The 228,864-nt window shown below is 53.3% G+C and carries 234 protein-coding genes, 15 tRNA genes, 1 pseudogene, 1 CRISPR repeat array and 1 other annotated feature; of the genes and pseudogenes, 55 read left to right on the forward strand and 195 right to left on the reverse strand.

The annotated features are described in order from the left end of the window. Nucleotides 1-80 precede the first annotated feature (80 nt). Both ACFSOY_RS12360 and ACFSOY_RS12365 read right to left on the reverse strand, forming a co-directional pair. Nucleotides 81-156: transfer RNA gene (locus ACFSOY_RS12360), tRNA-Lys, on the reverse strand. Nucleotides 157-160: 4 nt separating this feature from the next. Next, a tRNA-Ser gene (locus tag ACFSOY_RS12365) sits at nt 161-252 on the reverse strand. 248 nt (nt 253-500) lie between these two features. Between ACFSOY_RS12365 and ACFSOY_RS12370 the strand changes: the two genes are divergently transcribed. After that, nucleotides 501-860, forward strand: a complete 360-nt coding sequence (locus ACFSOY_RS12370; protein ID WP_386047089.1) for a hypothetical protein — start codon at nt 501-503, stop codon at nt 858-860. Nucleotides 861-923: 63 nt separating this feature from the next. Here ACFSOY_RS12370 and ileS read toward each other — a convergent pair whose 3' ends face one another. The 11 genes from ileS to spoIIGA form a co-directional block, all read right to left on the reverse strand. Beyond that, the gene (gene ileS, locus ACFSOY_RS12375; RefSeq protein WP_386047091.1) at nt 924-3,698 is read right to left on the reverse strand and encodes an isoleucine--tRNA ligase; all 2,775 of its coding nucleotides are present in this window, start codon (nt 3,696-3,698) and stop codon (nt 924-926) included. Nucleotides 3,699-3,749: 51 nt separating this feature from the next. Next, nucleotides 3,750-4,008 (reverse strand) — a binding site (T-box leader). A gap of 60 nt (nt 4,009-4,068) precedes the next feature. Continuing rightward, a complete protein-coding gene (locus ACFSOY_RS12380) occupies nt 4,069-4,569 on the reverse strand; it encodes a DivIVA domain-containing protein (protein WP_386047093.1) in 501 nt (166 codons plus the stop codon). A 106-nt stretch (nt 4,570-4,675) separates the two neighbouring features. Further along, complete coding sequence (locus tag ACFSOY_RS12385; protein WP_386047095.1) at nt 4,676-5,458, reverse strand: YlmH family RNA-binding protein; 783 nt, start codon at nt 5,456-5,458, stop codon at nt 4,676-4,678. A gap of 13 nt (nt 5,459-5,471) precedes the next feature. After that, complete coding sequence (locus ACFSOY_RS12390) at nt 5,472-5,753, reverse strand: YggT family protein (RefSeq protein WP_386047097.1); 282 nt, start codon at nt 5,751-5,753, stop codon at nt 5,472-5,474. Between the two features lie 4 nt (nt 5,754-5,757). Next, nucleotides 5,758-6,216 carry a cell division protein SepF gene (locus ACFSOY_RS12395; RefSeq protein ID WP_386047098.1) on the reverse strand — a complete coding sequence of 153 codons (459 nt, stop codon included), beginning with the start codon at nt 6,214-6,216 and terminating at the stop codon, nt 5,758-5,760. Nucleotides 6,217-6,231: 15 nt separating this feature from the next. Beyond that, nucleotides 6,232-6,918, reverse strand: coding sequence for a YggS family pyridoxal phosphate-dependent enzyme (locus tag ACFSOY_RS12400; RefSeq protein WP_386047100.1), 687 nt, complete (start codon nt 6,916-6,918; stop codon nt 6,232-6,234). 49 nt (nt 6,919-6,967) lie between these two features. Then, a complete protein-coding gene (gene pgeF, locus ACFSOY_RS12405) occupies nt 6,968-7,720 on the reverse strand; it encodes a peptidoglycan editing factor PgeF (protein ID WP_386047101.1) in 753 nt (250 codons plus the stop codon). Between the two features lie 104 nt (nt 7,721-7,824). After that, nucleotides 7,825-8,109 carry a YlmC/YmxH family sporulation protein gene (locus tag ACFSOY_RS12410; RefSeq protein ID WP_386047103.1) on the reverse strand — a complete coding sequence of 95 codons (285 nt, stop codon included), beginning with the start codon at nt 8,107-8,109 and terminating at the stop codon, nt 7,825-7,827. 111 nt (nt 8,110-8,220) lie between these two features. Next, nucleotides 8,221-9,000: an RNA polymerase sporulation sigma factor SigG gene (gene sigG, locus ACFSOY_RS12415; protein ID WP_386047105.1), complete on the reverse strand. Its 780-nt coding sequence runs from the start codon at nt 8,998-9,000 to the stop codon at nt 8,221-8,223. A 67-nt stretch (nt 9,001-9,067) separates the two neighbouring features. After that, a complete protein-coding gene (gene sigE, locus ACFSOY_RS12420; protein ID WP_386047623.1) occupies nt 9,068-9,790 on the reverse strand; it encodes an RNA polymerase sporulation sigma factor SigE in 723 nt (240 codons plus the stop codon). A gap of 42 nt (nt 9,791-9,832) precedes the next feature. Continuing rightward, complete coding sequence (gene spoIIGA, locus ACFSOY_RS12425) at nt 9,833-10,804, reverse strand: sigma-E processing peptidase SpoIIGA (protein WP_386047107.1); 972 nt, start codon at nt 10,802-10,804, stop codon at nt 9,833-9,835. 375 nt (nt 10,805-11,179) lie between these two features. Between spoIIGA and ACFSOY_RS12430 the strand changes: the two genes are divergently transcribed. The 3 genes from ACFSOY_RS12430 to ACFSOY_RS12440 are packed head-to-tail and all read left to right on the forward strand — an operon-like array spanning nt 11,180 to nt 14,562. Beyond that, on the forward strand, nt 11,180-12,925 hold the full coding sequence (locus tag ACFSOY_RS12430; protein WP_386047625.1) for a LodA/GoxA family CTQ-dependent oxidase: 1,746 nt from the start codon (nt 11,180-11,182) through the stop codon (nt 12,923-12,925). Continuing rightward, nucleotides 12,922-14,061, forward strand: a complete 1,140-nt coding sequence (locus tag ACFSOY_RS12435) for an NAD(P)/FAD-dependent oxidoreductase (protein ID WP_386047109.1) — start codon at nt 12,922-12,924, stop codon at nt 14,059-14,061. Before ACFSOY_RS12430 ends, ACFSOY_RS12435 begins: the two co-directional genes overlap by 4 nt. Before the next feature lie 6 nt (nt 14,062-14,067). Further along, complete coding sequence (locus ACFSOY_RS12440) at nt 14,068-14,562, forward strand: NUDIX domain-containing protein (RefSeq protein WP_386047110.1); 495 nt, start codon at nt 14,068-14,070, stop codon at nt 14,560-14,562. An 81-nt stretch (nt 14,563-14,643) separates the two neighbouring features. Here the strand turns inward: ACFSOY_RS12440 and ACFSOY_RS12445 are convergent, their stop codons facing one another. The 17 genes from ACFSOY_RS12445 to ACFSOY_RS12525 all read right to left on the reverse strand — a co-directional run bounded on the left by ACFSOY_RS12445 (nt 14,644) and on the right by ACFSOY_RS12525 (nt 21,058). Continuing rightward, nucleotides 14,644-16,665, reverse strand: coding sequence for a coiled-coil domain-containing protein (locus ACFSOY_RS12445; RefSeq protein WP_386047111.1), 2,022 nt, complete (start codon nt 16,663-16,665; stop codon nt 14,644-14,646). Nucleotides 16,666-17,002: 337 nt separating this feature from the next. Continuing rightward, nucleotides 17,003-18,181 carry an MFS transporter gene (locus tag ACFSOY_RS12450; protein ID WP_386047113.1) on the reverse strand — a complete coding sequence of 393 codons (1,179 nt, stop codon included), beginning with the start codon at nt 18,179-18,181 and terminating at the stop codon, nt 17,003-17,005. A 70-nt stretch (nt 18,182-18,251) separates the two neighbouring features. Then, on the reverse strand, nt 18,252-18,374 hold the full coding sequence (locus tag ACFSOY_RS12455) for a hypothetical protein (RefSeq protein WP_386047115.1): 123 nt from the start codon (nt 18,372-18,374) through the stop codon (nt 18,252-18,254). Between the two features lie 264 nt (nt 18,375-18,638). After that, nucleotides 18,639-19,655, reverse strand: coding sequence for a helix-turn-helix transcriptional regulator (locus ACFSOY_RS12460; protein ID WP_386047117.1), 1,017 nt, complete (start codon nt 19,653-19,655; stop codon nt 18,639-18,641). Between the two features lie 210 nt (nt 19,656-19,865). Further along, nucleotides 19,866-19,941: transfer RNA gene (locus ACFSOY_RS12465), tRNA-Ala, on the reverse strand. 18 nt (nt 19,942-19,959) lie between these two features. Further along, nucleotides 19,960-20,036 (reverse strand) — tRNA-Leu (locus ACFSOY_RS12470). Nucleotides 20,037-20,040: 4 nt separating this feature from the next. After that, nucleotides 20,041-20,115: transfer RNA gene (locus tag ACFSOY_RS12475), tRNA-Gln, on the reverse strand. A 7-nt stretch (nt 20,116-20,122) separates the two neighbouring features. After that, nucleotides 20,123-20,199, reverse strand: a tRNA-Met gene (locus ACFSOY_RS12480). Nucleotides 20,200-20,202: 3 nt separating this feature from the next. Further along, nucleotides 20,203-20,294, reverse strand: a tRNA-Ser gene (locus ACFSOY_RS12485). Nucleotides 20,295-20,312: 18 nt separating this feature from the next. Beyond that, a tRNA-Ile gene (locus tag ACFSOY_RS12490) sits at nt 20,313-20,389 on the reverse strand. A 4-nt stretch (nt 20,390-20,393) separates the two neighbouring features. Continuing rightward, nucleotides 20,394-20,468: transfer RNA gene (locus ACFSOY_RS12495), tRNA-Gly, on the reverse strand. Nucleotides 20,469-20,538: 70 nt separating this feature from the next. Beyond that, a tRNA-Phe gene (locus tag ACFSOY_RS12500) sits at nt 20,539-20,614 on the reverse strand. A 14-nt stretch (nt 20,615-20,628) separates the two neighbouring features. Continuing rightward, nucleotides 20,629-20,705: transfer RNA gene (locus ACFSOY_RS12505), tRNA-Asp, on the reverse strand. A 9-nt stretch (nt 20,706-20,714) separates the two neighbouring features. Next, a tRNA-Glu gene (locus ACFSOY_RS12510) sits at nt 20,715-20,791 on the reverse strand. 4 nt (nt 20,792-20,795) lie between these two features. Further along, nucleotides 20,796-20,872, reverse strand: a tRNA-Arg gene (locus tag ACFSOY_RS12515). A gap of 14 nt (nt 20,873-20,886) precedes the next feature. Then, nucleotides 20,887-20,962 (reverse strand) — tRNA-Lys (locus ACFSOY_RS12520). 4 nt (nt 20,963-20,966) lie between these two features. Continuing rightward, nucleotides 20,967-21,058, reverse strand: a tRNA-Ser gene (locus ACFSOY_RS12525). Between the two features lie 510 nt (nt 21,059-21,568). Between ACFSOY_RS12525 and efeO the strand changes: the two genes are divergently transcribed. From efeO to ACFSOY_RS12540, 3 genes are read left to right on the forward strand one after another with little or no spacing between them, the layout of a single operon-like run. Continuing rightward, nucleotides 21,569-22,426: an iron uptake system protein EfeO gene (gene efeO, locus ACFSOY_RS12530; RefSeq protein ID WP_386047627.1), complete on the forward strand. Its 858-nt coding sequence runs from the start codon at nt 21,569-21,571 to the stop codon at nt 22,424-22,426. Nucleotides 22,427-22,430: 4 nt separating this feature from the next. Then, nucleotides 22,431-23,711 carry an iron uptake transporter deferrochelatase/peroxidase subunit gene (efeB, locus tag ACFSOY_RS12535; RefSeq protein ID WP_386047118.1) on the forward strand — a complete coding sequence of 427 codons (1,281 nt, stop codon included), beginning with the start codon at nt 22,431-22,433 and terminating at the stop codon, nt 23,709-23,711. Between the two features lie 15 nt (nt 23,712-23,726). Beyond that, entirely contained in the window at nt 23,727-25,487 is a 1,761-nt protein-coding gene (locus ACFSOY_RS12540; RefSeq protein ID WP_386047120.1) for an FTR1 family iron permease, read from the forward strand. Nucleotides 25,488-25,787: 300 nt separating this feature from the next. Here the strand turns inward: ACFSOY_RS12540 and ftsZ are convergent, their stop codons facing one another. From ftsZ to namA, 19 genes are all read right to left on the reverse strand, one after another. Beyond that, entirely contained in the window at nt 25,788-26,864 is a 1,077-nt protein-coding gene (gene ftsZ / locus ACFSOY_RS12545; protein WP_386047122.1) for a cell division protein FtsZ, read from the reverse strand. Between the two features lie 51 nt (nt 26,865-26,915). Then, on the reverse strand, nt 26,916-28,145 hold the full coding sequence (gene ftsA / locus ACFSOY_RS12550; RefSeq protein ID WP_386047124.1) for a cell division protein FtsA: 1,230 nt from the start codon (nt 28,143-28,145) through the stop codon (nt 26,916-26,918). 117 nt (nt 28,146-28,262) lie between these two features. Beyond that, the gene (locus ACFSOY_RS12555; protein WP_386047126.1) at nt 28,263-28,622 is read right to left on the reverse strand and encodes a small basic family protein; all 360 of its coding nucleotides are present in this window, start codon (nt 28,620-28,622) and stop codon (nt 28,263-28,265) included. Further along, a complete protein-coding gene (locus ACFSOY_RS12560) occupies nt 28,619-29,353 on the reverse strand; it encodes a DUF881 domain-containing protein (protein ID WP_386047128.1) in 735 nt (244 codons plus the stop codon). Before ACFSOY_RS12560 ends, ACFSOY_RS12555 begins: the two co-directional genes overlap by 4 nt. 17 nt (nt 29,354-29,370) lie before the next feature. After that, entirely contained in the window at nt 29,371-30,114 is a 744-nt protein-coding gene (locus ACFSOY_RS12565; RefSeq protein WP_386047130.1) for a DUF881 domain-containing protein, read from the reverse strand. Between the two features lie 2 nt (nt 30,115-30,116). Then, nucleotides 30,117-30,911 (reverse strand): cell division protein FtsQ/DivIB, encoded by a 795-nt coding sequence (locus tag ACFSOY_RS12570; protein ID WP_386047132.1) that lies wholly within the window; start codon nt 30,909-30,911, stop codon nt 30,117-30,119. Nucleotides 30,912-31,156: 245 nt separating this feature from the next. Continuing rightward, a complete protein-coding gene (gene murA / locus ACFSOY_RS12575; RefSeq protein WP_386047134.1) occupies nt 31,157-32,434 on the reverse strand; it encodes a UDP-N-acetylglucosamine 1-carboxyvinyltransferase in 1,278 nt (425 codons plus the stop codon). A 13-nt stretch (nt 32,435-32,447) separates the two neighbouring features. After that, entirely contained in the window at nt 32,448-33,365 is a 918-nt protein-coding gene (gene murB, locus ACFSOY_RS12580) for a UDP-N-acetylmuramate dehydrogenase (RefSeq protein WP_386047135.1), read from the reverse strand. Between the two features lie 180 nt (nt 33,366-33,545). Further along, nucleotides 33,546-34,649: a stage V sporulation protein E gene (gene spoVE / locus ACFSOY_RS12585; protein ID WP_386047136.1), complete on the reverse strand. Its 1,104-nt coding sequence runs from the start codon at nt 34,647-34,649 to the stop codon at nt 33,546-33,548. Between the two features lie 38 nt (nt 34,650-34,687). Next, nucleotides 34,688-36,043 (reverse strand): UDP-N-acetylmuramoyl-L-alanine--D-glutamate ligase, encoded by a 1,356-nt coding sequence (murD, locus tag ACFSOY_RS12590; RefSeq protein WP_386047138.1) that lies wholly within the window; start codon nt 36,041-36,043, stop codon nt 34,688-34,690. A gap of 15 nt (nt 36,044-36,058) precedes the next feature. After that, nucleotides 36,059-37,021 carry a phospho-N-acetylmuramoyl-pentapeptide-transferase gene (gene mraY / locus ACFSOY_RS12595; RefSeq protein WP_386047140.1) on the reverse strand — a complete coding sequence of 321 codons (963 nt, stop codon included), beginning with the start codon at nt 37,019-37,021 and terminating at the stop codon, nt 36,059-36,061. Between the two features lie 32 nt (nt 37,022-37,053). Continuing rightward, on the reverse strand, nt 37,054-38,442 hold the full coding sequence (locus ACFSOY_RS12600) for a UDP-N-acetylmuramoyl-tripeptide--D-alanyl-D-alanine ligase (RefSeq protein ID WP_386047141.1): 1,389 nt from the start codon (nt 38,440-38,442) through the stop codon (nt 37,054-37,056). After that, entirely contained in the window at nt 38,439-39,917 is a 1,479-nt protein-coding gene (locus ACFSOY_RS12605; protein ID WP_386047143.1) for a UDP-N-acetylmuramoyl-L-alanyl-D-glutamate--2,6-diaminopimelate ligase, read from the reverse strand. The genes ACFSOY_RS12600 and ACFSOY_RS12605 overlap by 4 nt, the downstream gene beginning before the upstream one ends. A gap of 83 nt (nt 39,918-40,000) precedes the next feature. Beyond that, the gene (locus ACFSOY_RS12610; RefSeq protein ID WP_386047144.1) at nt 40,001-41,938 is read right to left on the reverse strand and encodes a stage V sporulation protein D; all 1,938 of its coding nucleotides are present in this window, start codon (nt 41,936-41,938) and stop codon (nt 40,001-40,003) included. 138 nt (nt 41,939-42,076) lie between these two features. Beyond that, nucleotides 42,077-44,296, reverse strand: a complete 2,220-nt coding sequence (locus ACFSOY_RS12615) for a penicillin-binding transpeptidase domain-containing protein (protein WP_386047146.1) — start codon at nt 44,294-44,296, stop codon at nt 42,077-42,079. After that, nucleotides 44,296-44,682 carry a septum formation initiator family protein gene (locus ACFSOY_RS12620; protein WP_386047148.1) on the reverse strand — a complete coding sequence of 129 codons (387 nt, stop codon included), beginning with the start codon at nt 44,680-44,682 and terminating at the stop codon, nt 44,296-44,298. Before ACFSOY_RS12620 ends, ACFSOY_RS12615 begins: the two co-directional genes overlap by 1 nt. 36 nt (nt 44,683-44,718) lie before the next feature. Beyond that, nucleotides 44,719-45,666, reverse strand: coding sequence for a 16S rRNA (cytosine(1402)-N(4))-methyltransferase RsmH (gene rsmH, locus ACFSOY_RS12625; protein WP_386047150.1), 948 nt, complete (start codon nt 45,664-45,666; stop codon nt 44,719-44,721). A 45-nt stretch (nt 45,667-45,711) separates the two neighbouring features. Further along, nucleotides 45,712-46,143 (reverse strand): division/cell wall cluster transcriptional repressor MraZ, encoded by a 432-nt coding sequence (mraZ, locus tag ACFSOY_RS12630; protein ID WP_386047152.1) that lies wholly within the window; start codon nt 46,141-46,143, stop codon nt 45,712-45,714. 264 nt (nt 46,144-46,407) lie between these two features. Continuing rightward, on the reverse strand, nt 46,408-47,427 hold the full coding sequence (gene namA, locus ACFSOY_RS12635; protein WP_386047154.1) for an NADPH dehydrogenase NamA: 1,020 nt from the start codon (nt 47,425-47,427) through the stop codon (nt 46,408-46,410). Between the two features lie 148 nt (nt 47,428-47,575). Here namA and ACFSOY_RS12640 point away from each other — a divergent pair, with 148 nt between their 5' ends. Further along, on the forward strand, nt 47,576-47,908 hold the full coding sequence (locus ACFSOY_RS12640; RefSeq protein WP_386047156.1) for a winged helix-turn-helix transcriptional regulator: 333 nt from the start codon (nt 47,576-47,578) through the stop codon (nt 47,906-47,908). 222 nt (nt 47,909-48,130) lie between these two features. Next, entirely contained in the window at nt 48,131-49,321 is a 1,191-nt protein-coding gene (locus ACFSOY_RS12645; RefSeq protein ID WP_386047158.1) for a GNAT family N-acetyltransferase, read from the forward strand. 243 nt (nt 49,322-49,564) lie between these two features. On the opposite strand, the gene ACFSOY_RS12650 is transcribed toward ACFSOY_RS12645, so the two are convergent. Continuing rightward, nucleotides 49,565-50,533, reverse strand: coding sequence for a ketopantoate reductase family protein (locus ACFSOY_RS12650; RefSeq protein ID WP_386047160.1), 969 nt, complete (start codon nt 50,531-50,533; stop codon nt 49,565-49,567). Nucleotides 50,534-50,727: 194 nt separating this feature from the next. Here ACFSOY_RS12650 and ACFSOY_RS12655 point away from each other — a divergent pair, with 194 nt between their 5' ends. Next, a complete protein-coding gene (locus tag ACFSOY_RS12655; protein WP_386047163.1) occupies nt 50,728-52,371 on the forward strand; it encodes a peptide ABC transporter substrate-binding protein in 1,644 nt (547 codons plus the stop codon). Between the two features lie 61 nt (nt 52,372-52,432). Here the strand turns inward: ACFSOY_RS12655 and ACFSOY_RS12660 are convergent, their stop codons facing one another. The 5 genes from ACFSOY_RS12660 to ACFSOY_RS12680 are packed head-to-tail and all read right to left on the reverse strand — an operon-like array spanning nt 52,433 to nt 57,399. Further along, a complete protein-coding gene (locus ACFSOY_RS12660) occupies nt 52,433-53,962 on the reverse strand; it encodes an acyl-CoA carboxylase subunit beta (RefSeq protein ID WP_386047165.1) in 1,530 nt (509 codons plus the stop codon). Between the two features lie 25 nt (nt 53,963-53,987). Next, nucleotides 53,988-54,821, reverse strand: coding sequence for an enoyl-CoA hydratase (locus ACFSOY_RS12665; RefSeq protein ID WP_386047167.1), 834 nt, complete (start codon nt 54,819-54,821; stop codon nt 53,988-53,990). A gap of 15 nt (nt 54,822-54,836) precedes the next feature. After that, a complete protein-coding gene (locus tag ACFSOY_RS12670) occupies nt 54,837-55,745 on the reverse strand; it encodes a hydroxymethylglutaryl-CoA lyase (protein ID WP_386047629.1) in 909 nt (302 codons plus the stop codon). Nucleotides 55,746-55,796: 51 nt separating this feature from the next. Further along, nucleotides 55,797-56,012, reverse strand: a complete 216-nt coding sequence (locus tag ACFSOY_RS12675; protein ID WP_386047169.1) for an acetyl-CoA carboxylase biotin carboxyl carrier protein subunit — start codon at nt 56,010-56,012, stop codon at nt 55,797-55,799. Nucleotides 56,013-56,055: 43 nt separating this feature from the next. Beyond that, nucleotides 56,056-57,399, reverse strand: coding sequence for an acetyl-CoA carboxylase biotin carboxylase subunit (locus tag ACFSOY_RS12680; protein WP_386047171.1), 1,344 nt, complete (start codon nt 57,397-57,399; stop codon nt 56,056-56,058). Between the two features lie 116 nt (nt 57,400-57,515). Between ACFSOY_RS12680 and ACFSOY_RS12685 the strand changes: the two genes are divergently transcribed. The 4 genes from ACFSOY_RS12685 to tpx all read left to right on the forward strand — a co-directional run bounded on the left by ACFSOY_RS12685 (nt 57,516) and on the right by tpx (nt 60,661). Next, complete coding sequence (locus ACFSOY_RS12685) at nt 57,516-58,424, forward strand: hypothetical protein (RefSeq protein WP_386047173.1); 909 nt, start codon at nt 57,516-57,518, stop codon at nt 58,422-58,424. 12 nt (nt 58,425-58,436) lie between these two features. Beyond that, nucleotides 58,437-59,237, forward strand: a complete 801-nt coding sequence (locus ACFSOY_RS12690) for an alpha/beta fold hydrolase (RefSeq protein ID WP_386047175.1) — start codon at nt 58,437-58,439, stop codon at nt 59,235-59,237. Between the two features lie 44 nt (nt 59,238-59,281). Next, nucleotides 59,282-60,049: an elongation factor P 5-aminopentanone reductase gene (gene ymfI, locus ACFSOY_RS12695; protein WP_386047177.1), complete on the forward strand. Its 768-nt coding sequence runs from the start codon at nt 59,282-59,284 to the stop codon at nt 60,047-60,049. 93 nt (nt 60,050-60,142) lie between these two features. Further along, nucleotides 60,143-60,661: a thiol peroxidase gene (gene tpx, locus ACFSOY_RS12700; protein WP_386047179.1), complete on the forward strand. Its 519-nt coding sequence runs from the start codon at nt 60,143-60,145 to the stop codon at nt 60,659-60,661. 119 nt (nt 60,662-60,780) lie between these two features. On the opposite strand, the gene erpA is transcribed toward tpx, so the two are convergent. The 3 genes from erpA to ACFSOY_RS12715 form a co-directional block, all read right to left on the reverse strand. Next, nucleotides 60,781-61,143, reverse strand: a complete 363-nt coding sequence (gene erpA / locus ACFSOY_RS12705) for an iron-sulfur cluster insertion protein ErpA (RefSeq protein WP_465336541.1) — start codon at nt 61,141-61,143, stop codon at nt 60,781-60,783. A gap of 78 nt (nt 61,144-61,221) precedes the next feature. After that, complete coding sequence (locus ACFSOY_RS12710) at nt 61,222-61,674, reverse strand: hypothetical protein (RefSeq protein ID WP_386047181.1); 453 nt, start codon at nt 61,672-61,674, stop codon at nt 61,222-61,224. Nucleotides 61,675-61,778: 104 nt separating this feature from the next. Beyond that, on the reverse strand, nt 61,779-62,231 hold the full coding sequence (locus ACFSOY_RS12715; RefSeq protein WP_386047183.1) for a pyridoxamine 5'-phosphate oxidase family protein: 453 nt from the start codon (nt 62,229-62,231) through the stop codon (nt 61,779-61,781). Nucleotides 62,232-62,416: 185 nt separating this feature from the next. Here ACFSOY_RS12715 and ACFSOY_RS12720 point away from each other — a divergent pair, with 185 nt between their 5' ends. Next, nucleotides 62,417-62,575, forward strand: a complete 159-nt coding sequence (locus ACFSOY_RS12720; RefSeq protein WP_386047185.1) for a hypothetical protein — start codon at nt 62,417-62,419, stop codon at nt 62,573-62,575. 43 nt (nt 62,576-62,618) lie between these two features. On the opposite strand, the gene ACFSOY_RS12725 is transcribed toward ACFSOY_RS12720, so the two are convergent. The 12 genes from ACFSOY_RS12725 to ACFSOY_RS12780 all read right to left on the reverse strand — a co-directional run bounded on the left by ACFSOY_RS12725 (nt 62,619) and on the right by ACFSOY_RS12780 (nt 73,337). Then, on the reverse strand, nt 62,619-62,870 hold the full coding sequence (locus tag ACFSOY_RS12725) for a YuzB family protein (protein ID WP_386047187.1): 252 nt from the start codon (nt 62,868-62,870) through the stop codon (nt 62,619-62,621). After that, nucleotides 62,849-64,687, reverse strand: coding sequence for a translational GTPase TypA (gene typA, locus ACFSOY_RS12730; RefSeq protein ID WP_386047189.1), 1,839 nt, complete (start codon nt 64,685-64,687; stop codon nt 62,849-62,851). The genes ACFSOY_RS12725 and typA overlap by 22 nt, the downstream gene beginning before the upstream one ends. A 106-nt stretch (nt 64,688-64,793) precedes the next feature. Then, a complete protein-coding gene (modB, locus tag ACFSOY_RS12735; RefSeq protein ID WP_386047191.1) occupies nt 64,794-65,450 on the reverse strand; it encodes a molybdate ABC transporter permease subunit in 657 nt (218 codons plus the stop codon). 4 nt (nt 65,451-65,454) lie between these two features. After that, entirely contained in the window at nt 65,455-66,237 is a 783-nt protein-coding gene (gene modA, locus ACFSOY_RS12740) for a molybdate ABC transporter substrate-binding protein (protein ID WP_386047193.1), read from the reverse strand. Between the two features lie 228 nt (nt 66,238-66,465). Further along, entirely contained in the window at nt 66,466-68,403 is a 1,938-nt protein-coding gene (gene abc-f / locus ACFSOY_RS12745) for a ribosomal protection-like ABC-F family protein (protein WP_386047195.1), read from the reverse strand. 109 nt (nt 68,404-68,512) lie between these two features. Further along, complete coding sequence (locus ACFSOY_RS12750; protein WP_386047197.1) at nt 68,513-68,647, reverse strand: RAxF-45 family protein; 135 nt, start codon at nt 68,645-68,647, stop codon at nt 68,513-68,515. Between the two features lie 79 nt (nt 68,648-68,726). Beyond that, on the reverse strand, nt 68,727-69,230 hold the full coding sequence (gene lspA / locus ACFSOY_RS12755; RefSeq protein ID WP_386047198.1) for a signal peptidase II: 504 nt from the start codon (nt 69,228-69,230) through the stop codon (nt 68,727-68,729). A gap of 33 nt (nt 69,231-69,263) precedes the next feature. Then, a complete protein-coding gene (locus ACFSOY_RS12760; RefSeq protein ID WP_386047200.1) occupies nt 69,264-69,701 on the reverse strand; it encodes a GNAT family N-acetyltransferase in 438 nt (145 codons plus the stop codon). Nucleotides 69,702-69,792: 91 nt separating this feature from the next. Then, nucleotides 69,793-70,083: a ferredoxin family protein gene (locus tag ACFSOY_RS12765; RefSeq protein WP_386047202.1), complete on the reverse strand. Its 291-nt coding sequence runs from the start codon at nt 70,081-70,083 to the stop codon at nt 69,793-69,795. Beyond that, nucleotides 70,080-71,381 carry an FAD-dependent oxidoreductase gene (locus ACFSOY_RS12770; protein WP_386047204.1) on the reverse strand — a complete coding sequence of 434 codons (1,302 nt, stop codon included), beginning with the start codon at nt 71,379-71,381 and terminating at the stop codon, nt 70,080-70,082. Before ACFSOY_RS12770 ends, ACFSOY_RS12765 begins: the two co-directional genes overlap by 4 nt. 12 nt (nt 71,382-71,393) lie before the next feature. After that, a complete protein-coding gene (locus tag ACFSOY_RS12775; protein WP_386047205.1) occupies nt 71,394-72,482 on the reverse strand; it encodes an electron transfer flavoprotein subunit alpha/FixB family protein in 1,089 nt (362 codons plus the stop codon). 24 nt (nt 72,483-72,506) lie between these two features. Further along, complete coding sequence (locus tag ACFSOY_RS12780; RefSeq protein WP_386047206.1) at nt 72,507-73,337, reverse strand: electron transfer flavoprotein subunit beta/FixA family protein; 831 nt, start codon at nt 73,335-73,337, stop codon at nt 72,507-72,509. A gap of 246 nt (nt 73,338-73,583) precedes the next feature. Between ACFSOY_RS12780 and ACFSOY_RS12785 the strand changes: the two genes are divergently transcribed. Both ACFSOY_RS12785 and ACFSOY_RS12790 read left to right on the forward strand, forming a co-directional pair. Further along, on the forward strand, nt 73,584-74,867 hold the full coding sequence (locus tag ACFSOY_RS12785) for a helix-turn-helix domain-containing protein (protein ID WP_386047208.1): 1,284 nt from the start codon (nt 73,584-73,586) through the stop codon (nt 74,865-74,867). Beyond that, complete coding sequence (locus ACFSOY_RS12790) at nt 74,864-75,055, forward strand: hypothetical protein (protein WP_386047210.1); 192 nt, start codon at nt 74,864-74,866, stop codon at nt 75,053-75,055. Before ACFSOY_RS12785 ends, ACFSOY_RS12790 begins: the two co-directional genes overlap by 4 nt. Nucleotides 75,056-75,085: 30 nt before the next feature. Here the strand turns inward: ACFSOY_RS12790 and ACFSOY_RS12795 are convergent, their stop codons facing one another. The 5 genes from ACFSOY_RS12795 to ACFSOY_RS12815 form a co-directional block, all read right to left on the reverse strand. Then, nucleotides 75,086-75,361 carry a hypothetical protein gene (locus tag ACFSOY_RS12795; protein WP_386047212.1) on the reverse strand — a complete coding sequence of 92 codons (276 nt, stop codon included), beginning with the start codon at nt 75,359-75,361 and terminating at the stop codon, nt 75,086-75,088. A 123-nt stretch (nt 75,362-75,484) separates the two neighbouring features. Further along, the gene (locus tag ACFSOY_RS12800) at nt 75,485-76,279 is read right to left on the reverse strand and encodes an alpha/beta fold hydrolase (protein WP_386047214.1); all 795 of its coding nucleotides are present in this window, start codon (nt 76,277-76,279) and stop codon (nt 75,485-75,487) included. Between the two features lie 125 nt (nt 76,280-76,404). After that, nucleotides 76,405-78,534, reverse strand: coding sequence for a diguanylate cyclase (locus tag ACFSOY_RS12805; protein WP_386047216.1), 2,130 nt, complete (start codon nt 78,532-78,534; stop codon nt 76,405-76,407). A gap of 265 nt (nt 78,535-78,799) precedes the next feature. Further along, entirely contained in the window at nt 78,800-78,985 is a 186-nt protein-coding gene (locus tag ACFSOY_RS12810) for a hypothetical protein (protein ID WP_386047218.1), read from the reverse strand. A gap of 88 nt (nt 78,986-79,073) precedes the next feature. Beyond that, nucleotides 79,074-80,717, reverse strand: coding sequence for a peptide ABC transporter substrate-binding protein (locus ACFSOY_RS12815; protein WP_386047220.1), 1,644 nt, complete (start codon nt 80,715-80,717; stop codon nt 79,074-79,076). Nucleotides 80,718-81,019: 302 nt separating this feature from the next. Between ACFSOY_RS12815 and ACFSOY_RS12820 the strand changes: the two genes are divergently transcribed. Continuing rightward, on the forward strand, nt 81,020-81,229 hold the full coding sequence (locus ACFSOY_RS12820) for a hypothetical protein (RefSeq protein WP_386047222.1): 210 nt from the start codon (nt 81,020-81,022) through the stop codon (nt 81,227-81,229). A 44-nt stretch (nt 81,230-81,273) separates the two neighbouring features. Here the strand turns inward: ACFSOY_RS12820 and ACFSOY_RS12825 are convergent, their stop codons facing one another. The 5 genes from ACFSOY_RS12825 to ACFSOY_RS12845 form a co-directional block, all read right to left on the reverse strand. Continuing rightward, nucleotides 81,274-82,911 (reverse strand): peptide ABC transporter substrate-binding protein, encoded by a 1,638-nt coding sequence (locus ACFSOY_RS12825; RefSeq protein ID WP_386047224.1) that lies wholly within the window; start codon nt 82,909-82,911, stop codon nt 81,274-81,276. A 192-nt stretch (nt 82,912-83,103) separates the two neighbouring features. After that, on the reverse strand, nt 83,104-85,233 hold the full coding sequence (gene pcrA, locus ACFSOY_RS12830; RefSeq protein ID WP_386047226.1) for a DNA helicase PcrA: 2,130 nt from the start codon (nt 85,231-85,233) through the stop codon (nt 83,104-83,106). Nucleotides 85,234-85,404: 171 nt separating this feature from the next. After that, nucleotides 85,405-85,608, reverse strand: a complete 204-nt coding sequence (locus tag ACFSOY_RS12835) for a small, acid-soluble spore protein, alpha/beta type (protein WP_386047228.1) — start codon at nt 85,606-85,608, stop codon at nt 85,405-85,407. Nucleotides 85,609-85,668: 60 nt separating this feature from the next. After that, nucleotides 85,669-85,866: a small, acid-soluble spore protein, alpha/beta type gene (locus tag ACFSOY_RS12840; protein WP_386047230.1), complete on the reverse strand. Its 198-nt coding sequence runs from the start codon at nt 85,864-85,866 to the stop codon at nt 85,669-85,671. Nucleotides 85,867-86,037: 171 nt separating this feature from the next. After that, nucleotides 86,038-86,235, reverse strand: coding sequence for a small, acid-soluble spore protein, alpha/beta type (locus tag ACFSOY_RS12845; RefSeq protein ID WP_386047232.1), 198 nt, complete (start codon nt 86,233-86,235; stop codon nt 86,038-86,040). A 138-nt stretch (nt 86,236-86,373) separates the two neighbouring features. Between ACFSOY_RS12845 and ACFSOY_RS12850 the strand changes: the two genes are divergently transcribed. Beyond that, nucleotides 86,374-87,231 carry a phosphotransferase family protein gene (locus ACFSOY_RS12850; RefSeq protein WP_386047233.1) on the forward strand — a complete coding sequence of 286 codons (858 nt, stop codon included), beginning with the start codon at nt 86,374-86,376 and terminating at the stop codon, nt 87,229-87,231. Then, nucleotides 87,228-87,440, forward strand: coding sequence for a hypothetical protein (locus tag ACFSOY_RS12855; protein ID WP_386047235.1), 213 nt, complete (start codon nt 87,228-87,230; stop codon nt 87,438-87,440). The genes ACFSOY_RS12850 and ACFSOY_RS12855 overlap by 4 nt, the downstream gene beginning before the upstream one ends. Nucleotides 87,441-87,493: 53 nt before the next feature. Here ACFSOY_RS12855 and ACFSOY_RS12860 read toward each other — a convergent pair whose 3' ends face one another. The 6 genes from ACFSOY_RS12860 to ACFSOY_RS12885 all read right to left on the reverse strand — a co-directional run bounded on the left by ACFSOY_RS12860 (nt 87,494) and on the right by ACFSOY_RS12885 (nt 91,851). Beyond that, nucleotides 87,494-88,636 carry an FAD-dependent monooxygenase gene (locus ACFSOY_RS12860; protein WP_386047237.1) on the reverse strand — a complete coding sequence of 381 codons (1,143 nt, stop codon included), beginning with the start codon at nt 88,634-88,636 and terminating at the stop codon, nt 87,494-87,496. 2 nt (nt 88,637-88,638) lie between these two features. Then, nucleotides 88,639-89,247: a TetR/AcrR family transcriptional regulator gene (locus ACFSOY_RS12865; RefSeq protein WP_386047239.1), complete on the reverse strand. Its 609-nt coding sequence runs from the start codon at nt 89,245-89,247 to the stop codon at nt 88,639-88,641. A gap of 415 nt (nt 89,248-89,662) precedes the next feature. After that, a complete protein-coding gene (locus ACFSOY_RS12870) occupies nt 89,663-89,995 on the reverse strand; it encodes a hypothetical protein (protein WP_386047240.1) in 333 nt (110 codons plus the stop codon). Beyond that, entirely contained in the window at nt 89,979-90,392 is a 414-nt protein-coding gene (locus tag ACFSOY_RS12875; protein ID WP_386047241.1) for a MarR family winged helix-turn-helix transcriptional regulator, read from the reverse strand. Before ACFSOY_RS12875 ends, ACFSOY_RS12870 begins: the two co-directional genes overlap by 17 nt. Before the next feature lie 194 nt (nt 90,393-90,586). Then, complete coding sequence (locus ACFSOY_RS12880) at nt 90,587-91,084, reverse strand: NUDIX domain-containing protein (protein ID WP_386047243.1); 498 nt, start codon at nt 91,082-91,084, stop codon at nt 90,587-90,589. After that, a complete protein-coding gene (locus ACFSOY_RS12885) occupies nt 91,081-91,851 on the reverse strand; it encodes a hypothetical protein (RefSeq protein ID WP_386047244.1) in 771 nt (256 codons plus the stop codon). Before ACFSOY_RS12885 ends, ACFSOY_RS12880 begins: the two co-directional genes overlap by 4 nt. Before the next feature lie 321 nt (nt 91,852-92,172). Between ACFSOY_RS12885 and ACFSOY_RS12890 the strand changes: the two genes are divergently transcribed. Then, nucleotides 92,173-93,273 carry a cupin domain-containing protein gene (locus ACFSOY_RS12890; protein ID WP_386047246.1) on the forward strand — a complete coding sequence of 367 codons (1,101 nt, stop codon included), beginning with the start codon at nt 92,173-92,175 and terminating at the stop codon, nt 93,271-93,273. A 164-nt stretch (nt 93,274-93,437) separates the two neighbouring features. Here ACFSOY_RS12890 and ACFSOY_RS12895 read toward each other — a convergent pair whose 3' ends face one another. The 5 genes and pseudogenes from ACFSOY_RS12895 to ACFSOY_RS12910 all read right to left on the reverse strand — a co-directional run bounded on the left by ACFSOY_RS12895 (nt 93,438) and on the right by ACFSOY_RS12910 (nt 96,443). Continuing rightward, entirely contained in the window at nt 93,438-93,881 is a 444-nt protein-coding gene (locus tag ACFSOY_RS12895; protein WP_386047248.1) for a DUF1801 domain-containing protein, read from the reverse strand. A 309-nt stretch (nt 93,882-94,190) separates the two neighbouring features. After that, the gene (locus ACFSOY_RS12900) at nt 94,191-94,418 is read right to left on the reverse strand and encodes a DUF3953 domain-containing protein (protein ID WP_386047633.1); all 228 of its coding nucleotides are present in this window, start codon (nt 94,416-94,418) and stop codon (nt 94,191-94,193) included. Between the two features lie 143 nt (nt 94,419-94,561). After that, a pseudogene (locus ACFSOY_RS21215) lies at nt 94,562-94,687 on the reverse strand (sporulation transcription factor Spo0A); the annotation flags it as partial. Nucleotides 94,688-94,813: 126 nt separating this feature from the next. After that, nucleotides 94,814-95,707: a toll/interleukin-1 receptor domain-containing protein gene (locus tag ACFSOY_RS12905; protein ID WP_386047250.1), complete on the reverse strand. Its 894-nt coding sequence runs from the start codon at nt 95,705-95,707 to the stop codon at nt 94,814-94,816. A 13-nt stretch (nt 95,708-95,720) separates the two neighbouring features. Continuing rightward, nucleotides 95,721-96,443, reverse strand: coding sequence for a hypothetical protein (locus ACFSOY_RS12910; RefSeq protein WP_386047252.1), 723 nt, complete (start codon nt 96,441-96,443; stop codon nt 95,721-95,723). 690 nt (nt 96,444-97,133) lie between these two features. Between ACFSOY_RS12910 and ACFSOY_RS12915 the strand changes: the two genes are divergently transcribed. After that, complete coding sequence (locus ACFSOY_RS12915; RefSeq protein WP_386047254.1) at nt 97,134-97,676, forward strand: hypothetical protein; 543 nt, start codon at nt 97,134-97,136, stop codon at nt 97,674-97,676. A 210-nt stretch (nt 97,677-97,886) separates the two neighbouring features. Here ACFSOY_RS12915 and spo0A read toward each other — a convergent pair whose 3' ends face one another. Beyond that, nucleotides 97,887-98,651 (reverse strand): sporulation transcription factor Spo0A, encoded by a 765-nt coding sequence (gene spo0A / locus ACFSOY_RS12920; protein ID WP_386047256.1) that lies wholly within the window; start codon nt 98,649-98,651, stop codon nt 97,887-97,889. A gap of 305 nt (nt 98,652-98,956) precedes the next feature. Here spo0A and ACFSOY_RS12925 point away from each other — a divergent pair, with 305 nt between their 5' ends. Next, nucleotides 98,957-99,496, forward strand: a complete 540-nt coding sequence (locus ACFSOY_RS12925) for a hypothetical protein (protein ID WP_386047258.1) — start codon at nt 98,957-98,959, stop codon at nt 99,494-99,496. A gap of 46 nt (nt 99,497-99,542) precedes the next feature. Here the strand turns inward: ACFSOY_RS12925 and spoIVB are convergent, their stop codons facing one another. The 36 genes from spoIVB to ACFSOY_RS13105 form a co-directional block, all read right to left on the reverse strand. Continuing rightward, on the reverse strand, nt 99,543-100,856 hold the full coding sequence (gene spoIVB, locus ACFSOY_RS12930) for a SpoIVB peptidase (RefSeq protein ID WP_386047260.1): 1,314 nt from the start codon (nt 100,854-100,856) through the stop codon (nt 99,543-99,545). A 163-nt stretch (nt 100,857-101,019) separates the two neighbouring features. Continuing rightward, a complete protein-coding gene (gene recN / locus ACFSOY_RS12935; protein WP_386047262.1) occupies nt 101,020-102,747 on the reverse strand; it encodes a DNA repair protein RecN in 1,728 nt (575 codons plus the stop codon). 11 nt (nt 102,748-102,758) lie between these two features. Then, nucleotides 102,759-103,205, reverse strand: coding sequence for a transcriptional regulator AhrC/ArgR (gene ahrC / locus ACFSOY_RS12940; protein ID WP_386047264.1), 447 nt, complete (start codon nt 103,203-103,205; stop codon nt 102,759-102,761). Between the two features lie 24 nt (nt 103,206-103,229). Next, nucleotides 103,230-104,087 carry an NAD(+)/NADH kinase gene (locus tag ACFSOY_RS12945; protein WP_386047266.1) on the reverse strand — a complete coding sequence of 286 codons (858 nt, stop codon included), beginning with the start codon at nt 104,085-104,087 and terminating at the stop codon, nt 103,230-103,232. 123 nt (nt 104,088-104,210) lie between these two features. Next, nucleotides 104,211-105,044: a TlyA family RNA methyltransferase gene (locus ACFSOY_RS12950; protein ID WP_386047268.1), complete on the reverse strand. Its 834-nt coding sequence runs from the start codon at nt 105,042-105,044 to the stop codon at nt 104,211-104,213. 100 nt (nt 105,045-105,144) lie between these two features. Beyond that, nucleotides 105,145-107,073, reverse strand: a complete 1,929-nt coding sequence (gene dxs / locus ACFSOY_RS12955; RefSeq protein ID WP_386047269.1) for a 1-deoxy-D-xylulose-5-phosphate synthase — start codon at nt 107,071-107,073, stop codon at nt 105,145-105,147. A 31-nt stretch (nt 107,074-107,104) separates the two neighbouring features. After that, nucleotides 107,105-107,305 (reverse strand): hypothetical protein, encoded by a 201-nt coding sequence (locus tag ACFSOY_RS12960; protein ID WP_386047271.1) that lies wholly within the window; start codon nt 107,303-107,305, stop codon nt 107,105-107,107. Continuing rightward, nucleotides 107,281-108,177, reverse strand: coding sequence for a polyprenyl synthetase family protein (locus ACFSOY_RS12965; protein WP_386047273.1), 897 nt, complete (start codon nt 108,175-108,177; stop codon nt 107,281-107,283). The genes ACFSOY_RS12960 and ACFSOY_RS12965 overlap by 25 nt, the downstream gene beginning before the upstream one ends. A 10-nt stretch (nt 108,178-108,187) precedes the next feature. Continuing rightward, complete coding sequence (xseB, locus tag ACFSOY_RS12970; protein ID WP_386047275.1) at nt 108,188-108,433, reverse strand: exodeoxyribonuclease VII small subunit; 246 nt, start codon at nt 108,431-108,433, stop codon at nt 108,188-108,190. Beyond that, entirely contained in the window at nt 108,420-109,790 is a 1,371-nt protein-coding gene (gene xseA, locus ACFSOY_RS12975; protein WP_386047277.1) for an exodeoxyribonuclease VII large subunit, read from the reverse strand. The genes xseB and xseA overlap by 14 nt, the downstream gene beginning before the upstream one ends. Nucleotides 109,791-109,885: 95 nt before the next feature. After that, nucleotides 109,886-110,896, reverse strand: a complete 1,011-nt coding sequence (locus tag ACFSOY_RS12980) for an NAD(P)/FAD-dependent oxidoreductase (RefSeq protein ID WP_386047279.1) — start codon at nt 110,894-110,896, stop codon at nt 109,886-109,888. 128 nt (nt 110,897-111,024) lie between these two features. After that, nucleotides 111,025-111,966, reverse strand: a complete 942-nt coding sequence (locus ACFSOY_RS12985; RefSeq protein WP_386047635.1) for a Kae1-like domain-containing protein — start codon at nt 111,964-111,966, stop codon at nt 111,025-111,027. 4 nt (nt 111,967-111,970) lie between these two features. Continuing rightward, on the reverse strand, nt 111,971-112,399 hold the full coding sequence (nusB, locus tag ACFSOY_RS12990; RefSeq protein WP_386047281.1) for a transcription antitermination factor NusB: 429 nt from the start codon (nt 112,397-112,399) through the stop codon (nt 111,971-111,973). A 76-nt stretch (nt 112,400-112,475) separates the two neighbouring features. Further along, complete coding sequence (locus ACFSOY_RS12995) at nt 112,476-112,703, reverse strand: DUF2273 domain-containing protein (RefSeq protein ID WP_386047283.1); 228 nt, start codon at nt 112,701-112,703, stop codon at nt 112,476-112,478. A 3-nt stretch (nt 112,704-112,706) separates the two neighbouring features. Further along, nucleotides 112,707-113,237 carry an alkaline shock response membrane anchor protein AmaP gene (gene amaP / locus ACFSOY_RS13000; protein WP_386047285.1) on the reverse strand — a complete coding sequence of 177 codons (531 nt, stop codon included), beginning with the start codon at nt 113,235-113,237 and terminating at the stop codon, nt 112,707-112,709. 66 nt (nt 113,238-113,303) lie between these two features. Continuing rightward, nucleotides 113,304-113,720 (reverse strand): Asp23/Gls24 family envelope stress response protein, encoded by a 417-nt coding sequence (locus ACFSOY_RS13005; RefSeq protein ID WP_386047287.1) that lies wholly within the window; start codon nt 113,718-113,720, stop codon nt 113,304-113,306. A 62-nt stretch (nt 113,721-113,782) separates the two neighbouring features. Then, entirely contained in the window at nt 113,783-115,126 is a 1,344-nt protein-coding gene (accC, locus tag ACFSOY_RS13010; protein ID WP_386047290.1) for an acetyl-CoA carboxylase biotin carboxylase subunit, read from the reverse strand. A gap of 18 nt (nt 115,127-115,144) precedes the next feature. After that, nucleotides 115,145-115,660 (reverse strand): acetyl-CoA carboxylase biotin carboxyl carrier protein, encoded by a 516-nt coding sequence (accB, locus tag ACFSOY_RS13015; RefSeq protein WP_386047293.1) that lies wholly within the window; start codon nt 115,658-115,660, stop codon nt 115,145-115,147. A gap of 175 nt (nt 115,661-115,835) precedes the next feature. Continuing rightward, a complete protein-coding gene (locus ACFSOY_RS13020; protein ID WP_386047295.1) occupies nt 115,836-116,351 on the reverse strand; it encodes a SpoIIIAH-like family protein in 516 nt (171 codons plus the stop codon). Between the two features lie 40 nt (nt 116,352-116,391). Next, the gene (spoIIIAG, locus tag ACFSOY_RS13025) at nt 116,392-116,988 is read right to left on the reverse strand and encodes a stage III sporulation protein AG (RefSeq protein WP_386047297.1); all 597 of its coding nucleotides are present in this window, start codon (nt 116,986-116,988) and stop codon (nt 116,392-116,394) included. Between the two features lie 12 nt (nt 116,989-117,000). Then, the gene (gene spoIIIAF / locus ACFSOY_RS13030; protein WP_386047299.1) at nt 117,001-117,639 is read right to left on the reverse strand and encodes a stage III sporulation protein AF; all 639 of its coding nucleotides are present in this window, start codon (nt 117,637-117,639) and stop codon (nt 117,001-117,003) included. Between the two features lie 7 nt (nt 117,640-117,646). After that, nucleotides 117,647-118,909: a stage III sporulation protein AE gene (gene spoIIIAE / locus ACFSOY_RS13035; RefSeq protein WP_386047300.1), complete on the reverse strand. Its 1,263-nt coding sequence runs from the start codon at nt 118,907-118,909 to the stop codon at nt 117,647-117,649. 16 nt (nt 118,910-118,925) lie between these two features. Next, on the reverse strand, nt 118,926-119,315 hold the full coding sequence (gene spoIIIAD, locus ACFSOY_RS13040; protein ID WP_386047301.1) for a stage III sporulation protein AD: 390 nt from the start codon (nt 119,313-119,315) through the stop codon (nt 118,926-118,928). A 32-nt stretch (nt 119,316-119,347) separates the two neighbouring features. Beyond that, the gene (gene spoIIIAC, locus ACFSOY_RS13045) at nt 119,348-119,551 is read right to left on the reverse strand and encodes a stage III sporulation protein AC (RefSeq protein ID WP_386047303.1); all 204 of its coding nucleotides are present in this window, start codon (nt 119,549-119,551) and stop codon (nt 119,348-119,350) included. A gap of 32 nt (nt 119,552-119,583) precedes the next feature. Continuing rightward, nucleotides 119,584-120,102, reverse strand: a complete 519-nt coding sequence (gene spoIIIAB / locus ACFSOY_RS13050; RefSeq protein ID WP_386047305.1) for a stage III sporulation protein SpoIIIAB — start codon at nt 120,100-120,102, stop codon at nt 119,584-119,586. Beyond that, the gene (spoIIIAA, locus tag ACFSOY_RS13055; RefSeq protein WP_386047307.1) at nt 120,099-121,118 is read right to left on the reverse strand and encodes a stage III sporulation protein AA; all 1,020 of its coding nucleotides are present in this window, start codon (nt 121,116-121,118) and stop codon (nt 120,099-120,101) included. The genes spoIIIAB and spoIIIAA overlap by 4 nt, the downstream gene beginning before the upstream one ends. 152 nt (nt 121,119-121,270) lie before the next feature. Next, nucleotides 121,271-121,726: a YaiI/YqxD family protein gene (locus ACFSOY_RS13060; protein ID WP_386047309.1), complete on the reverse strand. Its 456-nt coding sequence runs from the start codon at nt 121,724-121,726 to the stop codon at nt 121,271-121,273. Next, complete coding sequence (locus ACFSOY_RS13065) at nt 121,723-122,493, reverse strand: HAD family hydrolase (protein ID WP_386047310.1); 771 nt, start codon at nt 122,491-122,493, stop codon at nt 121,723-121,725. Before ACFSOY_RS13065 ends, ACFSOY_RS13060 begins: the two co-directional genes overlap by 4 nt. Before the next feature lie 121 nt (nt 122,494-122,614). After that, nucleotides 122,615-122,875, reverse strand: coding sequence for a hypothetical protein (locus tag ACFSOY_RS13070; protein ID WP_386047312.1), 261 nt, complete (start codon nt 122,873-122,875; stop codon nt 122,615-122,617). 37 nt (nt 122,876-122,912) lie between these two features. After that, nucleotides 122,913-124,085 carry a Ger(x)C family spore germination protein gene (locus ACFSOY_RS13075; RefSeq protein ID WP_386047314.1) on the reverse strand — a complete coding sequence of 391 codons (1,173 nt, stop codon included), beginning with the start codon at nt 124,083-124,085 and terminating at the stop codon, nt 122,913-122,915. Further along, on the reverse strand, nt 124,072-125,277 hold the full coding sequence (locus tag ACFSOY_RS13080) for a GerAB/ArcD/ProY family transporter (RefSeq protein WP_386047315.1): 1,206 nt from the start codon (nt 125,275-125,277) through the stop codon (nt 124,072-124,074). Before ACFSOY_RS13080 ends, ACFSOY_RS13075 begins: the two co-directional genes overlap by 14 nt. Continuing rightward, on the reverse strand, nt 125,234-126,880 hold the full coding sequence (locus tag ACFSOY_RS13085; RefSeq protein ID WP_417852006.1) for a spore germination protein: 1,647 nt from the start codon (nt 126,878-126,880) through the stop codon (nt 125,234-125,236). The genes ACFSOY_RS13080 and ACFSOY_RS13085 overlap by 44 nt, the downstream gene beginning before the upstream one ends. An 80-nt stretch (nt 126,881-126,960) precedes the next feature. Further along, nucleotides 126,961-127,692, reverse strand: coding sequence for a TenA family transcriptional regulator (locus ACFSOY_RS13090; RefSeq protein WP_386047317.1), 732 nt, complete (start codon nt 127,690-127,692; stop codon nt 126,961-126,963). A 38-nt stretch (nt 127,693-127,730) separates the two neighbouring features. Then, complete coding sequence (locus ACFSOY_RS13095; protein ID WP_386047319.1) at nt 127,731-128,480, reverse strand: class I SAM-dependent methyltransferase; 750 nt, start codon at nt 128,478-128,480, stop codon at nt 127,731-127,733. Nucleotides 128,481-128,712: 232 nt separating this feature from the next. Continuing rightward, the gene (locus ACFSOY_RS13100; RefSeq protein ID WP_386047321.1) at nt 128,713-128,949 is read right to left on the reverse strand and encodes a hypothetical protein; all 237 of its coding nucleotides are present in this window, start codon (nt 128,947-128,949) and stop codon (nt 128,713-128,715) included. Nucleotides 128,950-128,956: 7 nt separating this feature from the next. Continuing rightward, nucleotides 128,957-129,328 carry a helix-turn-helix domain-containing protein gene (locus ACFSOY_RS13105; RefSeq protein WP_386047322.1) on the reverse strand — a complete coding sequence of 124 codons (372 nt, stop codon included), beginning with the start codon at nt 129,326-129,328 and terminating at the stop codon, nt 128,957-128,959. 211 nt (nt 129,329-129,539) lie between these two features. Between ACFSOY_RS13105 and ACFSOY_RS13110 the strand changes: the two genes are divergently transcribed. Continuing rightward, nucleotides 129,540-129,842 (forward strand): hypothetical protein, encoded by a 303-nt coding sequence (locus ACFSOY_RS13110; RefSeq protein ID WP_386047324.1) that lies wholly within the window; start codon nt 129,540-129,542, stop codon nt 129,840-129,842. Between the two features lie 4 nt (nt 129,843-129,846). Here the strand turns inward: ACFSOY_RS13110 and ACFSOY_RS13115 are convergent, their stop codons facing one another. Continuing rightward, nucleotides 129,847-130,224: a hypothetical protein gene (locus tag ACFSOY_RS13115; RefSeq protein WP_386047325.1), complete on the reverse strand. Its 378-nt coding sequence runs from the start codon at nt 130,222-130,224 to the stop codon at nt 129,847-129,849. A gap of 228 nt (nt 130,225-130,452) precedes the next feature. Here ACFSOY_RS13115 and ACFSOY_RS13120 point away from each other — a divergent pair, with 228 nt between their 5' ends. Next, on the forward strand, nt 130,453-130,650 hold the full coding sequence (locus ACFSOY_RS13120; protein WP_465336497.1) for a SelT/SelW/SelH family protein: 198 nt from the start codon (nt 130,453-130,455) through the stop codon (nt 130,648-130,650). Between the two features lie 43 nt (nt 130,651-130,693). On the opposite strand, the gene ACFSOY_RS13125 is transcribed toward ACFSOY_RS13120, so the two are convergent. Next, complete coding sequence (locus ACFSOY_RS13125; RefSeq protein ID WP_386047326.1) at nt 130,694-132,181, reverse strand: PASTA domain-containing protein; 1,488 nt, start codon at nt 132,179-132,181, stop codon at nt 130,694-130,696. Nucleotides 132,182-132,522: 341 nt separating this feature from the next. Between ACFSOY_RS13125 and ACFSOY_RS13130 the strand changes: the two genes are divergently transcribed. The 3 genes from ACFSOY_RS13130 to ACFSOY_RS13140 all read left to right on the forward strand — a co-directional run bounded on the left by ACFSOY_RS13130 (nt 132,523) and on the right by ACFSOY_RS13140 (nt 133,826). Further along, nucleotides 132,523-132,945 carry a hypothetical protein gene (locus tag ACFSOY_RS13130; protein WP_386047328.1) on the forward strand — a complete coding sequence of 141 codons (423 nt, stop codon included), beginning with the start codon at nt 132,523-132,525 and terminating at the stop codon, nt 132,943-132,945. Nucleotides 132,946-133,058: 113 nt separating this feature from the next. Further along, nucleotides 133,059-133,514 carry an N-acetyltransferase gene (locus tag ACFSOY_RS13135; RefSeq protein WP_386047329.1) on the forward strand — a complete coding sequence of 152 codons (456 nt, stop codon included), beginning with the start codon at nt 133,059-133,061 and terminating at the stop codon, nt 133,512-133,514. Between the two features lie 120 nt (nt 133,515-133,634). Then, nucleotides 133,635-133,826, forward strand: a complete 192-nt coding sequence (locus ACFSOY_RS13140; RefSeq protein WP_386047331.1) for a DUF896 domain-containing protein — start codon at nt 133,635-133,637, stop codon at nt 133,824-133,826. Nucleotides 133,827-133,918: 92 nt separating this feature from the next. On the opposite strand, the gene ACFSOY_RS13145 is transcribed toward ACFSOY_RS13140, so the two are convergent. The 4 genes from ACFSOY_RS13145 to ACFSOY_RS13160 form a co-directional block, all read right to left on the reverse strand. Then, a complete protein-coding gene (locus ACFSOY_RS13145) occupies nt 133,919-134,062 on the reverse strand; it encodes a hypothetical protein (RefSeq protein WP_386047333.1) in 144 nt (47 codons plus the stop codon). Nucleotides 134,063-134,135: 73 nt separating this feature from the next. Next, complete coding sequence (thiI, locus tag ACFSOY_RS13150) at nt 134,136-135,329, reverse strand: tRNA uracil 4-sulfurtransferase ThiI (protein ID WP_386047335.1); 1,194 nt, start codon at nt 135,327-135,329, stop codon at nt 134,136-134,138. 5 nt (nt 135,330-135,334) lie between these two features. Continuing rightward, nucleotides 135,335-136,486: a cysteine desulfurase family protein gene (locus ACFSOY_RS13155; RefSeq protein WP_386047337.1), complete on the reverse strand. Its 1,152-nt coding sequence runs from the start codon at nt 136,484-136,486 to the stop codon at nt 135,335-135,337. Nucleotides 136,487-136,615: 129 nt separating this feature from the next. Continuing rightward, complete coding sequence (locus ACFSOY_RS13160) at nt 136,616-137,638, reverse strand: glyceraldehyde-3-phosphate dehydrogenase (protein ID WP_386047338.1); 1,023 nt, start codon at nt 137,636-137,638, stop codon at nt 136,616-136,618. 191 nt (nt 137,639-137,829) lie between these two features. On the opposite strand from ACFSOY_RS13160, the gene ACFSOY_RS13165 reads away from it, so the two are divergent. Beyond that, the gene (locus ACFSOY_RS13165; RefSeq protein ID WP_386047340.1) at nt 137,830-138,672 is read left to right on the forward strand and encodes a DegV family protein; all 843 of its coding nucleotides are present in this window, start codon (nt 137,830-137,832) and stop codon (nt 138,670-138,672) included. Between the two features lie 203 nt (nt 138,673-138,875). On the opposite strand, the gene ACFSOY_RS13170 is transcribed toward ACFSOY_RS13165, so the two are convergent. From ACFSOY_RS13170 to ACFSOY_RS13200, 7 genes are all read right to left on the reverse strand, one after another. Beyond that, entirely contained in the window at nt 138,876-139,964 is a 1,089-nt protein-coding gene (locus tag ACFSOY_RS13170) for a class I SAM-dependent methyltransferase (protein WP_386047341.1), read from the reverse strand. A gap of 68 nt (nt 139,965-140,032) precedes the next feature. Continuing rightward, nucleotides 140,033-140,626, reverse strand: coding sequence for an ATP-dependent Clp endopeptidase proteolytic subunit ClpP (clpP, locus tag ACFSOY_RS13175; RefSeq protein ID WP_386047342.1), 594 nt, complete (start codon nt 140,624-140,626; stop codon nt 140,033-140,035). Nucleotides 140,627-140,774: 148 nt separating this feature from the next. After that, nucleotides 140,775-141,044, reverse strand: a complete 270-nt coding sequence (locus ACFSOY_RS13180) for a rhodanese-like domain-containing protein (protein WP_386047344.1) — start codon at nt 141,042-141,044, stop codon at nt 140,775-140,777. 95 nt (nt 141,045-141,139) lie between these two features. Further along, a complete protein-coding gene (locus tag ACFSOY_RS13185; protein WP_386047655.1) occupies nt 141,140-141,301 on the reverse strand; it encodes a hypothetical protein in 162 nt (53 codons plus the stop codon). Nucleotides 141,302-141,473: 172 nt separating this feature from the next. Beyond that, complete coding sequence (locus ACFSOY_RS13190; protein ID WP_386047346.1) at nt 141,474-141,938, reverse strand: isochorismatase family protein; 465 nt, start codon at nt 141,936-141,938, stop codon at nt 141,474-141,476. A gap of 95 nt (nt 141,939-142,033) precedes the next feature. Next, nucleotides 142,034-142,306 (reverse strand): hypothetical protein, encoded by a 273-nt coding sequence (locus tag ACFSOY_RS13195; RefSeq protein WP_386047348.1) that lies wholly within the window; start codon nt 142,304-142,306, stop codon nt 142,034-142,036. A gap of 61 nt (nt 142,307-142,367) precedes the next feature. Beyond that, entirely contained in the window at nt 142,368-143,009 is a 642-nt protein-coding gene (locus ACFSOY_RS13200) for an LON peptidase substrate-binding domain-containing protein (RefSeq protein ID WP_386047349.1), read from the reverse strand. A gap of 149 nt (nt 143,010-143,158) precedes the next feature. Between ACFSOY_RS13200 and ACFSOY_RS13205 the strand changes: the two genes are divergently transcribed. Further along, entirely contained in the window at nt 143,159-143,431 is a 273-nt protein-coding gene (locus ACFSOY_RS13205; RefSeq protein WP_386047351.1) for a DUF3055 domain-containing protein, read from the forward strand. Nucleotides 143,432-143,537: 106 nt separating this feature from the next. Here the strand turns inward: ACFSOY_RS13205 and ACFSOY_RS13210 are convergent, their stop codons facing one another. After that, nucleotides 143,538-143,993 (reverse strand): hypothetical protein, encoded by a 456-nt coding sequence (locus ACFSOY_RS13210; protein WP_386047352.1) that lies wholly within the window; start codon nt 143,991-143,993, stop codon nt 143,538-143,540. 345 nt (nt 143,994-144,338) lie between these two features. On the opposite strand from ACFSOY_RS13210, the gene ACFSOY_RS13215 reads away from it, so the two are divergent. The 5 genes from ACFSOY_RS13215 to ACFSOY_RS13235 all read left to right on the forward strand — a co-directional run bounded on the left by ACFSOY_RS13215 (nt 144,339) and on the right by ACFSOY_RS13235 (nt 146,984). Further along, complete coding sequence (locus tag ACFSOY_RS13215; RefSeq protein ID WP_386047353.1) at nt 144,339-144,617, forward strand: hypothetical protein; 279 nt, start codon at nt 144,339-144,341, stop codon at nt 144,615-144,617. Between the two features lie 73 nt (nt 144,618-144,690). Next, nucleotides 144,691-144,888: a hypothetical protein gene (locus tag ACFSOY_RS13220; RefSeq protein ID WP_386047355.1), complete on the forward strand. Its 198-nt coding sequence runs from the start codon at nt 144,691-144,693 to the stop codon at nt 144,886-144,888. A 56-nt stretch (nt 144,889-144,944) separates the two neighbouring features. Then, nucleotides 144,945-145,301: a YlbF family regulator gene (locus ACFSOY_RS13225; RefSeq protein WP_386047357.1), complete on the forward strand. Its 357-nt coding sequence runs from the start codon at nt 144,945-144,947 to the stop codon at nt 145,299-145,301. 70 nt (nt 145,302-145,371) lie between these two features. Further along, nucleotides 145,372-145,662, forward strand: coding sequence for a DUF1292 domain-containing protein (locus tag ACFSOY_RS13230; RefSeq protein WP_386047359.1), 291 nt, complete (start codon nt 145,372-145,374; stop codon nt 145,660-145,662). Between the two features lie 68 nt (nt 145,663-145,730). Then, nucleotides 145,731-146,984 carry a BaiN/RdsA family NAD(P)/FAD-dependent oxidoreductase gene (locus ACFSOY_RS13235; RefSeq protein WP_386047361.1) on the forward strand — a complete coding sequence of 418 codons (1,254 nt, stop codon included), beginning with the start codon at nt 145,731-145,733 and terminating at the stop codon, nt 146,982-146,984. Between the two features lie 52 nt (nt 146,985-147,036). Here ACFSOY_RS13235 and ACFSOY_RS13240 read toward each other — a convergent pair whose 3' ends face one another. The 9 genes from ACFSOY_RS13240 to ACFSOY_RS13280 form a co-directional block, all read right to left on the reverse strand. Continuing rightward, on the reverse strand, nt 147,037-148,287 hold the full coding sequence (locus ACFSOY_RS13240; protein WP_386047363.1) for an MFS transporter: 1,251 nt from the start codon (nt 148,285-148,287) through the stop codon (nt 147,037-147,039). A 258-nt stretch (nt 148,288-148,545) separates the two neighbouring features. Further along, nucleotides 148,546-149,280, reverse strand: a complete 735-nt coding sequence (locus ACFSOY_RS13245) for a type 1 glutamine amidotransferase (protein ID WP_386047365.1) — start codon at nt 149,278-149,280, stop codon at nt 148,546-148,548. Then, nucleotides 149,249-150,637 carry a MurT ligase domain-containing protein gene (locus ACFSOY_RS13250; RefSeq protein ID WP_386047367.1) on the reverse strand — a complete coding sequence of 463 codons (1,389 nt, stop codon included), beginning with the start codon at nt 150,635-150,637 and terminating at the stop codon, nt 149,249-149,251. Before ACFSOY_RS13250 ends, ACFSOY_RS13245 begins: the two co-directional genes overlap by 32 nt. A gap of 96 nt (nt 150,638-150,733) precedes the next feature. Continuing rightward, nucleotides 150,734-151,132, reverse strand: a complete 399-nt coding sequence (locus tag ACFSOY_RS13255; protein ID WP_386047369.1) for a hypothetical protein — start codon at nt 151,130-151,132, stop codon at nt 150,734-150,736. A gap of 89 nt (nt 151,133-151,221) precedes the next feature. Then, on the reverse strand, nt 151,222-152,778 hold the full coding sequence (locus ACFSOY_RS13260; protein WP_386047371.1) for an LCP family protein: 1,557 nt from the start codon (nt 152,776-152,778) through the stop codon (nt 151,222-151,224). A gap of 177 nt (nt 152,779-152,955) precedes the next feature. Then, a complete protein-coding gene (locus tag ACFSOY_RS13265) occupies nt 152,956-153,408 on the reverse strand; it encodes a L,D-transpeptidase (protein ID WP_386047372.1) in 453 nt (150 codons plus the stop codon). 52 nt (nt 153,409-153,460) lie between these two features. Continuing rightward, nucleotides 153,461-154,924: an anthranilate synthase component I family protein gene (locus ACFSOY_RS13270; RefSeq protein ID WP_386047374.1), complete on the reverse strand. Its 1,464-nt coding sequence runs from the start codon at nt 154,922-154,924 to the stop codon at nt 153,461-153,463. Then, complete coding sequence (locus ACFSOY_RS13275; protein ID WP_386047375.1) at nt 154,921-155,502, reverse strand: anthranilate synthase component II; 582 nt, start codon at nt 155,500-155,502, stop codon at nt 154,921-154,923. Before ACFSOY_RS13275 ends, ACFSOY_RS13270 begins: the two co-directional genes overlap by 4 nt. Nucleotides 155,503-155,803: 301 nt before the next feature. After that, nucleotides 155,804-156,583, reverse strand: coding sequence for an alpha/beta hydrolase family protein (locus tag ACFSOY_RS13280; protein WP_386047377.1), 780 nt, complete (start codon nt 156,581-156,583; stop codon nt 155,804-155,806). 279 nt (nt 156,584-156,862) lie between these two features. Between ACFSOY_RS13280 and ACFSOY_RS13285 the strand changes: the two genes are divergently transcribed. Then, entirely contained in the window at nt 156,863-159,022 is a 2,160-nt protein-coding gene (locus tag ACFSOY_RS13285; protein WP_386047379.1) for an S-layer homology domain-containing protein, read from the forward strand. Between the two features lie 148 nt (nt 159,023-159,170). Continuing rightward, nucleotides 159,171-160,238: an acyltransferase gene (locus tag ACFSOY_RS13290; protein WP_386047381.1), complete on the forward strand. Its 1,068-nt coding sequence runs from the start codon at nt 159,171-159,173 to the stop codon at nt 160,236-160,238. A 49-nt stretch (nt 160,239-160,287) separates the two neighbouring features. Here ACFSOY_RS13290 and ACFSOY_RS13295 read toward each other — a convergent pair whose 3' ends face one another. The 12 genes from ACFSOY_RS13295 to ACFSOY_RS13350 form a co-directional block, all read right to left on the reverse strand. Beyond that, nucleotides 160,288-160,833, reverse strand: coding sequence for a GerMN domain-containing protein (locus ACFSOY_RS13295; RefSeq protein ID WP_386047383.1), 546 nt, complete (start codon nt 160,831-160,833; stop codon nt 160,288-160,290). A gap of 359 nt (nt 160,834-161,192) precedes the next feature. Further along, the gene (gene cas2, locus ACFSOY_RS13300; RefSeq protein WP_386047385.1) at nt 161,193-161,492 is read right to left on the reverse strand and encodes a CRISPR-associated endonuclease Cas2; all 300 of its coding nucleotides are present in this window, start codon (nt 161,490-161,492) and stop codon (nt 161,193-161,195) included. 15 nt (nt 161,493-161,507) lie between these two features. Beyond that, a complete protein-coding gene (gene cas1c, locus ACFSOY_RS13305) occupies nt 161,508-162,542 on the reverse strand; it encodes a type I-C CRISPR-associated endonuclease Cas1c (protein WP_386047387.1) in 1,035 nt (344 codons plus the stop codon). A 3-nt stretch (nt 162,543-162,545) separates the two neighbouring features. Then, entirely contained in the window at nt 162,546-163,178 is a 633-nt protein-coding gene (gene cas4, locus ACFSOY_RS13310) for a CRISPR-associated protein Cas4 (RefSeq protein ID WP_386047389.1), read from the reverse strand. 140 nt (nt 163,179-163,318) lie between these two features. Next, a CRISPR array of direct repeats spans nt 163,319-165,888; the repeat unit is 37 nt; unit sequence GTTTCAATCCTCATCCAACTCGAAGGTTGGATGCTAG. A 188-nt stretch (nt 165,889-166,076) separates the two neighbouring features. Beyond that, nucleotides 166,077-166,973 carry a type I-C CRISPR-associated protein Cas7/Csd2 gene (gene cas7c, locus ACFSOY_RS13315; RefSeq protein WP_386047390.1) on the reverse strand — a complete coding sequence of 299 codons (897 nt, stop codon included), beginning with the start codon at nt 166,971-166,973 and terminating at the stop codon, nt 166,077-166,079. A gap of 3 nt (nt 166,974-166,976) precedes the next feature. Continuing rightward, nucleotides 166,977-168,635: a type I-C CRISPR-associated protein Cas8c/Csd1 gene (gene cas8c / locus ACFSOY_RS13320; RefSeq protein WP_386047392.1), complete on the reverse strand. Its 1,659-nt coding sequence runs from the start codon at nt 168,633-168,635 to the stop codon at nt 166,977-166,979. A 4-nt stretch (nt 168,636-168,639) separates the two neighbouring features. Then, nucleotides 168,640-169,287, reverse strand: coding sequence for a type I-C CRISPR-associated protein Cas5c (cas5c, locus tag ACFSOY_RS13325; protein WP_386047394.1), 648 nt, complete (start codon nt 169,285-169,287; stop codon nt 168,640-168,642). 17 nt (nt 169,288-169,304) lie between these two features. Then, nucleotides 169,305-171,461, reverse strand: coding sequence for a CRISPR-associated helicase Cas3' (gene cas3, locus ACFSOY_RS13330; RefSeq protein ID WP_386047395.1), 2,157 nt, complete (start codon nt 171,459-171,461; stop codon nt 169,305-169,307). Nucleotides 171,462-171,808: 347 nt separating this feature from the next. After that, nucleotides 171,809-172,285, reverse strand: a complete 477-nt coding sequence (locus ACFSOY_RS13335; protein WP_386047397.1) for a hypothetical protein — start codon at nt 172,283-172,285, stop codon at nt 171,809-171,811. Next, nucleotides 172,282-173,091, reverse strand: a complete 810-nt coding sequence (locus ACFSOY_RS13340; RefSeq protein ID WP_386047399.1) for a helix-turn-helix domain-containing protein — start codon at nt 173,089-173,091, stop codon at nt 172,282-172,284. The genes ACFSOY_RS13335 and ACFSOY_RS13340 overlap by 4 nt, the downstream gene beginning before the upstream one ends. Before the next feature lie 168 nt (nt 173,092-173,259). After that, entirely contained in the window at nt 173,260-173,391 is a 132-nt protein-coding gene (locus ACFSOY_RS13345; RefSeq protein WP_386047401.1) for a hypothetical protein, read from the reverse strand. Between the two features lies 1 nt (nt 173,392). After that, nucleotides 173,393-174,580 (reverse strand): hypothetical protein, encoded by a 1,188-nt coding sequence (locus tag ACFSOY_RS13350; RefSeq protein ID WP_386047403.1) that lies wholly within the window; start codon nt 174,578-174,580, stop codon nt 173,393-173,395. 793 nt (nt 174,581-175,373) lie between these two features. Here ACFSOY_RS13350 and ACFSOY_RS13355 point away from each other — a divergent pair. Next, on the forward strand, nt 175,374-176,900 hold the full coding sequence (locus ACFSOY_RS13355) for a glycine betaine uptake BCCT transporter (RefSeq protein WP_386047405.1): 1,527 nt from the start codon (nt 175,374-175,376) through the stop codon (nt 176,898-176,900). Here the strand turns inward: ACFSOY_RS13355 and ACFSOY_RS13360 are convergent. The 3 genes from ACFSOY_RS13360 to ACFSOY_RS13370 form a co-directional block, all read right to left on the reverse strand. Next, nucleotides 176,891-177,514, reverse strand: coding sequence for a zinc dependent phospholipase C family protein (locus ACFSOY_RS13360; RefSeq protein ID WP_386047407.1), 624 nt, complete (start codon nt 177,512-177,514; stop codon nt 176,891-176,893). The genes ACFSOY_RS13355 and ACFSOY_RS13360 overlap by 10 nt on opposite strands. A 128-nt stretch (nt 177,515-177,642) precedes the next feature. Further along, complete coding sequence (locus tag ACFSOY_RS13365) at nt 177,643-180,255, reverse strand: ABC transporter permease (RefSeq protein ID WP_386047409.1); 2,613 nt, start codon at nt 180,253-180,255, stop codon at nt 177,643-177,645. After that, nucleotides 180,252-181,019, reverse strand: a complete 768-nt coding sequence (locus ACFSOY_RS13370; protein WP_386047411.1) for an ABC transporter ATP-binding protein — start codon at nt 181,017-181,019, stop codon at nt 180,252-180,254. The genes ACFSOY_RS13365 and ACFSOY_RS13370 overlap by 4 nt, the downstream gene beginning before the upstream one ends. 192 nt (nt 181,020-181,211) lie before the next feature. On the opposite strand from ACFSOY_RS13370, the gene ACFSOY_RS13375 reads away from it, so the two are divergent. Next, nucleotides 181,212-182,405: an alpha/beta hydrolase-fold protein gene (locus ACFSOY_RS13375; RefSeq protein WP_386047641.1), complete on the forward strand. Its 1,194-nt coding sequence runs from the start codon at nt 181,212-181,214 to the stop codon at nt 182,403-182,405. A gap of 47 nt (nt 182,406-182,452) precedes the next feature. Here the strand turns inward: ACFSOY_RS13375 and ACFSOY_RS13380 are convergent, their stop codons facing one another. Continuing rightward, nucleotides 182,453-183,262, reverse strand: a complete 810-nt coding sequence (locus ACFSOY_RS13380; RefSeq protein ID WP_386047413.1) for an AAC(3) family N-acetyltransferase — start codon at nt 183,260-183,262, stop codon at nt 182,453-182,455. Between the two features lie 214 nt (nt 183,263-183,476). On the opposite strand from ACFSOY_RS13380, the gene ACFSOY_RS13385 reads away from it, so the two are divergent. Then, complete coding sequence (locus tag ACFSOY_RS13385; RefSeq protein ID WP_386047415.1) at nt 183,477-184,016, forward strand: spore coat protein; 540 nt, start codon at nt 183,477-183,479, stop codon at nt 184,014-184,016. Between the two features lie 95 nt (nt 184,017-184,111). Here ACFSOY_RS13385 and ACFSOY_RS13390 read toward each other — a convergent pair whose 3' ends face one another. The 14 genes from ACFSOY_RS13390 to ACFSOY_RS13455 all read right to left on the reverse strand — a co-directional run bounded on the left by ACFSOY_RS13390 (nt 184,112) and on the right by ACFSOY_RS13455 (nt 197,155). Beyond that, nucleotides 184,112-184,696: a hypothetical protein gene (locus ACFSOY_RS13390; protein ID WP_386047417.1), complete on the reverse strand. Its 585-nt coding sequence runs from the start codon at nt 184,694-184,696 to the stop codon at nt 184,112-184,114. 226 nt (nt 184,697-184,922) lie between these two features. Continuing rightward, complete coding sequence (locus ACFSOY_RS13395; RefSeq protein ID WP_386047419.1) at nt 184,923-185,924, reverse strand: protoglobin domain-containing protein; 1,002 nt, start codon at nt 185,922-185,924, stop codon at nt 184,923-184,925. A gap of 97 nt (nt 185,925-186,021) precedes the next feature. Further along, on the reverse strand, nt 186,022-186,501 hold the full coding sequence (locus ACFSOY_RS13400; RefSeq protein ID WP_386047421.1) for an NUDIX hydrolase: 480 nt from the start codon (nt 186,499-186,501) through the stop codon (nt 186,022-186,024). Between the two features lie 546 nt (nt 186,502-187,047). Further along, nucleotides 187,048-188,070 (reverse strand): polysaccharide deacetylase family protein, encoded by a 1,023-nt coding sequence (locus tag ACFSOY_RS13405; protein WP_386047422.1) that lies wholly within the window; start codon nt 188,068-188,070, stop codon nt 187,048-187,050. 151 nt (nt 188,071-188,221) lie between these two features. Then, nucleotides 188,222-189,718, reverse strand: coding sequence for an acetyl-CoA hydrolase/transferase family protein (locus ACFSOY_RS13410; RefSeq protein ID WP_386047423.1), 1,497 nt, complete (start codon nt 189,716-189,718; stop codon nt 188,222-188,224). A gap of 142 nt (nt 189,719-189,860) precedes the next feature. Further along, nucleotides 189,861-190,535 (reverse strand): LytTR family DNA-binding domain-containing protein, encoded by a 675-nt coding sequence (locus ACFSOY_RS13415; RefSeq protein ID WP_386047425.1) that lies wholly within the window; start codon nt 190,533-190,535, stop codon nt 189,861-189,863. Nucleotides 190,536-190,587: 52 nt separating this feature from the next. Beyond that, nucleotides 190,588-190,797 (reverse strand): hypothetical protein, encoded by a 210-nt coding sequence (locus ACFSOY_RS13420; protein ID WP_386047427.1) that lies wholly within the window; start codon nt 190,795-190,797, stop codon nt 190,588-190,590. Between the two features lie 42 nt (nt 190,798-190,839). After that, nucleotides 190,840-193,158: a hypothetical protein gene (locus tag ACFSOY_RS13425; protein WP_386047428.1), complete on the reverse strand. Its 2,319-nt coding sequence runs from the start codon at nt 193,156-193,158 to the stop codon at nt 190,840-190,842. Between the two features lie 118 nt (nt 193,159-193,276). Next, a complete protein-coding gene (locus ACFSOY_RS13430; protein ID WP_386047430.1) occupies nt 193,277-194,152 on the reverse strand; it encodes an N-acetylmuramoyl-L-alanine amidase family protein in 876 nt (291 codons plus the stop codon). Between the two features lie 126 nt (nt 194,153-194,278). Continuing rightward, nucleotides 194,279-194,956: an MgtC/SapB family protein gene (locus tag ACFSOY_RS13435; RefSeq protein WP_386047432.1), complete on the reverse strand. Its 678-nt coding sequence runs from the start codon at nt 194,954-194,956 to the stop codon at nt 194,279-194,281. A gap of 207 nt (nt 194,957-195,163) precedes the next feature. Next, nucleotides 195,164-195,547, reverse strand: a complete 384-nt coding sequence (locus tag ACFSOY_RS13440) for a YmaF family protein (RefSeq protein WP_386047434.1) — start codon at nt 195,545-195,547, stop codon at nt 195,164-195,166. Nucleotides 195,548-195,657: 110 nt separating this feature from the next. Next, on the reverse strand, nt 195,658-195,780 hold the full coding sequence (locus ACFSOY_RS13445) for a hypothetical protein (RefSeq protein ID WP_386047436.1): 123 nt from the start codon (nt 195,778-195,780) through the stop codon (nt 195,658-195,660). A gap of 565 nt (nt 195,781-196,345) precedes the next feature. Beyond that, the gene (locus ACFSOY_RS13450; RefSeq protein ID WP_386047437.1) at nt 196,346-196,729 is read right to left on the reverse strand and encodes an ArsR/SmtB family transcription factor; all 384 of its coding nucleotides are present in this window, start codon (nt 196,727-196,729) and stop codon (nt 196,346-196,348) included. After that, nucleotides 196,730-197,155: an SRPBCC family protein gene (locus tag ACFSOY_RS13455; RefSeq protein WP_386047438.1), complete on the reverse strand. Its 426-nt coding sequence runs from the start codon at nt 197,153-197,155 to the stop codon at nt 196,730-196,732. It lies immediately after the preceding gene. A gap of 208 nt (nt 197,156-197,363) precedes the next feature. Here ACFSOY_RS13455 and ACFSOY_RS13460 point away from each other — a divergent pair, with 208 nt between their 5' ends. Together ACFSOY_RS13460 and ACFSOY_RS13465 are read left to right on the forward strand one after the other, a co-directional pair. After that, the gene (locus ACFSOY_RS13460; protein WP_386047439.1) at nt 197,364-197,654 is read left to right on the forward strand and encodes a hypothetical protein; all 291 of its coding nucleotides are present in this window, start codon (nt 197,364-197,366) and stop codon (nt 197,652-197,654) included. Next, nucleotides 197,605-197,943 carry an MGMT family protein gene (locus tag ACFSOY_RS13465; RefSeq protein WP_386047441.1) on the forward strand — a complete coding sequence of 113 codons (339 nt, stop codon included), beginning with the start codon at nt 197,605-197,607 and terminating at the stop codon, nt 197,941-197,943. Before ACFSOY_RS13460 ends, ACFSOY_RS13465 begins: the two co-directional genes overlap by 50 nt. A gap of 69 nt (nt 197,944-198,012) precedes the next feature. On the opposite strand, the gene ACFSOY_RS13470 is transcribed toward ACFSOY_RS13465, so the two are convergent. Then, nucleotides 198,013-198,861, reverse strand: a complete 849-nt coding sequence (locus ACFSOY_RS13470) for a glycosyl transferase family 2 (RefSeq protein WP_386047643.1) — start codon at nt 198,859-198,861, stop codon at nt 198,013-198,015. Between the two features lie 356 nt (nt 198,862-199,217). Between ACFSOY_RS13470 and ACFSOY_RS13475 the strand changes: the two genes are divergently transcribed. The 6 genes from ACFSOY_RS13475 (at nt 199,218) to ACFSOY_RS13500 (ending at nt 202,623) form a co-directional block, all read left to right on the forward strand. Then, nucleotides 199,218-200,726 (forward strand): glycosyltransferase family 4 protein, encoded by a 1,509-nt coding sequence (locus ACFSOY_RS13475; protein ID WP_386047443.1) that lies wholly within the window; start codon nt 199,218-199,220, stop codon nt 200,724-200,726. Between the two features lie 467 nt (nt 200,727-201,193). Next, complete coding sequence (locus ACFSOY_RS13480) at nt 201,194-201,475, forward strand: hypothetical protein (protein ID WP_386047445.1); 282 nt, start codon at nt 201,194-201,196, stop codon at nt 201,473-201,475. Nucleotides 201,476-201,594: 119 nt separating this feature from the next. Next, on the forward strand, nt 201,595-201,723 hold the full coding sequence (locus ACFSOY_RS13485) for a hypothetical protein (RefSeq protein ID WP_386047447.1): 129 nt from the start codon (nt 201,595-201,597) through the stop codon (nt 201,721-201,723). Between the two features lie 40 nt (nt 201,724-201,763). Further along, entirely contained in the window at nt 201,764-201,886 is a 123-nt protein-coding gene (locus tag ACFSOY_RS13490; RefSeq protein WP_386047449.1) for a hypothetical protein, read from the forward strand. A 40-nt stretch (nt 201,887-201,926) separates the two neighbouring features. Then, nucleotides 201,927-202,052 carry a hypothetical protein gene (locus tag ACFSOY_RS13495; protein WP_386047450.1) on the forward strand — a complete coding sequence of 42 codons (126 nt, stop codon included), beginning with the start codon at nt 201,927-201,929 and terminating at the stop codon, nt 202,050-202,052. A 169-nt stretch (nt 202,053-202,221) separates the two neighbouring features. Continuing rightward, entirely contained in the window at nt 202,222-202,623 is a 402-nt protein-coding gene (locus tag ACFSOY_RS13500) for a VOC family protein (RefSeq protein ID WP_386047452.1), read from the forward strand. A 164-nt stretch (nt 202,624-202,787) separates the two neighbouring features. On the opposite strand, the gene ACFSOY_RS13505 is transcribed toward ACFSOY_RS13500, so the two are convergent. Continuing rightward, nucleotides 202,788-203,243: a cupin domain-containing protein gene (locus ACFSOY_RS13505; RefSeq protein ID WP_386047454.1), complete on the reverse strand. Its 456-nt coding sequence runs from the start codon at nt 203,241-203,243 to the stop codon at nt 202,788-202,790. 320 nt (nt 203,244-203,563) lie between these two features. Between ACFSOY_RS13505 and ACFSOY_RS13510 the strand changes: the two genes are divergently transcribed. Continuing rightward, a complete protein-coding gene (locus tag ACFSOY_RS13510; RefSeq protein WP_386047456.1) occupies nt 203,564-204,103 on the forward strand; it encodes a C40 family peptidase in 540 nt (179 codons plus the stop codon). A gap of 192 nt (nt 204,104-204,295) precedes the next feature. Here the strand turns inward: ACFSOY_RS13510 and ACFSOY_RS13515 are convergent, their stop codons facing one another. After that, a complete protein-coding gene (locus tag ACFSOY_RS13515; protein ID WP_386047457.1) occupies nt 204,296-205,888 on the reverse strand; it encodes a catalase in 1,593 nt (530 codons plus the stop codon). Between the two features lie 221 nt (nt 205,889-206,109). Between ACFSOY_RS13515 and ACFSOY_RS13520 the strand changes: the two genes are divergently transcribed. The 3 genes from ACFSOY_RS13520 to ACFSOY_RS13530 are packed head-to-tail and all read left to right on the forward strand — an operon-like array spanning nt 206,110 to nt 209,872. Further along, nucleotides 206,110-207,669: a spore germination protein gene (locus ACFSOY_RS13520; protein ID WP_386047459.1), complete on the forward strand. Its 1,560-nt coding sequence runs from the start codon at nt 206,110-206,112 to the stop codon at nt 207,667-207,669. After that, on the forward strand, nt 207,666-208,766 hold the full coding sequence (locus ACFSOY_RS13525; protein ID WP_386047461.1) for a GerAB/ArcD/ProY family transporter: 1,101 nt from the start codon (nt 207,666-207,668) through the stop codon (nt 208,764-208,766). The genes ACFSOY_RS13520 and ACFSOY_RS13525 overlap by 4 nt, the downstream gene beginning before the upstream one ends. Next, the gene (locus tag ACFSOY_RS13530) at nt 208,763-209,872 is read left to right on the forward strand and encodes a Ger(x)C family spore germination protein (protein ID WP_386047463.1); all 1,110 of its coding nucleotides are present in this window, start codon (nt 208,763-208,765) and stop codon (nt 209,870-209,872) included. Before ACFSOY_RS13525 ends, ACFSOY_RS13530 begins: the two co-directional genes overlap by 4 nt. A 206-nt stretch (nt 209,873-210,078) precedes the next feature. Here ACFSOY_RS13530 and ACFSOY_RS13535 read toward each other — a convergent pair whose 3' ends face one another. From ACFSOY_RS13535 to ACFSOY_RS13565, 7 genes are all read right to left on the reverse strand, one after another. Further along, nucleotides 210,079-210,327 carry a hypothetical protein gene (locus ACFSOY_RS13535; protein WP_386047464.1) on the reverse strand — a complete coding sequence of 83 codons (249 nt, stop codon included), beginning with the start codon at nt 210,325-210,327 and terminating at the stop codon, nt 210,079-210,081. A 158-nt stretch (nt 210,328-210,485) separates the two neighbouring features. After that, a complete protein-coding gene (locus ACFSOY_RS13540) occupies nt 210,486-213,764 on the reverse strand; it encodes a hypothetical protein (protein ID WP_386047466.1) in 3,279 nt (1,092 codons plus the stop codon). Nucleotides 213,765-214,140: 376 nt separating this feature from the next. Continuing rightward, a complete protein-coding gene (locus tag ACFSOY_RS13545) occupies nt 214,141-214,662 on the reverse strand; it encodes a hypothetical protein (RefSeq protein WP_386047468.1) in 522 nt (173 codons plus the stop codon). Nucleotides 214,663-214,801: 139 nt separating this feature from the next. Then, nucleotides 214,802-215,122: a hypothetical protein gene (locus ACFSOY_RS13550; protein WP_386047470.1), complete on the reverse strand. Its 321-nt coding sequence runs from the start codon at nt 215,120-215,122 to the stop codon at nt 214,802-214,804. A 136-nt stretch (nt 215,123-215,258) separates the two neighbouring features. Continuing rightward, entirely contained in the window at nt 215,259-216,116 is an 858-nt protein-coding gene (locus ACFSOY_RS13555) for a hypothetical protein (protein ID WP_386047472.1), read from the reverse strand. A gap of 17 nt (nt 216,117-216,133) precedes the next feature. Beyond that, nucleotides 216,134-216,673: an RNA polymerase sigma factor gene (locus ACFSOY_RS13560; RefSeq protein WP_386047474.1), complete on the reverse strand. Its 540-nt coding sequence runs from the start codon at nt 216,671-216,673 to the stop codon at nt 216,134-216,136. Between the two features lie 414 nt (nt 216,674-217,087). Next, nucleotides 217,088-217,660 (reverse strand): GNAT family N-acetyltransferase, encoded by a 573-nt coding sequence (locus ACFSOY_RS13565; protein ID WP_386047476.1) that lies wholly within the window; start codon nt 217,658-217,660, stop codon nt 217,088-217,090. A 184-nt stretch (nt 217,661-217,844) separates the two neighbouring features. On the opposite strand from ACFSOY_RS13565, the gene ACFSOY_RS13570 reads away from it, so the two are divergent. The 3 genes from ACFSOY_RS13570 to ACFSOY_RS13580 all read left to right on the forward strand — a co-directional run bounded on the left by ACFSOY_RS13570 (nt 217,845) and on the right by ACFSOY_RS13580 (nt 220,460). After that, nucleotides 217,845-218,105 (forward strand): hypothetical protein, encoded by a 261-nt coding sequence (locus ACFSOY_RS13570; protein ID WP_386047478.1) that lies wholly within the window; start codon nt 217,845-217,847, stop codon nt 218,103-218,105. A gap of 529 nt (nt 218,106-218,634) precedes the next feature. Beyond that, on the forward strand, nt 218,635-219,612 hold the full coding sequence (locus ACFSOY_RS13575) for a MerR family transcriptional regulator (RefSeq protein ID WP_386047480.1): 978 nt from the start codon (nt 218,635-218,637) through the stop codon (nt 219,610-219,612). Next, complete coding sequence (locus ACFSOY_RS13580) at nt 219,609-220,460, forward strand: alpha/beta fold hydrolase (protein WP_386047482.1); 852 nt, start codon at nt 219,609-219,611, stop codon at nt 220,458-220,460. Before ACFSOY_RS13575 ends, ACFSOY_RS13580 begins: the two co-directional genes overlap by 4 nt. 362 nt (nt 220,461-220,822) lie before the next feature. On the opposite strand, the gene ACFSOY_RS13585 is transcribed toward ACFSOY_RS13580, so the two are convergent. The 4 genes from ACFSOY_RS13585 to ACFSOY_RS13600 form a co-directional block, all read right to left on the reverse strand. Then, the gene (locus tag ACFSOY_RS13585) at nt 220,823-221,182 is read right to left on the reverse strand and encodes a hypothetical protein (RefSeq protein WP_386047483.1); all 360 of its coding nucleotides are present in this window, start codon (nt 221,180-221,182) and stop codon (nt 220,823-220,825) included. 444 nt (nt 221,183-221,626) lie between these two features. Further along, nucleotides 221,627-224,092 carry a pPIWI_RE module domain-containing protein gene (locus ACFSOY_RS13590; RefSeq protein WP_386047485.1) on the reverse strand — a complete coding sequence of 822 codons (2,466 nt, stop codon included), beginning with the start codon at nt 224,090-224,092 and terminating at the stop codon, nt 221,627-221,629. Then, complete coding sequence (locus ACFSOY_RS13595) at nt 224,082-227,171, reverse strand: pPIWI_RE_Z domain-containing protein (RefSeq protein WP_386047487.1); 3,090 nt, start codon at nt 227,169-227,171, stop codon at nt 224,082-224,084. Before ACFSOY_RS13595 ends, ACFSOY_RS13590 begins: the two co-directional genes overlap by 11 nt. After that, nucleotides 227,172-228,227 (reverse strand): restriction endonuclease-related protein, encoded by a 1,056-nt coding sequence (locus ACFSOY_RS13600; protein WP_386047489.1) that lies wholly within the window; start codon nt 228,225-228,227, stop codon nt 227,172-227,174. Nucleotides 228,228-228,864 lie beyond the last annotated feature (637 nt).

Raw genomic sequence — 228,864 nt, forward strand, 5'->3', positions numbered from 1 at the left:
TCAATAAAAGTTTGTATCTTGACTCGCATCTCTCTTCATAACACTCGTTTAGTTTTCAAGGATCAATGCGAAGATGAAACTGGTGAGCCATGAAGGACTCGAACCTTCGACCCACTGATTAAAAGTCAGTTGCTCTACCAACTGAGCTAATGGCTCATCATGGCGGAGGAAGAGGGATTCGAACCCCCGAGACAGTTTCCCGCCTACTTGATTTCGAGTCAAGCTCCTTCGACCAAACTCGGACATTCCTCCACAATTCAAGTGATGAAGTTTTCATCTCGTCCGCCGCACTCTCGCAGCGACAGGTGTTATCATACCATACCGCTCAAAAATATCAAAATCAAAAATGCAACAAAATCATACATTACTAGTCATTATCCTGCCCATCCTTCCTCATTCTTCGCCGCTAGGCATCTGCCCGTTTTTCGCAAAATCCGCACCAGCACAAGGTGTGGACACATATCCATAAGTGACTACAGCACAAAGGAGCGTGTCGAAGCATGGCAAATCAATACCGTGTCGCGCCAGATGTCGAACTGATTCCGTATTACGAATATGATCCCTCAATCCACAACATCGAATACAGGTACATCCCGCAGGGAGCGACCCCGCTCTACAGCGATCCGAATTCCTACTCGTACATCAACACACAATACAGCACACTCGCCGCTGAGGAAGAGGATGAGCAACCTGAATATCGTCAATACCCCTACTACGGTTATTACGGCCGTCCGCGCAGACGCCGCCGCAGACGTCCTTTTATCTACGGCCCGGTTCCCGTCCCGCTTCCCTTTCCGGCACCGCTTCCCTTTCCAGCACCGATCTACCCACCCTACTATGGACCCTATCCCTTTCTGTAGCAGAAAAAAATCCCCTTCTCGCAACGAATTGCGACGAAGGGGATTTCGTTCTATCTATAGAGATTAGCCGAGAAAATGAATCACGTTCTCCGCGCACACCGGGCAGAGCGTCGGATGTTCTTCATTTTGTCCGATCTGAGTCGTCACGATGCGGCAGCGCTCACACGTTTCACCCTCTGCTGGACGAACGCGGATCGACAAGCCCGCATATGCGGTTGCGTCTTCCGGCACGACAGCGCCCGGCTCTGCTACTGTCACCTGCGAAACGCCGAGCACCTCCTCCAGACGAGGGGTGTTCTTCAACACTCGCAACGCGTTCTCATCCGGATAGAGATCGACCGCAGCGGTCAGCCCCTTGCCGATCACCTTCTCCTTGCGCGCCACTTCCAGTGCTTTTAACACTTCATCGCGCACCTTCAGGATCGCATCCCACTTTTTCTCCAGCGCATCGTCGATCTCATACTGATCCACATTTTCCCACTGGGTCAACTGCACGCTTTCCTCAGTCGTGCCAGGTACGAAAGGCCATACCTCATCTGCCGTATACGACAGGATGGGAGCGACCAGCTGGGTCAAACCGACGAGGATTTCATACATGGCCGTCTGTCCAGAGCGGCGCTCAAGCGCGTCTGGAGCCACCGTGTACATGCGATCTTTCGAAACATCAAAGTAGAAGGCGGACATATCGACCGTGCAGAAGTTGTTCACTTCTTGGTACACGATATGAAAATCAAAGTCACGATACCCTTTTACGATGCGCTTGCGAACTTGTTCAAACTTATTCAGTGCAAAGCGGTCGATCTCCAACAACTGCTCTTTTGGAACAGCATGTTGTTTCGGGTCAAACCCATTCAAGTTTCCGAGCAGATAGCGGAACGTGTTGCGGATCTTCCGATACACTTCTGCCACCTGTTTCAAGATTGCATCCGAAACGCGGAAGTCGGAGCGGTAGTCAACAGATGCCACCCAGAGTCTCAGGATGTCTGCACCGACCTGTTCCATCACTTTGAGCGGGTCGATAACATTGCCGAGCGACTTCGACATTTTGCGCCCTTCACCGTCCAACATGAAGCCATGAGACACAACCATCTTATAGGGAGCTTGGCCGCGAACTGCGACTGCGGTCGACAGCGAAGAGTTAAACCAACCGCGATACTGGTCAGACCCCTCCAGATACAGATCGGCCGGCCACTGCAACTCCTTGCGCGCGTTTACGACCGCCATGTGCGAAGAGCCAGAGTCGAACCAAACATCCATCGTATCGGTCTCTTTGCGGAACGATTTGCCGCCACAGGAACAGGTCAGACCTTCTGGTACCAGCTGATCTGCTTCTCGCTCAAACCAAACTTGAGAGCTGTGCTCCGCGAACAGATTGGCAACCTTATCGACCGTCTCATCGTTGATGATCTCCGTTCCGCAGTCGTTGCAGTAGAAGATCGGAATCGGCACGCCCCACATGCGCTGGCGAGAGATGCACCAATCTCCGCGATCTGCGACCATGTTGTGCAGGCGAACTTCGCCCCACTCCGGGCTCCACGTGACCTGTTTGATCTGCTCAAGCAGTTGATCGCGGAATTTGTCGATCGAGCCGAACCACTGCTCGGTCGCGCGGAAGAACACCGGATTCTTACAGCGCCAACAGTGCGGATAGCTGTGGTCAATATCTGCATGAGCGAAAAGATGACCGCTCGCTTGCAAGTCTTCGATGATCTGCTTGTTCGCCTTCGTATAGAACTGCCCTTCGTACGGACCTGCATCCTTGGTAAATTTACCTTGTGCGTTGACCGGTGCGAGCACTGGCAGTTCATACTGCAGCCCCACCATGTAGTCGTCCATCCCGTGGCCTGGCGCTGTGTGAACACAGCCTGTGCCGGAGTCGAGCGTGACATGTTCGCCGACGATCACCAAAGACTCGCGATCGAGGAACGGGTGTTGTGCAACCACTCGCTCCAGATCCTTGCCGAGATAGGATGCGATCACCACAGGTTCGCCTTCCACTCCGGCAGCTTTCAGAACCGCTTCGGCCAGCTCTTTTGCCACCAGCAATTGCTCACCGTTCACATCGAGCAGGCTGTACTCATAATCGGCACCGAGCGCGATCGCCATGTTGGCGGGCAGCGTCCACGGCGTCGTCGTCCAAATGACGATGAACGAGCCTTCTGGCAACACGCCTTTGCCATCTTTCACCGCAAACTTCACATAGATCGACGGCGACTTCTTATCCGCATATTCGACTTCCGCTTCTGCCAGCGCCGTCTCACAAGATGCGCACCAATGCACCGGCTTCAAGCCTTTGTAGATGTACCCGCGCTTCGCCATCTCGCCAAACACGCGGATCTGGTGGGCTTCATACTCTGGAAGCAAGGTGATGTACGGATTCTCCCAATCGCCGCGCACGCCGAGACGCTTAAACTGCCCTTTCTGACGCTCGACAAAATCGAGCGCATAGTTTTTGCACATCTCGCGGAAGTCGGTCACCGGCACTTCATGGCGGTTGATGCCCTTGTTCTTGATGATCGCATGCTCGATCGGCATGCCATGCGTATCCCAGCCCGGAACGTACGGCGCATCAAAACCTTCCATCGTCTTCGATTTGACGATCATATCCTTCAGAATCTTGTTCAGCGCATGTCCGGTGTGAACATCCCCGTTCGCATAGGGAGGTCCGTCATGCAAGATGAACTTCGGCTTGCCCTGCTGCATCTCCTGAACTTTCGCATACAGGTCCATCTCTTCCCATTTCTGTTGCATCAACGGTTCGCGCTGCGGCAGATTGCCGCGCATCGGAAACTCGGTCTCTGGCAGATTGAGCGTTTTGCTATAGTCTGGCTTCTCCATCGTTTTCCCTCCAATGTAGTCTTGACAATCAAAAAAGTCCCTCATCCCCAAAACAGGGACGAGAGACTTCTAAGTATCTTCCGTGGTACCACCCTAGTTGTCACGACAAAAAAGCCATGACCACTCTGTTGCCCAGTAACGAGGGCAAGGCGGTGTTGCTTACTGACCTGTCGGAAGCATTCGCTTGCAATAAGGCGTTCGGCACACAACTCACGGGTGATTTTCCCTCGCTTCCCCTTTCCCGGCTCACACCAAACCCGGTTCGCTGTAAAGGACTTCACGAGGTACTCTTCCCGATCAACGTCAAGGATATGATAATTTTTCAGTCATTATATGACACTAGATCTAGCATTGTCAAACAAAAGCAAGCCTATACTTCCAGTTTGTCTTCTCCGACGCGAATCGTCTTACTGTCCAAAATCTCATCCCATTGCTCGCTGTCGATCAGCTCCAATTGAACTTGGATCAGCGAACGGAAGCGCGCGCGGAACACGGCCGCCTGCTTCTTCAGCTCATCGAGTTCCATCGTCGCACGGCGCGACTTCGCCAGCGCTTCGTTGAGGATGCGATCGGCGTTCTTCTCCGCTTCTTTGACGATCAACTGCGATTCCTTGCGGGCGTTCGATTTTACTTCTTCTGCCGTCTCCTGCGCCACGATGATCGACTTCGACAAGCTGTCCTCGATGTTGTGAAAATGGGAGAGGCGCTCTTCCATCGTCGCCAACTTCTCTTCCAAGTCACGGTTCTCGCGAATCAAACCTTCATAGTCCTTGATGACACGGTCAAGAAACTCATTGACTTCATCTTCATCATACCCGCGGAATGCACGGCCAAATTCCTTGTTATGAATATCAAGCGGAGTCAAAGGCATGCTGTTCGGGACCTCCTGTACTTTCAAATAAGTCAAAAAAAGAGCCAAAATTCGCCATAGTTCTTCAAAAATAGTTCGACGGGAAATAAGGAACTCCTGCCACAACTCAAAGGTATTTGCCGATTTTTAATATCGTCCTACCCTTTCGCGACTGGCCGATGATCGCCAAAACTTTTGCGCGCCCATGACCGCGCAAAGACATGACATCCCCTTCCTCCACCGCCGTCGCCGGACTGTCGATCACCTGCCAGTTCAGCTGCAGCTTGCCGCTTTTGATCGGGTCGACCACCTTGCTGCGCGACAGGCCGAACGCTTCGCCAGCAACCGCATCCACGCGCAGCGACATCACGGTGAACTCCTTCTCCTGATACTCCACCTGCGGCGCGACAAACTGCTCACCCTGAATCTCCTGCACCTGAACGGCAGATCGCCCGACCTGTGACAGCGAGAGGCGGATATAGTCGGCGATCTCCTTCGTCGTCACCAGATCGCACCCCTGATCATGCACAGCGAGATCCCCCAGCTTGCTGCGCTTCAGGCCGAGGCCGACCAACGCGCCCAGATAATCCCCATGCTTCAGCTTCCCGTGGTCGCCGATCGTTGAAAACCGCAAAAAAGACAGCTCAAACTCATCCGTCTCCGGCACCCAATAGGAAGGGACGAGCAATGCGCGTTGCCGTTCTGCCAGCTCATGCCCGCCAGATCGGAATAGCGACACTTCGGATGCGGTATGGGCGATCGCCTCGACGATCTTCAGTTGCCTCGGATCGAGAAAATCGGTCAAAACGGGCGCTTGCCGTTGATCGACCCGCGCCACTAAGTCGATCGTGCGGTCGACAAACGGCCGCTCCTGCGGCCGATAATGCATCATCACATCTTGTCGATTCATGCAAATAACCCCGTTATAGGAACAGCCATTTCAAGACGATCGCCACGCCCTCAATGACAAACGACCAGGCGAAGATCGCGATGATCGGCGAAAAGTCCATATACCCGCCACCCAGAGGCAGCGGCGGAATGAACCGGCGAAAGATCCCCAAATATGGCTCTGTGATCCTGTACAGCACACGGCCAAACGATGTGCGCTCCACATCTGGTACCCAAGACATTAAGACGCGGGCGATCAGCACATATGTATAAAACTTCATCGCCAGCAACACATAACTGATGATTTGATAAACCATTCGGTCACCTCGATTGGAATTTATTATGAGTCGGCTGCTCTTGCTGCTGTTCCGAAATCAGATCCGAAATCGTGCCCTGAATGTCCACGTTTTCTGGTGCGCACAAGAAGATGTTGTAGCCTAGCTTCTGCATTGTCCCATTTAAAGCATACGTACAACCGCTGATAAAATCCACAATTCGCTTTGCCGTCTCATGCGATGTTTTGTGCAGATTGACGACGACCGGTCGGCGGTTGCGCAGATGGTCGGCGATCGCCTGCGCATCATCATATTTTTCAGGCTCGGCCAGATAGACCCGAACCTGCTTCTGCGTGTGCAAAGAAACGACCGTGCCCTGACGCTTCAAAGGCACGACTCCATCAGACTGCGCTTGATGCGCCTGCTCTTCATGCTCCTCTTCTCGATTCTCCTGCCGCGGCTCTTCATCGACCAAGCCGAGAAATGACAATACTTTTGAAAACATCGTCCCCCACCTCCGCTATGGTTTGACCAGCGCGCTGCCGATGCGAACGATGGTCGCCCCCTCTTCGACAGCCACTTCATAATCTCCTGACATCCCCATCGAAAGCTCTTTCGCCGTCGGCGGCAAAATGCCTCGCGTGAGCAGATCATCGCGAAGTTCGCGCAGCTGACGAAACACAGAGCGCACCGCTTCCCCATCGGAAGCGATCGGAGCCATCGTCATCAGACCTCGCACTTCGATCCCGAGCATCTCGCGAGCAACCAGCAGGAAGTCCGCAAGCTCCGCAGGAGAAAATCCGCCCTTCGATTCCTCACCCGACACGTTGACCTGGATCAGACATGGAACTGTGAGACCGGCAGCCAACGCCCGCTTGTCGATCTCCTGTGCGAGCGAAGGGCGGTCGAGCGAATGGATCATGAAAAAGCGCCCGAGCACCTCTTTGACCTTGTTGGTCTGCAGCTGCCCGATAAAATGCCAGCGCACCCCAGCAGTTTCCGGAATCGCTTCCAGTTTCGGAGCGGCGACCTGTATCCGATTTTCACCGAGGTCATACTGTCCTGCCTCGATCAAACTTTTTGTTTCCTCTACGCCGACATACTTCGTGACCGCCACGACCGTCACCTCTTGCGGATCACGGCCGACGCGAGCACATGCCTGCGCAATGCGTTCTTTCAGTTCAGCAAGCCGCTGTTGATACACCATGATCTCCTCCTGACGCGTCGCGTACGATACACAATAGGTATATATACGCTCAGCAACCCTCGTTCTCCTGCAACAGCGCGATAACTCCCGCATGTCTTCCCGTCTTTCCGCACTCTTTTCGATGGGAGAAATAAGTATCGACCTGACAGCTCGTACAGCGATCTTCCCGCACGATGTGATCGAACTGCACGCCCGCTTCGAGCAGCGCGAGCGCATTCGCCTTCCAGAGATCGAATTGCCACCGCCCGTTCTCATTCGGAGTCAACAGCTCGTCTGCAAGGTCGCCAAAGGAGGCGCGCACTCTTTGCTCCACCGGTTCGTCCACCTCATAGCAACAAGGTCCGATCGACGGCCCGATCTTCGCGATGATCTGAGCGGGATCAGAGCCGTACTCCGCCTGCATCGCCTGAACCGTCTTCGCCGCAACCTTGGCGACCGTCCCTTGCCACCCGGCATGCGCAACGCCGACCGCCCCTCGCTTTTCATCGGCGAACAGAATCGGCACACAGTCTGCCGCATAGGTGCTCAGCGCAAGATTCGGAACGTCTGTGATCAGCGCATCTGTCGCCGGCAGCATGTCTTTTTGCTCGCGAGCCCCTCGACCGCGATGCTCCGCTCTGACGACGGTGACAGTCGCGCCATGCACCTGGTCGCCCGCGACCCAATCATCGAGCGGAACTCCGATCCGCTCTGCGATCTGCGCGCGGTTCTCGATCACGCGCAACGGATCATCTCCGACATGCAGACCAAGATTTCCGCCCTGTCGAGTGGTAAATGAAGCGACGATTCGCTTATTGCTCACAGCTCTCACCCTTTCGTCGTATCCACCAAATCGTACCACAACCGCTTTCAAAAACGAAAGGGACTCCATTCTTATCGCGCAAACAAGAATGAAATCCCTCTTCGTCAGTATCCGCCAGAACTTGAGCCTGAGCTTGGCGGCACATAGTTCGGCTCGGAGCGAAGGTCGACCAAAATCACATCGGCGCCGATCTTGATGATCGAGCTCCACGGGATCACATGATCTTGTGAATTGCCGAACATCCCCAAGAATCGTCCGCCCACCGGCACGATGATCGCTCGAATCATCCCGTTTTCCATGTCGATGTCAAGGTCGCAGACCTGGCCGAGCCGCTTCCCGTCCGAGATACTCACCACATCTTTGGCTTGCAGTTCGGAAATCTTCATCATCTAGGCATTCGCTCCCCACTTGCGGTTTGGCCTACTTATATATATGTCTGGCACACAAAATATGGGCAAAATAAAAGTCGCGCTCTGCCGGCGCGACTTCGTGCGATCTATTTAGGTTCGTATGAACTTGTGCATATGATGGATGGCCGCCTTTTCCAGCCGCGACACTTGTGCCTGAGAAATGCCGATCTCCTCCGCGACCTCCATCTGTGTTTTGCCTTCGAAAAACCGCATGGACAAGATGCGCTTTTCCCGCTCGTTCAGCTTTTGCAAAGCTTCGCGAATCGAGATTTCTTCCACCCACAGCGTATCTTGATTCTTTTCATCGGACAGCTGATCCATCACATAGATCGGATCGCCGCCATCATGATAGATCGGTTCGAACAGCGAGACCGGATCTTGGATCGCATCCAAAGCGAACACCACATCTTCCTTTGGCACATCCATCGCCTGTGAAATCTCCACGATCGAAGGCTCGCGCAGGTTTTGATTGGTCAGGCTGTCACGGACTTGCAACGCTTTGTAGGCGATGTCTCGCAAGCTTCGGCTGACGCGAATCGGGTTGTTGTCCCGCAGATACCGCCTGATTTCGCCAACGATCATCGGAACGGCATAGGTCGAAAACTTCACATTTTGGGAGAGATCGAAATTGTCGATCGCCTTCATCAGTCCGATGCATCCGACCTGAAACAGATCGTCCACATACTCCCCGCGATTGTTGAAACGCTGAATCACAGACAGCACCAAGCGCAGATTGCCATTGACCAGCTCTTCCCGGGCAGACAGCGTGCCAGACTGTAGACTCACGAACAACTCTCGCATCTTTGCGTTGGTCAGAACGGGAAGTTGGGCTGTGTTGACTCCGCAGATTTCCACTTTGTTACGTTTCATGTTGCTCCCTCCCTATGATGTCCGCCACGGTTGTAGACAGTATTACCAGGGGAGGGAGAAATATGCATCACAACATTTTGTTGAACTCTTTGCGCAACCGCTTGATGATGCGCTTTTCCAAGCGGGAGATGTACGATTGCGAGATGCCGAGCAGGTCTGCCACATCCTTTTGTGTCATCTCTTTTCCATCGGTCAGGCCGAAGCGCATCTCCATGATCTTGCGCTCGCGCTCGGTCAGCTTTTCTAGCGCCTTGTAGAGCAGTTTGCGATCGACCTGCTCCTCGATATTCCGGTAGATCGTGTCATTCTCCGTGCCCAGAACGTCGGAGAGGAGCAGTTCGTTGCCGTCCCAATCGACGTTTAGCGGTTCGTCAAACGACACTTCGGAGCGGATCTTGTTGTTTCGTCGCAGAAACATCAAGATCTCATTTTCGATGCAGCGCGACGCGTAGGTGGCCAACTTGATCTTCTTCTCCGGATCGAACGTGTTGACCGCCTTGATCAGCCCGATCGTGCCGATCGAAACGAGATCCTCGATGTTGATTCCCGTATTTTCAAACTTGCGTGCGATATAAACGACAAGCCGCAGGTTGCGTTCGATCAAGACGGCGCGCACGCCCTCATCCTTGGTCGGCAGCTTGCCGAGCAGATACTCTTCCTCTTCTCGTGTCAACGGCGGAGGGAGCGCTTCGCTGCCCCCAACATAATAGATCTCCTCCGGAGTTCCCCCCATCTTGAACAGGAGATTCAAGAACCAGATGCGAGCTTGCAGACGCATCTTGAGTGGCAATGGCAACTTCATAGTATGCGATCTTCTCCTTTCCTCCCACCATCAGCTCGCAGCACTGCCCAAGCTCCACTCACCCTCTTCTTCCAGCCGATCTTCTAACATCGCCGGATGTAATATCGCACGGTAGGAGCCGTCTGACGCCAGCGCCTTCGGGTTGAGCCCGATCAGGACGCGCGAGCACGCATGACGCACTTCTTGGCGTTTGAGCACGACCGCATCAGGTTGGAATGCAAGCAGCATCCCGATCGTTCCGCCGATGCCGCGATAGGGTACCAAGCGGAATTTTGTCTGCCATCCTTCATCGAGCTCCAACTCGCCGATCGACAGCGAGATGTCCCCGCCTTGGCGAAATTCACCGACCAGCGCAGGTGGCAGATAGTCGGTGAACAACTCCCAATCGACCACCATCACCGGAGCTCTCGACAGGGGATCGGCAAGCGCGTTTCCCGTATCCAACAGCCCAACGAACTCGATCGATTCCTGATCGAATCGAACTTCTACTTCCCAAAAATTAAATTCGCGCTGCTTGCTTCTGGTCAAGCGGTTCCACGCGCCTTTGCCGAGCAGCCAAGTCAACGGAACGGCCAGCAGCAACAGCCAAAGCTTCGTCTGCTGATGCCACACCGCACTTCCTTCCATCAGCAAAAGACCGTTCTGCATCGACACGCTGCCAAAAAAGCTGTTGACCGCGTAAGCCGCTCCACCTGTCAGGAAGGAAGCGAGATAGAACAGGCCGAGCATCTTGCCAATGTCGAACAGCCCTTTCGGTCGAAACGCTACCCAGACCATGACGATGGAAAAAAGCAGTTTACAAAAGAACGTTAAGAGGGTAGAGAGGGCGGGAAAAAACAATGTAAGCGCATAGGAAGCTCCGATAGCAGACGCGCCGATCGTCCGCCACCATGAGAGCTGACGGCGCGCTAAAAAGGCCGTCACAAACAGGATGAACCCGTCCAAACCAAAATTGATCAACCAGACAACATCCAGATAGATGACGGGCAATTTACTCACCACCAAAAGGTTCGCCGATTGCCATCAGTATAGTACAAGTCTATTGCAGAGGGTGTCAGAACTTGACACCTGACTCACAAAATAATCCGACAGCATCCGAGTATTGCCTCCCGGTCGCCTTTGCCCACTCCTCGTTGACCGCCGAGCGGTTCGGACGGGAAGATCACAGCGAAAATCTGGCCACGCGAACTGCCGGTTGGCGATTGAGCAGCGATCGCTCAGCAGCAGCTGTGTTCGCTTTTCCTCCACATTTCTGAAAGTTTATAAAAAACTTAATTAAAAAGACTAGCCATTTTCCCAGCTTTGTGACATATTTTAAATGTAAATTTGTGTCGAATAATATAAGGGAGGCTTATTCAATTGCAATCTGAAAAAATAGTGAAATGTAGAATCCATCCCGCGATCGGAATAGCACGCGTCGGGAACAGCCCTGAAGAATATTTTATCGGGCCCGAGGTACCCGGCATCATGCCGACTCCACAGTCCGGTTATAAAGATACCCAAGGCCGAATCAAACGACAGGCGGCCAAATTTCGCATCTATGGTCTTGACAGTGAAGGGAAGGTGGTGCGCGAGCTGAAGATGAGCGATCCAGATCTCGATTCGATCAGTTGGAGCGTACACCTCGCCAACAAAAAAGCGGCTTGGTATGATTTCGATCTTGCGCTCGACATACCGGCAGCCGAAGGGATTCGCTCCAATCGTCGCAACGCCAATCTGCAAACGGTTGAGGAGCGGAAAAAGCTGATCATCGACCCAGGCTCGCGCACCGTCAGCAGACCGAACGAACGCGCTCATTTTGATACGGGAACTTTTCTCGATCAGCAGGTGAACCTCGGAGAGATCCGCGCAGATGAGGATGGCCATCTGTTGGTGCTCGGCGGATTCGGCCATTCGAGCGCTCCGGGTGGAAACGAAGTCTACACGTTTGCCAACAACGACGGTTGGCATGATGATACGTCTGACGGCCCCGTCTGCGCACAGGTGGTGATCGCAGGCGTTCCAATCGAAGTCGAGCCTGCCTGGGTGATCGTCGCGCCGCCAGACTACGCGCCCGGCATCGCCGGCATCGTGTCGATGTACGATGTCGCCTACGAGGTGGGTCACTCCTTCAACCCGGAGCCGATTCAGGTCTCGTTCCGCAAACATATCTTGCCGATCTTACAGCGCTTCTCCTCGACCCAGTGGGTGAACGAGGGATTTTACCAAGAGTTCGGCTACAGAGCGCCGTGGGATTTCCTCAACCCAGATCTGCTCGCACATCTGGCCGATCCATCGCCGGCAAATCGACCGCTCCGCGAAGAAATTTTTGAAAAGTTTCGCCACCCGAGCTACGAGAAGATGGAGCGAGACGCCTGGCCGCCCATGTATGGCGATGGGATGGACATCCCGGCCAACAACCCGCGCAACTGGCTGGCGATGACCCACTTGCAATACACATGGCTCAAGCGATGGGCGCAGGGCGATTTTATCGCCGACAATGCAGAAGTTTCCACTCCGGTCGAAACGCTTGAGGAACTGCCGATCGACAAACGCCCTCACGCCCTCGATGAAGCGGCACTGGAGTGGACGCTCGGCGGCGCATTTCATCCGGGATGTGAAGCCACATGGCCGCTGCGCATCGCCTCCCTCTATAGCGCCCCATTGCGGATCAAGCACGCGGACGATTGCGGGCGAACGGAAGATTACGGTCCTGTCCTCACGCCGGAGATCGCCCTCAGCCCGCAAGGCCCGCTCAGCGGCGGCAGTCTGCCCGGGGATCTGACCAGATGGATGGCCGTGCCTTGGCAGACAGATACGGCTAGCTGCCGCTCCGGCTACGAGCCCAAGATCAACAAGTACCTCCCCACCTTCTGGCCGGCGCGCGTGCCCAACCACGTGTTGAGCGAAGCGAACTACCAGAAGGTGATGGATGCACAGCTGACGATGCCTGAGCGTCAAGACGCGTTCGACACGCGGAACGACTGGCTCGAAGCGTTCCCATCTTCCACCGAAAACCTGAACCGCTTTATCGAGGAGTGGTACAAAGTGGGGATGATCGTTCGCCAAGAAGGTCCTGCCGACACGAAACGGTTTCCGCCCTCAATCCATGTGGAAATGTGGAATGAATTAAAAAAATCGTGAAACACAGAGCGGATGTCGCCATCCTCGGCGGCGGAACTGCAGGTTGTACAGCCGCCTATCTGCTCGCCCGAGCAGGCTTTTCCGCGCTGATCATCGAGCGAGGAAGAGCGAGCGGATGGATGATCGGGGAAGGATTGCCCCCTTCCTCGACCGCTCTGCTGCACCAGCTCGGACTCTATGAGCGCTTTCTGCAGGACGGCCACCTGCCTTCTTTCGGAAATCGTTCCGCTTGGGGATCGACATCATGTGCGGAGCATAACTTCCTCTTTGAAGCGAACGGCCACGGCTGGCACATCGATCGAGCAAAGTTTGATGCGATGCTGGCCGAGTTTGCCATCCAGCAGGGCGCACTTCTCCTCGACCGGACCGAGCTAAAAGAGTTGCGCCAGACGGATGTCGGGTGGAGGTTGCATCTGACACAGGGGATTGAAGTCGAAGCCGATTTTCTCATCGATGCGACGGGGCGAAACTGCCACCTTGCCCGTCGGCTGAACATGCAGCGCATCGCCTTTGATCGGCTCGCCTGCATCACCGGTTGGTTTGCTGCCGACTCTGCCGATCAGGATTCCCAGACGGTGCTCGAAGCTGTCGAGGATGGTTGGTGGTACTCCTCTTTGCTTCCTGAAGGTCAGCGCGTCGTCTCATTTTTGAGCGATGCGGACCTGCCGCAGACCCGTTCTGCACGATTGCCGCATCTGTGGAAGAGGCAGCTTGATCGCACATCACACATCAGTTCGCTCGTCCGCAAGGATGCGGGTGCTCTGATCTCGCCCCCACGCATCGTCAACGCCAACAGCTCCTGCCTGCCAACTCCGATCGGTGCAGGCTGGCTTGCGATCGGCGATGCTGCATGCGCCTATGATCCGCTCTCCTCACAAGGCATGCTGATGGCGCTCGGCACCGCGATCGAGGCGACAGAAGCGCTGCAATCCGTTTGGCGCGGAGACGTGACTGCGCTTGACGAGTACCAGTCCTTCATCAGACAGATGTACGGTGCCTACCTAAACTCCCGCGATGCTTACTATGCGATGGAACGACGCTTTCCTCACTCCCTTTTTTGGCAGAGAAGACATCGGGCCAAAAGGGATCAGACTCCCCTGAGTCGAAATATCGGGACAGTCGAAAAATGGGAGTGAACACGCATGCAGGAAATGAACAAGATACGGACGATGAACTTAGCCTTTCTCTTCCATGACGATGATGTACTGATGATCCATCGCGGGGCGCACAAGCAGATCTGGCCCAACAAATGGTCGGGAGTAGGCGGCCATGTGGAAGCGCATGAGCATGACGATCTGCGCAGTTCTGTCCTGCGGGAGATTCAAGAAGAGACCGGTCTCTCCGCTGATGCGATCGATGATCTGTTGCTGCGATACATCATGATCAGAGAGCGCGATGGGGAACTGCGCCAACTATACGTCTACTTTGGCAAGACCCGCGTGCGAGAAGTGAACGAGACGGAAGAAGGCGAACTTCGCTGGGTATCGCGCAGCGATTGGCTGAACTTGGACTTGATCCCAACCAACCGCAAGATGTTGGAACACTATTTGGCACATCAAGAGGAAACTTGCGTTTTTCTGGGGATCAACATGGAAGATCGCGACGATGCGCAGTGGATTCGATTGATCGGAAAGTGATCGAAGCGGTTTGCATCGAGCAGAACATCAAAAGCCTCCACGCGACGTGGAGGCTTTTTGATGTTGCCCGTCGATCCGCCTTCAGGAATTCCGATTTTCTAACAGATAATGAAACGCATCCTTTACGATTTTCGAGTCCTCATCCACTGCCGATCCTTTCATATAGTTCACAATTGCCTTGGCAAGATTGGACACCGGCACCGGGATCTCAGGTTTCTCAGGCTTGGCCTTCACCCGTTCGATGCAATATGTAAGCATGTCTTTCAAGAGATGGAATTGCGTGTTGCGGCGATGACTTTTCGCTTCTGCGTGCGAGCCCCCTTTTGCTGTCGCGCCCACAGGTGCCATCGGATTCAAGAGCCCATCTTTCGAGTAGTAATCGGGCAGATGGAATTGCTGATCGCTGTATTTTTCCTTTGACGCAACTCCTCTCCAACCATCGCGCACCCCGATCATCGCGAGCGCATGAAAGGGAGCGGAAGAGCGGTTGCGAGCACTTTCCAAGTTCAGCAAAACCCGTCTTGGGATAACATATTTTTTGATCTCATCTCGCTGAGCGTCAGGGGTTCCAAAACTAGTTAGATGCTTGTCCATTTCGGCGATGCTGTCCGACAACAACAGAGTCGCCAACTGCTGGTCGGTCACATCGTTCTTCATGACCTTATCATAATGACTCCTTTCGCTTTCGTAACTGGCAATCGCAGGGCCGATTTGCACCCCACTCAGATTGGGACGCGTCGTGTCTTTCGGCTTCGTGTCAATATTTCCAGGCAGTGCCCACGGTTTTGCGTTCTCCAGCTTGGAAGAGGGAATGCTTGCAGTCGCAGAGCCGCTGTTAACTTTCACCGTCTTCCCCACTCTGTTCGTGCCATATCCGAAGATGCCGACCTGTTGCGCATTCGTCGTGTCTGCACTCCCGATGTCGATCTCATTTTGATCGTCTGGCACAGCGGCAAAATGGTGCGTAGCCAGGCCCGCGACTTTCAGGAGTTTTTTGAACAGGTCACTCTCCACGTCTGTCAATCTCTTTTTGCAATCTTCCAAATCTTTTTCGTTCAGATCGGTCAGTTTGTGTTTAAAATCGGCGGTGCTTTTCGGATTTTGCAGCCAATACAGTTCCGTTTTGCATTTGGCAATCTCCTTTTGTACGAGTGCCATCGGAGGAGACATCTGAACAGAGAGCGATTCCATTTCCCGTTGCAGGTCATTTTTGATCGCAAGATTCTCCTCTACATCCAGTTTCGCATTCTTGATCGCTTCCTTGTTGCTCTCGATTTCCGCAGCCTTGTCGTTGACCAAACTCTCGATCTGCTGCTTGTGCCACTTCTCTTTATCTGCAGCTTTCAACTCGTCAAACGCTTCTCTCTCAGCTTCAGCCAATTTATCGATCACTGCTTGGCGATCGTATTCCTTATCAATTTTCTTCATATCTGCGCGTGTCAATGGTTTCGTATTCAATTTCAACTTCTGGTCATAATCCTCTTCAGAGCTTACAACATCACGATCAGCAGCTTTGATCTCCTCTTCTTTCGCGAGAATCGCCTTTACCCGCTCAGCGCGTGTCTTTTGGGTTTCAAGAGCTGCTGTTGCGATCCGATCACTCAAGGCGCCGACTTTTTCACGCAAACTTTTGTCCACCGGCTTTTCTGGCGTATCGATCAGCTTCAATTTTTCTTGCAGTTCTACCTTTGCTTTGTTCAGCTCGTCGTGGTGGATCAAATCAATCTTTTCGAGCTCCGCTTCGATCCGCTTTTCCTTTGCCCGCACATCCTCTTCCAGGTCAATATTGCTCTCCTCATCGTCCGTGTCCAATTTCATCTTTTTCTTTGTTGCCTTATTGATTTGATGATCGCTCTCCCTTTTCTCTTTGCCCGGCTTCTGTTGAGCCAACGAGTTGTTCATCATTTGGAGCACTGCCCCATTCCCAAACGTCCTCTGCAATTGCATAATCTGATCTTTGTTGAGCGCGTGGGGTGAGACTTTTGCCATTTGAACGAGCTGTTCAGGAGCAAGTAAATGTGACCCAGAGCTAGGAGGTGCCGAGTTTCGTTGAACAGCGGAATCTCCTTTGGACATCTTACGAGGATATTGTCCACGAACCATCATCTCGTCTCCTCTAATCGGAAATAATTAAAAGTATAATCTGGTTGCAATCCAAGATCAATTCTCCTTGAGAGTTGCTCATTCAAGATCGCAATCGCTTGCTCCGCTCGGCTTCGAACAACGGTTATGCCCGTTTTTTCGTCAGCCCGTTCGCACGCTCCCTACCGCTCCTATCACTATTCGTGCATCTGTACACCATTTCCATCTTGTTAAAAATGAGAAAACACCCCTTCAAGCCGATCGATTGACAGAAAAAGTTCTGCCCGTCGTCCACTCGAAAGGGTACATTTCCCATCGCGAAGGATGTCGTATCAAACCAATCGCATCCCCTGCATGCTCAAACAGAGATTGACTCGCCCGCCGTCCGCTTTCTGCGTACAAAGATGCCGGTTAGCACCAGAAACAGCATACAGGCTGAATAAGGGAGTGCCAGATGAGCGGTGTACATCGCGGTGCCAGCAACAGGCCCGAGGAAAGAGCCACCCCCTTGCAAAGCGGCGATGAACGAGGCGACGCTTCTCTGCTCATGATCCTGCACCGCAAGCGACGCGCCCGCACTATAGCCCAACAGTGAAAATCCGATGCCGATTCCTAAGATTGCAAAGTCCAAGTAGGCGAAGCGAAGGAACGCAAGCAGACCGAACAGCCCCAGCACGACAAACAGCAGCCCGAAGCGCAGCACTCGCACCGGATGCCACTTGATGTATTTGCTGATCACAATTTGCGAGAGGACGACCATGACTCCTGAGATGGCCAATCCGAGCCCGATCAGTTGAGTTGCTTCTTGCGCATTGTATCCGAGCGTATCCTGCACAAAAAAGCCGATCGTGACCTGCACGATGTTTAACGCAAACGAGAGCAACAGCCCAATCCACAGATAGAGTCGAATCCGCGCATCATTAGGAGAAAGTGCAGATGAATGGCGTAGCACCTCTTGAGCAGGCTCTTCCGGAATCGTTGCCAAAAACAGGATGGCGATCATCAACAGCAGCAAGGCTGCCGCATACATCGGCGCAGTCAGACCGATCGCAGCCATGCTTCCGCTCATCGCAGGTCCCAACACAAACCCGAGCCCATTTGCCGCTCCGAACAATGCCATGCCCCGAGTGCGCGTCTCCTTCGTCGTCCACCCCATCACATACGCTTGGGCGATCGAGGGGATTCCTCCGAAAAAGAACCCAGCGAGGGCACGCAACAGAAAGAAGATCCAAAACAGTGTGGAAGTCTCCCACAAATTGGCCTCCGCAGCATCGGCCAGCAAGGCAAAGGCGATCAGGGTCACCAGATAGACGAACATGATCGCGGCCAACCGCTTTTTTCTGCTCAAAAAGGTCTGCCGTTCCCAAAAGTACCCGCCGAGGAGCCAACAAAGCCCCGCAACAGACACCAAACACCCAGATTGAAACTCACTCAGCCCGATATTGCGCGCGAGAGGACCGATGATCGGGTTAAACGCGGCGATCGAGATCATGCCGCACAAGACGATAAGAAACATGATCGGAAACCTGTATTTCAAAACTACCCGCTCCTTTTCCATAGCTTTGTCGACCATTCCCTTCACTGCACTTGCTGCTGTCCATGCTACTTTATTTCGTGTCGCAGCTGATCATGATCGAACCGTTGCCCCGTCCATCTCCTTTGTCACACACTTGCTGACGATCCAACTCGCTCACCAGATTCATCGTTCGGTCGGTTTCTGTTCCATCCAAGAGACGGCATACCCTGACCAGCGAATCGAATCGAGACGAAGGAAAGCTGTAGTCGCAGATGATTCGTCACCCGCTTCCTTCAGCGATCCGCAGCGAGGAGATTAGTGAAAGAAGGCGCTCCATCAAGATACTGATGAAAATGAGATTCATTATCAATAAACTGATCATACTACGCGCTCCTGCCCTCCCTCTACCTGTAGACGGATTACTTTACTGGTTCGAGGGAGCCATTTCACAAAACAAAAAACCGCTTCGAAAAGCGGTTTACGAATGATCCTGTTCGGTATGTGTCTCGCGCGCCCACAGCAATTGAGACGAGCGTCGGACAAACTTTCCTGGATTGACACCATATTTGCTGCGAAATGCTTCCGCAAAATAGCTGGCATTCGAATAGCCGACCGCACAGGAAATTTCGGCTACATTCAAAATGCCTTGTTGCAACAAGAGCAGTGCCTGCTCCAAGCGCCGCTCTCGCAAATAGCTGAAGACGGTCGTACCGTACACCGCTTTGAACCCGATCTTTAATTTGTAGTCATTCAACCCGATCATCCGCGAGAGTTCGATCAACGAAGGCGGATCAGCCATGCGATCCACGATGATGTCCCTCGCTGCCCGAATCTTTTGCAGATCGCTTTTCGATAGCTTCGGCGATTCTGACTGGCGATCGAGCAAAAACGACCGAAACCCGATCGACAAAAGCTCAAAGATGCTGCACTCCAGCTCTAAGTTTCTCATGTTTGGCTGTTGAGCCGATCGGATCAGCCGATCGAGAATGATCGATGCTTCCAGATGGATCGGCGCCTGCAAGATGCGAAACGATCTCGCTCCGAGCAGTTGCGAAAAATCGACCGATCTCGTCCCGTCAGCGCCTTCCATAAAATGATGAAAGGTCGAAACGGGGATGGCGATGCCAAGCATGCGGAGCGGTCGATTTCCAGCAAACTCAAAGCGAACGCTCGTTTGATTGATAAATTGGAGCGCACAACTGCCAGGAGCATATACATGCTGTGCTCCCTCAACGCTGACCCCCCTCGTTCCATCCAAACAGAAAGAAAGCTCCACCATCGCCGTCTCGGTGGACAGCGCCAACGTGCGATCTCGATAAAATGTGAAATCGGATAGCGCCACATCCAGATCGTTGCGCGGGACAAAACGATGAATCGATCCCTCCCCGATCTGTGAGTGAAAGCGCATCTGTTCTGTACGATCCGCTTTCTGACGCCCAAGATCGAGACAATCAAAAAAAAGATTGAAGTTGTGGTGAAAGTCAGCCCGACTCAATGATCTCACCTCGCCGACATTTCTAACTTTAATAATGATAATCATTCTCATACGTAGTATAGTGAAAGATCGTCCGGCTGACTATCGCAAGAAATTTGCAGAACAAAAAAGCCCGATCCAACGAGGATCGGGCTAGCATATGGCGAAAATCATGAAATCTAAAAAGTCGATGCGAATCAATGCGGATCATCAACAAACGAAAAAAAGAGATGGTGGAGATAAGCGGATTCGAACCGCTGACCCCCTGCTTGCAAGGCAGGTGCTCTACCAACTGAGCTATACCCCCAAAGTGGTTAGAAGAAGATGGTGCCGGAGGTGGGACTCGAACCCACAAAATCACGATTTTGAGTCGTGCACGTATGCCAATTCCATCACTCCGGCAAGTTGGCTGGGGAGGAAGGGATCGAACCTTCGCATGACGGAGTCAAAGTCCGTTGCCTTACCGCTTGGCGACTCCCCATTGATTGTGGTAGCGGCGGAGGGACTTGAACCCCCGACCCACCGGGTATGAACCGATTGCTCTAGCCAACTGAGCTACGCCGCCACATGGCGGAGAGAGGGGGATTCGAACCCCCGAGACGGTTTCCCGCCTACACGATTTCCAATCGTGCTCCTTCGACCGGACTCGGACATCTCTCCAGAGAATGAAGTTAAGAATGGTGGGCCCAAGAAGATTCGAACTTCCGACCTCACGATTATCAGTCGTGCGCTCTAGCCAACTGAGCTATGGGCCCTTGATGGAGCGGAAGACGGGATTCGAACCCGCGACCCTCGCCTTGGCAAGGCGATGCTCTACCCCTGAGCCACTTCCGCGTACAGGATGTACCGCGTCCAACGTTGCGACAGGACGTCGCGTTCTTAGTTGGACTACCAATAAAACAAATGGTGGCTCGGGACGGAATCGAACCGCCGACACGAGGATTTTCAGTCCTCTGCTCTACCGACTGAGCTACCGAGCCTTGCAGTTTGAAAATGGCGGAGCTGACGGGATTCGAACCCGCGGTCTCCTGCGTGACAGGCAGGCATGTTAGGCCTCTACACCACAGCTCCAGATAAAATTGGTGACCCGTACGGGATTCGAACCCGTGAATGCCGCCTTGAAAGGGCGGTGAGTTAAGCCGCTTCTCCAACGGGCCAAACTGGCGTGCCCTAAGAGATTCGAACTCCTGGCCTTTTGATTCGTAGTCAAACGCTCTATCCAGCTGAGCTAAGGGCACGTATTAAATTGAAGTGGTGAGCCATGAAGGACTCGAACCTTCGACCCACTGATTAAAAGTCAGTTGCTCTACCAACTGAGCTAATGGCTCATCATGGCGGAGGAAGAGGGATTCGAACCCCCGAGACAGTTTCCCGCCTACTTGATTTCGAGTCAAGCTCCTTCGACCAAACTCGGACATTCCTCCACACCTTCAGCGTCCTAGCGTTACTCGCGAGGGACAGATAGTAATATATCATGCCTCCCGAACTTCATTCAATACATGCTTGTACACAAAAACAGCCAAATATGATGATCATCTATGATTATCTCTCTTCTTCTCTTCTATTCAAAACAATTCTGCGCTAATCTATGATGTTGATCGCTTCTCGAACAGACTGTGCGACTTCCACTTGGAGAGCAGGACATGAGCGCGTAGGTCTTGGTCACCTCTCATTTTCTCCGACCCTTCGCCCCTCAATTCGATCTCTTCCCCTTAATAAGGGTGTGAGCAACACTCTGCTTTTTCGTTCACACAAACTGCAAATCACCGCGATCCGCATCCCGATTGAGATCTGCTCGTTTCAACGAAAGATCGATTGAAAATTTGTACGTGATGCACTATTTTTTTCCATTGTAGAAGGTGCCACTCCTCATGTACTATATTTGAGAATGATTATCAATGATTCTATTCGGAAGCATTTAAGGAGATGTAGGACTGATGAAAAAAATGCACCTCACCCTTTCGGCCGTCGTGGTCGGCTCTGCTCTGTTGCTCAGCGCATGCGGCAACGAAAAAACACCTGTCTCACAACCTGAGCCTGAGAAGCCCGTCCAAAACGAAACGACTGCCGATCTGTCCGGTGTAGTAGCCGAATATCGCAAATTTGTCATCGACCAAGCTGACCAGTTTGTCAAAGCGACCGACGCTTTCACACAAGCTGTCAAAGCGGGTGATATCGAAAAAGCGAAATCGCTCTATGCTCCATCTCGCATGTACTTTGAGCGCATCGAGCCGATCGCTGAGTCGCTCGGCGATTTCGACCCGTGGATCGACGCACGGGAAAACGATGTGCCAGACAGCGAATGGCGCGGTTTTCACAAATTAGAGAAAGCGCTGTGGGTTGACAAATCGGTCAAAGGTCAAGAAAAAGTTGCAGACCAGTTGCTCCAAGATGTCAAGCTGTTGCGCGTCAAAGTGGAGAGCGTAGAGATCGATGTGAATCTGCTCGTCACCGGTGCCGTGGAACTGCTCAATGAAGTGTCGGCGACCAAAGTTACCGGCGAAGAGGAACGCTACTCGCACACCGACCTGTATGATTTTGCTGCCAACGTGGAAGGTGCGAAGGAAATCTTCAAAGTGATCAGCCCTGAGCTGAAGAAAAAAGATGCGAAGTTGGCACAAGAGATCGAAGAACAGTTCACCGCCCTTGAGCAAGCACTTCAGCCATATCGCAAAGGGGACGGCTTCGTGCTGTATGACGAGTTGAGCAAAGAACAAACCACCAAGCTCGCTCAAGCGGTCGATGCGTTGGCCGAACCGCTCGCTCAAATGGGCACCGTTCTTGGGGGCTGATCGAATGAGCGACTCACAGAAAGATGAACTGATGCAAAAGCCGATCTCCCGCCGCGAGATGTTGAAACTTGGGGCGGCTGGCGGTGTTGGACTGCTGCTCGGAGCTGGTGGAATCACCGGCGTGCTCGCTGGTAGCGGCATGATCAACACCGCAAAATCTACCACCGCTCAGACGAATGAAGAGGTCGTTCCGTTTTACGGTAAGCATCAACAGGGGATCATCACGCCAGCTCAAGATTTTATCTGCCTGGGCGCGTTCGATCTGACCACCAGCAGTCGTGAAGATGTGCGCAAGCTGTTTCAGAAATGGACGCAGGCGGCCGCCGAGTTGAGCACAGGTGCAGGTGTTGGGGAAGAGAGCAACAATCCTAATCTGCCGCCTGTCGATACGGGTGAGGCGATGGGGCTGGCAGCCACCGGGATCACCATCACCTTCGGAGTCGGTCCCTCCCTGTTCGATGACCGCTTCGGTCTGGCGGGCAAGCGACCAGCCGCGTTGACCGATCTCCCCCCATTTGGCGGCGATGAGTTGCTCCCCCAATGGTCGGGCGGTGACATCGCGGTGCAAGTTTGTGCCAACGATCCTCAAGTCGCCTTTCATGCGCTGCGCAACCTGACCCGGATCGCTCGGGGAAAAGCGGTATTGCGCTGGGTTCAAGATGGCTTCCAGCGGACTCGTACCGCCGATCCGAGCGGCTCGACGCCGCGCAACCTGCTCGGCTTTAAAGATGGCACCAACAACCCGAACGTTCAAGATGCCGATCTGGCAAACGAAGTGGTCTGGGTTCAGCCTGACGATGGAGCAGGCTGGCTGGCTGATGGCAGCTTCATGATCGTGCGCCGCATCCGCATGCGCATCGAAGTTTGGGATCGGACTCCGCTCAACGAGCAAGAGGCGACGTTTGGCCGCCATCGCGTCTCAGGAGCTCCGCTTGGCGAAACCGACGAATTTGCAACGCTCGACGTCGAGAAAAAAGACGAGCAGGGTCAACCGCAGATCCCGGTCAACTCCCATGTTGCCCTCGCTCACATGGGCGGCAAAGTGAAGATCCACCGCCGGGGCTATTCCTATTCGAGCGGCATCGACGCCAAGACAGGTCAGCTAGATGCTGGACTGCTGTTCATCTGCTTCAACCGCGATCCCCGCAAACAGTTTATCCCGATGCAAAAAGCACTCGCCGGACAAGACAAGTTGAATGAGTACATCGTACATGTCGGCAGCGCGATCTTCGCCTGTCTGCCCGGCGTTCAAGCGGGCGGCTATATCGGGGAAACTTTATTCTAAGCAGGGGGCATCAACATGAAATCATTTCTATCCTCACTTTTGATCTGCCTGTTGCTGTTTTCAACAACCCTCGCCTCAGCAGCAATGCACGATGACCCGCTGATCGCACTGGCCAGCGATGCTTTGGTCAATGCCGGAAGCGACGATTGGGAGCGCACAAAAGCGGATCTGAGCGAAATGGTGAAACTCTGGTCGACGGTGACAGACACCTCGCCAGAAGGAAAAGCGGTGGAGGCAGCGCTCGCCGAAGCGGAACGCGCGACCGCACAATCACCGTTTGAACGCGAGCAGGCTTACAAGGCGGTCTCCGCGTTAGCCAAGACGGTCGACGATTACGTGTCCTCACACCAGGCGGAAAGCAACCAAGAGGCCGCCAAAGAAAAGGTAAACGCGTTGGTCCCCGACTTGCAAAAAAGCCTCACTGCCGTCCAAGCAGGAGACTTTGCGACAGCGAAAAAGTCGTATGAGCGATTTATCAGCGCTTGGGCGAAGGCAGAAGGACCGCTGCGCAAGGAAAACTTTTCTCTGTACAGCAAAACCGAGTCGAAGATCAGCGGTGCTCGCATCGCGCTCAACACACAGCCTCCAAACCAAGAGCGTGCGGAGGCGAGCCTGCAGGAACTGATCTCGCTCTTCCAGGATTACGTGGCGGGCAACATAAAAGCGTCTGACGGGGGCGACGTTCAGTCGACCCTTTCGATCTCCGACATCAAAATCATGCTGAACGCTGTGGAGACAGATCTGGCGGCGGAACAGGCCACCGATGCGCTCACCAAGATGGATCAGATCATGACCGCCTGGCCGTCGGTGGAATTCCAAGTGCTGACGAGATCGCCAGCAGCGTACTCGCAGATCGAAACGAAGATGACCGCCATCCCGAGCTTGTTGCTCTCTTCACCGCCTGACCTGACCAAAGCGAGCAGCCTGGTTCAGGAGTTGCAGAGCGAGCTGGAACCTTTTGTCGAGGCTCAGTCGTACACCGCTTGGGATGCAGGGCTGATCCTTTTTCGCGAAGGTTTAGAAGCGATCCTCGTCATCTCAGCACTGCTCGCCTTCCTGAGCCGCTCCGGCAACGCGGACAAGCGCAAGTGGATTTGGACAGGTGCAGGTGCAGGCTTGCTCGGTTCTGGCGTGCTGGCGATCATCCTGAGCGTCGTGTTCTCTAACGTTACGGCGGGCAGTTCACGCGAGCTGCTCGAAGGCTACACCGGCCTGATCGCCGTGATCTTTATGATCACAGTCGGCGCCTGGTTGCACAACAAATCGAACCTGCGCATCTGGAACCAGTTCATCGAGCGCACGATGGGAGCTGTGATCGCTCGGGGCGCCCTGTGGTCGCTCGCTGCGACCGCATGTCTGGCTGTGCTTCGCGAAGGTGCCGAGACGATCATCTTCTATCTCGGCATGGCGTCGACGATCGCGACTTCTCAACTGCTGCTCGGCATCGGAGGCGCGCTCGCATTGCTTGCGGTGATCGCCTTTGCGATCCTTCGCTTGAGCGTGCGCATTCCGATCCGACCGTTCTTTCTCGTCGCGAGTCTTTTGCTCTACTACTTGGCGTTCAAATTTGTCGGTGTGAGCGTGCATGCGCTGCAAGTTGCGGGTCAGCTGCCGTCACATCTCTCAGACAATTTGCCACAACTGCCTTCGCTGGGCATCTATGCCTCTTGGGAAACCACCATTCCCCAACTGGTCGTGCTCGCCGTCGTGTTGTGGAGCGCCGTGCGAGCAGAGCGAAAAAAACGACTGCACGGGCAGCAGCAAAAAGCTGCATGATCGCCCGACGCTGACCTGAGCATCGATCGATGTCGGCAAGAGCTGCTTTCCCTTCCACAATCGTGGAAGGAGAATCGCCAGCGCACCGTTGCTCACAACCAAAAAGGCTAGCCTTCGCAAAGGAGGCTAGCCTTTTTGGTTGATCCGCTTTCGGCGATCGGAGCGGTTGTCCATTCACCGCAGTTTATGAACACAAAAACCGGTTAACTAGGCAAAGCAAACAGCACCCAAGCTGGGTGCTGTTTGCTTTGCTAGATGCTCCGGTCGGCTCGCTCTGCGAGCAAGCGTTCCCAGCTTCAATTAGCGATTGTTTCGACGAAGAAAAGCAGGAATGTCCAGATTGTCAGATCCCGCTTGGTTGCTCGTGCCAAATGATTTGATGTCCGCCTTGTTCAATACAGGCTTCGCTTGCACGGGACGCTCTTTATGTTCAAAGCCAGTTGCGATCACAGTGACCACGATCTCATCTTTCAAATCGGGGTTGATGACCGCACCAAAGATCATGTTGACTTCCGGATCGGCAGCAGAGGAGACGATATCTGCCGCTTCATTCACTTCGAAGAGCGACAGGTTGTTGCCGCCTGCGATGTGCATCAAGACACCGCGAGCGCCGTCGATCGACGTTTCCAAAAGTGGCGAACAGATCGCCTTTTTCGCCGCTTCTGCCGCACGGTTTTCACCAGAGTGAACGCCGATGCCCATCAGGGCAGAGCCGCGCTCCGTCATGATCGTCTTCACGTCCGCAAAGTCTACGTTGATCAAGCCAGGCACTGCGATCAGGTCGGAGATACCTTGCACACCCTGACGCAACACGTTATCCGCTTGGCTGAACGCTTCCAGCATCGGCGTGTTTTTGTCAACGATCTCCAACAGTCGATCGTTCGGGATGACGATCAGCGTGTCCACTTTTTCCTTCAGGTTCGCGATGCCAGTTTCCGCCTGGTTCATCCGACGGCGACCTTCAAAGGTAAACGGCTTGGTGACAACGCCCACGGTGAGCGCGCCGAGCTCCTTGGCGATCTCGGCGACAACAGGCGCAGCACCTGTACCCGTACCGCCGCCCATGCCTGCGGTAACGAATACCATATCTGCGCCGCGCAGAGCGTTCATGATCAATTCACGGCTTTCCTCGGCAGCTTTCTTCCCGATATCCGGATTCGCACCCGCACCGAGACCGCGAGTGAGCTTCTCCCCGATTTGCAAGCGGTGCTCCGCTTTGGAAAGATGGAGAGCTTGCGCGTCTGTGTTGACCGTGATAAACTCAACACCTTTAATTCCAGCTTCAATCATTCGATTGACAGCGTTACATCCGCCGCCACCGCACCCGATTACTTTTATCTGAGCCAGAGCTTCTACATCGAGATCGAACTCCAACATATATCTTGATCCTCCTCACTACGAAACACAAGCTGTAACGATTGTGCTTGTCTAGATGAACTCGTTAAACCAGTTTTTGATCTTGTCGACGAAGCCGCCTCCTTGATTGCTACTGGCTTTTCGACGCGGCGCTGCTGCAACTTCCACTTTGTTCGTAAAGTTTCGCGCAACATAGCGGATGATTCCCACACCGTTGATAAATGAAGAATCTTTGACGCCCAGAAACTCCGGAATCGCAACCCGCACAGAGGAATCAAGTTCGAACTCCGCGAGCTTGTCCACAAGCGGTAGGGTCGCCCCGCCGCCAGTGAGCACATATCCGCCCGCCAACTCTTTGTAACCCATTCTTTCGATCTCTTGATGCGCCATCATAAAGATCTCTTGCAAGCGCGGCTCGATGATGCTGGCCAGATCCACTTGCGAAAACTCTTTGTCAACATTGCTTCCCACGCGGGAGACTTTAAACGTCTCGTCAGCAGCGCTTTCATTCACAAGCGCTGTGCCGTGACGAAGCTTTATACCCTCGGCCGCATCGGTCTGCGTTCGCAAACCGATCGCAATATCGTTTGTGACATGATCTCCACCGACCGGAAGGACAGAAGTCGCTTCCAAGATGCCTTCCTTGAAGACCGAAACGGTCGTCTGTCCGGCACCGAGATCGATCAGCCCGACTCCGAGCTTCTTCTCGTCGTTGGTGAGCGCGACCGTGTTGGCAGCTAAAGGCAACAGCACGAGACCTGCGATCTGAATGCCTGCTCGCTCCACACAGCGCACCAAGTTGTGGATGACTGTGCGCGATCCTGTGATGATATACGCCTCCACCTCCAAGCGAACCCCGATCATGCCGCGGGGGTCGGAGATGTCTGACAGACCATCGACAACATACCCTTTGGGAACCACGTCGATAATCTCCCGTTCCGGTGGGATCGCGATCACGCGAGATGCTTGTAACGCGCGTTCGATATCCTCTTCACCGATCTCTCGATTCGGTGAATTGACCGCTACGACGCCGTGGCTGTTTTGAAGGGAGATATGATTGCCAGATATGCCGATGTACGCAGACGAGATTTGAATGCCGACCATTCGCTCAGCATGATCGATTGCAGCCCGAATGGATTGAACAGTCTTATCTATATCAACGATTGCACCTTTACGTATCCCGTCACCGTCAGCAGAGCCAACGCCGATAATCTGTATCTCCGTGCCAGTCACTTCGCCGATGATGGCCCGAACCTTGGATGTTCCTATGTCTAAGCTGACGATAATCTCGCCGTTTGTCAAGCGGTGGCACCTCCCTGATTTCTGTGACAATCTATTCTTTATACCAGTTTTTAAATTCAACGTCTTGTGTCGATTCCCTTTTTTTCGCAACGATTTTCTCTAAAAAAATTGTCCTGTTTATAAAGTTTTTTCACCTTGTTTACGGGAACGAGTTACCATCAGACGGCGAATCGTCGCGATGTTGTTGAACAGTCGCACGCCAAAGGCGAAAACGGCAGCCAGATACAGGTCGACACCGAGCTGCACCCCGATAAAGGCGAGAAGCGCTGCGAGCAAAGTGTTGAAGAAGAAACCGCTGATGAACACGCTGCTGTCAAAATGCTTTTCCAAGCTCGCGCGAATCCCCCCAAACACCGTATCGAGCGCTGCGAGGACTGCGATCGACAGGTAGCTGCTGTATTGCAGCGGCACCGACAGGTTGAACGACAGTCCGATAAAAACGCCGAGAACTAGACCAATCACCGGAATCCAGATCATATCTTCTTATCCCCTTCAGGTTTTGCATACTCGTATTTGACCGGATCATCGTACGGCGGGATGACCAGGCTCCCATCTTCGACCGCTTCGAACTTGAAGCTTTTCCCCATCATCTCAAAATAGGTCGGGAAAAGGCTCATCCCAAGCTTCATCTGCTCAACATTGCCCACCGCTTTGATGATCACCTTGTCCGGCGAGATCATCACCGTGTTGACCTGTAGATTGTTGGTGTCGATCGAGCGAATCGAGGAAAACGAGACGATGCGGTGATTGTTGACGACGATCGCATTTGCCTCGTTCCCTTTCAAGTAGTTGACGAGTCGATATAAGAAATCCCCGAACGATCGGCGGTACAGATCCATCTCCACCGGGCCAGACGCGATCAAGTTCACGTTGTCTTCGATGGTGATGATCACCCCATTGCCCCGCACCTCGTTCACCCCTGCCGCTCGCTTGACCTTGTCCAGCTCTTCCGCCAGGGTGAGCAGCAGTTGGTTCTGGTCGACCTTTTGAGTGCCGAGCGCGTTGATCTGGCTCTCAAGCGCGCGGATCTGGCTGCGCAGAAACTGCTGGCGCTCCGTCTGCTGTGCAAGCTCGACAGTCAACTGCATCGTGTCTGCCACCGCGTTCGACTCCGCCTTCGGGCGGTTGGCCGAGGAAAACTGGATGGTCAGCATGCAGCCGAGCACTGCGGAGATCACGAGCAGACTGATTTTGTTTTTCGTCTTCAACGTTCTCCCCACCCTCTCTATTTGATCAATCCATTAAAGTTGCCGGTGTAGCCGCTGATCGAGACGGTTAAGCTCGACTTCGGCGCTTGCACCGCGATCGTGCGATGGCGAAGCAGGTCGAGGATGCCACCTTTGATCTCCAAGGCAGCCTCCAGCCGATTTCTGTTGCCGATCGCTTTGAACTCATAGGGACGGGACACTTTCTGCCCGTTGATCTTGATCACCGGACCTATGCAGATGATCCCCGTTGTCGAAGAGATGCGCTGATCGTTGATCTGCACAGCTTCCGCACCTGCGATCAAAAGTTCGTTGGTGATGTTCATCAGATCGTAATCATGGACGATCAGCACTTCTGGATCGGTGTTTTTCGGCACCTCTTTCAGCGTGCTGTCATCGACGACAAACGTGATGCCCTCGCCCTTGACAGGAAGAACCCCAGACATGACTCGATACTTGCCGAGCTCCTCCTTCAGATCGGGAGATTCCTGCTTGGCGATCTCTCCCGCCTTCTCCTCCAGCTCAAACATCTTTTTCTTCAGCTCTTCCAGCTTGGCTTCATACTGGCTGTTCGCCTCTTTGACCTTGTTGAGCTGTTCGGCCGTATATTGCGCGCGCGGATCGTAGACGCGCTCTGTGTTCAGTTGAAATTCGGCCGCAGCGCGAGTGTTTTTATATTGCATCGAAAGCATCAGTCCGAGAATGACGGAGATCATCGTAAGCGATACGGTCAGCTTGACTCGTGGGTTCGTCTTTTTGGTCATCTCTACTCTCCCTTCTTGTCCTGCGGCTTGAAGCTCTCCATGTAGATCGCATCGAACACGTTGATGATGCCCGGTGCGGTATCGGATGCCAGAGCATTTCGATACTCCAAATACGATTTCATCTTATCTGCAAATTGACGCGCTGGGATGCGTACTTCAAATTTGTCGCACATATAGATTTTCCAAGGACCGTCGCTCGCAATGCGAATCTCTGAGATGTTGTCGAGGACTGCCCGATCCACCTCCGGGATCTGCTTGGCCAGCTCCAACAGGTCGGGCGAGGTCACTTTTTGTCCGTTTTGCAACGGTGTCGGCTGGTCGAGGGAGATCGCAGGAACGCGCTCCACCCCGAGCTTTTCCGTCCCCGCCAACACCGTGCCGTCCTGCAGGAGATGGTAGATGCTAGCATCTTGAACGATCAAGCCGGCGAGCGCCTTTTCCACCACCGCGATGGTCACCTCTCCCTGCCACGATACCTGCACATCAACAGAAAGCACGCGCGGATAGGCTCTGAGAATCTTCTCCTTGACCTCCGCCTTGTCGATCGCAAGGAAGCTCATCCCCTTCTCAACCTCTGCTGTGCGCAAGATCTCGTCATAGCGGATATGCTGATTGCCCAGCACCTCGATGTACGAGACGGACGACAGCGGCGATTGCAGAAAGACTGCGATCAGCAGCCCGCCGAAAAAGATGACAACAAAAAGCAACGCCTTCCAATTCGGGCGGCGCTTTCTGGTCTTGGGTTGATTCTGTTCCGCATACGATTCCAAGACGGTCGGCGGCGGCGTAGTAGGCATGAGAATGACCGACTCCTTTTCTTCTGCTTTTATTTCCGAATTCGAAAGAAAAACGGCATTCTAGAGAGATATGCCGTCGATTTTGCTATTCATTATAGCATGTTTAAACTGGTTTTCAATATGCTGATAGTCTCATAATCGGATACAAATTTTACAAAAACAGTCAAACTCTTTTTAGCGAAAATGAAACGATGCATCAGCTTTGATGCATCGTCTCGCCTCTGGATCGAAACTGGGTTGGCAACTCACTCAAAAGCGGTGGCGAGCTGGTCTTTTTGCACGCGCCAAATCTTGGCGCCCAACTGCGCAAACATCTCTTCGACCTGTTCATAGCCGCGGTCGATATGGTACACGTTTTCGATGTATGAAGTTCCTTTGGCAGCAAGGCCGGCGAGGATCAGCGCAGCGCCTGCCCGCAGGTCGGAAGCTTCCACCACAGCGCTCGTCAGCTCCGATCCGCCTTCGATCAGCGCCGTTCGCAGATCCACCTTGATGTTCGCGCCCATTCGCCGAAGCTCGCTCACATGTTTAAACCGTCCCTCAAAGACAGACTCGGTGACCATCGAAGTACCGTCGGCAATCGACATCAAGGTCATCAGCGGCGATTGGAGGTCGGTCGGGAACCCTGGATAGTAGGTGGTTTGGATGCTGATCGCCTTGGGCCTCCCCACCATCCACACCCGGATGGCGCTATCGTACACGCTGATCTCAGCACCCGCCTCGCGCAGCTTGTCGATCACGACGCCGAGATGGCGAGCGTCCACATTTTGCAGCAACACGTCCCCTTGCGTCACGACCGCCGCTGCCATCAGCGTGCCTGCGACGATCCGATCGGGAATCACCCGATATCGAACCGCTGTAAGGCGCCCGACCCCTTCGATGATCAATGTTGCTTCCCCGGCGCCCTGTACGTTTGCGCCCATCGCATTCAAATAGTTGGCCAGGTCGACGATCTCCGGTTCCCTCGCCGCGTTTTCGATCACCGTCACACCTTCAGCAAAGATGGCCGCCATGATCAGGTTCTCGGTCGCGCCGACGCTCGGCAGATCGAGATAGATCTTCGCCCCGCGCAACCGATTGGCTGTGCATTCGATAAAGCCGTGCTTCTCTTCGATCACCGCACCGAGCGCCCGCAGCCCTTTGAGATGAAGGTCGATCGGCCGAGAACCGATCGTGCAGCCGCCCGGCTTTGAGACGCGAACGCGTCCGAAGCGCGCCAGGATCGGGCCCATCAAAAAGATCGAGGAGCGCATCAATCGCATCAGATGTTCTGGCACCTCGGTGCTGTTGATGCGCGTCGCATCGATGCGCAAAGTCGCGCCCTCCGCTTTCACCTTTGCGCCCAACTGCCTAAGAATCGTTGTCATCACGCGAATATCCTGCAGATCGGGAACGTCTTCGATCACGCTCTCTCCGACTGCCATCACGCTTGCCGCAAGAATCGGCAATGCCGCATTCTTGGCACCGTGAACCCGCAGTGTCCCCGATAAACGATGCCCGCCCTCGATGGCCAAGCATTGCACCGCGTGTCACCCCCTATCGTGTCTCCTCTCCAACGATCCGCACTTCAGGGTGAAGTTCATAGCCGTATCTTTCCAAGATCGTACGCTGCACAAGTTGAATCAATTGGATCACATCGATCGCTTTTGCTCCCCCGGTGTTGACGATGAAGTTTCCGTGAAGTTCAGAAATTTGTGCGCCTCCGATGCGCGTTCCTTTTAAGCCGGCCTCCTCGATGAGCTTGCCAGCGTGCGCGCCATCCGGATTGCGAAAAACGCTGCCACAGCTCGGCATCGAAAGCGGCTGTGTCGTCTGGCGGCGCTCGCGCCACCCTCGCACCCGCTCACTCATCTCGACAGGATCTCCAGAATGAAGTTCGAAGGACGCATCCAAGACGATCGCCGGACGGTCTTTGAGGCAGGAGTAGCGATAGTCGAAGTTGAGATCTGCATGTGAAAGACGAACGATCTGACCCTTCGGGGTCAACACGCGGCACTCGACCAACACATCTTTCACCTCTCCGCCGTGCGCTCCTGCGTTCATCATCACGGCACCGCCGACCGTTCCCGGGATTCCTGTCGCAAATTCCAGACCGCTAAGACCGCTGCGAATCGCGTGGTTGGCTGCGGAAACGAAGGAGCGCCCCCCTTGTGCAGTTAACAGATTCCCGCTGATCTGAAGGTCTGCGAAATTGTCGGCCAGCTTGATCACGACCCCGCGCAGCCCTCCATCGCGAACCAAAAGGTTGGAACCCTTCCCGATCACATACCACGGGATCTGATGTTGATCGGCGATCTCCATGATTCGCACGAGATGTTCTACGGTGGTCGGCAATGCGAAGACATCTGCAGGCCCGCCGATCTTCCATGAGGTATGCTTCGAAAGAGATTCCTCTGGCAACACCGTTCCTACATCTTCGTTTGCAAAAAGGGATTGTATCTGCTCTTTGTTCATGTCGTACCTCCAGCACCAAACCTGACAAGTTAGTAAGCTCTCGTTCCGCCGTCGTACCCCCATGATATGGAGGCGGCGGAAAATATGTGACATCTGCCTAAACGAACAAAAAACCTGAGCTGCAAAGCTCAGGTATCGCTGCGAACTTTACGTCCATTATATAACGCCTCGCTGAGAGCGTCACCTCGTCTGCCTTGAGATGTTCAGCAAGATTCCCACCCCAGTCAAGACCAAGGTCAGCGAGGAACCCCCATAGGAGATGAAGGGCAGCGTGATCCCCGTGACCGGCATCGAGCCTGTGACGACGCCGACGTTGATGATCACCTGGACGGCGATCATGCCGGTGATGCCGACTGCGAGCAGCGAGCCGAACGTGTCGGGCGCTGTGATCGCGGTGCGCAGTCCCCGCCAGACCAGCAGCAAAAACAGCAGCAACAGCGTAGCACCGCCGATGAAGCCCAACTCCTCCGAGAGGATCGAGAAGATAAAGTCGGTCTGCGGCTCTGGCAGATAGAGAAACTTCTGCCTGCTTCGACCAAGCCCAAGCCCTAACAGTCCGCCCGGTCCGATCGCATAGAGCGATTGAATGATATGATACCCCTCGTCCAACTGATAGGCCCACGGGTCCATAAAGGCGACGATCCTTTTCAAGCGGTAGGGTGCCACCACGACGAGCGCAATAAATGCAGGAATTGCCAGACTGGCCAAACCGAGCAGGTGTTTGATTTTTGCGCCGGCGGCGAAGAGGATGATGATGACGGTGCCCATCAGAACGGTGCTCTGTCCGAGGTCGGGCTCCAGCATGATCAGGCCGACAGCTGCGATGGCAATTCCTAGCGGTGGCAGCAACCCACGCTTAAATTCGACGATCTTTTCCTGATTTTTGGACAGCATGTAGGCGAAGAAGATGATGATCCCTAGCTTGGCAAACTCGGAGGGTTGAATCCCCAGCGAGCCGATGCCAAGCCATGCGCGCGATCCTCCACGCACCGTTCCGATGCCTGGGATCGCAACGGCGATCAACAGCAGAAAGCAGATGATCAACAGGGGTCTCGCGATCCGCATCAGCTTGTGATAATCGTAGTTCATCATGACAAACATCGAGATGATCCCAAGCACGGCCCACATCAGTTGGCGTTTTGCGTAGAAGAAAGCATCGCCATCCATCTTTTGAACAGCAAGCACTGCACTGGCACTATAGACGATAATGACGCCGATTCCCAGAAGCAAAAGCGTAGACAGGATGATCAGCGTGTCCGGATACGATTTGATCTTGCCTTTCAAGGCAAAGTTCCCCCCCGGTGCTCGGTCTCGTCCAATCGCTATAATGTATGCACAGCTTTTTTAAACATGCTTCCTCGCTCTTCAAAGGATGCGAACATATCCCAGCTCGCACAGGCGGGAGAGAGGAGCACCACATCGCCTGAGACCGCATGAGCGGCCGCAGCCCTCACCGCCTCTTCGAGCGTGTCCACCTGAACCGAACTGACTTCAGCCTTTGTCGCAACCGTCCGCATCTTGTCGGCCGCCTGCCCGATCGCCACCAGATGTTTGACCTTTTTGGCAAAGACGGGCACCAACTCCATAAAGTCGACACCGCGGTCGAGACCGCCTGCGATCAACACCACGCTGCGGTCGGCAAACGTGTTGATCGCCATCGTCGCCGCGGTCGAATTGGTCGATTTCGAGTCGTTGTAATAGCTGATGCCCGCTCTGGTGATCACATGCTCCAAGCGGTGCTCCACGCCGGAAAACGAGCGTGCCACCTCGATGATCGCAGCCGGATCTGCGCCGGCCGAAAGCGCGATCGCCGTCGCAGCGAGCAGATTTTCCAGATTGTGCTCCCCTTTGAGCGCTACCTCACCGACGGGGAGCAGAGAGAGTTCCTTGCCGTGCATACGCGCATGGATGTTCCCATCCTTGACAAAAACGCCCTCGTCTAAAACATCGCGCCGCGAAAAGGGGAAGATTCTGCCCTTCGCAAACGAGCGGACAGCGCGCACCTCTTCCTGATCCCAGTTGATCACCGCCACATCGTCTGCCTGCTGATTGGCAAACAGGCGATATTTTGCGTCGCGGTATTCTTCCAGCGTCCCATGATAGTCGAGATGTGCCGGATAGATGTTGAGGAGCGCGCCGATCTTCGGTCGGAACTGCTCCGTCCCCATCAGCTGAAAGGAGGAGAGTTCTGCCACCAACCACTGCTCGCTCGTCACCTCTTCCACCGCGTCGCTCATGGCGCGACCGATGTTGCCAGCGACGACAGGCGCGAGCGACGCCTGCTTCAGCATCTCGCCGACCAGCGTCGTCGTCGTCGTCTTGCCGTTGCTTCCGGTGATGCCGATGATCGGCGCGGCAGACAGGCGATAGGCGATCTCCACTTCTGTCAGCACGCGAATGCCCGCCTGCAACGCCTGTTGAATCGTCGCCACCCGATACGGGATGCCCGGATTTTTCACCACAAAATCAAGCCCCGGATGAACGATGCCATCCGGGTGCCCTCCACCGATCACTTCGATGCCCAGCGCTTGGAGCTCGCTCGCATCGCCGCCCATCTCCGCGAGCGTCTTTTGGTCGTTGACCACCACGTGCGCGCCGTGTTTGTGCAAGAGTCGAGCCACCGCTACGCCGGAGAGGCCCACACCGAGCACGAGCACGTTCTTCCCTTGAAAATTCACGTCCTCTTCACCTTCTTATTTGAGATACAATACGAGCGCAGAGACGGCGAGGCACAGGCCTGCCGTCCAGAACGTGCCGACCACTCGCCACTCCGACCAGCCGAGCAGTTCAAAATGGTGATGCAGCGGGCTCATCTTGAACAGGCGCTTGCCAAACGTCTGAAAGGAGATCACTTGCAGGATGACCGAAAGCACTTCGACGACGAACACCCCGCCGATCAGCACCAGCCAGATCTCCGTCTTGGTCAGAATCGCGACCGTCGCGAGCGCGCCCCCGAGCGCCAAAGAGCCCGTATCGCCCATGAACACTTTTGCCGGATGCACGTTGAAGACGAGGAATCCGATCAGCCCGCCGACCATCGCCGCACAGAAGATCGCCACCTCCATGTTGGACGTCCACCATGCCAAGATCGCGTAGGAGCCAAACGCGATCGCCGTCGTCCCGGCAGCCAGACCGTCCAGACCGTCGGTCAGGTTGACCGCATTGGAAGAGGCGATCACGATCAATACCAAAAAGGGAAGATAGAAGAAGCCGAGATCCCACTGCACATCGAAAAACGGTATCGAAATGGTCATATCGATCATGCCAGTATAATACATCACCACATAGAGCACGACACCGACCAAGATCTGACCGATCAGTTTCTGCCGCGCCCGAAGTCCCAGGTTGCGCTTGAGCGCAACTTTGATGTAATCGTCTAAGAAGCCGACCGTGCCGTACGCCAGCGTCACGAAGAGCAACAGCCACAGCTCAGGCGACAGTTCGGAAAATTTGATCGCGGTGATCGACATGGCGATCAGGAAGATCACGCCCCCCATCGTCGGGGTGCCCGCTTTTTTCTGATGTCCTTGCGGACCTTCTGCGCGGATCGCCTGCCCAAACTTCAAGCGGCGCAAAAACGGAATGAACAGCGGAGCGAGCAGCAGGGCGATCACAAAGCTAACCCCTGTCGTCCACAGCAAAATTTGCATATCCATGACCTCTGGTCCTCCCTTACCTTTACAACCAATCAGACTAAAGCTCGCACGATCTCGACAAACTTCATGCCGAGCGACGCTTTGCAGAGCAAGATCGCTCCATCCCCTTCATCGTCCGCATGCTGGCGCAACACCGCCTGCAGATGATCGACAGTCTCCTCTCGCTCCGGGAAATGATAGATGCGCTCCGCAGGGAAACCGCTCTGTCGCGCGCCGAGCGCGATGTCAGCAGCCAGCTCGCCGACGCAGACCAGCTGGTCAAACGGCATCTCGGCTAAAAAAGCGCCGATCTCCTGATGCATACGCGCCGAATCTGGCCCTAATTCCAGCATGCCCCCGAGCACCGCCACCTTAAAACCGCCGGTCATCGATGCGAACATCGACAGCGCTGCTCGCATCGATGTGGGCGATGCGTTGTACGCATCGTCGATGACCGTTCCCCCGAGACGTGCCCGTTTGACTTCGAGTCGACGTGCGGTCAGCGACGCTTTGGCAAGCCCCGCCCGAATCTGCTCACCGCTCATGCCCAAGGCGCGTCCGACCGCGACCGCTGCCAACCCGTTGCCGAGCTGGTGCTGCCCCATCACCGGCAATTCATAGCGCGTTTCATCGCCGAAAACGGAGAAGCGAGAACCGCGAACGCCGAGGTTTTCCACCTCGACCGCCTGTACGTCGTTTCCATCCTCAAAGCCAAACCAGATCCGCTCCGCCTTCGTCTTTCCAGCAGACGCGCGCAGCAGCGGCTCATCTCCAAACAGGATCGCCTTGCCGCTCGCAGGCAGCCCCTCGATCAGTTCACACTTCGCCGCAGCGATTCCTTCCCGTGAACCGAGATATTCGATATGCGCTTCTCCGATGTTGGTGATCACGCCAAACTCTGGCGCTGCCAGCTGTGTCAGCAGCTCGATCTCACCGGCGTGGTTCATGCCCATCTCCAGCACCGCGACCTCGGTGCTCTCCTCAAGCGAGAGCAGCATCAGCGGCAGGCCGATATGGTTGTTCAGATTGCCCTGCGTCTTCTGCACGCGAAACGCTTCGGCGAGGACGGTTGCGATCATATCTTTGGTCGACGTCTTTCCGTTGCTCCCCGTGATGCCGATGACGCGCACATCGAGCGAGCGGCGATAGGCGGCAGACAACCGCTGCAGGGCGAGCAGCGTGTCGTCCACTTCGATCAGGGCCAGCGAGGTGGACGGATGCGGACGCCCCGCTTGCCAGAGCGCGACCACCGCGCCCTGCGCTTCCGCCTGCAGCAAAAATTGGTGCCCGTCAAATCGCTCTCCCACCAGCGGAATGAACAGCTTGCCGGTCATCTCGCTCCTCGTATCGGTCGCCACACCGCTCGCCATCAACTCTGGCGAGCCTTGCAACAGACTTCCTGCCACCATCTCTGTCAGTTCTGCAACGCTTTTGCTGATCATTTTGCACCTCGAATCGCAAGCTGCGCGATCTCACGGTCATCAAAATGAGATTTCGTCTTGCCGATGATCTGATACGTCTCATGCCCTTTGCCAGCGATCATGATCACATCGCCCGCCTCCGCCTGCGCCACCGCAAAGCGAATCGCTTCGGCGCGGTCGGTGATGCGCACATATCGACCGGCCGCATCGCTCACGCCAGCCTCCATATCGTCCAAAATCAGATCTGGATCTTCTGTGCGCGGGTTGTCGGAGGTCAAGATGGCAAGGTCTGAGTAGGAGACGGCGATCTGCGCCATCAACGGCCGCTTGGTGCGATCGCGATCTCCCCCGCAGCCGACGACGCAGAACACCTTGCGCTTGGCGAACTCCCTTACAGTCTTCATCGCATTTTCCAGCGAGTCGGGAGTGTGCGAGTAGTCGACGATTACCGTGAAGTCCTGCCCGGCCTGCACCGTCTCAAACCTGCCGTTGACGCCAGAGATCGACTCCAGCGACCGTTTGATCTCGGCGAGCGAGATCCCTTCCGCCAAGCATGCGCTCATCGCAGCCAGAGCGTTGTACACATTGAACTTCCCGGTCAACTGCAGCGCAAAGCGCTCGCGACCAAAGCGGCTCTCCACGTTGAACGACACGCCAGCAGCTTCGACAACCACATCGAGCGCGCGCACATCGGCCGGCTGATCGATCCCGTAGGTGATCACCTGCGCAGTCGTCAGATCGCGAAAGCACTCAGATGCTGGATCATCCGCATTGAGCACAGCCAGCTTGTTGCTGTGCGCCTCGTCCCGGTAGGTGTTGCCCAGGCGAGCGAACAGCTTCCCCTTCGCCTGCCGATACGCTTCCATCGAACCGTGGAAGTCGAGATGATCTTGGGTCAAGTTGGTGAAGATCGCGATATGATAGTCGGTGCCTGCTGAGCGCTTCAAATCGAGCGCATGCGAGGACACCTCGGTGATCGGATATTCGGTACCGACCTCGCGCATCCGATAAAACAGTTGCTGCAGGTCGAGCACATCTGGCGTCGTATTCGCCATCGGGATCTCCTCATCGCCGATTCGAGCCATGATCGTGCCGATCAGACCGGTCCGCTTTCCCGCATCGCGCAAGATCTGATCGATCAACAGCGTGGTCGTCGTCTTCCCGTTGGTGCCGGTGACCCCGATCACCTTCATCTCCTTCGAAGGATGACCGTAAAAAACGGACGCAAGCACCGCAGCCACCGCCCGTGTATCCGGGACGATGACCTGCGGTGCGGAGATTCCTTCGATCGCATCTTCTACCACGACAGCAGCAGCGCCCGCTCGCGCCGCCTGCTCGACATACTCATGACCGTCCACCGTATAGCCGCGAAGTGCAAGAAACAAGCTTCCCGGCCCTACTTGGCGCGAATCGGCCGTCACATTTATGATTTCGACATCATCTTGACCGATGACGTTTTTGAACAAAATCGGAGAGATCAATTCTCTGAGCCGCACCGGAGTTCCTCCTCTTGCTTACAAAAAAATACGCGCTGTCAAACACTCTCATTATTAACCAAACCACTCGCTTCGCACAAGGCTTATCGGGCAGGTTTATCGGACAGGTACAGCCGTACCGTCGAGCCAGGTGGCACTTTCGTCCCCGCAGCAGGCTGTTGTTCGACGATGTAGCTCCCCGTGCCTGCCGTCTCCACTTTGAGCTGCAAGCCAGAACCGTACATCTCCTTCTGCGCCTCCTGCACGGTCATCCCAGCGATCGGCGGCACTTCGACCGGCTTGACGTCCGTATATTGGTATTCGCGCTTCAAGCCGCCCTTGCTCGGCTCCACACCGAGATAATGCAACGAATCGCCGAGGATGTTGCCGACGACCGGAGCTGCGATCACGCCCCCGAACACCAGTGGCGCTTTCGGATTGTCGATGGCGATGTAGGCGACGAGCCGCGGATTGTCGACAGGGGCCATCCCGATAAAAGATACGATGTAATGGCCCGATTTATAAGCGCCGTTTTCTGCAACTTGCGCAGTTCCCGTCTTTCCCCCCACGCGAAAACCTTCTAAGAACGCATTTTTACCAGACCCGCGAGCCACGACCGATTCGAGCGTCTCCCGCACCTGTTTGGCTGTGTTCTCCGAAACGACGCGGCGCACCACCTCTGGCTGGACCTGCTCGATCACCTGATCGGTCTCAGGATCGCGCCACTCTTTGACCAGGTGCGGCTTCATCAGCTCGCCTCCGTTGGCGATCGCCGACACCGCCATCACCTGCTGGATCGGCGTCACCGCAACACCTTGACCGAACGAGGTGGTCGCAAGCTCCAGCGGACCGACATTCTCCAGTCGGAACATCACGCCTTTTCCCTCGCCGGGCAGATCGATCCCCGACTTTTGCCCAAAGCCGAACTGATCGATATAGCGAAACAGCGTCTCCTTGCCCAATCGCTCTCCCATCAGCATAAAGCCCGGGTTGCACGAGTTCTCAACAACATCGAGCATCGTCTCCGAACCATGCCCCCCCGCCTTCCAGCAGCGGATCTTTCTGCCCGACACCTCATAATAGCCAGGATCGTAAAATCGATCGGTCAGCGAGATTTTTTTCTCCTCCAAGGCGGCTGCCAGCGTGACGATCTTAAACGTCGAGCCCGGCTCAAAGTTTTTCCAGATCGACAGATTGCGGTTATACGTCTCCTGCGGATAGCTGCGATAGTTGCCCGGATTGTAGGTCGGATAGTTGGCCAAGGCCAAGATCTCGCCTGTTTTCGGATCGGCGACAACTGCCATCACGCCGTCCGGATTATATTTGGCGACCACATTCTCCAGTTCTCGCTCAACGAATGTCTGAATTTCAGCATCGAGGGTCGTCACCAGTTTTTGGCCGTCTTTTGGCGCCACATATTCATCGTTTTCCTGCGGCATCTCCTGCCCTTTCGCATTGGCGAAGAAGGAGATGCGACCTTTTTCCCCTTTTAAGCGATCATCATACCAGCGCTCGATCCCGGTCAGACCTTGATTGTCCACGCCGGAAAACCCGAGAACATGCGCAGCCAACCCCTCATGCGGATAGTAGCGCTTGCCCTCCTCGGTCACATGGACGCCCGGCAAGCCCATCGTGCGCACTTGCCTCGCCTTCTCATCGGTGATCTTGCGCCCGCCCGGCTGCAGATAGACCAGCAAGGTGCGCTTCGAAATCGTCTGCAGCACCTTTTCATACGTCATGTCTAACACCGGTGCCAATTGTCTGGCGGTGCTCTCCTTGTCTTTGACCTGCGATGGGATCACGACGATCGTCGGCGCGCTTCCATTATAGGCGAGCACTTCGCCGTTTCGGTCGGTGATCACACCCCGCTTCGCTTCCACCGGGATGTTCCTCCGCCAAAGGTCTTCCGCCTGCTCGGTCAGCCAGGGCGCCTGGATCATCTGGACGTAGCCAAGGCGAAGCACCAATGCGCAGAACACCGCGGCCAAAGCTATGAGCACGATCACGAGTCGCTTGCGAATCACTACGTTGGACACTCGCAAAACAGGACGCCTCCTTTTGCAAAAACATCGGTACGATCTGGTACAACCATTACCAACGTTATGCAAAAAGGCAGCAGACAAGTACATATTGTCCGAAACGTCACAACTTGTACATCTCAACATAGAAAGCCCGCAGCGTCAAGACTGCGGGCTGAGTGTGATTTTTACAGCTGTGCCAAACGGTACCAAAGTGCCGGGGGCAACCTCTTGCTTCGTTACATAGCCAAAACCGGTCGGGTCGATCTTCAGCTGCAAGAGCGACAGCGTCTCGATCGCTTCTCGCAGCGATTTCCCCTTCAGGTCAGGCATTTTTACTTTGCCTTGGGCGCTGTCTTCCGAGCCGTAGTACAGCTTGACCACCGCACCCACCGGCACCTGTCCACTGCCCGCTTCCGGCCACTGACCGGTCACTTTCGCACCGTCGCCGACACCATCGAGCTTCAGCTTGTATTTCTCCGCTGTCTTCGCCGCCCCCTCCGCTGTCGAACCGACAAAGTCGGGCACATCGACGAACGCCTTTGGCGCCTCCGGCTGTTTAGGATCCTGCTGCACTTTGCTCGGATCGGCCTGCTTGCCTGGCCCCTGATCGCTGAGATCAGCAGGCACTTGATAGTAGCGCAGCGCATTTTCCAACACGACTTTCCCCGAAGGCTCGGCAATGTAGGAGCCGTACATCAACGGCGCGTTCTGCGACGGCTGGTCGACCGTCACATAGACGAGGAACTTCGGTTTTTCCTTCGGTGCGAATCCGATGAAGGACAGCCGATACGCATCGCTTAAGTAACCGCCCTTCGGGTCGGGCACCTCGGCCGTCCCCGTCTTCCCCGCCACATGGTAGCCTTTGATGTAGCCGTGCGACTGCTCTTCGTTGGCGATCGTCTCTTCCATCACGTCGCGAACGGTGCTGATCGTCTCTTCGCTGGCAACTTCGGTCAGCACGTTCGGCTTGACTTCACGCGTAGTCGCTCCCGTCTTCTGGTCGCGAAACTCCTTGACCACGTGCGGCTGATACACTTTGCCTCCGTTGGCGATCGCCATCATCGCAGCCACCTGCTGCATCGGAGTGACCGAAACGCCCTGCCCGAACGAGGTGGACGCCAAGTCTACATCGCGCATCTTCTCCACATTAAACAGGGTGGACTGCTCTTCGCCCGGCAGATCGATCCCCGTCTTCTTGTCAAAGCCGAAGTCGTACAGATAGCGGTACAGCGCTTCTTTGCCCAACTTCTGGCCGATTTTGACAAAACCGACGTTCGAGGAGACGTACACGCCTTTGCGATAATCGATCTCGCCCCAGCCGATTTTGTTCCAGTCGGAGAACTTCTCACCGCCGACGAGGATCGAGCCCGATTGAAACTTTTCATTCAGGTCGAGCTTGTGCTCAGCCAAGGCTGCGGTCAGCACGAACGACTTAAAGGTGGAGCCTGGCTCGAACGCGCGCAACGCCCAGTTGTTCCAGAGCGATTCTGGCTCTGCCTTCGCATATTCGGCCGGGTTGTAGGTCGGCCGATTGCCAAGCGCTAAAATCTCCCCGTTGTTCGGGTCTGCCACGATGATCGATGCATGCTTCGGCTTGTATTTGGTGACGATGTTGTCCAGTTCCTCTTCGACAAAATGCTGAATCATCGAATCGATCGTCAGCACCAGATCTTCACCGTCGACAGCCTGCTTGGTGATCTCCGGCTGATAGCTCGGCAGCGGGTTGCCATCACGGTCGGTGTAAAACACCCGCTCCCCCGCTTTGCCGGTCAAGTATTCGTTGTAGAACGATTCGACGCCCGCAAGGCCCGTCTCTTGACGCGCCTCCTCGTTGACACCGAAGTAGCCGAGCACATGGGAAGCAAAATTCCCGTTGGGGTAGCGCCGAATATCTTTGCGAATGGTGGAGATGCCGCGCATCTTCTTCTGCTTGTGCATCTCTTCGATCGCATCATGAACGGAAGAGTCGACCTTCATCCCTTTCGGACCGATGCCGACCGCAGCCGTCTTCTCGGCCGCATGTTTGGCCGGGTCGATATACTCCATCAGCTCCGCCTCGGTCATGCCGACCAGAGGCGAGAGAAACTGCGCGTACATCTCCGGCGTCTCTTCCCATTCTGTCATCGTCTTCGTGTTGACCGAGACGCTGATCTCGTAAGCGACGCCGGTGAGCGCCAATTTGTTGCCGTCGCGGTCATAGATCGTGCCGCGCAGCCCTGGAACTTTCTCTGTCGACTGAATCCAGTCTTCCGCGCGCTGCGACAGATCGTCCGCTTGAGCGACTTGGATGTACATCAGCCGAAATGCAAGCGTGAGCATGCCGGCAAACAGACCGAACCGCAGCAGCCGCACCCGCTTTTTAAAAACCGGCTCGCTCATCAGTTGCGGCTCCCCGGCAGCAAGATCAGATTGTCATCTCCGACCATCTTCATCCCGAGCTTGTTCGATGCATATCCTTTGATGCGCTCCGGCGATTCCAATTCCAGCATCTGCTGCTCCAGCTTCAGCTGTTCATCCTTTAGCGTCTGCAGCTCGCCTTTTTGCTTCTCCACCGCGTAGTTGATGTCGACCATCGACGCATAGCGCGAGACGAGTCCGAGCGCGACGACGATACAGACCAAGATGGTCCCCAACCACTTCAACTTTTCTTTCGCTTCCTGTTTCGATCTTTCCGAGCGGGGAGCGACTCCCGTCTTCGGTTTCACTTGCACCGTCTCTTGCTGTTTGGGCAAAGGACGCGCGAGATTATCTCGGTACATCGACATCTTGATGACTCCCTTCTCTTCTCCCAATCGACCCGTCTAGAGTTTCTCGGCGATCCGTAATTTGGCAGAGCGCGCCCGAGGGTTGTGCGCCAGTTCCTCTTCAGAAGGCAGGATCGGCTTGCGGCTGACCAGCTTCACCTTCGGTTCATTGTTGCATTGGCAGATCGGTAGCTGCGGCGGGCAGATGCACCCTTTTGCCGCATCCTGCAACGCGAGTTTCGCGATGCGATCCTCAAGCGAATGGAAGGTGATGATCGCAACGCGGCCACCCGGATTCAACACCCGAATCGCCTGCTGAATCGCTTCGGCAAACACGTTCAGCTCATCGTTGACCGCAATGCGGATCGCTTGAAACGTCCGCTTGGCCGGATGTGGACCTTCGCGGCGGGCGCCGGCAGGAATGGCCGCCTTGATGATCTCGACCAGCTGTCCGGTCGTCTCGATCGATCCTTTTGCTCGCTCGCGAACGATAAATTCTGCGATGCGCTTCGACCATTTCTCTTCCGCATATTCGAACAAAATCTTTGACAGTTCATCTTGGCTATACGAATTCACAAGATCATGCGCGGTAAACGGTTGTGTCTTGTCCATGCGCATGTCCAGCGGTGCGTCGTGTTGGTAAGAAAAACCACGCTCTCCCTCGTCCAGCTGCGGCGAGGAGACGCCGAGATCAAAAAGCACCCCGTCCACGCCGGACAGACCTTGCTCCTGTACGATCTCCTCTAATCGGCGAAAATTCGAGTGGACGATCGTGAAGCGGTCGCCGTACGGCGCGAGCACTTTTTCAGCATTGGCGATGGCGGTCAGGTCTTGGTCGATCGCGATCAGGCGACCAGTCGGCGAACTGGTCTGCAAGATGCGCCCCGAATGTCCCGCTCCACCGAGCGTGCAATCTACATAGATATGGTTAGGCTTCGGTTGCAAAGCCTCCACAGCCTCATTGGCAAAAACGGATACATGATGAAATGTGGTTTCTTCTGTCATGGGAATGCTATCCACCTCTGTTCTAACAATGGTGATGTGTCGTGATTACAGATCTAAATCTACAAGTTTTTCTGCAATTTCCCCGAACGTATCGGCTGCGTGTTCCGCGTACGCTTCCCACACCTCTTTCGCCCAAATCTCCACCCGGCCTGAGACGCCGATCACGACACAGTCGCGATGCAGCTTCGCATATTCGCGCAGGTTGGGCGGAATGTTGGCACGCCCTTGCTTGTCAAGGTCGCACTCGGTCGCACCCGAAAAGAAAAAACGGGAAAAGGCGCGTGCATCCGCTCTGGTAAATGGAAGACTTTTCAACTTCGACTCTATCGTCTCCCACTCACTTCTTGGGTATACGAACAGACAGTTGTCCAATCCTCGGGTGATCACAAACGACGCACCAAGTCCTTCCCGAAACTTAGCCGGGACGATCAATCGTCCTTTTTCGTCGATGCTGTGTTGAAATTCACCCATGAACATGGTCTGTTCACCCACTTTACGGATAGATACTCCACTTTCCCCCACTTCCCACCACTTCGACGTATATTCTGTCCACCATATAGAAATCCTTCCTTCGCCAGTGCCAGATTGGCATGATTTTTGCCTTGTCAACAAAAATGATTCTCTAGTCGCACGAACATACTTTCGAGTTTTATGACCTGAGGTTGACGAACAGATGCGAACAGAAAAAATGGAGCATCGCAGGAGACGATAGTTCGTCTCATCCCACGATGCTCCATTCGATTAAAAAGCTCTGCTGTATACGTTCGGAAGCTCAAGTTCTGCCCGAAGCTCCAGCGCCGCCGATTTGGCATAATGCGGGTTGCGCAGCAGCTCCCGACCGATGGCGATCAGATCGGCGCGCTCGTTTCGCACCGCCTCTTCTGCCAGAGCCGGATGTTCGAGGATGCCGACTGCGATCGTCGGGATGTTCGCGCCGCGTCTGATCGCTTCTGCAAAGGACAGCTGATAGCCAGGATAGATCGCAGGTGGTGCTTCCGGCAACGATCCACCCGAGGAGACGTCGACCAGATCGACACCCGCCGCCTTGAAGTGCTTCACCATCTCGATCATCTCGTCCAGCGAGTACCCTTCTTCCGAATACTCCACCGCCGACACGCGCATCAGCAGAGGCATCTCCTCCGGTATCACCGCCTTGATCGCAGCGATGACCTCCTTCGCGAAGCGCAGGCGATTCTCCATCGATCCGCCATACTCATCCTCGCGCTTGTTGGTGATCGGCGAGAGAAACTGGTGGATCAGATACCCGTGCGCACCGTGGATCTCCACCGCATCAAACCCTGCCGTCACCGCCCGCTCCGCAGCTTGGCGAAACTTTTCCACGATCTCGGCGATCTCGCCGCGGCTCAACGCGTGCGGCGTTTGGTAGCGCTCGAAGCGCGTATAGGCGGAAGGGGCAACATTTTGCTCCGGCGTCTCCGCTTTCGTCCCGGCGTGTGCCAGTTGGATCGCCATCTTCGCTCCATAGCTTTTGCCAAAGTCGACGATGCCTTTCAGCCCGGCGATGTGCTGGTCCGACCAGATGCCCACATCGCGCGTGGAGATCCGCCCGCGCGCCTCGACGCCAGACGCTTCGATCATCACCAACCCCACCCCGCCGATCGCGCGCGCTCCGTAGTGCACAAAGTGCCACGGTGTCACCGTTCCGTCCTCTTGCGCCTGATACTGGCACATCGGGGACATCATGATTCTATTTTTAATTTCCAGCCCTTTTATCGTATATGAGTCGAACAAACCTGCCATTTGCCAAACCCCTCTCTGATTGGTACTCTATACCTAAGACAAAAATAGCAAAATAACTTTTCTAAGTAAAGTAACATTTTTTTAGATAGTACACTGTCTTTCGTGCTATACTACTCCATATACTACACAAAAAAGAAGGTGGGGAACGATGGCACAGGAACAAAATGACTGTTGCCCAATCGAAGTGACCCTCGGTATTATCGGCAAAAAGTGGACCGTTCTTATCATCCGCGAGCTTTTTGACGGCAAAAAGCGATTTTCCGAAATCTCAGCCAGCCTGCCGATCTCATCGAAGCTGTTGACCGAACGACTCAAAGAATTAGAAGAGCACGGAATCATCAACAGGACCCTCTTCCCAGAGATTCCGCCGCGCGTTGAATACACCCTTACCGAGAGTGGCAAGACGCTCTCAACCGTTCTGGACGCCCTGCGAAATTGGGGAGCCAGCCACTATACTGCCCATTGTAACCAGGAAAAATAACGCGCAATGACCCGTTGTCTGCAATCGCCAGGCAGCGGGTTTTTTGCTGGTTGATCGCCCATTTGATCGTATCGAGCACCGTTACCCGCAGCTTGAACTGCACTTTTTATCGAATGCCTTGCAAAATTTCCCCGACAGCAAAGCGCTGCCGGCAGATTCGGAGAGGTAAAAAAATCCTGTTTGCCGAACTTAACAACAACGAATAGAAAAGGTGGGAATCGCATGACGATTGAGATTCGCCCGATCCAAGATCAGGAGTGGGAGCGCTATTGTCTGATCCGTTCTGAGTCGTATCACCAGCTCAGCCCGGAACAGGCGCTGTCGCTCCGCAGTCGAACCAACTTAGCCGACACGCGCTGCCTGTTTGTCGACGGGGAGATGCAGATGACAGGACGTCTCTACCCATTCACACAATATCTACATGGTCGCGCACTGCCGATGGGCGGCATCGCGGCGATCGCCTGTCAGCTGGAAGCGCGCGGGCAAGGCCATGTCCGGGCCTTGCTCTCCGCCCTGCTGCACGAGATGAGAGAACAGGGAATCCCCGTCTCCTGTCTGCACCCGAGCACCTATGAGCTGTATCGCAAGTTCGGCTATGAGATCGCCTGTGAAAAAAGGCATTTTAAGCTCCCTTTCCAAACGAAGCTGCTCTCACAAGCGCCCGACAAGGCGGACGGACGTGCCGTTCGCGGCGGTGAGGAAGATCACAGCACGCTAAAAAAACTTTATGAGCGCCACGCGAGCGAACAGAACGGCTACCTCAAGCGCCGAGATGAGGAGTGGCTCAAGATCTTGGACAACCCGTTCACGCAAACGAAACCGCGCATCTACCTCTGGCTCGATCAGCAAGAACAGCCACAGGGCTACCTGATCCTGCAACAGCAGGAGGAACAACAGCTTGAGATCACCGAGCTGATCGCTTTGACCGGCGCTGCCCTTCGCGGGCTCCTGTCCTTGCTGGAGCGCGACAATCTGCTCAGCTCTTGGGAGTGGGAGACGAATCTCGACTCGATTCTGCCCTCGTTGCTCCACGACCCCAAGCAAATGGAGTCGAAGTCGGTCAACTGGTTTATGGCGCGCATCGTCGATGTGAGTCGCGCGTGGGAGATCACTTCCCCAGCAGCGAAGATCGGCAAGATCAACCTGCAGGTCATCGATTCGTTTGCACCGTGGAACGAAGGTATCTGGCAGGTGTCGGTGCAACAGCCTGGGGAGGCGGCAGTATCTGCCACCGACAGCAGTCCATGCGCCAGTGCTGACATCGGGACTTGGACGCAAATTTTCTACGGCTATCTTTCGATCGATCAAGCACTATTTCTCGGGAAATTATCGCTGCATGACCCGGAACAGCTTCCCTTTCTGCGCAGTTTGTGGGCAACCGCTCAGCAACCGATGCTGATCGACTATTTCTAAAGCATATCGAAAAGGGCAGGTCTCACGAGGAGGCCTGCCCTTTATTTGCAAAAAAAGCGATCGACAAGCACGAATGCTCATCGATCTCAATATGGGGTCACTTATAAATCGCAACGTTTACGATTTACATACGGTCATTATACAGTCCGTTTTCCGAGTTGTAAATAGCCAATCCTGAATTTTATTCAGTATATAACCCGAGTGAAATTCAGGGTGATATTTTAAATAAATCGCAATTACTTGCTACAAATCTGCGCGAAACGCCTCGAACAACCTCTTCAACTCTAACGATGTCAATTCGAAGCGATTTGTTTCACATTTTTTGATAAAATTTTTGAGAAAAAGATTGTGCGGTACAGAAAGCCCCGCCGCTTCTGCGATCTGCACGATAACACCGCACATCGCATCGATCTCTGTGCGACGACCGAGTCGCACATCTTGGAGCATCGAGGAGGTGTTTTCTGCCGTATGTCTGCACACGTCGAGCACGCGCTCCATGCTGTCGCTCAGCTCAACTCCTGCAAGCTTCGCCACCGCTTCCGCCTCCTCCACCGCCGCCCGCATCAGCGGAAGCACATCTGGCTCGCGCAACAGCTGTCCATTTTTCACGCCGAGCAGCGCGGTAAACGGGTTGATTCCGATGTTGACCATCGCTTTGCGCCAGATTTCTCGCTGAATCTCGGCAGACGGCGTGATCACAGGCGCACAGCTGGCGAGCACATCTGCCCACCAGTCTGCCACCTCGCTCCCCGCTTCGATCGCGCCGATCACCGTCTGCCCTCGCCCTTTGTGCCAGACTTTCGCCTCCCCTTCTGCGATCGCGCCGTGCGTCGTCAGCGCCACCGCGATCTGCTCCTGCGCCACATCGCGCGCCAACGTCTGCGCATTGCCAAGCCCATTTTGCAAGGAGAGCACAGGCACTTTGCGGTTCAAGGCACCGATCTGCCGTGCAGCAGCCGCTGTGTCATAGCTTTTCACCGTCACGATCACACCGTGCGCCTCAGCTAGACGCTCGCTGCCCCCTGTCGTCGCCTCGACCGCCAGATGATGGGCTCTCCCCTCCAGATCCACATAGGTCAGCCCCTGCTCAGAGAACGCTTTTGCCTGCGCTTCCCGCCGACAGACCAGCAGGACATCATGTCCTGCGCTGGCCAAGAAAAATGCGAACAGCCTGCCGATCGCACCTGGACCGATCACGCCAATTTTTTTCATAAGCTTCCTCCTCAAACGATCGCTTCTATCTTCGATGCTAGCCAAAGACTGACAGGAGATCAAGCTTGGAGCGTCACCGATCGTCCCGTCCGCTCACTCGGCCGCCTGATTCCAAATTCACATCCACAGTTCATTAAAATATGGTAATCTATATAAAGGAAATCTCACAAGACATTGTAACTGGGGGTTTGTGCATGCGGGCAAAAAAATGGCTCACCATCGGGCTATCCTGCTCCCTGCTTTCCGGAGTGCTGATCGGCTGTAGCTCTTCCGAAACTGGGGAGTCTGGAAAAGATAAAGATAGCCAAGACCAACAAATTTTAAATCTAGTGCTTTCAGATGAACTGCCGACGATGGACGTATCTAAGGCGACCGACAATTTGGCGTTCACCCTCTTCTCCAATGTCAACGAAGGCCTCGTTCGTCTCGACAAAGATGGCAAAGCATCGGAAGGATTGGCCGAAAAGTGGGAAATCTCCAAGGACGGCCTCACCTATACGTTTCATCTGCGCGACAACATCAAATGGTCAAACGGGGACCCGGTGACCGCGCAGGACTTTGAATACTCATGGAAGCGCACCTTAAACCCAGATACTGGCGCTCAGTACGCGTTTATGGTGGGTTGGGTAAAAGGTGGACAAGCATACAACGAAGGCAAGGGAAAGGTCGAGGACGTCGGGGTCAAAGCGCTCGATGAGAAGACGCTCGAAGTAAAGCTTGAGAACCCGTTGCCCTTTTTCATTGAGCAGATGGCATTTCCCACCTTTTTTGCCCAAAATCAAAAGTTTGTCGAAGCATCGGGCGACAAGTACGGCTCGGAGAAGGATAAGATCCTCTTCAACGGTCCTTTTACGATGACCGACTGGACGCATGAACAATCGGTCACCCTGCAGAAAAACGATAGCTATTGGGATCGCGACAAGGTGAAGCTCGAACAGGTCTTTTTGCAGATCGTCAAAGACAGCAACGCGGCTGTCAACCTGTACGAAGCAGGCCAAGTCGATCGCACCTCGCTGATGCGCGACCAGGTTGACAACTACAAAGGGAAGCCCGACTATGCTGAACAGCCGGAGCTTGCCACCGGCTATCTCTCCTACAACCAAAGCGTGAAAGCGCTTCAGAGCGCCAAAGTGCGCCAGGCGCTAACCTGGGCGGTCGACTGGGAGACCTATGCGGATGTGATCTACCACAACGGCTCCAAAGCGCCGACCGGCTTCACCCCCTTCGGCACGTCTGACGGACAAGGGGGAGAGTTTGCCAAAAATGTGGGCGACCTGCTCAAGCTGAAAGAGAATCGACCAAAAGCGAAAGAGACGCTGGCTGCCGGACTGAAAGAGGTAGGCGTGAGCAGTTTCCCGACGCTGAAGCTGATGGTTGATGAAGGGGATGCCGGGCGGAAGTCGGGGGAGTTTATCCAAGAACAATGGCGCAAAAATTTGGGGATCACCGTGGAGATCGATCCGCTGCCGTTCAAATTGCGCCTGCAAAAGTCGCGGGAGCACAATTTTGACATTTCGCTCGGCGTCTGGATCGCCGACTACAACGACCCGATGACCTTCCTCGACCTGCTCGTCACCGACGGTGGCATCAACTACGGCGGTTGGAGCAACAAAGAGTATGACGCGCTGATCAAAAAAGCGCAGCAGGAGCCCGACACCAAGCGGCGCATCTCGCTCCTACAGGATGCGGAAAAGCTGCTGATCCAAGAGATGCCGATCGCGCCGAACAACTTCCGCGCTCGCGCATATGTCACCAAGCCTTATGTGAAAAACTTCCTCTGGCGTCCCTTTGCGATCGAATACGATCTGAAAGAGACCTACATCGAGGGCAAAAAATAGATCGACCAACAAGAAGTGAGACATAACAAAACCCCTTCTCCGCGGAGAAGGGGTTTTTCGTTTAGACCGGATACACCGGGTGCTTGCGATCGGTAAACGGTGCGTACTTGCTGCTGTACAGCTCATAGCGGCGGATCAGCTCGCCGCGCAGCTCGTTCGGATCGATGATCGCGTCGACGATCATCTCGCTCGCCAGCTTATAGATGTCGATGTCTTGGCGATACTCTTCACGCTTCGCTTCGATGAAAGCGGCGCGCTCTTCCTCTGGCAGCTCGGCGATCTTGTTCGCATAGACCGCGTTGACAGCCGCCTCAGGGCCCATGACGGCGATCGAGGCGGTCGGCAGGGCCAGACATGCGTCCGGTTCGAACGCCGGGCCTGCCATCGCATACAGGCCTGCACCGTACGCTTTGCGAACGACGACCGAGATCTTCGGCACCGACGCTTCCGACATGGCGGAGATCAGCTTCGCCCCGTGGCGGATGATTCCGGCGCGCTCCACTTTCGTCCCGATCATAAAGCCAGGCACGTCGGCGAGGAACAGGAGCGGGATGTTGAACGCATCGCACAAGGTGATAAACTTCGCCGCTTTGTCGGAGGAATCCACAAAGAGGACTCCGCCTTTGACGCGCGGCTGGTTGGCGATGATGCCGACCACCTTGCCGTCGATGCGACCCAGTCCGGTGATCAGCTCTTGCGCGAACAGCTTCTTGATCTCAAACCACGATCCTTCGTCGATCAAGCGGTTGATCAGGTCGTGCATGTTGAATGGAGCGTTCTGGTTTTGCGGGATGATCTCGCCGAGCGCTTTTTCAAACGATGCGATGTCTTTCCCTTCTGCTGCTGGCGGGAGCTCGCCATAGTTTTGCGGGAAGTAGCTCAGATAGTTGCGAGCCGATTGGATCGCCTCTTCCTCATTTTTCGCCAGCACATCGCCAACGCCGGACACTTGGCAGTGCATGCGGGCGCCGCCCATCTCCTCAAGGCTCACTTTTTCGCCGATGACCATCTCGGCCATGCGCGGAGAGCCGAGGTACATCGACGCATTTTTGTCGACCATGATCACGATGTCACAAAATGCGGGAATGTACGCGCCACCTGCTGCCGATGGACCGAAGAGCACGCAAATCTGCGGCATCCGGCCGGAGAACTTGACCTGGTTGTAGAAGATGCGCCCCGCTCCGCGGCGGCCTGGAAACATCTCGATCTGATCGGTGATGCGCGCACCGGCCGAATCGACCAGGTAGATCATCGGGATGTTCATCTTTTCGGCCGTCTCTTGGATGCGGATGATCTTCTCGACTGTGCGCGAGCCCCAAGAGCCCGCTTTTACAGTCGAGTCGTTCGCCATGACTGCCACCGTGCGGCCATGAATGCGACCGAGGCAAGTCACCACGCCGTCAGCCGGGAGATCTCCAGCCATGAAGTTTGCGAACGCGCTGTCCTCGATGACAAACTCGTCGTCAAACAGCAGGCGCAGACGGTCGCGAACGAACATCTTCCCCTGCTCCCCATTTTTCTGGTGATACTTGGGTGCGCCGCCTTGCTGGACTTTTTCCAGCCTCTCTTGCAATGTTTTATCAAAAGACATTCTTGTTGCTCCTCTCCAGCGCCCTTTACTCGCCCTTGTAGACGGGCGGACGTTTTTCTTTGAACGCCTTCAGCCCTTCCAAGCGGTCTTGGGTCGGCATGATCACTTCATACGCGTTCTGCTCGATCGAAAGGCCGGTCGCCAGATCGACTTCAATTCCTTTGTTGATCGCAAGCTTTGCTTGGCGCACCGCGAGCGGGCCATTTTTGGTGATCAAAAGCGCAAACTCCTGTGCTTTCTGCAACAGCTCTGCTGGCGGAACGACCGCGTTGACCAGACCGATCTGCTCCGCCTCTTCTGCCGAGATACGGCGCGCGGTCAAGATCAGCTCTTTCGCTTTGGCCACGCCGATCAGACGCGGCAAGCGCTGCGTGCCGCCTGCCCCCGGGATGATCGCCAGCGCCGTCTCCGTCAAGCCAAACTGCGCTTTTGTCGATGCGACGCGAATGTCTGCCGCCAAGATCAGCTCCGTTCCACCGCCAAACGCGACACCGTTGATCGCTGCGATCACCGGCTGTGGCATCGCTTCGAGCTCATTGACCGCCGAGCGAATCAGGTTGATGTGCTGGCGGGTCTGCGCCAGATCCATCTGGCCGCGCTGAATCAGGTCGGCGCCCGCACAAAACGCTTTTTCTCCGGCGGCGGTGATGATCAGCACGCGCACCTCCGGGTTAAATTTCAGATCGTACAGCGCATCGAGGAACTGCTCCAGCATCTCGACCGAAAATGCGTTTGCCGCTGCAGGGCGGTTCAAAGTCACCGTCGCCACACCTGCGCTGATCTCCGTCTGCACCAGCCCTTTGCGCTCCTCTTGCAGCTCCGTTTCACGAAAATTGCGGATGTTCGGATCGAATGGCATCTGCTCTCCCCCTTCCTACGATGGACAAGCGTCCGCAGCAGCCTGCAACGCATGGCTTGGGAGCGATCGCCCGATCTTCGCTTGAATCAGCTTGGCCGCCTCCATGATCTTCTCGCCGTCCACGCCTGTCGAAATGCCCATCCCGTGCAACATGTACAGCAGATCGTCTGTCGCCAGATTGCCCGATGCGCCCGGCGCGTAGGGGCAACCGCCAAGACCGCCAAGCGAGCTGTCAAACGTGGTGATGCCCATCTGCAGCGAAGCGAGGACGTTCGCCATCGCCGTCCCTCTGGTGTCGTGGAAATGCATCGCCAGCTTCTCGGCCGGCATCGTCTGCAAGAGCAGGGCGAGCAATTCTTGCACTTGGCGGGGATTGGCGACGCCGATCGTGTCGCCGAGCGACAACTCGTCGATGCCCATCGCCAGCAGTTGCTCCGCCACATAGGCGACCTGCGCTCTGTCGGTCACCCCTTCATAGGGGCAACCGAAGACGGTGGAGAGGTAGCCGCGAACGATCTTGCCCGACTTTTTCGCCTCGGTGACCACCTCTTGCAAGATCGGGAAGGTCGCATCGATGCTCTTGTTGATATTCTTCTGGTTGTGCGACTCGGTCGCCGACATGAAGACGGCCACCTCGTCGAGATCTGCCTGCAAGGCGCCATCCAGCCCGCGCATGTTCGGCACGAGCGCCGAATAGGTCACGCCAGGCGCGCGCGTGATCCCTTTCGCCACCTCAAGCGCATCTGCCAGTGCTGGAATCCATTTCGGATTGACAAAAGAGGTGATCTCAATGTGCTTGAGACCCGTTTGACTCAATCGATCGATCCATTGGATCTTATCCTCCGTCTTCACGATCTCCTTTTCGTTCTGCAGACCGTCGCGCGGTCCCACCTCTTTGATCGTGACCGCAGAGGGCAAGTTCATCATCATCCACCATCACACCTCTCTACCCGGCAAAGGCGCAGTTTGTCTCGACTAGTCTTCTACGACGACGAGCACGTCGCCCTCGTTGACAAAGCCGCCTTCTTCACATTTGATCTCCTTGACCGTGCCGCCAAAATCGGCCGCGATCGGAATTTCCATCTTCATCGACTCAAGGATCACAACGTCTTGCCCTTCTTCGACCGTATCCCCCGGCTTCACCAATACTTTCCATACGTTTCCTGCCATGCTTGCGGTGATCTCTGTCATCTGTTTTTCCTCCTCAGTTTTCGTTCGGTTTCGTTTGACATCACTATTTTTTCTGAATGTGTTTTGCCACAAAATCGGTGGTCGTATCCCCTGCGTGGAACGCCGCGTGTGCCATCACTTCGCGCAGCATCGGGATGTTCGTCTTGATCCCTTCCACCCGGTAATGATCAAGCGCCTGTTGCATGCGGGAGATCGCTTCAGTCCGGTCTTTCCCCTTGACGATCAGCTTGGCGATCATCGGATCGTAAAACGGGGTGACTTTCGAGTTGGGCCCCACCGCGAGCTCGTTGCGCACAAAATCGAATTGCGGCGCTTCGAATGCGATGATCTGGCCGGGGCTCGGGAAGAAGGTCTTCGGATCTTCTGCGTAGATTCGCACCTCGATCGCGTGTCCATCCATCTTGATCTCCGCTTGCGAGTAGCCGAGCGCTTCGCCAGCTGCGATGCGCAACTGCTCAGCCACAAGGTCGAGCCCAGTGATCGCTTCGGTTACCGGATGCTCCACTTGCAGCCTGGTGTTCATCTCCAAGAAATAGAAGTTGCGGTGCTTGTCGACCAAAAACTCGATCGTTCCCGCATTGCTGTACCCGATCGACTTCGCCGCTCGAACGGCCGCTTCTCCCATCTGTTGGCGAAGCTGTGCGTCGAGGAAAGGCGACGGGGCTTCTTCGACCACCTTTTGGTGGCGGCGTTGAATCGAGCATTCGCGCTCCCACAGATAGACGGTGTTGCCCTGCTGATCGGCTAAAATCTGCACTTCCACATGGCGCGGCTCCTCGATATATTTCTCAATGTACATCGCATCATCGCCGAAAAACTGCTTGGCGCGGTTCTGGTTGCCCGCATACGCTTTGCGCAGCTCCTCATCCGTATGGACGACCTGCATGCCGATGCCGCCGCCGCCGCCCGAAGCTTTGAGCATGACCGGATAGCCGATCTCGTTGGCAACGCTCACGCCCTCTTCTTCATCTGCGAGCGGACGGGCGATGCCTGGCACGACCGGAACTTCCGCCGTTATCATCGCTTTTCTCGATTCGATCTTCGAGCCCATCGCTGCAATCGCTTCCACCGACGGACCGATAAATGTGATGCCAGCCGATTGGGCACGCAGTGCGAACCCGGTGTTTTCAGAGAGCAGGCCATAGCCTGGATGAATGGCTTCTACACCTGTCTCCTGACAGATTTCTAAAATGCGATCAACATTCAGATAGCTCTGCGCAACCGGAGGCGCGCCGACGAGAAACGCTTCATCCGCCATCTTGACGTGCGGGGCTTCTGCATCCGCTTCCGAATAGATCGCGACTGTTGAAATGCCGAGCAATTTGCATGTGCGGATGACGCGGCAGGCGATCTCGCCGCGATTCGCAATCAACACTTTACGGAACATTTTGATATGCCCTCCTCTAACCTGTTCGTACGGACGACTTCCTTGTGACGACTTCCTTGTATGTGTAGTTGTCCCCTGCGATGGGAAACCTACCGCATGAAGAGGTGATTAGGATTATGAAAAATGAACGAATCATCACTCATTTTCAATCGTATAGGACTGCTCATGATTGCGTCAAGGACTTGACTCCCTATTTTGCCGGAAGAATTTCGATCATGACCTCCAACCCGATGCAAAGCGCGGAGGAAACGCCGAAAGTTTCGCGCGAAAATCAGGAATATGAGATTCGCGACCGAGCAGCTGAAGCGAGCATGGTGGAGAACCTCTCGGAGATCGGTGGCATCGCGCTCGGCACGGTCGCCTATCTGGTGCCCGGTCTTGGCCCTGTGCTCTCCGGAGGCCCGATCGTCGGAAAAGCGGTCGGCGACACGGTGGGATACTACCTGAGCTCGGAGATGAGCGAAGTGCGTGACGAGCGAGCGCGGCGCGCAAACCGCCCTCAGCCCGCGCGGAAAAAAGCTGCTGATGGCGAGTGCGCCACCGGTTCTTTCTTTTTGGCGGTCGATACGTTTACGGAGGAAGAGGCAGATTTTGTGACCAACGTGATGGAACAGCATGGGGGAAAGGTGTCGAAGATGTTGCTCGATCCGAGCGGTGATGATTCTCCAGCGGAGGAGGAGATTCGCTACGTGCCTCCCGATGCGGAAACGCGCTACATCGCAAGCGCCAATCGGTCGGGCGAGGTCTGTTTGCAGTCTGCAGATCACCAGGCGCTGGAGGTCGCGCGCTCGCCCGAATCCCTGCCGGAAGATGACACAGACGATCGCCTTCGCGCACAGGAGAGCGCGAGCGAGGTGGAGGCCGATCGAGCTGCGCCTGCTGCAAGCGGCTACGATCTCGATCCGATCACGCCGCTATCCCCCCAAGGGTGGATCGATCCGAACATCGGGCTGGGCAGCTACGACCTTCGAGTTCCCATCCTGCAGGAGCAGGACGACATGGCGCCACCCGAAAACAGAACCTAGGGGGAATGCCAAATGCCCCGCTTTGAACATGCAGGTATCTCGCACTACTACACGATCATCGGCGCCGGATTTCCGATGATCTTCATCCACGGGCTGGGGTTGAACCATCAAAACTGGCTCGGTCAAGTCCCGGTGTTCGCCAAGCAGTTCACGGTGATCACCTATGACATTCGCGGACATGGTGGGACGGGCAGCTCACATCGACCGATCGAGATCAGGGATCTGAGCGAAGACTTGCGAGCCCTCTGCGCACATCTGAAGATCAGCAAGGCGTTTCTGGTCGCCTACTCCTCAGGAACGCTGATCGCCGAGCAATTTGCCCTCGATCATCCGGACATGATCGCCGGCCTCTGTCTGATCGGCGCCCATGCGAGAGTGCACGGAGTTCCGATGGTGATGAAGTCCACCCTGTCGAAATGGATTGTGCAAGCGAAGATGTACAAGCTGATGGCCTATTCGGTCGCCCATTCCAATGCGGAAAATCTGGTCCAGCGCGGCTTTTTCTACCGCATCGCCAAACGGGTGGAGCCCACAGAGGCGATTCGCATCATCGAAGCCACGAATCACTTTGTCTCCTCCCGCGAAGTTTCGGCAATTCGGTGCCCCGTGTTGCTGGTCAACGGCAACAAAGACAAAGCGACCGAAACGTTTGCCCGCGAGTTTGTCAAACGGATGCCCAACGCGGAGATCGCCGTCGTCGAAGGTGTCAAACATGCTGTCGCCACGCGCACGACGGCCGCTTTCAATTCGATCTTGCAAGATTTTGTCGACCGCATCGAGCTGCCTCGCGATCACTCCCTCCTGTTTTATTGAGTGTGGTACAATCGAGGGACATGTGAGCAGAGGAAGTGCATTCGATGAACCACTCATCTCTTCAATCAAAGCCGCTTGCGGGCGGACATGCGATCGTGACCGGAGCCGCTCGCGGCATCGGGCGAGCGATCGCCATCTCGCTTGCCGAGGCGGGCGCAAGCGTCGTCGTCAACTACAAAAGTTCTGCTGCAGCTGCCGAGGAGACGGTCGAAGCTTGCCTCCGATCAGGGGGCCAGGCGCTCGCGGTGCAAGCGGATGTCAGCCGCCCCGAGCAGGCGGCACAACTGGTGGAGGCGGCAGTTCGCCGCTTTGGCACGCCGCAGATCTTGGTCAACAATGCGGGCATCGCGCGGACAGGGCTCCTGATCGACACGTCTGTCGAAGCGTGGGATGAACTGATCGATGCCAATCTGAAAGCGCCCTTTTTGTGCACCCGCGCCGTGTTGCCACACATGATCCGCGAACAGTACGGAAGGATCATCAACTTGTCGTCGATCTGGGGGATCACCGGCGGCTCCTGCGAAGTGCCTTACTCGGCCGCCAAAGGGGGCATCATCTCGTTTACCAAAGCGCTCGCCAAAGAGGTCGGGCCCTCCGGCATCACCGTCAACTGCGTCGCACCAGGCGCGGTGATGACCGACATGCTGAGCAATCTGAGCGCAGAGGACATCGCGCGGATCGCAGACGAAACGCCGATCGGACGCATCGGCACGCCAGACGATATCGCGCACCTCGTTCGCTTTTTGACGATGCCAGCCTCTTCGTTCATCACCGGACAGGTGATCTCTCCCAACGGTGGGCTTGTCACCTAAATTTCATCTTGCAGCGGATGAACATTTTTGCAAGATCGGGTATGATAGTATCGGATACATAGAAAAAGCAGATATCGAGGAGGTTCTTCACTTATGACCACAGCAGCAGAACGTCAAGGCATCACATTTAAAGGGAACCCTGTCACCCTGCAAGGCAACGAGATCAAAGTGGGCGATCAAGCTCCGAACTTCAGCGTGCTGGCGAAAACGCTGGCACCGGTGACGCTGGAAGACTCCAAAGGCACCGTGCGCATCATCTCCGTCGTACCTTCGGTCGACACAGGTGTGTGCGACGCACAGACTCGCCGCTTCAACGAGGAAGCTGCAAGCCTGAACAACACGACGATCCTGACCGTATCGGTCGACCTGCCGTTTGCGCTCGGCCGCTGGTGTGCAGCTGCTGGGATCGACAAGGTGGAGACCGTTTCTGACCACCGCGACCTTTCCTTCGGCCTCGCTTACGGCGTTGTGATCAAAGAGCTGCGCCTGCTCGCTCGCTCCGTGTTCGTCGTCGACTCTTCCGACAAAGTGGTTCACGTCGAGTACGTGTCGGAAGTCACCAACCATCCGAACTACGAAGCTGCGATCGCCGCTGCCAAAGCTGCGAAATAATCTGGCTCTGTCCAACAAAAGCCCGCTCCAGCGATGAAGGATCACCGCCTTGGAACGGGCTTTTTTTCACAGAAACAAAAACACCGCACGCAAGATGCGTACGGTGGCATTGCGAAAGCTTAGCTGCAGGATCCCGGTTTGCCACCATCTCCTGCCGTGCGGAAAGAAGAACCGCAACCGCAGGTCGAAGTTGCGTTCGGATTCTCAATTTTGAAGCCTGCGCCCATCAGAGAATCGACGTAGTCAACGACCGCACCATCGAGGTACTGACCGCTCATTTCGTCGACAACAACCTTCACGCCGCTCAGTTCGTACTCTGCATCGTTATCTTTGCGCTCATCGAGAGCCATGCCATAGCTGAAGCCAGAGCATCCGCCCGATTTGATAAAGATGCGAAGCGCCAAGTTCGGGTTGTCCTTCTGAGCCAACAGGGCCGAAACCTTCTCTGCTGCTGTTTCGGTCAAGGTTACCATGTGACTCACCTCCTCTACTAATATTGCCTCTTCAGCATACCCGATATGCTGGCAAATGTACAGTTTCCCCTCCAAAAGCGACCACTTTTAGCGTTTTATCATGTAGAAGCACGACATTCGGTTATCCCATGCAACCTCTGCCATCTCCATCGTGATGTCACCTCGCGAGACGAGACTGTACAATTGTGCCAAGCTTTCGATCTCGATGATCTTGCGATTCATTTTGTTCAGATACCACTCACCCGACTCATTTTCCTCAACCTTTCCCGCATAGGCTAGATTGAGGCGGTCGGAGAGATCGTCACCGACAAACGTTTCGATCACCGCCGAGTATTTGTACGCCGAATCTATAAACATCATATGTTTTGTTAACAAGCCTTGTTGCTTCACCTCCGCCAATCTCTCGATGGCGGACACCATCTTCTCCGCCGCTTCAGATTGCTTGTACTCCTGATAAAGCTCCGTCACATCTTTCCCGGCCGCGTCAAACACCTTTCCGTTTTTCATCGTCAGTGGATATGAAAAAGGCTTTTCCAACATCCGTCCCTCCTCAGGGTGTGACATGTTATGTATACTTGATGTGCTTGGAAAAAAAGGCACGTCCTCATCGCTGAGAACTGCCCATTTTCTCCTCACATCCTCAACTACTTGCGCAACGCCGAATAAATCTCAGCATCATATTTCTCTGCCAGCGCTTTGTCATACGTCTTGTCAAAAACCAATTCGTTCGTCAGCTTCCCACCGTAAAACATCACATCGCGAACCGCTTCCACCTTGATCTCCACGCCCGCCATGTTCAGTGCACAGCCTTCGAGCTTGTCGACATACTTTTTGGCGCGGCCTGTCACCGCTGTCGCCGTGCCCAGACCGAGCACCGTCACGGTGACGCGATCATCCTTGGCGATGTTGAGCAACAGCTTGGATCGTCCGTCGATCGCCAAGCGCAAGGTGGTCGAGTCGGTGGCGAGCACCCACGAAATGCAGAGGATATTGGGTGAACCATTTTCCGCATCGATCGAAGCGAGCGTAACGATGCGCTCTCCTTGCAGAAAATTCACCAGATTCTCATCGAGTTGGTTTGATACTTGTTCAGCCATCCCAAAAGCGCCCCTTTCCTCTCACAGCTGGTGTTGCCAAGACTTTCTATAAGTCATTATAGCACCTTTTGTCTTTTCCCATACGTGGGTGAACAGAATCTGTCACGAATAGGAAGTGCGCTCGACTCACATTCTAACGGGTGGAACGAAGCGACCTTCGATTCCATCCCAAAGGAGGTATTGCGGTGCATACCACGCATTCTCGCATCGATGACATCGTCCCGTGTTGGAACGAGGATCCGGTGGCGGCGAACCATCTCGCGGAAGAGGATTGGCTTGAGGCGGGTCGTCAACGAGCAAAAGAGGCAGTACCTCTTGTCAGTATGGACGAACAAATGGCTTGAGCGTCGTCACAGGTTCACAGCGACAGAAAAAGACCCTGACAGTTTATGTCAGGGTCTTTTTCGCCAGACAGGCGCGCAGCTTCTCTTCAAATTCTTGCAGATCATCGCCTGCGACCAGCTCATCCATCACAAAGGCGAACGGTCGTGCGGCACACTCTCCACAATTGGTGAGACAACCATAGCGCGAGACGATCCACTCCGGGTGTTCTTCACGCAGCTTCAAAAAGAGCTCCTGCGTGAAGGACATTAAGTTCCCATTGCAAAAGTCGAGCCTTATCCGTTGATCTTCGCCCATTTCTTCTCCTTATCAAAACGGTCGCGCTCGTTCTTCTTGAGATATTTTTTGCGCAGGCGCACCGATTTTGGCGTGACCTCACAATATTCATCATCATTCAGGTATTCGAGCGCTTCTTCCAGCGACATGATGCGCGGCACTTTCAAGCGAGTGGTCTCGTCTTTCGTCGCCGAGCGAACGTTTGTCGCCGCTTTCGTCTTGCACGGATTGACGGTCAGGTCCGAATCGCGGTTGTGCTCGCCGACGATCATGCCCTCGTACACTTCTGTGCCCGGGTGGATGAACATGACGCCGCGGTCTTCCAGCCCTTCAATTCCGTACGTGCTCGCCGTTCCGGTCTCGGCTGCGACAAGCACGCCAACGTGACGCCCTTCGATCAGCCCTTTGGTCGGGAGGTAGCTGTGGAAAGAGTGGTTCATGATCCCAAAGCCGCGGGTGATCGTCAAAAACTCGGTGCGGAAGCCGATCAGACCGCGTGCGGGAATCAAGAACTCCAGGCGAACGTTGCCGTTTCCGTAGTTGATCATGTTGGTCATGTCCGCTTTGCGCAGGCCGAGACGCTCCATGACCGGTCCCATGTGATCTTCTGGAACGTCGATCAAGAGATGCTCGAACGGCTCGCACTTCTCGCCATCGATCTCCTTGAAGATGACCTGCGGCTTGGAGACTGCCAGCTCATACCCTTCGCGGCGCATCGTCTCGATCAGGATCGACAGGTGCAATTCACCGCGCCCCGAAACGACAAATGCGTCGGGGGAGTCGGTGTCATCCACGCGCATCGACACGTCCGTCTCCAGCTCCTGGTACAGGCGATCGCGCAGTTTGCGCGAGGTGACATGCTTGCCTTCCTGACCCGCAAAAGGCGAATCGTTGACGATAAAGGTCATCTGCAAGGTCGGCTCGTCGATGTGCAAGAGCGGCAGCGCCTCCTGCGTGTTGAGGTCGGAGATCGTCTCGCCGACATTCAGTTCGCCGAGGCCGGAGAAAGCGATCAGATCGCCCGCTTGCGCCTCTTCGATCTCGATCCGGTTCAGACCGCGGAATCCGAACAGCTTGACGACGCGCTGGCGCTCCACCTTGCCGTCGCGCTTCATGACGGCTACCTGTTCGTTCACTTTGACTTTCCCGCGGTGAACGCGGCCGATGCCGATCCGACCGAGATAGTCGTTGTAGTCGAGCATGTTGACCTGAATTTGCAGCGGCTCATCCGGATCGACGTTCGGCGACGGGATGTGCTCGATGATCGCGTCATAGAGCGGCTTCATGTCGGTGCCCGGTTGATTGTAGTCGAGCATCGCGTAGCCGTTGAGCGCCGAAGCGTAGATCACCGGGAACTCCAGTTGGTCTTCGTTCGCATCGAGCTCGATGAACAGTTCGAGCACCTCGTCGATCACCTCTTCAGGGCGAGCGGTCGGACGGTCGATCTTGTTCATGACGACGATCGGTTTCAAATCCTGTTCGAGCGCTTTGCGCAAGACGAACTTGGTCTGCGGCATGACGCCTTCAAATGCATCGACGACGAGCAATACACCATCAACCATTTTCAAAATCCGCTCAACCTCACCGCCGAAGTCGGCATGGCCGGGGGTGTCGACAATGTTGATCGTGTAGTCACCATAGCTCACGGCAGTGTTTTTCGCCAAGATGGTGATGCCGCGTTCACGTTCAAGATCGTTAGAATCCATCACGCGTTCCGAGATCTGTTCGTTTGCACGGAAGATCCCAGATTGTTGCAAGAGCTTGTCGACAAGGGTGGTTTTCCCGTGGTCGACGTGGGCAATGATCGCAATATTTCGAAGAGCCTCTTGATGCTTCATAAATTCCTCCTACATAATAGCCTGCATACAGAAACGCCTTTCCCATTCTGCCACAGAATTTAAATTCGTGCCACTACAAATCCATCAGAAAAAGACAGCTGGGGCATTAGATAGTCTTAGCCCCAAGCCGTCTTATCAACCACATCATCAGAAAGGAAAAGAGAAACAGGCAGAGCACCCAGGCGTAGGCGAGCTGATTTTCACCGCTTTCGACCGCATTGTAGATGCCGAGTGGCAATGTTTGCGTCCGCCCCGGGATGTTGCCTGCGACCATCAGCGTTGCGCCAAATTCGCCCAACGCGCGCAAAAAGCTGAGCAGGATGCCAGAGAGAAGAGCTGGCCATGCGAGGGGTAGCGTCACATGCCAAAGCACCTGCCAACCGTTTGCCCCAAACGTTGTCGCGATCGCCTCCATCTCCTCATCGATCAGCTCAAAGCCAAGCTTGGCCGCTTGATACATCAAGGGGAACGAGACGACCGCACCTGCGATCACCGCCGCATACCACGTAAACAGCAGGCCCCCGCTGTCGGGCATCCATCGACCGATCCCCGAGCTGCCCAGCAGCACCAACAGACCGAAGCCGACGACGGTCGGCGGCATCACCATCGGCAGGAGCAGGAGCGACTCGATCATCGATTTGCCCCGAAACTGCTTGCGCGCCATCCACTTTCCGGCAAGAGTTCCGAGCAGCACGGTGAGCAGGGTGGAGCATCCGGCCACCTGCAGCGAGAGCCAGACTGGCGACCAGAACGAATCCCCCATCTTTCTACTTGGTCTCCTCGATCGCGAATCCAGCTTTTTTCAGCACTTCTTGCGCATGAGGCTTGCTGAGGTATTCGAGCAGTTGTTTCGCCTGATCCTGATGCTTGCTGTTCTTCAGCACAGCCAGCGGGTAGACGATCGGGGAATGCGAATCTTTCTCTGCCGTCGCGACGATCTTCACCTTACCGGAGGTGAGCGCGTCGGAGCGGTAGACCAGCCCCGCATCCACATCGCCGCGCTCCACATAGGTGAGCACCTGTTTGACATCTTTGCCAAACACCGCTTTCGGCTGAACAGCCTCCCATGCCTGATAGAAGGTGAGCGCCTCCTGAGCATATTTGCCGGCCGGAACAGTCTCCGGCGTACCCAGCCCGATCTTTTTCACATCGGGGGTGGCGAGGTCGGGGAATGCTTTCAATTTCAGCTCTTTGTCAGCAGGCACGATCAGCACAAACTGATTGACTGCCGCATCGCGCCTCGTCCCTTCCAACAACAGACTCTGTTTTTCCAGCGCGTCCATCTGCCCCTTGCCAGCCGACCAGAACAGATCGGCCGGAGCACCTTGCTCGATCTGCTTCTGCAGCGTGCCTGACGCGCCCAGATTGATCGAGATCGTCACGTTTTGGTGCTCCGCTTCAAAATCTTTCTTGATCTCCTGCAGCGGCTCTGCCAGGCTGGCAGCCGCCGAGAGGAGAATTTCCACCTTCTCCGGTGCAGCCTCCGGGGACGAGCAGCCCCAGGCGAACAGTGCGGTGAGCAAAAAGAAAAGCAATGATTTTTTCATCATGTCAGACAGACACTCCTCGCTCGGTCGTTTGCTAGTCTGATCTTACCAAGTGATACCAATGTAGGCAACAGGCTGTGCGCTCCTGCAGCTCGCAGGTACGCTCGCGATTTTGCATAAGATGTGCGTCGCATCGCTGCTCATGCAACCCCGTCTCGCCTGCAGGCGCTAGGAAATCGCACCGCTCTGTCGGCGGGCACGCGATCCGCTCAGATGCTCACATGCTCCTGTTCACTCTTCAGATGCCAACCATGCTGCCAAAGCATCTTCCAGCTTCGCCTGCACGCTGTCTCGCTCAGCGCAAAGCTCGTTCAGCTTACTTGCATCGGAGCTGATCGACGGGTCGAGCAGCGCCTGCTCAAGCTCGTTCAACTCCGCTTCCAGCGAGATGACCTGCTCCTCCAGCTGCGCTTTTCGATAGGGGTTGACCTTTTTCAGCTGCTTCGATTCGGTCAGACTGCTCTCCCGCTCCTGCTGAGCTGTTGGGACTGCCGGCGGCTCTGGCACAGACAGAGGTCGCTCAGGCACGGACAGCGACCGCTCCGCCACCTTTTCCTTGTAAAAGTCGAAATCGCCAAGATAGCGCGTGAGACTGCCGCCTTCCAGCGCCCAGATCTTGTGGGCGAGACGGTTGATAAAATAGCGATCGTGCGAGATCACCAAGAGCGTGCCGGGGAAATCGTCCAACGCCTCTTCCAGCGCCTCTCGCGATACGATATCAAGGTGGTTGGTCGGCTCATCGAGCAGGAGCAGATTGGGCTTTTGAAACATCAGCAGCGCCAACCGCAAGCGGCTCCACTCGCCGCCCGACAGGTTTTTGACCTGACGAAACACGTCTGGCCCATAGAACAGGAACCTCGCGAGCTGCCCCCGCGCCTGCCCCTCTTCCATCCTGACCGCCTCTTTGAAGAACTGCAAGACGCTCTTCGCTTCCTCTTTTGGCGCTTCCTCCTGAGCGAGATAGCCCACTTCCACCCGCGCTCCCAAGCGGACAAGGCCGGAGCTCGGCGCCTCAAGGCCGAGAATCATCTTGAACAGCGTGCTCTTTCCCGCTCCGTTGTCACCGATCAGAAACACCCGTTCCCCATAGGCCAGCACATCGTTCACACCGGCAAAGAGCGTCCGTTCGCCGAACGCCTTCTCCGCCTCTTCCAGCAGCACGACCTGCTGACCGGAGCGGTCTTTCATCTGCCAGCTCAGTTCCATCGCCTCTTGTTCCAGCTTCGGGCGCTTCAATTTCTCCATCCGGTCGAGCGCCTTCTGCATCGAAGCGGCTCGACGGTGAAACTTGGGGTTTTGCGGGTTGCGGCGTCCCCATTCGATCAGTTGCTTGATCGTCTCCTGCATCTTCTTGATCTTCTTCTGCTGCTCCTGATAGTCGGCAAACTCGTTGAGCAGCCGCGCTTCCTTCTCCTGCTGGTACCCGCTGTAATCGGTGTGATAGGTGAACGCTTCACCATCTTCGATCTCGATCACCTTGGTGACCACCTTGTCAAGAAAATAGCGGTCATGGGAGATGGCGATGATCGTGCCCTGATAGTCGCGCAGATAGCCTTCCAGCCACTCGATCGCCTTCATGTCCAGATGGTTGGTCGGCTCATCGAGCATCAGCAGGTCCGGCTGTTCCAGCAAGAGCGCCGCCAGCCCGATCTTGGTCTTTTCTCCGCCCGACAGCGAGGCAAAGGGGCGCTGCAGCTGCTCTTTCGGCACGCGCAGCCCCTCGACCACTCGATCGATGTTCGCTTCCATCTCGTATCCGCCCTCGCGCTCAAACTGCTCCCGCAGGCGGTCGTACTCTGCTAACACCGCCTCCAGCTTGGCGGCCTGTTCGTAGATCGCCGGGTCGGCCATCGCCTTTTCCAGCTCCCCGATCTGGCTCTGACACTCGCGCAACCCTGCATAGCCGCGAGCGATCACATCGTAGACGGTCGTGCGATCTCCATAGTCGGGAATCTGTGACAGCGTCCCGATCTTCGTTCCTTTGCGGATATGAATCTGTCCGCCATCTTGCGCCTGCTCGCCGCTGATCAGCTTGAACAGCGTGGTCTTCCCTTCTCCGTTTCGTCCGATCAAGCCGACGCGCTCACGCTGTCTGATCTCCAGCGTGATATCAGCAAATACCAAATTGGCACCATAATATTTTTGAACGTGTTGTACGCTTACCATCATCTCAAACTTCCTCCTTCGGGTGATGCTCCTCCCCGAACGAACAAGCAAAAGGCCGCAGGGAAATTCCCCGCGGCCTTCGTCATACCATCCGTTGTGGTCAAGGCAGGAGTCATTTCTCAATTTGATCAACAATCGTTTTGTTAAAAATGGGCAGACTGATCCCGTGAATCGTCACATCCGCAAATTTGCCAAACATTGCACGTGGCAATTGGCTCAAACGATCGTTGATGAACAGAGTATTCATCCTACCTTCACCCCCTTTACAAAATAGATACGATCAGTATACTCCATACTTTTCCGTTTGACAACGGTGTTTTTGATTTTCATTCGGCAGACCGTTCAGCGGCGAGTCGTTTCGCCGCCCGCCTCCGCTTCCAGCTGACCAGCAACAGTCCGATCAGCCCCAGGTACAGCCCATAGCGAATCCCTTTGTCGGCCAAATTGAAAATATAGCTCTTGTCGATCGGATTGATAAAGTCGATCACATGGCCATAGAACACCCGATCGAATAGATTCCCGATCGCGCCGCCGAGCATCATCCCCAGGCCGAGCTGCAGCACCAGGTTGTTGTCATGCTGCCCTTTTCGCATATACCAGATGAGCGCGAGGATCGCCAAGCTGGACACGATGATCAAAAATCCGAGCTGACCGCTGAAAATGCCACCCGCCGCCCCCGGGTTGTAGTAGAGCGTCCAATCGTACCAGCCGTCGATGCCCGGCACGCTCTCGCCGACTTGCAGCGTTCGCTCCGCCCATACTTTCGTCACCCGGTCGACAGCGAAGACGAAGCAAGTGGAGATCCAAAACACCAGCTGGCTTCTGTTCATCCTCTCGCCCCTCCTCTTTGTCGAACCTTTTGCTCAGTCCTGTTTCACCATTCGCACATGCCAGATGCCCGCATCTAAAAACGGCTCTGTTGAGACGGTCGTATACCCGAGCTTCTCATAAAACTTCTCTGCGTGCGTCTGCGCTTCCAAGACGAATTTACAATAGCCTCGCGAACGCCCGATCTCTTCCAGCTTCTGCATGACGGCCGCCCCATATCCTTTGCCGCGCCCTTCTGCGCGGACGGCGATGCGCTCCAGCTTCCCCGTGTCTTCCGCATATTGACGAATCCGGCCGGTCGCGATCGGAACGCCGGTCTCATCAAACGCGAGCACGTGGGTCGCCTCATTTTCATGCTCGTCAACTTCGATGTCCAGAGGTACGCCCTGTTCATGAACAAAGACGATCATCCTGATCTCCAGCGCATGTTGAAATTGTTCTTCTGTCATGATCTGCTCTGTGCGGATTCTCATCAGATTGGCTCCTCCCTTTTCATACCACTCCTTTCATCTTAACAAAAAGAGCCCTCGCTGGAAACGAGAGCCCCACTGTTTTCTCCGAACATCAACCGAACTTGTAGGTGATGCCATGACCGCCCTTTGGATAGACCCACTCGATGTTGTAGTCGGGACAGCCGAGGCGGCAGGTGCCGCACTCGATGCAGTTTTCAAACGCGACCTGCGTGGTCAGATCGCGCCAGGAGTAGACATCTGCCGGACAGAAGTCATTGCACTCCTTCGTCGGACACTTGGCGCACACCTGCTGATCTTTGATGATCAGGTGTGAGATGTCGTCCACCTTGTACCGAATCGTATACAGCTTTTCTTCGATCGATGCGCCTTTGTTCTCACTCATCCGTTGATCGCCCTCCATCCTTTCCAGCCCAGCTTGAGCAGATCCCATGTGCCGCCCGCCGTCTGCTTGATATGGTCGATCGCAAAGCGCTGTTTCGACACCTTGCTCTTCCCGTCCACCTTGAGCATCTCAAACGCCGCCTCGTTGATCGCCCGCGGAAGTTCGGAGAAGAGCAGCTTCGGGTCGATCTCGTTCAACAGCCCGTGCAGACCTTGATACTTCTTCAGATCTTTGCGGATGAACGATTGAGCGACTTTGCGGTCATACAACGACAGGGATGTTCTGGAAAAGTCGCTCAGCTCTTTGGCTGCGATGATCGCCTCAGCAGCAAAGCGGCCGGAGGTCATCGCCAGATTGGTTCCTTCTCGATGGACGAAGTTGACCAACTGCGCCGCGTCGCCGCAGATGACCCAACCGTCTCCAGACAGTTGGGGCACCGCCTGCAACCCGCCCTCCGGGATCAGGTGACCCGCATATTCCTTCGTCTCCCCGCCTTGTATCAGCTTACGTATCGCCGGGTGGTTTTTGACCTGCTCCAAGAGGTGATAGGGCTTGACCCTGCTCTTTTTTAGGTCGGACACCATCACGCCGATGCCGAGAGAGATCGACTCTTTGTTGGTGTAGAGGAAGCCGAGGCCGGTCATTCCCGCTGATGTCTCCCCGGCAAACTCGATCGTCGCCCCTTCATCCCCCTCCAGCCCGAATCGATCGAGAATCTTCTCTTTGGGCAGGAAGATCTGCTCTTTCACCGCGAGCGATACCTGATCGGGCGCCCACTCTTTATGAATGCCGAGCGACTTGCCAAGCAAGGAGTTCACACCATCTGCGATGACCACCACATCTGCGTACAGATCGCCATGCTCGCGGTCTGTGCGCACTCCGACCACCTTGTTGCCTTCGCGAATCAGCTCCAGCGCGACCGTCTCATAGACGGGCAGAGCACCCGCCTCTACCGCCTTGTTCGCAAACCATTGATCAAACTTGACGCGCATCCCCGTCCAGCAGTTCGCCGGCTCCTTAAAGCCTTCGTTTCGGTGCCCGAGCTTCGTCACCGAGTCTCTGCCCATGATCCATAAGTTTTGCTCGATGATCTTGCGCTCAAGCGGCGCCTCTTTCCAAAACTCTGGCACGATATCCTCCAGCTGTTTTCGATAGAGCACGCCGCCAAATACATTTTTCGAACCGGGGAACTCGCCGCGCTCCAAGAGCACGACAGACAGTCCTGCCCGCGCCATCGCAAGCGCGGCGGCAGCGCCAGCCGGACCTGCGCCCACGATCACCGCATCAAACTTTTCCATCCGCTTCCCCTCCTACTCGACAACCTCATGTGGTACTTGCTGACTGAGAGCTGCAGACCGCTGCGCTCTGACCGCCTGGGTCAAGGCGGGGACGATCTGAAACAGGTCTCCGACGATCGCATAGTTCGCCACTTTGAAGATCGGCGCATCCTGATCGTGGTTGATGGCGATGATGCAGTCGGAGTTTTGCATGCCGACCAAATGTTGCACCGCTCCGGAGATCCCGATCGCGATATACAGCTTGGGGCGCACCGTGTATCCTGTCTGCCCGACCTGATGCGCATGTCCGATCCAGCCGGCATCGACCGCCGCGCGCGATGCCCCGACGACGCCGCCCAACGCATCGGCCAGCTCCTGCAGCAGCTTGAACGGCTCTGGGCCACCGAGGCCCCGACCACCGGCGACGATGATCTCCGCCTCTTCGAGGTGAAAGCGATCTGTCGCTTCGATAAATTGGAGCACTCTCGTTTCAATCTCCTCTTCAGACAGCAGAGAAGAAACTTTTTGAACCTCCCCTTTTCGAGCGGAGTCGTAGGGCGCCGCTTCAAACACGCCGGCGCGCGCAGTCGCCATCTGCGGTCGATAGCGCTTGCAGAGGATCGTCGCCAACATCTTTTCGGAGAATGCGGGGCGTGAGGCGAGCAACAGCCGGCTCGGATGCGGCTCCACATCGAGGATCGTGCAATCGGCCGTGAGCCCGGTCGGCAGATGGGTGGCGATCGCTCCCGCCAAGTCACGTCCTGTGGCTGTTGCACCAAACAGCACGATCTCCGGCTTCACTTCCCGGATCACGTGCAGCGCAACCCGAGAATAGGGCCTTGTGCGATACTCGTTTAGCTCGGGGGCATCTGCCAGATACACGCGATCCGCCCCGTACGCGATCGCGTCTGTCGCCAATCGATCGACGCTCTGTCCGATGACGAGCGCGATCAGTTCAACCTCTAACTTGTCGGCCAGCTTGCGCCCTTCTCCGAGCAACTGCCAAGAGACGTTCTTTGCCTCACCTGCCCGCTGCTCGATAAAGATCATCACGCCTCGGTATTCTGACCAGTCGGGCATCTCATCCTGCTTGCTGCTTTCTTTCTTGCTCTCTTCCACCATGTGAGTTGACACCTCCCCTTTTGCTCACCAGCCGAAGCGCACTGGCAATTCTGTCTTCCAAAGCTGCGCCACCAGTTTGCCCGCAATCACTTCGGCAGTCTGTCCCTCCACAAACTCGGTGCTCACCTGCTTCGACTCCGGCACCCACGTCTTGGCGACGATCGTCGGAGATCCTTTCAGCCCGATCTTGCTCCTGTCAAGCTCCGGAAAATCTTGAGTCGTCCAGATCGTCGGCTGAAAACGAGCTGCCCGAATCATGCCTGGCAGCGGGGCGCGACGAACATCGTTCAACTCTTTGAGCGCGGTGATCAGGACGGGCAGCTTCGCCTCCACCACTTCCACCCCGTCTTCGAGCAGGCGATTTACGGTGATGCGTCCAGTCTCCACATCGATCTGCTCAACTTTTGACACGTAGGTCAGCTGCTCCAGATCGAGGCGACAAGCGACGCCCGGCCCAACCTGTCCCGTGTCGCCATCGAGCGTCTGCTTGCCGCAGAAAACGATGTCAACCTGCCCAAACACTTCTGCCACCTTGCGGATCGAAAGTCCTAACACGTAGGAGGTTGCGAGCGTGTCGGCACCCGCAAACCCGCGGTCGGTGATGAGCACCGCTTCGTCCGCGCCGAGCGAAATGCACTGTTTGAGCGACTTCACGGCTGGCGGCGGCCCCATGCAGACCACCGTCACCTTTGCTCCGAGCGTCTCCTTGATCCGCAGCGCTTCTTCAAGTCCATGCATGTCATAAAAGTTAGCAATCGCCGGCACCCCGTCGCGAATCAGCGTATTCGTCTTCGGGTCGATGCGGATTTCCCGCGAGTCCGGCACCTGTTTCACGCAGACCACGATATGTAGCATCCTGACTTCCCCCTCAGCGTTTGTCCTACTTCGATACATATGTAAAAGCTGTGCCGTATATGAGGAAAAAAGAGATGTCAGATAACCTTACACAAAATACTTATATCCAATGATTTTTATCACCTAAACTAACTCCAAGTTTCGTTTCGTTAACGTGATTTATATTTATAACTAAACCTCTCTTTCGTTTGCATAATGAACCTTATATAATGAGACTCAGATAGCGATAGACATTGGAGGTTGTATATGGAATCTCTTGGCCAAAAGATCAGACAGCGTCGGCTGGAGAGAGGACTCACCCAGAGCCAACTCGCCGAAAGTTTGGTTAGCGCCAGCGCGATCTCACAGATCGAAGGGGACAAGATCAACCCGTCCTACAAGCTACTCTGTCAGATCGCGGAACGTCTTGAGGTTCCTCTCGACTATTTCTTGTCTGAGACGGGGGAGTATCTGGAGCAGGTGACTTCCCATAAGCTTGCCAAGACGCTCATCATGGCGAAAGAATATGCCAACGCCGTTCCGATTTTAGAAAATCTATTAACTTCAAACGCTGGTGAGGAGCTCGATCTGCTGATGGATCTAGCCACTTGCCTGATTCATTTAGACGTGCTTACCACCGCCAAAGAACTGCTGGAAAAAGTGATCACCATGTCGCTGAAAGCGGATGATCATCGCGCACACGTGTGGGCGCTGCATCGACTTGGCCTCGTGTTTTTTGAGCAGCAGAACACATCGCTTGCGATGCACTATTGGCAACGAGCCTACGACTATCTGCTCGAAGCCGGCGTGAGCGACCAATTCCTGCGGGCGGAGATCACCACCAACCTCGCGCTGACCTACAACCGTCTTGGTTATTACGATCGGTCGACCCACCTGTTCCTCAATTCGCAAGATCTGTTGAAGAACTCGTCCAACCTGTACCACTTGGCGACCAACTATCTCGGGCTCGGGCGCTCTCACTATGGCAAGAAACAGTACAAAGAGGCGCAGGAGTACTGGCAGGAAGCGATCACGATCTTCAAGAGTCTCGACCACATCCAATATTCGATTCAGGTGAAGGAGAACTTCGGGATCCTGCGAGGCGAGCTCGGAGAAAATGAGGAAGCGTTAGAGATTCTTCTTGAGTGCGTCAAACATTATCGTGAGCTCGGCCTGGAACAGCAGCTGTCCAACACATTTGCGGAGATTGCCAAAGTGTTGATACGTCTCGGGCGTACCGACGAGGCGAGCGATGCTTTGAACCAAGCGTTCGAGCATTGCGAACCAGACTCGATGTATTACGCACAATGCTGCAATGTGCGCTCGCTCCTCTATGCCAGCCTGCATCAATATGCGGAAGCGATCGAAGCGGCACGAGAAGGGTCAGGGATCTTTCGCAAATTGGAAATGATCCATGAGTATCACAAGATGAGACTTCACATCAGCGACCTGTTCAAAACATTGGGCGACTACAAGTCTTCCACCGAGATCTTGGAAGAAACCCAACACTTTATACAACATTTTTTTCGAGAAAAGGGGATCTTGTTATGAAAAAACTGATGATTACCACACTTCTGTTCGCATCTCTCCTCTCCGTCGGTCTTGTCATCAACGCGGAGAAAACTGCATTCATCAACGATGGGAAACCTCTCTCGCAAAAAGAGGTCTGTTTTGTCAACGACGGCAAGCCGATCGTCAGCTTTGTCAACGATGGCAAGCCGCTCTTCGCTCGCGGATAAGATCAGACTGATCGCAAAAGGCCGCTCCATTTAGGAAGCGGCCTTTTCATGATCTTCTTCTCGATCCCGTCTCGCTCTGCTTGCGACCCTCTCCTCGCGCACCTCCTCTTCCAGTCGCGCGAGCCGCTCTTGCTCCTCAAGTGAGACGCGCATGCCTTGATCTGTCCACATGTAGGAATAGGGTCCGCCAAACGGCACCATCATGTGGTGTGACAGATCGACAGAGCCTAACGCTTGCCAGCAGACGAGCAAAAAGGCGGCCACGCCGGTCATCACTTTGCGAATCCACTTTCTCAAAGCATCCATCGTCGCACCTCCCCTACCTACCTTACGCATGCTTTTCATCGCCTAGAAGCGGCTCCGCTCAGCTTTGTGACCCACATCCTCAGGCAGACGGGCTGTCTCACTCGTCTGGAGTCACCGCTTCGCTCATCCTTTCGCGACCGCATCAGTTGCACCGAACCGCTCGGAAAAATAGTCTGTCAGCGCCTGTAGCATTTGTTCCGGCTGCTCAATCTGCGGGACATGCGCCGATCGCTCCAGCACGACCAACCTCGCCTGCGGTATGCGTTCTGCGATCGCCTCACCGATCTCTCGGGGGATCACTCCGTCATGCTTTCCCCAGACCACGAGCGCTGCCACGCTGATCTCCTGAAGGCGGAAAAGCAGATTTTGCTCCTCTGTGGCAGCTAACAAACGCTCGTACAGGCGCCTCGCCGTACGATCTGCCGCACGAGCTTGATCTGTCCGCAGCCCGACAAACCTCCCGGGCTGATAAAACATCCGCACGTCCTTCTCCGCATCTGTCAGCACAGGCCAAGCGGGCAACTGCACCTCTGACAGCTGAACGCCAGACGTGCAGATCAGCACCAGCCCACACACGCGCTCAGGAGTCTGGAGCGCCGCCTCCAGTGCGATCCTTCCGCCCAACGAGTTGCCGATCCAGATCGCATCTGCAACTCCGAGCGCATCGAGCACCCGACAGGCAAACGGAGCCAATTGATGCAGATCACCAACCGTTTCCGGCAATTCGCCCTCGCCACAGAGACCGGGAACTTCGATCGAGATCATGCGCCCCCATCGGCTCAAACCTCTCAGCTGATAGGCCCACACTTTTGCCGAACCCCCAACTCCAGGCAAAAAGAGGGCGGTTCGGCTTCCTTGCCCCCGTTGCTCGTACACCATTACCTCCCGACCATCCACTTCGACCGAGTATCGTTTCATGCTTCACATCCTCTTCAAGTGCTCCTGCCCCAATTGTACAGAATCGAACGCCTTTTTTCAGGAGTTTGTCTGCGACAAAACGCTCGCTTTCCAATAATAAAGACCCACCTAAGTGGGTCTGACGGTCAACTCGTCTGCTCATCGTGATCATAATGTGCACGCAATCCATCGATGCGCTCGAAAATACTCGCTTCTTCCTCGCTCGAATTCATCTGTGTGACTTTGATGTCACAGGCGACGAGCAGGTTGGCCGGAGAGAACGCGTGTCCGGCGCAGGCGTCTTGAATCCGAGCTTGCACCAGCTCGACCTCCTTGGCGGTAAGCCCTTTGACGATGACGAGGAACTCATCGTCCAGATACCGGCAGATCAGATCATCGGTGCGCATCGTACGCCTGAGCACAAACGCTGTATCGACCAACACCTGATTGCCAACTTCAAATCCATACCGCTCGTTGATCTGCCGCAAGCCACGAATATCGACCAGCAGAAACGAGATCGGATAATTTTTTTCTTGATCACAGAGCGAGCGCAGCTTGCGACGCAGGTAATGCATCGTGTAAAGTCCAGTCTGGCTGTCGACAAACAGCCGCTGGTCGTATTCCCCCATATACTGGGCAATCCGATTTCTCCCCATCTCCTTCGCACCCCAGTAGAGCGCCTGATCCGCTTTTTCCAGCAGATCGCTCGGAGAGATCGCATCGTGCTCAAGCTGATGCGCGATGCCGCCAGAGATGGTGATGTTTTTCACCGTGTGCTCCTGATAGGAAAACTGGTGGGTTTCGATCTTCTGCCGCACTTGTTCTGCCAGCGCCAACGCTTGCTGGCTATTCAGGCGACCGATCGCCACAAACTCCTCCCCGCCATAGCGAGCCAAGAGCAGATCATGCGGTTCCAGCACCGCTCTGATCACCTTGGCGACCTGGCGCAACACCTCATCTCCCACCATGTGACCATAGATGTCGTTATACGTTTTAAAGTGGTCAATATCGAAGATCAGCAAGCACAGATCTTTTTTCGATCGATCCCCCGCCTGAAAGCGTTGATGTAGCTGATCGTAGAAATACTGGTAATTGTACAATCCGGTGAGCTGATTGGTAACGGCTGCCCGCTCCAACTCCTCATAGACATGATTTCGATCGAGGATGATCGAGACCTGGCTGGCCAGGAATCGCAACTGATCCTGATGAGCTTTGCGAAAGCCATGCGAGCTTCGCTTCCACAGACAGATGATGCCAAACACTTTCGACTGCCCGGCCAGCGGGATCAGCAACATCGACTTCGCTTCCGCTCCCGGAAGCAACCAGTCGATGTTTTGCAGTTCCTGATGGATCTGCACCGCGTTGAAAGCGACCGCTCGCTCCAACAGCGGATGAGCGATCTGCTCATACACCTTCCCCTCTTGATCCACCGCCCGATAGGAACCGTCCGCTTGACGCTCCAGAAGCAAGCCGTTCGGTGAGTCGGTAAACTCTTGAGCCATCTGGAAGGTCTCCTGATAGATCGAACGCAGCTCCTTGGAACTGGCCAAATCCAAGCATGACTGGTTGATTCGATTCGCCCATTGCAGGCGGTTGAACGATCTGATCAGATAGGTCATAATGCCGACGGGAACCATCAGAATACAAAGCGTCCAAATGCCTGCAAACGGATGCATCACATAGCCGACAAAGGCGAGCGGAAACACAACCAGATAGACGAGCACCTCCCAGCGCAGCGCCTCGACGCACGTCTTGAGATTGAAGTGCGAGCTTTCCAGAAACAGCATCAGGTTGATGATCAGATGATTGAGGATATAGAATACCGCTCCGACGGTGAACAGTTTGGCAATCGCGTTGACCGTTCCCGTCTGTGCTGTGAAAGAAGGAGAGAAAAGGGCGGCGAACACCCAGAATCCAGCAAGCAAACAGATCACTTTGATCGCCGGATTCAGCAACACAGTCGTCTTGCGAGTTCCGCGCAAGAGCACCAGGGAAGCGATCAACTCTCCAAAAAAATTAACCCAAAGGGTGGTCGTGACATCATAGGCGAGCACAAAGTAAAACAGGAACACCAGCTCTAAGCTGACCAGCATCGACGGAAGGGTGACAGGAAAAAGGACGGTCAAAGCGATCAGCGGCACAGCGATCAACAGCACTCCACCAAAATCTGCGGTCAACTCAACAGGATGCTGGAACAGAACAACCAGTGCCGTCCCGATCAACAACAGTTCAAACGATCTTGCTGTAATTCCCCACCATCTCCCACTAAACTTCACCAGGTTTCATCCTCCGTCTCCAAAGAGTAATCCCCTGCACCTAGGCGTATATATATGAGATCGCACTAGGATTTTGCATTGAATATTCTACAGAGAAGTCGTTTCACCTTCTAAAAATAGGAATAGCTAGCAATAATTTGACTTAATTTTATAGGTCGTTTGATCTAATATCATTCAGATAAAATGAAACTTTTGCCCTATGATCGGTATAATCGTCCCACTCGTCAATTGCTGCTCCCAGATGGACGAAACAAAAAAAGACACCTCAGCGTGTGCCTTTTTCCTGCTCTTGCTCCAACTGTTCCGCAAGCTCCCAACCTTCGACCGCATCTTTAACTCCCGGCCGCATCGTCTTCATAAAATCGATCGCTTCCTCAACCGAAGTCGCATCGGTCACTCGCGCTTTTTGCAGGCTGCCATCGTTCATCACCAACGTCAGTTTTACATGCATTGCAATCCCCTCCTCTTCACTTCGAGTATAGCAAAAAAAGAACCCCCTGCAAGCTGCAGGAGGTTCTTTGATCAATCCTGTACAAAGATTACTCTTTGCCTTGGATGTAGGTGAACTTGAGATCGTAGTCCGGACCAAAGTTGCGAACAACCCAGTCTTTAACATACGGACGAGTTACGCGAGCGAGCGCGCGGTGAACGATCGGGCCGATCGGCATATCTTCCATGAGGATTTTCTCAGCTTCGTAGAGGTAGCCCATACGTTTCTTCGCATCGGTCTCTGCTTGAGCATCCTTGATCAGCTTGTCGTACTTGGTGTTGGAGTAACCGTTCTCGTTGAAGTCACCACCGGTGATCCACATGTCGAGGAAGGTCATCGGATCGTTGTAGTCTGCGCCCCAGAAGGAGAATACCATATCGTAGTCACCTTGTTGGGAGCGTTGCAGACGCAGTTTGAACGGAACGTTCTCAACTTCGATGTCGATGCCCAGGTTGGTACGCCATTGTTCTTTGATGAACTCAGCAGATTTTTTGGAAACGTCGCCATCGTCCATCAGCAGTTTGAGAGTCGGCATTTTGTCGAGGCCAAGTTCTTTCATACCTGCTGCCAGCAATTCTTTCGCTTTCGGAGCGTTTGCTTTACGGTTAACCAGGTCGCCGTTGTCTGTACGGAACTGACCACCTTGGCCGTTGGAAGTGCCCGGAGGTACGAGACCGGTAGCACCGATGGAGCCGTTGTGGTAGATAACGTCAGCCCATGCATCAGCATCGATCGAAACGGTCAGAGCTTGACGGATCTTCGAGTTTTGCAGAGATTTTACTTTCCCTTGGTTGAACTGCAGGTAACCAACGGTCAACTCCGCTTGAGTGGAGAATTCCGGAGAGTCTTTATAGCGATCCACTTGGTCGCGTACCAGACCAAAACGGTCGATCTGACCGGACAGGTACAGGTTTTCCAGAGCGGAGGAGTCTTTTACCATTTGGAAGTTGATTTTTTCAAGCTTTACAGCATCTTTATCCCAGTAGGTATCATTCTTTTCCATGACTGCAGATTGCTCATGCACCCACTCGGTCAGTTTGAACGGACCGTTGTACAGGGTGTTGCCAACTTCTGCGCCGAACTTGTCGCCATATTTTTCAACGATTTCTTTCTTCTGCGGGTAGAAGAGCGGGAACGCCATCTGCTCGACGAAGAACGGAATCGGGTTTTCCAGGGTAACTTCCAAAGTTTTCGCGTCTTTCGCTTTAACAGCTACATCGTCCGCGGAACCTTTGCCAGCGTTGTACTCAGCGCCGCCTTTGATCCAAGCTACCATGAACGCGTACTGAGAAGCGGTGTCCGGGTTCAGGGTACGCTTCCAAGAGTACTCGAAGTCTTGAGCGGTTACATCAGAACCGTCAGTCCATTTTGCGCCTTCGCGCAGGGTGAAGGTGATGGTTTTGCCGTCAGCAGAAGTTTCCCACTTCTCAGCAACACCAGGAGCAGCTTTGCCGTCTTTGTCCAGACGAACAAGACCCTCAGCTACTTGACCCAGAACGGTGAAACCGATCGTGTCAGTCGCCAGAGACGGGTCGAGGGACGGGATTTCGGAAGACATAGCCAGGTTCAGTTCTTGTTTCTCGCTGGTGCCAGATTCGCCACCTGTTTCTTTCTTGTCGCCGCAACCGACGAGCGCTACGCTGGACAGCATGGTTACTGCCAAGCCAAGACCAACCCACTTTTTCGTGTTCATCTTGTAATACCCCCATTTTCGAGTTCTCTTCCCAGCGGGCCTAGACCTAAGGGAAGTCTTTGTCTAAATACATAGACAATTTTGTTATTTGTATTTGTTGATAATATAGCATAGTTCGACATGTATAGCAATAGCTTAAAAAACTATTCAGAGGCATTAAAAAAACCGAAAAAAATAAATCTATTTGTTTTGTTTGCCAGCGCTTGACCGAAGGCAAACGGCCGCAGTTCCCCCCGTGAGCGGACGAGCAGATAAAAATTGGCTCCCCTGCAGATACTACCGGTGAAAGGAGTGGTGAACCGATGGATTGGATGGAACAGCTTGAACAGCGGTTGCTGGAAGACGATGCGATTCAGCTCAGCATCGATGGTCAGATCTGGACCGTGCAGCAGGATTTGAACGGTTACAAGTTTAGCAACCCCTACGGGAGACAGGAACATTTTGCGACGTCAGAAGAGCTGATGGGCGCCATTCAGTCTTGGTATGAGAACCCGGTCTTGGTCGTATTGTAAAAAGAGTCGCCAGCGAAGGCGACTCTTTTTACGTGCGGGCAAGCTTACTCTTTGCCTTCGATGAAGGTGTCGATCAGGTCGTAGTCCGGACCGTAGGACAGGATGCGGAAATCTTTCACGTAAGGCTTGGTGATAAATGCGCGTCCACGCCAGGTCACCGGACCGATCGGCATCTCTTTCATCATCAGTTTTTCAGCATCGTACAGGTAGTTCATGCGCTTCTTCTGATCAGATTCCAGCTGCGCCTTCTTGATCAGCTCATCATATTCCTTGTTCGACCATTGCGGATCGTTAAAGTCACCGCCGGAGATAAACATATCGAGGAACGTCATCGGATCGTTGTAGTCTGCTCCCCACAGCGAGATGACGATGTCAAAGTCATGACCGTGAGATTTTTCCAGACGCAGTTTGTACGGAACGTTTTCAACTTCGACATCGATGCCGAGATTTTGACGCCATTGCTCTTTAACAAACTCGGCCGCTTTCTTCCCGACGTCGCCATCATCTGCCAGCAGCTTGATTTTCGGGAACTCGGAGACGCCCGCCTCTTTCAGACCTTCCGCAAGCGTCGCTTTTGCTTTCGGCAGGTTATCCTTGCGGTTGATCAGATCGCCGACATCCTTCGTGAAATCGCCGCCCTGACCGTTCGACATCCCGAGCGGGTTGTATCCTTTCGCCCCGACAGAACCGTTGTGGTAGATAACATCAGCGTACGCATCGCCGTCAACAGACCATGTGAGCGCTTGGCGCACTTTCGCGCTCTGCAGCGCTTTGACGCGTTGGTTGTATTGCAAGTAGACGGTGGTCAGCTCCGGAACGGTAGAAAACTCGGTGGAGGATTTGTAGTTGTCCACTTGGTCGCGCACCAGACCGGTACGGTCTACCATGTTCGACTCGTACAGGTTGACAGAGGCGTTCGAGTCTTTTACCACTTGGAAGTTCACTTTGCTCAACTTCACGCGGTCTTTGTTCCAGTAGGTGTCGTTCTTCTCGATGACAGCAGATTGCTCATGCTCCCATGCGGTCATCTTGAACGGGCCGCTGTACAGCGTGGTCGCAGCATCAGCACCGTATTTATCGCCTTGCGCTTCGACGAACTTTTTGTTTTGCGGGTAGAAGATCGGGAACGCCATCTGCTCAAGGAAGAACGGAATCGGGTGATCGAGCGTGACTTCAAGCGTTTTGTCATCCTTCGCCTTGACCGCAACATCGTCTGCAGAGCCTTTGCCTGCGTTATACTCCGTACCGCCTTTCACCCACGCCACCATAAACGAGTACTGGGAGCCGGTATCCGGGTTGAGCGTGCGCTTCCAGGAGTATTCGAAATCATGGGCGGTAACGTTGTCGCCGTTGGTCCATTTTGCATCCTCGCGAAGGTGGAACGTATAGGTCAAACCGTCTGGTGACACTTCCCATTTTTCAGCGACGCCCGCTTCCGGCTTGCCATCTTTGCCCGAGCGGATCAGACCTTCGCTCACCTGTGCGAACATCGTGAAGGAGAGCGTGTTGGTCGCTTTCGAAAGGTCCATCGTCGGGAGTTCATCTGTAAGAATCAGGTTGAGCTCCTGTTTTTCTTTCAAATCGTCGCTGCTGCCACCATCCGTCTTTTTGTCTCCGCAGCCTACCGCCAAGGTGGCTACCATCGTTGCAGCCAACCCGATCGGAATCCATTTTTTCGCCATCGTGTACAACCCCCTATAAAAAGTTCGCGTAACATTGTCGTAATCTTCCTGTAATGTTTCTGAAAACATCTACTTCGAATCCAATATAGCAAGCAAATCAGATTTACGCAATACCTTTTTATTGAAAAAATAGATATCGATTAATGCGAAACAAAAAAGATCTTCCTAAATTGGAAGATCTTTTGAAATATTCTATACAATTTTTTCTAGCCGTGTAAACCGTGGCAACACTTTCTTCTCTCCGATCGACGGGTGGAACATGACGGTCAACTCAAGCGTCTCCTCCTCGCCCCGCTTGTCCAACACCATCCCTTGCCCCCACTGCGGATGCTTGAGCATATCGCCCGACTTCCAGACGATGTCAGACTGAACATACCCGACGGTGCGATCCACAAACTCTTCGGGGATCTCATCGAGAAAACGAGAGGGGTCATTGCGCTGCGTATTCCCGAACAGCGTGCGTTCCGCACAGTGCATCATGTGCAGCTTTTCTTTAGCGCGCGTGATGCCGACATAGGCGAGGTTGCGCTCCTCCTCAATCCCGCGAACATCGTCCATCGATCGCATGTGCGGAAAGATCGTCTCTTCGCAGCCGATGAGAAAGACGGTCGGAAACTCCAACCCTTTTGACGCATGCATCGTCATCATCAGCACCGCCTCACCGTTCTCCCCCTTTTCTTTATCCTGGTCGGAGAGGAGCGATACTTCAGCCAAAAAGTCGCCGACCGATCCGCCGCGCCTGCGATCGAACGACTTGGTGATCGAAAACATCTCCTCGATGTTTTCCAGCCGCATCTGATCTTCCTCTTTTGAGGAATGTGCATAGATCTGACGATATCCTGTCTTGTCGAGCACCTCCGACAGATATTCACTCACCGAAAGCCCTTCCTGACAGACGTTCAGATATTTCATCAGATCGTGAAACTCCTTGCAGGTGGCAGCCTGCTTCGCCGGCAGCCCGTTCTCTTCAGGAAATCCCATCGCTTCAAGCAGCGTCAAGTCCCGCCCGTGCGCATAATCGAGCAGTTTCTGAATCGTGCCTGGCCCGATCGAGCGCTTGGGAGCGTTGATGATCCTCAGCAGGGATATTTCATCCTGCGGATTGCAGAGGCACTTCAGATAGGCCATCACATCTTTGATCTCCCGACGGTCATAAAACGTCATACCGCCCAAGATCTTGTACGGTATCGCCGCCTGCAAAAACGCCTCCTCGACAATCCTCGACATCGCATTGGCGCGGTAGAGCACGGTGCAATCGCCGAATGACCCTCCGTTGTCGACATGGTTTTTCACCTGCTGGACGATGTAATGCGCCTCATCCTCCTGGTCGATCGCCGTATAGATCGAGATCTTGTCCCCCTGCCCGTTTTGCGACCACAGCGCTTTATCCTTGCGCTGTTTGTTGTTTCTGATCACCGCATTGGCCGCTTCGAGGATCGTCGACGTCGAGCGGTAATTCTGCTCCAGCTTGATCACAGTCGCTTCCGGATAGTCTTTCTCAAAGTTCATGATGTTGGAGATATCTGCGCCGCGCCATGCATAGATTGCCTGATCCCCATCGCCGACCACGCAAAGATTGCGATGCTTTTCGGCGAGCAGTTTGACCAGCCTATACTGTGCGCGGTTGGTATCTTGATATTCATCAACATGCAAATAGCGGAACTTGTTTTGATACTGCTCCAAGACGTCCCGCTTCGTTTCGAACAGCTCCACCGTCTTCATGATCAGATCGTCAAAGTCCATCGCGTTAAAGTCTTGCAACTTGCGCTGATACACTCGATATACCTGGCTTGCCACAACATCTTGAAGTTTCTTCCCCGCCGTCTTGGCAAACTCATCTGGCGTCAACAGCTCGTTTTTGGCTGCCGAGATGCGCCACTGGATTTGATTCGGGTCAAACTTTTTGATGTCGAGATTCAGATCGAGCATCGACTGTTTGACAGCTGCCGTCTGATCGTCCGCATCGAGGATCGTAAAATTGTTCTGATAGCCGATGCGATCCGCTTCTCGGCGCAATATGCGCACGCACATCGAATGAAAGGTGCTCATCCACAGGTCCTCAGCCGCTTCGCCCACCAGCTTTTTCACGCGCTCATTCATCTCTTTGGCCGCTTTGTTGGTGAAGGTGATGGCGAGGATTTGAAACGGCGATACCCCGCGCGCGCCGAGCAGATAGGCGATCCGCCGCGTCAGCACGCTCGTCTTGCCTGATCCTGCTCCAGCTAGGATCAGCAAGGGACCTTCTGTCGTCTCAACCGCCAACTTCTGCTCGGGATTGAGACCTTTCACGATCTGTTCGATCTTTATCGTCTGTGTCGTCATCTCCTGAGCAACTCCCATCTTTCCGTAAAAGAAATCCCGTTCGTGCAAGGGTAGAACTCTATTTTCTATCCTCTCACAAAGCGCTGTCAAGAATCATTTGACCGCTAGAATCACGCAGGAGAAGGGCCTCCTCACAAGAGAAGGCCCTGATGATCATCTATTCAGTTTTGCTTACTGTTGGCGACCGCTCATCGCTTGTTCCGCATATGCGACCAGACGCTTGGTGATCTCGCCACCGACCGACCCGTTCAGGCGGGACGGAGTTTCGCCGCCGAGGTTGACACCAAACTCAGTTGCGATTTCGTATTTCATTTGATCCAGTGCACGAGACGCACCATTGACCAGAATTTGATTGGAGCTGTTGTTGTTTGCCATTGTATCGGCACCTCCTGTATGAGATGTAAGAGTGATTGCGTTCACGATTGCAGCGCTCGACTATTGACGGCCAGACATCGCCTGTTCCGCATATGCGACGAGACGCTTGGTGATTTCACCGCCAACCGACCCATTGAGACGGGACGGAGTTTCACCACCCAGGTTGACACCAAACTCAGAAGCAATTTCGTACTTCATTTGATCCAAGGCGCGTGCTGCACCGTTGACGAGGATTTGATTCGAGTTGTTGTTTGCCACTGTAGGTCACCTCCTTGATGGGATTGATCTTATTATGGTTGCATCGCTCGATCTCCATGCACCCGTCAGGATGGAAAATGCTGTTGGACATGATCGACCTGCGATGCATACGATAAGGAAAGAGGGCTTCTCTTCAGAAGCCCTCTCGCTTTTACATCGCTATGCGGTTGGTTACTGTCTGCCAGACATCGCTTGCTCTGCATAGGCGACCAGGCGCTTGGTGATCTCGCCACCAACAGAGCCGTTCAGACGGGACGGAGTTTCCCCGCCCAAGTTGACACCGAACTCGGTAGCGATCTCATACTTCATCTGATCCAGCGCACGAGCAGCACCGTTGACCAAGATTTGGTTGGAGTTGTTGTTAGCCATCTGTCTCACCTCCTCATCGTGTGGTGTTTATAGAATGCCACTTCTACAGGATCGAATACTGTGGTGTTGATGGAAGCGGTGGAATCCTCTATCCAGATTGCGAAACGACTGTACAATGGGGAGAGAAGGAGTGAGAACATGATCGAGACCATCTATCGCCACCACCCAGAATTGCGCGGTGAATCGGCGCGAGTGATCGCGCACGGCTGGGCCAATCAAGTATGGATCGTCGGAGAGCGATTGGTGTTTCGCTTTCCCCGCACAGCAGAGGGCAAGCAGGAGTTGCGGCGAGAACAGCTGCTGCTACCAGACTTAGCACGCTCGTTACCCGTACAGGTGCCGCAGTTTCTGTATCAATCCCCTCTGGATGAAGAGATCACATATGTCGGCTACCAACAGATCCCAGGTACACCGCTTACACCAGCCCACTTTCAAAAGCTAGATCGAGCAAAAAAATTAAAATTATCTGTAACATTGGCAAGCTTTTTAACGACTTTACATACACATCGACCACAGATCAGCTTGCCTACCGTCGGAAAAGAGAGTTGGGAAGCTTTTTATCAGGAGATCGAACAAAAAGCATTTTCTCGATTGAACCGAGCGGAGCGCGACTGGACGAAACGATCTTTTGAAAGCTTTTTGACAGATTCGAGAAATTTTTGTTATGAGCCGCGGCTGTTACACGGAGATTTTAGCGCAGACCACCTGTTGCATCAGGCAGGTGAGCTCTCCGGGGTGATCGATTTTGGCGATGTGCGCCTTGGAGATCCTGCCTACGATTTTGTTGGACTGTTTGCAGCGTATGGCGCTGAGTTTACCAAAGAGGTGGTAAAACGGTATGGCTTGCCCCAAGATGAGCTGTTTTGGCAACGTGTGACCGGTTTTTATGTACAGCGCCTCCCCTTCCACGCCATCCTGTCCGGACTTGATACCGGAAATGAAGAGCGCGTGCAGATCGGGCTTCAACAATTGAGAGAAGGAGTTGATCGAAGATGACCGCAGTATACTTGATCATCCTCGGGGGATTGTTGCTCTTTATCCTGATCGACATCAAAGCTTCCGTGCTCTGGGAGATCTGGGTCGCCTCGCGCGGGTACGACGCGATTGAACAGGTGGAAGAAGGCCATAGCAAAAATGCGAAAAGCTACCAGATCAGCCGCAGGTCCGAATACAAACAGAAGCATCGCATCCTGCGCAATGATTAATCCTCGTTTGACAGCCAACAAGCCATGCCGAACGTGGGCATGGCTTGTTGAAACTACTTCGCAAAATCGACCTTGTACAAAGACGTCATCTGATTTCGTTGCATCGAGTCGGGAATCATCCGCATCATCCCGTCGCGAAGGCGGCAGAGCAATGGTCGATCGAGCTGAGCGAGCTTGCCGATGTAGAGCGATCGCTTGGCGATCATCGCCACCCGCTGTTTTCTCAACAGCTCAAATGATCGAAATGCCGCTTCGATCGATGGCTGTTGGGCAACACACTTCATCAGCATGACGCCGTCTTCGATCGCTTGACAGGCGCCTTGTCCAAGATTGGGCGTAACAGCATGAGCTGCATCGCCGATCAGCAAAACACGTCCGGAGGCAAAGCGGCTCAGCGGCGGCAAGTCATAGATGTCATTGCGGATCAGTTGCTCATCTGTCATGGCTGCTAGCACTTGTGAAACCGGCGAGTGAAAGCCGGAAAACTTCTCGGACAGGTCGCGAACTTTGTACTGGGCGAACGCACTGTCTTCCGCCGGACCGTTCAGCAACGCATACCAATAGATGCGATCATCAGGCAATGGCACGATGCCGAAGCGCCCGCTGCCTCCCCATGTCTCCGTCGGCCATTCGCAGATCCCTTGAGCTGAAACGTTGTGCGCAATCCCCCGCCAGCAAGTGTAGCCTGCATACCTCGGCTTTATGTCAGGGAACAGCTGTGTGCGGATCGGCGAATGGATGCCATCTGCCGCCACCAAGAGATCGCCAGAATCGGTGCTCCCATCAGCAAAGATCGCCGTCACCCGCTTCCCATCCTGCTCGACGCGCAGGCATGATTTTCCCAAGATCAGCGTGCCCGGCTTTAATGCATCGAGCAAAATCTGATGCAGATCTGCGCGATGAATCGTGACGATCGAACGCCCCTGCCAAGATGCGGCAATCTTCGAGAGCGTCCTCCCCTGACGATCGAGAATCATCATGCTGTTGTTTCTGCGCCCTCGCGTCTGAACCGCATGAGCAAGCCCGAGCACATCGAGCGCTTGCAAAGCGTTCGGCGCCACCATGATCCCCGCTCCGACCGGGCGCACTTCAGCGTATCGCTCATAGACACGCACGTCGAAACCAAGCTGTTGCATGGCAACCGCTGCTGTCAAACCGGCAATCCCTCCACCGATGATCAAAGCTGTCCCGCTCATGCTCATTCCCCTTCCCCGTCTAGTTTTGGGCAAATCCCACCCCAAACCACTTCAAACCTGCGTTCAAAAGTCGCTCGCATCTCATCAGCACTCATATCTGAGGAAGCCCAGACCATCAAGCAGTAAAAATAGACCCCGGCAACGACAGCTGCCACATCGCTCGCAGTGAGCTGTTCCACGACTTGACCCTTCTTTTTCCCTTCCTCGATCAACACCTCAAGTTCCGATTGAAATGATTCAATCATACTCAATTCCGCTTTGATCAGCAGCGATGAGCGCATCATTTCGGCGATCGTCAGCCTTGCCAAGTCAGGATAGATCGAAAATCTCGCGAACAGATCTTGGAACAAGAAGTTTAGTTTTTCCTTCAAACTCTCCAGGTTGTCATACCTTTTCAAGCTTTCTTTCGCCGATTCCATCTGCAACATCCCAAGATGTAACAAAATCGCCTCCTTCTTGGGAAAATAGTTATAGAAAGTTCCTTTGGCGATTCCACATGCTCGTGTGATCTCTTCCACCGTCACATTGTCAAATCCCTTTTCCTGAAACAGTGCCATCGATTGCAAAAAAATTTGTTCCTTTAGCTCTTCTTTCCTGATGTTACGCAACATAGAGCAGCATCAACTCCTAAATATGACCGTAGTCACTTTTTGACTATAGTCATATCATACGGTGATCCGCTCGCTCGATCAACCGAGAACTGCAGGTGTTCAAAAAATCGTCAAAGGATCGCATGTGGTACAACATTTCTTTACGAGAGATATTTAAAACTTCAAAAAAATGGATATTTTTATATTTTTATAAACATTTCGAATCAATAAATTTCGATCTCTACATTAAATAGGTACCTGCTCAAACTGCACATCTCTTCCAGCCAAGAGAGAACCGCTCTCGCAATCACGCCGGTTAGCATCGGGCGGATCTCCTCTGTGGAGATGGCAAGATGATTTGGCTACAACGAAAGCACCCGACAACTCGAATCGTTATCGGGTGAGAGCCGTTCAGTTGGCAGGTCATTGACCCAGATCAGTTTGGCAACAGCAATTTCTGAACAAACAGCAGCAAACCCCAGCCAAGAATCCCCAACCCGATCGATAGAAAAAGCGGCATCGAATATTTCAGTGCGAAGGCAACAATTGCTATTAATCCGATGGTCGATGGCAATCCATATAGAACCCCGAATAAAAACTCACTCAGTTCGGCTGTCTTCCCACCTTGTACATAGAGCCAGATCAGGCTTAACAGACTGATCAGCGGGAGCGCCGCGATGATCCCGCCGAATTTGGGGGATATTTTGGCTACGACGGTGATCGTGCCGATCACAAGACCTGAAACGGCCGACTTAAGAAGAAAATACATGTATCGTCTCCTTTTGCAGAAGCTCTAGCGATCTGATGAGCTGCGCTTTATCCTCATCTGTCAACCGATCTAAGATCGTCTGCAGCTTCTGTTCATCGAGCTCCGTATTTCTCCGCAATACCTCTTTCCCCAGATCTGTGAGTTCGAGCAGCACCGCTCTTCTGTCCTCTTCATTTTTCCCTTTCCTGATATAACCTTTCTGGATCAATCTTTTGACATGCTCAGATGCTGTGTTATGAGAAACACCTAACACTTCAGCAATAAACTGAATCGTCGTCCGCTTATTCTTCTCGATGCTCTGCATACAACGAATGTTTTGGTGAGTCAGCGCTTCCTCATGTTTGTAATGCAGATAGAAGTAGACATCGGTCAACGCTTCGTTGATCGTTCTGGTCAACAAAACGAATCCCCCTCTCGATGTATCGTATTACACGATATATTAGCAAAGGAAGATGAGTATTGCAACAACCTGCCCGTCAAGTGATGAAAAGTAAAAAGGACAGCCGGTAAGCTGTCCTTCAGATTCGAATAAGCGTCTCCATTCATCGGCTGTCAACTTCTCTGCCCAGCTTCCAGCTCCCATCCGGAGCATCATTTCAGGATCAGCGAGCCGCGGAAATTCTTCAAATCCTTGAGCACATCGATCGTATGCTGGAGCCAATATGCATCATCAATCGGCGGGAGCTGATCGGGCGGAAAGAATTTTGCATCTGTGGTTTCATCCGTTTCGGTGACGATCTCTCCACTCCACTGCTCGACCAGAAACACAAACTCGAACATTTGGTACGCATCTCCGAAATGGTTGGTCTGTACATGCTCGGCGCCCGAATAAAGCGAGATCGGAGTTGCATGTTCCACGATCAGCCCTGTTTCTTCGAACACTTCTCGCTTCAGGCAATCGGTGATCGATTCATTCAATTCGATCGAACCGGCCGGCATGCCCCATGAGTTTTCCCCTCTTCGGTCGATGAACAGGATTTCCCCACGCTCATTTCGCAAGATCGCGCGTATCGAAGGAACGATCAGTTGGATATGGCCTACTTTTTCCCTGAGTTGCCCAACATAGCTCTCCGCCCATGAAACGCTCATCGTACCATCTCCTCCGTGCCGGAAAGTGCAGGGAATCCTGCGCGACTCCAGAGCCATAGCGGTGTATGAACATCGATCGGAGCCAGCCCACTTCCAGTCAGCGCCCGCTCCCACGCCTCTGCCACCGCCTGCCGATCATCAGCAGTACCACTTAGTACGTCTGACGTGCAGAGTCCCAATTTTACAGTCGCCTTCAAGATGTGCGTATCGGGAGCGACCGTGATCAGTTCACGCGACTTCCAGCCAACTCCCGCATAGCTCTCCATCACATACAGCCAGTAATTGAAGATTTTTGGCCCGGAGAGATAGGGAAACTCCGACTTCCTCGTTCCCTGCATGATGCTCTTGAGGGTGGCGATGTCAGATTGAACAGCTGCGATCATCCCGAGAACATCACCGCTTGGCGAGGATTGAGCGATGCCCTTTGCGACTCGCTGCCAAATATCTGGATGACGATTCGGTTGCAACGCCACTCGGTATTGCAGCAACGTATTTCGCAAGTCGCCAAGATCGCTGCTGGATGCAGCATGAGGGTGAAAAATCCACCTTGAACGATCATCGAGATACGCCTGCGCGATCGACTGCCAAAGCGTATAGGAGTTTCGTTGGTAATTTAATGACATCCCCAGCGTCAACACGTTTGCCATTTCGTCAGTTGGAACAACCCCGAGCAGCGCATCCTCTGGCATCACCTCACCGCCGAGGAGTCCCTCTGCATGCATCTGGACGAGCCGCTTGACGTTGTTGATAAAAAGATTGCTTGTCATATTCGCCTCCGAACAAAAGTCATTCCTTCACCCCTATTGTAAACTCAGCTGGGCGAGCTTACCACCTCGTTCGGTTTCACACGTTCTGCTGAAAGCATCATTTCATCATCGGCTGTGTGGACTGACCCCATTTGACCCGATCCTCCAAGCTGCACATTTCTTCTATTCGTCAACCGCATGAATACATCTATAAAGTGCCTGTAGCCCGGCTATGCAAATTAGCCAATTTTAAGCGCAACTGAGCAGAAGCGATCGCTTCCAGCCGACACGAGGAGCTGGCTCACCCTATCGCAGCTATGGAGAAAGAGGGGAACATCTTTCATGTTCGGTTTCAAACATAAGGTTGGCAAGAGAAAAGCAACATCAAAATCGCCCAATCTGTTCTTAAAAAGCAGCAGCCTATTCTTCAAGCAGGATGCTGGAAATATGATCTTCGAAGTAACTTCCAAACAGTTACCCGTGCTGAACCGAATCGGATTGGATGAATTATTCCTCACACAAGGACACATCCGGGAGCCGCATTGGCATCCGAACGCAGCGGAGCTCGACTATGTGGTTGAGGGAGAGGTGCTCATCTCGATCCTCGACCCGTTCCGACACCAATTGCTGACCTACCATGTGCAGCCAGGTCAGGTCGTCTATATCCCGATCAATTGGTGGCACTGGATCACCGCTGTTACGAAAAAAGTCTACATCGTCCAAATCTTTAGCCATGAAGACCGCCAAATCATCGAAGGCTCCGACGTGTTGCGGAAAACGCCACCCGAAGTTTTTCAATTGGCTTATGGCGTGAACGCCAAACAGTTCGCCAATATGGTCGCACCGATTCAAAAAACTGTGGTCATCGGATCGCCAGATGCCGTGCAGAAGAGCGAGCGGTCCGGAAATAGATTGGCAGTAAAAGACACTTCCGCTGGCACTCCCAACCTCTTTTTCGAACTGAAGCAAAATCTGAGCGCTCAACGCGATCACAGCTTTCTCTACGAGGTCACCTGTGACCAGATCCCGATGATGCACAACTTGTCACTCGGTGACCTTTACCTGACCAAAGGCCATATCCGCGAACCTCACTGGCATCCGAACGCAGATGAATTGGATTATGTGATCTCCGGCGAAGTGACCGTTTCCATCCTCAACCCGTTTACGCTCAAATTGCACAACTATCCTGTAAAACCTGGACAGGTGGCATTCATTCCAAAAGGCTGGTGGCACTGGATCACCCCGATGACAGATCAAGCCCATCTGCTGGTCAATTTTAACGATGGTCAGATCGAGTCGGTCGAGGGCTCCGATGTCTTGCGGCTCACCTCACCGGAAGTTTTTCAACAAGCTTATGGAATGAACGCTAGACAATATGCTAAGGAAGTAACGCCGATCACCGAGACTTTGAAAATCGGCCCACCCGATCAGAAGCTGAAATGAGCTAGGCGATGACGTCAGAGTGGCAATGCTGTCATGTTTGATTCGAACTGTTCTTGCTCTCTTGCTTCGTGCAGATCAACACATTGAAAAAGCGAGAAGAGCCGTATCCTTTTGAATGGGAAGTCTCTTCTCGTTTTTTGTTCTCTCGCGTTTTCAAAAAACTTCTATGAACTTGTGGCTTCAAGCCACCTCGTCACCACTTCCACAAGCCGGTCTTTTTTGCTCTCCACATCGCTCATATCGGTGATTTTTACTACCGCTCTGTCGTCGGCAACCCAATCTAACAACCCAGTCGTGTCATCTAACAGCCGGCCTTCACTCGCAGGCTCTTTTTTCTTCGCCCCGCAATGAAAGACAAGCCGAAAAAAGCCTTTTCCTTGCAGATTCATGGTCACGCGATCCTCCTGCTGGTAGCAGAAGCTCGGTGCATTCCATTTGATATGTTCGGTTATGTGTCCGTTCGTACCTAATATGATCTTTCGAACTTCCTCGATTTCCTGCTTGAGCGGATGTTCGAGGTTTTCTAAAAATTGTACAACCTGCTCAGTTCCGGACAGCTTCGGCGATTTCTTGTCGGCAGTTTTTGACGTCTTCTTACTTGCTGTCATGATCGATTCCCTCCTCTCTTCCCACTCGCGTTTTAAATATCCTCTTAATGTTTATCATTCGTTATGCCACTCCACTCTCCTTCCCACTTTTGTCCAAACTGGTTCAAGAGAATCCGCATCGCTCAGACCGATCTGCATTCTGCTGAGGTACAAAAAATCACTCGACCTCATCATGTAAGAACCTGATGAGGTCGAGTGATGGTTGAGCATTTTATCCGACTGTCTGTCTAGTCGAGTAGGTTGTCCGATTGCTTTGACGAAACGAAAAGATTTGCAACCGCTCCCATCCACTCGAACCTATGCGATCCCTTACTGCAACAAAAACCCCTGAATGGATACAAAAAAGATAAAGAGTGAAACAACAATCGTCATATATCCAAGAAATCTTTTTCCCTCTTTTTGAAGCTCGATAACACCGCTGGATAAAAAAAATGCCCCTAAAAACAACATTGAATAAGGCATCCATTCAAAGTCTTTCGTGAGCAGACTATAACTCGATAGGACGATAACAACAATCCCTAGAATAACTCTGATCACTTTGATCAATTTCCCACTCCCTATCAGTTCAGCTTCAGACTAACCAATCGCTTGGATTCATTGAGTGATCAGGACAAGTGGAACGAATATCCCCAATCACGATCAAATAATGCTTCTTCCCAAGATACCATCTGCACTGCCGCCTACAAAATTTTCGCCTCAATCCGCAGCTTATCCTCAACCAACGCGATGATCTCCGAATTCGTCAGTTTCGCCTTGCCCACGTTCACCGTATCCCCAAACAGCGCACGGATCGAATCCACATTCCCACAGCTTGATAAATGCGTCTCGGATGCTTCTTTGTTCCCAGTCCACCACAAGATTCATTCTAGAGCGTTAAAAAGAGGGTCTGTTTTCGCTACAAGTAGCAGTATCGTCGATGTGTGTAGCCGCTTTCATCTAGGTATGTTATCTCCTTTATACCAATTGAATCTCTTTATCATTTCTTTTGCTGCTTCTGTAATCTCATTCCCCCTTGAGAATCTTTCTGTAAAATAAGTAGCTTTTCTTACAGGCTTACCATAAGTTTCATTGAAATCTCTCATAACTCTCCATACAAAGCCCTCGCAAGCATTAACCGAATTGCCTACATAAATATCAAAATCACTGACTTTCAGATTATTAGGATTGTACTCTGGTTTAAATGTTGCCATATACGCATTGCGATTACCTACAAGCTTGATTGAGACTGATTTGCTCGTTTGTTTGGTATAAGCAGAAAGAGTGAGGGAAAACTCGTTTGCAGTCCCTCCCACCCAAACACTCCAATTATTACTTATCGCCTTATCAACAAGGGAGGTTACCACCTCCTCGAACTCCCTGATCTTAAATGCTTTCCAGTTAACATTTCTTTTTTTAGTGAATTTCCGCCAATTATCTTGGGTTATCGCTTCCGTATCCTTTATCCCGAAGAGTGCGGCAATTTCATTAAAGCCGTCTTCATATTCATTTCTAAAATCGGCAAATTTCCGATCTGCTAAAAAAAGCGGAATTTGACAATCCCTATAGAGGATCGGTAATACAAATACCTTCTTTGTTTGCATTTGCTTAACCCAAGCCGCCTCTAAGTCACTCTTTACCCATTCTGATTCAAGAGCCTCAGGAGTTAATACTAATCCAAGATATTCATTCTCTCTTATGCCATCCTCAGTTTCCCATATCCTTGAATCTCCCACCTTCATTTTCCATTTGTCAAACCATACATCTACTCCAATCCTTTTCAAGTCCCTTGCTAATTTTTCAACAAATGGTTTATCGATGTTTGCATAGCTGAGAAATATACTCGGCATATTGACGCTCTCCTTATTTACGTTTTGATACAGTATAGTTACCACTACTCCCCAAACAGAAACTAGAAGTTAATAATTTTTCAACCGTAACCTCCATTAATACATCTTTACTTTTTCTTTTTGAGACCCTTGTAAAGCCCACACGTTCATAGTATTTAGCTAATCTGCTAGAGCTTTTAAATATTGCATCATCTTTCGAAAACGAAGACTGCATAGGTTTGGATATCAAGAAAATCATTCCACTCGCATTTCTTATTAAATTCCTGAAAGAATATTGTATTAACTTGATACCGATTTCTCTTCCCCTTAAGAACGGGTGGACATCTAGGCGCGAAACGTAGAATAAACTGCCGACAAGAAAAGGGTCATCATATAATTCCTCTTCCTCTATCTGGTCTGCTCTACTTCCAATTACAGCATGATCCCCATCAAGGGCATCAAGCCAACAAAACCAGCTTTCGCCAATTTCTTCTTTCCACTCACTGGGGAATTCTGTGATCGTTAGTTCTGCAAGAATTACGTTTTCAATAGATTTACTGGTAAAATTGTTCTTATCTTCATCCGAAATACCCAATTTGTCTTGCAGAAATTCGTAATCGGACTCTAATTGAACAGTATGAGAGATTGGCATAGTATCAGTATCATAATCTACAGTTGGAAAATCATGAAAACAACTCAAGTGGTAGGTAACGATTAGATCGAGTTCGGAATCAATCAACTTGTTTACAGATTTCATAGCAGATTCTCCACCTTATTAATTTCAAATAATAGGAAGACTGTAAATTATAGCTAGTAGATAATAATACTTTATCAATTTCCGAGGCTATTGTCGATTCATTCATCAAACCAGAATCTCAGCGATTTGCTGCCTCCGTCTTGCGCCGAACAAAAGAAACAATGAAAAAATCATCAGGTGAGATGGAAGAAGTTTATAGGCTTCAAAACAGGCATTTCGGCTTTTCACAATTAGGATGTATGATAGCCAATGTCCCCCAAATCCTTAATACATCTGGCTTCGTGAAAGATTTCAAAATCTTGGCCTCAATCCGCAACTTATCTGCAACCATCGCAATGAACTCCGGATCAAGTTCTCCTTGCCCAAGTTGACCCTGTTGCCGAAGAGGTTGCGGATCGAATCGACATATCTGGTAGCAATCTCATATACAACTAATTTAGCCTCTCCTCAACACTACTACTAGTGGCTGATATGTATTGGTTTCTAATTTACAGATTTTATCCTCTACCTATTAGTAGGTTTCTGTTTCCATAACCTTTGCGAATTTGTGAAAAAGATCAGCAGCACCTCACAAGCGACAGGTTTGCACAAAAAATATGCGCTACCACTTCCGTACTTGTCCACACCGCTCTCCTTTCTTCTTCATATCAATGAAAAAGAGAGGAGTAATGTTATGAAATAAAAAGATCAATGGGCAAAACCAACAGACTCAATGAAAGATTCCGCAGAGATAGCCTTTCGCATCCCCGTTTTTTTAAGCCATCCGAGCACTTAGAAAAAGCTCTGCTGTTCCCGCGCACACTTCCTGATACGGAGCAATACCCGGAAAAAACACTGACCAGCGTGCGTCGCATCGTTTTATCCAGTTATGGACTGATCGCAGTCAATATGCAACAAGTCTTCGCCACGTATACGCAAACCAACACCGGTAGCCCGCCGCCTCCCCCTTCCTGGGAAGGCACGCCGTTTTTGCAGATTGAACCCGCAATGGCATTCCAACGTGGTCTGCCACTCCTGCTGATTAAGGAAAGTGGTGTCGCAAGCCTCGGGATGTGGAGTCCCACCGTCGAACCCTACTTTATCATCGAATGGAATTCCTCGTTGCCGCTTGACGCTTTCTTCAAAAGTGTAGAGTGGAAAGAGATTTTCCAAAATTGGACAGCACAATTGCGCTCTGCCTATTACATTCAAACTGAGCCGGAATTCAAGTACCGCTGCGGTCAGAACGACTAGTAGTCGAAATAGCTCAAAGAAAAGGAGATGTTTTTGACATATCCTTTTCTTGTTTTGCTCCAAACACAAACACCCAATAAATCACGAGGATTTATCGGGTGAGATGGAAGACGTTTATCGACTTCAGAACAAGTTGGTTGGCTTTTCAAGATTGGGATGTATGAGAGCCGCGTTCCCGAAAACCGTTGTTACATAAGGCTGCACTGCCGCTTACGAAATCTTCGCTTCAATCCGCAGTTTGTCCGCCACCATCGCGATAAACTCGGAGTTGGTCGGTTTCGCCTTGCCCACGTTGACGGTGTTGCCAAACAGGTTGCGGATCGAGTCGACGTTGCCGCGGCCCCATGCCACTTCGATCGCATGGCGGATGGCACGCTCCACTCGGGACGGGGTGGTGTTGTACTTGTCGGCGATCTTCGGATACAGCACTTTGGTGATCGAGCCTAGGATCTCGACATCTTTGTAGACCATCCCGATCGCCTCGCGCAGGTAGTGATAGCCTTTGATATGCGCCGGCACGCCGATTTCGTGAATGATGTTGGTGATCGAAGCGTCTACGTTCTTGCCGCGAGTCATCTGCTGCTTCGGCGCTACCCCCGGAACGCGAACCACTTGGCGAATGCGGTTCGCCAGCACATCCATATCGAACGGTTTCAAGATATAATAGGCCGCCCCAAACTCCACCGCTCGCTTCGTAATGTTCTCCTGACCAAAAGCTGTCAGCATGATCACTTTCGGGTCGTACGAGAGTTGCATGCCCTGAATCTTTTCCAAAACGCCAATGCCGTCAAGCACAGGCATGATGATGTCCAAAATGATCACATCTGGTTGTTGGATTTCCAACTGTTCCAGAACTTCGTTTCCGTTATACGCGACGCTGACGACTTCCATGTCGTTTTGCTCGGTGACAAATTCTTTTAAGAGCTCCGCGAATTCGCGGTTGTCATCTGCGATCAGAACTTTGATATTCTTCACTGAGATTAAACCCCCTTGTGTACGCTCACCCAACTGAAAAGATATTTCGACAATGCACTTTTTATTCCTCTAATAGCCCCTAATAAACATTTTGACTTGTTTCAACAAATTCCGAGTCCATTAACATCTATTTTAACACAATCAGTGCGAATCTTCTTATAAAGGAGACACTTTTGTCGAAAAGTTTTTCAATCGTACACGCAAAATAGCTAAATAGTCCCACAGATATTGCAACTTGCTGAAACCTAACCGGATCTGCCTTCGTCTATCCTAGTAATCATTTGGAACGCTCGGGAGCGAATGCGATGAATCGAAAAATCAAAGTGCTTTTGCTGATCATCGGTACTCTGATGGTCCTGACCGGCAGTTTCATCTACCAGCAGCAGGCGAGCATTCAAAGCCTTTTTTCACCCACGACTGCAGATGGACCCCAAATAGATACTACACCGCCAAAGCCGCTGGAAACGCAAGCTCTTGAGCTCGGAAGCGCGACGATCTCCAACTTGACGATCGAGCAGATTAAGAAGAATGTGAAGCTGGCGATGACCGAAGGGGAAGTGGAAGCGCTGTTTGGCAAGCGACATTACATCGTCGAGGATGCGACGAGCGGTCGACAGATGTGGCGGTATGATTTTGCAGATCAGCCCTATCAATACCCCGCTTCGTCCGATCAAAATGAGGACATCACCATCGCTCGCCCTGACGAGGCTGGACTGCAGAGCGGAGCGCTCAACTTCCATCTCTTCGTCGAATGGGAGCAACCGAACCGCTCGGGGAAGATTCTCGCCTACTCACTTAATGAGAAAGGAACGGTCATCGATCAAGACCTTCTCGCTTCAAATTGATACGATGCAAAAAACGCCCATCTGCTGGGCGTTTTTTGCTGTCACATCAGGAAGCGGCAGCCGTCTTCGTTTTTACACCCGCTTCGTTGAGCATCCATTCGATGAAAACCCCGTACCCTTGCGTCGGATCGTTGACAAAAACGTGCGTTACCGCCCCGACAACTTTGCCATCTTGCAGGATCGGACTTCCGCTCATCCCTTGGATGATCCCGCCCGTTTTCGCCAGCAGGCGCGGGTCGGTGATCTTGATCACCATGCTCTTCGTCGCCGGATATTTTTGGCGCATCACATTGACGATCTTGATCTCAAACTCTTCGACAGCTTGACCGTTGACGACTGTGAGGATCGTCGCTTTCCCTTCGTGTACCTGCTCTGCCAGCGCTACCGGCATCGCCTTCTTGACCTTGGCGTTGTCTGGCAACGACTCCATCTTGCCGAAGATCCCAAAATCGCTGTTGCGGGTGATCGAACCGAGCACACGCTCTTCGTCGATAAAGATGCCCCGCTTTTCACCAGGTGTCCCGCTCTCCCCTTTATCGATCGAAGTGACGCGGGAGTGAACGACCTGGCCTTCTCCGACACCGATCGGCTGTCCGGTGTCCACATCTGTTATCACATGCCCTAAGGCACCGAATACTTTTTGCTCCGGCTGGAAGAAGGTCAGCGTCCCGACGCCGGCAGCCGAATCGCGGATGTAAAGTCCGATGCGATACGTCTCCCCATCGTTGTCATAGATCGGTTTGACCTTCAATTTCAGCTGTTCTTTGGCGCGCTTGATCGTAAATTCTAGCGGGCGCTGCGCCTTGCCCGCCTTGTTGATCCATTCGGCCGCCTGTTCGACAGAAGCGACCTTGCGCCCGTCGATCGCGGTGATGATGTCGCCCACTTTTACCTGTGCCTGTTCCGCAGGCGAGACCGAGTTGCCGCCCGTCCTGACCAAGTTGTACCCGACGACCATAATCCCTGAAGACTTCAGCTTCACACCGATCGATTGTCCGCCCGGAATGACTTTCAAGTCGGGGACAACATTCACATGAACCGACTTGACCGGGATCATGCCAAAAAGTTTAACCTGCAAGTCTGCTGTGCCAGTTTTTCCTGAATCGAGCTTGAGAGGTTGTTTGAGGTGAGCAGCAACTTGTGACGCAGGGGACCCGCCGAGCGAGACCACTTCTGGTTGCGAGGTGATCACCGTCGCAAAGGAGGGAATCCCAAAGTCAAGCGCTGTACTGGTGCCTTGCAAGATCCGCAATTCTTGGGGAATGCTTGCGAGCTGATGAATAGGTGTGAACCAACACAAAGCGACAAACAATGTTGCGACGAAAAGTCCTAAGAGCTTTCTGCGAGTGTGTTTTGTCAAACCATCTCACGCTCCCCTTCCTTCCCTGTCTGCACCTCCGTATACCTCTGTCAATCGACAGTGTCATCTTGGAGTGATAGCTTTAGAATACCTCTCACGCCAAGCGCCTATCCTGCGAAACATCTGGCATGAGTACTCGCTTTTGGCACTCTGCCCATCGCCCTCAAGCCTTAATAGCACTGGCGCGGTCGAGCATTTCGCTCGCATGTTTTCTGGTGGTTTCGGTTAGCTCCACACCGGAGAGCATCCGCGCGATCTCCTCGATGCGCTCCTCCTGACTCAGCTGGTTCACTTCCGTTTTCGTCTGCACATCATCCTGATGCTTCTGAATCAGGAAGTGCGCATCTGCCATCGAGGCGACCTGCGGCAGATGGGTCACGCAGATCACTTGTCGGCGAGCACCGATCAGCGCCAACTTCTCCGCCACCGCTTGGGCAGCGCGGCCGGAGATGCCCGTGTCCACCTCATCGAAGATCAGCGTGCCCACATTGTCGACATCGGCGAGGATCGTCTTGATCGCCAGCATCGTGCGCGAGAGCTCCCCGCCTGATGCGATCTTCGCAAACGGCCGCAACGGTTCGCCCACGTTTGGCGAGAACAGAAATTCGACCCGATCGATGCCCCATTCGCTGACATGCACTTTGCGCGAACCGATCAACAGACCGTCCGCATCTTGAATCTGGGTAAAGGTGATCGCAAACTGCGTCTTCGGCATCATCAGTTCGGTCAGCTCATCCATGACCGCATGGGACAGCTCTTCTGCCGCCCTGCGCCGCGCTTTGGAAAGCGATACGGCTCGCTTGGCCAGCTTCTCCCCTTTGCGCGTCGCCACTGCGCTCAACTGTTCGAGACGCTCTTCATGATGTTCGAGCGCATGCAGCTCCTCCTCGATCTTCGCTGCAAATGCGAGGATGTCTGCCACCGAATCCCCATACTTTTTCTTCAGGCGGTTCATCGTGTTCAGCCGCTCTTCGATCTGGTACAGACGCGCCGGATTGAACTCGATCTGATCGCGGTAATCGCGCATCATGTGCGCTACCTCTTCTAACTGATACAAGGATGACTTGATCAGGTCGAGCGCCGGAAATAAAGTCTCATCGTAGCGGACAACGCTTTCCAGCTCGCGGATGACGCGGTTGACGCTGTCAAGGGTGGACGTGCCCCCGCGCTCTCCGTGGTAGAGCACCTCATAAGAGGAGTTGGACGCATCGAACAGCTTCTCCGCGAAGGACAGCTTCTGGTGCTCCTCTTCCAGCCGCTCGTCCTCCCCTTCGCGCATTCCGACCTCGCGGATCTCCTGCAGCTGGAAGCGCAGAATGTCCAATCGCTGAATACGCTCCTGCTCGCCGAGCTTCGCATCGCGAAGCGCTTTTTTCGCGTCGCGATAGTCGAAATAGGCAGCTTCTACTTTCGCCCGCAAGGAGAGCAGCTCTTCGCCGCCGTACGCATCAATCAAGGCGAGCTGTTCCCGCACTTCATGCAAAGTCTGGTGCTCATGTTGTCCGTGCATGTTGATTAAGTATTGCCCAAAATTCTTCAGCATCTGCACGGTGACCATTCTTCCGTTTATTCTGCAAACGCTTTTGCCGGCAGCCGATATCTCGCGGACGATCAGCACGTTGTCATCTTCAAGCTCCAATCCGTACTCGCCGATCAATTCGAGAAATTCTGGACTTGGTTCAATGGCAAAAAGAGCCTCGATCGCAGCTTTGTCTTTGCCCTGCCGAACAAGATCGGACGAGGCGCGACCGCCTAAGATGAGACTCACCGCATCGAGCAAGATCGATTTGCCAGCACCGGTCTCCCCGGTGAGAATACAAAGGCCCGCTTGCAGCGACAAGCGCACCTCTTCGATCAGAGCAAAATTCCTAACTGACAGTTCCAAAAGCATGTGTTAGCCCCCTAGACATAGGAGAGAAAGCGACCGACGATGTCTGGTGCCACTTCCTTGTTGCGCACGATGATCAAGATCGTGTCATCTCCACAGATCGTGCCGAGCACTTCTGGCCAATCGAGAGCGTCGACGATCGCGCCGACCGCGTGTGCGTTACCTGGCAATGTTTTCATCACGATCAGATTTTCCGCTCGGTCGATGGAGACGAACGAGTCGAGCAACATCCGACGCAGCTTCTGCTCTGGGTTGTAGCTCGGTTCGGCGGGCAAGGAGTATTTATACGTCCCGCTCAGCGTCGGCGTTTTGACCAGGTGCAGTTCTTTAATATCGCGAGAGACGGTCGCTTGCGTGACCTGAAAGCCTGCCTCACGCAACTTGTCTACCAGCTCTTCTTGCGTTTCAATATCCCTCGTCGAGATGATCTCTCGAATCTTTAACAGGCGTTGGCCTTTCATGTTCCGATCATTCTCCTTCTCGGTTTACGGTGCGCAGTGCAGCTTGCGGCGTAGCACATCAAAAAACTCGCGGTCGCGCCATTTGATCAGCTTCGTCTTGTAAGGTGCTTGTCTCACGCGGATGATATCGTGGTTTTCCAAGGTGCGGAAATCTTGACCATCGACGAGCAGCACCATCTCTTCATGCGTTCCGCTCACTTCTACCCGCACCTCTTGATCGGCTGCGATGACCAGCGGCCGCGAATGAAGGGTGTGCGGGCAGATCGGCGTGATCAGCATCACGTCGATGTGAGGTGACACGATCGGGCCGCCACAGGAAAGCGAATAGGCGGTCGAACCGGTCGGGGTGGAGATCAGCAATCCGTCACCTGTGTACTGATCGACATACATGTCATCCACGAACAGTCGGCAGGTGACCATCGTGCCGAATCGATCTTTTGAAATGCCGATTTCGTTCAAGGCGATCAGGTCTTCATAGATCACCTGACCGTCTCGCTCCACCTGAGCTTCGAGCATCAGGCGGTTTTCCAAACAATAATTGCCTTCTAATACGCGCTTGACCGACTCTTCCAAATCCTGCGGCTCCGCTTCTGACAGAAAGCCGAGGTGTCCGATGTTGATCCCGAGCAGCGGGAGACCCGTCTTGGCAAATTTGCGCGCAAAACCGAGAATTGTCCCATCTCCGCCCAGCACGAACAACAGATCGACCTGGTCGGCAAAATCCGCTTGGGGCAGCAGCAGGTCGATTCGCCCGATCACAGCGGCGGTCGTCTCGTCCACGCGAGCGATCGCACCGTTCTTTTCGATGATACCAATCAGACGCCTTGCCACATCTTTTGCCATCGGCTTGGTGTGATTGACCAACAGACCGATCACCTTCATCTCCGGCTCCTCCTTCGCTGCGCGCCTTCAACTGCTCTTCTATGTGCAACTCTCACGACCAACCGATTATGTATAAGATGCAACTGTATGCAAACAATTCGAGAAAACAGTTTAAAATCCTTTTTATCTTTCCAGCGTCTTGTGCGACTGTTCGATCACCTGCTCGATGCTCGCCAAGAGCTCCTCCGGTGCGAGTCCACTCCCGCTTTTGGTCAGATGCGCCAAAAACTCGATATTGCCATCCCCGCCGGTGATCGGCGAATAGGTGACCTTCCGCACCTGCCAACCTTGGGCGACCGCTGTGCCGAGCACATGCTGCAGCACATCGCGATGAACGTCCGGATCGCGGACGATGCCATTTTTCCCAACCCGCTCGCGCCCCGCCTCAAACTGCGGCTTAATCAGCGTCAACAGCTCTCCTTCCGCTGCCAAGATCGCATGGATCACCGGAAGCAGCAGCCGAATCGAGATGAACGACACGTCCATCACCGCGACCTGCGGCACTTCCCCTTTCAGATCATCCGGCTTGAGATGGCGGAAGTTGGTGCGCTCCATCACGACGACACGCGGATCGTTTCGCAACGACCAGGCCAACTGACCGTAGCCGACATCGACCGAATAGACCTGCTTCGCACCGTTTTGCAATGCGCAATCGGTAAACCCGCCTGTCGATGCGCCGATGTCGATCACCACTTTCTCCACCAGCGAGGCGTCAAACTCTTGCAGCGCTTTTTCCAGCTTGAGGCCGCCGCGGGATACGTACGGATGCAAATCCCCCTTGACGGTGATCCGCGCGTCAACCTTGACCTTGGTTCCCGCCTTGTCCACCCGCTCTTGATCGACGAGCACCAGGCCGGCCATGATCGCCGCCTTTGCCTTTTCACGCGATTCAAAATGCCCGTTCTCGACGAGCAATACATCGAGGCGCTCTTTTGCACCTTGCTTACGTATGGTCATCTTCTTCCCTCGTTTTTCTTCAGATGGCTCCACTAGTACCGTTCACTAAAAACGGGAGGGACATGCGTCCCACCCGCAAGAATGAACAGTTTCAACCTGGTCAGGCGCGTTTCTGCTTGAGCGGCACCATCGATTTTACATCGTCTGCCAGCGTTTGCGCGTTCAACCCCACCGAATCTAACAGCTGTTGCGGTGACCCGTGTTCGATAAAATGATCGGGCAATCCCATCGGGTACAGCTCGACGCCGGCGATGCGCTTTTGCGCATAGAATTCGAGGATCGCAGAGCCGAGTCCACCTGCGATCGCCGCTTCTTCCACCGTGACGATCGGGATTCTGCGCTCTGCTAGCTCTACCAGCAGCGATTCATCGAGCGGCTTGGCGAAGCGCATGTTCACGACGCGCGCGTTCACCCCGTCATGGCTCAGCATCTCCGCAGCCTGCTCCGCCACGTGCACCATCGGACCGAGCGCCAAGATCGCCACATCATCGCCTTCGCGAACCGTCTCCGATCGACCGATCGGGATCAGCTTATACTCCCCGTCCATCTTCACCCCGACGCCGGTGCCGCGGGGATAGCGAAGCGCGATCGGGCCGTCCTTGTATTCGGTTGCCGTGTAGAGCATCTGCTGCAGCTCGTTCTCATCCTTCGGCATCATGATCGTGATGTTCGGAATGCACCGCAGGAAGGAGATGTCGAACGCCCCTTGGTGAGTCTCCCCATCCTCGCCGACCAGCCCCGCACGGTCGATGGCGATCACGACGGGCAGGTTTTGAATGCAGATGTCGTGGATCACCTGATCGTACGCCCGCTGGAGGAACGTCGAGTAGATGGCGAGAACCGGCTTCTTCCCTGCGCAAGCCAGCGCGGCCGCAAACGTTCCCGCATGCTGTTCGGCGATGCCCACATCGAAGAATCGATCTGGCAATTGCTCCGCGTAGCTGACGAGACCTGAGCCGATCGACATCGCCGGCGTGATCGCCACGATGTCTTCGTTTTGCTTGGCCAGTTTGATCAGCGTATCGCCAAACACTTTCGTATAGGTCAGGGCGGCAGGCTTGAGCTTCGGTGCGCTGCCTCGCTTCTCGTTAAAACCGACCGACACCGAGTGCATCTTGTCGGGCGCATCTGCTGCGACCGCATAGCCTTTCCCCTTTTGGGTGACGACGTGCAACAGCACTGGGCCTCTGGTGTTTTTCGCCTGCTCCAAATACTTTTTCAGCATCACCAGATCGTGGCCGTCGATCGGCCCCATATATGTGAACCCAAACTCTTCGAACAGCATGCCTGGCACGAGCAGCGTTTTGAGCGAATCGCGCAGTCGCTTCAAATATTTTTCTGTTTTATTGCCGACGCTGCCGATCTTCTGCAAGATGCCAGCTAGGTCTTTTTTGAACGATGAATAGTGCGGATCGACGCGCAACTTCGTCAGATAGTTGGTGATCGCGCCGACGTTCGTCGCGATCGACATCTCGTTGTCGTTGAGCACGACCACCATGTCAGATTTCACATGGCCGGCATGGTTGAGCGCTTCAAACGCCATACCGCCTGTCATCGCGCCATCGCCGATCACCGCGACCACCTTGCTTTGCTCCCGCTTCAGATCGCGCGCGATCGCATAGCCGAGCGCAGCGGAGATCGAAGTGCTGGAGTGACCGACATCGAACATGTCGTGCTCCGACTCAGCCCGCTTGGGGAAGCCGGACATCCCCTTGTATTTGCGCAGGGTGGGAAACAGATGTTTCCGCCCGGTGAGGATCTTGTGCACATACGCCTGATGACCCACGTCCCAGATGATCTTGTCGACCGGGGAGTTGTACACCTGATGCAGCGCGAGCGTCAGTTCGATCACACCGAGGTTCGAACCGAAGTGCCCACCGGTGATCGAGAGGTTTTCGATCAAAAATTGGCGAATCTCCTCGGCGAGGACGCGGAGTTGATCCACCGAAAAATCTTTTATATCGGAGGGGCAGTTTACCTTGTCGAGCAACATGCAGTTACCGCCTCGCTTTTTCTGTAGTGTAGACACACGTCAGGTCTCCTTTGCTTAAACGACAATATTATATCATACCTGCCAATCCGCCTGCACTATTTTCAGGATTTGGCTGCGCTTCTGGTGCGATCCATTTTTCAAATTTGGAAAACCTTGTAACCTTAGTCTGCGTTGTTTTGATCATCTCTATGAACAGAAAAAGCACAAGGAGCAAGTCCTTGTGCTTTTTCTCTGCCGATCCGCCTAGACTTCGCGGTTGACCAACCAATCGGCGATCTCCTGCAAGCGGTTCGTCTGCAGCGGGACACTGGAGAGCGCCTGATGCGCTTCTGCTGTCAAGCGGCGCACCATCTCGCGCGATTCTTCCAAGCCGTAGAGCACCGGATAGGTCGATTTGCCGTGCGCCGCATCTGCACCGACCGCTTTGCCGAGCTTCTCCGCTTCGCCGACCACGTCGAGAATGTCATCGACGATCTGAAAAGCAAGCCCGATCTTTTGCGCATAGCAGGTCAGCGCCTGCAACTGCTGATCGCTCGCATCTGCAAACAGCGCGCCAATGCGCACCGCTGCGGTCAGCAGAGCGCCCGTCTTGTGGGCGTGAATGAAAGCGAGCCGCTCTTCGTTCGCCTTCATGCCCTCATTTGCCATGTCGGCCATCTGGCCTGCGACCATGCCGACCGAACCGGCTGCTGTCGCCAGCTCGCCGACGATGCGCAGCATCACCGCCTCACGCCCGCTCGCCTCCATCGTGCCGAGCAGTTGAAACGCTTGCGTCAACAGCGCGTCGCCAGCGAGAATGGCTGTCGCTTCCCCGAACACTTTGTGATTGGTCGGCTTCCCGCGCCGATAATCATCATCATCCATCGCCGGGAGATCATCGTGCATCAGCGAATAGGTGTGGATCATCTCCAGCGCCGACGCGACAGGCAAGGCTGCTTCCACATCGCCGCCGAGCGCCTCGACTGTCGCCAGCGTCAACACGGGGCGCAGGCGCTTGCCACCTGCGAACAGCGAGTAGCGCATCGAGTCATACAGAGCTTCTGGATACTGCGTCTTCGGCGGCACCAAGCGATCCATCGCCTGCTCGATGCGAGCGCCTGTGGTCTGAAGGTAATCGTTTAGATCGATGTATGCGCTCATGTCCCTGTCTTCATTCCTCCGTCTGAAAAGGTTTCTTGGTCAATCCACCCGCTTCTTGCACCAGCATTTCGATCTTCTGCTCCGCTTGATCCAGCTTCTCTCGACAGATGCGAGCCAACTGCATGCCTGCTTGGAACTCAGCGATTGCCTTCTCCAGCGGCAGATCTCCCGCCTCCATCGCGCTGACGATCGTCTCCAGACGTTCGAGCGCCTGTTCAAATGTCTGTTCTTGCTCTTCCGCTCTAGCTTCTGCCATCCTGCTTCTCCTCCTCCAATCCAAAGACGGAGCAATCGATCCAGCCGTCCGCGACGCGTACTTGCACCCGCTCGCCGAGCTGCACCTCCTCGATGCTCTTGATCAATCGCTCTTTGTCTCCCGCGTAGGCCAACGAGTAACCCCGTTTCATCACCGCCAGCGGGCTGAGCGCCTCCAGCTTGTCGAGCATGCGATCGAGCTTGCTCTGATCCCGCTCCACAAGGTCGGCCGCCGCTCGTTGCAATCGATTTCCCAAATACTGAAGCGACTGCTCCATCCGCTTGGCTCGCTCGACCGGACTTGTCCGCAACAGACGTCCTTCCAGCTGAGAAAATCGCCGCGACCTGCTGCTCACCAGCTTGGTCAACGCCAGCTGCATCCGGTCTTCCGCACTGTCGACCAGCTGTTGTCGCAGATGGAGCTGATGGGTCGGGCGCGTGAAGGCGATCGAGCTCTCGATCCGCTTCATCCGCAGTTTCCCATCCCGCAATCGACCTTCGATCGCCCGATGCAACCGAGCGGTGAGCAGTTCAACGCGATGCTTCAGATCGTAGAGGTTGGGGACTGCGAGCTCCGCCGCCGCAGTCGGCGTCGCCGCGCGAACATCTGCCGCAAAGTCGGAAAGCGTCGTGTCTGTCTCATGGCCGACCGCCGAGATGATCGGGATCGTCGACTCGAAGATCGCCCGCACGACCGCTTCTTCATTGAACGCCCACAGCTCTTCGAGCGACCCCCCGCCGCGGCCGACGATCAGCACGTCCGCTCCGTTTACGTCGTTCATCTCCGCGATCGCCGCCGCGATCGAAGCGGCAGCGCTCGGCCCTTGCACCAGCACCGGATAGAGCAGAATGTGCGCCGCCGGATAGCGGCGGCGAATCGTGGTGATAATATCGCGCACCGCAGCGCCTGTCGGTGAGGTGATCACACCGACGACGCGCGGATATTTGGGGATCGCCTTTTTTCTTTGCGGGTCAAAAAGACCTTCCTGCTCCAGAAAATCTTTTAACTGTTGATAGGCCAGGTACAGCGACCCGAGCCCGTCCGGTTGCAGCTCGTCCACATAGAGCTGATAAGCGCCATCGCGATCGAACACCGAGACATATCCGTGCGCGATCACTTTCATCCCCTCTTTCGGGATGAATTTAAGATAGCGGTTATTGCCCGCAAACATCACGCTTTTGATCCGGCTCTGCGGATCTTTCAAGGTGAAATACATATGTCCTTTGCTATGGTGCGTAAAGTTGGAGATCTCGCCCCGCACAAAACAGTCTTGCAATTCAGCGTCCGATTCAAACATCCCTTTGATCTTGGCGGTCAATTGGGACACGGTCGGAATGATTTCCCGCGATCGTACCATCTGTTGTTCAACTCGCTTTATCAACTAGAATTACAGGCTAATCATACCACAAAAAAGTTCACGCCTGAGGGCGTGAACTTTAGAACTTTTCATCACTATTCTTTGCGGTTGGAAGAATGGCCCGGATGAAGCTTAGCAGACGGGTCGTAGTACATCTTCGCGTTGTTAACAGCTGTCGGCGCTTCGCCAAACCCGGTTGCGATCAGCTTGACCTTGCCCGGATAGGTTACGATGTCACCCGCCGCATAGACGCCTGGGATGTTCGTCTCCATCTTGGTGTTGACCTTGATCATGTTGTCTTCCACTTCCAGACCCCATTCGAGGATCGGGCCGAGCGACGCGGAGAAGCCGAGCGCACCGATGATCAGGTTCACATCGATCTCTTCGGTCGACTTGTCCTTGTTGTTGACCAGCACCGCTTTTTCCACAGCGCCGTCACCATGCACAGACTTGAGCTCGTTGAACACTTTGACGTCGACAGAGGAATCGTACAGCTTCTTCACCGATTCTTCGTGTGCGCGGAACTGGTCGCGGCGATGCACGAGGCTGACCTGCTCACAGACCTCTTCGAGCATCAGCGCATAGTCGACCGCAGAGTCGCCACCGCCGACGACCAACGCCTTTTTGCCTTGATGGCTTTGCAGGTTGTCGATGAAGTAGTGAATGCCTTTGCCTTCGAAGTCTTTCGTGTTTTCTGCCGGCAGCGAGCGCGGGGTAAACGCGCCGATCCCTGCGGTGATGATCACCGTCTTCGAACGGTGGACGGTCGTGTTGGTCGTCAGTTCAAACGTGCCGTCTTCGAGCTTCTGCAGGCCGATCACACGCTCGTTCAAGCACACGGTCGGATTGTATTGAGCAGCCTGTTCTTTCAAGTTGTTGACCAGATCGCGGGCCAGCACTTTCGGAAAGCCTGCGACATCATAGATGTATTTTTCCGGATACAGCTCTGCCAACTGGCCACCGAGCTGCGGCAAAGAATCGATGATCTTCGTCTTCGCGTCGCGAATTCCCGCATAAAACGCAGTGAACAGGCCGCAAGGACCGCCACCAACGATCGTGATATCAAACATCTCTTCGTCGTGCTTCAACTCTTGTACGTCTGCCATGCTCTTGCTTCCTCCTTCTTCCCGGTAAAAAATGAACGCCTGCCGATGAAGGCACGCTATTTTTCGACAAGTTTTTTGATAAGAGCAAAATCTATTATACTATAATTTTAGCATGTAACCAACAGCCGTTACGAAAGATGTTGCAGCCCGAGCCGCGCCACCCCGAACGCGTTGTCTGTCGAATAGTTGGGCAGTGCGAAATACAGTTTCGCCCCGACCGCTCGATGTTCAAGCCGCTTGATCAGCCGCTCGCGGATGTAGAGGTTGGCAGCGACTCCGCCGACGATCAGCACCGCCTTGACGCCCTTTTCCTCCACCGCCTTGCGCAACACTTTCTCCAGGCCTTTGGCGATGCATCCCTCTACAGCGCGCGCCACATCGGCAGGCTTCGTCCCCGCCGCGATCAATCGCATGGCGGCGCTCTCCGGACCTGCGAGGGAGAGGTTGTATCCATCCACAGGAGATGGCAAGGTCACCTGCTCCTCCGCCGACTCCCGCGCCAGACGCTCCAGATGCTGTCCGGCGGGGAACGGCAAGCCGAGCGCTACGCCCACGCGGTCGACCAATTGGCCTGCGTGCAAGTCGATGCTCGTCCCAAGCTCGGCGATCTCGTAGCCGTCTGCCAGCCTTTTGATCTCCAGCAGGTCGGTCGTGCCGCCCGAGAGGTGCACGGCGAGAAAATGGTCGGCAGGCACAACGCCCGCGCTGCCCTCGCCTGCTGCGATGTGACCCTCTTGGTGCGTCGTCTCCAGAAAAGGAACCCCGTGGGTGGCAGCAAGCGCTCTGCCCATCCCGCTGCCGACCGTAAACACCGGCATGTAGGAGCCCTCGATTCGCCGCGGCCTTGCTGATGCGCAGACCGCGCGCAAAGAACCGCTCAGATCGCCCAAGCTCTCGACCAGAGCTGGCAGGTGCTGAACATGTTGAAAGAGGGCGGCCGACTGCTGCAACCCCCGCTCCCCCTGTTCCACTTGCAACAGCCTTCTCGCCTCTTTGACGATCTGCCCCGCCTCGTCGATCAAGCAGACGGAGGTCGTATAGTTGCTGGTGTCGATGCCGAGCACGTACATCTGATCACTCACCTTGAGCGAACTCGACGCGCAGGTTGTCGATCACCGGGACGATCTTGGCCAAAACCCCGTTTACAAACTTACCCGACTCCGGTGTGGAGAACGCTTTCGCCATGTCGATCGCCTCGTCGAGCACGACAGAGGTAGGCGTCTCCGTGTGGAGCAACATCTCATAGAGCGCCATGCGCAACACGTTGCGGTCAACGTTTGCCATCCGCTTCAGGTCCCATCCTGTCGTGTTGGTCTTCAGGATCTCATCGATCCTATCCACATGTTTGCTCGTTCCGCTCACCAGATCCCGAACGAACAGCGGGTCGATCTCCGCGCCTTCCTGTTCGAGAACGTGTTCGATCGCCTCGTGTACATCCGCCTTTGCGACATCAATTTGAAACAATCCTTGCAATGCAAACTCACGAGAAGTTCTACGGCTCATCTCTCGCACTCCTTATGTATTGTCTTATGGTCTAGTGTTCCCGAAGGACAAAAAGGAAACCACCAAGCGCTGGTGGTTATTCCCGATATTTATCCGGCACGATCTTGTCGATCACATCGCGCCAGCCTTCACGCTCTTCTAACATTTTGCCAACATAAAAACCGCCGATGACAAAACAGCCGAAGATGATCGTTTTGAACAATCCGAAGATCAGGAAGAAAAGTCCGAGCAATATGCCGATCACAGTGCCGAGCAACTTCAGATTCTGAGTGAGTGCTTCGTACAGCTTCAGCAATTTATCCATGGCCTACTCCACCCGCTTCTTGGCGACGGTCGGCGCTTGGGTTAACTCCATCACGTACACCGTCACCTGCTCGACCTTGATGCCTGTAGCCTGCTCAACAAATTGCTTCACCGTACCCTGCAGCTCGGCTGTCGTCTTGGGAATCTCTAAGCCCGCTTCGATCGAATACTTGACCGCAATCCGCATCGTGCCGCCTTCGTTCAGATGCACGCGAGCTCTCAGATCGTTCACCCCGCGCACACCTGCCGCCGCCTTCAGCGTCAACTGCTCCAGCGTGTCATAGGAGATTTTCAAATCCCCGTTTTCCAGCTTGTGCATGATCGTCTGCGGCTCGCGCTCTGTCGGGGTCGAGCGGTAGAAAAGGAAAAAGATGGAGAGCAATAGGAAGACCGCAGCAACGGCAGCCCCATCGTCGTAGACCACAAAATTGCGACCGAGCAACTCAAGCCCTGCATATTGCAACAGGACGAAGACGCTCGCTGCGCCAACCCCGAGCGCATACAGCCAAAGAACAATGCGTGGAACCAGTTTCATAAAGCTTGTCCTCCTCTCCTAGCCATAAAACCCCCCTGTAGATCAGGGGGGTTCGATGATCGATCCTTACAGCACTCGACTCGGTGGCAACTGCGGCGTCTTATCATCCGATTTGCCATCCTCATCCTTGTTCTTAAAGGTGACGCCGAGCACATGAACGTTGACCTCGACCACTTCGAGGCCAGTCATGCTCTCGATCGCACGCTTGATGTTCTCCTGAATCTCGCCTGCGACCTCCGGGATGCGCACCCCATATTCGGCAACGATGGACACATCCACCGCACATTGTTTTTGACCTACTTCGACCTTCACGCCTTTGGCGAGGTTCTTGCGGCCGAGCAATTCAGCGATGCCACCGGCAACGCCGCCCGACATGCCTGCGACTCCTCGCACTTCGGTCGCTGCGAGCCCTGCGATGATCTCGATGACCTCGTTGGCAATGCGAATGTTGCCCATATCGGTCGTATCGTACTCCATATTCATGGCGTGTTCGCTCCCTTCCATCATCTTGTCCCTGTTTCTATTAGTATAAACTTCCTGTCCAATTATGACAAAGGATACAGCTCAAGAAACTTGGTTGTGACATCGCCAGAGACAAACTTCTCGTGGCGGAGCACCTTTTGGTGGAAAGGGATCGTCGTCTTGATGCCTTCGATCTTGAACTCGCTCAACGCGCGCTTCATGCGGTTGATCGCTTCTTCGCGAGAAGGCGCCCAGACGATCAGCTTGGCGATCATCGAGTCATAGAACGGCGTGACCGTATAGCCTTCGAATGCGGCGCTGTCCACGCGCACACCGAAGCCGCCCGGCGGCAGATATTCGACGATCTTGCCAGGGCACGGCATGAAGTTTTTGTCCGGGTCTTCCGCGTTCACGCGGCATTCGATCGCCCAGCCATCCAGCACGACATCCTCCTGCGTGAGCGAGAGCGGCAGTCCGGATGCCACGCGAATCTGCTCTTTGATCAGGTCGATGCCGGTGATCATCTCGGTGACCGGATGCTCCACCTGGATGCGCGTATTCATCTCCATGAAGTAGAAGTTGCCATCTTCATCATAGATGAACTCGATCGTGCCAGCTCCGCAGTAGCTGACCGCCTTCGCAGCAGCCACCGCCGCCATCCCCATCTCGTTGCGCTTTTCTGGCGACAGCGCGGGGGACGGAGCTTCCTCGATAAGCTTTTGCAGACGGCGCTGAATCGAGCAGTCGCGCTCGCCCAAGTGAATCGCGTTGCCATGCGAATCGCCCATCACCTGAATCTCGACATGGCGCATCGAGGTGATGTATTTCTCCAGGTAGACGCCGGCGTTGCCGAAAGCGGTCGCCGCCTCTGTCTGCGCCATCTGGATCAGACGGCGCAGCTCGTCTTTGGAGTGCGCGATGCGGATGCCCTTGCCGCCGCCGCCTGCAGTCGCCTTGATGATGATCGGATAACCGATCTCGTCTGCGATCTGCATCGCTTCATCCAGATCCTCAACGAGGCCATCTGTGCCTGGGACGATCGGAACGCCCGCCTTTTTCATCGTGTCTTTTGCGACCGCCTTGTCGCCCATCTTCTCGATCGCCTCGACGCTCGGTCCGATAAAGGTGATGCCACAAGCCTTGCAGAATTCGGCAAAGTCGGAGTTCTCCGCCAAGAAGCCGTATCCCGGATGAATCGCATCGACGCCGATCGACGTCGCAAGCGACAGGATGTTTTTGATATTCAAATAGGAGTCTCTGGAGAGAGTAGGTCCAACGCAGTATGCTTCATCCGCCATCTTCACATGCAAAGCTTCGCGATCCGCTTCCGAGTAGATCGCGACGGTGGGAATCCCCAACTCCTTGCAAGCGCGAATGACGCGCACCGCGATCTCTCCACGGTTTGCAATCAGCACTTTATGAAACATAGTAGTCAGTCCCCCGTTCTAGTCAAGCTTTACCAAGAAGAGTGGTTGACCGTACTCGACCAGCTGGCCGTTTTCTACCAACACTTCGACGACCTCGCCGCGCACGTCCGCTTCGATCTCGTTCATCAGTTTCATCGCTTCCAAGATGCAGACGATCGTCTTCTCTTCGACGCGAGCACCAGCTTGTACATACGCAGCCGCATCTGGGGCGGGCGATGTGTAGAACGTGCCGACCATCGGAGATACGATCTTATGTAACGACGGGTCGTCCGCTTTCGGCGCAGCAGCAGGCGCCGGAGCGGCCGCTTTCACCTCTGCTGCCGGCGCTTCGACCGGAGCGGGCGTCAGAGCAGGCGCCGCCGGAGCAGGCGCTGCAGCTACCGGTGCTGCCTGAACGACTGGGGAGAGGATCTGCACACCTTCTGCCGTCTTTTTGATCGACAGTTTTGCACCCTCTATCTCGTAGTTGAATTCTGCGATGCTCGTCTCATCGAGCAACCGCACCAATTCGCGGATTTCATTGAGTTTGAACATGTTGTATGTCACACTCCTCGTGCATTTATGTAGTTCCTTTGAACACAACATCCTTAGTAGTATATCATAATCTAAGTTTTACTTTCTACTTTTCAGTCAGGCTGGATCAAACGACAAAAATCCCCCTTTGCACCGGCGTGCTCAACAGGGGGATTTATGCTCGACGATCATCAGATCACTCGTGTGCGGCAACGCTTACTTTCGAAGAGGAGATCTGCATCTCTTTTGCCACGATGCCCATGATCTTCACCGCTTTATTTCGATCGAGATCTTGCGCTTGAACGGTCACATGGAACTTGTTGTTCTCCTTCGCTTCAATAAAAGCGTCCGGGTAGCCCTCCAAGGTGATCAGCTCGATCGTGTTCTCGATCTTCTCATCGAGGTTGTTCATCGCCTCCAGCTCTTTTTTCGCTTTGTCCACTTCACCCGCATCTTTGCCCGAGGCGATCAGGTTGTTCAGCTCTTCCACCCGCTGGGAAAACTTCTCCTGTGCGTCGAGGTGTTGCTTGATAAAGAAATCGTCGCCTTCCGCAGCCGAAGTGGGCCGCTCGTTTTCCTTCTCTCCCTGATTGGAAGTTTGACCCTGATCGGTGTTGACCGGTTCAACGTTATTGTTGACCGTGTAAAATCCGATCAACATCAGAGACAAAACCATCATCGTAGACAACCAGATCGTTTGACGCTTTGCCATTGTACAGCTCCTCCTTTTAGTTCAACCTCGAAAATTTGCGCTACTTTTTCGGCAGGACCGATATTTTATGCGGCGGCACCTCAAGCGACCGTTGAACAGCCTCCTTGATCAGAGCGACCGTCTTGATCTGCTCCGCGCCGCGGGCGACGACGACGACGCCGCGCACGCGAGGTTTGATCGTCTTGACCACCACCGGCTGCTCCTGGCCGTTTTCACGCGTGATCACCAGCTGACCGTTTTTGTCGACCTGCGTGACGCCGCGCGTGCCACCTTTTGTGTCAGTCTCATTGTTGCTCTGGCGATTCTCTTGCAGATTTTCTGCGTAGATCGATTCTTCGCTCGAATCGATCGTCACCATCACCGTCGCGTCGCTGACGCCGACCACCATGTTGAGGATTTCGGTGAGGCGGCTTGCATAGATCTGTTCATATTCTCCGAGCGCCGATCGATCGGTGTTGCTGATCACCTGTCCTGCGCCCTTCTCCCCCCCAAGCTTCGACTCTGCAGAGTTGTCTGTGCCCTTCAACCAGGCAAACGGGTTGAGCAGGAGCACGACGCCGAGAATTCCTAGCGCGAGCAGCATCTTTCTGTTTTTCAGCAGCTGCTGCACGCGCTCTTGTATCCGTTGCTTCTCCATCTCCTCACCCCCCTAGCGCTCTTGCCAGACGACGCTGATCTTCGACTTCGGCACCTGATATTCATCGGCGAGCTGCGCCAAGATTTTAGCTGTCAGCTCATTTTGGACCCGCGTTGACGCGAACGCCGTCTCGTCCTGTTTTCGCTCGCCGATCGCGATCGGTTCGATCTCCCGAACTTGCTTGACTTCCCCTGCTGACCGCTTCTGCATGATCGCCACCGACAGATGCTCGATGGAAAACGGTTCCGCCTTTTCGCTTTTGGTCACTTCCAGTTCGACCGCATCGACCGCGACCTCATGCTTGCCCTCCACCGACTTCTTGACGTTTTCGGCGACCATCGCCTTCCACTGCTCAAGCGCATTGTTCGCCTGCTGCTCCTGCAGGAGCGCACCCTTTTGCGCGATCTCGTCGAGCGACTTCATCTCACCCCCTTCTTTGGCGAACATCTTTTCGAGGGTGAAGTCCATCTCGTAGACGGAGGTGCCGTAGAGCTTGAGCAACGGGCTTAACATCAGCAGGATGATTAACAGCCCCATCACCAGCTTGACGTAGCGCTGCATCGCGTTGTTGGGCAAGATCATGTCGAGCACGACCGCGAGGAAGATGATCAGGATCAAACCTCGCATCCATTCGCTTAAAAAGTCGATCATCCGCTCATCACCTCACCATCACCGACAGATTGCCCGCCGCGATGATCACGGTGATCGCGAGGAAAAACATCAGCCCGACCGTCGCCAGCGCCGCGAACACCAAGGTCAAGCTCTTGCCGATCGTCGACATGCAGCGGATGATCGGCGAGTCGCCGAGCGGTTGCATCAGCGCGGCCGACATGTTGTAGATCAAGGCGAGCGAAAGAATTTTTAGCGCAGGGAACGCGCAGATCAGCAGCACGATCGCAGCCCCGGTGACCCCGAGTGCATTTTTGACGATCAGGCTGGCCCCGACCACCGTGTCGGCCGCATCGGAGAACAGCTTCCCGACGACCGGAACGAAGTTGGACGAGACGTACTTGGCCGCTTTGATCGACACGCCGTCCGCCACCGCACCTGCCGCCCCCTGCACGGAGACCACCCCGAGAAAGATGGTGAAGAAGACGCCGAGCACCCAGACGGCGGTGCCTCGCAACAGCCCTGCGAGCTGTGTGACCTGATAGCGGCTTGAGATCTGGCTGACCAGCGTGAGGATCGCGGAGAAGAAGATCAGCGGGAAGATGACATACATGATCAGATCGCCGATCACGTTGATCAAAAATACGATCAGCGGGTGGATCATCGCCGCAGATGCCATACCTCCTGTCGCCGCGAGCAAGGCGAGGTACATCGGGATGGAGGCGATCATAAAATCGACCATCGTCTGAATCGCGCCTTTCGCATAGGAGGTCGCCGTCGCGAACGACTGCACGGCAAGGATCATCAACACCAGAAAGCAGATCGCATGAGCAACCTTTGAGACGTTGTTCGCTTCGAACGCCGACTGCATCGATTCGAGCAGGGCGGCAAACACCGCCAAGACCAAGATCGTGCCGAGCAACCGCGAGTTGAGGAACAGCTCGTGGAACAGAAATTTGAGCATTCCCATCAGCAGGCCTTTAAACACGACCCCGAGATCTCCGCTCAGGATGCGCTCCATGATGCGCCCTTTGATCTCTGCGGGCAGATATTCGCGATACTCTTCGGTGAGCGCTTGTAAAAATTGGTCAAATTCTTGCAGATCGAGCTGCTTGAGCTGTTGTTCGACGAGGGGATCGGTGATCGAGCTTCCCCCAGGTGCAGACCCGGTGCCCCCATTCGTCTGCACCTGCGGGATGTTCTGCACCGCGCCTGGCGGTGAAGTTCCCTCCGCAAAGGCGGTGAGGCTGCTATAGCTTGCGGCGACCAGCAGTGCGAGCAAAAACAGCAACTGATAAAATCGTTTGGGCATCGCCTCACCCCTTTCCTCAATTGGGCAGAAGTCCCATCACCAGCTCGATGATGCGCTGTATGATCGGCAGTGCGAGCACGAGGATTAAAACTTTCCCTGCCAGCTCGATCTTCGATGCGATCGCTCCTTCACCAGAATCTTTGGCGATCTGGGCGCCAAACTCGGCGATATAGGCGATGCCGATGATCTTTAAGATCGTCTGCAAAAAGATCATCTCGACGCCGGCCTGGACCGACAGCCGCTCCAAGAGATGAATGACGATCGCGATCTTGTCGAGCAAGAAGATAAAGATGAACACGCCGGTGAGAAGTGAGATCAAAAAAGCGGTTTGAGGCGATTGCCCCTTGAGCACGACGATCAAGATGGTGGCTGCCAATCCAAGACCTACGAGTTGGATGATTTCCATGTGTCGTACCCCTTCTCCGCAGCCGCCTGCGGTCAGTTCATCAAGAACACATTGCGCACCTTGTCGAACAGGTCACTGATGTACGTGATCACGGTGAGCATGATGACGATAAATCCTGTGAGTGTCGCCCAGTGCGCAAACTCCTCTTTGCCCGATTGCTTGAGCACCGTATGGATCACAGCGGTCAGAATGCCCACGCCGGCGATAAAGAAGATCGTGTTCACATCAGAGTTCATAGCCCTACCTCCTCGCCCGCAAACGTCGATGATCAAACCAAGAGGATCACGAGTGCCAGCCCCATCAAAGCGCCTAGATACCGCCACATCTTTTCGTTTTTTTGCTGCTCTTCGCGCGCGACCAGCTCTTCAGAGCTGAGCTGGCTGATGGCGAGCTGGATGTGTTTGATCTGATCTTGGCGATCTGAAATGCCGAGCGTCTGTCCGAAGGTGGTCAGCACATCGCGGTCGACCTCCTGCAGCGCGAGCGTTCTCCTTTGTGCCGAAAGCGTCTCTCGCCAGATCTCACCTGCGCTGACACCCTGTCCTTCACGAAGCATATGTCCAAGCTCTGCAAAAAATGTCCCCACCGGCGACCGGATGCGCGCGCCGATCTTGCTGGCCGCCTCAGAGAGCGGTGTCGCCGCATATAAGATCTCCGTCTCCAACAGCTTCAGCGCGGTGATGAACTGTCGCAGCTGCTTTGCGCGCTCCGCAAAGCGGCTCGCCTTTTTAAAACCAAAGCTGGTCGCGACCAACAGGACGAGCAGGCTCCCGAACAGTTTGATCATCCGACTTCCGCTCCCGTTTGAATCAGATCGCCCCGCTTGTCGTAGACGCCTTCCACCGTGCAGGGACCGTGTCGGCGGGAGAGCACCAGGTAGCGCGTAAACGCCCCCAGTTCGAACAGCTGTCTGAGCAGCGGGCGCGATCGCACCTCGTGCATGCCAAACCCGTGAGCGGTTGTGATCACCGTGACGCCCGCATGGATCGCTTCCAGCAGTGCGTGTCCATCTTCACTGCGGCCGATCTCATCGGTGATGAGCACCTGCGGGGACATCGAGCGAATCATCATCGTCATCCCCTCCGCCTTCGGACAGGCGTCGAGCACGTCGGTGCGCGGGCCGAGATCATGCTGTGGCGCTCCTCTCCAGCTGGCGGCGATCTCCGAGCGCTCATCGACGATGCTGACCTTTTGTCCAGCGATCTTCGGGTGGAGCGTCCCTTTGGATATCTTGCGGGCCAAGTCGCGCAACAGCGTGGTTTTTCCACACTGGGGCGGGGAGATCAGCAGCGTGTTGTGCAGTCGATAGGAAGCGGAGTCGATCAGCAGGTGTCCCAAGCCATCAGCCACCTGCTGCACATCGCGCGCGATCCTGATGTTAAACGCGGCGATCTCCTTCATCCCGCGGACGTTGCCTGTGCCATCGAGCAGAATGCGTCCGGCGATGCCGACTCGATGTCCGCCCACCATCGTGATATAGCCGCGGCGAAGCTCTTCTTCCAGGGCGTACAGCGAGGACCCGCTCATCAGGTTGAGCGTCTGCGCCATGTCCTCTTCGGTCAGCATGTGACCCGCTTCCGGCTCGCGCGTCACCTTGCCCTGCAGCGTGACGAATTGATCGCGCCCGCCATAGAGAATCTGCAAGGGTCTGCCCAAGCGGAGCCTGATCTCCTCGATCTGCATCAGCACCTCGCTGGGCAGGTTCAATATCGCTTGCCTGATGCGCGCGGGCAACCCGCAGGCGATCTGTTCGCAGATCGCGGTGATCACCCCGCTTGCGCTCGGTGTCGATCGTGCGCTCATTCTCTCCCTCCCTCCTGTCCTCTCGTTGTTAGTTCATCTCTATGAGCCATGTCCCATCGATATACCAACAAGAGATAGAAATCTCCCAAACGATTTTGCTAGAGAGCGAGCGCAATAAAAAAAACTCTGGCAGCTGCTAGCCAGAGTTTTAGTCATTCATCATTTCGTTTCGAATCGATGCGATCTAACAGTTCGATCAAGGCGAGTTGAAAGCGCGTCTCGTCTTCGGCGGTCCGCTTCTTCGGACCTTTGGTGCGCCCGCCGCCTCGGCGGTGTTTCGCTGCCGCCTCGCGAAGTTCGAGGATCAGCCCCATGTCTTCGCTCGAATACTCCTGACCGGTCGGGGAGATCGCATACCCTCGGCGGCTGAGCACCAGCGCCGACAAACCGATATCTTGAGTGATCACGACATCGCCTGGACGCATCCGATTGGCGATCGCCAAGTCGACCGCCTGCGAGCTGCCGTCGACGATGATGCGATGGGCGGCGCTTAGCTCATGATGGATATTGGTGACGACGACCACCTTGATCTCACGCGCCTCCCCCGTCTCGATCGCAAAGCGAACAGCACCTTTCGGGCAACCATCGCCATCGATCCAGATCGTCATGGTTGCAGGAGACCTGAACCTTCCCTCTGCCCCTGCTCTTCCAGATACTTTCTGATCACAGCCGGCACTTGTTCGATCGCATCCAGCGTCAGAAACTGACCTTTGACCGGCACGTCGAGATCGGCGCTGTCGAACGCCCAGCCCCCCTTGTCCGGCAGATGGATCGCATGAATGCCCTCCTCAAGCGCTGGTCGGATGTCATTTCTTGCCGAGTTGCCGATCATCCAAGTGTGCTCGCGACGAAGCGGTGTGGTTTCCAAGATGCGCTGCAGGACGGAGCGGTTTTTATGCTCCGAGATAAAGCGACGATCTGTCGGAAAAATATCTTCAAGTCCTGCCCTGACCACTTTGGAGGTCTGAATCTCCTCATCGCCACCTGTGTACAGGTACAGTTCATGCCCTTCATTTTTCAGTCGCTCCAGCGTCTCATGAGCGTGTGGATAGAGCTCGACCGGCTTGACATACACGCCGTATCCGATCGCCAGCAGTTCGCGCTCCTCCGGCTCGCTCGGCCGTTTGCCATACTTGTCGCACATCAGCCGATAGGTCGAGACGAGCGACTCGGGGAAGCGGTCTTTGCCCAGACCGTGTTGAACGATGCCCGAAAGGTCGATGTGGTTCTGCGTTTCTTGGACCATCTTGAGATCAATTTTATGCTCTCGAAAGAAATCGGCCATCGCAGCCAAAAATTCTTCACGCGCCTCATTAAAAAACCGATTGCAATGTATAAGTGTGTCATCAAGGTCAAATAAAAGATGCTGTTCCATGCTGCGTTCCCTCCTTTCGATAGGTTCTCTCATTATAATGAAAACCTTCGATCATTGTCCAGAAATGAAAAAACCGACGAGCCGAGTGGTCGCCGGGGAACAAGACTGAGGAAATCCGCTTTCAGGCGGGAAACGGGTTCAAAATCATATAGGCGATCCACAGGCCGACCGCCACCGCAGCGCCAACCAAAGCCCATAGCAACATGCCCCGTCCATAGCGCGAAAAGAGGCCGGTCAAAAAGCCCATCGTCCAGGGAGCTGGCGTGTTTGGATAGGCTGCATGGTATTCTTCTTCGATATCTGTGTATTGTTTGTGCATGTTCTCTTCAAATTTATCGTCCGCTTGCTTGCGCTCTTGTAACTTCTGATCCTCATGATTCATCAGACCATTCCCCTCCTTTCCTCTTATCGTTCGCCCATCATGTCGTTTTCATTCCCACCCGGCGAATCTCGACTTGGTAGACAACATCGATCGACATGTGGGTGAAGTCTTTGTTCCAATTCGCCGGATCAAATCGCTCGATGTATTTGGCGCGCACTTTGTTGCCCATGCCGAACACGTCCACCCCGTAGGTGTGAATGCACTTGTCCACCAGCTTTTTCGCTCGTCGATTCAGTTCGGCTGAGAACGCTTTTTCAATCTTTTGGATCGTTTCCTTTTCGCGATAATCGAGATGGCACATCGACTCGATCAGATCGAGCTCCAAAAGCACTTGAACGCTCATTCGAAACGATCCTCCCCACGGTTCGACTGTCGACTTGGTGTGCACCTTTTTGGGATGGGCGGTGATATACTTGCGCGTCCCGCTCTCCAGATTTTGTTTTTCCGGACAAGGAATGCTGATCTCGCCACCGATCGCCCCATCCCGAATCTGCATCAACACCCAAGCATCCTTTTCATCCAGCGTCCCGACCATCTTGTCCTGTTGAAAAAGTGCCAGCCCATGCCATTTGACTTCCTTTTTGTCCGTTACGACAAAGTTGGCAGTCCCCTCGATCCCGCTGGAAGAGCGATCGATAAACCACTTCCCGAGCGAGATGTCTGGAACTGTCCCCGCCTTGGCCCCATTCTCGATCAGATCCATCACATAGACGATCGGAATTTGCTCAAGCTTTGGATCTGTCTCCAGCAGATCGACCGCCTGATCGGGTGTGATCAAGATCCACAACAACCGCCTCATCTGCGGACTGCGACGGATGCTGTCCAGCACATCTTCGAGGCCTTGTTTCGCCATCTTTTCCGAGATGGCGACGACGCGCGTGTGCCCATAAAACAGCTCTTGGTTCAGTCGTTGTTGCAGATTGCGCATGGCGTCTGCCAGAGAATAGCCGGTGCTGCTCATCACCTTGACCGCGCTCTTTCCTCCCTGTCCGCCACCTCCGCCTGAAGCTGTGATCTTGATCGGGATAGGGATTTGCACCGACAGTTTGATCAGCGGTTGCAACCCTTCTCTGCCATCCGCGAGATCGATCGCCATCGCGACCACCGAAGTGCGCTCCTCCAACTCCCTTCGATCCCAACAACCGCTGATCAGCAAGGAGGACAGACAGAGCACGAGCACGAGCGACAGCAGCTTTTTAAGACGCTTCATGCGCTGCTTCCCCTTCCGCAACCGACTGCAACTTGCGCCCATCGATCTTCCTGATCATCGCGAGCATCAGCAGCAACGAGGGGAACACGACGGAGATCAAGAGCCCCAGATAACCGATCTTTTCAAAATACCAGAACAGATCAAATATGTTTTGCGCCATTTTGATCGCAATCAAATAACAGCCCACATAAAAAACAAGCGGCAGCCATCTCTTCTTTCGGATGCCAAACAGCTGTCTGAATGACCAGATCGCGCAGTAATACCAGTTGCCGCAAGTGGTGAACACCGCGGCGACCCAGACGCTGAGAAAAACGGCTTCCAACCGTTCCAAGATCAGCCCCGGCACATTGATCGACTTGACCAGTTCGAGCGTCGGCCACGTCTGCAACGCCAACTCCTCATACCCGAAGCTCATCGTGCCTGCGATGACGATCAGCAGGTAGATGATGCCAGGCAGGAGCACGCCGTAGATCTGGAAGCGATGCATGACCTTGCTGTGTTTGACGTTGCGGTTAAACATCAGCATCACCTCCATGCCGACGAAAGATTCAAGCACCGGAATCGTCGCAATCAGGATGCCCGTCAGCTGAGTTCGCGGCAGGATCGGCATGAGATTTTCCATCTTGGCACCCTGATAGGCGGATAGCGAGATAAAGAGCACCGGCACCACGATGATGAACAACAGAACTTGGTTCACCCTGGTGACCACCTCGCTGTCGTAATAGGAGAGGAAAAGGCATAAGAACAGCATCGTTCCGATGATCACTTCGATCGGCGTCTTGACCAGCACTGCGGTCACGACCACTTCGCCGAACATTCGAGCGACAAAAGCGGTGAAGAGCAACCAATAGGTCGTGTAGGAAAGAACGACCGGAACGGCGAGGATCTTCCCAACCCACCGATTTTTCTTTGACCCGAGCAGTTCCCGGCACATCTCGACGAGCGTCTTTTCCGGAAAGCGAGCGGAAAGCGAGTTGATCATGATCACGGCGAACACAGCGATCAGCATCGCGATCAACACGGCGATCCAGCCGTACTGATCTGCCCCCTTTGTCGATGTGCGCGGCAAGACGAGCACTCCAACGCCCATGAGCGTGGAGGCGCTCAAACACAAACCCTGCCCTGGTGTGATGATAAAGGGTGTGCCGCTACGATTCTTTTGGTTCGTTTTCTGTCTTGCTTCCTCTACCATCCGGGTTCACACCTTCCGCCGATGCAGATTTAACCCGCTCGCGCTCCTCGTCTCGGCTGAACACATCTGGCCGTTTGGTCATGCGATAGAGCGGGATGCGGATCATCGAGTCGCCCAAGCCTCGCCAAGTGAATGGTGAAAACGGAGTCAGATAGGGCACGCCAAACGACTTGAGCGAGCAAAGGTGAACGACGATGATGATCATGAAGAGCATCACGCCATACAGACCGAACATCGCCGCCAGAAACATGACCGGAAAGCGCAGCATGCGCAGCGCGATCGCTGCGTTGTAAGACGGAGCGGCAAATGATCCGATCGTCGTCAAGGCGACGACGATCACCATGATCGGGGAGACGATGCCTGCTTGTACCGCCGCTTCCCCGACGATCAAAGCGCCGACGATGCCGATGGTCGGGCCGATCGGCCCGGGCAGACGCACGCTCGCCTCGCGCAAGATTTCGATCGAGATCTCCATCGCCAGCGCCTCGATCACCGAGGGAAACGGAACGGTAGCGCGCCCGGCCGCCATCGCGATGACCAGTTTGGAGGGGATCATCTCCGGATGGAAGGAGGAAAAGGAGATGTAGAGCGATGGCAGCAACAGCGCCATCGTCATCGACAGGGCGCGGATAAAGCGCAACAGAGTTGAGATCAAAAACCGTTCATAGTAGTCTTCCGGACTGTGATAAAACTGGGTGAGGATGCTCGGGACGATCAGCGAGTAGGGCGAGCCGTCGACAAGGATCACCACTTTGCCTTCCAGCAGGTTGGCAGCCGCTTTGTCTGGGCGCTCCGTGTTTTGAATCTGTGGAAACGGCGACCAGTGATTGTCCTCGATGTACTGCTCGATATACCCGCCCTCAAAAAGCCCGTCCACTTTGATCTCACCAATTCGTCGCTCGACCTCCTCGACGACGCTCGGCCGCGCAACGCCTTCAATGTAGATGACCGCCACATCGGTGTTGCTTCTCGCTCCGACTTTCATCGATTTGATTCGCATGTCAGGATCTTTGATCCGTCGTCTGAGCAGCGCGGTGTTCACGCGGAGCGTTTCCCCGAACGCATCGCGGGGGCCTCGGACCACCGATTCGCTCTTCGGCTCCTCCACGCTGCGCTTGGCCCAACCTTTGGTCGAGACGATCAGCCCTTCGCCACAACGCTCCAACAGAATAACTGTGTCGCCAGAGAGCAGCGCGTCGATCAGATCGCGGAGCGTTTCGGTCAGCCTGACCTCGCAGAGGGGAAGCCCATAGTTCAACAGATAGCGGGCCGCCCCTGCCTCTTGGAAAGCGGCGTTCTGCTTCGTGTTCTGCAGCGTGAACAGCAGCGATTTGAGGATGTCATCATGGATGCGCTCCGATTCGGTCAATCCGTCGATCATCAGCAGCGTCGCCCGCAGCTCTCGATCCGCATCATAAATAAACTCACGCACGACCAAGTCGCTCGCATTGCCCAGCTTTTGGCGAATCCATGCGACGTTCTGCTCCAGAGCCAGAGACAGGTGGTCCGCACACAACGACTCGATCTTCTCTTCCAGCCGACGGTCCATCAGCGCTTGCTTGCGCTGCTCCTTGCTCCTTCGCGTTCTGCCGAATCGCCCCAATCCTGCTCCCCCCTGACTGCCAAAACATAGGAAAAGGCCATCCTCTGTGCTTATAGGATGACCTTTCCATTCGCGATTATTTATTTTGCCATCATTTCATCGTACAGCTCATCGTAAAATCTCGCTTCGGAGCTGGCGATGATCACGCCTGCTCGGTAGATCGCCTGCAGGTCTTGTTCGGAGTGAAAATCGAGCAAAACATCTTTGCAGAGCTGGTAATGGCGCGGTTCATGCGTATCGGCGTGCGCCATCCAAAAGCTGACGTTCAGCCGCTGTTCCCGGTTGTAGTTCGGGTGGCGCAACCCCTGCCCGATCTCTCCCATCACGAGACCGGCAAACAGTTCCGAACCGAGCCCGACAGCAGCCATCGCCTCCAGCGTCGATGCGGATCGCAGGAAGGAGAGGAAAGACTCGACCGCCTTTTTCGTCGCTTCTCCAACCGGATAGTCGGGCACATGCTCATCGCTGATCGCAACACCAGGCGCGGTGCTCTCCAAAAATGTGCGGTACATCTTGGAGTGGTACCCTTTCGGATTGCCGCGGCCCGCCTCATCCCACATGTTGTCCACCAGCGGCACCCACCAGCGATCGAGCGGTTCGACCGCCGCCACCGCAGCGCCGAGAACGCGGGGGAAATTGCGGCTGTAGTAGCTGTATTGCAGCGCAAATTCGCAAATTTGCGCACTGCTGAAGCCGCCATCGCGGAGCGTTTTCAAAAAGCGCCCGTTGATGATCTTCTCTTCCACCACCGCCATCACGGCCTGTTCGACTTGCTCGTACGACTGAAACATCGGAGTCTCTGTTCTGTTCATGGTGTTCGACTGTTGTGACATTCTGTAAAGTCCTCTCTTCAACTTGTTGATTTCGATGGCTTTTTTGCCCGATAGACGCGATAGCCCAACCGAAGCTTAAAGCGCTCGGTCACCTCTTGGTGGCGGTGCCAGATCTCGTATACGCTCGGGTCGATATCGGGAGAGGGTTGAAACTCCGGCCATGCGCCTTCGACCGATGGGTCACCTTGCAGGGCGGAGGCGACCGTTCCCCCTTTGACCGTCTGCACATCGCGCAGGCCCACCTGCTTGAACCGACCGATCCACTCCGCTTCTGTCGGGACTTTCTTCGTCCCGTATACATCTTGCAATTCCTTCAACTCTTGGATTGCCAACGGGCGCTCTGCCGTCATCTCCAGATCGATCAACACGCCACCCGGCTTCAGCACCCGCGCATATTCGGGGAGCGATTTGGCCAGATCGGTAAACACGGTGACCGACTCGACCAACAGCAGATCGAACGCCCCATCTGAAAACGGGAGCGCGTTCGCATCGCCGCGAAGCAACTTGACAGCAAGCTGCTCCTTGCGAAACCTCTCTCTCGCCTTTTGGCGCATCAGCGGATGCAGATCGATCGCGGTGACCGCACATCCGTATTTCCGCGCCAAAAATGCTGACGTCTGACCTGTGCCACACCCGACATCGAGCACGCGAGTGCGCTTGCTCAACCGCTCGCCTGAAAGAATTTCCTCCGTCAGCGCAATGCCGCCCGGATGCGCTCCACCGATGCCGAACAACGCGAGCAACTCCTGATAATCGGACCCCCCCATGCCACACGCTCCGATCCCGATGTCCGTCCTGACGCAGACTTCCATCGAATTGTTCTACGAAGTCATTGTATGAGAGGAGCGCACCGATCTGCACCCAAGCACCCGAATCTTTTCAGGTGGAGAGGATAGATGACCGACCGAGCCGCATCGCGCTCGCCGCTTCCTCGACCGCCGCCGGCAAACTGCCGAGCGGTTCTGCCCGGCCCTCGCGCTGGCCGTGCGCTCATGCCCGTCACTTCCTGCGCAGAGCACCGACCAAAAAATAGATCGTAAACGGCAAGGCCAAGCCGACCAAGACCATGCCGCCCGCATAGGCCAACCACTCCTGATGAAGGTCAGCATAGCGCTCCGCCTGCTGACCTTGCACAAGGAAAATTCTCCATTCCACATCTTTGTACATTCGGTAGAGCGCGACGAGCAACGCCAGCTCCCCCACCAGAGCGCCGCCCCAGAAGAAGCGCTTCTTCATGGCTATCTCATCCTTCCGACCTGTTCTTCATCGCTCGCAGATATTCGACGAGAGCGCCCATCATCTCCGCGTCATCCAGCTCATGCAAATCCCGCTGTTCGGCACAGTATTTCGCGACGATCCGCTCCCGCACATAACCGCTCAAATCATCCGGTATGTAATCGCGGAGCTTTTTTTCCTCCACGCCGAAAAAATAATCGATCGGGTAGCTCATCACCTCTGCCATTCCGGCGATCACCTGCATGGAAGGATTCTTTTTCACCCCGCGCTCCAACTCGCTGATGTAGGTCGCCGACACGCCGATGCTCGTCGCGAGCTGAGCCCCTGTGATCTTCCGGTGCTGCCGTGCGCGACGAATACGATCCCCCAGCTCAGACATGCCACACCCCCGAACAAGAGTTCTCATAAAAACTACCCAATCAGGCAAAAAAGGGCGCCACGACGAGCAAATACAACCTCTTCTCGCCCCTTCACTCCCGATCCTTTCGACTAACACTATAGTTTCAACCTATAATCAATCCTAGCAACAACACCCTCTGCGGCACCCATTATACCAAGAGGACCACATTCCTGCTAGGAGGTATCTCGCTATGCAATCGCTGATTCTGATCCGTTGGCCAGACGAAGAGACGGGCGGTCACTTTCACGTCCCCGGTTGCCTTGTCGCAGCGAACACCGCTCTCGCCATCTTCGATGCGCATGTCGAAGTCCACCTCGTAACAGCGACAGAGGACCCAGGCGAGTATGAGCTCCGCTATGCGTCCAATCCGATCTTCTACGTCGGCAACGATCTTCCCACGATCTTCTATGACCTGCGACATTTGAGCTTCGCCGAGCTGGCCGGCAAGTACACGCACAGCGACTTTCACTCCCCCGGTCGCTCGCTCTGCTAGGAGCTCAGCCCCTGAACACTTGCAAAGTCAATGTGAACGCACCGCTCTCCACCGTCATCATGCTCTCGTGCAGATCCACTTCCACATCCTGCGGGTCGATCGGCATCGTGACGACGCTCTGCTCCTCCGCCCCTCCAAGACCGCTCAACTCCTGAAATAAAAATTCAAGGGCGATCTCCCGATCTGATTCGGACATCACAATATCGCACAGATCGAGGGAAGCATCAAACTGAGTGAGCACCAGATCGGTCACCGCGCCATCCCGTTCCAGCTGCATCTCCAGCCGCACTGCCACGCGTTCATCCGCATACAGCGTTTCCACGAGCTGCACCAACTCTTCCAGCCCACTCATCGGTTCAAACATCTCAAGCGATTCCATCATCCGATTCCTCCGTTCTTGCTCCTTGCGCTCAACAGGCACACTGCACAGAATTTTATCACTAGTATCTGTAGTTTGTCGAAGTTTCAGCCAGTCCCTTCTGAGAAGCACAAACAAACGATGGTGTCAATATCTCCCTTCTATGCTAAACTAGAAGTAAATCGACTAAAAGGGGGAACTATTGTGGAAAAGCCGGTGATCACACTCTCCTACTGCAACATGTGAAACTATTTGCCCAGAGCCGTCAGGTTGACGGACGAACTGCTTGGACATTTTGGCACAAAGATCGGAGAATGGACGTTGATCCCATCGAGCGGCGGCGTTTTTGAAGTCACCTTGAACGGAGAGCTGATCTACTCCAAAAAGGAATTGGGTCGCTTCCCGAACGATGGAGAAGTCTTAGAGTTGCTAAAGCCGCATCTTGATTAAGCGATCAAAAAGGCAACCTGCGATCTGCAGGTTGCCTTCACCTTTATTGAGACACGTAAAACGTCACATCTGCACCCTGCGCAGCTTTCGCTCCCGCCTCTGGCATCTGGCTGTAGACGGTGCCAGATGGCGTGTCGCCCTTGCTGATATAAAACTTGTAGTGATACCCGAGCTTTAATATCAGCTGCTCCGCATCCTGTTGACTCATGCCGCGCAGGTCGGGCACTTCCCCTTCTGCGACCGGTTTGTTCGCACCCTGATCGCTCGGTTTGCCCTGTCCCTCGCCAGGCTTGACAGCATCAGCAGCGCTGTTGATCGTCAGGATGATCATGCCCTCTTGGCTGGCCACGCTCTTTCCAGGATCGACCGACTGACGATAGATCTTGCCCTTCGTCTCCGCATCATCCTTCGCGCTGTACACCCATTGGATCTTGCCTTCCGGATAGCCATTATCGGCGAGCACCTGCAACGCCTCTTGCTCCGTCTTGCCGATCAGGCTCGGCATGGTGAACTGATGGGCAGATGTCCCTTTCCCATCGTTCGAAGCTGTCGATGTCTCATCTCCGAGCGACCACCAAAGCCCCGCGATCACCAGCACGACCACCACGAGACCTCCGATGTAGGGCAACAGAGAAAAACGCTTCGGCGCGCTTTTCTCCGCCACTCGCTTCGCAAATTCAAGATGGCGAAGCTGTGCGACCTTTTCGATCCCCTCCTGCGCTGCTTCCACCATCGAGCCTTTCATCCGCCCGACAGCGGAGGTGCTCTCCGCTTGCTGAGTCGGACGCTCGACCTGCTGTCCGAGCGCATGGTGCACCGCCTTCAGATCGCGATGAAGCTCGTGGATCGTCGCAAAGCTGCCCTGATCCATATTGCCCAGCGCACGCATTACAATGCGCTCCGTTCGCTCGATCAGCCAGCTGTGCTCGCTTCCCGATTGCTGCAGCGCTTGTTGCACATCGGCTACCACCTGTTGCATCGGCGATAGATGGGAGTACGCCTTGCCTGTCAGCATCTCGAACAGCAAGACTCCGATCGTCTTCTGCAGATCGCGCTCCGTCTGCGCACGCCCAGAGAGGAGTGGGCCGTAGCCGATCACCTTCAAAAATCCGTCCTGGTTGATCAGCACGGTGCTCGGGTCGATCGAAATCTCCACGATCTTGTGCTTCTCCGCCTGCACGATGGCGCTCGCAAGCTGTCTGGCGATGTCGATCGCCCTCTCCACCGGGAGAGCTCCCTGCAGACGCATCCAACGGCTCAGCGTATCCCCATCCAAGTCTTCCGTAATCAAATATATGCCTTCCGACTCCACAACCACATCGTACACCCCAAGCAGATGCGGATGATGAAGTCCGGCCGCTTTCGCGATTTCCTGCTCCCAATGATGGCGGTTCGAATCGGTCACGCTTCCCGGCAGACGCTTCACCGCTACTTTGCGTCGCAAAGATTCATCATGAGCCAAAAACAGATCGGACGTGCCGCCGATGACCTCCTGCAACCGATAGCGACCTGCCAAGATTCGCTCGTTCATGTCAATCCCCCCGTCGTCTGACCCGCTCGTATCAGCGAACAATCTTGCGGGCTATCATATACGTAATACGTATCCAATCAGATCGTTATGCGGGTAGAACTTTCTACTATTTTATACCAAGCCAGCCGACAATAGACACAAACAAATAGATTGTAACAAAAATGTTATTTCCAAACAGGGCGATGCGCGCCCGCTTGCCTGCCTATTTTGACGCAGATCGGTCAGCTAGGTCTCGTTCAACTGCCGATCTTCGCATTATCTGTTGCCAACTCCTCCGCATATCTCGCATCGAGCGAGCATATCAATCTGATAAACTGCTCGCTAGAATCGGAGGATGAACGATGGCACAAAAACCGATCCTGATCTTACAAAAAGAGGCGGACTCCAAACTTCTGCACTGGATCGCCAATGATCCGATCGCCGACCATGCGACCGCGCTGTTGACGATCGACTCCGCGATCGAAGCGACCCGGCTGCTCGACTCCCTGGTCTTCACGCATGTCATTCTCGCAGCAGAAGGAGTCGATTGTGAAATGGCCATGACTGTGGCGTCCTGCTCGCCAGATCGCGTGGCAGGTCTGCTCTTGCTCAACCCGCCTGCCCGATTGCAGTCGAAAGCCACAAACATCCCGACACTGCTGCTGACCACAGCCGATCACACCCCTCCCGTGAACGCACAGGGCGATCACTTTCGACTACAGGAGAGCCCCACCGCACACCTCTCAGAAATCGTCAGCGCCTTTCTCGCGCTCCGAGTTGCATAAGCTCGATCCCCTGTCTTTTATTTGACGAACAATAGGTGGCAAATGTTTCTCTTTTTCCGATATAATAAGACGAAAGAGGCTGCGTTCTCAAAATGCTGAAGGGAGGGACAGCCATGACGCCGCATGTTCAAAAATTGCAGATCAACTATAAGACCCTTGAGGAATTTCGCAAATTCCGCGAAAACGGTTTAGAAGAGCTGTCGATGTTGGAGGATTTGAAAGCAGATCTGGTGGAAGATCACTCCGTCTCACCGTTCTACGGAATCTACGAGGAAGGCAAGCTGGTCGCCCGCATGAGCTTATACCAGATTCAAGAAAAGTATGACCGCTACTTCGAACCGCCTACCGCGTACCACGAGCTGATGAAGCTGGAGGTGCTTCCCGGATATAAAGGAAAAGGCTATGGCGCCATGCTGGTAAAATATGCGCAAGAGCAAGGGCTGCCGATCAAGACGAGCGTCCGCTTGGGTGCACAGGACTTCTTTCTCAAGCTCGGCTTCAAAGCGGCTAAGTACGACCCGGTTCGCGACCGCGGGGAAAACCCGTATGTCTGGAACCCAGAAGCATAGCGATCTGTCGAGTTGAGCGCTCCTTTTGACGCCCAACTCTTTTTCTTGTACACTTACGGTGTCAATTTGGCTCGATCGGTTTTGCCCGATAGATATTGCCCGATAGAAAGGAGGCAGCATATGCTGACCCCTGATCGAATTGAACGCATCAACGAGTTGTCCCGCAAGAAGAAGGCGGGTACCTTGACTGAAGAAGAAGCGAAAGAACAGAAAGCACTGCGCGAGGAATACCTCGAATCGTTCCGCAAGAGCTTCCGCAACCAGTTGGATGCGATCGAATTTGTCGATGATGACAGTTCGAAAGCGCATTGATCTTTTCTTCAAACAACAAAGATAGGAAACCACAAACAAAAGACCCCGTTCACGTGAACGGGGTCTTTTGCATGCAACTAACCGAATCGCACCTACCCGACTTGCCTGATCAGCCGGCGCAGCACGTGCCACATGCGCTTCCGACGATCGTACATGTTGCGCAGTTCCATCAAGCCCGCCACCAGCTCCGCAAGCGTCGAGACGATCCGTATCGCCCGCATCACTTTGACTGCCATCGTCTCACACTCCCCCCCGACAAGAATTGGTTCTGAACGTAGTGTGTCCGGGAGTGAGATGCACTATGTGAGCTTACATGCTGTCTGCGCGCGTGAACAAAATCGACTCGGTCTTCTCCAGCGCTTCTTCGATCAGCGCGTCGATGTCCAGCTTTTCCTCAGCTGCCAGCGCCTCGTGCACTTTTGGCCGCGTCTTCGGATTTTTCGGCAGGAAGATCGTGCAGCAATCTTCATACGGCAAGATCGATGTTTCATAGGTACCGATCTTTTTCGCAAGATCCATGATGTCGCGCTTGTCCATCGCCACCAGCGGGCGCAGGATCGGCATGTTCGTCACGTGATTGATCGTGTTCATGCTCTCCAGCGTTTGGCTGGCGACCTGTCCGAGCGACTCCCCGGTAACCAGCGCGAGCGCCTTGCGCCGATGCGCCAATTTTTCTGCAATGCGCATCATGAAGCGACGCATGATCGTGATCGAATATTCTTCAGGGCAATGTTTGCGAATCTCTTTTTGAATCTCCGTAAAATGCACGTTGTGCAGGCGCACACGCCCCCCGTGTGTGGCGAGGATCTTCGCGAGGTCGTTCACCTTTTCCTGTGCGCGCTCGCTGGTGAAGGGGAAGGAGTGGAAGTGAATCGCTTCCACCGTCGCGCCGCGCTTCATCGCCAGCCACCCTGCGACTGGCGAATCGATACCGCCTGAGAGCAACAGCATGACGCGTCCAGCGGTGCCAACTGGCAGACCGCCAGGGCCGTCGATCACATCGCACATCACATACGCCTTGCTCTCGCGCACTTCGACCATCAGGGTCAACTCCGGGTTGCGCACATCGACTTTCAAGCGATCAGGGCCGCTTTGAGAGAGCACATACCGTCCCACTTCTTGCATGATCTGCGGAGATTCGAGCGGGAACAGCTTGTTGGCGCGGCGAGCTTCCACCTTGAAGGTCACCGGAGTCGAGCGCTTCGCCAAAGCATCCTGCACGACGCGCAGCGCAGTCTCCTTGATCTTGTCCATGTCGAGCTCCGCCTCGGCCACCGGCGAGATCGATGACACGCCCATCACCTGGGTCAGACGGTCTGCCACTTCTTGCGGATCGGCTCCTTCGACATGGACTTCGATCCGACCGCCCATCCGAACGATCTTCACAGCCATCCCTTTGACCGCCAGCCGCATGTTCTCCAAAAGAGCTTTTTCAAATTGCGGGCGGTTCTTGCCTTTGATCGCAATCTCGCCGCCCATCCGAACGATAAACGTTGTATACATAAGTTTTACCTCCGTGAAAACAGTCGCAACTCTTCAACCGTCGTCTTCAAGATTTGAAGCATCGCTTCCACATCTTCCTGCGTTGTCGCCGCCTGCAAGGAGATGCGGATCGCACCTTCCAAATGCTTTTCTGCCAACCCCATGCTCGCGAGCACGCGCGAGTAGATTTTCTTTTTCGACGAGCATGCCGAGCCGGTCGAAACGATGACGCCTTGCGTCTCCAGCGAGTGGATCAGCACCTCGCCGCGCACGCCTGTGAACGACACGTTGATCACATGGGGAGCGGCCGCTTGCGGGGTGTTGATTCGCGCATCTGGAATCGTCGATTCGATCTGCTCGATGATCAGATCGCGCAGCTCCCCCATCTTCAAGCTCGCTTGCGCCATCTCCTTCATCGCCACTTCCACTGCGATGCCGAAGCCGACGATGCCGGGCACATTCTCCGTGCCGGAGCGCACACCCCGCTCTTGGCCACCGCCGTAAAACAGCGGAGCGACCTTCAAACCCTCGCGCACATACAGCGCTCCGACGCCCTTCGGGCCGTGAATCTTGTGCGCGGAGATCGTCAGCAGATCGATGCCCGCCTCTTTCGGCTTCACCTGCATTTTGCCAAACGCTTGCACCGCATCGACATGAAACAGCGTCTTGTGCTTGTCGCGCAAAAACGCGCCGATCTCACCGATCGGCTGAATCGCTCCCGTCTCGTTGTTCACCATCATCACCGAGACCAAGATCGTATCCTCGCGCCAGGCTCCGATCAGATCGTCGACCGAGATCGCGCCGCCAGCTCCGGCTTGGAGAAAGGTCACTCGATAGCCGCGCGCTTCCAATTGTTCAACCGCCTCATACACACAGGGGTGCTCGATGCCTGTGGTGATGATGTGCTTGCCGCGCGACGCATACTGTTCTGCTGCGCCAAAGATGGCGAGCTGGTTGGCCTCTGTGCCTCCCGATGTGAAGATAAGCTCCGCTTTCTTCACACCGAGCGCTTTGGCGATGCGCTCTCTCGCCTTGTCGATCTCCTTTTCGGCCAGCAGGCCTTTTCTATGTAAAGAGGACGGGTTTCCATAGTTGTTCTCCAACATTTCAACCATCGCTGCGACCACTTCTGGATACGGCTTGGTGGTTGCGCTGTTGTCCAGATAGATCTCCTTCATCTTCTTCACCCCACTTCGCGGGGCACTTCAGCCCGCAGTGTTACTATGCTTCCCGATTGTTCCGCTCCCCATTATACAAAAAGAGCCGCCTTGTGGCGACTCTATTTGTCATTCAATCTGAAAAATCGATTAGCAGGAAACCTTTTCTGTCATCTTCTTGCCGACGAAGCGAGCCAAGTCGACCACGCGCTCCGAGTAGCCCCACTCGTTGTCATACCATGCGACCACTTTGACCGTCTTCTCGCCGACGACCATCGTCGAGAGACCGTCGACGATCGAAGAGCGAGCGTCACCGACGAAGTCGATCGAGACGAGCGGCTCATCGGAGAAGCCGAGGATGCCTTTCAACGAACCTTCTGCCGCTTCTTTCAGCGCAGCGTTCAGCTCTTCGACCGTCACATCTTTCTCCAAGTTGGCGACCAGATCGACCACCGAAACGTTCGGAGTTGGGACGCGCATCGCGAAGCCGTTCAGCTTGCCTTTCAGCTCCGGCAACACCAGGCCGACCGCCTTCGCAGCACCTGTCGAAGTCGGGATGATCGACTGTGCACACGCGCGCGCGCGGCGCAGGTCTTTGTGCGGGTTGTCCAGGTTGTTCTGATCGTTCGTGTACGAGTGGATCGTCGTCATCAGCCCGTTCACGATGGTGAACTTGTCATGCAGCACTTTCGCCACCGGAGCGAGGCAGTTGGTGGTGCAAGAAGCGTTGGAGATCACGTCGTGCTTCTCATGGTCGTACACGCCTTCGTTGACGCCCATCACGATCGTCACATCTTCATCTTTGCCAGGAGCGGTGATGATCACCTTTTTCGCCCCGGCGGTGATGTGTTGACCTGCCGTCTCTTTGGAGCGGAATTTCCCAGTCGCCTCGATGACGATGTCCACACCGAGTTCCTTCCACGGCAGATTTAACGGGTTGCGGTCGCCGACGATCTTCGTCGCGCGTCCGTTTACGATGATGCTATCGGCCGTCGTCTCGACCTCTGCATTAAATTTGCCCTGTACGGAATCATATTTCAAAAGATGTGCGAGTGCTTTCACATCATGAGTTGCGTTGATCGCTACGATCTCGATTTCCGGATCGAGAGCTGCTGCGCGAAACACCATCCGTCCAATACGACCAAAACCGTTGATTGCAAGTTTAATCGACATATTTATTAGTACCTCCCAGCAGTCAGGTGCGTTAGTTCCTACCCTATTGTACACAACATCAAACCAATAATCCACACTATATTCGTCCAAATTCCAAAAAAGTATGTCACAATTAAGTCAACAATCGGAGTCCTCAAGTTATGTTTCCTATGATATAATAAAAAAATTCGTGAAATGGAAGGCGGATGAAAATGCTTCATGTTGTGACTGACAGCACTGCAGACCTAAGCCCCTCGACAGTTCAAGAGTACGGGATTGCGATCACCCCGCTCAACGTGATCTTCGAAGGTAACACATATGCGGACGGCGTCGATCTGACCAAAGAGCAGTTTTACGCGAAGATGGCCACATCGAAAGTCCTTCCGACCACCTCCCAGCCCAGCCCTGCGCTGATGAAGGAGCGCTTTCAGAAAATCATCGACCAAGGTCACGATGTCTATTATATCGGGATCGCTTCCACGCTCTCCGGCACCATTCAATCTGCGCGCATCGGCCGGGACATGGTCACCCACCCGGAGCGCGTGACGATCTTCGACTCGTTAAATGTCTCGTTCGGTCAGGGCGTGCTTGCGCTTGAAGCGGCGAAGATGGCGCGGATCGGCAAGACGGCAGCTGAGATCACTGCGCGTTTGAAAAATATTCGCGAGCGCTTCAAGCTGGTGTTCTCTGTCGCGACGCTTGAAAATCTTCGCCGTTCCGGCCGGATCAACAACCTGTCCTACCTGTTCGGCTCGCTGCTTGCGATCAAGCCGATCTTGATGCTCGACACCGATGGCATCGTACAACAATATGATAAGGTGCGCGGCAAAAAAAATGCGCTGAACACCTTGCTGCGCTTTGTGGAAACGCATCCGCCAGACCCGGAGATCACCTTCGGCATCGGTCATATCGCAGCGCCTGAGCGAGCGGAAGAGCTCCGCGAGCTGATGCACGAGCGCGGCATCACCAACACGGAGATCTTCGAGATCTCCGGCGTTGTCGGAACGCATGTCGGCTTGGGCACGACCGGCCTGCTCTACGTTGCCAAAGACTAAATAAGAAAAGCCACGGACGCTTCCCCATCCAGGAAGGCCGTGGCTTTCTTCTTTTATCCACCGATCATACTACCGCTTTTCATAAACCAAAGACCTAATGCTAAAAACAAAGCGCAGAAGATAAACAACGCGACAGACAATCGCTTTAAAAACATGCCCGACACTCCTTTGCTCCCCATACCCGTCCATTATAACACAGAGTTTCAAAACCCTTGCACCAACACTTTAAAGTGATCGCCGATACCGCCGGGGAGGATCAGCTGCTTGATCGCGCGATTCCGCTTCATGACCGGATCGCGAAACAGATCGGCAGACTGCACATCTTGCAAGCGATTCAAGATCCCCGCCTGCAGCAGATAGCTGGATTGAGAACCGTAAAACTCGGTCCTGCCTGCCGCTCGTTCCCCAAGCTCCTGCAGGGCTGTGAAGTTCACATCTGTCGTCAGGTCTTGCAGTCCGATGTTCGCAAACGGATCTTCGATCAACCGATGCTGGAAAAATCCGCGCAACGTGCCGTTCCTCCTGCTCTTGTGATGCAACATCTGAGCATCAAAGCCGTAGTCGATCGTGATCATCGATCCGTTCGCCAACAGCGAACATGCCCGTTCGTACCAATCGAGACCGGCCAAGCCGACCTCTGTCACCTGTCCGACCATCATCTCCGGCGCATAGCGAGCGAGGTAGGCGTGCAGACGATGATCAGACAGCGCAGCAGGCGTCTCGACAAACGAATTGCTCTCCCGATCCCACGCCACATAGAGCTCGGCGTAACCCGCTTTTGTTTGCACCACGCGATGCACCGGGAACGCGTCGACAAACTCGTTGGTCAGCACGGCACCGCGATAGGGTGCGCCCGCTGCCAGCTCCGCTTCTGACGTCCAGCTCAGCTTGCGCGAATGCGCAGCTGTCATCTCCTGTTGCACCTGCTGCAAGCTGGGTGAAATCTCGACGATTCGATAGTCGACTCGCTCATACAGCACCGGATGCGCGCTTTGCCAACGATCGAGCACATCGCGAGCCAACATCCCCTCCCCGGCGCCAAACTCGATCAGGGAGATCGTTCCTTCGCCTAGCTGCTCTGCCTTCTCCGCCAGCTGATCGGCCAGCACCTCGGCAAACACCGGATTGATCCCCGGGCTGGTGTAGAAATCGCCCGCCTTGCCAAACTTCCGCTTCTCCCCCGTATAATACCCGAGCTCCGGGTGATACAGCGCCCACTCCATAAAGCGGGCAAAGGGCACCCTGACCTCCACCTCGATCTGTTCACGAATCCATCTTGCCAGCTCTGTCAATGCGCTTCCCTCGCTTCCCAACTCAAAAACGACAGGAGAAAGGTCCCCTGCCGTCCGAAAGAACAGCCTTATTTCACTTCGCTGATGTTTTGGATCACTTTGTCGATCAGACCGTATTCGAGCGCTTCGTGCGCATCGAACCATCTGTCACGATCCGAATCGATCGTAAGCTTATCGATCGGCTGACCGGTATGCTCTGCCATGATGCGGTTGATGCGCTCTCTGGTGTGCAAGATGCGCTTCGCTGCGATCTCGATGTCGGTCGCTTGACCGCGCGCACCGCCGAGCGGTTGGTGAATCATCACCTCTGCGTTTGGCAGCGCGATGCGCTTGCCAGGTGCACCTGCCATCAACAAAAAGGCACCCATCGACGCCGCCATGCCGAGACAGATCGTCGAAACGTCAGGTTTGATGTATTGCATGGTGTCATAGATCGCAAGCCCTGCCGAGATCGAACCGCCCGGCGAGTTGATGTACAGGTGGATATCCTTCTCAGGATCATCTGCTGCCAAGAACAGCATTTGCGCGATGATCGAGTTGGCCACATTGTCATCCAGCTCGCTGCCGTAGAAGATGATGCGGTCTTTGAGCAGACGCGAGTAGATATCGTATGAGCGCTCACCACGCGAAGTTTGTTCAATTACGTACGGGACGAGATTCATCAGAAAATCCTCCTTTACACGTCAAACGATTTGTTTGTTTGTTACCTCTCTCTTACAGTATACCGATTTCAACCGAACGGTCAAAGACGGTCAGAAGGTCAACAAAGGTCAAATTTGGTCAAAAATGAGAAGTAACTGACTCTTTCGCTTACTCTCCTTGCTCAATCTCGCCTTTATACGCTTCCATCCCGCCGACCAAAATTTCTACCTGCTGATACCCTTCCTCTTCCAAGAGCACCTTCACTTGCGCGGCGCGCTTTCCCATCCGACAGACGATCAAGATCTTATCGTCCAATTCGACATCTGACAGCGCATACGACAATTCTTGCAACCCGATATTTTTCGAACCTGGGATATGACCTGTTATGTATTCCTCTTCACTGCGGATGTCCAGCACGATCTTAGGCTCGTTGCTCATCATGTTTCCCCTCTCGTACAAAAGCCCCTTGTGGAACACACAAGCGGGCTCTTTCACAGATTCAGTTTGACCATTCAGGCATCGATTTAGACTGGCTATTTGAAACGAACTCCGTATTTCCCGCGATTGGTGCGATATAATTCCACTTCTTGCGGAGGTTGTTGCCCATAGATCCGCTTGTCACCTTCCACCCACATCACCGCGCAGTAGGCCTCGAACTTGCTGTCATACAATCCTGCCCAATAGACCCAAGACAAGTTCCTCACCTCTCTCCGTTTCAATCCTAAGCCTGCGAAAAGGTTCGATGATCGACCTTACATCGACCTTCCAGCCGAGGTCGAGCTTAGTGTTGCCGCAAGCGGAGAGAGCTAATCCTGACAGAAAAAACCTGCCCGAGCCGTTCCCGAGCAGGTTCTGACCGAATAAATCTTAGACCCAGACGCGGCCGCCGCCGTTTGCCAGCACGTTCTCATCGCCCAGCACAAAGCGCATGATCGTCGTCGACTCCCAGCCTCTGGTCGAGAAAGAAGCGAGCAGACGTTCCAGCACCTGCACTTTGAACCCAGCGTCGAGCAAGTTGTACATCGTGGCAAGAACGGTCATGTCAGAGTCGACGCCGCCGAGGTGTACCGTGTCGATCTTGTTCTCCGCGAGCAGCTGTTTCACCTCGTCGTTGTACGCCGAGTAGCCGCGCTTCTCGACGATATGAGCTTTCGGATGCTTGAGGAGCAGCGTATCTTCGTTCTCGTTCTCCTCATGCTTCCAATGCGTCAGGATGATCAGGTCATACTGATCGCCAGACTGGTCGAGGTATTTTTGACAGAGCGGATATATGTAATCCATGTTGCCGAGAAAATCAGATTGAATATCGGTGATCAGCAATGCTTTTTTCATGATCGACCCACACCTTTCCAGCAGTTCATATTCTTTTCTATGGTATCAAAAGAACAAGCAAGTTGTAAATTGGAGATTGTGGACAGTCTATGACGTTATTTTGTCGATTCGAGCCCTTCGACGATCTTTTGCAGCTCTCCTCTGATCATGCCTGCCATCGTCAGGCGGCCAAGCGCTTGTCCATGATGTCCGGTGATCTCGATGACTCCCTCGATCTCCTCCAGCGCTTCACCGAAGCCGCGCTCGATCAGGTCGGCGCGCATGCCTTCGATCTGTTCGTGATTCTTCTTCATGCCCATCTTGGCTTGCGCGATGTATTCATCCATCGTTTCGATCAGCTTGAGAAGCTCTGCTCTGCGATCTGCCATGTGCACGTTTCCCTCCCGTTTCCTATCGTGTCCCTTCTAAACGAAAACTATTATAACATAGTTACTTCCCCTGCGCTTCTCGGATCATCTCCGCCAGCTTCTCGGTCTCCTCTTCCAGCAGTTCGCGCACCAGCTCCAACCGCTTCCCGAGGTTGCGATTGAGCAAGATCGCCTGCTTCAGCTCCGGCTGAATGTGCAAAAAGGATGGGATCAGCCAGGAGAGGGTGACCGGGTCGCTCGGCAGATTGATCTTTTCGTAGGGATAGTGCAGGGCGATCGAGAGCAGCTTGTAGTAGCGCTGAAAGAGGGTACCCAGATCTGTCTGTTCGACAGAGGTGGAGACGAGCACATGCTCAGGTGCCGGTTCGTCCTCATACGGCTCGACCATCGCCGTCAAGCATTCTCCATCATAGGAGCTGGTCAAGATTCGAAAGCGGCCCTCGCCGCGCGTGGTGATCAGCATCCGCCCATCTTCCAGACGGGTCAGATTTTCAATTCTGGCGACGGTGCCCACCTCTGCGGTCGTCGCACGTCCGCCCGACTCGTGGCCGGAGATGATCTGCACGACGCCAAACGGAACGTCATGCTCGACACACATCTCGATCATCGTTCTGTAGCGCGGCTCAAAGATGTGCAGCGGCAAGCTCCCCTGTGGATACAGCACCGTGTGCAGCGGAAACAGCTGCAACTGATAGGTCGACATCCTGGATTCCCCCCTTTGTGAAGCGTCGCTTGTCAAATCTCTTCCAATTATAAACCCTTGACGACAGGACTTGTAGAAGCAGATCGAAAATCGTACTATGGTAACGTGCATTCCAAAACAGATACCAAGGAAGATGAGGTGTTCCTTCTATGTATATCAACATGTATGACGAACAAGAAGAGACGATGACCCGCTTTGTCGGCTTCGTCGGCAATCACCGCTGGGACCTGGCGATCACGCAAACCAAACATTTTTATGGCAAGAGCCTCGTCATCAACATTCAATCGGGGCGCAGCGCCATCCTCGACAAGGACGATCTTTCCGAAGACAAAGTGCACCTGCTCGCCGAGCAGTTCGCCCTGTCTGATGAAGAAGAGGTACAAGAGCTGGCCGAGTTCCTGCTCGCCAACTTGCCACAATAAGCAAAAGGCATGTCTTTCGATTCGAAACGACATGCCTTTCTTTATGGACAAGGATGATAGAGATCGCTCCAGCCGGCGGCAATATCTCCACCACGCTCCCGCTCATTCATTCTCCGCCAAGAATGTCAGCATAGCGCTCTTGGATGTGCTCGACAACCTCGCGGTACTCATCTTCGTCGGTGATGTTGGACAGCTCATAATCGCCGGTGCCGGTCGCAGCAGCTCGGAAGAAGACCAGCTCCTGATTCACCAAGTTCTCGCGATCATAGTAGAGCGCATACTCTTTGCGCTGCCACGTAAAATAAGCCCCGAGCGCATAGCGCCCTTCGCGATGCTCCTCATTGACCTGCACGAAGAAGATCGACGTGATGATCTCCTTGATCTGCTCAATGTACAGTTCACCAGGGTACTCCAGTATGTATGTTCCATCCTCATCCTGTTCGTCGATGCGGAAGATCTCCTTTTTCTCATCGCGTTCAAAGTCGATCATCAGCAGATGAACGTCCTCGTGGAAAAACGCATATTCACGGCCTTTTAAAAACCGAAAGTTGTGATGTTCCAAGCGTGACACTCCTTTCTGGGAAAAACAGCAGGGCTGCTTGCACGGCCCTGCTGCTCAGAGGTTGGGATTAATTTTCCCAGGATTCGTATTGCTTCCGAACTGCTTTCTCGGTGTTTTCCTTCGTAATCGAAGCACACATGAAGAGCAGTGCGAAAACTGCGGCTACGGCAGCGATCGTTCCGATCATCGCGCGTCGCCCCCTTTCCAATCTTTCATATACCCTTTACAAGAAAGCGCTATACATATACCCCCTTTAGCATAAAAAAACCCCCGTACTGCGTCAAGTGAATATCTCTTGAACAAAATCGCAGAAACTAGCGAAGATACGCAAAGGGGGTTCTTTTGATGAGTCAAGCACCGCAGATCTTTCAAAAAAAGGTCGGCCACATCGAACAGTCGACGCGCAGCCTGATCAACACCGCTCTGTACTATCTGAACGATCCGAGCCTGCCCGACTCGCTTCCGAACGCGCGCCGCTGTCTGGAGACGGCCAAATACGTGCTCGAAGGCATCTACATGCCGTCTTCGCCAGCTGAGACGAGCGAACCGCTGGCACATGCTGCTGAGCAGAGCTGGCCGCACGGGATCATCGAAAGCTTTGGATTTGTGAACAACACCGACTGAATCGCTCACCCCACATTTGCGACAAATGTGGGGTTTCGTCTATAATAGGGGAAGGAGAAAAGGAGGCTTTACGATGTCGATACTCAATCGTTACTTTTTCTACGCGATCTGTTTCATTCTGGTGATCGTCGGAATCGTTTCGCAATCATATACCCTTCTCGCCCTCTCTTTTGTCGCCGGTACGATCGTCGGTCTGATCACCGAGTACTATGACAACCGTCGCGATGAGAAGTTTAAGCACCTCAACGCCAACCACCAATACAAGCACTAAGCAGCATCCACATCCCGTTTCGGGGTGTGGATTCTTTCAGACAGGAGGGTCTTGATATGACCACACTCGACCGCAACGAAATCTGGGCACAGGCATTCGAACTCGGGGAGATGATCCTGCGCACGCCAGAGGTCGATCACTATAAACAGTGCGAGCAGGCGATGCTCACCCATCCGGAGCTAGGTGCCAAGGTCTCCAAGTTCAAAGAGATGCAAGAGCAGTATGATCGGCTGGCCGAATACTCGCAAGGCGCGCATCTGGACGGCCTGCGCAAAGATATGAAACAGCTTCAGGCGGAGCTCGACACCTATCCGGAAGTTCAGGCGTACAAACAGGCGATGCAGACGGTGGATGATCTGCTGAAAGCGGTCACCGACAAGATCGCCGCCACCATCGTGGAAAAGTCTTCCTGAATTTGACGAGGAAAATCGAGCATGCTATTATTATCCAAGACTTTTACCTAAGGAAGAGAGGGATCACCTCATGTCCGAACACGAACATGTGCATGACGAGAACTGCAATCACGAGCATGAAGAAGTCGTTATCCTGACAGATGACGAGGGCAACGAGCGTGAATTTATCATCGTTGAGACCATGCAAGTAGAAGAGCAGCACTACGCGATCCTCGTTGCAGCTGACGGCACTGATGATGACGGCTTCATCATGCGTATCGAAGAAGATGAAGAGGGCGAAGAGTACCTGATCGACATCGAAGATGAGCAAGAGTGGAACCGTGTCGTCGCAGCCTACGAAAAGATGGCTGACCAAGAGTAATCGAAATGCCACTGTTTTCGAACAGTGGCTTTTTCATATCGAAAACGCCTTAAAGGGGACCAAGATCCATGAAGTACGACTGCATCGTCATCGGCGGTGGACCGTCCGGCCTGATGGCTGCGATCTCAGCCGGCCTGCATGGCGCCAGAGTGCTGTTGCTGGAAAAAGGAGATCGGCTCGGACGCAAATTGCTCATCTCCGGCGGCGGGCGCTGCAACGTGACGAACAACAAGGAGATCGACGAGCTGATCCAGCACATTCCGGGCAACGGCCGCTTCATGTACGGGCCGTTTTCTGTGTTCAACAACCGTGACATCGTCCGCTTCTTCGAAGAGCTGGGCATCCGGTTGAAAGAGGAAGACCGCGGACGCATGTTCCCCGTCTCCGACAAGGCCAAGTCTGTGCTGGACGCATTGCTGACCAAGATGCGCGACTTGGACGTTGTGATCAAGACGAACACTGCGGTCGCCTCCGTGCGCTACGAGCAGGGTGCCGTCGCAGGGGTCAAGCTCCGCGGCGGCGAGCAGATCGATGCCCCCGCCGTGATCATCGCATCGGGCGGCATGTCGGTGCCGAAGACCGGGTCGACCGGAGACGGATACGCTTGGGCGCGCGCTGCCGGACACACGATCACCGATCTGTATCCGACCGAAGTTCCGATCCGATCCAAAGAGCCGTGGATCAAGGAATTGCAAGGGCTGTCTCTGCGCCACATCGTGCTGACCGTCCAGAATGCAAAAGGGAAGAAGATCATCGCCCATGAAGGCGATATGATCTTCACTCATTTTGGCATTTCCGGGCCTGCTGTGCTTCGCTGTTCGCAGTTTGTCGTCAAAGAGTTGAAAAAGGGCGCGACCGCCGTACAGCTGCAGCTCGACCTTTTCCCCGAGCAGAAACTGGAGGATCTCCAGGCTGAGCTGTACCGCCGAGCAGAAGCGGAGCCGAAAAAAGCGTTCAAAAACGTGATCAAAGGATTTATCCCTGAGCGCATGATTCCGCTCCTGCTGGCCAAGTCGGAGCTGGACGAAGACACCACGTTCGCCAACCTGCCGAAAAAACCGCTCGCAACCTTGGCCGAACTGCTCAAAGCGCTACCGATCTCCGCCAGCGGCACGCTTTCGATCGAGGAAGCGTTCATCACCGGAGGTGGCGTACACCTGAAAGAGGTGACGCCGAGCACGATGCAATCGAAGCTGATGCCCGGCCTTTTCTTCAGCGGCGAGATTCTCGACCTGCACGGGTATACTGGTGGCTTCAACATCACCGTCGCCTTCTCCACCGGCTATGTCGCTGGCAAGAGCGCAGCCGAATCATACGCCTAGCAAAAAGCCCCGTTCCTCTAGGAACGGGGCTTTGTCAGCTTCAGCAATTATATCAGGAGCGCTCTGTGTGCGATTCGAGCTCCGCCGCACCCTTCGGCTCGCGGATCGGCGCGAGGTTGCCCAGCAGGATCACCAGCGCACAAACGCCGAAGATCACCGTCATCGAAGTGGTCGAAAGGCCTTCCCAGCCGAACGATGCGATCAGCGCCACCGCACCGATGATCAGCAGATCGAACATCGAGTCTGCGATCGACAGCAGCGACAGCGTGGTCGCCCGGCTGCCCGACGGTATATATCCGTTCACCAGATGCGAATACAGCGGGTAGCGCACCGTGCGCGCGATGCGAAGCACGAAATAGACTGTGATCGCCACCGCTAAACTGCTCTGCACAAACGTGGCAATCAGCACCATCAGGAACGAGAGCAGCCCGGTCACCCGCATCAGCGACAAGCGGGAGAACCGATCGGTCAACCAGTCGATCTTGCGCGACAAGAAGAGCGCGAGCAACGCGCCTCCCGCATAGAGCAGGCCGAGCCACTCGACAGGAAGGCCCGCTTGATTTAAAAACGGTTGCTCAAACTTCCCGAAGACGACCACGGTCGGGATGAACACGACCGTAAAGTTGATGAAGAGCTTGATCAGATCTGGAGTCTTTCTGATCAGATTCCACCCGTTGCGCACATGCTGAAACGGATTGTCGCGGAATCCTTCCTCCTGATCGCTGTTGACGATTCGCATCATCAACAGCAGCTGCACCGCCTGTGCGATCAAACCTAACAGAATCAGCAGGCGAAACTGATCTTCTGCCAGATCACGCGCCCAATAAGCACCAAACAGCGTCGTGACGATCGCCGGAACATAGATGGCAGACGAGATCTTGCCCATCACACCGCTCATCTCATCTGAACGGCCTTCCTGCTTCAGCGACTCGTAGACGAGCGCTTCCTCCGCCCCCGAGAAAAAGGTGACAGCGATTCCGCTCAAGACGTTGCTCAGACAGAAGAGCAACAGGCTGTCGGCGAAGAACAGCACGACGGTGCTCATCATCGCGACGAACGTGCCGACCAAAAAGGACGCTTTCGCCCCAAAGCGGTCTGCCACCACACCGGTTGGCACTTCAAACAGCAAGACAGAACTGCACCAACACAAGGTGATCCACAGCACACCCGCTTCGGACAACCCCCGTTCGAAATAGAACAGCGTCAAGATCGGCTCTAAAAAATTGACGCTGCCAAACAGAGTGGCCCAAAAGATGATGCGAATATTGTGGTCTGCACGCGAGCACATTTGTAATTGATTCATCGACTACTTCCTCCTGTTTCGGAACGATTTTCATCAATCCCTCCGAAAAACAGGTACTGCTATTCATCTCATCCTGTTTTCGGAGGTTATTTGCTTGCTACCTCAGATACCGGATTGTGGATTGACATGTTGAAATTCCTCCTTTTGCGTAATAGCTTCTATTATATGTCAGTTCAGTCGATTTTGAAAAGCAGAAAAAAAGCTGTTCAAGTGATGACCGAACAGCTTCATTTTTCGCCTGAACGCCTCGCCCTGTTCCTAACGGGACTCGACCAGGCGCTTATATAATTTTTGCTGTGTGCGCGCTTCCAGCTGATCGTCGATCCGATCCAACGTGAACGACAGATCTCTGCGCCGAAGCGCAAGCGTGATCAGATGATCCGCCAGCGCTGGGTTTTTCGCAAGGAGCGGACCGTGCAGGTAGGTGCCGAAGATCGAGCCTTGGCGAACACCTTCAAACGCATCCTCACCGCTGTTGCCATACCCTTTGATCACCTTCATCATCGGTTGCACCTGTGCGCCGAGATACGTTTTGCCCGAGTGGTTCTCATAGCCGATCACGTTCGTCTTCACACCGTCGATCTCCATCTCGGCCACCACATTGCCGACCATGCGCTCTTTCGCGCCGACCGTGTGGATGTCAAGCAGCCCAAGCCCCGGGATCCGCTGCCCACCGCTCGTCTCAAAATAGTTGCCGAGCAATTGGTAGCCACCGCAGACCGCGAGGATGACCGTGCCCTTCGCCACCGCCTTTTCCAAGTTCTGGCGGCGCTTTTGCAAGTCCTCCGCGACGATGCCCTGCTCGCGATCCATGCCACCGCCCATCACCAAGATGTCATAGCTGGAAAGATCGGGCTCATGGCCGACGGTCACCTCGTCCACCGTGACGCGCAGCCCGCGCCATTCGGCACGCTTTTGCAGGATGATCACATTGCCGCGGTCGCTGTACAGGTCGAGCAGATCAGGATACAGATGCGCGATTGACAGTTGCAAGCTCGGTCCCTCCTTCGTTGAGCAGATGATCTCTGATGTTGTAAAGCGAGGTGTAGGTGGACAGAATGTAGAGCATATGGCCGTCTGGCAGATCGCGCAGGGACTGTTCGACACATTGGATGTCCCCTTCGATGATCTCGGTGATCTCCCCGAGGTCCGCATACCGCAGGCGGATCGCAAAGTCTTCCGCGCGAGTTCCCGCACAATAGATGCGGCGAAGGTCGGCAAGCTGGTGCAGTCGCTCGATGTTCGTATCCCAGATCCACGAGACGTCCGTCCCGTCCGCATAGCGGTCGTTCAAGATGACCACCAGTTCGACCGGGCGCGTTTCGTGCTCGACCACTTTTAACACTTCGTTAAACCCGGTCGGGTTTTTGACCAGCGTCAGCATCAGATCGCGCCCGTTGGCAGCCGTCAAGCGCTCCATCCGCCCGAGTTGCGTTTTCATTTCGCTCATGCCGCGCACCAGCACGTCGTCCTGCACGCCGAAGACGGTCGATGCGGTGATCGAAGCTAATGCGTTGTAGACGTTGTACAGGGCGGGAGAGTTGATAAACCCGGTGGCAGAGCCGACCTGAAACGAGATGCCCTCTCTGCACAGCCCCACATCTTCTGCGACCACCGAAGGGGTTGGGCGCGTGAAGTCGCAGGACGAGCAGCTATAAAATCCGAGCTGTCCATAATGATAGAGCGTGTAGTCCAAATGGTTGCCACACTTGCGGCAAAACTTCCCGTCGCGCACTTCCGAATGCGCTTCCGAGTCGAACTGGCTCGAATCTATCCCATAATAGAGAACGTTTTTCTCCTTTGGCGCGATCGAAGTGACGAGCGGATCATCCGCGTTTAAGATGACCGTCGTGTTGTTCGGCGCCTTTTGCAAAGCTCGTCCGACCATATCGACAACCGTATCCAGTTCGCCATAGCGGTCCATCTGGTCGCGGAAGAAGTTGGTCACCACCACCGCTTTCGGTTGCAGGTGCCCGATCACATTGCCGATCGTCGCCTCATCGACTTCCAGAACGACCGCTTGATCCTGATCGTGAGCAAGATCGACGCCTTCGATCAGCGTCGTGGCGATCCCTTGGATCAAGTTAGCCCCCAAGCTGTTGGAGATCACGTTTCGTCCATCCGCTTTTAAGAACGTCACGAGCAGGTTGCTCGTCGTCGTCTTGCCGTTTGTCCCCGTGATGAAGATCGTGCGCTGTCCGAGGATTCTGCCGTAGACTGCCAACAGGTCTGGACAGATGCGAAGGGCGATCTGCCCAGGCAGCGTCGTCCCTTTGCGGCCTGTGAGCGTCAGCAGTTTTTTTGTCATTTTTGCGGCGAACACTGCCGCGTGGAACCGTAGGCCGTACAAAGCGATTCCTCCTATTACTTTTAATGCCTAGCAGAGTCGTTTCATCCCTTCATGATACACCTGTTCCCGTGAAAAAAAAAGAAGCGAGGTCGGCGCTCAGCGCTGACCTCGCAAGCTTTGCTTATACTCGCGTAAGATTCCTAAGATTTCATGAAACCACGGCCCACCATAGGCGACCAACACACCCGCGCACAGATAGTCCATCGTGTTGGCAATCCAAGCAGAGTTGGCGAGCGTCCAGATCGGCGTCAGTCCGAGATAGGAGAGCGGATGGATGTTGCCGAGTGCGGCGAGCAGAGCTCCGTTCACGCCGCAGACCAGATGAACGTTCGCATGGACAGTCCCCTCGCTGACCGTCATCAGCTGCCCTTTCAACTCTTGGTCGCCAGGCGTTGCCACCAGCCAGTTGAACCGTTTGCGCAGTTGTTGTGTCATCGTCTGCGCCGAAGCGGACAGCGCCGACATCACACCTAGAAAACGCAACAGATCGTCCATTCCCCCGCCGCCCCCTCACCACTGTGATGCCCCATGTTTATGAGTTTTCGACACAAAAAAGACCCCTTGCAACAAGGGGCCTTCGCTCATCATGAAGCGTTGGGAAGATTCGTTTCGCCACCAGTCCCTGGCAGTGCGGTGCCCGGTGGGTTGGTGCCTCCACCCGGGTTGGTCTCTCCGCCTGGGGTGGTGCCACCGCCCGGGTTGGTGCCTCCGCCCGGATTGGTGCCTCCACCCGGATTGGTTCCGCCTCCCGGGTTGGTGCCTCCGCCCGGATTGGTTCCTCCCCCGGGGTTGGTGCCTCCGCCCGGATTCGTGCCGCCCCCCGGATTGGTGCCGCCACCCGGGTTCGTTCCTCCGCCCGGATTGGTACCACCGCCGGGGTTGGTCCCGCCTCCTGGATTGGTGCCACCGCCCGGATTCGTTCCTCCGCCTGGGTTCGTGCCGCCACCCGGGTTCGTGCCACCGCCCGGATTGGTGCCTGGCGAGGTGCTGCCACCTGGAAACGGATTGACCTTGTTCGGATCGACCGGCTCCTCCGGTTGATCTGGCTCGATGTTCGGGTTGCTCGGAACGATCGGGTCCGGTTGGTAATACTCTTGCGGCTGTGTATCCACGTCCTCTTTGAGATCCTTCGGATCGAGGCCTAAGAACTCATAGACCGCTTTGCGCATCTCATAGACGTCTGGCAACAACACCGATTGTCCACCGCCAGCCCAGCCGCCTTTAAACGTGTTCTCCGGCGGGACTTGCAGCGTCTCCATGCTCGAAGTGTCCACTTCGAGCGCCAAACGACCCAGCTTCAACATGTCGCTACCCTTGATGTTCGTCTCCATGTACGGCTTGATCGCGTCGAGGATCTTCGGCAGCTTGACGATCGAAGCAGGCGTTGCCATCTTGTCTGCCAGCGCGACCATAAATTTCCGTTGGCGCTCCGTGCGGGCGAAATCGGAGAGCGCATCATGGCGGAAGCGCACATACATCAGCGCTTTTTTGCCGTCGAGCTGTTGCAGCCCCTGTTCGAGATGAATGTCGTAGACCCCGTCATCCGCATAGTGAAGCGGCTTCTCCACGTCGAGCTCCACACCCCCGACCGCATCGACGATGCCGATAAAGCCTTGGAAGTCTGTTTTCGCATAGTAATGGATCGGAATCTGCAGCATATCCTTCAGCGTTTTGATCGTCAGGTCGGGCCCGCCGATCGCGTGCGCTGCATTGATCTTGTCAAACCCATGCCCCTCCGGAATCTTGTACCACAGGTCCCGCATGACAGACATCACTTTCGCTTTCTTCGTCTCCGGATCGATCGACACGATCACGATGCTGTCTGAGCGAGGGTGCTCATCATTGTCTCGATTGTCCACGCCGAGCAGCACGATGTTGACAGGCTCCGTGCCTGTCCACTCTTCCACTTCGACGATCTTGTCGGTTGAATTTTTGTTCTCCTGTTGAATACCATTAATAAAGCTTCCGATGTAGTAGGCGTAGACGCTGACGATCGCCACCAACAGCACGGCGATGATCGCCACCGTCCATTTGAACGACTTCGTCTTCCACCACCTTTTCTTTCCGGTCGAGGCAGCAGTTTTTTTCTCTTTCGATTTTTTCTCTTTTGTCTTCTTCCCTCTGTCTTTTCTGCTCTCCATCTATATCCAAACCTCTCTATTTGTCGAATTGTAAAAAAAATCAAGACGCAAAAATTATATCATAGGATCGAATCTGCTTTTGTTACAAAACTCGTACAATGTCGAAAAAAAGAACACTGCCACAAGCCGTGTTTTTTCCTACTTTATCGAAAGAAACAACCGCTGTCTATGAGAAGTTCATTCCACAATCTCCACCATCGTTCCGACCTGCACATGATCGTACAGCCAAGTGATCTCTTCGTTTTTCATCCGCACGCATCCGGCCGATACATGCTGGCCGATCAGCTCCGGTTGGTTCGTCCCGTGGATGCCATATTTGGAGCCATCTGTGCCCGGCACATCCAGGCCAATCCAGCGCTCGCCGAGCGGATTGTTCGGATCGCCGCCGGGGATGTTTTTTTTCAAATACCACGGCTTTTTGACCAACATGACCACCGTGTACGTGCCAGTTGGCGTATCATCATGCTCTCTGCCTGTCGCCACAGCAAACGAGCGGATCGGCACATGGTAGGAATAGTAGACCAACCTGTTTTCCGACTTGTCGATCTTTATATAGGACGTGCTGAATGGCAAACTGGTTACATTGGCAAATAAAAAGAAACCGATCAGGATTGCACTGCCCAGGCGCATCGTCTATCACCCCCGTGTGCATACACTTCCCGATCGGTTTCATCTTTATCCATTATTTGCGAACTGCGCTCTCCTCCATTTGCAAGGCGGTGGACACCAGCGCGCGCAGCTTGTGGTCGCACTCATTCCATTCCTGCTGCGTATCCGAATCTGCGACAATCCCCGCTCCCGCCTGAAAATAGGACACGTCGTTCTGGTGAATGATCGTGCGGATGACGATCGCTGTGTTCATATTGCCCAGGAAATCAAAAAATCCGAGCACTCCCCCATATGCTCCACGATCATAATCTTCCAACTCGTCGATCACTTCCATCGCCCGCACTTTCGGCGTGCCAGACAGCGTGCCGGCCGGGAAGGTGGCAAGAAAGACGTCAAACAATCGCTGATCTGACTTCACGCGTCCCTCCACCGTCGAGACCATGTGGTAGACATGCGAATACTCTTCGATCACCATAAAATCTTTGACAAAGATCGAACCCGGCTCACAGATGCGCCCTAAGTCGTTGCGGCAAAGGTCGATCAGCATCAGATGCTCCGCTCGCTCCTTCTCATCATTGCGCAGCCGTTCGATCAGCTGCACATTCTCTTCGGGACGCTTGCCCTTTCCTTTGGAGGTGCCAGCGATCGGACGCATCTGCGCCACACCGTCCTCCAAGCGAATCTGCATCTCGGGCGACGTGCCAAAAATTTTATAGTCGCCATAGTCGACATAGTACATATAGGGCGACGGGTTGATCTGTTTCAGCCGATGGTAAACCTGCATCGTGTCAATTTTGCCGATGACCCGATTGCGCTTGGAGAGCACGACCTGAAACACATCACCTTCCCGAATGTACGCTTTGCACCGCTCGACGCGCTGACGATACTCAGCTTCTGTCACATCTTCTTCCACCTGCAGAAGCGATGGATCATACCCGTCGAACATCAGCTCCTGATCGGGGTGCAAAAACGATTCGATCTCTGCGAACGACGGGGTGGGCAACCCTTCGATCTCGTTGATGACCACACGGATGATGTCGCGCTCAAACTGCAGAACCACCTGATGAACTTGCAGCCGGATATCATCCAGTTGGCGATCATCGAGCGTCGTGTTGGGGATATTTTCAAAATATCGAATCGCATCATAGGACAGATGGCCGACAAAGCCGAACGAATACTTGCCCATCTTCGCCCGATCCTGCAGGTCAAAGGAGTCGATCACGCCGGAGAGCAGTTTGGACACGCTCCCTGAGAAGTTGTGCAACTGGGTGCCGTCCGCTGTCAGATTCGTGCGAATCGTTTCGACTAGAAGCGGGTTCCCCTCCAGCGAAAAGTTGCGCTTCTTGACCTTGACGGTCAGCAAGGGAAACAGCGCGATGCTCGATTGACAGTAGCGAGAATAGATATCCTTGATCGAATCGAGCAAAAAAGCGTTCTGCTCGCCGTACGCTTTGCCGAGCGCTTGGAACACTTCGAACGATTCACAGATGCGCGGATAGGTCTTCGCTCTGCTTTTGACTCCGATCTTGCGGCTCATACCAGCACCCCCACCCGGTCGGTCAGGAAGTTTTGCATCATTTTCATGCCGCCTTCTGTCAGGATCGATTCCGGGTGGAACTGCAAGCCGGTCACAGCCAGCTCGCGATGTCGCAGCGCCATGATCTCGCCATCCTCCGATTCGGCGAGAATCTCCAAAGCGGCAGGCAGCGAGGCGCGCTCCACGACCAGCGAATGGTAGCGCGTCGCAGTGAACGGGTTGGGCACATCTGCAAAGATGCCATCCCCCTTGTGGCGCACGCGCGATGTCTTCCCATGCATCATCGTCTTGGCCTTGACCACGCGACCGCCGAACACCTGACCGATCGACTGATGCCCGAGGCACACGCCGAGCACAGGGATTCGTCCGGCAAAGCGGCGAATCGCCTCCAGCGAAATTCCCGCCTCATCCGGGGTGCCCGGCCCTGGCGAGATCAGCAGATGCGTCGGGGACAGCAGCTCGATCTCTTCCAAAGAGATCTGATCATTGCGCTTGACCAGCACATCGGCGCCCAACTCCTGCAAGTACTGCACGATGTTGTACGTAAACGAATCATAGTTGTCGATCACCAAAATCATCTCAGCTCAGCTCCTCTACTCTTGCTCTCGCTCAACAAACTCTCGCTCAACAAAAAAACCGACTGCGCAGAAGGCGCACTCGGTTACAGGTTCCCGTATGAAGGCATACGACACCCGTCCTTGGCTCACCTGATCTCCCCTCTGCTCAACTGCCCTGCTCTCTTCTCACTCTGGATGTTCTGCTGTCACTCGCTCAAAAAACTCTCTCAATCACTCACTCTAACAACTCGGCTGTCCTTAAAAATTCAAACAGCAACTAACTCTATACTCCTCACATCGTACAAAAGGAAACGATCGATTGTCAAGATGGAAGAGTGCCCACATCTCCCATAAACTCGCAGATCTTCTCGATCACCTCTAGCTCCCAAGCGGTCTTGTTGAACGTGTGATCCGCCTCCTCGACCAGATGGAGAACGGCGCGCCCTCCGTAGGAGCGCTCTTGGTACGTATGGGACATCCGCGAGGGAACGGTCGGGTCGTTGGTGCCGTGGATCAGCAGCACATCCCCTTGGAACTTCTCCGCGCGCTGGAAGACGTTCAGCGTCTTGACATCCTCAGCAAACGCCCGCCCGATCAAGTTACCGTTGTAGTCATAGAGCTGAAGGTCTGGGACGGCCAGCACACCGTCCACCAGGTCGCGGATCAGTTCGTACATCTCACCCGCCGGAGCTAACAGCATCAGCTTGTGCACATCAATTGCCCGCTCGCCCGCCACCACAGAAGCGACCAGACCGCCCATGCTCATGCCGAGCAGGGTGACCCGCTCCGGATCGACGCGCGGATCACGCTTGACATGATCGAGGATCGCATGCGCCTCCGCGATCTCGCCGCTCACCGTCATCTCTTCAAAATTGCCATCGCTCTCCCCGCTGCCAAGAAAATCGAAGCGAAAGCAGGCGATGCCCATCGCCTCCAACCGGCGGCAGATTTTCAAAAAGATTCGATGCGGCTCAAGCATGGTGCCTGTAAAACCATGATAGAGAATCACCGCCGGAACTCTCTCGCCCTCATTCTGAGCGGGAACGTGCTCCATGCCGCGCAAGATCTTGCCCTTATACTCCAATGTGATCGCCGTTTGCATCCTGCCTACCTCCTCGTCAACTTGTTGCCAGCGATCCGAACTGACTCCAGATCAAACGTCTGCAGCGGTCGCTTGCAGCCTTGCAGCTGTCACTTTCATCTATCTCCCATCTGCTCGTTCCCAAACGGAAGAGCAGTTGAAATGCGATCGATCAAACCACTTCCCACATGGAAGAGCTTCTGCTTTCATTATAGCAACTTTTGGCAATCGATGCAGGATTTTCGACCGATTTGTCGAATGGAGACTGGGCAGAAAAGGATATGGAGGAAGAGGATACTAATGACCAAAAAGAAGATCTCCGCTCTGCTCGCCGCCCTGTTGCTCACGACTTCTGCTGTGCCGATGATCGGCGCAGAGTCTGCTTATGCGGCAACCCAGCTAGCAGCGCCGACAGAAGTCCTGTTGCAACCTGACCGCACCGTCACCTGGAAAGCGGTCGATCAGGCGTCCAGCTATAAGATCAACGTGTATGATGCATCGAACGATAAACTGATCGGCGAGCGCACCGCAAGCTACGGCTCGACCAAGTATGCGCTCAACGATTTCCTGCTTCAAAACGGCACCTACTATGTGCGGATGATCGCGATCGGCAACTCGTATACGCACACGAACTCCGAACAGTCGGCAAAGTCGAACACGCTGACCATCTCGATCAAGATGACGCTCCCCGCCCCGGAGACGCCTGTGCTCTCGCCAGAAGGTCTGGTCACGTGGAAGGCGGGAACGAACAACGGGTATGTGCTGAACCTCTACCATGCGCCGAGTCAGACGCTCGTCGCCAGCAAAACGCTGGACAAAGATGTGACGAGCACCGATATCACCTCGTTGATCCCCGCGCTTGGCTCGTATTATGTCAAGCTGATCGCCAGAGGCGATAGTTCCAAGATGGAAGACTCCCTTGAGTCGTCCGCGTCGAACGCACGCGAGCTCGCACCTGCGAAGCGTTTGAGCGCACCTGGCTCGATGTCGCTGACAGAGAAGCGGCTGGCAAAATGGGATGCGGTCGAGGGGAACAACGGCTACCGCATCACCGTCTATCAAGCGGGAACACACGCGATCGTCGGTTTTTTGCAGGCGCCAAAGGATGCCACACAGCTCGATCTGAGCAACCTGATTCGCACCAGCGGTGAGTATTACATCCGCATTCAGACGCTCGGGGCGAACAACAGCTCGTCTGAAGACTCCGCTCAGTCTGCCAGCGTTGAATATGTGCTCGAAGACAACCTGTACGTCGTGCCACAGGACAGCATGACCGTTACGACGGTGACGACCGACTATGCGCTGCACACAGACGTGCAGGTGAACGAAGCGTCAGTGCTGGGCGAGCTGAGCGCCAACTCGACGCTGTACAACATGCTCGTTCCGGTGAAGGCGGAAGGTGCTGATCTCTCTGTACAAGTGCACGGCAAGATCGTCGAGCAGTTGCTCCGCCATGCTAAGTCGTCCGAGTTGCGCGTGCGCACGCCGATCGGCTCGCTGTCGATCCCTGCGCAACAGATCGCGCTGATGGCGCAGGCGCGCTCGCTCACGCTCGCCGATCATTCGATCGAATTTGTGTTGAAACAGACGGCTGCTGCCCGTCCTTCCGACTTTGAGACCACTCCCTTGCAGCTGGGAATCAAGCTGATCGACAAGAACAAGCAGGCGATTGAGCTGACAGACAGCGGGGCTTACTTCTCGCTTTCCGTCCCCGTTCCAGCCGCTTCGGCGACCGATCTTTACGCATTGTCGGGCGTGCGGCTGACCGATCAGAACGGTGCGACCACGCCTGTCCCCACTCTCTTCCGCAAAAATGCGGACGGCAGCCTGACTGCCACCTATCGCTATCAGGGGACTGCCACTTTCGCCGTCAAGAAAAGATCGGTCAGCTTCCCCGATGTTCAGGATTCGCACTACGCGTACGGATCGATCCAATCGCTCGCGGCGAAGTCGGTGATCCAAGGGTTTGAAGATGGCACCTTCCGCCCTCAGGACACGGTGACTCGCGCCCAATTCGCAGCGATGCTGGTCAAAGCGCTCGGGATCAAAGAAAACACGTCTGCCGTCTCCTCCTTCACCGATGTGGGAGCTGACAAATGGTACAACAGCGTCGTCAATACCACCTATCAAGCCAAGCTGATCTCCGGTCGCGGCGCGGGAATCTTTGCGCCTGAAGATCTGATCACCGCCCAGGAGATGGCGACGATGGTCAATACGGCGTTGCGCTACGCTGGGTTTACGAAAACGCTGGACAGCACCACTCAGGTGGAACGGCTGATGCAGCTGCCGAGCACCGCCGGACTCTTCACCTATGCTGAAGCGCCAGTCGCCCTCTGCATCGAAGAGAAGATCCTGATCGGACCGACGATTAGCAACTTCCAAGCGACCAAGCCGGCCGATCGCGCGATGGCTGCCGATATGCTCTATCGGATGCTCAAGACGGTCAACTTCATCAACTAGCACTGCTCCGATCGCCCAAGCGATCAAAACAGCGCTATTTTTAAACAAGGACTGGGAATTCCAGTCCTTGTTTTTGTCGATAGCTGGTATAATAGATTCGATTTCTACCTTTATTACTCTAGTTTTCATTCGAAAGGTGAACAAAATCATGCGATTGCGAGAAATTGATTTTATTCGTGCTCTCGCCGCTCTATCGGTGATCGCCATCCATATCACGGCCAGCTACGTCTCCGATACGACGCTCGGTCGCGCATGGAACGAGATCATGCGCTATGCGGTGCCTCTGTTTATCATCCTGTCCGGGTTTGTGCTCTTCAACAGCGAGCGTGGGCGCTCACCGCTTTCCTATTTACAGTTCCAGCGCAAGCGGATGGGCAAAGTGTTGATCCCCTATGTGCTCTGGACGTTGCTCTATGTCCTGTACATCGCCCGCCAATTCTTGCGAGACAACGGTTGGGAAGGAATCCCGCGCCTGTACTCGCCAACGCTAGACCATCTCTACTATGGCACGGCCTTCTACCATCTCTACTTCCTGATCATCACCTTCCAGCTCTACCTGCTGTACCCGCTGCTGCGCGATGCGATGATCCGCAAGCCGCAGTGGTTGCTCGGCGGCTCGTTTCTGGTGACCGCGTTTGCACAAACTGCCGCCTACATGCATTGGGATCTGGGCTGGCGCATCACCTTTTTCCCGCACTGGCTGTTTTTCTTCGTGTTCGGCATGTACTTCGCGCAGAATCTGGAGAGCTGGCGTGCGAAGCTGTCCGGTCGTGCTGGATGGATCGGCCTGGTCTGGCTCGGCTCGCTCGGCCTGCTGTTTCTCGATGGATATCTCAGCGACAAATGGGCCTATTCGGTCAAACCGTCTGTGATGCTGTATACGCTGCTCTCCTTCCTGTTCTTCTACGCGGTGTTTTTGCGCGTGGCGGAGACGAAGCGCGTCTGGGGCAAAATGTTCGACTGGCTCTCCGCGCAGTCGTTCCTGATCTTCCTGCTGCATCCGCTCGTGTTGAACCTGATGGGCAACCAACTGAAAAAGTATGGATATGGCGAACTGTTCGACGGAAGTTTCGGCATGGTGATGATGTACCTGCTCGTCACGCTCGTCACCTGCCTGCTGACTTGGATCGCTTCGTTCGTCCCGCTCACCGTCCCGTTTGGCGGCGTCTACCGGAAGAAGAAAACGAACAACAAACCGCGCTCGCTTCAAGCGTAAAAAAGAGACCCCGAGAGGTCTCTTTTTTCATGCCGTGCAGGTGGATGCACTATTTGCTGATGCCCTTCGACACGTCCATCTGGGTGAGCGTGTCCACATCTTTGCCGTTGATTTGAAACTTGATCGTCTTTACTTGCTGATCGTTGTCGAAAATGGTCTGCGGGATCGCCTTGAGGAACATGATCTCCTCGGCCGAGCTCATGCTTTGCGCCTCTTGGCTGAGATTGAGCGTCAGCACACCGTCTGCGATCGGAGTACCGAGCACCTGCACCCGCTGTGGAAACGACGGAACGGAGTTCGAACCTTGTTCCTTCAATAAATCGAGCAGTTGCAGCACACGCTTCTCCGCATCGGTCGTCTTCGGCATGGTCGCCGACTCTTTGACCACATCGGAAGCATCCTGATTGCCACGATAGACGGTGACTTGCTCGGTGCTCTCCTCCGGCTTCTTATCGTTCGCAGATGGCGACTGCGAACCGGAAGCGGGCTGTTGCGGCGAGCCATCCTTTCCACCGGTTGACGACGACGTACCGCATGCTGATAGCAAGAGGCTTGCGCTGACCAAGAGCGCTCCCATATACATCGCTTTTTTCACAGCCAATCATCTCCAATCAAAAGTATGTACCTATATGACGAAGGATTATTAGGAAAGGTTTCAACGAATGATTGATTTACTTCACTCTACCATCACGAAATTAAACTTCCAACAAAAATAGTTCTTTGCACAGGAAAGTTGTCCCTTTCATAGAGAGAGCTTGCCACATATATTGTAGTAATCCCTTATAGAGAGAGGGGGGTTTTATATGCGTCGTCGTCGTCGTGTTATTGTCGTCGTTCTCCGCCCGGGCCAAACTGCTGTTGTTCGTTGCCGTCGTCGAATGATCTAGTCAAGTGAACCAAATGAAAGAAGCATCGATTTGCGGATCGGTGCTTCTTTCATCTTTTTGACGTTGGCTAGAGAATTAAGGGTCGCGTGTAATCGATCGGTTTGTTGATTCCATAATGCTGCACCGTCTTTTCACTGTGATCGCGCAGCCGGTAGATGCGCAAGCTGTCCTCCGCTTCGTCGATCTCGCGCAACAATTGGTGTTTCAAAGTCGTATATTCGGTCTCGCTGACGAGACACTCAAAGATCGACTTTTGCACGCGCTGTCCATAGTTGGTACAGGTCTGGGCAATCTTTCGCAAGCGACGCCTCCCCTCTGATGACTCGGTGGAAACATCGTAGGCGATCAGCAGATAGATGTTTTTCATCGTTCGACCTCACAGTTATTTGTATAAAAATGGCTGATACTCAAGATGATCTTTGCGAATCGCGCGCGCCAGCAGCCGCGCTTGCAGATGGATGACCAGGCCGAGCGGCATCTTCTCGCTCAACACCGCATGTGTCACCACATCCTGTTTACGCTTTTGGTAGGCGAGGATCACCGTCTGTCTTCCGCTTTTGTTCAAAAATACCGCCCCGCCAGGCATCTCTTCAAAATCGGATGCTTGCAGTTGTCCGCGGTTGATCAGGGTGAGCGCGAGTCGGTCCGCTAGGATCGGCCGCATCTCTTCCATCAGGTCGAGCGCGAGCGCTGGCCTGCCTGGTCGCAACGTATGTAAATATCCGATCTGCGGATCGAGCCCCACCCCTTCCAGAGCGCCGATGCAGTCATGCAAAAGCAACGTGTACAAAAAAGAGAGCAGCGCGTTTACCGGATCGCGAGGTGGGCGGCGCGTGCGCCCATTGTAAACGAACGTGTCCCCCGGCTGCTTGATCCGATTGGCAAATTGAGCGAAATAGCGCTTGGCGTTGTTGCCCTCGACGCCGCGCAGTTCGTTTAGCTCTGTCACCGCCTGAAGTCGCTTGAGATCCTTTCGAATCTCCTCCGCACACTCGCGGAGCGGCGACCGTTTTGCTTCGTCCTCCGCATCGCGAGCGCAGCGCAACAACATCTGTCTGCTGTTGTACAGTTTGCCGGCGATCATCGCCTGCACCAGCGGCAGGACACGCTCCGGTTGCTGGCGAGCTTGCTGTTGAGCGACGCGGAGCAGCACATTGCCAGAGCGCTTCCCCTCAATCCGATAGAGAAATCGTCCAGACGCATCCAGATGCACAACCGACCGCGACTCGGCCGCACACCGAGCAAGCAGCGGAGAGGACGTGGTCACTCTGCCGATCGCCACAATGCCGCCGAGATGATGGAGCGGCACTTGCAAGATTTTTTTCTGCTCCTGTTCGACGATGACCGTCTCATGATCCAGTCGAATAAACGAGCCTTCCGTCTGTACATAGAGCGTGTTTAACAGTTGTTGTGCCACCGACTATTCCGCCTCCCCGATCGTCCGCTTCCAGTTTTTTGTGCGCTTGCCGTCTGTAAGGTGTGGCAAACATGCGTCTTGCAAGGAACAGTGTGTGCACCGCTTGTCGTTGACCGCAGGGGGCAGCTCTTCTCGTTGAGACCATTCGCGGATCTGTTGAACCACCTGCTCGACTTGAAGGCGTAAACTTGCGGTGAACGGGACTTCGCGGCGAGCTTTCGAGCTGATGTGATAGATCGCGCCTGTCTCGATGTTCGTTTGAAACATCTCTTCGAGGCAGATCGCCTGGGCGCACAGTTGGAGTTCGTCATGAACCTGCGATTTTCGTTTGCCGTGTTTGTATTCGATCGGAAAGATGTCGCGATTCTGAATTTCGACCACATCGCACTTCCCTGTGAGGCCGAGACGGGTTGACCAGACTGCCAGCCCGCTGACGATCTGCTTCGTCCCTTCCATCCTGACCTTTTCCTCATCCGCGTTTTCATGAGCGAACCGCCCTTGCAGGGTAAACACGTTTTCCTCGAAAACCTGCTCGCGGTGAATCAGCGCCCACTGCCGCGGACAGTAGCTGAAATGTTGAATGCCGGAGATCATTACCAGATCTTCCTCTTCCCAATGCTGCTCAAGCGTTTCCATGTCGGTACACTCCTTTCTTTGGTGGGGCTGGTTCATTTGGAGATGTGTAGTGCCAGCATCCAGCGCTGTTACAGAAGCTTGGATTATTATCGAGCGTACCGTTGGATACTGGCCCTTTTTTGTGCAAGTTATAGCATAGTGTTTCAATCCTCATCCAACACGAAGGTTGGATGCTAGGCTTGTGGGGGATCGATCTCGGGCTGGCGATTCGGGTTTCAATCCTCATCCAACTCGAAGGTTGGATGCTAGCCATATACGTTGCAGCTATTTGCTTCAGCGTGGCGAGTTTCAATCCTCATCCAACTCGAAGGTTGGATGCTAGTTGGAGTTGCTGGCGGGCGATTCACAAACCTTCCAGTTTCAATCCTCTTCCAACTCGAAGGTTGGATGCTAGGCGACGACAGCATCGGCGAGATCGTAGCCGTAATGTTTCAATCCTCATCCAACTCGAAGGTTGGATGCTAGTACGCCTGGTCGAGCTTGATGGGCGTGTTGAACCTGTTTCAATCCTCATCCAACTCGAAGGTTGGATGCTAGGACGCCGGGCTATCGAACAGTTGCGGAGTTGCGCGGTTTCAATCCTCATCCAACTCGAAGGTTGGATGCTAGAGGTGACTGATTCCTTGTTAACCTTTTCCGTTTGGACGTTTCAATCCTCATCCAACTCGAAGGTTGGATGCTAGGTCTATCTTGACATCGTAGACAGCGGCTCCTGCGTTTCAATCCTCATCCAACTCGAAGGTTGGATGCTAGTTACCCCCTACCCTGCTATGGCTTATCAATATGATGTTTCAATCCTCATCCAACTCGAAGGTTGGATGCTAGTCATGGCGGTTAAGGTTCAGGGCAAGGACGACAAAAGTTTCAATCCTCATCCAACTCGAAGGTTGGATGCTAGTCAAAATCAGATTGATCAATGGGGGCTTGATCTCTGGTTTCAATCCTCATCCAACTCGAAGGTTGGATGCTAGCGACTTGCGCGAGATCAAGACGGTCGTTCTTAAAAAGTTTCAATCCTCATCCAACTCGAAGGTTGGATGCTAGCAGAAGTAAACGAGTTGGTGCTCGTTGTGAGTGCGTTTCAATCCTCATCCAACTCGAAGGTTGGATGCTAGGATTGATCGGACATGGTGGTCAGCGTCCGGGCTTTGGTTTCAATCCTCATCCAACTCGAAGGTTGGATGCTAGTTCAGAGTTGATGCAGACGGACGGACAATTCCGTTTCAATCCTCATCCAACTCGAAGGTTGGATGCTAGGCTGATCGCATTCTTGGGATCGATCGCAGAGAAAGTTTCAATCCTCATCCAACTCGAAGGTTGGATGCTAGACGATGTATCCGGGCATAGCGAACAGCCCGCAGACAGTTTCAATCCTCATCCAACTCGAAGGTTGGATGCTAGGATACGCAAAGCAGTTCTTGAGAGCCGCCAAGGGTCTGTATTGTTTCAATCCTCATCCAACTCGAAGGTTGGATGCTAGCCGGTCATGCAGTTGTCTTTTTGCGGAACAGGAAGTTTCAATCCTCATCCAACTCGAAGGTTGGATGCTAGATGATCGCCGACGAGGATCGCCGCAAGCACACCAGTTTCAATCCTCATCCAACTCGAAGGTTGGATGCTAGGTCGTGATCGATTTCGCGACCGGTTGGGTCGCAGCAGGAATGGTTTCAATCCTCATCCAACTCGAAGGTTGGATGCTAGCCCTGCGACTCGGCCAACTCCCCCTCCGCGTTTTGTTTCAATCCTCATCCAACTCGAAGGTTGGATGCTAGATCGAAGATGACCTTCAACGCGGCCAGTTTAAGACAGTTTCAATCCTCATCCAACTCGAAGGTTGGATGCTAGCACAGTTAAAAACTCATCTCAATCAAAACAATTTTGTTTCAATCCTCATCCAACTCGAAGGTTGGATGCTAGGAGTCAATTAAAATTGACTCTTGTTGCTTGCCTATTAAGTTTCAATCCTCATCCAACTCGAAGGTTGGATGCTAGAAGCGGGCCGAACACACTGGTCAACATGCCATTCTGGTTTCAATCCTCATCCAACTCGAAGGTTGGATGCTAGAAAATCGACGGGATTTGCTAAGGAGGATGATTTCGATGTTTCAATCCTCATCCAACTCGAAGGTTGGATGCTAGGATTCTCGAGTAATGATTCGGGTCTACGGCAAAAAGTTTCAATCCTCATCCAACTCGAAGGTTGGATGCTAGAGGGAGCTTAGCAGGGGCTGCGGGAGGTCTGATGTTTCAATCCTCATCCAACTCGAAGGTTGGATGCTAGCACCTGCCAGAGGGCAGACGCGGGCAAGGGAGCTCGTTTCAATCCTCATCCAACTCGAAGGTTGGATGCTAGTTCTTCTGTCCGGGTCCCATCAAATTCACTTGAAAGTTTCAATCCTCATCCAACTCGAAGGTTGGATGCTAGTTCAGAGCCCCGACCGTCGAAAAGCTCTGTCGCGGTTTCAATCCTCATCCAACTCGAAGGTTGGATGCTAGGCAAGGCTGCTGAGGGTCTGGGTTAATCTTGAAATGTTTCAATCCTCATCCAACTCGAAGGTTGGATGCTAGCAAGTTCGGTCAGCTGGACGACCGCGCAAGTGAGTTTCAATCCTCATCCAACTCGAAGGTTGGATGCTAGACAACTATCAGGTCGAGCTGTACACGACCCGAAAAGTTTCAATCCTCATCCAACTCGAAGGTTGGATGCTAGGGCTCGCGATTTTGGCCCTGTTGTGACAAGCTTTCCAAGGCATATTGCGCGAACCTCCGTTTCATCGGTCATCCTCCTTTCCTTTTTTCATTCGCTCCAACATACAATCCCTTACGGCACAAGGGCTCAAGGGGAAGCGCGAACCCCCCGGGGTTTTCGCCCCCACAGGGGGTTCGCGCAAAAACGACCTATCCGACGATTTTGGTGCAGGTGACTCCCGCTTCCAACTCTTCAAGATTGATCGTCACCTCGTAGTCTCGGAAATGACGTCCTACCTCTACATCACCTTTCCGATTAACCGTGATTCGATCAAATAGGTCTTGCGCAGGCGCACTGCCAAACTCGTTGTCATGCGAAAAAACATACAGCCCTCGGCATGCCATCATGCCCCGCGATGCGGAACGATCGATCGTCCACATGTTCACCAGCGCTTCCCAGAGCAGTTCTAAGTCTGTATCTTTCACGCCTGTCTTGGCGGCAAACACCGGGTTGTAAAATCCATACGCCATGTACAACCCATAAGGTAGGTACGCTTTTCGGCCCATTTGCCCGGACAGCGCTTCTCCGTCCACACTTCCCGCACCATCATCTTCTTTCGTCAGCGCAACACGCGTGATCGAGAGATCCTGCGGCGTGACCGCATCGATCGAACGAGCAAACGTAAGCTGGACTGGCCCACGAACTTGTCCCGCATTGTATTTTTTGGTCGACATCACCGCGCCGAACATGCGAATGTCAAAAAAATGTTCACACATCCACGCTCGCGCATCTGATTGATTGTTCAATTCATCTTTGATTCCGAGATCATCGAACGCTTTTTTCTGCTGATGAGTCAAAATGCCTCGGTGCTGTACATAAATCTGACAAGCAGGATCATCTTCACGTGTGACAGACACCCAGTCGCGGATCTTCCGCTTGATCGCTACATCGGTGACGATCCCTTGCATCGTCTCTGGATCAACTCGCGGCATATTCCCCGCATCTGGGTCTCCATTCGGATTTCCATCCTTCACATCAAAAAGCAAAACAAAATCATGCCGTACCTTCACATCGGTCACTTTTTGATCCATTACATTCACACTCATCGTCTATTCCTCCCCTGCAACCTTTTTTTCTGCTTTTTTGAATCGAATCTGTTGTTGATGGTAGAAGCCCAGTGCGAACAGCGCCTGTTTTTCCGGCTTTAAGAGTTTTGGGAAATCCTCGATCTGATCTTTAATCTGATCCATTACTTCACCGATCACCCGATTCAAATTGACATATTGGTTGTAGCGCAACTTGCGAATCTTGCCTAAATGATTCTGTGCATTTCGCACCAGGAAGCCAAAAACGGAAGCAGGTGCTGTCGAAGCAGTACCATAATAGCGATCGACCAATGTGGCATTCGGTCCGATCGCAACCTGCTGTACATGATCTAAGTGAGCGAACAACTGACCACAAAGAAAGGCCGGATCTCGTTTTTGCTGCTCATGTTTCATAAGTTTCTCCTCCTCACTTGTCGCATCTTGTAAAAGACAAAGTTGCATCACCACAGCACGTGGAGCGGTCACACGTTGCTCTGCCTTACATCGCTGCACCGCCTGCAACAACAAGGAGGATGGCAACGGCTTGCCATGCATGGCGTGATTCAAGAAATACATCGGCACATTGCTCTCCATTTCTTTGTTCGCATCGCGATACAGACTGGCAGCCAGCGTATAGGTTCCAAAGAATCGCTCTTCCCCACCCCCGATCACCATCTGCAACCGAAACCAGCGCACCAAACTCTCTTGCACGCGCTCCAATGTCGTTTCCATCCAGTCGCGGACGACGATGCGCGAGATGTATGGGGATAGCGCAGCCGCATAAAATTGGTTCGTTTTGACTCGTTCTGTTCGTTTCCCTTTTTGCAGAGTTAAGAACTCCTGAACCTCTTTCGGCTCTGGATTTTTGACCAGACCCGCGATATTATAAGAGGCCTTTTCTTTCGTCCAAAACACATAGCTAAGATCGCGATGCACCACGTGTGAAAACTCGTCAGAGAGCAGGTGAATGAGCGCCTTTGCATATTTGGTCGCACACTCTTCACAAGTGGGCGCAATCAGCGAGTTTTCCAACCCGTATGAAAAGTAAGCGCGGTCGTTGGCGGAGATCAGCTTCGCCCCCTTGCTGTGCCCCCCGCGGATCGGGATGGGTAGATCGTGGCGTTGTGCAGGAATGCAGTCCTGCCCACATCCGATACAGGTGAAGGTCACGCCTTCGGTCGGCTTCTGACGATCCCGATACTCTGCCCAATACGTTTGAACATCCACATCGTCATGCGGGAATCTACCGTCCACCTGAAAGACGATCCAATCCCCCGCCTTCAGCTCAGGTGGCCACAATTTGCGATGGTCGATCTCCGAAAGCGCACGGTGTACCGCCAACACATCCGCATTGCCCGTCTGTTTGGCACATTCCGCAAGCAGATCGAGATAGCCCCGATGCTTCTCCTGCGCTTTCGCTCGGTCTTTTTCACTTGCTTCCTCTGCGGTGAAACCGAGCGCATATTCTGCCTTTTCATACAGCAAGATCGGGTTGATCTTGGTTCCAGCACGAGAAAGAAAAGGTACTAGTTTCGTAAACCGCTTTTCCATCGACAAAAACGCACTGCCCATTGCCCTTCCATCCGGCTCCACCTCGATCACCCAGTTGACCGTCTTTTTCTCGTAGTATTTCGGAGTTTTCTCCAATCGGTCAGCGTATTGAATCAAACGTTGAATCAGCATCCCTTCACCTCCCTAACAGACGATATTTCTCTTCTGGAACATGCAAGGTGCCGTTTTCAATGCGGGCGTGAAAAAAGTGGGGAATCGTCGGGTCTTTCTCCGTTTTCCCATATTGCAGATCGAACAGCATCGTGCCGACCTCTTGCGTGAGGTTTTCCGGCTTTTCCTCGCCGTTTGGTTCAGCAAAATAAGCGGCAAACTCCCGACAGCCTAGGTAAGGTCGGTGGAAGCACTGCCCTTTTTTCACACGCCGGCGAAATTGGTCTCTGTATTTCGCCACATCATCGGTCGCATGTTCCAGCAGTCGAATCTGAGCGCGAATCAGGTAGGCTACATCATAGAGCACCATCGAATGGCGCTGCGTGCGATCTTCGTCCGCATAATAGTCAGATCGGTATTTCCCTTTGATCGTCTCCGGAACCACCTGCGAGACTTCGTTGCGCAAGATCGACTGAAAGCGGATCGGCTTTAAAATCTGTATCTCACGCACTTCCCACCAAAACTCCGGCTTCCAGAAGATCGCTTCCAAGATGCCGCGAGCTGCTGAAGGCGTCATGCAAGGATAGGACATCCGCTCGACCTTCATCTCCGGCTGAGTAAACAGCGCATACTGTCCCCACACCTTCACCTCAACGGGGTGCATCTCTTTCATCAAGCGATCCCTCCTTTCTAACAAAGGCTCAAATAATCGGGCTCATAGACCAAGCCCGCAATCAACCCTTTTCGCTCATCATATTGACCGTTCCAGATGTACCATCCTTCGCCGATCTGCTCCAAGTTCGCCGCCTGCTCCCGATAAAACTTTCCGTTCAGATGCAGGCTTACCGTGTACAGCTGTGCCCGCCGCATCCACGATCGGGTCAATGGCATACCACCTATCACATCTTCTGCTAACGCTTTCCCCTCTTCGTATGGAACCAGCACAGTTGCCGTGTCTGTGTCGATCATCCGAAACCGTTTGTCAATCTCTTCAAAGTTCAGATGATGTTCGTCGCTCTGTCGGATCTCTTCCACCTTGCGCGCATCAGTCTCCACATTTGTATAAACTCGGCGGAAATAATTTTCAAACGTCTCCAACCGATAGAGACATTCTGGATCGCGCTGCAAGAAGTTTTCGGCTGTTGCTGTCATCTTCTGATAATTGCCCCGCGGCAGCCCGCCATCTTCAGGGCGAAACACAATCATCGTCCCACGTTCCAGTCGCCCTTCCCTATTGCATCGCCCTGCCGCTTGCACGATGCGATCCAATGGCCCTGAAGCTCTCATCACGACAGGAAAATCAAGATCGACTCCCGCCTCGACTACCTGTGTCGCAACCAACCAAACTGGCAGACCACCTCGCAACCGCTCCGAAAGCTCCTGCAACACCTTTTTGCGATGTGCAGGACACATCGACGCAGACAGATGGTACGCGTGAGGCTCGTCTGCAAGCAAGGAGAAAAGCTCCCCCGCATCCTTTCTGCGATTGACGATCACCATCACCTGCTCATGTTGTCTCATCTGCTCGGCTGTCCGCTCCCATGTCCACGATTCTTCAAGCGGCGACAGGTCGAACGATACGCGGCGAAACTCCTCGAACAGCCTTCCTGCATCTTGCACCACCTGCGTGACCGACGGAAGCATCGCTTTCGATTTGGAGATCGTCAGGTCGAGGGCTAGCGGAGTCGCCGTGCTGAGCAGAAAGGTCACATTGTAGTGCAAGGTCAACTCCCGCATCACCGAGAAAATCGGCTCTAGGAGTTCGAGCGGCAACATTTGCACCTCATCCAAGATCACCACGCTGTTGGCGATGTGATGCAACTTGCGCAATTTCGATGTGCGGCGGGCAAACAGGCTTTCAAAAAACTGCACTGTCGTCGTGACAACGATCGGAGCATCCCAGTTTTCTGTCGCCAGCTTCCGCCTGTTCTCCTGTTCCTTGTCATCCAGCATCTCCATCGCGCTGTGATGTTCGAGTACAACCTCTTCACCGAAGATGTTTTGGTAGACTTTCGCGTTCTGATCAAGAATGGAGGAGTAGGGGACGACGACGATCACCCGCTTTTTTTGCGAGGCCAGTGCGTGCTTCAAGGCAAATCCCATCCCAGAGAGCGTCTTGCCCATCCCGGTCGGAACGTTCAATTGATAGATGCCAGTCTGTCCCTCCGCCGCGCGTAAGCAGGACTGATACACATCAGAACGAGCTCGGTTGAGCGGAGTGTCGAGCGCATGTTGTTGAAACTGTTGCTGGTGACTTTCGAATCCCTCCCACAATGGCTCAAGGCTTGTCTGCCAAGAAGCTCGCCAATCGGTCTGTTCCGGCGAAAAGTGCGCCTCCGTGTCGAGGTAGTCAGCATCGACCAGGCAAGAAAATAGCATCCGCATCCAAACTTCCATCGCATGTGGCTCTCGAAGCAAGTGCTCCCATCTGGGCGGCAGCTCGCTCGGAAGCTTATGTAATTCCTGAAAAACTTCGGGAAGCTTTTGCTCAGCCAGTTCGATCGCCTTTTGCACGTGTGGGCACTCCACCTTGTCTTCCAGTCGATTTCTCAGCTTCACCCGATCTGCCAAGCCGCCGTGATGCCCCGCAACCATCCAAGCGACAAATTGGCCGAGCAGGGAGAGCTGCTCATAGGCGTACACAGCACCAGCGCTCGAATGGTCACGCACCTCGCGCTTCATCTTGGGATTTTCCAGATAGGCTTGAAAATCTGGGTGACACTTGCCGAGATCGTGCAAGAGTCCAGTCACATAAGCGACATGGTGAATGTCCAACTCATTGGCAAACCTTTCTGCCATGTCCGCGGTGAACTGCAAATGTTCAAGCAGAGGATGCCAGCGATTCATGTCATTTGGGGTGTGTGCGTACAGAAAATCACCTCATCAAACTAACTATTTCACTATTCTATATAAATATTTCACGATGTTTATAACATTTTCCTTCTAAAAAACAAAATATATTTTTATCAACAATACTATATATTCATTTTAAGGACACTTTCGAATAACAAAACAAATAGAGCGCCCTTATGGCGCTCTGTTCAGATTGACTTATCCTAATCAAGTGGATGATTGCTTGATCACATTTGTTTTCTACACAGCGCCTCGCGGATTTGGAGGAATACACTTCCTTTGATACCACTTGAAAGCTCGAAAAAGCCGACCCTGTCCGACCTTGCGATTCAAACACTGACTCAAAGCACAATCCCACGCTGTTCGAGCCTTCGCTTGATAAATATGTGAAACGCTTCCATCTGACGAAACGCTTCACTGTGTCGGCCTTGATTGATCAGGTGCTGGCACATCAGTAACTGTGTCTCCTCTAGCTCACTCACTTTGCCGTGCTGTTCAAAAATGTTGATCGCATTGCAGAGATGCTTTTCAGCTTTCTCATCATCACAGCGATCCAAAAAAACGCTGGCAAGAACTTGATGCACGATTCCCATCGCAGGATGAAGATCCGAAAGTGTAAGTCTCGCCCGCTCCGCATAAGCCCAAGCCTCTTCATATTCACCGTGTTCCGAACAGAGCATGGCGATGTCCGCATAGACGGCTCCGGCCTTTTCCTTTTTTGAATCTGCCTCGAATTGCTCGGCGATCTGCATCAGCGCATCGATAGATTGCTTCCGATTTCCCCTATTGCTTTTCAGCTTGACCAGCTGATACTTCAAGTCTTTCTCATTTCGACGTTAGACAATTGTTCCAAGATCGTAAAAGCTTTGCTTGCGTATTCCTCCGCTTTTTCAAAGCTTTGCGCTCGGTGATGCATCTCTGCAAGCCGGAGGTAGGCGCTACCCCGTTCTTCGATATTTCCTTGAGTTAGCTGTAGCGCATCCTCATAATACCTCGCCGCATCGGCCGCTTTCCCCATCGCCTCGTGAATTCTGCCCAGGCGCGTGAGCACTTTTGAACGTAAGCTCGGGTCTGGCGCTTTCACTTTCTCCAGCTCCTCCATTGCTCGTTTTGAGTGGAATAAAGATAAGGCGAGTTCTCCTTGCTTCTGATAAGCGCTTCCCAAACGCATGAAAGTTGTAGCGAGCATTTCATGATCGTGCCGCATGTTTGCGACCTCGTACACGCCATTCAATTGTGAGATTGCCTCTTCCACATCTCCTAGTTCCAGAAAGCAGGTAGCGAGTTCGAGCAATATTTCACTGTTCTTTATCCGGTGATGGGGACTGTCGAGCAACTCTTGAAGGAATGGAATCGCCGTTCTGAATTCCTTTGCCTGAACAAGCCCCATACCCATTTTGAATTTGCTTGTAAATTCAAGATCAAGATTGACATCAGACAGAAGTTTCTCGATCGAAACCTCCAAGCGGTCAGCGATCCTCGTCAGGATTTTGTACGATGGTTTTGCGCGATCAGATTCAATCTGTGAGATCATGCTCGGCGTACACATACCACCTGCTAGTTCGATTTGGGTGATTCCCTTTTTCACGCGAAGATCACGAATTCTTTGCCCGAGAGAAAACATATCTTGACACCTCCATGAAACAATAATAGGTTATAGAAATAATAAATCACCTCGAAAGAAATGAGGTGATTTTCCCTATTCAAAATTTGTTGGAATGTATCCAGCAATTAATATTGTCGATTTAGTGTGTGACAAAAAAAGCCCCTCAGAAAGCATGAGGGGGAAATTTCACTTTGGATTTGCGATAATACCAGATGGCTCTGGATAAGACCATTCGGCTTTTGCCGATACAGTTGAACCGCCAACAGCGAATCCAAACGCAATCCCCACCAAAAGCGTACACGCCACCCATTTTTTCACCTTAAAAACCCTCCTTATCCAGAAAATCAGAATTATCTCGCGAGTATTTCCGCTCAAGTTCATAGTAACGCAATGCTGATTCAGAATCACCATGTTTCGCGAAAAACTCGAAGAGGCATTTACATGCGAGAGCCCGAACTGCTGCTGTTGCATGTATGTCAGCACTGACTTGTTCTGCATATTTGGGATCATCTTTTAATACGGTGTACATGATCTGCATTTTCTGCCAATATTCAAGGTATTCTTTTGTTATTGACTCGTACTGATCCACGATTCGTATCGCTTCGTTATAATCGTGCAACTTGATCAGCGATCTGACATAGTTCTTAACCGCCAATACGAGGATATCTTCGAAATCATTAATGACATTTAGCGCAGAACGCAATACTTTCGCAGATTCTTCGTAGTTTCCCAAGAGATATTCAATTTTTGCTACATTGATGAGCGCGTGTCCAATTTGTTTTTTATCGTTTGTATTGTTGAAATGCTCAAGTGACAGATAGGCATACTTTTTGGAATGGTCGAGCTTGCGGCGCTCACTTGACATCACCATTCTTGCAAATGCGACCATTCCTAGAGCGTTAGGATCGTCAGCAGAGGACTTTTCAACGAGTTGAAGCATTTCCTCCGCTCCCCCGTAGTCTCTTTGACTCACGCTTGTTAAGATCAAGTTTTCAGAAACGATTTTTAATAATCGAGTATCGTCAAATGCCTTTCCCATCGTCTTGGCAAAAGCTAGAGCCTTTTTCCAAGTTTCGTGCGCCTCCTCGTGTTCATGCAGAAGAAACTGTACTCTACCAAGGTTGTTATACGCAAATCCCCGTTCCGTTGCCCCAAGGGCCACTTCGACCAACTCAAGGGCGAGTGTATGCGCTCGTATCAGCATGACTTTGGTTCTCTTGTTGGTCTTAAGCAGAGAAACGAGCTCCTCCTCTTTTTTGAAGGTATCCAATTGTCGTAAACGTCCCTCTGTCACCCCTAAGCTGTATGCTATCTTCTCAATCAATGACAGAGTGATGGGTCGGTCCCCTGTAAGAGTAAGTCGAAAGGTTTCTCGGTTAACTCCGAGTCGTTCTGCAAACGCGCGAATAGAGAAAGCATTTCCTTTCTCCTGCATGATTTCAGAGATGCGTCTCCCAATCGGGATTTTTCCAATTATTATTGTCTCTGTATATTCAATCGTTGACATGGTTTTGACCCTCCATGAACAATATTTGCATATTTTAAATCATATGTGAACTTTCTTTCTTTTCAAATTATAACAAGTAGCATATGATAAGTATATGCTCTCGACTACATTGTTGAATAAAAAATTCACCCATCCCCATACTGGTTTATTGCCCCATCAGTCACCTTTCACTACCCAGGTCATACCCTCTTTTCGAAGATTGCTTGCATGTCTCTATAAGTAGCACATATGATAGTTAGCAGAGGCATGCAACATCCAGAACCTCGTACATGTATTAGCACTCGCATGTCCTTTCGATATGAGGATTGAAATGGCATGAGGATTGAAACTTAGTTTTTTTCTCGATTAATACGTGAACACAAGACACCTGACCATTTCGAAATGGTCAGGTGTCTTGTTTTTAAAACTTCTTAGTATTTTTTTCGATACGCGTATATATAATCAACTATGAATTTCAACATTGATATTAAAGGAGGAACAAATCATGTGCCATAAAAAATGGTGGAAGAAACTGGATCAAAGACAGGCAAACTCCCCCTGTCATCCCTCATGCTTTTACATGGTAAAACTGCGCGAGAGCAAATTTGAGAATGAACAGTTACAACTCCAACTGCATCAAAAACAGTTGGAGAATGAGCTGTTACAAATTCAGCTAAAACGAACATTGATCTCGTTCAATCAACATAAATAGTTTCTCTCGCTGACCAAGATCCCCTCCCCCCACGCATACCGCACCAGCAACAGGTGATACTTACAATAAGTTCCGGCAACATCCGGCTGGGGGAGGCAGATCATGGTTTTCAGGATTGCAATCATCATCGTCATACTGTTCGTCACTTGGGGGGCGATCGCCCCTGACTCGCTGTCTGCGACCACGACGAGCATGCTGAATTTCACCACCGAAAGGTTCGGCTGGTTCTATCTGATCGCCACGTTTTTCTTTCTGGTCTTCGCATTCTCCATCGCCTTTAGCAGATACGGAAAAATCAAGCTCGGCAGCGATGAGGACGAGCCTGAGTATTCGAACTCCACCTGGTTTGCCATGCTGTTTTCCGCCGGCATGGGGATCGGTCTCGTCTTCTGGGGCGTAGCAGAGCCGATCAACCACTACATGAACCCGCCGCTGGAACTGCAGGGCAAATCGATCGACGCAGCGCGAGTGGCGATGCCCTATGCGTTTTTCCACTGGGGTCTACACCCGTGGGCGATCTACGCGGTGATGGCGCTTTCGCTCGCCTATTTCAAATTCCGCAAAGGCGCCAAAGGGCTGATCAGCGCCACCTTCTACCCGCTGCTCGGCGAACGGGTCAACGGCCCGATCGGCAAGACGATCGACGTGCTGGCGATCTTCGCCACCGCGTTTGGCGTCGCGACCTCGCTCGGCTTTGGCGTGTTGCAGATCAACGGCGGGCTGACCTACCTGTTCGGCCTGCCCGCCACCTTTCTCGTGCAGGCGGTGATCATCGCGATCGTCACTGTGCTGTTTCTGCTGTCAGCACAGACCGGATTGGATCGCGGCATCAAGACGCTGAGCAATGTGAACCTGCTGTTCGCGCTCTGCTTGTTGCTGTTCACCCTCTTGCTCGGTCCGACATCGTTCATCTTCGACACGTTCACCACATCGCTCGGCAACTACCTGAACAACCTCGTGCAGATGAGCATGCGCATGACCCCGTACTCGCAGGGCAAGTGGATACAAGGCTGGACGCTGTTTTACTGGGCCTGGTGGATCGCTTGGGCACCGTTTGTCGGCATGTTTATCGCCCGCGTGTCCAAAGGGCGCACCATCCGCGAGTTTATGATCGGCGTGCTGCTCGTGCCGAGCTTGCTCAGCTTTATCTGGTTCTCCGTCTTCGGCGGCACCGCGCTCGAATTTGAGCTGTTTCGCGGGTACGACATCGTCGAATCGGTCAAAGCGGATATGACGTCCGCCCTCTTCTCCACGCTGCACCATCTGCCGCTCGGCACGTTTTTAGCAGGTCTGGCAACGCTTTTGATTATCACCTTTTTCATCACATCTGCCGACTCGGCCACCTTTGTGCTCGGCATGTTCTCCAGCAAAGGCGACCTCAACCCGAGCAACCGGGTCAAGCTGACCTGGGGCGTGCTGCAATCGCTGATCGCGCTGGTGCTTCTCTACAGCGGTGGGCTTGAAGCCCTGCAGACCGCTTCGATCGTGACCGCCTTGCCCTTTGCGGTGATCTTGGTCTTGATGTGCTGGTCGGTGCTCAAAGCGCTTGAACAGGAGGACAGAGAGCGGCGCAAAAAAGAGCGAGAGCGCCAGAAGAAGCTGGACGCTCTGCTGCTCGATCAGAAGTGAACCTGCTTGCGCAGCTCGCGCGACTCCAGCAATGTGAGCGCCCGATCGACCGAACGCTCCAGATAGGTCAAGATCTCGTCCCAGGAAAAGAGGCGAAGCTGCTCGTCCAACACGCTCGCTTCGTATCGATAGTCTTGCCGCACTTCTTCTTTCAACCGCAAGACCGCATCGAACGACACTTCTTCAAGCTCGATCCCCTCATCAGCTGCCATCAGCTCGTTTAACAGCTCATGCGCTTGAAAATGCTCGATCAGCTTGCCGTTCAAGAGGCGAAAGTCTTGGTAGTAGGCGGGCAGAATCGGCGCACGCTCCGCCTGCGAGAGCGGAAGGATGTACTTGGCGAACAGAGTGGTCAGCCAGACATCGTCGGCGATCAAGTGCGTCAAATAGCCGAGGTAATAGCTATCTTCGCGGTGCTGTTCATATTTCTCTGCAAACCACTCTACATCCACCCGTTTGCGCTTGCTCTGCTCGTCCCAGCGCAAAAAGTGCGAGGGATCTTTGGCGACGCCCATCAGATGGTGGGCGTCCGGCGCGATGCCACCGAGCAGAAAACGGGGGAGGTCGCTCACGCCGATCCTGCTCCCCGCCTCCTGTGCAATCAGCAAATGCATGATTCTGGAACCCATCGTTCACATCACCTGCTTCCTGCTTTCACTTTTCTCTAGCATAGAGGAAAAGTGGAGAGCAGAACAGGTTTTGCCCGCATCGCCGCAAGCGATTTTTCAAAGCGCCTCCACCGCTACTCGGCGCTCAATCCGCTTGTCACCGTCTGGCGCCCCAACCGCCATGCGAGCGGGAGCGACACGAGCAGGGAGAGCGCGAGCACCGCTCCGACGACGCTTCCGATCGTCCCCCAAGAGAGGAAGATCTCTTCGATGCCGAGCGCCCGGACAAAACCGAACACCATCAGCGCGGCGGTCGCCAAGCCGAACAGCACGGCGAGCGTGGCAAACAGCAAGCTTTGCACGAGCACCAGCTTGATCAGCTGTCGTGGCGTGATCGAGATGGCGCGCAAGATCGCATACTCGCGCCGCTTAGCATGGATGCTCGCCGACAGCGTGTTGATCATCCCCAAGATGCCGACCAGCATCACCGTGATCGCAACCGACCACAGGATCGACAGTTCGATCGCAAAGCCCTGCTCCTGTTTCGCCACCTCTGTGTCCAAATCGGTGTAGCGAAGCTCCGCATATTTGCCCGCCAGCCCTTTCAGCCCTGCCACGACATCCTCCCGTTTCGCTTGATCGATCTCGACCAGCACCTTTCCGACCGGGTTCGCCTCTGCCAATTGGCTTACGACCGGATGGCTGTAATCGACATAAACGTATCGCGACTCGTAGGGCTCACCTGGCAGTGTGTCGACGATCGCCGCCACCGTAAAGGTTGCGGTCACGCTTCCCCTCTTAACTTCTCCTCCGTTCGGAAAAGCGGGCGGAGCGCTCACCCGCACCTGGTCGCCCACTTGCACGCCCAGTCCCTCCGCGTATTTTTTTGGAAAGACGGCCGCCTCTTTCAACTCTCCCGCCAAGTCTGGAATCAGCCCCGCCTGCACCATCTTCTGCAAAGATGTGCTGGAATAGCCGATCTGCTTGTAAGCGGGATCTTGACGGAATGGATCTACCTCTTCATGTTCAGCCAACCACTTTTTCTGACTGCGGGTGAAGTCGTAGTCGACCAGATCCAGCACGCGATCGCCAAACGAGATCCCCGCCGCCCAAGTCACGCCTGTGATTTGTTCGATCTCCGCTGTCACCTCTAGCGGCAGGGCAGAGTTGACGCTTCGATCGCTCGTGACGACAAAATCGGTGATGTACGTCTTGCGCAGATTGTCCATCGAGCTGTCATAGACGATGTTCAACACGGTGGTCACCGAAAGGGAGAGCGTGATGCTGATCGAGACGACCAAGATGGTCAGCGTGCTCTTTTTGCGCTCGGCGATCAGATTTTTCACCGCGACGAACGACTCTCTGCCACCCACCCGCTCCATCAGCGGTGAGAGCAGCTTTAAGAGCGGCGGGACAAAAGCGGGCACACCTGTATACACGCCGATCACCGCACTCAATCCGCCGAGCACGCTGAACAGCGCGCGCATTCCACTCCCTTGCTCCCCCATCGCCCCGATGATAAAGCAGGCTAGACCGATCAGCAAAAAGATGCTCATTCCGACCAGGCTGACCGTTTTTTCTCCGCTCTTCTCGACGTCCATCGCGCTTTCTCGCGCCGCTTGGATCGGCAGGATTCGTGCCGTTTTGCGAGCCGGAATGATCGAGAGCAACAGGAAGAACCCCCATCCGAGCACTGCGGTCAAGATCAGTCCAATCCACGGCAGCGGGGCATCGACCAGCGCCACGCCCAGCGTCTGTGCGATCCAGCCGCTCGCAAGCTCTGCAAAGAGCACGCCGAGCCCAAGCCCGGCGAGAGCTCCGACCGCGCCGATCAAGGAAGCTTCGATCAGCACCAGTTGAAACACCTGCTTGGGACTTGCCCCGACCGCTCGCAGCGCGGCCAACTCCCGCACCCGCTCTTGGACGGAGAGCTGAAAATTGTTGAGCAGGAACAGCGCGGAGGCGATCAGCGCCAACACGCCGAGCGCATAGCCGATCCCCTTAAAGACGGCGATCATCTTGCGCCCCTCGTCCAACCCTTTCATCAGATCGATGTCGAGGTCGGCAGCCACCTCTTGTAGCAGCATCTGAGCTTGCTGCTTGTCGCCGCCAGCTGCGAGCTTCAGCAGCACGAGGTTCGCCTTCCCTTCCAGCCCGAACTTTTCCTGTAGCGATTGCAGCTGGAAGATCGCCATCTCTGGTGGAGCGCTGGTCGCAGCCGCTCGGTCTGAGAGCAGTTCGACCACCTTCCACCGCTGTGTCTTGCCGCTCGGAAAGGGGATCTCTGCCGTTTCGCCGACCTGAACGCCGAGCCGTTCCGCCAAGCTAGCGGTCAACGCGACTTCCCCCGCGCCTAGATCGCTGGCAAATTTATAGAAGCGCTTTGCCTGTGCAGAATTGTCAGCTCCAACATAGAAGATGCCGTTTGAGCGTTCCTCCTGCTGTTCGTCATACTGTTGCGGGTTGACCAAAAGCACCCCATGCTCGGCGATCCCCGGCGTGTCGATCACCTTCTGCAACAGCGGCGAGTCGATGATCAAGCGATCATGTCGGTAGCCCACCATCAGGTCGGAGTCTCCATAGCGCTCGATCATCTGCTGGTCGAGCGCGCGATCCGCTTTGCTGTAGAGCACGAGCATCGCCGCGAGCAACCCGATCCCAAACGTCGCGCCGAGCACGGTGAAGATCGTGCGCCATCTTTTGCCGAGGAGAGTGCGGCGAGCGAGGCCGAAGAGGTTGCCGATCATCTCACCTCCACCTCCGTCACATCCCGCAGCTGATCCATCAGGGCGAACGCTCGCTCGCGACGACTCTGGTCGTCTCGATTGTAGTGCTCCTTGACGATCTTTCCGTCGCGGAAAAAGAGCACCCGATCGCCATAGGTCGCCACCATCGGATCATGCGTGACCAGCATGATCGATTGGCCGAGCTCTGCGCGCATCTTCAAGAGCAGTTCTAACATTTCGGCAGAAGTTTGCGAGTCGAGATTGCCGGTCGGCTCATCGGCGAGCAACACCTGCGGACGGTGCACGAGCGCCCGGGCAAGCGCGACGCGCTGCTGCTGTCCGCCCGACATCTCCGTCGGCCGATGGGTGCGACGCTCATACAGCCCGACCAATCGCAACATCTCGCTGGTGCGCGCTTGAATGTCCTTTTTCTCATGTCCGGCCAGCAAGAGTGGCAACGCCACATTTTCCTCGGCGGTCAATGCGGATACCAGGTTGAAAAATTGAAAGACAAAGCCGATCTTCTCTCGCCGATAGTGAGTGGCATGCGGTTCCAGAAAAAAATTGAGCTCCTGCATTCCCTCAATGTACATCTCGCCGCTCGTCGGGCTCTCCAGACCGCCCAATAGATGAAGGAAGGTCGATTTCCCCGAACCGCTCGCCCCCATGATCACGACAAACTCACCTGGGCGCAGCGCCACATCCACTTCCTGCAAAGCGGTGACCTTCGTCTCCCCTTCCCCATACTGCTTGCTCAGCTTTCGCACCTCTAACACCGGTTTCATCGTCCATCCCTCCTAAAACATCTGTTGATAGCTTCATGATAGGGGGTCTGTCTTCACATCCTTTCAAGAAGATATCAAGAAGTTGTGGAGATTTCCGATAAAAACAAAGGATTTCGTAAAATCAAATAGAATTAATGCCTAAACGAACGATCACAATAACAGTCAAAATGGAGGTCAATCAGATTGACAGATATGATGACAAGCCCGACGATTGCGCATCTTGAACGAGAGCTGCGAGCTGGAAATGATGATGCTCTCCATGCTTTTTGGGACTATGTGGAAAAGGAAGGCGCTCCGCTGATCGAAGAGGCTGACAACGAGGAGGACGTGTTGGTCACGTTCCTGTGGAGATCGGATCGTGCAGAAGAGGACAGCATTTTGATGCTCGGCGGTCCGGCAGGTTGGAACCTCGAACAGTCCAAGCTGGTTCGCCTGCTCGACACAGACCTCTACTATCGCACGCTGCAAACGCCGAATCGTCTGGCTGCCGAATATTATGTTTCACCGCATGATACGTTTGGCGATGATTGGGAAACTCGCCTGCAAAACCTGCAGGAAGACCCGTTGAATCGAACATTTCTCATCCATCCTGCCAATCCTGATAAACCTGCTACCAAAGATACGGCTGTTGCCGTGTTGCAATATCCTGGCTTCGCACCCAACCTCTATCGCGCGGTGCGCTCCGCTGCCCCGCAAGGCGAAGTGAAACAGCATCGGCTGAAAAGCTCCATCTTAGAGAACGAGCGATCCGTCTGGGTATACACCCCGCCCGGCTATCGAGCAGACGGCGATCCATATGATGTGCTCGTCCTGTTCGATGGATTCGAGTATGACAAAATCGTCTCCGTGCCCACCATCCTCGACAACCTAATCGCCGACGGCAAGATCTCCCCGATCGTCGCGGTGCTCGTCAACGCGAATGAACACCGCAACGAGGAGATGCGCGGCACCGCAAGATTTGCTCAGTTTGCCGCAGAAGAAGTCACTGCGTTTGTGCGAGAAAATTATCATGTCAGCACCGACCCGTCGCGCGCGATCATTGGCGGCTGTTCAAACGGTGGTCTGATGGGGTTGATCGTCGCCCTGAAGCATCCGACGCTCTATGGCAACGTGCTCTCTCAATCCGGTGCGTTTGCTTGGGGATATGAAGGCGAGTCAGACTGGTTTCTCGAACGGTTGAAGCGATGGGAACAGGTCGAGCTCAACATCTACATGGATGTCGGAAGCTGTGAAAAGCAGGACATCATAGGCGCCAATCACTCCATCCGCGACCTGCTGATCGAAAGGGGCGCCTCCGTTCACTTTCATCAATTTAAAGGCGGTCATGACTGGGTCTGCTGGCGGGAAACGTTCGCCGACGGCCTGCTCGCCTTGATCGGCAAATAAGCAATCCTGCAAAAAACCCTGCCCGAGTGTCGGCAGGGTTTTCGCGTTTACAGACCGCGTTTTTTCGTCAGGTACTGCGTGCTGAAGTCGACCAACTCGCGCTGCGGGATCAGCTTGGCGGTCGCAGAGCCGACCAGACCGATTTGAATCGGATGCTCCCGCTCGAACGCTGCACCGATCTCCAAAAACTGATCGGCATCCATGACGATGTTTTCAAACGTCGTCCACACGCGCTCGCCAGCTTGGAGGATCGGAGCGCCGAGCAACTCGATCTGGTTGCCAGGCGCGCGGTTCTCCGCCAGATGGAGCGATGTGTTGTTGTCATGGTCGACGCCGAGCAATAGCACATGGCCATCCCGCTCATAGATGCGAGCGAGCGGGGAGTGCTCGCCAAGCGGATAGGAGAGCGATTGCTGTTCGATCACCTGTTGCTTGTCTCGCCCCCACGCGGCAAATGACAGCTGCGGATGAGTTGATCTGATCACGCCCGGGAAGGTGCGAAACGTCTCGACGATTTTGCCCATGCCGCGCGTCGGCGTGATCTGTGGATCATAGGCGGGCATCGTCTCCCTGATCATCGCATGCCACTCAACAGGCACTGGCGGATTGGACCACGGAGCCGGATCTGAATAATCGCCCGACTGCGTCGGCATGATCAAAGTCCCCGCTTCGGTCAGCACATCCATCAGCGCTTGCACCACCGCTACCGGTCCACCGGAGACCCAACCGAGCGAGGAGAGCGACGAGTGGACGATCAACGTCATCCCTTCCCGAACACCCAACACCCGCAGATCTTCCGCAATGCTCTGCCGTGTGCGCGGCAGCTTCACCCGCTCGATCGCAGTTTGCTCATTCATGACAATTCCTCCTCTTTCTCACGAAAAACATGATGACTGACTGTTGATCGACGATCACGTCCAACAGAATCGATGATGCCATTGTATCCTATCTGGTCGCATCTATCGAGTGCTGGGAACAGATTGTGTACCGTTTGTTGGCTGAGACTTGCCGTTTCGTGACAAACTAGCGGAGATGCGGCTGTGACAGTCGAACTGGAAAGGAGATCGTAGCATGCCTTTTGGAGCTCATGAAGCGATGGAAGTCCAAGACGTACTGAATGAACAGATCTGTATGATCGACCACCTCGCCTTGTACAAAGAGATGTGCAGCGATCCGGTCTTGCGCGGGATGATCGACCATCAGCGCGCCCACGCGCTGCGCCACTACAATGAACTCGCGCAGTATACGCACGACTATCGCGCCGTCGTGCCGACAGAGGTGCAGTTCTCACAGGTGACCTCGCCAAACGAGATCAGGTACGGCCTGCGCAATCCCGCGCCTGTCGCCCCGGTCGAGCTCGGGCAGCTGTACGATGCGCAGATCGCGCGCGCCCTGCTGCTCTGTCACAAAAATTCGGCCAAAAATCTGATGGCCGCTTCGCTCGAATGCGCCGACCCATACGTGCGCCAGCTTTTGCTAAACGGAGCAAATTCCTGCAACTATCAGGCCTATCAGGTGTTCGACTACTTGAATGCTCGCGGCATGTACCAAGTGCCTACGCTGAATGACCACACCGCCAAGACGATGCTCCACACGTATCAAGCGCGATAAAAAAGCTGACAGGCTTCTGCCTGTCAGCTTTTTACGAGCTCTCGATCGCTCGCCTCGCCTGCGGTGTCAGCGACGATCGTGCGATCTGCCTGCCACTACTGCTGAGCGGCGTCTTGAAGCGTGCCGACCAACGCCTTCGCCAGCTCTTCATTCTTCTCGGCGAAGACCCACTTGCCATCCTTCTTGACCAAATGCACCGTCGCATCGCTCGTCGCCGTCGGCGCATTCTCATCTTTCATCATCGCTTCGAGCATCTGATCCATCTCTTCTTTGCTCTGTTCCTGCCCCCCGTTGGCGAGCGCTTGCTTCAGCGCCTCGCTGAACATCTTCCCGACCAGCTGCCCAAAGTCGATCGACGTCACTTTCGTCTGTACGGTCGCCTTGTCACCGTCAATTTTTTCCTCGCCCACTTCGACGCTCATCTTGCTAAAGATAAACTTCGCATACTTCTCTTCTTGAGGCGATTCAAATTTTATCTGATCCTCTGACGCGGATTCGCTCATCTTTTTCATCGTTTCAAAGTCAGCCTTCTTCACTGCTTCAAAATACGCATCGACCACTTGCTTCGGAGATTGTTCTTTCGCTTGTTCCTGCTGTTTCCCTGATGTCTCTTTGTCCCCGCATGCTGTCACGCCAAACGACATCATCACCACTAAACCTGCTGCGATCAATTTTTTCATCTGAACTAACCTCGATTCAAATAAATATCGTGAATGAACACTTATACATAATGACTGTATAGAATTGTAAATGAGGAAAGCCTATTTTTTGAATAGGTAATTTGTAGGAAAAACAGCTTCTGCTCTAGGTATAAAGTCTTCCAAATGATTCCTTGTTAGGATAATTTTGAAATGTCAGTCTCTTGGAAGCACAAAAAAGCTGACAGGCGCACCTGTCAGCTTGTGATCATACTCTTCTGGGGACTCCATGCTCCGAGTGTTGGCGCTTTTTCCCCCGTGCCTGTTGGTTCCATTCATTGGTCGCCGCCTCTACCTCTTCGATCAGCGCGTTTAGCTGCTGCGCATATGCCGCCTGATCGGTGGCGATATTCAACGTGGAAGCGGTCTGTTCATTCATCTCCGCCACTTGCTTGATGATCCGCTCCACCGCGCTCTGGATGTCTTTCGAAGAGCGCTTCACCTCTTCGGACAGCTTGCGCACTTCGTTGGCGACGATGCCAAAGCCGCGGCCATGCTCGCCGGCGCGCGCCGATTCGATCTGCGCATTCAGCCCGAGCAGATGTGTCTGATTGGCAATCCCCATGACCAGCTTGATCACCGCTTCGATCTCTTCGCTGTAGTTCGTCAGGTTTTTCATCGAATCGGAAATGTTCTCCTGCGCTTGGGACAGCGATTCGGCAGAGCGCGCATATTGTGTCGCGATCGTCGAGACATGGCTCATCGATTCTTCAATCTCTGCGGAGATCTGCTCCATGTTGCTGCGGTATGTATTGTCATATTGTTGCAGGATGATCGAGGAGTCGAACAGCAGACGCTTGGTAAAAGCGCGCAACAGCGCGTTCTCCTGCTCGTGTCCTTCGATCAGCCTGGAAAAAAGGCTGACGTACACGTTGGTCGAGCTCATGAACCAGTCGGGCGTCAATCCGATCCGAGCGTGCACCAGTCCGATTCTCTCCCGTGACTGCACATACTGATCATCGATCATGTTGCTGGCGAGCGAAACAAAATAATTGACTTGCGTTTTTTTCAAACGATCGATCGTGCTGTGGTCATCAACGATCGTCTGCAGAGCGGGATGCTTGATTAGCTCCTTATAAAAATCATCCACAATCTCGAATTTGCTCGCTTCGAACAGTGCTTGATGATCGTGCAGGATGCGAAGATCTTCCTCCTTCAACCCACTGTATGCAAACACTCGTGCCCAACCTTGCGTCAAATGAACTGCCACCCCAACCCGTCCTCTCTCATTGTCTCTATTTAGTATAACACACTGTCTATTATACAACAGGAGTAGAATCGGGCGCCGGGAGTAATTTTCTGAATTTTTAACGATTTGATGACGCCAACCGCCGCGCTCGTTCAAGATCACGATACGCTTTTAAAACCGGCCTCATCGTCGGGGAAACACGATCGGGCAGTTCCTCCGGATCAAAAAAACGCAATTCGAAGCTCTCTTCATTTGCTCTCAGCTCGCCGGCAAAATCTTGGCAGAGATAGACGGCGGTCACATTGTGAACCTTGTCTCCGTTCGGATACTCATAATACAATTCCGCTCCAGAGAAAACGTCGAGCAAAGTCAATCGATCGATCACAAGCCCCGTCTCTTCCCATACTTCCCGCTTCGCCGTCGCTTCCAGATCTTCTCCGATCTCCATAAAACCGCCAGGCAACCCCCAGCATTCGTTATCCGATCGGAGGTTCATCAGAATGTGTCCCTCCTGATTTTGCAGGATGACGCACGCCCCTGCTAAGATCAACGGGCGACTCCCTACCAGCTCCCGTATGTCTCGCACATAATCTTGCATCTGGTTGTCCCTCTTTCTAACAGATTCGAGCGATCCTCCACCGTCAGATGCGGTCGATTCGCTCCTCTTGCTTGGAATAGACGATCTGTTCAAGCGATCGGTTACAGCGCTTGCCCGGCTCGATCGATAAAGCGAGCCGATCGCTTGACTCTGATCTCTTTTCGTGATATAGTTTAAAACTACTGCTGAAATAACATTCCCATCTACACGCATGTGCACGATCATTGAGAATCGGATTGATCGCGAAGGATTTTGCTGAGAACCTGACGAGGTGTCTCATTCGTTGCTCGAAATGCTTCAAAACAAGTGAACTAGGATTCAAACAGGCATGGCCTCGGAGCCATATGGTCGCAAGAGAGGTAGGGCTTGCGATGTTTCCGGGATTCGAATCTGGTTCTCCATATATTGATCGAAACAACAAAAAGCTTGGTACTCTTCACGAGGAACCAAGCTTTTTGACGTTCTCGGCCACTGGGCCTCCCGCGGCTGGTCGGGCAGGTCTGCCATCGCGCTGATGTGATGTCCTAGATGTGAGAGAACAGCAGATCAATTCCAGAAGGTGACGGGCGGCAGGTCGCTGCTCAATCTATGCATGCCATACCCTTTCGCTTGCAGTTGCTGCAAAATACCCGGCAAAGCTTCAGATGTCGTTTTCTTATCATGAAAGAGGATAACGGGCGAATGCTTTAAATGGGTAACCTGTTCGATAACCTGACGATAGATCTGATCGGAAGGTACGCTTAGCGCGCTCGAATCGGTGCTGTCCACATTCCAATCCCACAGCTGGTAGCCAGAATGTGCGATCGCCTCCCGATATGGCAGGGTCAGATGCGGATAGCTGCCAAAGGGGACGCGGATCAAGTCGGTGCGGACGCCGGTGATCTTCTGCAAAACGTCGTTGCAGGTGTCCATCTCTTGCAAGACGGTCTGCGGAGAGCGGTAGATCTTGCTCGCCACATGCGTGACGCCGTGCAACCCGACCGCATGGCCTTCTGCCACGATTCGCTTGGCCACATCTGGATAACGCTCGATCTGTCCGGAGAGCAGAAAGAATGTCGCTTTCACATCTGCCGCTTTCAACAGGTCGAGGATCTGCGGTGTGAACGGAGTCGGACCGTCATCGAACGTCAGGTAGGCAACCTGTTGCCCCGTCTGTTTGGTGCCTTGTGGGTCTGGCCGCTTCTCCACTTCCGGCTGCTTGATCGGCACGCTCGGCTGAGGCTTCTCGCCAGCCGGTTGTTCCGGTGGCTTTTTGCTCGGCTCGGCAGGCGGTTTTTTGTCCGGCTTCTGCTCGGTTGACACCTGCTGTTCCGGCTGCTTCCCGCCCTGCTGTTCGACCGGCTCCACTTCTGTGCCCGCTTCCCGCTCCACATCGATCGGCTCGGGCTCCCCATCGTCTGTGGCGGCAAGATCGAGCGGGCGATTCTCTTTCTCTGTCGTTTTGGCGTGCTGAACTTGGTTGCCTTTCCCATACTCCAGAGCGCCGTACAAGCCAGTCAGGACGAACAGGCTGAGCACGGCCATCATGATACCTTTGCGCTTTCTGGGCTTTTTGTTGATCTGCTGCATCTCTGGTCTTCCTCTCTTCAGGCTCTCTAGTAAAAACATTACCATGTTCACCAGTTGAGAGGGTTACAAAGTGGTGAAAACTTACAGCGTTTGCATCACAAACTCACGCTTGATACGATTTGAATATCGACCTTTGCCCGCCGATCGATGATCAGTTTTGCATCGTTCCTTGCTGCGCATAGCGAACATGCCAAGCGAGCGCTTCCTCCAACAGATGCGGAGTGTGACCACCGCGCTTCAGCGCTTCCCGGTAGTAGTCGAGCAAGGCGTCTTTGTACATCGGATGTGCGCAGTTTTCGATCACCACGCGCGCCCGTTCCCGCGGAGCCAAGCCGCGCAGGTCAGCAAGCCCTTGTTCGGTGACGATCAGATCGACATCATGCTCGGTGTGATCGACATGCGAGACGAACGGGACGATGCTGGAAATGCTTCCGCCTTTAGCGGTCGATTTGGTCACAAAGATTCCCATCAGCGCATTGCGTGCAAAATCGCCCGATCCGCCGATTCCGTTCATCATCTTGCTGCCCATGATATGTGTCGAGTTCACATTGCCATAGATGTCACATTCGATCGCCGTATTGATACAGATCAGGCCTAAGCGGCGGATGATCTCCGGATGGTTGGAGATCTCCTGCGGCCGGAGCAAGATCCGATCCCGATAGCGGTCGATGTTGGCGATCACCTCTCTGGCACGCTCTGGTGACAGCGTGATCGAGCAGGCGGAAGCAAACTTCACCCTCCCCGCATCCATCAGGTCGAAAACAGCATCTTGCAAAACTTCAGAATATACTTCCAGATCGGTACACTCCGATTTTAAAAACCCGTGCAACACCGCATTCGCCACCGAGCCGATCCCCGATTGCAGCGGAGCCAGACTTCTCGGCAGGCGACCGCGCTTGATCTCATGCTCGAAAAACTCGATCAGGTGCTCTGCCATCCGTTCGGTCTCATGATCTGGTGCAGCGATTGCGGACGTCTGGTCCGATTTTTCTGTAAGTACAACAGCTGCCACTTTCTCAAAATCGATCTGAATATAAGGTGTGCCAATTCGTTGATCCACCCCGACCAGCGGGATCGGCTGGCGACGCCCTTGCTTCTCCGGCTCATATATATCATGAATTCCTTCCAGGCCGAGCGGTTGGGCGAGGTTGAGCTCCAAGATGATCTGCTTCGCCATCGAAGCGAAGATCGAAGAGTTCCCCACCGAGGTGGATGGCACGATGCCTCCCTCTTCGGTGATCGCCACAATCTCTAAGATCGCAACATCGATCGGCGGCAAGAACCCGTTTCGCAGTTGTTCAGCAGTATGGGAAAGGTGTTGATCAATGTAGAGCAGCTCGCCCTCGTTGATCTTCGCCCGCATCTTTTTTTCATTTTGAAAGGGCAGCCGCTTGTTGATGATGCCCGCTTCGGCGAGCACGCCATCCACCTCATCCCCGATCGACGCTCCGGTGAACAGGTTGATCTTTAGCGCCTCTCCGCTTGCTTTTACTCGCTCCACCAGGGCCAGCGGTACCACTTTTGCATCCCCCGAGCGGGTGAAACCGCTCAAGCCGACAGTCATGCCATCTTGGATCAGGCTGGCAGCTTGCGATGGGCTCATCATTTTATCTCGATAGGCGGCGTTTCTGATTCTTTGTTCGATCATTTGAATCCCCCCTATGATCTTTGTGACAACTATATGACAACGCTTTCATCATCTTATCACCTCGCAATTTTGTCCGCATTTCTTTTGCGCCAAAGCAGAAGATCCGGCGCTGGAGCAGCAAAAAAGGGGCTGATCGCCCCTTTTAAAACCCTAGCTTAGTTCGAAACAAACTTGCATATTTTTGGCTGACCGAGATCCTCGTCTGCGCATCGTCTTTCATGACCAGAAGAAACGTAGAGTGGAAATTCCGCTGAATTTCCTGAATCCAAGCAATATTGACCAAAAACGCGCGATGGCAGCGCAGGAATTGATTGCCTGGCAAGGACCATTCGAGCGCCTGCAGCGTTTGTTTGATTTTATAGACGCTCGATCTCGTGTGCATCAGCGTCGTGCCATCGCGGCTGGAAAAGTAGGCGATGTCGCGCTCATGGACCGGAACGAATCTGTTTTCCGTCTGGCCGATCACATATTCGGTGCGCGGTGGGACTGGCAACAGATGCGAGCGCTCCGGCGGCACGATCAGGGTGATCGCCCCGATCAGCCGCTCCTTTTCGTCATACAGCGGCGTTCCCAGCCCATAGTAGGGCACCCCGAACAGATCGGGTGAGATAAAATGGGCGACCTTGTTGCCCTCTCGCAGCGTCTGATGTGCGATCGAGCCCTGCTTGAGCAGATCTCCCGGCGCGATCTTCAGGTCGATCGCGCCACTCGGGCGATACAAAATATATTGAGACTGGTCGGCTAAAGCGATCGACGTCTCCTGTGGCAGCAGTGTGCTGATCGAGCGAATCACCTGTTGATACGGTTGTAGATCCATAGTTCACACCTTCTCTTTGTGTCTCACAGATCTATTCTATCATCCTGAACAGTCAATTTGCGCCAAAATGATCGACCAGCTGCTCGCTCTCTGCAGCTGCGTAATTTTTCAATGCGTGTGGATCTGCCACAGCCGTTCGAGCTTCCCCTCTGATCCAGCTCGTGGGCCAGCGCCATCCGCCCGTGCTCGTTGAACGGTTGAGCGTAGTTTGCACCAGTTTGGAGGGGAGCATCCCGATCGGTGAGATGCAGCTCCTCGTCATGACAAAAGCCAGCCTCCGTTTTGGAAGCTGGCTTTTGATCGATCAGCGAAGCGGTGCCTCTTTGCGCTCTTTCATCGCTTGATGCACCGTTTGCAGCTTGTTGACAAACCCGATCGCTTCGGCGATCTGCGTGGCGGTCGCCTGATCGATCTTGATCGATTTGTCAGGCGAGGTAAATTCGACCCAGTAGCCGATAATCTGCGGCGCGGTCGCTTTGGCGATCATTTGACCGGCCATGCAGAACGAGTTCATCTTCTCGCTTTGCGACTGGCTGGTCTCGACGCTCGACACGCTGAAGCAGAGGAATCCTCCGCCTTGGCTGCGAATCGATTTGGCCAGCGTCCGCACATCTTCCGTTTTGGTCGAGTCGATCTGCACTTTGATCGTGACATCTTTGACCAGCAGGACGGCCACCGGGTAAGCAGGCAAAGTGTAATTTTGCGCCAACTCGGCGACTATATTCTGGTTGGCCGGATTGAGCACCGTGTTCTGCGTCACCTGAGTGGCTGGCGACAAAGGCTTCTCCAGCGTTCTGAAGTAGCTTGCGCTGTTGTTGAAGATCTCCGGCTTCATCCACGGTCGTTGGATCAACACTTTGGTCGCCAGGAAGCCGACCTGAATCTTCGTGCCTTTTTTCATAAAGGTGTTGGCAAAGTGCGAGTAGCTGTGCCGCGAACTTCCGCCCGCGCTGCCGATGAAGAAATCCACGCCCCATTGATGCGCTTGGAAGTACGTGTTCATGCGGGAATCGGAGCTCATCTCGCTGGCATCGATGGCGATGTTTACTTCTGTCCAGCGGTCGCTCGCCGGATGTTCCAACTTGGTTGCAAACGCATTTTGTCCGAACGTTTCCTCGGGCGACTCCTCAGGGTCTTTCGGCTTGGCGGTCAGGTATTTATAGTAGACGTTCGCCGCAGCGGCGAGGTTCGCTTGCTGTTCTTGCAAGTCTTTCAGCTTGCTTTTCAACTGCTCAACATAGGTCGGAAGCCACGTCAGCAGCGTGCTTTTCGCTTGGTGTTCCAAATAGTCGTTCGCCGCATCTGCCAGGTTCAGCCCAGCATCGATCAGCCCCTGCTGTTTTCCGATCAGGCTCTCTTGACCTTTGTGCAGCTTCTCTGCGACCTCTTTGATCTGATCCCAGTTGACAGTCGGTCCAGCGCCCCCTCCTGTCGAGGAAGCAGCCAAACTGTCGACCAGCTTCTGGACTCCGCTGACCAGCTTGCTCTGCGACTCGCCATCGTTCACCTCGTGCAGCTGCAGCCCGCGCGACTTTTGAATGTCGCAATAGATCTGAACGGCTGTCAGCACGTTTGCCGAGTATTGGGTCAGCAGTTCGGTCTGGGCGCGACTGAAAGAATGAATTGCCTCATTAAACGTTTTTGTCGAGGCGGCGACCGTTTCGCTGTCCACTTTCGGCAGGATCGCCATCCAGTTGAGCACTTCATCCTCAAGCTTGGTGATCGCCGTATCGAGCGCCATCTTTTGCGCGATCGGATCGGCGAGCAGGTCGATGTGCTTGGTGGTCGGGCGCAGCTCCTGCGGCCAGTCATAGGGAATTGCGCTGGTCGGTACATAGTCGATCCCCTCTTGACGAGGAAGCGGGAGACGCACATTTTGCATCAGATCTTTCGCCGCATTTAAGCCTCCATCATCATGGGTGTCGAGAATGGCCAGCGCATCCTGCCATTCGGTGAGCGGAAACTCGATCAGCAGCTGATCCCATTTGCTGTTGATGTCCTGAACGTACGCGTCCGCATTTTCCTCATACCAAGAGAGGTAAGCATTCCAGTATTTCTCGTCATCATCCGGATGCTTGGCGCGCAGTTCCGCTTGAATCTCCGTCTGCTTTCGCGACCACTGCTCCTTTTCCTGGCTCCACTGGGTGTAGAGAAAGTTGAACCAAGAGACGAGCGTGAACGTCTGCTCTTTGCCGTCGATCGTCTTGGTGATCTCTGTGCGCAACCGCTCGCGGATCACGCTTTGCAGTTTGATCAGCTCTGTGTTCGGACGCGGGCCCAGCGCAGAGATCGCGTTGGCATAGCGGTCAGAGACGCGCGTTCCGTCCGGCTGGGTGATCGGGGACGGCGGTACATATTGATCTAAAATCTGCGAGCTGCGCACAAACTGAGTCTCCGGCATGATGCCCGCCACCTCGTCGTCCGGGTCCCAAGCGAGGCGCTCATGATCGAGCACCGTGCCCGGCCAGCTCAAGCAGAACAGCTGCTTCGGGTTGCCAGACGCAAAAGCTTTCGTGATCGCATAGTAGATCGATTCGGTAAAGTTGGTCGGGATCTTTTCTTCCACCGGCGTATCAAGTGCGGCCTGATCTGCCGTAATGTTTTTGTCTTTCATTTGAGCCATCGTTAAAATACCCCTTTCCCCCACATTGCGCACAGGAGGTTAATAAAGTTTACTTGCACTCAAAAGATATTAGGCTCTGCCGCTTTTTATGCTCCGCTCTTTGCTCGTAAACAAAATGTCATCGAAGCTCGCGCAGCGCATCTGCCGCATGATGGTACGCATCCTGCACCGCTCGGTCGTCTGCGCACTGCCACAGGGCGCCGAGCACGCCGATCACCCGATCTGCCGCCTGCGCGCTCGGGTTGCCCAGCGATTGTGTGACCGGCAAAGAGAGCATCTTGCGCAAAGAGTTGGCCGCATAGTTGCAAGCGATGACAACATCGGCAGCTCCGGTCTTCGTCAGCGCCCCCAGCTGTGCGATCACCTGATCGACCGCAGCTCGCTCAAGGCTCCTTGGTGATCTCGTCTGTTTTTGCGGCAAAGTTGGCTTCGCAGCGGACACTCCGTAAAAATCGCAGAACGCGCGGGCGATCAGCGGCGCAAACTCGCGAATGTGCGCCTTGATTTTCGGGAGGTCTTCCGAGTCGATAAAGCCGATCTCCAGCAGCATCGCGTCCGCCTCCGTCTTGCAGATCACAGCAAATCCGGTGCCGTTCGGCCCACCATCGCGAACAGCCTGCCCATGCGTTCCGCAGATGGTGGCCACATTGTGGATCACGCCTTTCGCCAGCTTGGCGATCGCGCCGCCATCCTCGTAGACATACAGTTCAGCACCGCGACCGCCACCGGCGTTTACATGTAGGGAGAGGAAAACGTTCGCCCCCGCTGTATTGGAGATGCGACAGCGCTCGCGCAGATCGGCATCGATCTGCCGATATCCGCCGGGCGACGCATCCGAATCGCGCGTCATGATGACCTGAAATCCAGCTTGGCGCAGCAGGTCGCGCAACTGTAGCCCGATCTGCAAGGTGATCTCTTTCTCTCGCACCCCATCGGCGCACGCCCCCGGATCATATCCGCCGTGTCCAGGGTCGATGCAGATGATTCTTGACATTGGGTTACCCTCCTTCGCTTCACTTGCCACTCCTCATTACATGTGCATGCTTGTAAAAATATGCAAAAACGTCACCGACCGAATCGTCGATGACGCTTTCTGCTGATCAAGTATGAGATGTGAAAATTACCTGCTCTCCACTTCCACCGAGATGATATGTGGGATCGCCTTGAGCGACTTGTATACCTCTGTCGTGTAGCGGTCTTTGGGAGCTGCCAAGATCATCGCCACCTGCTGATACCCTTCGTCAAAATCTTTGATCCGCACTCGCTTGACATGCATGTCCAAATGTTTGATCTGTTTGAAAATATGGTCGAGCTCCTTGTCCTGATCGACGACGATTTTGATCGCCAAGTCCCGTTCTCGGAGCGAGCTTGGGCCGATCGACTTGATCAAGCTCGGAAAGAGGTTGATCGCCAAGATGATCAGGAGCACCGCCGTGACCGCCTCCAGATAGAACCCCGCCCCGACCGCGATTCCCAGTCCGGATGCCGCCCAGACCATCGAAGCGGTCGTAAGTCCCGAGATCACATCATCCCCTCTTCTGAGAATCACGCCCGCTCCTAAAAAACCAACTCCGCTGACGATCTGTGCCGCCAAGCGCATCGGGTCCATGTTCGTATGCCCACTGACCGAATATCGACCGACCGACTCGATCGAGACGATCGTGATCAGACAGCTGGCGACAGAGATCACCATGCTGGTCTTTACGCCGAGCGGCTTGTTTTTCAGTTGCCGATCCACTCCGATCAGCATGCCAAGAAAAAGGGCAAGACCCAGCTTGATAAACAAATCATAGATCATCTGCGTTTCTCCTTTGAATATGTACAGATTGTTCAGCAGTATTTGGATCGAGTACGCCTTCCTCTATCATAGCTTATCCAGACGATCAGATATTGTTCAAATCAAGAATTCTTGCCCATCCGCGATGGCACGCCCGATCGGATCTGCGATTGGTTCGATGCGGAACAACTCATCCCAGTGCCGAGGTGACAGATCATCGCCATCCGATCAGCTGGTCGATGTTCTTCCGCTGTAGGAGTGCTTGTGCGGCGTTCGCCCGTTGACCGTCGTGACGCCTTGGAAGAGGTGATAATGCCCACCGGTCGGCAGTGGAATGTCCGGGCCGGTGATCCCTCGCAGCGTATGCGTATGACCATCGTCAAGCGATGTGATCGTGACATAGCGATGCGTGTGCGGAACTCCGTTTGGCGCCGGATCGGTCGTCCCCGCATATCGATGTTGATGTCCCACATCATACGAGGTGACGCCAGAAAAATTGTGGACATGAATCTGTCGACCATCCCACATGATCAGAAAAACATCGTGCGCATGCACATCTCCTGCGCCATCATCCTCCCGATTGTAAACGATTCCGAATGAAACAAGGTCCATCGCTCACCCTCCTCTGCCCTGTCGTGAGAAAAAAAACGGTAGTCAACAAGACTACCGTTTTTATTTCCTTGCTATGAAGAGCTCTCGCCCTCACGCTACAATTGCTGACACTAGTAGCATTGCATGGTGGTCGTTTGAACAGGATAGCAGTTGGGGATCAGCAGGAAGAACAAAACGAAGATGATCAGAAATACGACTGCCCAACGGGTGAACGCACCGAAGCAACCGTCCATTGTTGTACCCCCTTTCACCGAGTCGTTGAAGTGAATCCTTCAGCAGGAGCAGACAGACTGTACAGCGCTCTTCTAGTAGGAAAGCGGCTGCCTCAGCGAGTGTAAGTTCCAAACGCTTTTACGCTCAGAATCACTCCTTGTGAATCACTTTGATGCATCCTATGCTTGTCATCAGAGCTTGGTTCAGCACAAGCTGTAATCAGCAGTAAAAATGAGTATCAGCCCTCGCTAAAACATGTCCTGTATCCACAGCTGCACAAGCGATGTGTCCTGCGCCAAGAGCTGTAAACAGCTCTGCTTGCGAAGTAGCAAAGCAGACTTTCCGCATCTCCCTCACATCCGAATGCACAAAAATACCCCGGTTCATCCGAACCGGGGTATCGATCATGACGTTATTTGTATTCAGCTTCGGGTGTCGCTGCGACTCCTGCTCCAAATCGCCTGCCGATCAACCTTATTTGCCCTAGCAGACAGCCAACAGAGCAACAGGATGTCCAGATCACCTGTAACGTCCGATCTCAGCGTCCGCCATGCCTGCACGACTCGGCTGAAACTGGAGGAAACTTCACCTGTCGCGCTTCGGTTCTTGATCGATCAGCCGAAGCTCCTGACCTGCAGAATCTGACCCGTCCTCTTGTTCCACAAAATGCTTGAGCATCGCCAACTTGTTCTCCCAATACTGTTCGAAATAGTTGAGCCACTTTCTCAGTTCGAGAAGTTTCTCCGGCTGCAGCTGGTAGCGAGTCTCTCTTCCCGCTTTGTGGTGGCGCACAAGACCCGCATCGGTGAGGATGTGCAAATGTTTGCTCACAGCGGTGCGAGTGATCGGAAAATGCCCGCAGATCTGCGTGACAGACAACTCCTTCTCCCCGAGCATCTTCAGCATCGTCCGCCTGGTCGGATCGGCGATCGCTTGAAACACATCATATTTGGGAGCGGAAGCGTCCATTTACGCCTCGATTTGATTGCGGAGCTTCTCGACCAACTGACCCCACCCTGCGTCCATTCTACCGCGGATCACCACATGGCTTTCTCCGAACTCTGTGACCTTGTCCGCATCCCAACCGGAATGAATGAGGGTAAACTCTGTCTTCCCGTCAAGATCTTTCAATTCGAAGCTGAGCGTCCAATCTTTGCCCCAAGTGAAGCTGAGGCGATGAGGAGGTTCGAGCACCGTCACTTTGCAAGGCGAATCGCCAAAATTGCCGGCGTTGAGCACAAATTCATAGCCTAGGATCGGTTGAAAATTGTTCGGCATAAACCAAGCGGCAATGCCATCCGAAGTCGCAACCGCTTTCCAAACTTTTTCGATCGGAGCGTCAAAGACGAGCTGTTTGCGAATATCTGATAATGTCCCTTGTTGGTTCTCTTGCATCGATCGTTCCCCCAAAGAATTTTATGTGACACCCAAAGGTGTCGCTTTTGATTATATGACACCTTTGGGTGTCACGTCAACTCGTGCGTGAATCTCCTCATTAGCTGTCCCCCACAGCGGTGGAACTATGCGGGCGATCACATTTGTAAAAATATGCTGTGTCATTTGAAACGATCATGATAGGATAAATAAGAAGGGAGGGATCGCTTTGCTGGCAAACGTCTATTTTTTGGCAATATTGTCCGGTATGTTCCTGATTCCGATCGTGCTCGCTTGGCTCAAGAGATCCTGGCTTGGAATGCTGATCATCGGGATTGCAATGGCTCCAATCACTAGCTTTTTCGGTCAATACCCCATCTTTACTTGGGCGCTCTTTCTCCCGCTGATCCCGTTAACGCTGATGATCTTTCTATTGGTGCAAAAGATAAGGAAAAAGCGAGGTACGACAGATGACCCCATTCACACAGCGAGCGATCGCAATCATCAAGAGCATCCCTGAAGGAAAGGTGATGACCTATGGCCAGATCGCCTGCTTGGCAGGTAGCCCGAGAGGAGCGCGGCAGGTGGTGCGAATCCTCCACTCGATGAGCAAAAAACACAAGCTTCCGTGGTACCGAGTGATCAACGCCAAAGGGAAGATCGCCCTGACCGAAGATGAGTCTCTCAACGTGCAAAAACTATCCCTTCAGATGGAAGGCGTAGACGTGCAAAAAGGCAACCTGATCGATCTGGAGCGATACCAATACCATCCCGATGCGCCCTCTTTGCCTTGTGAACCTCTCTCCTGACAAAACAAAATGGACAGAGTTGCTTCTCTGTCCATCGTTCTTTCTTGGTTCGTTTTCGCTGCGAATCGACTATTTCGGTTTGATCTGATTGATATAATTGATCGTCTCGTATTTGCCAAGCGCTCCATGTCCACCAAGTGCTGGTAGAAAATCAGGACCAGGCTGCTTGTCATAGTACAGATCAACAATCACCTTATTTACAACACATCCAGGTTCCATAAACTGCAGCTCCGAAAGGAATGGAAGCAAATGGTTGGTGACATCAAACTCACAGGCAGCATTCTGTAAGTAATAGATCTTGGGCACGTACTTTATCTGATTGTAAAACTTCATCACATCGATTCGTTCAGGGAATGCTTGCATGACGTCTTGCACGCTTAAACTAGGGTACGAAATGTTAAATACTTGTTTTACATAATCCTCAATCCATCTAATCAGACAGGTTTGGGGGCAATCTACAAGAACTGATGATTCTCTGATAAATCCCCCCAGAATCAATGACATGAACCCTCCGCCAGAAGACCCATACAACAGTACTTGTTTCGGACTCACTCCTACTTTTGCAATAAGTTTTGTCAGAATGTCAGCAATGTCTTTTAAATAAAATCTGTCCCAAGTCCCTTGACCCCAAGCAGCCGGTAGATTCGATAAATAAAGCGTGGGGTCGTTGTAATAAATTGTGGAATCCTCCAAATCATACATCCATGAATGCCTTTGAAAATACGGCAGTCCGATCTGATCAAACATGGCGCCTGCCCCAAAAATAAGCAGATTAGAGGAATGGTCCTTTTTTCGAATTAAAAATTCGTATTTTACCTCATTCCAATTCACTGTGAGTACGATCGGCTCCCCATTCGGCAAGGAAATAGTATCCAACTGATCATAATTAATTTGTACTTTTCGGTAGTTCTCAATCATTTTCTCCACCCTCTCTCCTCTAAAAGCATGATGTCGAGGACTTATGATCTATATGGTAGTAATTACTCTCTATTTTCCATGAATGACACTCCCCCCTTTCTTCAACCATAGTATGAAAGTAAAACAAGAAATGATTGGACAGATCCTCTCGTACAATTCATATTTATTCTTCCATTAAACGCACGAACTTTTCGTTGAATCATAGAATACGTTTCTGTTGCCTTTGAGAAATAAAGTAGTGATGGTAGACAAATCTCTCCTTTTACGAATGTTCAAACAAGAACTCGTGATCCGCCTATTCCAGAATCGATCCGCATACATATCATGTAGAAAAATGGGGAAGGGGCTGTTGCGCGTTGAAAATCTTGTTCGTCTGTTACTTCGAGCTTCCGCACTATGGAGGATTGAGCCAATATGTCTACACACTCAAAAAGGAACTTGAGGATCACGGACATCATGTTGACATCCTGTCTCATCATCAGGGAATGAATAAAATCTATAAATTCAACTTCATCCCCAACGATTTTGGGTGGAACGTATCAGGTGCTGAGATCGACAAGACCACGAGTGTTCAGCAGGATCACCTCTCCATCAAGGATGTGATCGACCATCAGGTATTCCGGTACTACGAAAATGAACTGTCGCACGTCGATCCTCGAATTCGTTGGCGGGAGATCGAGCGGTATACATTCGAAGTGGCGGCAGCTTTGCTCAACGTGAACGATTACGACTTGATTCACACTCACGATGTCCTGTCGACACGCGCCTTGTGGAGAGTAAAGCCCAAAGATACGCCCCTCGTGGCCACGATCCATGGGATTCTCGCGACCGAATATATCAATTCGGGTGAGATTACAGACAAGGACAGTCTGAATTGGAAATACGCGGTGGCCGAGGAGTACTTTGGGCACATGTCGACCGATGCGACGATCGTCCCGACCAACTGGCAAAAAGAGCAACTGAGCACAAACTACGGAGTTCCCGCAGAGAAAATCAACGTCATCCCGTACGGAATGAACCTGGAGCCTTTTCTTCATCAGCTGAACAGCCTTCCCTACCCGCACTTGAGAGAGGATCAAAAACATCCGATGAAAACGGTGATCGCTTGCCCCGCGCGACTGGTACCGGAGAAAGATCACAAAACGCTGATAACCGCCTTAAAACTGCTGAAGGAAAAACGGGACGACTTCGTTTGCTGGTTCATCGGGGATGGCAATCTGCGATTTGAGTTGGAGCTCCAAGCGAAGCAGATGGGAGTGATCGATCATATCGTATTTTTCGGAGCTCGCTGGGACGTACCCGCGCTGTTAAAGCTTGCGAACATCGTCGTGCTCGCTTCCATCCAGGATATGCATCCTTACACGCTGATGGAGGCGCAAGTTGCGGGGAAACCTTGCGTCGCCTCCAACGCTGGCGGAATCCCAGAAGTGGTAAAACATGATGAGACTGGCCTGATCTTTGAAACGGGAAATAGCGTTCAGTTGGCTGAAAGCATGCTGAAATTGATGAATGATCCAAAGCTCCGTCTCAAACTGGCCGCAAACGCAGCCAACCGAGGCAAAGTTCGCTATTCGTCCAAAACGCTCTACGATCTGACGATGAACATTTACCAGCAGGTACTCGAAACGAAGAGGTCATCCGCTCAATCTTTTGAAGAGGAGCCCAACCTGTTCGGCAAATACGGGTTGCTCAAAACGAGAGCCGATCAGGAAGAGGCTGTTTCAAACCTCTTCAAGTTTAGCGTCGATTATTCGAAATTCGACTTCAAAAAGTGGGTGAATGTTGTCAAATCTGCCCCTGTCGACTACTCGATTCCCGATACATCGTATGTGAAAGTTCTAGCGGAGCAGAAGGAGCCTTTTTGATCTGCGCTTGAGTCAGCCGATGGGTTGTCTACCCCTCTATCAAATCCCTGCGTTTGTCGGTCGGAGCGGACCGGAGACGACAGGGATCTTTTCGCTTACATAGGGACGCAATTCTGCTGTTTATGGTCGCTTCGTTGGTCAGTGCGATCATCCTGGTGATCATTTTGTCGCGCAAACTAAAGCGCGAGCAGCTCACCCCATTTGCCCATTTCTTGAATAGGCGATTCACACATTTATCTGCGCACTAGTCGAAAGCCGTTTCTTGTACTACTCCGCATTCATAACATGCAGTAATCCCCAGACAGGAAGGGCATCTGGCGAGATTGAAGCTGGCTTATGCCGTTACAATCGCTAAACTGCTGTCTTCCTGGCTCTCGCTGACTTGTACTTCCGGCTACTCACAATCAAGTGTTTTGTTCAAGTGAAGATCACGCTTAGTGGTGACAAGAAAGGGGGTAACGAACAGAATGGATTTGAGACAACACGCGATGCGCTACGTGGGTCAACCGATCGTTGCACATCACGTAAACGGAACGATTCATCGTGGCGTCTTACACTCGGTCACGCCAGACGGAATGTACATTCAGTATGGGCCGCAAAACGTTTCTGCCGATCAAGCGGAAAACGCATTCGCTCACTCCGACTTGCACACAAAAGGAAAGGTCGAAGCAGAACCTGTTTTCTTCGGTCTGGCTTTTCTGCCCTGGTTAGCTCTCGGAGGTTTCTGGGGAGGAGGCCTGTGGTGGTAACCATGTTGCCTGGTGACAACATAGCAGTTGTGAATGCAAACGTTCAACCGATCAAGCGGTAACTTGAACTCTGCCGATCTCTCAACTCAAATCACAACCGAATGGAGGAACTTTAGATTATGGACGGATATGGCGTATTTGGTGGCTACACTCGTTGGGCGGTTGTCTTCTTGATCATCTTCGTTCTGTTCATCTTGCTCGTACCGATCTGTTATCCGGTGACCACGACGACAACTCGCTGCTGCTAACGACCGATCACGTGATGGTAGAAGCGAGGAGGTGAGGCTGATGTATGGAATCTTCGGAGGCTACACCCGTTGGGCAGTCGTGTTTCTGATCATCTTCGTTCTGTTCTTCCTGCTCGTTCCGATCTGTTATCCGGTGACCACGACGACAACTCGCTGCTGCTAACGACCGATCACGTGATGGTAGAAGTGAGGAGGTGAGGCTGATGTACGGAATCTTCGGAGGCTACACCCGTTGGGCAGTCGTGTTTCTGATCATCTTCGTTCTGTTCTTCCTGCTCGTTCCAGGCTACGGTGCAGGCTATGCTGCTGGTGGTGGCTGTGGCTGCTAACTAATTTTTCACAAAAGGCAAGAGTCTGTGCGGGGTTCGCAACTTGCGAAGAGCCTGCACCGACTCTTGCCTTTTCTTTGGTATGATTGGAATGGTCTTCTGCTTTACAGATCAGGAGGTCGTGGGTGACGTCGATCCTCACATTTTCGTTGCGAAAGGATGGCTTGAGATGTTACATCATCTGGAGATCAACGTTGCAAATTTAGAGGAAGCAGCAAGCTTCTGGGGGTGGTTTTTGCCCGAGCTCGGGTATGAAGCTTACCAAAGTTGGCCGAGCGGGCGCAGCTGGAAGATGGGGGCGACCTATATCGTCTTTGTACAGACCGAATCGGACCACCTGTTCCCCGTCTACGACCGCCGCAAGACGGGCCTCAACCATTTAGCTTTTCACGCGGAAGATGCGCAGCAAGTGGACATCATGCGTGCCAAATTGATCGAGCGGGGTGTGCCCATCCTGAAATACACGCGGGACATGCTTGACGATCCGAACCATGCTGTCATTTTCACGGGGCCAGATGGCGTTTTGATCGAATACCTCGTGGCGAAAGAACAACAAGAAGCGCACCTGTAAGATCGACCGCTTCCCTGAGCTTCACATCGATCGACCTTAAAAAATCGGCGACCTTGCCCCCCTAGAAAGTCGGGTGGCGGTCGCCGATTGCAGTTTTCATGCCTTTGCTCGCCACCTCCTCAACGGAGGGCAAACCGCGTCCTGTGAGGCGAGCTAGCTTCGTTCTATTTCTCTGGCCACTTGAAGGGATGATCGATTATTTTCCCATCTGTGGCGGTGTATTGTTGGAGGCTGCCTTCCTTCGCTTGGATGCAGAGATAGTGGAGGTCTTCTGAGGAGTTGTTCCGCCATGCGCGGACGCCTGCAGGAGTGACTCGGATGACGGTGCCTTCGCGAATGTCGAGGACTTCCCCATCGATGTAGAATTGTCCCGCCCCTTTGATAAAAAGGTACAGCTCTTCGTTTTCGATGTGCGAGTGTGAGAACGGGATCTGACTGCCGGCTGGCATGACGCCGATCGAGACTTCCATTCCGGTGAGTCCGAGCAATTCCTTCAAGAACAGCTTGCCAAGTTTTCCCGTCTCTGTCTGATGCCCTTTTTCTAACAGCCCCGTCCAATCTCCGACATGGAGTGCAGCATAATTCTCGCCTTTTACCCCTTGTTCTTTCAACTCTTCCATCTGTCTCCCTCATTTCTCATTTTCGATGTGAAGGCTTCGATCTTGCATTCATTATTTTACCAAAAAAGAGAGAAAAAATCTGCTCTCCTCCCCTCTGTTCACACCGCTTTCTCAAGCTGAGGCAGCCCGAATGCCAAGATTCTTGATCGGAGCTCCCACGCCCGGCCGAGAGCGCGCGAGCTATAAATACATTGTGGAGGCGGAAAGGATTCACTTAATATTATTTTTGATCATGTATTGCAAACGATATTAGCTTATGTATAATAAATTATATAGCGCAGGAAGTAAATAATTAAAAATATGAGAGGGGTAATTCCGAAATGAAAAAGATGTTTCTCACACTTACAGCAACTGCACTTCTGATGGGTGGCTTCTCGGCAGCTGCCAGCGCAGAGAAGACGGCACCGACTCCTGCCGTTACGACTACAACAGATGCTGTCGTATCTGTTGTCGCGAACGAAGGCATCTCCAGCTACTACCCGAACTCCCTCGTTTCAATCATGGTGACCGGCTCGCAGATCGTGACGACCGCACGGGCGCAGATCGGCAAAAACTCGGGCTGGGACTGCTCCGCGTTCACCCAATACGTATTTAACCAACATGGCATCAGCCTCCCGCGCGTTTCTGCTGATCAAGCGACATTTGGAACAGCCGTTGCGAAATCGTCCCTGCAGCCGGGCGACCTGGTGTTCTTCCATAGCACCGTTGCCGGGAAGAGCGGCGTGACTCATGTCGGCATCTATTCGGGCAACGACAAGATGATCCACTGCCCGGGCACAGGTGACTTGGTAAAAGAGGTCGAGTTTATCACCAACAGCTACTGGGCTCCGAAATACAACAACGCTCGTCGCGCCATCTAGTCAACCATCCCCTTTCCGGCTGCTCGCCGAAAGGGGATTTCTCAACTTGTCCTCACCTCCCCCTCACCTGCCGCCGGAAACTCTGAGCTTACCAAACACATTCGCTTCTCACCTGCAAATAAAAAAGCATGCACAGCCAACGAATGGCCATACATGCTGCTCGATGTAGAGGTAGGAACTGCACGGAGCGGCTTAGTAGCCGTCCGTCTTCTGCCCCATCCCCTTCGCTTGATCTGTCATCTCGTCTGCAGCACGGCTGCTGGTGTGCGCATCGCCTTTGTTCATCGCGAGCTTTTGTTCCAGCGCTTCCCGCACGCGGTTGCCGTATTCTGGATCAGCCTCTGTGAAATGACTGATCATCCGATCCTGAATCTGCGTCTGGCAGACGGACAGCGCCCCCGCCAAGTTGGAGATCAGCTCGTCGCGCTCCCAATCCTCAAACGCGCGATACGTATCGCCCGCCTGTTTAAAGTCGTTGGCGCGGTCAATCTTTTGGCGCACCAGCTTCGCATCATAATGCGGCTCATTCAGTTTGCCAGACTGCTGCGCCTCTTCCAACCCGCCGAGCGAAGATGGCTCATAGTCGACATGCGGGTTCTGCCCTGGCGCTTTGTCGACATGGTACTCCATCTGTCCGCCGCGCTGGTTGGTTGCAACCCGCTTTTTCGGCGCGTTGATCGGCAGTTGCAGATAGTTCGTGCCGACGCGGTGGCGCTGCGTGTCCGAATAGGAGAACGTGCGGCCTTGGAGCAGCTTGTCGTCGGAGAAGTCCAGCCCGTCGACAAGAACGCCAGTGCCGAACGCGACCTGCTCCACTTCATGAAAGTAGTTTTCCGGGTTTTTATTCAGCACCATCTTGCCGACCTTGCGGAAGGGGAACTGCTCTTGGGGCCACAATTTCGTCGGGTCGAGCGGATCGAAGTCGAGCTCCGGGTGCTCATCATCGCTCATGATCTGCACGCACAGCTCCCATTCCGGATAGTCGCTGCGCTCGATCGCTTCGTACAGATCCTGTGTGGCATGGGAGGTGGTCTTGGCTTGGATTTCGCTCGCTTCCTGCTGCGTCAGGTTGCGAATCCCATGCTTCAGCGGCTCCCAATGGTACTTGACCAGCACCGCTTCCCCCTCCTGATTGACCCACTTGTATGTATTGACCCCTGAGCCCTGCATCTGTCTGTAGTTCGCCGGAATTCCCCACGGCGAGAACAGGAATGTCACCATGTGCGTCGCTTCCGGGCTGAGCGAGAGGAAGTCGAACATCCGCTCCGGATTGTCCAGATTGGTCACCGGATCAGGTTTGAACGAATGCACCATATCGGGAAATTTCATCGGGTCGCGGATAAAGAAAATTTTCAAGTTGTTGCCGACCAGATCCCAGTTGCCATCCTCCGTATAAAACTTCACTGCAAACCCGCGCGGGTCGCGTTCCGTCTCGGAGGAGGCGGTGCTGTGGACGACGGTTGAAAAGCGCACAAACACGGGCGTCTGCTTGCCCGCTTCTTGAAACAGCTTCGCTCGCGTGTATTTGGCGACAGGCTCGTCCCCGACCTTGCCGTACGTTTCAAAATATCCGTGTGCCCCCGCACCTCTGGCGTGCACGACCCGCTCCGGAATCCGCTCGCGGTCAAAGTGCGAAATCTTTTCCAGGAAATCGTAATTCTCCAGCGTCGTCGGGCCGCGGTTCCCGACTGTCCGCACGTTCTGGTTGTCTGTAACCGGATGGCCCTGACGGTTGGTGAGCGTGTCTTCGTGTTCATGTTTTTCGCTTGCTGCATCATGATTCATGCTTGGATACACCTCCAGAACTGAAAACAGTTGTACAACTAGAGGGTCTCCCAATTTTTTACTGGATAGACGATTTTCGCATAACTTTTTGGCTCACTTCCCTGATTCGCTGGGTGACTTTCATCCATCTGATCTACTGCCCCCATCTCATGCATAGATCACTTCCTCCCGACCCATTCTATACAAAATAAGGAAATGCAGGGAGTGGGGGATCGTTAGTCATGTTCTTTTTCTCCAAAATCCTCAATCGAAATCGATATCAGCAAAAGGAAGCTCAAACAAAAGCCAACCTGCCACAAGATCAGTTTGCAAAACAAGACTCGCTCTACCAAGATCTGACTCAGAATATCGAAGAAGTCAAACTGTTATTCCCATCATCTCCCGATTTGGTCATCTACCGCTTTGTTGCCGGGGCACAGAAAACGCCTGTCGCTCTGCTTTATCTCGACGGCTTAACCGACAAAAATTCGATCAACAACCACATCTTGAGCCCGATGATGCAAAATCCACCCGATGCGAATCGGGCGATGCCAGTTCCGTCGATCAGCGGCGTTCGGACAGTTTCCACATGGGACGATCTAGTGGCTGCAATTTTCGATGGTGAAAGCGCGCTGCTCCTCGAAGGGCAGCAGCAAGCATGGATTTACGATACGCAAGGTTGGCCACAGCGCGCAATCGAAGATCCCCAATTGGAAAGCTCGCTAAAAGGTGCCCATCAAGGATTTGTGGAAACTGGCATGCAAAATATTGCGCTCCTTCGCCGGTATCTTCCCAACAAGGAATTTCGAATCAAGGAACAAACGGTCGGTCAGCGCGGAAGATCGAAAGTCTGGATCTTGTACTTGGAAGATATCGCTCATCCGGAAGTCCTTCAGGAATTGGAGACGAGGATCCAAAAAGTGGATGTGGATGCGTTGATCAACACGGGGGAGTTGGCCCAATATATTGAAGACAATCCGCATTCGCCGTTTCCTCAGTTCATCATGACCGAACGCCCCGATTCTGCTGTATCCCAGCTGCTGCAAGGGCGTTTCGTCGTGATCGTCGACCGTTCCCCCAGCGTGATCATCGCCCCCGCCACCTTTACGTCCTTTTTTCAAAGTGTGGATGATTACAGCACGCGCTGGCAGATCGCATCGTTCATTCGACTGCTCCGCTTCACCGCTTTTATGGTCGCCATGCTGCTGCCAGCTCTCTACATCGCGGTTATTTCCTTTAACTATGAAATCATACCGCTTCAATTGTTGCTGTCGATCGCCGAATCGAGGGCAAGCGTCCCCTTTCCGCCGCTTTTGGAAGCGGTGCTGATGGAAATCACCTTGGAAATGATGCGCGAGGCTGGAATTCGACTTCCTGCGCCGGTCGGACAGACGATCGGCATCGTCGGGGGCATCGTTGTCGGCCAGGCGGCCGTGCAAGCTGGCATCGTCAGCAACATCATGGTGATCATCGTGGCCTCGACTGCGATCGCCTCCTTCATTCTTCCCAGCTACGACATGGGGATGGCCGTCAGGTTGTTGCGTTTTCCGATGATGTTGATGGCTTCGCTGTTTGGGTTTATCGGCATGGTGATCGGATTCATGGCCCTGGTCGCCCATCTGGTCGCTTTAGAATCGCTCGGTACCCCTTACGGAAGCCCGTTGGCTCCTTTTCGTTGGTCGGATATGAAAGATACGTTTGTCCGGCTCCCACTCTCGCAGATGACCGATCGCCCCAAAAGCGCCAGACCGATTCAGGACATAAGGATGGGCAGAAAACGGCCGAAAGGGGACGAATCATGAACAAATATGCGATGAATCGTATCACCTTGATGCAGTACATTTTTCTGATCCAAGGAGCGCAAGTGGGAACCGGGATATTATCGCTCCCGAGGGTGCTTGCTGAAAAAAGTGGAACGGATGGATGGGTGAACATTCTCATCGCTTGGGGGATCAATTGTTTAGCCGGATGGTTTATCTTGCTAACGCTTCGAAAGTACCCAGACTTTGCGTTGCCCGACCTGTTCGATCACCTGTTTGGAAAATGGATTGGCAAGCTGCTGCTCCTTCCTTTGATCGCCTATTACGCCTTTTTTGCCTGGATCATCATGATCAATACAACGCTCTTCATCAAAGCGTGGTTTTTACCCAAAACGCCCGGCTATTTGGTGATGCTTCTGCTGGCGATTCCAGGTTATCTTGTCGTTAAGCATGGATTGCGCGTTCAAGCCCGATATGCAGAGTTCGTTTTTTACTTGATGATGTGGGTACCCTTGATTTTTCTGGCGACGCTTGAGCACGGGCACTGGCTCCATCTGCTTCCCGTGTTCAAAGAAGGCTGGGAGCCCATCCTACACGGTTTGCCAAAGACGGTGTTCGCTTTTGCTGGAAATGAAGTTCTCTTTTTTATTTACCCGTTCCTGAAAAAAAAACAATATGCTGTTCACGGAATGTTGATCGCGAACACCATGACGATGTTTTTATATCTGTACGTCACCATCATCTGTTTCGTTTTTTACACGCCAGACGGAATCACGACTTTGAACCAACCGGTGTTGAGCTTGCTCAAGACGATCGAATTTCGTTTTGTCGAACGGGTCGATATGATCTTTCTGGCGATCTATCTGATCGTCGTGTCGAGGGCATGGAACGCCTACATCTACTGTGCCGTTTTTTCCACGAGCTTTCTCTTCAAGAGGCAGGATCACAGCTCACACACCTTCGTCTATTTTGTGTTGGCCATCGTGTGTGTCTATTTTGTAAAGCCGACGTGGAATCAGACGGAGCAATGGATGACGCTGTTAGGCAATGCTGCGATCGGCATGATGTACGCATTGCCTGTTCTCCTGCTCATCTATACTTCAAGCTTTGAAAAGTACAGGAGGTGGAAAGCCGGATGAAGAGGTTGCTGATTCTATTGGCTGCGCTCTTATTGTTGATGATGGGATACAAGGACAAAATCGACATCGAAGACATCTCCTTATCGCTGCTGGTCGGAATTGATCTCGATGAAGAAAACAAATTGGTCTTTTCGTCATCCAGTCCGGTATTCAGCAAAGAAGCGAAAGAGAAGGAGGAAGACTATGCGACAGAAGCGATCACGCTGCGAAAATCGAGAGATGAAGACGACAAAACTGTGATGGCCTTAACCACCGGAGGAAAAACACAAGTTCTGCTGATCGGAAAGCGCGTGATGCAGCATAAAGACTGGTTCAAATTGCTCGAACCCTATTTGCGGGATCCCAAAAATACGCTGAATGTGCGGATCGTGATGGTGGACGGGCTTTCCTACGAAGTCCTTCAATATGCGCCAAAGGATAAACCGCGTCTTCCGCTCTATCTATCGAAACTGATCGATACAGCTGCGAAACGCAATATTTGCGTGAAAACAACGCTCCAAGATCTAAGGCGGGCCACTTTTGAGAAGGGGATGACCGCATCTGTGGCCGAACTGCGCAAAGAGGGAAGGTTGTTTGTTACCGGCTCCGCTCTACTCCATGAGGACGGAACGTACAAGCTTTCGATCGGGGAAGAAGAGAACCGATTGCTTCGCATCTTGCAGCAGCAGACGAAAGGGGAATTTCTATTTACGTATAAAGCTGCCGATCAACCTCGCGGAAAAATTTTCCCAGAAAATGCGTACAGTATTGCTACCGAGAAGATATCTGTGAAGACGAAGACAAATTATGCGGACGACAAATTCAAATTTGACATCGATGTAAAAATTCGAGTGGTGTTGTCAGAACTGATGTTTCCAATCGACGTGAGGAAAGAGGATAAAAAGCTGGCACGGGAGATCGAACAGCAGTTTGAAAAAAAGTTCGACAAGTTGATCAAGAAAGTTCAACAGGCGAAGATCGATCCGTTCGGGTTTGGCTTACATGCGCGCGCCTTTCAGTATGATCACTGGAAACCTGTTCAGAAGCGCTGGGGAGAAACGCTCGCCAAGGCGGATGTGAACGTGAAAGTGAAAGTAAATATCGCTGCGATGGGGACGACAAAATAGGAGGCACAGAGGTTGGAAGTTCACGCTCGACCACCAGGTGACAGAGGGTCGAATGTGAAAATGATCGGGATCTGGTGAGCGGTTTGCGCAGGGGCGTTCAGTGTCTTTCCTACAGGTGCAGAATGGAGCAATCGATAGTTCCGTCAACTTTTGATAGATGTCGGCGGAACCATCGATTTTTCAAGCATCAGTGTATATCGTAGACGCTACACTTCCAGATAGTCAATTACCTGAAAAAAGGAGGTAGCTTCTGAGTCATCATCGCCAAATATTTTCTCACCATAGTAGATGATTCTGGCTGCAATCCAGCGTAAGATTGACATCGCGATATTGAGAACACCGATTCGCCAAAGAATATAGAGAAAAATACAAAAGAGAATCAATTTGAACGGGTTTATGCCGAACCAAAGAGAAATGATAAGCAGCAAAATTCCACCACCAATAAGATAAAGCACAATTCCCCCTCCTCCCAGATCAATACATTATCACAATTATCAAATGAATCCAACAAAGCAATTCTCGAAACGATCCCCGATCTGCGCGGAGTGGAGGGGTTGCTCAAATCGTCGATGCGGTTGCCCGAGCGGCCATCCTGAGCGATTGGCAGAAAATCTTACTCAGCGATCACTTCTTCCGGCTCGCCCAACAGTTTCGCTTCCTTATCGATTTCCATCAAGAGCTTGAGCGCCATCTGCTTTCTGCTCTTTCCTTTCATCAAGAGGTATTTGTTCAGCTCATCGCGCAAATCCAGCAGCACTTCTTTTTTCTGTAGCGCGTCTGACTTGCTGTGGTAGCTGTCCAGCAGCTTGTCTACTTCCTTTATCGACACGCGATCTTTGACGCCAATCAGCGCATCGACTGTCGAGTACCTGATCCACTCCTCTTTGGTCATCAGATGGGAAGTCAGCTTCCGTCCGCGGCGATCAAGGATCGAATCTGCCGCTTCACGAACGATCGCATCGACCGTTCTCGGTTGCGCGGCAACCTGTTTCAGTTGCTCTTTCACTTGTTCGATCTTTCTCTGATCCAGGTCGGTCTCCTTCGACAACAAGCCATGAGCGGTTCGATACAGCAGGTGCGGATCGTTGGGCAGCTTTTCTTTCCCTTGCAGGCTATTGATCGGATCATTCCAGTGCATCAGCTGCTCCATCGCCTGATCTTCCGGAAGTTTGATCGGGCTCGACAACGCGCCGCCCAACGTATCGCCCACACCACTTCCCGCCTGCGGCGTTTTGATCTCGTCTTTCAATCGGCCGCCTTCCTCGCCAACCTCACCTGACATTCGATAGTGACCGAGCGTCCAAGAGCCGAGCGTTTTGCTATACAGCTTCTTCTGATAGACCAAGAAGGCGACAAAGTCGACCAGCGCTTCGATCTTCGCCGTCAACTCTCCCTCTAAGTCATAGGTAAAGCTGAGTTTCTTGCGCTCATCTTGTTCAATTCGATCCTTGTCTGGATTTAAGCGGACCTGCCCTTTCAACTCGGCGCGCGCAGCTGCGCGCAAGGTGGCTGACGCTTCCAGATAGGCTCGCAGCGCGAGCAGGAACTCGGTGCCGATCTTCACGCCTGCCCCGACGGAAAACTTTAAGTTTCCTTCCAAATAGGCCAGTCCGGCGACATTATAGAGCGACTCGTCCGGATGTTCCTGATCTTGCGCAATCTCGCCTGCGATCATCGCCTTGATGCCACCACCGATGCCCACTTCAACAAACAGGGACAACGGCGTCGGCGGCACCGGCAGCGAAGCGCCGAACTTAAGCGGCCAGAACGCGCTGCTTTTCGGCAGCTCAACCTGCCCGGAGAGGTTCGCCTTTTTCTTCTCCTGATCGATCATCCCTTGCACAGCCCCGCCAAAGAGGCTGACTTTGTACACTTTGCTCGGTCCGATCCATTTTTCGTATTTGGTGACCTCGTACTTGCCGTCCTTGATGCGAACACCGTGCGCTTTCAGATGCACAGAGGCGAGCGAACTGAATCCGCCGCTCTTCTTCGGCACGCCGAGCGAACTCATCAAGCTGTCCTTGCCGCCGCCTTGGGACATCGCTTCCATGTCCTTCGAGGAGACTTCGTCCTGCTTGCCGAGCACAACTTCCGCTTCGTCGATCCACAGGCTGCCGTCCTTCTCGATCTTCACACCTTCCGCATCGAGCGCAAATACCCCGAGGGAGAAGGCCAAGCGGTCGATCTCACCTTCAAACGTGCGGTCTTCGTTGTATTGCAGTCGTTTGATCGCGCCATAGCCATGCACGAGCCCCTTGTCGAGACGAACTTTCGCGCCCTGCACACCCAGATAGAACTGCTTCTCATAGCCGACATACGCCGCACCGTCGACGACCAACCCGTCGAACACTTCCCAGTCTTTGATCTCGACGCCGCCTCGCACCGATTGGATCTCTTTGTCCTTGGTGATCAAAAGGTCGTACAGCTTAGGCGTGAGCTGTTTCGATCCACTGCCGAAATTGTATTCCAGCTCTTGAATGTGCAGATAATCGGGGGTCAAGGTTCCTTCTTTCATCTTGACCTTTTTGCCGACCTGGAAATTTTCCAGCTTCACCTGCTTGAATGCTCCGTCCTCATCGAGCATCAGGCTCGCCGATGATTGAATCTTCGAGTCGAACGGACTCGGCAGGCGGAGGTCGATCATACCCGCTTCAAAGAGGAATCCTTTTCCCTTGTGATAACTGCCAAAGACTTCGTTCACTTCCAGCAGATCTCCCGCTTTGAACTTTCCAAGTGCAACTTCCAGAGCGTTCAGTCCCTTGTTGCCTACATTCAAGTGCATCAAGTAGAGTTTCTCAATCTCAAAAAACAGGAAGTCGTACCTGTCGATGATCTCCAGCCCTTCAATCGCAGCATCGATCGACCACTTCAGATCCCAATCGAGGTGCGCGTGCAACTCATCCACTTTAAATTCGCTTCCGAAGAACCGGAACGTGACCTGGCTCTTCAAGTCCAGGCCGCCTCTGCGGTCAGGATCACCTGGTTTGCTTTTGCTGATCGCCAAATTCTGCATATCGACTTTGATCAGTTTCAGATCGACCGAGATGCCATTCACCCGCTCCTGCGCCTTTGGGTTGCTTTGCCCTTGCTGATCGGAGGAGGAAGGGGTGGAGGACGTCTCAAGCCCGATCGCTCTTTTCAGATAGTCTTTTGCACTCGTCAGCAAGTCTGAGTAGGAAACGAAGGGCACATACTGGAACAGCTCAAGACACTTCTCGACCGTTTTTGGAAACTCGCCGTCATCTGCTGCGTACGATTCGTAATTCGACAGCACAGATGTCGACCAATAGGACGCCATGAACTGGTCAAACTTATTGATCGCCAAGCCGACCATGAATTTGATACCCGCTTTTAAATTCGGGTTCATCTGCTCCCACTTGTCTAAGAGCTGGCGAAACGACATCAGCACCTGCGCCATCAGCTTTACACACTGCGGGACACTTTCCAGCATGGCTGTGATGAAGATCTCCACCACTTTGAAGAACGCATCTACCCCTAAGCTTTTTCCATATTTGATCAGCTCGGGAACGATATATTTTGACTTCAGATCCTGAAAGATACCGCTTCCCAGCGCGAGGAGCGAATTGTCTTCCTCCTCCTCCTCACGCTGTACCACCATCTGCGCCGGAGCGTTCGTCTGAGCCTGTTGCTCAGCAGCTTGAGCTTGCTGTTGTCGCATCGCCTCCTGCTTCCGCAACATCTGCACAACCGCCCGATTCCCCACCGTCTTTTGAAGTTGTAAAATATGCGCCGCCGAAAGCGGTGCTGTCCCACCACTCGGTGCTCTCCGTTCACGCATCCCTTGCGACGAGCGTTCAGATTGGCCCTGAATCGGCGCATTCGTTGCACTTTGACCGCTCGGCGTCTGCACCGGTGGTTGGAACATTTTCATCAACTCACTTCTCCGAAATAATGTATATTAACATGATACAATAGTTTCTGTTTTAAATCATGTAAAACATTACATTTTGTACTCTTTTTTATTTTGCCGATGAAAAACCCGCTTGCTAGTGCGAGCAAGCGGGTTGGAAAGTTTGGGTATGCGGTTGTTGTACAGTTTTTGCAAGAAGAGCTTTTTCCACAGAGACGAGCGATCGGCAGAAGCAATCGACAGCTGTGATCGATGTGGATGAAATAATGTATGCTGAGCAAAATGCATTTTTAGATATCAGATCTGCTGAAATTCATTTGAGGTATTCGATTTGTCTGTTCTCTATTTGATCAAGCGATACTTGTTTTTCTGACAGATTTTCTCGTGCCTGTCATCGCTACTTTCGATTTACCCCCTCATCGTTGAGCAACTGCTCTGGATAGAGATCGCTCGCTAAGCCGATCAACAGATATTCGAGGAAGGTCAGCGAAGTGGGGCCGAACTCCTTCCAAACGCCTGTCCATTCAGGCGACCATGCTTTCATCCAGAAAAAAATGGGTTCCTTCAAGGTCGGCTGATCGGACGGAATCATCTCGAAGAGCGCCTTTGCCCATTTCTCATATTTGCGCGTGTGTCGCGTATCGTCATGACCGGGACATATGACCGCACTCAAATCCCCGAGATGATAGGCATAATTGTATCCCCAGCGACAGAAGTTGGGGTTCTTTTCGATATTTTTGATATTTGCAGATAAATTCCCACCGTTCTTGCCTAACTTTTCAGATTTTCCGATGTACAGTGGAACCACGTTTCCTTGTCTTTCCCGATACATCATATAGATGACACCATCATAACGACCTGCCTCTGACTCGAAGTCCGCGATCACCCTGTTCACTTCACCGATGACCAGTCGGTCCATCTGGCCGCTTCTCTTCAATACGGAACGTCGATCCTTCCCATAAGGGATAGTAATCACATGTCGCCCGTCTGTTTCAAATAAGGGAACCCCTCGATCTCGCACTTGGTGTGCATCGCAAAATTCATCCCAAAGTTCCTTTTTACTCATACTCGACCACATACCCGTACGCACGCAACCGATTCAATGCAATGTCGCGCTCTTCTGGACAAAACAGCGATTGGAACTGCGGGTTCAATACAAGTGCTTCTGCTGTCAGATCCAGTCGACCGTGCTCCCACAGCTGGACAAATCCGTCTGACGGTGTTGCAGAGCCAATTAATTTCTTTGCTGTTGCCACGCCCCCTTCATTGGCGATCATTTGTTTAAATCTCGCAGGTCTGTAGTTGCACTCTTTTTCCGCTGTGGAACAGATCTCTAACATCGCGTAGTAGAATTGTTTCTCCAGTTCGGACATTGTCATCTTTCGAGCCTCCTTCGCTACAGTTGCATTCTTCTTTTCCAATTTTATCAGGAATCGATCCGCAGTGCGCCGATCATGTCGAGCACATTTTTACGAATTCGAACCGAACTTCAACAAGTTGTTTGTTGCACATCATCTATTCAACCATAGATGATAGGGTATCAATAAATTCTTCTTTTGACAGATTTTCACCGACCACTTGATAATCGACCCCTCGAAATCCAAACTCAGCGATGAACAAATCATAATAACCTGCAGGCTGATGATCTGTATACGGACCAAATGACATCTTTCGTGCACCGATCTTCATTTCTGTTCCGTTAATTTTGGATTCGTTCATGTCTTCTGACCAGACATAGAGAACATCACTCTGGACGGTTGTTTTCGAAACTGTTATCCGAAGCGTCTTGTGTAACGGATCATAACCCTCGAAACTCTCGCTGTAAATAAAATGAAACTGATCCCAAGCAACCGACCCGTCGTTATGATAGATCATCCGATAATGCGGCTCATCTGATTGTGCAGTCGCTGCATTCATGCCGTTTGGAAGATGCTTCGGGCGAATATCCCTGCCCAGATACTTCCACACTTGCTCTAAGGTCAGCATTTCCTCGTATGTTTTTTCCGGGTCAAAATAAAGCTTGCTGTCTGACATCGGCTCATCCGTCATTTGATTAAAATAGACAGATTCCATTCGATCGCTTGGCGGAACATCCTTGTTGGTTCTGTCGATCGTATCATCAATACCAACGGGCTTACCATCACTTAGATAAGTTGAGGCGCTCGGCAACACATTGGACAAGACGGCGGCCGCAACCAAAATAGCTACAACGAAGACAACTGCAGACACATGTCTCTTCTTCCCCAAACCACCCCTGGTATTTGATTTGGAGTTGGAGATTCCTGCATTTTGAGCGATGCATGAGTTTCGCACTTCATCAATGTTAGGCATGTTCCGATTTATCGATCTTTTAATCAAATCCCTTTCTTTCATGGCCAACACCCTCCTGTTCATTGATAGAGTTGCCTCAGCTCTTTCAGCGTGCGATAAAGTCGGTTCTTGACATTCGATTCACTCATCGACAAATGCGTGGCGATCTCTGGTATCGTCAATTCCATTTGATAGAACAGATAGAATATTTTTTTAATTACTTCTGGCTTGCTTGAGAGAAATGTGTTCACTTGCTCAATCAAAGCTTCGTTCACAATGTTGTCTTCCACCGAAAATGATTGGATGTCCAGACCATATATATCAAACTCTTCTCCATCTCGAATCGGATAAGTTAAGGGGAGCACCGCTTTGAGGCGGTCAAGCAACGAGTAGTAACGATATACTTTTTGCCTTGCGAGCTTCATTACAAATGCTTCCTTGTTCTCAATGTAATTTTCGCCACGCTTTGTGATCACAGAATATAATTCTATATACGTTTCTTGGAAAATATCGATGATATCAGCCGTGTTGCTACACTTGGCTGTGATGTACACAAGCACCTTCCTGTTTGTCGAATCATAGATCTCGTGAAAAACGGCTTTCGCGTTTCGGTCAACCACCCTATCACCACCTCTCGCAATATAAGCGTCTCCTTTTCTGAAAAAAGTTTCAACTACATGCCCATGATCTGGACGACGATCAGATCGCGACTACAACGTCGATTGTATCCTGGTGACTATCGCACGCCCCGAAACTCCATCTCGTTTCCAGTCAAGTGGATCGCTTTGATATCGTCTTCGGTCGATTTTCTTCGCACATATTATCAGCAATGAGCCCGCTCTAGGAGACGACTCACACCTTCGAGGTCTTCACAACAAAAAGAGTCCATGCGACCCCGCCACCAGCTGAGGAAACTCGCATGAACCCTTGCTGTTCATCTGCTGGCCAACCAGCCATGACAAGTTTGCGCGAAGGTTCGCCATTGTCGAAATTCAAGTTCTAGCCGTTATTGCCTTCACTCGCAACGCTCAAGTCTATTTTTTGTACTTATAGACAGCCTTGATAAATCCGCCAAATACATCGTGACTGAAAGTGAATCCTCGACCGAGATAAAAATCGAGCGCAGCATCGTTGCCATTTGAAATATAGATGAACACCACATCTACGTCTTTAAAGCTTTCGAGCCATTCAATCGACATGTCGAACAGTTTGGAGCCCAGCCCCATCGCGCGATACTGATCACGTAGATATAAATTATTTAAGCATCCGATCTTGTTCGGGAAGTTCTCCCATTCTGGATAAAAACCCTTGCTGTTTTCCATGTTATCTCTTGGAGCCCATTCGGGATACGAGTTCTTGCTGTTCTCCACTTTATCTACGGTAGAATAAACATACCCGACTGGAAGCCCATCGTCCTTCACAACAATCACATGACTCGCTAACGAACTTTCATAGCTCTTTTTCATTCGACTGTCAAAGTTCATCTCGTCAAATTTCTCCGGTGCAATCGTTGCCAATGATTTTTGAAATGCCATCAGTTCGTTGCAAAGCTCACGAAGCTGCTCAATGTTTCCATCCTTTACAACCTCAATTGTGATCCTCTCCATGACTTCACCCTCTTCTTAGAAATAACCAGCTTATGTGCTGACAGGTACCATACCAGACAAGCTCCAGATCAGAACGAGCTTTCCCTCTGATTGTACCTATCATTCTTTCAAGAAAAAACAATTGCAAAATTACGAATAATCATTATATAATTAATTATCAAAATAAGAAAGGGGTAAAAATGATATGAAAAAAGCTTCGTTCGCTCTGCTTGCCGCAGTCGCTGTTTTTGCAGGTGTGGCAGCCTACGCAGTTCCTGCACAAGCTACCACACACTCGGTGATCAAACCCGATTTGGATGAGGGGATGGTCAAAGTGGAATTGTACTTCTCCAGCTATCCACCGAGTAATTACAGCAATGACGGTGGTTTCCATGGTTGGCTCGTGGGCGTTCAACTGCTCCCGAATGGGGAGTACATAGGCACCTACTACGGATATTATTACTAATAGCACAGTGACCAGCTGACATCTGTAGCCAACAGGTGTCAGCTTTTTTATTGTCACTGGACACTCCCTTGTGAGAAAAGCCAAATATTGAAGGCATCGCCTATGCGTGTCGTCTAAATCCTGTATTTCGTGAGATAACATGCTCTACTTACGAGCTACAGTTCCTTGTCCTCCAGCACGCTCAGGCGATTCGAGCTACAGTCCCCCATCTCAGCATGATCAGGCGATTTGAGATACATTTCCCCATCCCCCAGCATGGTCAGGCGATTCGAGCTACAGCTCCTCATCTCCCAACATGGTCAGGCGATACGAGCTACTCCCCATCTCCCAGCATGGTCAGGCGATTCGAGCTACATTTCCCCATCCTTCAGCACGGTCAGGCGATAGGTTACGAATTACATAGCGTTTGAATTGCTCAATTCGATCATCCCAAAACCTGCCGCCGCGGTTATAATCACTTCGGCGTAACCGCTTGACCCTCCTGTTACTGGAGACTTTATAATGGGGGCAAAGGAGGGCGTGCCCCACGATGAACACCTACTATTCGATCGGAGAAGTATCAAAAATAACAGGAGCGACGGTCAAAACCATTCGCTATTATGATGAAATCAACCTGTTGCCCGCTTCCCATACAAGCCCCAACGGCTATCGATACTACAGCCACGAGGATATCTGGCAACTTGAGCTGATCCTGTTCCTTCGATACCTGGGATTCAAAGTCAAAGATATTAAAGGAATGCTGCACCACGAGCTTCCTGTGTCGACTTCAATTCAATGGCAGATCGAGGCAGTTCAACAACAGCTTGAGCATCTTCAGCGCGTACAGGACATCCTGATCCAAGCGAACCAACAAGGAGATCCGCACACGCAGCTCCACTATCTCCACGATCTTGCAGAAGTTTTGAACAAAGGTCAAAAACAACGGGAGCACTTTATCGCCTCCAAAATGCAGAATGCGATTGTGGAGCAACAACTCCCGGAAGATTGGCGCGAGCTGTTTCTTGTCACCTATATCGGCTTCGTTCCCAAAGAGGAAGATCTGAGCGCGACACAGCTTGCAGCGTGGACGAACATTCAAACCTTGCTGAACGACCCTTCCTTCACGCAAGAGATCAGGGAGAAGTTAGGCCCATTTTGGCAAGCTGTACAAGATCAAAATCTCGAAGCATCGCCGTGGGGAAGTAAATACAATCAAATCACCGATAACATCCTCGCTTTAATCGAGGCGGGAAAGAAGGAAACAGATCCGGAGATGCAAGAAGCTGTGCTCGCATACGTCTCGTTGTTTCAAAATTCGGGCTCGTCGTCACTGCTCGACAACCTGATGACGTTCCTGCAGACTGCTGAAAAGATGACGTCCGCTCGCTTGGAGAAATGGTGGGAGCTTGTCCTCACGCTCAATCCCTCGCTCAACCCTTATGCCCAGTTGCAAAGCATGATCAAACCCACAGCAGAATGGTTGATCGATCATCCTGACGCTTTGAAGAGAAGAGGTGTTTCATCGTGAGCGCATCCTTGAACGTACCCATGAGTGCCTCCTTGAACATCCCCGTCTCGGAAGGCAACTTGCACATCTCCATCCACGGTGAAACGAATGACATCCCCATCGTTCTGCTTCATGGCACAGCAGCCTATCACTATTGCTGGCGAAATGTGTCTACCGCGCTGGCCGACAATTATCGTGTCTATTGTCCAGACCTATTGGGTGCCGGTTTCAGCGACAAGCCAAAGGATGCCCTGTATTCAAAACGCGCGCAGTCGTTGCGGATCATTTCCCTGCTGAAAGCTCTGGAGTGTGGGCCCGTCCATCTCGTCGGACATTCGATGGGAGGAGAAATCGCCGCTCATATCGCTTTGGCATCACCTGAACTGATCCGAAGCGTTACGTTGATTGCGCCAGATGGCTTCAGGAAAGGCGTCTCACCGCTGCTGAAATGGGCCGCCCGAAAAGGCTGGATGAACGGAATCTTCCGCAGGGCGATGCGCAGTCAGATGAAACCGAAAGTCCTGGCGAGAATGCTCGGCCTCCCTGTCGAACAGATTACGCCGGAGTTCATGGAAAACTGGACAAAACCGTACGATCACCCCAACTTGCCGCATGTTATCGAGAAAACTTTGGCGGACGATGATACGGGGATTATTGCTGGTCAGATCAGTCTGATAACAGCCCGAACCCAATTGATTTACGGGACAAAGGATCGGATGATTCCGAAACGGGTTTTTGAACAATATCAGCACTCCATCCCCAACCTTTTCACCGAGGTTTACGAGGATTGCGGTCATGTGCTGATGGAGCAATGCCCCGAACGATTGGCCGCTTCGATCGATCGGTTTATTAGCAGGGAGAATCGCTAAGGCGTTGAGGGTAGTGGTTTTGGTTGTTGCTGGCAGACAATATCCGCTTTACATGCTCATTGCCCTCATCGCAAGTATGGCATCACTGCTGCGCATCACTCAGCAATACAAAAAGCCCTCGGACACGATCATCGGCTCTTTGAAGTCGATGTGTCCAAGGGCACTTAATTATCCATGAAGGTTTGAGGGACGAAAAGTGTGAGTAACTGCAAACATTTGGACATAGCTGATTAGTTCATCTATTCATGAAGCCGAATCGCGTCCATCTTGATGATTTGCCCCCTAAAGTAGCTTTCGGAACACCTAGGGGTTTTCCAATGTCTACTTTAAGAGGCGCACATCAAGCCGGTGGGTTCATGGTTTCATCTATGGTCAGTTACCATACAATTTGATTCGAGTCTCTCAATTCGTTCAACAGTCACCGCAAGTTGTCGTGCCATCTTCTCTGTATCCTCCATCGCCTGCTGCACAGTACCTTGCAAGTTTGCAACTGCGGTAGACAATCGATCGTCCACTTCCTGAATCTGCTTAGACAAGCGTTCTTCACAGGATCTGATTTCCTGCTTCATTCGTCCCTCGCTTGCCTGTACTGCACTGTGAACTTCATTGTGAACGACGTCATGAACGTACCGTTTCATCCGCACTTCACTTTCTTGGATGGCATCCCGAACAGTGTTAGCCATCATACGCCCGATCTCCATCAAGAGTTGCTCATTCGTCATCCCGTTTCCCTCCTCTTCTTTTCCAGAGTAGCACTTGCTTGATAAATTTAACAACCACAAAAAATGATAAGAAAAAGCTGACAGTCGATTAACTATCAGCACGTAATTCGCGTTATGTAAGAGTTGGCGGAGAAGAGATGACTCGCCTCCCCTCAGATTGCCTGTTTCCGCCGGAGTATGATTGTCCCAGCATATCCTAAAAAGAATTGACCCAATCCAAGTTTTAAGAGATGGGACTGTCATCATTTTTCACTCTATGACCTACTACCATCCCCCCTCCACCCCCGCAACCCCAATCACAAAAAAGAGTCCATGCGGTCTCTCCGCAGACTGTGGAAAACCTCATGAACCCTTGCTGTTCAACGTATGGAGGATTAAGCTCGCTATTATTCGCTTCGTTGCACTTTACTAGTTCCCAAAAACCTCTTTCCACATTTAGACCTTTTAGACAAATTCTGCTTCACTTTCATTCCACTCTATATATTTTCGCTTTATATACTTCTCTATCGACTTCATCATTTTCAGGGGATACGGGAGAGTTTGCGTTATTTCAAACGAAATGCACATCTCTCTCATTAAGTGAACGATCCAAGCGAGGCGGTCGCGTTCCGATTCTTCCATTTTCCCCAAAGGCATGTATTCTACGGCACGGGGTTGCTGAAATGTTTTGGAGGGATCATGGAGCTTTGTCATGTCTTTTCTGATCCCTCTTTGTGAGAGTCCTTTCGTTCCCACTCCATAATATATGCCACTTGTTCCATCAGAATAGACACCTGTAGATAGGGACAGCGGGATGAAACCATACGCCGGAAGTTCATCCGTAGTATTAATACGAATCACCTTAATATCCGGATCCTCCTGAATCCACGAAGCAATCGGCGGATTCTGCTCTTTTGATACTCTGCCATTCGTTAATGCTGATATTCCTTTCGTTCTCAAGTGAGCACCAATAAGGAGTATGAACGCTTCGGTATTAAGTTTCTCTCGCCTTAATTGTTCATCTAACCAACGTGTAAGCCACGATTGATCTTTCTTTAGATAAGGAGCAGGCTTCAGCATATGACTGTTTAAAATAGCTTGATGAAGCGGTAGCCATTCCTCCATCCCATCGCCTCTTACAAAGAGCTTACCTTGGTGAAGTTTGGTTAACACAGGAAAATCACCGTGATCGACATGAATCAAATCAAATGAAACAATAGGAGGAACTTCACCCATTTCGAAAAGGGGCTTGAATTCAACAACTCCGGCATCTGACAGGAGATCTAGAATTGCGTTAAACACTTTATGTTTATAATTGGATCCTTTTTGCCCTTCGTCCCCATCCTCCACATAACCTTTAGGATAAATAAACTGCGTCAAACGACCTGTTCTTCGAAATCCTTCACGTATCGCTAATTTAGGATCGGCACCCTCCCACATCTTTTCCCAATTCTCTTTAGGTAAAATTTCGATTAATGATAAGGTTACTTGTTCTGTAGACATGACATCCTCAAGTGTTCGCTCAATGATATTGACCCGATGCGTATATGCTTCCTTGCCATGAACAGCCTCTAAAGCATCTACATAGCCTTGCCGCTCCCTTTTCATCAAAGTCATTCGATTCCCTGTCCGCGATACCAATCGAAAAACAGTTTCATCTTCCTCTTCTACAATTGCATTCAATTTATATTTCTTATCTCGAAGCACATTAATAACTTGATCATAAAGCGCATCTGGCCCCCAAATCTCTAGAATGAAGTCCTTCGCATGTGGCACCAGCATGGGAAGCAGATTCCCCTTGTCTTTATTTTTTTCAAATACGGATTTTGGCTTTGGGATGAAGGCTATTGGAGCAAGGGGTGTCCATTGTGCAAGCTCCTCGACTAAAATCTCAAAAAACTGTCTTTTCTCCCCTATACTAACTCCAGAACCAATCAGATGTGATCGAAAGACTTGTTGATTGTGAATGACCATCACCCGAGGGTTACATCCTTCGCCAAATCGCTCTGGATTTGTTAGGATCTCCTCTGGCGTAAACGGTTGATCCCATAACAAATCAAAAAACAGTTCATCCAACCCCTCTCTCCATCTTGTATATGGTGCCTGGTTACCTTGTCTTCGATAGGAAAGACTAGCAAAGGAGCGTACGTTCTCTTGACTCATCTCCGTATACGGATTGTCGATCGATACGAGCAATGTACAGTGAATCTTGCCTTTTAGTTTCTGTGTGTTGACCGGTTTCGTAATGATACGACGCACACCGAAGGTGATAAGAAGCATATATCGATTTGGCTCTCCACCTCTGGTCTTTAAACGAAAACGTACAACGTAGCTAAATTGGCCCCTTTTTGTTGAAATCGGTTGGGACATACAATCGACTTCCCGCGTTGCAAATACTTTCGAAAATCGTAGGATGAGAGGTTCATCTTCCTCCTTTAATTGCAGTGTTTTTTCACTTTGGCAAAATCGATGAGCGACAAGAGAAGGCAAAAGGTTGAAGTAAAGGTCATTAGCTTCTTTGCATGCTTGACTTATCGTTATCGTTTTCCACTCCAATTCCGAAGATTGAACGTCATCTGGCACAGGGATGCCTACTTCAGAGGCAGTTTTTAGAAACCAAGCTTTAACAAGGAGAATCAAAGTACTAATTGATATGGGGCGCACGGCAAGTAGCCACGGTTTTTTCGTATCCTTATAAAACTCGTTATCGACCATAACTAAATCTGGGAAAATACCTTTCAGCTTCTCACCAAGCGGCTTAATTCTCTTCTTAAGAGTATAATCATTCCCTTGACTTCCCTTTCGCAACTGTAGCACCCAAGTCTTCCAAGCCTCAGGTATATACAGCTGGTAAATGATTTCCCCTTCCCACTTGGAAAGCTCCATATCAAATGCGAATAGCTGCAGTTGAGTGTCTTTCTTACGACTCATTGTCTTCCTCCTTCATCATTTCTCGAATACTCTCAATATAAGGTCCATACAAGCTCCGAAAAGCAAAATTTGATTCATGATCCCCCATGATCTTTTGCCAATAATCGAGCATCGACTCTCCCATTTTCACATTCATTGGTTGTGCATCAAATTTACTATCACAATAGAACACGCGGGCACTCGTTCCTTTGCGAAGCAGTCGCCCAATGGTTTGCCATATAGGAACAAATGTGAACCATGCGAAAGTCTGTCTCTCCTCAGGCTCCAAAGATGCCCAATAATCCGGCTTACGGTATAACCGATGGAAAAGCTTATTGCTTTCCCTTCGAATCAAAGTTACCCCTCTTTGGTAATGTAGATTTTCATGTTGTATTTGCTCAAACATCACTGGAAGCCTCGAGTGAAGCAATTGAATTAAATAAGCCATATCGTTTGGAATCGGGTACGGACGCACCAAGAAAAAAACGGAGCCAAACAGTGAGCCTTTCTCTTCATCCAAAATATTATAACCTCGGCTGATTGCGAGTAGCGGCGCGATCAACAGATCAGCCGATTCATGAACAAACCGTTCCAGTTCAGCGCGCATAAACACGGATTCATCAAAACTTTCCGCATTTCTACTGAGTTTACGGAAACGGCCAACCCATGCGACCTTTAATTTTATGGCTTCTGACACTTCCTCGACATCATTATAAGAGTTGACAATAAGTAGCACCCTGCGTTTGGTCCCACCCGCCTTCCATTCCGCCAATTCCTGCTCGATCTTAGGAAGTAGCAATGTTGTCATCCGCCTTAAGTTTGCGCTGCGAAATTCATCTCTCAAACCGGATACTACAATCGGATCTGCTGAACCGCTCTCAAACAAAGGATAAAATTGTTGATAAATTTTGGGCGGTGCCCAACTTGATTCAATCAACCATGTAGGTTCAACATTCACATCGTAATGTGGGGAACCCGGGGCAAAACTTGTACCAGACAGAAGTACAATGGCTGGACCTTGATGATCATCCGAACTTTTAAAGATTTGATTCCAGTCTTTTAACAAGAGACGACCAATACCTGAATAATGGACTGTTTTGAAGGTTCCAGGCACGCCATCCCGCATCACTTCGTAAATATATCCGGTTAGCCTCCCAGTCATGGCTTCCTTAAGAAATGGAATAAAGCCGCGTTGGTTGCTTTGAAAGATGTTAACTTCACTAAATAGTCCTATTTTTGTACGAATGAAGGGGTACAACTCTTTCAATTCTGCTAAATCGTAGTCAACCACACTTAGGTACAAATAGAACTCTAACCAGTCATACGGATATCGATACGACCCTCTCGGCTCTTCGCTACCCCCTAGATTCACAACGACCCGTCTTAATATGGTTCTGCGCTCTTCCACTGACTCCGCTGTTAGTAATTTTATGACTTCATCGTAAAGCTCATCTTGAAGAGGATTTTCTGTAAACAGTCGAAGCCGATCCTCGAAACTCTGCTGTGCCTCATCAGTACGCGTAAAAGCTCGACTAATCCTAAAAGATTCTGTCGACAGTTGAACCAACCGTCGATCTAAGGACGACGCAAATTCTGGGTAACGGAGCAACTTGCGATAAACGCCGCCTCGAATGGTTTTGTATAATCGATGCAATCCATCGATCCATTGTTGAACAATTGTGTCTTCGCTATTGCCATATTGACCGGCTGTTTTGAGCGTTGTCTCGACTAGTAGCTTTTCAAAGAAATGCTCGGATGTTCCAAATAGAGCGTGTTCTTCTAGAAATGCATCATCAAACTGCTTTTGCACCGCATCCGCTTCATCAATAAAAATAATGTCCAGCAGATCATACATCGCTTCATAGATCGTTCGCTCGTATGGATCAATCATTCCTGGTAGCTTCGATTGTAAAACGCTTGCTGAAGTGGTCACCCACACTTGAGCATCGATAAGCTTGGCATAATCCTGATACACACCGCATTGTGAAGCAAATGGACATAGACAAGTAGTTGTGTTAGGCAGCTGTTGTATTCTGCGACACGGATAGTCCGTACTAAGATCCCTGTCGTTAGCAAGTGATCGAATCAAACAGTGGTCAGATAGATGCTGAAGCTCACGATGCTCATTATGGCTCCAATCCGCAACATCATAGATTTCATGTTGCTTCGCCGCTAAATAATCATCGCGATGTTTAGTTCGGCTGGTCTTCCCGATAATCGGAATGGCGTTTACACCAAGCTGCCTAAGTTCCTTCACTCGATTGAGCACCTGGGGAACACTTCCCTCAATGAATCCAATTTTGGCCCCTTGTTGAGCCAACCGAACAGTCTCAGCCACCATGAAAGTCGACTTTCCAGCGCCTAAGCCACCGATAATATGCTGGGTCCCTTTATACGTCAGCACTTTGGCTGATTGATCTTGTAAAGGCTTAAGCCATATAGCTTGCCCGTCGCGATCCTTCCACTCCGAACTAGCGGCCGCTTCCTTGATTGCTGCAGAAGGGTGTAACAGCCCATCTGAAATCTCGAGCTGGAAGATGTTCTTCTCCCGATAACGCGAGAATTGAGGAAGTGGATTCGGAACATACGGGATTTGCCCTTCATAGAGAATCGGATCAGTGTTGGGCGACTTGCTTTCATATCGGAAAGGACCGACCGACGCAAACTTATAGTCCCTCACTACATTTTCGATGGGCATTTGCAACAACTGTTCATACCATAACTGACGATCTGAAAAGAGCGAAGGGACTCGCCTATACCAATTACCATTTGTTTGTTCGTATAAACAGTACTCAGAAGGAAGCAAGCGGTACATTCGAAACATTTGATTCCACAACCGCTTGGATCTGAGATCTCGAAATAACACCCGAATCCGATGTACAATATCGATATTTGCCTCTTGAGGAAGTACCGGAATGTCGTACCCCGCCATAAGACAGCTAGCTTCAGCGATAGGCATATTCGGATCAATGAGCCTACAGCCTGTTATAAAGAGCTCGACGGTGTACATAGTATGAAGGCTTTCTGAGGATAAGCCCGAGGATGAAAGTTTGCGTTCGAAATGTTTTCGATAATCTCGGTGCCAGTACGACACTCTCATCTAACACTCCACCTCTTCCTTCAACATCTTAAGTATGTGCTTCTCATCCAATATGCGAATATGATTGGCGTGTGGGCTTAATATTTTTCGAAGTGTTGACACAAAGCCAGGATATCGCTTGGTGCGATATTCAGGAATGACGATATAAATCCCCTTTCCGCTAAATTTCTGGAGTTGATATGCCGTCTGATCATTAAAGAATTTGGCTAATGAAAATGGATTGCTAAAATCTTTCATATCGAGATAGATATACCGCTGACCCAATTTCACTTCCAAATCAAATCGGTCAACATCTGGGAACATCTTGACCTCGTACCCACGCTTGACTAACTCATCATGGGCACGCAGTTCGGCTAGCCCTGGGAGCATCGTATACCGATAGACACCTGTCCGTAAGCGAAACAATCGTTCAGTAGTACTCCAACTGAGCAATTGTTGTTCCCGACTTTGTATCTGACCACAAATATCATCAATGCCGCAAAGCCATTGATGATTACGCTGTTCCAGCGTCCATCCACACCTGGGACATTTGCGGTACCGGGATGCTACTTGCGTAATTTCTTCATAACAATTTCGAACTGAATTATATAGAGATATATCACCCAAAGTGGTTACAAAAAGATTGAGTTCGTTGTACGTCACAACAGGTTTGGTAATCAGAAACATACGAATTTGGCGATACTGTTCATCCAGTTGCGGTACGTTGCTACGGCAATACTGAAGGATCGACAAAACCTCCTTAGCATGCGCTTCTTCTGGCGAATCATAGATCAGTTTAAACTCTCTAGCAGCTGCGGAAAGACCTATGTAAGGTACAACGAGAGGCTGATCCATAAGATGTCTTTCAAATTCAGGTAGCCCCCATTGTGTAACAGGCTTCTGTAACAAGTCTAGAAGTGCAACGTAATCAGGTGGAGGAGAAATTTCTGCTTCCATCAAGGCTCTTGAAAGCAAAAGATGGCCTTTCTGAAGTGTAGCTGGGATCTGATTTTTAATTGTTTCCCATTCCTCTAGGCCAGCAATGAGATAGTAGAGGGTTTCCTTTGCATCTGACATTTACATCTCCACCATTCTATGAAATTCCACAATATATACATTATAATACAAATCATATAAATCGGACAAATAGTTATCATTTTTAAAAATTTCACATCGATTAATCTACATTTTTGGCAATTATCTAGTTTCCGAATAGCGGAAACCAAGCATTCCAAAACTTGTGATAGAGCAGTTCACGTAATTGAGCGGGCAACAACCAAGAGCGCAAATGATGTGCGGTAAACAACTCATCATCCATTTCCACAGGCGAAATTGACTGTTTTACCTGCATTGGCAAACCTCGAGACATCCACGCTTCATGAACGTGATCGCTTTGTGCATTGTACAAGCGTTGGCTGTGAATTTCCACTTCCGCCCCTAATTTCGACCAATACTTTAACACCGGATATGTACGGTGTAGTGTTGCTGTTCGTGCAAGATATGATGGCTATCCACAATGCTCCAGCCACTTTGGATTGTACAACAGACTTTCAAACAGGACAGAGTATGCGCCAGATACAGCATGATCTCCCATCCTTCGAAACTCATATGGGAGGTTGTGGTCTAGGTTCGCATAATAAAAGCCCTGTCCCAACTCATAGTACATCAGGCGATGTGGCAAATAGCCAGACCCTGCTCCCGTACACAGCACAAT

This window comes from Tumebacillus lipolyticus, from assembly GCF_042682745.1.
GTDB lineage: Bacteria > Bacillota > Bacilli > Tumebacillales > Tumebacillaceae > Tumebacillus_A > Tumebacillus_A lipolyticus.

Coding starts and splice junctions, on each gene's coding strand:
- ymfI (WP_386047177.1), top strand. CDS start 59,282: ATGAACCACTCATCTCTTCAATCAAAGCCGCTTGCGGGCGGACATGCG.
- ACFSOY_RS12620 (WP_386047148.1), bottom strand. CDS start 44,682: ATGTCGATGTACCGAGATAATCTCGCGCGTCCTTTGCCCAAACAGCAA.
- ACFSOY_RS12815 (WP_386047220.1), bottom strand. CDS start 80,717: ATGAACACGAAAAAGTGGGTTGGTCTTGGCTTGGCAGTAACCATGCTG.
- ACFSOY_RS12965 (WP_386047273.1), bottom strand. CDS start 108,177: ATGAGCGCATACATCGATCTAAACGATTACCTTCAGACCACAGGCGCT.
- ACFSOY_RS12835 (WP_386047228.1), bottom strand. CDS start 85,608: ATGGCAAACAACAACAGCTCCAATCAAATTCTGGTCAATGGTGCGTCT.
- accC (WP_386047290.1), bottom strand. CDS start 115,126: ATGTTTCATAAAGTGCTGATTGCAAACCGTGGAGAGATCGCGGTGCGC.
- ACFSOY_RS13140 (WP_386047331.1), top strand. CDS start 133,635: ATGCTGACCCCTGATCGAATTGAACGCATCAACGAGTTGTCCCGCAAG.
- ACFSOY_RS12945 (WP_386047266.1), bottom strand. CDS start 104,087: ATGAAGGTGATCGGTCTGTTGGTCAATCACACCAAGCCGATGGCAAAA.
- ACFSOY_RS12780 (WP_386047206.1), bottom strand. CDS start 73,337: ATGCTACATATCGTGGTCTGCGTGAAACAGGTGCCGGACTCGCGGGAA.
- ACFSOY_RS13355 (WP_386047405.1), top strand. CDS start 175,374: ATGGTTTTCAGGATTGCAATCATCATCGTCATACTGTTCGTCACTTGG.
- ACFSOY_RS13495 (WP_386047450.1), top strand. CDS start 201,927: ATGTACGGAATCTTCGGAGGCTACACCCGTTGGGCAGTCGTGTTTCTG.
- cas2 (WP_386047385.1), bottom strand. CDS start 161,492: ATGAAAAACATCTATCTGCTGATCGCCTACGATGTTTCCACCGAGTCA.
- ACFSOY_RS13090 (WP_386047317.1), bottom strand. CDS start 127,692: ATGAACAGAACAGAGACTCCGATGTTTCAGTCGTACGAGCAAGTCGAA.
- ACFSOY_RS13365 (WP_386047409.1), bottom strand. CDS start 180,255: ATGATCGGCAACCTCTTCGGCCTCGCTCGCCGCACTCTCCTCGGCAAA.
- ACFSOY_RS13450 (WP_386047437.1), bottom strand. CDS start 196,729: ATGGACGCTTCCGCTCCCAAATATGATGTGTTTCAAGCGATCGCCGAT.
- ACFSOY_RS13105 (WP_386047322.1), bottom strand. CDS start 129,328: ATGTCTGAGCTGGGGGATCGTATTCGTCGCGCACGGCAGCACCGGAAG.
- ACFSOY_RS13180 (WP_386047344.1), bottom strand. CDS start 141,044: ATGAGCAACGAGCCTAAGATCGTGCTGGACATCCGCAGTGAAGAGGAA.
- ACFSOY_RS13385 (WP_386047415.1), top strand. CDS start 183,477: ATGCCTTTTGGAGCTCATGAAGCGATGGAAGTCCAAGACGTACTGAAT.
- ACFSOY_RS12685 (WP_386047173.1), top strand. CDS start 57,516: ATGAAAAATGAACGAATCATCACTCATTTTCAATCGTATAGGACTGCT.
- clpP (WP_386047342.1), bottom strand. CDS start 140,626: ATGAATCTCGTCCCGTACGTAATTGAACAAACTTCGCGTGGTGAGCGC.
- ftsZ (WP_386047122.1), bottom strand. CDS start 26,864: ATGTTGGAGTTCGATCTCGATGTAGAAGCTCTGGCTCAGATAAAAGTA.
- ACFSOY_RS13520 (WP_386047459.1), top strand. CDS start 206,110: ATGTTCTTTTTCTCCAAAATCCTCAATCGAAATCGATATCAGCAAAAG.
- ACFSOY_RS13265 (WP_386047372.1), bottom strand. CDS start 153,408: ATGCGCCTGGGCAGTGCAATCCTGATCGGTTTCTTTTTATTTGCCAAT.
- amaP (WP_386047285.1), bottom strand. CDS start 113,237: ATGAAACTGGTTCCACGCATTGTTCTTTGGCTGTATGCGCTCGGGGTT.
- ACFSOY_RS13020 (WP_386047295.1), bottom strand. CDS start 116,351: ATGGCAAAGCGTCAAACGATCTGGTTGTCTACGATGATGGTTTTGTCT.
- ACFSOY_RS12910 (WP_386047252.1), bottom strand. CDS start 96,443: ATGAAATCTGTAAACAAGTTGATTGATTCCGAACTCGATCTAATCGTT.
- ACFSOY_RS12905 (WP_386047250.1), bottom strand. CDS start 95,707: ATGCCGAGTATATTTCTCAGCTATGCAAACATCGATAAACCATTTGTT.
- ACFSOY_RS12615 (WP_386047146.1), bottom strand. CDS start 44,296: ATGAGCGAGCCGGTTTTTAAAAAGCGGGTGCGGCTGCTGCGGTTCGGT.
- spoIIIAF (WP_386047299.1), bottom strand. CDS start 117,639: ATGATCGACTTTTTAAGCGAATGGATGCGAGGTTTGATCCTGATCATC.
- ACFSOY_RS13070 (WP_386047312.1), bottom strand. CDS start 122,875: ATGAATCATGAGGATCAGAAGTTACAAGAGCGCAAGCAAGCGGACGAT.
- ACFSOY_RS12410 (WP_386047103.1), bottom strand. CDS start 8,109: ATGATGAAGATTTCCGAACTGCAAGCCAAAGATGTGGTGAGTATCTCG.
- ACFSOY_RS12890 (WP_386047246.1), top strand. CDS start 92,173: ATGTTCGGTTTCAAACATAAGGTTGGCAAGAGAAAAGCAACATCAAAA.
- ACFSOY_RS12925 (WP_386047258.1), top strand. CDS start 98,957: ATGAATCGAAAAATCAAAGTGCTTTTGCTGATCATCGGTACTCTGATG.
- cas8c (WP_386047392.1), bottom strand. CDS start 168,635: ATGCTGATTCAACGTTTGATTCAATACGCTGACCGATTGGAGAAAACT.
- ACFSOY_RS13565 (WP_386047476.1), bottom strand. CDS start 217,660: ATGGAGAGGATCACAATTGAGGTTGTAAAGGATGGAAACATTGAGCAG.
- ACFSOY_RS12790 (WP_386047210.1), top strand. CDS start 74,864: ATGAAAAAACTGATGATTACCACACTTCTGTTCGCATCTCTCCTCTCC.
- ACFSOY_RS13235 (WP_386047361.1), top strand. CDS start 145,731: ATGAAGTACGACTGCATCGTCATCGGCGGTGGACCGTCCGGCCTGATG.
- ACFSOY_RS13205 (WP_386047351.1), top strand. CDS start 143,159: ATGTATATCAACATGTATGACGAACAAGAAGAGACGATGACCCGCTTT.
- ACFSOY_RS12950 (WP_386047268.1), bottom strand. CDS start 105,044: ATGACCATACGTAAGCAAGGTGCAAAAGAGCGCCTCGATGTATTGCTC.
- mraY (WP_386047140.1), bottom strand. CDS start 37,021: ATGGATATGCAAATTTTGCTGTGGACGACAGGGGTTAGCTTTGTGATC.
- ACFSOY_RS12385 (WP_386047095.1), bottom strand. CDS start 5,458: ATGAATCGACAAGATGTGATGATGCATTATCGGCCGCAGGAGCGGCCG.
- ACFSOY_RS13240 (WP_386047363.1), bottom strand. CDS start 148,287: ATGAATCAATTACAAATGTGCTCGCGTGCAGACCACAATATTCGCATC.
- accB (WP_386047293.1), bottom strand. CDS start 115,660: ATGTTCAAACTCAATGAAATCCGCGAATTGGTGCGGTTGCTCGATGAG.
- ahrC (WP_386047264.1), bottom strand. CDS start 103,205: ATGAAAGGCCAACGCCTGTTAAAGATTCGAGAGATCATCTCGACGAGG.
- xseA (WP_386047277.1), bottom strand. CDS start 109,790: ATGGTACGATCGCGGGAAATCATTCCGACCGTGTCCCAATTGACCGCC.
- ACFSOY_RS12765 (WP_386047202.1), bottom strand. CDS start 70,083: ATGAGTGAGAACAAAGGCGCATCGATCGAAGAAAAGCTGTATACGATT.
- modA (WP_386047193.1), bottom strand. CDS start 66,237: ATGATGAAAAAATCATTGCTTTTCTTTTTGCTCACCGCACTGTTCGCC.
- ACFSOY_RS13375 (WP_386047641.1), top strand. CDS start 181,212: ATGATGACAAGCCCGACGATTGCGCATCTTGAACGAGAGCTGCGAGCT.
- ACFSOY_RS12850 (WP_386047233.1), top strand. CDS start 86,374: ATGATCGAGACCATCTATCGCCACCACCCAGAATTGCGCGGTGAATCG.
- ACFSOY_RS12395 (WP_386047098.1), bottom strand. CDS start 6,216: ATGTTTTCAAAAGTATTGTCATTTCTCGGCTTGGTCGATGAAGAGCCG.
- recN (WP_386047262.1), bottom strand. CDS start 102,747: ATGCTTTTGGAACTGTCAGTTAGGAATTTTGCTCTGATCGAAGAGGTG.
- ACFSOY_RS13255 (WP_386047369.1), bottom strand. CDS start 151,132: ATGGACGATCTGTTGCGTTTTCTAGGTGTGATGTCGGCGCTGTCCGCT.
- ACFSOY_RS13290 (WP_386047381.1), top strand. CDS start 159,171: ATGCGATTGCGAGAAATTGATTTTATTCGTGCTCTCGCCGCTCTATCG.
- ACFSOY_RS12690 (WP_386047175.1), top strand. CDS start 58,437: ATGCCCCGCTTTGAACATGCAGGTATCTCGCACTACTACACGATCATC.
- ACFSOY_RS12660 (WP_386047165.1), bottom strand. CDS start 53,962: ATGTCTTTTGATAAAACATTGCAAGAGAGGCTGGAAAAAGTCCAGCAA.
- ACFSOY_RS12985 (WP_386047635.1), bottom strand. CDS start 111,966: ATGTACGTGCTCGGCATCGACACCAGCAACTATACGACCTCCGTCTGC.
- ACFSOY_RS12370 (WP_386047089.1), top strand. CDS start 501: ATGGCAAATCAATACCGTGTCGCGCCAGATGTCGAACTGATTCCGTAT.
- ACFSOY_RS13485 (WP_386047447.1), top strand. CDS start 201,595: ATGGACGGATATGGCGTATTTGGTGGCTACACTCGTTGGGCGGTTGTC.
- rsmH (WP_386047150.1), bottom strand. CDS start 45,666: ATGACAGAAGAAACCACATTTCATCATGTATCCGTTTTTGCCAATGAG.
- ACFSOY_RS13380 (WP_386047413.1), bottom strand. CDS start 183,262: ATGAATGAGCAAACTGCGATCGAGCGGGTGAAGCTGCCGCGCACACGG.
- spoIIIAG (WP_386047297.1), bottom strand. CDS start 116,988: ATGGAGAAGCAACGGATACAAGAGCGCGTGCAGCAGCTGCTGAAAAAC.
- ACFSOY_RS12770 (WP_386047204.1), bottom strand. CDS start 71,381: ATGGAAAAGTTTGATGCGGTGATCGTGGGCGCAGGTCCGGCTGGCGCT.
- cas5c (WP_386047394.1), bottom strand. CDS start 169,287: ATGAAAGAGATGCACCCCGTTGAGGTGAAGGTGTGGGGACAGTATGCG.
- ACFSOY_RS13415 (WP_386047425.1), bottom strand. CDS start 190,535: ATGGATCTACAACCGTATCAACAGGTGATTCGCTCGATCAGCACACTG.
- ACFSOY_RS13510 (WP_386047456.1), top strand. CDS start 203,564: ATGAAAAAGATGTTTCTCACACTTACAGCAACTGCACTTCTGATGGGT.
- ACFSOY_RS12710 (WP_386047181.1), bottom strand. CDS start 61,674: ATGTTGGAAAAGCCTTTTTCATATCCACTGACGATGAAAAACGGAAAG.
- ACFSOY_RS13270 (WP_386047374.1), bottom strand. CDS start 154,924: ATGAGCCGCAAGATCGGAGTCAAAAGCAGAGCGAAGACCTATCCGCGC.
- ACFSOY_RS13100 (WP_386047321.1), bottom strand. CDS start 128,949: ATGAAGAAGCGCTTCTTCTGGGGCGGCGCTCTGGTGGGGGAGCTGGCG.
- ACFSOY_RS12865 (WP_386047239.1), bottom strand. CDS start 89,247: ATGTTGCGTAACATCAGGAAAGAAGAGCTAAAGGAACAAATTTTTTTG.
- ACFSOY_RS12820 (WP_386047222.1), top strand. CDS start 81,020: ATGGATTGGATGGAACAGCTTGAACAGCGGTTGCTGGAAGACGATGCG.
- ACFSOY_RS13400 (WP_386047421.1), bottom strand. CDS start 186,501: ATGCAAGATTATGTGCGAGACATACGGGAGCTGGTAGGGAGTCGCCCG.
- ACFSOY_RS12600 (WP_386047141.1), bottom strand. CDS start 38,442: ATGATCAGCAAAAGCGTTGCAGAACTGACAGAGATGGTGGCAGGAAGT.
- ACFSOY_RS13215 (WP_386047353.1), top strand. CDS start 144,339: ATGAGTCAAGCACCGCAGATCTTTCAAAAAAAGGTCGGCCACATCGAA.
- ACFSOY_RS13110 (WP_386047324.1), top strand. CDS start 129,540: ATGCAATCGCTGATTCTGATCCGTTGGCCAGACGAAGAGACGGGCGGT.
- ACFSOY_RS13260 (WP_386047371.1), bottom strand. CDS start 152,778: ATGGAGAGCAGAAAAGACAGAGGGAAGAAGACAAAAGAGAAAAAATCG.
- ACFSOY_RS13480 (WP_386047445.1), top strand. CDS start 201,194: ATGGATTTGAGACAACACGCGATGCGCTACGTGGGTCAACCGATCGTT.
- ACFSOY_RS13545 (WP_386047468.1), bottom strand. CDS start 214,662: ATGGACCGACTGGTCATCGGTGAAGTGAACAGGGTGATCGCGGACTTC.
- ileS (WP_386047091.1), bottom strand. CDS start 3,698: ATGGAGAAGCCAGACTATAGCAAAACGCTCAATCTGCCAGAGACCGAG.
- lspA (WP_386047198.1), bottom strand. CDS start 69,230: ATGAACAGAAGCCAGCTGGTGTTTTGGATCTCCACTTGCTTCGTCTTC.
- ACFSOY_RS12715 (WP_386047183.1), bottom strand. CDS start 62,231: ATGGCTGAACAAGTATCAAACCAACTCGATGAGAATCTGGTGAATTTT.
- ACFSOY_RS13340 (WP_386047399.1), bottom strand. CDS start 173,091: ATGTTTTCTCTCGGGCAAAGAATTCGTGATCTTCGCGTGAAAAAGGGA.
- ACFSOY_RS12885 (WP_386047244.1), bottom strand. CDS start 91,851: ATGACAAGCAATCTTTTTATCAACAACGTCAAGCGGCTCGTCCAGATG.
- ACFSOY_RS13550 (WP_386047470.1), bottom strand. CDS start 215,122: ATGACAATGTCCGAACTGGAGAAACAATTCTACTACGCGATGTTAGAG.
- ACFSOY_RS13470 (WP_386047643.1), bottom strand. CDS start 198,861: ATGATTGAGAACTACCGAAAAGTACAAATTAATTATGATCAGTTGGAT.
- spoIIIAD (WP_386047301.1), bottom strand. CDS start 119,315: ATGGAAATCATCCAACTCGTAGGTCTTGGATTGGCAGCCACCATCTTG.
- ACFSOY_RS12680 (WP_386047171.1), bottom strand. CDS start 57,399: ATGTTCCGTAAAGTGTTGATTGCGAATCGCGGCGAGATCGCCTGCCGC.
- ACFSOY_RS12670 (WP_386047629.1), bottom strand. CDS start 55,745: ATGAACTTGCCCTCTGCGGTCACGATCAAAGAGGTGGGACCGCGCGAC.
- mraZ (WP_386047152.1), bottom strand. CDS start 46,143: ATGTTCATGGGTGAATTTCAACACAGCATCGACGAAAAAGGACGATTG.
- ACFSOY_RS12870 (WP_386047240.1), bottom strand. CDS start 89,995: ATGTATTTTCTTCTTAAGTCGGCCGTTTCAGGTCTTGTGATCGGCACG.
- cas3 (WP_386047395.1), bottom strand. CDS start 171,461: ATGAATCGCTGGCATCCTCTGCTTGAACATTTGCAGTTCACCGCGGAC.
- ACFSOY_RS12380 (WP_386047093.1), bottom strand. CDS start 4,569: ATGCCTTTGACTCCGCTTGATATTCATAACAAGGAATTTGGCCGTGCA.
- ACFSOY_RS12725 (WP_386047187.1), bottom strand. CDS start 62,870: ATGGGCGAAGATCAACGGATAAGGCTCGACTTTTGCAATGGGAACTTA.
- ACFSOY_RS13095 (WP_386047319.1), bottom strand. CDS start 128,480: ATGGGGGGGTCCGATTATCAGGAGTTGCTCGCGTTGTTCGGCATCGGT.
- ACFSOY_RS13410 (WP_386047423.1), bottom strand. CDS start 189,718: ATGATCGAACAAAGAATCAGAAACGCCGCCTATCGAGATAAAATGATG.
- ACFSOY_RS13445 (WP_386047436.1), bottom strand. CDS start 195,780: ATGGACGGTTGCTTCGGTGCGTTCACCCGTTGGGCAGTCGTATTTCTG.
- ACFSOY_RS13555 (WP_386047472.1), bottom strand. CDS start 216,116: ATGAAAGAAAGGGATTTGATTAAAAGATCGATAAATCGGAACATGCCT.
- ACFSOY_RS12775 (WP_386047205.1), bottom strand. CDS start 72,482: ATGGTGGAAGAGAGCAAGAAAGAAAGCAGCAAGCAGGATGAGATGCCC.
- ACFSOY_RS12860 (WP_386047237.1), bottom strand. CDS start 88,636: ATGAGCGGGACAGCTTTGATCATCGGTGGAGGGATTGCCGGTTTGACA.
- ACFSOY_RS12810 (WP_386047218.1), bottom strand. CDS start 78,985: ATGCATGTAAAACTGACGTTGGTGATGAACGATGGCAGCCTGCAAAAA.
- namA (WP_386047154.1), bottom strand. CDS start 47,427: ATGGCAGGTTTGTTCGACTCATATACGATAAAAGGGCTGGAAATTAAA.
- ACFSOY_RS13155 (WP_386047337.1), bottom strand. CDS start 136,486: ATGAAGGAGATCTATCTGGACAACAGCGCAACCACCAAGCCGTATCCA.
- ACFSOY_RS12570 (WP_386047132.1), bottom strand. CDS start 30,911: ATGCCTACTACGCCGCCGCCGACCGTCTTGGAATCGTATGCGGAACAG.
- ACFSOY_RS13575 (WP_386047480.1), top strand. CDS start 218,635: ATGAACACCTACTATTCGATCGGAGAAGTATCAAAAATAACAGGAGCG.
- efeB (WP_386047118.1), top strand. CDS start 22,431: ATGAGCGACTCACAGAAAGATGAACTGATGCAAAAGCCGATCTCCCGC.
- ACFSOY_RS13370 (WP_386047411.1), bottom strand. CDS start 181,019: ATGAAACCGGTGTTAGAGGTGCGAAAGCTGAGCAAGCAGTATGGGGAA.
- ACFSOY_RS12855 (WP_386047235.1), top strand. CDS start 87,228: ATGACCGCAGTATACTTGATCATCCTCGGGGGATTGTTGCTCTTTATC.
- ACFSOY_RS13275 (WP_386047375.1), bottom strand. CDS start 155,502: ATGATTTTGGTGATCGACAACTATGATTCGTTTACGTACAACATCGTG.
- ACFSOY_RS13585 (WP_386047483.1), bottom strand. CDS start 221,182: ATGACGAATGAGCAACTCTTGATGGAGATCGGGCGTATGATGGCTAAC.
- ACFSOY_RS13600 (WP_386047489.1), bottom strand. CDS start 228,227: ATGTCAGATGCAAAGGAAACCCTCTACTATCTCATTGCTGGCCTAGAG.
- ACFSOY_RS13165 (WP_386047340.1), top strand. CDS start 137,830: ATGCTTCATGTTGTGACTGACAGCACTGCAGACCTAAGCCCCTCGACA.
- ACFSOY_RS13230 (WP_386047359.1), top strand. CDS start 145,372: ATGTCCGAACACGAACATGTGCATGACGAGAACTGCAATCACGAGCAT.
- ACFSOY_RS12785 (WP_386047208.1), top strand. CDS start 73,584: ATGGAATCTCTTGGCCAAAAGATCAGACAGCGTCGGCTGGAGAGAGGA.
- ACFSOY_RS13515 (WP_386047457.1), bottom strand. CDS start 205,888: ATGAATCATGATGCAGCAAGCGAAAAACATGAACACGAAGACACGCTC.
- ACFSOY_RS13125 (WP_386047326.1), bottom strand. CDS start 132,181: ATGAACGAGCGAATCTTGGCAGGTCGCTATCGGTTGCAGGAGGTCATC.
- spoIIIAA (WP_386047307.1), bottom strand. CDS start 121,118: ATGAGCGCACGATCGACACCGAGCGCAAGCGGGGTGATCACCGCGATC.
- ACFSOY_RS12895 (WP_386047248.1), bottom strand. CDS start 93,881: ATGACAGCAAGTAAGAAGACGTCAAAAACTGCCGACAAGAAATCGCCG.
- ACFSOY_RS13590 (WP_386047485.1), bottom strand. CDS start 224,092: ATGAGTCGTAAGAAAGACACTCAACTGCAGCTATTCGCATTTGATATG.
- pcrA (WP_386047226.1), bottom strand. CDS start 85,233: ATGACGACACAGACGATAAAGATCGAACAGATCGTGAAAGGTCTCAAT.
- ACFSOY_RS13280 (WP_386047377.1), bottom strand. CDS start 156,583: ATGCAAACGGCGATCACATTGGAGTATAAGGGCAAGATCTTGCGCGGC.
- ACFSOY_RS13540 (WP_386047466.1), bottom strand. CDS start 213,764: ATGAAAATGTTCCAACCACCGGTGCAGACGCCGAGCGGTCAAAGTGCA.
- ACFSOY_RS13420 (WP_386047427.1), bottom strand. CDS start 190,797: ATGACGAGGAGCTGCATCTCACCGATCGGGATGCTCCCCTCCAAACTG.
- ACFSOY_RS12750 (WP_386047197.1), bottom strand. CDS start 68,647: ATGAATACTCTGTTCATCAACGATCGTTTGAGCCAATTGCCACGTGCA.
- cas7c (WP_386047390.1), bottom strand. CDS start 166,973: ATGAGTGTGAATGTAATGGATCAAAAAGTGACCGATGTGAAGGTACGG.
- ACFSOY_RS13500 (WP_386047452.1), top strand. CDS start 202,222: ATGTTACATCATCTGGAGATCAACGTTGCAAATTTAGAGGAAGCAGCA.
- ACFSOY_RS13525 (WP_386047461.1), top strand. CDS start 207,666: ATGAACAAATATGCGATGAATCGTATCACCTTGATGCAGTACATTTTT.
- ACFSOY_RS13135 (WP_386047329.1), top strand. CDS start 133,059: ATGACGCCGCATGTTCAAAAATTGCAGATCAACTATAAGACCCTTGAG.
- ACFSOY_RS13060 (WP_386047309.1), bottom strand. CDS start 121,726: ATGACGATCTGGATCGATGGCGATGGTTGCCCGAAAGGTGCTGTTCGC.
- murB (WP_386047135.1), bottom strand. CDS start 33,365: ATGAACAAAGAGCAGATACAATCCCTTTTTGCAAACGAAGATGTAGGA.
- ACFSOY_RS13595 (WP_386047487.1), bottom strand. CDS start 227,171: ATGAGAGTGTCGTACTGGCACCGAGATTATCGAAAACATTTCGAACGC.
- ACFSOY_RS13435 (WP_386047432.1), bottom strand. CDS start 194,956: ATGATCTATGATTTGTTTATCAAGCTGGGTCTTGCCCTTTTTCTTGGC.
- ACFSOY_RS13190 (WP_386047346.1), bottom strand. CDS start 141,938: ATGAAAAAAGCATTGCTGATCACCGATATTCAATCTGATTTTCTCGGC.
- spoIIIAC (WP_386047303.1), bottom strand. CDS start 119,551: ATGAACTCTGATGTGAACACGATCTTCTTTATCGCCGGCGTGGGCATT.
- ACFSOY_RS13080 (WP_386047315.1), bottom strand. CDS start 125,277: ATGGTAGAGGAAGCAAGACAGAAAACGAACCAAAAGAATCGTAGCGGC.
- ACFSOY_RS13225 (WP_386047357.1), top strand. CDS start 144,945: ATGACCACACTCGACCGCAACGAAATCTGGGCACAGGCATTCGAACTC.
- ACFSOY_RS13430 (WP_386047430.1), bottom strand. CDS start 194,152: ATGTCAAGAATCATCTGCATCGACCCTGGACACGGCGGATATGATCCG.
- sigG (WP_386047105.1), bottom strand. CDS start 9,000: ATGAAACGTAACAAAGTGGAAATCTGCGGAGTCAACACAGCCCAACTT.
- ACFSOY_RS13465 (WP_386047441.1), top strand. CDS start 197,605: ATGACCCCATTCACACAGCGAGCGATCGCAATCATCAAGAGCATCCCT.
- ACFSOY_RS13115 (WP_386047325.1), bottom strand. CDS start 130,224: ATGATGGAATCGCTTGAGATGTTTGAACCGATGAGTGGGCTGGAAGAG.
- ACFSOY_RS12565 (WP_386047130.1), bottom strand. CDS start 30,114: ATGACCAAAAAGACGAACCCACGAGTCAAGCTGACCGTATCGCTTACG.
- ACFSOY_RS12440 (WP_386047110.1), top strand. CDS start 14,068: ATGCAGGAAATGAACAAGATACGGACGATGAACTTAGCCTTTCTCTTC.
- ACFSOY_RS12760 (WP_386047200.1), bottom strand. CDS start 69,701: ATGAGAATCCGCACAGAGCAGATCATGACAGAAGAACAATTTCAACAT.
- spoIIIAE (WP_386047300.1), bottom strand. CDS start 118,909: ATGCCCAAACGATTTTATCAGTTGCTGTTTTTGCTCGCACTGCTGGTC.
- ACFSOY_RS12845 (WP_386047232.1), bottom strand. CDS start 86,235: ATGGCTAACAACAACTCCAACCAAATCTTGGTCAACGGTGCTGCTCGT.
- ACFSOY_RS13200 (WP_386047349.1), bottom strand. CDS start 143,009: ATGTCGACCTATCAGTTGCAGCTGTTTCCGCTGCACACGGTGCTGTAT.
- ACFSOY_RS13130 (WP_386047328.1), top strand. CDS start 132,523: ATGGCACAAAAACCGATCCTGATCTTACAAAAAGAGGCGGACTCCAAA.
- tpx (WP_386047179.1), top strand. CDS start 60,143: ATGACCACAGCAGCAGAACGTCAAGGCATCACATTTAAAGGGAACCCT.
- ACFSOY_RS13220 (WP_386047355.1), top strand. CDS start 144,691: ATGTCGATACTCAATCGTTACTTTTTCTACGCGATCTGTTTCATTCTG.
- ACFSOY_RS12555 (WP_386047126.1), bottom strand. CDS start 28,622: ATGATCTGGATTCCGGTGATTGGTCTAGTTCTCGGCGTTTTTATCGGA.
- xseB (WP_386047275.1), bottom strand. CDS start 108,433: ATGGCAGAAGCTAGAGCGGAAGAGCAAGAACAGACATTTGAACAGGCG.
- ACFSOY_RS12400 (WP_386047100.1), bottom strand. CDS start 6,918: ATGGTGTATCAACAGCGGCTTGCTGAACTGAAAGAACGCATTGCGCAG.
- ACFSOY_RS13455 (WP_386047438.1), bottom strand. CDS start 197,155: ATGCAAGAGAACCAACAAGGGACATTATCAGATATTCGCAAACAGCTC.
- ACFSOY_RS12675 (WP_386047169.1), bottom strand. CDS start 56,012: ATGACAGAGATCACCGCAAGCATGGCAGGAAACGTATGGAAAGTATTG.
- ACFSOY_RS13350 (WP_386047403.1), bottom strand. CDS start 174,580: ATGTCAACGATTGAATATACAGAGACAATAATAATTGGAAAAATCCCG.
- ACFSOY_RS13405 (WP_386047422.1), bottom strand. CDS start 188,070: ATGCAGCAGATCAACAAAAAGCCCAGAAAGCGCAAAGGTATCATGATG.
- spoIIIAB (WP_386047305.1), bottom strand. CDS start 120,102: ATGATCAAACTGTTCGGGAGCCTGCTCGTCCTGTTGGTCGCGACCAGC.
- ACFSOY_RS12655 (WP_386047163.1), top strand. CDS start 50,728: ATGCGGGCAAAAAAATGGCTCACCATCGGGCTATCCTGCTCCCTGCTT.
- ACFSOY_RS13505 (WP_386047454.1), bottom strand. CDS start 203,243: ATGGAAGAGTTGAAAGAACAAGGGGTAAAAGGCGAGAATTATGCTGCA.
- ACFSOY_RS12995 (WP_386047283.1), bottom strand. CDS start 112,703: ATGGATAAATTGCTGAAGCTGTACGAAGCACTCACTCAGAATCTGAAG.
- ACFSOY_RS13075 (WP_386047314.1), bottom strand. CDS start 124,085: ATGAAGCGTCTTAAAAAGCTGCTGTCGCTCGTGCTCGTGCTCTGTCTG.
- cas4 (WP_386047389.1), bottom strand. CDS start 163,178: ATGGAAACGCTTGAGCAGCATTGGGAAGAGGAAGATCTGGTAATGATC.
- ACFSOY_RS13360 (WP_386047407.1), bottom strand. CDS start 177,514: ATGCATTTGCTGATTGCACAGGAGGCGGGGAGCAGGATCGGCGTGAGC.
- ACFSOY_RS13440 (WP_386047434.1), bottom strand. CDS start 195,547: ATGGACCTTGTTTCATTCGGAATCGTTTACAATCGGGAGGATGATGGC.
- ACFSOY_RS12800 (WP_386047214.1), bottom strand. CDS start 76,279: ATGAAACGATACTCGGTCGAAGTGGATGGTCGGGAGGTAATGGTGTAC.
- ACFSOY_RS12980 (WP_386047279.1), bottom strand. CDS start 110,896: ATGGCAGACGTACAAGAGTTGAAGCACGACGAAGAGATGTTTGATATC.
- typA (WP_386047189.1), bottom strand. CDS start 64,687: ATGAAGCATCAAGAGGCTCTTCGAAATATTGCGATCATTGCCCACGTC.
- ACFSOY_RS12650 (WP_386047160.1), bottom strand. CDS start 50,533: ATGAAAAAAATTGGCGTGATCGGTCCAGGTGCGATCGGCAGGCTGTTC.
- ACFSOY_RS13065 (WP_386047310.1), bottom strand. CDS start 122,493: ATGGAACAGCATCTTTTATTTGACCTTGATGACACACTTATACATTGC.
- nusB (WP_386047281.1), bottom strand. CDS start 112,399: ATGAGCCGTAGAACTTCTCGTGAGTTTGCATTGCAAGGATTGTTTCAA.
- ACFSOY_RS13160 (WP_386047338.1), bottom strand. CDS start 137,638: ATGTCGATTAAACTTGCAATCAACGGTTTTGGTCGTATTGGACGGATG.
- ACFSOY_RS12795 (WP_386047212.1), bottom strand. CDS start 75,361: ATGGATGCTTTGAGAAAGTGGATTCGCAAAGTGATGACCGGCGTGGCC.
- ACFSOY_RS12665 (WP_386047167.1), bottom strand. CDS start 54,821: ATGCCATTCGATCCGAACATCCGCAATTTTCGTGAAACGGAGCTGCAA.
- ACFSOY_RS13390 (WP_386047417.1), bottom strand. CDS start 184,696: ATGAAAAAATTGATCGCAGCAGGTTTAGTGGTGATGATGTCGTTTGGC.
- ACFSOY_RS12880 (WP_386047243.1), bottom strand. CDS start 91,084: ATGAGCGTTTCATGGGCGGAGAGCTATGTTGGGCAACTCAGGGAAAAA.
- ACFSOY_RS13490 (WP_386047449.1), top strand. CDS start 201,764: ATGTATGGAATCTTCGGAGGCTACACCCGTTGGGCAGTCGTGTTTCTG.
- ACFSOY_RS12640 (WP_386047156.1), top strand. CDS start 47,576: ATGGCACAGGAACAAAATGACTGTTGCCCAATCGAAGTGACCCTCGGT.
- ACFSOY_RS12390 (WP_386047097.1), bottom strand. CDS start 5,753: ATGGTTTATCAAATCATCAGTTATGTGTTGCTGGCGATGAAGTTTTAT.
- ACFSOY_RS12645 (WP_386047158.1), top strand. CDS start 48,131: ATGACGATTGAGATTCGCCCGATCCAAGATCAGGAGTGGGAGCGCTAT.
- ACFSOY_RS12445 (WP_386047111.1), bottom strand. CDS start 16,665: ATGGTTCGTGGACAATATCCTCGTAAGATGTCCAAAGGAGATTCCGCT.
- ACFSOY_RS13195 (WP_386047348.1), bottom strand. CDS start 142,306: ATGGCAGATCGCAGAGCAGAGCTTCTCAAGCTGATCGAAACGATGGAT.
- ACFSOY_RS12540 (WP_386047120.1), top strand. CDS start 23,727: ATGAAATCATTTCTATCCTCACTTTTGATCTGCCTGTTGCTGTTTTCA.
- ACFSOY_RS12825 (WP_386047224.1), bottom strand. CDS start 82,911: ATGGCGAAAAAATGGATTCCGATCGGGTTGGCTGCAACGATGGTAGCC.
- ACFSOY_RS13285 (WP_386047379.1), top strand. CDS start 156,863: ATGACCAAAAAGAAGATCTCCGCTCTGCTCGCCGCCCTGTTGCTCACG.
- thiI (WP_386047335.1), bottom strand. CDS start 135,329: ATGTATACAACGTTTATCGTTCGGATGGGCGGCGAGATTGCGATCAAA.
- ACFSOY_RS13530 (WP_386047463.1), top strand. CDS start 208,763: ATGAAGAGGTTGCTGATTCTATTGGCTGCGCTCTTATTGTTGATGATG.
- ACFSOY_RS13145 (WP_386047333.1), bottom strand. CDS start 134,062: ATGGCAGTCAAAGTGATGCGGGCGATACGGATCGTCTCGACGCTTGCG.
- ACFSOY_RS12915 (WP_386047254.1), top strand. CDS start 97,134: ATGGGCAAAACCAACAGACTCAATGAAAGATTCCGCAGAGATAGCCTT.
- modB (WP_386047191.1), bottom strand. CDS start 65,450: ATGGGGGATTCGTTCTGGTCGCCAGTCTGGCTCTCGCTGCAGGTGGCC.
- ACFSOY_RS13570 (WP_386047478.1), top strand. CDS start 217,845: ATGAAAAAAGCTTCGTTCGCTCTGCTTGCCGCAGTCGCTGTTTTTGCA.
- abc-f (WP_386047195.1), bottom strand. CDS start 68,403: ATGATGGTAAGCGTACAACACGTTCAAAAATATTATGGTGCCAATTTG.
- ACFSOY_RS13425 (WP_386047428.1), bottom strand. CDS start 193,158: ATGGCTCAAATGAAAGACAAAAACATTACGGCAGATCAGGCCGCACTT.
- ACFSOY_RS13005 (WP_386047287.1), bottom strand. CDS start 113,720: ATGAATATGGAGTACGATACGACCGATATGGGCAACATTCGCATTGCC.